Below are 219199 nucleotides of genomic sequence, written 5' to 3'. Positions count from 1 at the left end.
TTGTTCAGCTGCCGGCCGTTCGAACCCTCCGGCAGAGCGAAGCCCACGGCCACGCCACCGGGGAACACGTACTTCCCAGAGACGACGACGGCATCGTCATACGAGAGCAGACCCCGCGGGACCCACCTCGCGTTCAACGCGTTCTCCGCCACGTCGTACAGCCGCGCGAACTCCTGCCGCCCCGCCAACAGGGGCTTCTTCCTCTCCACCGATACTCCTAGCCGTCTCAAAGAGGTACCAGAATATAGACCTCCGGCTGAGAGATCCGGTTAGGCCAAATCGCCACCGGATGGCTATGCGCGTAGCAGTCCTTCGCTTCGATGCCTCGGCAGCGGGAACGCCCAGCCTGGGTGGGAGGTCGCCGGGGGCAACCGTGGACAGGGGCACGGCGCAGGTCAGCGCCTTGCGACTGTTACGCTGAAAACACCTTCCAAGAGGTACGTCAAGGCCCCCACGCGCATGGGGGCCTTTGCTGTAGCTACTCCGGCTCTCCGCTGATCCGTGCCGACCGGGCGACGCTGGCATCGACCGGCAGCTGAGCAGGGCTCAGCCCAAGTACCGGCGGGGATCGTGCGGGCGGTGCGGCATTGCTCCCCCTACGTCTGCGCCGGGCCGGGCAGGCACAACTGGCCGGAGCCGATGAGACAGACGCCGCCTCCGACACTGATCGAATGGATCTCATCATGGTCGGCTGCGGCCACGGCGTACAGGGTGGAGGGCCTGCCGACGGCCTCGCCCTGGCTGAGGATGATCTCGGTACCGGACGGGACGAGTTGGTGACGCACGAGGTGCGCGGCGAGCGGCCCGGCCGCCGAGCCGCACGCGGGATCCTCGGGAACGCGGTCGTAGGGGGAGAACATGCGGGTGACGGCCGTGGCGGTGCCGGTGAGGGCGAAGACATTGATACGGCTGCGGCCCGCGACGTGGCCGAGTGCCGGGAAGCTCGGCACGATCGCCCGTACCGCCTCCGGGGTATCGGCCATCACGTACAGGTGCGGGATGCCAGCGTCGTACCGAGTGACGGGCAGCACGCTGCGTGCGAGGCCGAGGACGCCGAGCAGCTGGTCGGCCTGCGTGGTGGGGACTGGGGAGATGCGGGGTATGGGCTGGTCCATCCACGCGGTGAACCGCGCCGGGCTGTGGCGGCGGGTGGTGACGGGGACGGTGCCGACGTTGGTCTCGATGCGCAGCGTGGTCTCGTCTTCGCCGCGGTGCTGGGCCAGGACGGCGGCCGTGCCCAGGAGGGGGTGGCCGGCGAAGTCGACCTCGGTGACCGTGGACCACAGCCGTACGCGGGCGTCGCCTCCCTCGCGGGCAGGGGAGAGGAAGGTGGTTTCGGAGAGGTTCATTTCCGAGGCGATGGCCTGCATCAGCTGGTCGCTGGGCAGGGTGCCGTCGTCGGCGACGACGGCCAGCTGGTTGCCCGCAAGGGGCTGGTCGGTGAAGACGTCGGCGAGGTCGTAGCGCATAAACACTCCGTCCGTTCGGGGCGGTGACTGCTGGGCGGTGCGGAGGCCGCGGGCAGCTGGCGTGGGCCAAAGTGCGGTCTGCGTGGCACGGCACCAGTGGGTGAAGCGTGATCCGCTGCGCGCAAACGATCAGACGGGAGTTCCCTTCATGGTCGGCGGCGGGCGGTGATGAGGGTGCAGGTGACCGGGTCGTCCTTGCCGGGGGCAGGGAGAACGGTGATGTCCGCCACGAGGAACCCGGCGTCGACGAGCAGGTCCTCCCACAGAGCGGGGGTGAGGACCCACATCCGTACGGTCAGCTCGCCGTATCTGGCCAGGCTCAGGATCTCGGTGCGAGGGGCGACCGTGGTGATTGGCCCGGTCCCCGCGGAATTGGTGTGCAGGACCGAGAAGACCAGCCGTCCTCCGGGACGGATGAGGGGGGTGAGGGCCGGGAGGAGTCGGTGCGGGTCGATGTAACTGAAGGAGTGCATCGCGTATACGACGTCGTACGGCTCTTCCTCTTGCTGGAGGTGGTCGAGGATGTCGGCCAGGACGAACCGCACGCCCGGTTCGCCGTGCTCGCCGTAGCGGTCCAGCGCCCGCTGGTACTGGGTGGGCGAACTGTCCACCGCGTCGACGACCACACCGTACGCGCGGGCGAGGTGCACGGAGTAGCGGCCGCTGCCGATGTCGAGGACCCGGCAGTCGGCGAGGTCGCCGAGGACCTCGTCGCCGGGCCCGTCGCCCCAGAATCCCCAGTCCATCCGCTCGGGTTGGGGCGGGTTCGTTCCGCGGTCGAGGTGGAAACGCCCGTAGTCAGTCCACACCGTGGCGGCCGTGTCGTCCATCAGTATCTCTTCTCGATAGTGGCGTCGCCCCAGGCCCGCAGGGCGTAGCAGCGCAGGCTGCCCAGGTCCGTGGAGCGAGCCGTGGCCCACAGACTGGTCAGCAACTCCTCCTCCACGCTGGTGATTCCGGTCGATGCCCGGTCGGGAGGAAGATGTTCGGCCATGGGCGTGACCACCCAGAAGACACCACCGAAGGTCAGGAGGCTGCGGACCCGGGACAGGAAGGCCGGTTTGTCCTTGATGAACGCGAAGACGAGCCGCGCGGTGATCAGGGCATAGGCCTGCTGGGGCAAGGGCGGCGGCTGCGCGGCCTCGATGTCCGCGCAGCAGTACATGACAGGTCCGGCGGCCGGTTCGGCGAGGGCGGGGGCGGCGGGGGTGCAGTCCAGGCCGGTGGCCTGGTAGCCGAGGCCGACGAGGTGGCGGGTCAGCGCGCCGTCGCCGCATCCGATGTCGAGCGCGAGGCGTCCTCGGCCGGGGCCCACGTGCTGGTCGAGGAGCGTCGTCTCGGGCTCGGTGAGCGGGCTGTACCTGCGGCCCGATGCCCACAGTTCCTCCCAGTAGGTGGCCGGGTTCTCGATGGTCACGCCGGTTCTCCTTCGGGGTGAGGCGGTCGCGGCGCAGGCGGGGCGCCTGGGACGTGGTGCATGGTGCGGATCGAGGAGGCGAGGAGCACGAGGAACGGGAGGGCGAGGGCGGTTGTGCCGAGGGCGAGGGCGTTCCACAGTCCGAGCCATGTTCCGGTGGCCCCGGCGAGGAGGGCTGCGAGGGGGCGGGTGCCGTAGGTGATCCATTGGCCGGTGGCGAGCATGCGGCCCTGCATGCCGGGCTCGCATACGGCTTGGCGGATGCTGCGCTGGGTGGAGCCCTGGGCGGTGGCGCACGCCATCTGGATGAACATTCCTGTGGCGATGGCGGCCTGGCCGGTGCGGCCGGGCGAGGCGAGCAGGAGTGGCAGTTCGGTGAAGGGGGTGATGGCCAGGGCGGTGAGCATGACCCGGGCTGGCCCATACCGGTCCACGAGCGGGCGGACGGCGAGCGCGCCGACGACCCCGCCGAGAGCCATCACGCTGAGCAGGGTGCCCAGGACGGTTGCGGTGCCGTGCAGTTCGCGCAGCAGGTACACATCCCACAAGGTGGTGAGGAAGGCGAAGACCCCCGTGTAGGCGGTGCCGGTCATCAGTAGCGGCCGGATCGTCGGGTGCCCCACCACGTACTTCACGCCGTCCGCGATCTCGCGGCGCAGCGAGCTCTTCTGTGCGGAGCGGTCGGGTACGGGTTCGGGGGTGCGGATGCTGCCGAGGAGGAGCGCGCAGGCCAGGTAGGAGGCGACGTCGAAGCAGACGGCGCGGGCGGGCCCGAGGGCGGCGACGACCGCGCCGCCGAGCTGGGCCCCGGCGCTGTCGGCGAGGGAGGAGACGGCGCCGACCTTCGCGTTCGCCTCCAGCAGCCGCTCGCCGGGCAGCAGGGACGGCAGGTAGCTGATGCGCGGGGTGGACCCGATGAGACCGGCGGCCGAGGTCACCAGCGCCACCGCGTACAGCAGCCCCAGCGACAGGCGGCCGGTAGCGTCCGCGAGCGGGACGGCGGCGAACGCGGCGCCGCAGACGAGTACCGCGCCGATCATCATGGGGCGTTTGCGGTGCCGGTCGGCGAGCGCCCCGGCGGGAAGAGCCACCAGCAAGGGCGGCAGCCGCTCGGCGAACGACAGCAGCGACACCTCCCACACGGTGGCGTGCAGGGAGACCACGGCGATCAGCGGCAGAGCGACCGCGGTGACACCGCTGCCCGTAATGTCGACCGCGCACGCGGACCAATAGCGCACGAAGTCCCCGTGCCGCCACAGGCTCCTTCCCGCCGGGGCGCCGCTCACCGCGCGTCGCTCCTGTCCGCCGAGTCGGCCGGCTGGCGCTGGCCGGGCAGCGCGGTGTCGTCGTACTGGGCGCGCTGCATCTCGTACAGCTCGCGGAAGACGCCTGCGGTCGGTTTGTGCAGCAGCTCCTCGAAGGTGCCGGACTCGCGCAGCTCGCCGTCCTCCAGAACATGAATGAGGTCGGCATAGCGGACGGAGGCGAGACGGTGGGTGATCAGCACGACGGTCTGCCCACCGTCGGCGAGCTTGCGGATCTGCTCGAAGACTTCCAGCTCCGCCTTCGCATCGAGGGCGGAGGTGGGTTCGTCGACGATGAGGATCGGCGCCGAGCGGTACCGGGCGCGGGCAATCCCGAGACGCTGCCACTGGCCGCCGGAGATCTGGTGCCCGCCCCGGTAGCCCTTGTTCAACAGCGTGTCCCAGCCGCGGGGCAGCTCCTCGACGACCGTGTCCGCTCCCGAATGCGCGGCGGCCTGCTCCAGCGCCTGCTGGTCCGTAGGGCGGTCGGGGCGGCCGATGGCCACGTTCATACGGGCGGTGAACGGCCAGCGGTGGAAGTCCTGGCTGACCATCGCGAACTGCGCGAACACCTGCGCCCGGTCGAGTTCGCCGGCCGCGACGCCGTCCCACAGGATGCGCCCGCTGTCCGGCTGGTAGAGCCCGGCCAGCAGCTTGGAGATGGTGGTCTTGCCCGAGCCGTTCTCGCCCACGAACGCGATGATCTTCCCGGTCGGGATGTCCAGGCTCACCCCTGTCAGCGCCGGCCGCTCCGCCTCCGGCGCGTCCTCCGGTGCCGTCCTTGGCTCCGACTCCTGCTTCGGCTCGTCGTCGTTGTCGGCAGGGTAGGTGAAGGTGACGTTCTCGAAGCGGATCACCTCCAGTCTCTTCGGGACGGGCCGGCCGCCTTCGGGGATCTCCCACTGCTTCGCGTCGACGAAGAGCCGCTCCAGGTCCTGGACGTAGCAGGCTTCCTCGTAGAGGTTGTTGACCTGCAGGACGAGGGTGGACAGGCTCTGCCCGCCGCTGCGGACGGCCAGGACGGCGGTGCCCGCGACGGACAGGGCCATCACGCCGGTGACGAGCAGCCCGGCGAGCGCCGCGTAGGTCAGGAGAGCGGCGAGGCCGGTGAGCGCGGAGGCGATCAGCCGGACCCGCGCCGAGTCCGTCGCGAGACGGGCCTGCTCGATCTCGGAGGCCTGTGACATCTGCCGGAAGTGCTCCAGCAGGAAGGGGCCGACGCCGTGGACGCGGATCTCCGGTGCGGGGTCGGTGCGCGTCAGGTTCTGGCTCAGCAGCCGTCCGGCCCGTGAGTGCTCCATCCACCGCAGGTAGGAGGCGTATTTCGCGCGGCTGTTCTGCAGGGATGCCCAGGAGCGGGGCACGGTCATCAGCACCAGCAGCGGCAGCAAGGTGGGGTGTAGGACGGTGAGGACCCCGGCGGCGGCGACGAAGGAGACCAGGCTTCCGATGACCCCGGTGCAGGCGCTGACCATGCGCCGGGACGCTTGGGCGCCGTACTGTGCCGAGTCCATCAGCCGCTGGAAGGCCGCGTCTTCGACTGCTGCCAGCTCCACCTTGATCACGTGCGACAAGTACATCTCGGTGGCGACCCGCTCCACCTTCGGCCCCAGTCGGCCGGAGCCCGATGTGGACGCCGCGTTGGCCAGGGCCCCGACGATGCCGGTGGCGGCCGCGCCGATCATCGCGGGGACCGCGGACTGGACCCGGTGCCCGATCTCGCCGGTGGCGAGCACCGCGGCCAGGACGGCGTTGATGGCGATCAGGCTGATGGCCTGGCTGATCCCGCGGGCCAGCTCCCCGATGCCGACCGTCCACAGAGCGCGGCGATCAGCACGCCATGCCAGCTTCGCGGTGAAGGCGACGAGGCGCGGGAGGCGCAGGGCCATCGCCCACAGCGACATCTCGAAGTAGGCGTTGCGGTAGTCGGCCCACTTCGCCGAGTAGACCAGCGGCCCGCCGAACAGCAACTGTTCCGACGGCGACCCCTCGGCCCTCTCGCCCGGTGCCGTGGTGGCCCGCTGCCGTTTCCTCGTCGTCTTCACGCCGTCCCTCCCGTCGGCCAGCCGTGTTCGGACAGCAGGGCGCCGCCGCAGAACTGCTTCAGGATGGCGGCGGTGTACGGCACGCAGTCCGCCGGTGGCCGCGCGGGATCCGCCCACACCAACTGCGAACACTTCTCCGGCTCGCGAATGGACGGTGTGCCCGTCCAGTGCTGCGCGGTGAACACCATCCCCATGCGGCCCTCCCCCTCGGGGCTGCGGTGGTGGATGACGTGCCAGAACTCCAGATCCGCAGGCGCGATCGTGACGCCGACCTCCTCGGCGACCTCGCGCAGCGCCCCCTGAGTGACGGGCTCGCCCTCCTCCAGGTGCCCGCCGGGCGGGCACAGTAGCCCGGAGGCGTACACCTTGCCCGCCCGGCGGAGCAGCAGGACCCTCCCGTCATCGCGGACCATCAGCACCATCACGTCGACCACGAGCCGGTAGCGCGGCAGCTGCGTCACGCCCGCCTCCCCGTGACCGTCCCAGCTCGGTGTCGGCCGGGCCTTGCCTGACTGTGTTCGATTCGCAAACGCACCCCTGTGGCATTTGTGAACCGATTCTGGTGGTGATGCACTACGCCTCCTCGTTGACGAGCGGGTCGGACGAGTGATCGGAAAACGGCCCCCGGATGGGTGCGGTCACGGCTCCTCGGGGGCGTTTCATCGCGCGGAAGTTCGAAGAGCCGTCAATGGGCCTGTCGTTGCTGGGCAGGGCGCTCGGGGGCGGTTGTGCGATTCATCCGACCGTGGCCCATCACCCGATCGAGAGCTTGCGTTGCTGCCGGAAACGATCATCTGGCAGCCCGCCCTCCGTCGATTCCGGCCGGACTGCCACCCGGGTTTGCAGACGGGCAGGAGATCTTCGTGCCGTCGTTGTCCGGGCCCGGCCGGCTGGTCCCGTCGGGAGAGTCCTCCGGGACGGCCGGGCAGTTCTGGCGCGTGTAGATCCCGAGTTCCCAGGCGCGCCGGACGCAATGAACCGCATGGTGCGCGGCGAGCTTGGCGAGCAGTCGCTTGTTGGCGGCTGTCAGATGGCGGGTCCGGCAGTTGCGGGACCAGACCAGCTGGATCAAGGTGATGCCGGTGGCGTGAGCGTCGAGCACGGCGCGTTCCTCGCCATCGAGGACCGGGGGCTGTTCTGCCTCCGTGCCCTGTGGCAGCGGCAGGGGATATCCCGGGTTCCGGTAGGCGGCGTGCAGCAGAGCGGGTGTGCGTCCGCCCGACTCCAGTTTCTGGTCGGCGTGGTCCAGAGCGTTGTTCACGGCGTGCAGCGGTCCGCCCAAGAGCGTGGCAGCCCCGCGGTGGGTGTGCCCGAGGGAGACCAGTGTGAGCGCGGCGCGCTGGATGGGCGTGAGCACCGGGGCGGTGCGCAGCGCCTCCAGCTCGGCGTCGGCCACCTGGCCGTGCAGGGGTGCGAAGACGTCGTCGGCAGCCTCGGTGCCGTGGCCGGTGTGAGGTGAAACGGTGTGCGTGGACACGAAGGGGGCTCTCTTGTTCGTGGAGCTGCGGGGATGGGAAGAGGCGCGTGGCTGGGCGGTTACTGGTGGGCCTCGCGGGCGGCGATGAGGTGATGGCCTCTACTGGAGAGCAGGTCGAAGCCGACGGCCATGCCGAGGTCCATGGGGTTGGTCCCGCGCTGGTGGGAGGCGACGAACCGGCCGCCGTCCGGCTGGAAGAGGACGCCGCGCAGGGACAGCCGCCCATCGCGCAGGGTGGTGCAGAATCCGGCCGCCGGTGCGTGTGCTCCGGTGCGCAGGACGCACCGCAGCATGCGTTCGGCGTCGATCTCCCGCCGGGTGCTGGTGTGATCGAGCCTCCCGACGACCGCGATGGTCTCCTCGTCGTCGTTGCGGCATTGCAGAGCGGTCGCGGCAGCCCCCAGGGGCGGGCACAGGCGCTCCACGGCAAGCCACTCGCTGGCCCGGTGCTCCTGGCCGAGCAGGTCCAGGGCGTGGGAAGCGACAACCAGGGCGTCGACCTCGCGGGCCTCCAGGGCCTTCAACCGCTGCTCGACGCTCCCCAGGACCGGCATCACCTTCAAATGCGGGTGGCTGCGGGCCAGGTACGCGGCGCGGCGTACCGAGGTCGTGCCGATGGTCGTGCCGGGGAGGAGACGGTCGAGGGGCAGCCCTCCGGGATGCACGAGCGCGTCCCGGACGTCGCCGCGCTGCGGGTAGGCGGCGACCACGATCCCCGGGCGGACCAGGGGAACGGCGGGCATGTCCTTCACGTGCCGCACCGTGACATCGCAGCAGCCGTCCAGGAGCGCCTGTTCGGCAGGGCTGGGGGACGCGCTCGTCCTGGGGGCGCGGGCAGGGCCGGGCATGGGGATGACGCTGACCGTGACGGACTCCCGCAGTTTCTCCAAGGCATCCCGGACGCACGCGGCCTTGACCAAGCCCAGGGGGCCATCGTGCACCCCGATACGAATGTGCTTGCGCTTATGCACGCGGAATCTCCAAACCTTCAAGACCGACAAAGCGTCGGAAAGTGGTGTGATGCGGGGCGGCTACGATGCGCCCAACCATGCGTTTGGCGCGAGGAGTTGATGGTCATGACCGTGGTCGTGGTCGGGTCCCGGGCGAGCCATCTGGCGCGCGCCCAGGTCGCGGAGTACCTGGCGCCGCTGCGCCGCCGCTTCCCCCACGTCGTCTTCCGGCACCGGGTGGTGATCGAGAGCGCCGATAAGGATCGGCGCACCGCCCTGGCCGAGGTTTCCCGCGCTGCCGGAGGAGCGGCGTTCGCAGGCGCGCAGGAGGCCGCCCTCCTGGCCAAGGAGGTGGACTTGGTGGTGCACTCGTTCAAGGACCTGCCCGCCACCCCCACCCCGGGCCTGGCGCTGCTGCCGCCGCCCGGCCGCGAGGACGCGCGCGACGCCCTGTGCGGCAGCACCCTCGACGGCCTCCCGAAGGGCGCCCGCGTGGGCACCAGCGCACCGCGCCGGATCGCCCAGCTCCTCGCGGCCCGCCCCGACCTGCGCATCGTCCCCATCCGCGGCAACGTCCCACCACGCCTGGCCAAGGCCAAAGGGCCGGGTGGTCTCGACGCCGTGGTCCTGGCCGCCGCCGGCCTGCACCGCCTCGGGCGCGCCGAGGAGATCAGCGAACTGCTGCCCGTGGAGCCGTTCACCCCGTCCCCCGCCCAGGGCGCGCTCGGCATCCAGGTCCGCGAGGACGACGCCATGCTCCGCGGCCTCCTAGCCGACGTCGGCGACCACGACGTCGACGCCCAGGTGCGCGCGGAGCGGGCCCTGCTCACCGCCCTGCGCTCCGGCTGCGACATGCCGGTCGGCGCGTACGCCCGTATCCGCAGCGACGGCAGCCTGTCCCTGACGGCTCGGGTCACCGCGCTGGACGGCGCCCGCGAGGTCGCCGTCACCGCCACAGGCCCGGCCGCCGACCCGGAGCCCCTGGGGCGCGCCGTTGCCGAAGACCTGCTGCGCCACGGGGCAGGGCCCTTGCTGGAGGCGGCCCGCGCGGTCACCGGATGACCGGCCGGGCGCTCAGGCGGACCTCGACCGGCAGATGATCCGATAGCTTCCGCGTCTGGTCCGTGTCGTGCACGACGGCTTCGGCAACGTGCCCGGTGAGGTGCTGATTGACCAGGATGAGGTCCGAGCGATGGTCAAGGAGTTCATCCGGCGACCAGTAGCCGGCGGTACGGTGCGGCTCCAGGCTGAGCAGATCGAACGGGTCGCGCCAGCCCGCTTCGCTCAGCAGCTGGATCGCGCGCCGGTCGGTCGCCCCGAACGTCCCGTGCGGAGTGAGGTGGCAGTGCCGCGAGCGCAGGTTCGCCGGGATCCGGCTCCAGTCCGGTTCCGGATCGTTCAACCCGATGGTGTTCAGATCCCCCAGCAGTGCCACGCGCTGCGCTGTGCCCTCGTAAGTATCGGCGTAGCCGGTCAGCCAGCGTGCCTCGGCGAGGCGCTCGTCGCCGCCGAGGAAGGACAGGTGTGTGATCAGCACGGTCAGCGCAGGCTGGTCCATGATGTACAGCCGGGCGCGGCCGAGCCCGTGATAGAACGCCCCGCGCACCGCGTCGGGCTCGTAGTCCCGCACGCCCACGGTGCCCCGCCGGTACAGCAGCGCCAGGTGGTTGCCTCGCCCCCGCTGGGAGAGCACCGGCGGCAGCGGCACCATGCGCAGGGCGTTCGCCACCTCCCACAGCCGCCACCAGCCGCCCGCCTCCCACCCCCGCAGCTCCTGCAAGGCGATCACGTCGGCGTCGAGCGTACGCAGGAACTCGATCTGGCCGATGCGGCGCTGCTCCGAGCCGTCCGCGTCGATGCCTCCGGTGAGTACGTTGAACGTGACGAGCCGGGCCGTATCGTCATCGAGCCGCGGCACGGCCTGCGGCCGGGCGCCGCACGCGTCCGTGAGCAGCCGGGCCTCCAGGCTGCTGTCCGTCATCCCTCCGCCCATCGTTCCTTCAGGGACGGCGGACGGCGCGGGCCGTAAATTCACAACGGCGGCATTCACGTCAATTCCCTTCGCGGGTGGGGCATACGGATTTGGGGCCGGGGTTCGAGCCGCGGCCGTCGGGTGAGGGAGAGCAGCCGCACGTCGCTCTCCGTGCCAGCCTCGGGCAGGTCGACGGCACGACGCCGCTCGGTCAACGCGGCCGGGTCGGCGACCGGATAGAGACTGACCGAGCCGTCGTCGTGCAGCACCCACTGGGTTCCGTGGGTCTGCGGCTTGCCCTCGTGCATCAACAGCCGGTCCCCGAGATGGGCCGCGTGCCGAGCCGGGGCATCACCGGCTTCGACGGCCTCGTTCAGAAGGTCCAGCGCGTCACGCTGGAACGGGGTGTGCCGGTCACACAGCAGCACGACCCACCACGCCGCCTCGGCGCCGATCTCACCCACCATGCGCACCCCGGGCCAGCCGTGGGCGTCGAAGACCTGCTTCAGCTCCCGCGTGCTGCGCTGCTCCCAGCGCAGCAGGTCCTGCATCTCGCCGTGCGTGGGCACGGGGCCGGTGAGCGTACGGGCGGCGAGCCCTTCGCTGTGGAGGCGGAACAGCAACGCCAGAGTGTCGAGGCGCGGGCAGGGCCACGGAGCGACGAGGCGGCCGTGGGCGGCACGGCTATCCATGGGCGGCCACCGCCGTCCGGCTCTTCCGGCGGGGCGTCGCCCTCAGGCGAAGCTGCTCCAAGCGGCGGCTCGCGCTGCTGGCCAGGCATGCCGCCCCCGCCAGACGCCCGCCGCGTGTGAAGGCCCAGCGCACCCGGTAGCCGTCCGGCAGCCGGCACGCAGGGACAGGCTCGCGGGACTGGGGGCGTTCGTGAGCGAGCCGGGCCAGCACACCGCCCTTCCACCAGGCCCGTGCACACACCGCCCGCATGGTCAGGTCGGCGGGCATTACATCCCGGTGGACGACGGCGTCCGGCACCGCCTGCACGAAGCGGCCTTCCGCCAGCAGCCGGGCGGCGAGTTCGGTGGCCCCGCACCGGCGGTGACCTCGGTCAGCACCAGGGCGCTCTTCGTCGAACTGGAGGGGGACCACACCGTTGCGGAACCCGAGATTGCAGCCGGATACCTGCCACGGCCGTTCCAGCTCGCAGGGCACCGTCGGCCAGGACGCCGAGCCGACCAGGTCGAGGAGGGCCTTCGCCAGCCGGGCACCCGGAGGGTCGGTGACAGTCACGGACACCTGGCCGCACACCAGGTCCGCACCCCCGTGTGTGAGCGCGGTGGCCATCGTGCGTACCCATCCCGGGGACGGCCGGGCGGCCGGGTCGGTGATCAGGACGACTGCCCCGGTGGCCACGCGGATGCCGGTGTTGCGGGCCCGGGAGAGCCCTGCATCCGGCTCGTGCATCACGTGCACCGGCAGCCGCGAGCCGGCGAGGCTCAACCGGTTCAGCACCAGCTCGTTGTGGGTGTCGACCGCGACCAGCTCGACCGGACCCCGGTAGTCCTGCTTCAGAAGGGCCATGAGCAGGCGCGGCAGGTGGGCGGCGTTGTCCCGCACCGTGACCACGACACTGACCAGCGCAGGCACGCTCTTCTCCCCAGTCATGGCTTGAGGGCAATGACGGCGTAGGCGGCGGAGGACACGCCACTGCCCGGGTCGGCCCTGAGACCGCGGCCCCAGCGCGCCGTCGGCTCCACGCCGTTCCTGGCCAGGCGCCAACCCACGCAGAACGCCTCCACCTCATCCCGGGAGCGCAGCCACATGGGCATCCCGGCCGCCCGGGCCGCCTCGGCGGCGGCCACGTGACGCGGGTGGAGATCACCGGTGGCGTGGACGATCGACAGGGCGCTGCCGCTGGCCAGCATGTCCTTGAGCTGGGCGACCAGGTCGTAGGGGTCCGGCATCAGGTGCAGGACGTGATGCAGCAGCACCGCGACCGGCCGGGTGAAGTCCAGCACCTCCCGGGCCTGGACCCCGGCCAGGGTGGCCGGCTGGGCCAGGTCCGCGAGCACGAACCCCGTGTGGGACGGCGGGGCGGCGCTCATGACGGCGCGGGCACGCGCGAGCGCCACCGGATCGGCATCCGCGTACACCACACGGGCCATGCCGTACCGGCCAACGACCGTGTGCACGTACGGGCGGAGCGGGTAGCCGCACCCGACGACGAGCACCTGCCGGATACGACGCTCGACGGCCAGGTAGGTCAGGGCCAGCTCACGATGCCGGTGGGTGAACCGCGCCGCCACCCGGGCCTGCGGATCCGCAGCCAGCACAACGGCGGCCATCTCCCGGTCGCTGGAAGAGTGGTCGTGCCCGCGCAGCAGGAAGTTGTGGACACGGGCCGGGCTCGCCCGCTCGACGTAGTCGCCTTCGAGAACCAGGCTCGGCGAAGGCGGCAGCTCCCACCGCCCCGCCACACTGGCGGGGGCGTCCTCGAGCGCGGGAGCGCCGGGCGGTGCGGCGGTCAGATGGTCAGTCACGGTGTGTTCTCCGGATCAGGCCGGGACAGGGGAAAGAAGCCGCGCCGGTGGTTCGGGCCCCGCCCCCGGCGGGCGGGACTTGGGTCTTCCGGGCGGTGGAGACGAGCGACGAAACGAGTTCGCCGCCCGGACGCGTGGACGTAGCGGAGCTAGCGCACGAGAAGAGGAAGCGCGCAGGCAGCGGGCGCCACGAGAAGCACGGCGGTGCGTTTTCGGAAGAGCCGTCCGGGTGCGGGGTCGCGCCGTCGGCGGTGCCGGGCCCGCGCGTGCCGCCTCGGCCGCACCGGCTGCATGGCCGGGATTGGTGCCGTGGGCGGCAGCGGAACGTGAAGGGTCTCCCGCGAGACCGGGGTCGGCGAGTCTGGCAGCTCCAGACGGTGCAATCCGTCCCACAGGCGTTCCAGCGTCTCGCGGTCCGTCGACCACTGCTGTTCCAGAAGGTTCCCGTGCCGGAGGCGCGCGACGCTGTCGTGGTCCGTCCCGGTCATCTCGGTACCGCCCCCGAGACGAAGCCCGAGGCCATGCGGATGCGGGCAGTGCCCTCGGCCCGCAGGAACGCCCGGGGGCCGGTGAACGCCAACCGGCCCGTCGCCCACCGGGCGTTGTCGACCAAGACGCCCTGGCCGTACCCGAGGGCGAGGACCTGCTGGTGCCGCTGCAAGGCGGTACGCAGCACGGGCAGGAACGGCTGGGTCGCCGCGCTCCAGCGCACCACCCCGTCCTGACGCAGCCGTAACACGTAGCGGCGGCGCCCGACGTCTTCGAAGACGGGGGCCGCGACGGTACGGCCGAAGGCAGCCGCCCGCTCGTACAGGAACGCGTGGGCCGTGTCGGGGCGGCGCCGGCATAAGTCGCCGAAGAGCACCTTCCCGTCGACCAGCACGGTCTCCCCGCCCTCGTGCGCTGGGTGGATGCAGGCCATGAGTACCAGCCGGGGCGGGAGGACAAGGTCGGCACGGCGCGTGTGCACATCGACTGCCGCGCGCGTCAGCTCGGTGTGCCCGACCAGGTGCGCGTGCTCGCCGGTGTCCCAGACCTCGTGCAGACCCAGCGGCCCCTCACCCGGGTACACGCCCCGGTGCATCACCCGGTCCGCGAACGTGGCCACGGCCTCCGGCGACGTGAGCCCGCGGACGGCCACCAGGCCCGTGTGCCGCATCCGGGCGGCGATCAGGTCAACGACCCGCGGCTGCCGAATGTCGACCTCGTACGGGGCGAACAGCCCGCCTAAGGAGGCGGCGTCGGTTGAAGTGGTCACCGGGCCACCCCGCTGGGCCAGGGGAGGACAGCCCACGTGCCTCTGCCTCCGTCGGGCAAACGGCGCCAGGACCAGCTCTCTGCCACGGCCTCGACGATCGTCATGCCCCGGCCGGAGACGGCGTTGTCGTCCGTTGTGTGCTGCACGGTGGGCTCGGACGACGGGTTCCCGCCGTCCTCGACCTCGATGAGGAGGGAGCCGCCGCCCTCGGCCGCGGTCAGTGCGAGTTCGTCACAGGGAGCGTGCCGGAGCGCGTTGGTGAGAAGTTCGCTGGCCACGAGTTCGGCGTCGGGGATGTACTCCTCGCTCTCGGCCCACCAGGTGATGAGCGTGTCGCGGAGTATGCGGAGGGCCTTCCCGACGGCGCGCTCGTCCGGCGGCACGGCGAAGGCCGCTTGGTGCCGGACCGGAAGGTGCGGGCGCCCGCCGGCGGGGGAAACGGTTTTGGTGGTCTGTCTGCTTTCGCAATGCCTCACGCCGGGTGACACGCCTGACGACGCCACTGGTAGCTCCCTGGTCTCGCGTTTCCGGACGGACAACCCCCGCAACGGGCGGGTATCGAGCCTGGCGATGGTGGTCAGCTGTCTCCACCCCCGTTCCTCCCTCGGCTTCTGCCGGAATTCCGGGGGCCACCCTCGGATTTCCCTCGGAACTCCCTCGGGGCCGCTAAAACCCATATGGACAGGGCACGTTGAGGGGTGAGCCGCCCTACCGTCCAAGGGGCGAGGCCACCGGATACGGGATGAAGGGGTGTCATGTGCACCTTGTTCAGGCGCCTGCTCGAAGAGCAGGAGGGAATCACGGACCACCGTGCGTTCCTGCCGCGCTTCAAAGCGGCTGCCTGCGACCTGGCCGACCTGGAACAGGACCCGGGGCTGAAGGCCCTGGAGCCCGCGCTGAGCACGTTCGAGGCATGGTTCTACAACGGCCGGTTCCCGCAGTCGGCCGCCCGCCGGGTGATCAGCCACTGGCTCGGCTACAGCATCCAGCAGCTGTGGAACCCGGCCCCGGACGGGCCCTTGCCCGCCCCGGACCCCCGGTTCGGTACGGCCCCCACCACCAGCCGCCCGGATACCGGTGCGGTGCTGCACGAGATGAGAAGGACAGCAGAGATGGCCGCAAAGCGCGCGAGGGACTTCGCCATGGGAGCGGAGCGAGGCAACATCGGCCCGGAAACCCTCGGACTCCTCCGGGACCGGGTCGAGAACATCGTCATCCAGTACCCGCGGGTGCCCTTGCCGACGATCTGGGACGAGATCGCGGAAGCCCAGGACGACTGCTTCCGCCTCATCGAAAGCGGCCGGGCACGCCCATCGCAGACCCGCGAACTGCACGTGCTGGCAACGCTCCTGGCGTTCCACATGGCCAAGGGCTGCCACGACATGGGCGACCCGAAGAACGCCATGATCCAGGCCCGCGCCGCAGGCGTGTGCGCCCAGCAGGCAGAACACCCCGGCCTGGTCGCCCTGACGTTCGGCCTGAAGTCCCTGATCACCTACTGGTCCGGCAAGGGCACCGAAGCCCTGCACTACGCACGCCAGGGGACGGCCGAATGCCCCGGCCTGCGGGGGACGGCCGCCGTGTGGCTGGCCGGCCTGGAAGCTAGGGCCGCCGCCCTCCTGGGAGATGAAGAGGCCACCCGATCCGCGACCCGGCGCGCGCGGGAACTCCGAGAACAGGTGCAGTACGACGACCTCGACCGCCTCGGCGGACTGCTCACCTTCCCCGAGAGCAAACACCTCTACTACACGGTGGAGTCCGAGGTCCTGCTCGGCAACGGCAACACCCGAATAGCAGCCCTCGCCCAGGAAGCCGTCCAGGCGTTCAGCAACTCCGCAGCCCCCGACTGGGCCTTCGGCGACCTGGCCGGCGCCCAGTGCAACCTCGCCCTCACCCGCCTGTACAGCGGCGAACTCGACGGAGCCGCCGAAGCCATCCGGCCCGTCCTCGACCTCGGACCCGCACACCGCAACCGCGGCATCATCGTCTCCGCCGACCGCGTCGGCGCAGCCCTGCTCCGCGGCCCCGCACGCGACGCGGCAACAGCCCGGGACCTGCGCGCCGAGATCGAGGCATACAGCCCCGGCCGACCCGCCCTGCCGCGCTGAACCGGGCCGGTAGAGTCCGATGGCATGTACCCGGTCAGCCGACGCACCCAGCGCCTGGAGCTCCGCGAGCTCACCATCGACGACGTGGACGCGGTCTTCGCGATCTACGGCAGCCCCGAGGCCACCGAGCACCTGTCCTTCACGCCGCGCTCCCGCCAGGACGTCGGGCACATCGTCGCCCGCTCGATCGCCTCGGCCACAGCCGCACCACGCGCCGAATACTGCCTCGCCGTCGTCGAACGCGACAGCAACGACCTGATCGGGTACGGCCGACTGGCCACCGACCCCCACCAACAGCAAGCAGCCACCATCGGATTCGCCCTGCGCCCGGACGCCTGGGGCGTCGGCTACGGTGCCGAGACCATCCAGCTCCTGCTCGCCCTGGCATTCGAGGGCCTGGACCTCCACCGCGTCTGGGGCGCACGCTCGCCGCTGAACGACGCCTCGGCACGCGCCATGCTGAAGACGGGCATGACCGAGGAGGGACGCATCCGCGGACACGTCCTCAAGGCCGGTCAATGGCGCGACTCCGTCGTCCACGCCATCCTGGCCGACGAATGGGCAGGCTAGGACAGCCACGAGGCTCTGTAGACGAATCCACCACGGAGACCTCGCGCGCTCCGCGAAGGACAATCGGGTGCCTGCCCGCATGAGGGAGAGCCGCTGTTCGACCGTGGGCATGCCGGGGCTCATGATTCGGACTCCAGTGCCGGTGCGGGTCCGTGCCCGCGCTGACGGCCCGGGGAGCCCCCCGAGCTGGGGCGCCTGCGGCAGGGCATGCCGGGGGTCTCTTTACGGGCCAGCAGCAGGCGGACTCCGCTCGCCGCGATGCGATTACTCCGTGCTGCGGCTATGGCCTTGGGGCCGAGATGAGAGGCGGAGGGCAGCACGACTCCGTAGGTGCCGGGCACTTCCAACGCGTCCATCAGCCCGGTGAAAGCTGCCGAGTCGACCTCGGCGATGCGTTCGGTGAACAGCCCGGACAGGGTCAGCTCGTGCCGGTGGCAGTACTCGGCCAGCGACTGCTCCAAGGCCGCTCCGCGGGCAGCGGGGACGTTGACCAGCCGCAGGAAGCCGTAGACGACCGGTCCACTGACACGACGGTGCTCGGTAAGGGGCTCCATGAAGGGTGACCGTCCAAACGATCCGGGGGACGAAACAGGAAGTCCGCCCCGGGCAATGAGGGGCTGTGACCTGCGTGTTGAAGCGTCCTCCCCGGCGGGCGGCGACGAAATGACGCGGTGTTGCACTTGCGTTGCACTTCCGTCCCCCCGCATGCGTGTGCCGTGCTTGCATGAGCTCTCGGAAGGGAGCGACGCGTGGCGACCGTGCACCACTGGACCGGCCTGGAGGCCCGGGCTCTGCGGCTTGCCCTGCGGATGAGCGTGCGCGCGTTCGCCGAGCACCTCGGTGTCGCCGTGAGGACCGTCTCCAAATGGGAGAAGCACCTGGCCGCGACGGAGCCCCGTCCTGACACTCAGGCGATCTTGGACACCGCCCTGGCCCGCGCGGACGCGGCGGTGCACCTGCGGTTCGAGACGTTCCTCTCCGAGGCCGGCGGGCCGCCCGCGACCACCCGCCGCGTCATTTCGGCAGGACCCAGAGCCTGGGAGTACGAATCGTGGACCGACGACCTGGACCGGGTCGTCGTCGCCCTAAGCCGCCAGCACTTCGCGTTCGCCGACAACCTGCTGGGCCGGTGGCTGAACCGCTTCCGGCCACCCGAGCTGGACGACAAGGGGCTGTATCTCCTCGCCCGCTCTACCGCCCTCCTCGGTGACCTCAAACGCGACCAGGGAGCGGTCGTCGGGCCACTCTCGGCCCAGCTCGCCTACGCCGGAGCCCGCTCGGTCTTCACCCAGCTCGACATTCCCCGCCGCGTCGCCCAGCTCGACCTGTCTCTGGCCGTCGTGGCGGAGATGTCCGGCCGTCTGGATACCGCCGCCCGCCACTACGAACACCTGGCCGTCGACGACCGGCTCGCCCGCCGCGACCGTGCACGTGCCCGCCTGTGGGTGGGGACCGCGCTGAGCAAGGAAGGCGAACACGACTATGCGGCCCGCGTCATGCTCGCCGCGACCCGCGACTTCGAAGACCTCGGCGAGCCCGACGACTGGTCCGTCGCCCACCAGAAACTCGCCCTCGCCCACCGGGGCGCCGGCGACCTGAACAAGGCCCTGCACTTCATCGGCATCGCGCGCAGCACCGGAGGCACCGACTCTCCGATGCAGCGGGTGCGCCTGGACACCGCCCATGGACACATCCTGCTGTCCGACCCCGCCACCCGGGATGATGGCCTGACGGCCCTCGATCAGGCCGCCAAGCTGGCCGCGCAATACGGCTTGAGCCACCAGCTGGCCAGCATCGAGAGCATCCGGAAGACCGCAGGGGTGATCAGCCCCGGCGGCGGTGACCAGGGAGAGAGACGCCAGTGACGACGGACATCCAGCGGGGCATCACCGACGACCAGCGCCAGCGGGCCAAGCTGATCTGGGACTACCACCAGATGGGCCACCAGCTCCGGCCGGCGGACGCCGCGATCGGCCTCGGGAGCCACGACCTGGGCGTCCCCGTCTTCTGCGCCGAGCTGTACCGGGCCGGGCTCTTCCCGGCCCTCGTCTTCTCCGGCGGCCCCAACCCCACTCACCCGGGCCGTTTCCCCCGCGGGGAGGCCGTGCACTTCCGCGAGCACGCGCTCGTCCTCGGTGTCCCCGACGAAGCGGTCCTGCTGGAACCGAACGCGCGTAACACCGGCCAGAACATCACCTTCTCCCGCGACGTCCTGGCCGCCGCCGGGATCCCCGTGAAGACCGTGCTGCTGGTCTCCATGCCCTACATGGAGCGCCGCGCCTTCGCCACCGCCCGCAAGGTCTGGCCCGAGGTGGAGGTGATCTGTGCCTCGGCGCCACTGGAGTTCGACGACTACCTGAAAACGATCGGCGACGAGAAGCTCGTCGTCGACCAGCTCGTCGGCGACCTGCAGCGGGTGATCGAGTACCCGAGGCTCGGCTTCGCCATCGAGCAGAACGTCCCGGAGGACGTACATGCCGCCTACCAATCCCTCCTCGAAGACGGCTTCGACAGCCGCCTGCTTACCTCTTGAACCGCCGCCGGGCGGGCTGTGCGCCATCCACCAGCCCAACTTCTTCCCCCGGCTGACCACGCTGGCCAAGCTGTTCGCGGCGGACTGCTGGATCGTCCTCGACGACGTCCAGTTCACCCGCCGCGACTACCAGCACCGAACCCGCCTCGCCGCCCTGGACAACCCGGCCGACCGCTGGTGGCTGTCCATCCCCACCCATCTCCCCCTCGGCCGCCGGACCCTGATCCGAGACGCGGTGATGGCCGAGCCCGCACAGTCCCAGCGGCGGACCACCCGCGTACTCCGGCAGCACTTCGGGACCAGCCCCTACTGGCACGCCTTCGAGCAGGCCCTGGCCCCCGTCCTCGACGCCTTCACCACCAGCGACCGCACCGCACCGGTCGCCGAAACGTCCACCCGGGCCCTGCTGGACCTCCTCGGCTGGCAGGGCCGCATCCTCCGCAGCAGCAGCCTCCCGGCCCGGCCGGAACGCTCGCAACGCCTCGCCGACCTGGCCGCCGCCGTCGGAGCCCGGACGTATCTGTGCGGACCCGGCGGCATGCAATACCTCAACGCGACCCCATTCACTGCCGCCGGCATCGCCGTCACCCCGTTCAACCTCTCCGAGGCCGACGCGTGGGAGACCGCCCGCGACATCAGCAGCATCTGGACCCTGATGCGCATCGGCCCCCAACACCTTGCCAACGCCCTGCAAACCACCAGCGCAGCAGAGCCCGGGCCGAAAACCATGGCTTGGCTGAATACACGGCGTGATGTGAGCACAGGGAGCGCGACGGCGCTTCCTGACCAGGGCCGATGCGCTGACGACTGCCGCCCGGCCGGGCGTGATGTCGCCCCCCGGCCGTTGTGAGCAAACACCTCCTGCAAACGCCTGATCCGGCACTACCGTACTTCCATCACTGCTCCGACCTGCACAAGGAGGCGCTGCGCATGGGTACGCACGGTGATGGCAAGGGCGGTGAGGAAGGCGACAAGAACCAGTCCAACAAGGAGAAGGACGGCCAGTGGAACAAGCCGGTGACCGACCCTCCGAAAAAGAAGAAGTGAGGCGACGTGAGCTCACCGGAACGACTCCTGGAGATCCTGACCAACAAGGGCGCGATTCTCCCGGAGTGGAAGGACGCCGTGGCCTCGGTCGACCGCAAGCTCTTCGTCCCCGACGCCATTGAGGTCGACGACCGGCCTCTCACACGCGGCGAACGACCTGAGCGATGGCTGACCGTGGTCTACGGCGACCTGCCGCTCGTCACCCAGGTCAACGACGGCAAGGACCTGGGTGACGACGCGTACAGGCTGCCGACGTCATCGTCCTCCATGCCCTCGCTCATGCTGGAGATGCTTCAGCTCCTGGACGTACGCGAGGGCCACCGCACCATGGACGCCGGAGCCGGCACGGGCTACAACCTCGCCTGGCTGGCACACCGGCTCGGCTCCGACAACGTTTTCGGCATCGACGTCGACCCCCTGATTGTTGATCAGGCCGTCAAGAACCTGGAATCGGCCGGGTACAGCCCGCATGTTGTGTGCGGCGATGCCGAGAAGGGATACCCCGCTGGCGCACCGTACGACCGGTGGCTCGCGACGTTCACCGTCCCCCAGATCCCCTACGCCTGGGTCGCGCAGACCCCGGCTGGCCGGATCGTCGCACCGTGGGGTGGCAGCTACCACTCGTACTCGTTCGCCGTCCTCGACACCCAGGACGGCGTCGTCCAAGGCAAGTTCTCCGGCTACCCGGCCTTCATGCGCTCGCGTACCGACCGTCCTCCCCGCGGGTACCTGAGCGACTTCCTCCACCACGAGGACGAAGCCAGCCGCAGCAAGACCGACCTCTCGCCCAGGGACCTGGAAGCCGAGTACGAAGCGAAGTTCTTCATCGGCCTCGGCCTCCGTGATGCGTGGTCTCTGCTGGCCGAGGCCGACGACGGCAGCGATGAAGCCACCTTGTGGGTGCTTGCTGATGACCGGAAGTCCTGGGCGTCGGTGGACTACGTCCCCGGGCACGACACCTTCACCGTCGAGCAGTACGGCCCGCGCCAGTTGTGGGACGAAGTCGAGGTCGGCTACCGCAAGTGGGAGGCCCTGGGGCGTCCCGAGCGCGACCGTGCCGGGCTCACGGTGACCCGCGAAGGACAGCACGTGTGGCTGGACCGCGAGGACAACGTCATCGTCACGATCCCCGCGGCCGTCCGGGCTCAGCCCTGAAAGTCCTTGCCGAAGGTGACGACCGCTGAATTCGCCGTGAAGAGGGGCGCGTCGTTGCTACGGTCCGGCTCATGACGCTGTCCGTGCCGCGCGCCGTCGATCTCCGTAATGAGCCGGTGGACGAGGTCCTGGACCGGGTTGAGCGGTCGTTGCAGGTGCGCCTCGACCGGCGGACGATCGTGCGTAAACGCCGGTCTGTCGGGGCCCGGACGGACCGTGACACGTGGGTGCGGATCGAGCGGCGCGGGTTCGACCGGATCGGCGCCCAAGGGGGGAACGGCCCGGAGGCCGCCGCAATCCTGCACGGCGTGGCTATGCCGCGCTGGTTCGCAGGCTTCGCCTGGCGCGAGCAGGACGAGCCAGTGATGTGGCGGGCCGACGAGTTCGAATTGGCCACGGCTGCCCCTGTCGGGAAGGCCGCGCTCGTGGTCGACCCCGGGCTGCCGGACGGGTGGTGGGCGGCTCTGAACGCCTCCCTGGACGCCCTCGCCGGCCAGCGGACACCGCGCATCGCCACTCCGGACACGGAGACCGCGACCCAGCACCTGGTCACCACCACCCTCCGGGAGACCTTCCCCGAGCTTTCGGACACGAGCGTGGACGAGTGGGCGACGGCGCACGCGGATCTGACGTGGGCGAACGTGACGGGGCCGGAGTTCTGCCTGATCGACTGGGAAGACTGGGGCACGGCGCCCCGCGGGCTCGACGCGGCGACGCTGTGGGGGAACTCCCTCGCCGTCCCGGCCTTGGCCGAGCGCGTGTGGAAGGAACGCCGCCGCGACCTGGAGAGCCGAACGGGACGGCTGATGGCGCTGTTCTTCTGCGCGAAGGTCGTCGGGCCGCACGCTCACCCGCAGGACCCACGGCTGGAGCCCGCGCGGCGGGAAGCCGCTCGGTTGGTCGCCGAGTTCAATGCCTGCTGACGCCGTGACTGTACAAGGCGCACGGCGCCGCTGAGAGCCTGCCGACTCGGCGAGGGCGGTAGGCCAATGGCTTGATCACCTGTGGGGCCTCTGATCGGTCAGGTAACGTGCAGTCACCCGCTCCAGGCGGGCGTCGCGCGCAAGACGGAGGGGGTTGCGGCATGGAGAGCTTCTTTTCCCCGCAGAGGACTTGGCCGGATGGCCCGTACCTGCACTTCCTGATCACCTTCGACGATCCGGGCTACCAGGCGTACATCGACGCCTACCGTGACCTGTTCGCCTCCTACGGCGACCAGCTCGGTGCCGTGCCGGCCGAGTGGCTGCACTCGACCGTGCAGGGCATCCACCACACCCTGACCCGGGAGCAGGCCGAGCAGGCGGTGGAAGCCGTCCGCTACGAACTTGCGGAGAACGCCGGGCCGATGACCTTCCAGATGGGCCCAGTGTGGCCGGGACCGGGCGCGGTCACGGTCGCGATGTACCCGGAGGAGCAGCTCGCCCGCCTCAACGCTGTGGTGCGCACCGCCCTGTCGAAGGTCGACGGCATCCGGCTGCGGGAGTCGACCACGAGCTTCTGGCCTCACAGCACGGCCGCCTACTACAAGTCGCCCGAGGTTCACGACGCCGAGTTCAACCGGGCCGTCCGCGCGATACGGCCCGACAGGGTCGAGGCCACCGTCGAGCGCGTCGACGCGGTGTACCTGCACCAGGACGTGGGGCGCGGCTACTACACCTGGGACCACCTGGCATCCCTGCCCGTGTGCGCAGCGCCGATGCTCCAGGTCGGCGAGCGCCTGGACGAACTGCGCCGCCAAGCGGCCCGGGAGGGCAACGAGCCGTGGCGCGACGCGTGGGCACGCGCCTGCGCCATCGTCACGCCCGCCCTCGGGCACGAAGAGATCAGCCTACGGAGCACGTACTACTCGGGCGCGCAGTACGTGGACGGTGCCGGGGCCCTCGCCGTCGCCTTCTACCTGCTCGCGCGCGAACGCGGCACAGCCGTCTCTGCCGTCACCCGACAGGACGTCGACGAACTGGCAGGTCACTACCTGCACGGCACGCCACGGCTCGGCGAGCGGTGGACCCAGCGGCTGGAGACCCTGGGGCACCGGATGGACGACGCCGACGACCCGGTCATGGTGCGCTGGCGCGCGCTCTCCTACGACCACCCGGAGCCCGACCCGGACAACCCCGACGCCAGCACATACCGCGTCGGGCACGCTGGCGAAACGGGCCTCCGCTCGCTGCTGTCGTCGGCCAACAGTGAGCGCGTACGCTTCGAGCCCTGAGAGCCGACCGAACCTTCGATGAATTGGGGGGCCATGAGCACCGAGGGACCGAACGCCCGGAACACGATCGTTGCGCTGACCGAGTCGAGCAAGCTGGGGCTCCTCGGCCTGCCCATCCGGCCGCTCGCGGACTCCACTTGGGGTGACGTCGAGGAGGGGGAGACCGGGAGCGAGGGGGCGAGCCGCCGGGAGACGACGGCCCGGGAGCGCCGACTCCTTCCCCTGCCGACCGGAGCGGAGCAGCGGCTTCGCGAGCTGGAGGCGACCGCCGTGCGCCCGGGGCTGCTGTGGCCCCACGCGCCGCGTCGGCACGACGCGTTTACGCACGCGCTCGCGCACCGCTGAGAGGCGTACAGCTAGAGGGCCCGGGCCTTCTCGACGGCGTCGATCTGAGAGGTCGGGCCGTCGAGGTCATCGGAACCGACGACGGCGGCAGGGTGCCCGGCTTCGGGGTGGTCCGGGGAGCGGTCGTCCACGACGTACACCCGAATCCGCAGCTTGGGGTTCCCGTACCCGTCGACCACATCGGCGCTCCCCGAGTCGTCATGGTCAGCGATCCAGTTCCTCAGCACGGAGCGGCCGTACGCCGTGACGGAGAGGTCGTCACCGTCTTCTGCCTCCTCGGCCGTCTCGCAGCACTGCCACTCCGGGGCCTCCGGGCGATCCGTTTCGTCGATCTCGAAGTAGTAGCGCACAGTCGATCCTTTCAACGGGATGAACAACACGCCGACCGTACCGGTCAACGCTTCGGCCACACAGCCGTGTTGACCGTCCGAGCCCCGGTCAGCCGACGGACGCGAGCACATTCGCCACGAGCATGCACACCCCGGCGACGCCCGTGGCGACGCAGGCCGCCTGAAGGCGCCGGAACTTGACCTTGGCCAAACGCGATAAGACCCCGACCTGATCCGAACGGACATCCTCGCGCACGGCCTCCCGAGGCCCAGTGCAGGAATGACGTGCCGTCGTCGTTGAGCCGGGGCAGGACGGCGAGCACGATGAACACGATCGACGCCGTGAGGAACCCGGCGGCCACGCCCGCTGTGACCCTCGCGGCGGTCGGGCCGTCGGATAAGGCGCTGCGGGCCAGCGCGGCCAAGGCCGTGTCCGCGCCGAACAGTAGAGCGGCCTTCCCGTCGGTCTTGGCGGAAGCGCGCGAGTTCGTAGATTCTGAGGTGCTCTTCGGCAAGAACTGGCGCGCTGGTCGGGCATATCGCGAGGTACCTGTGCGGGTTCACCGCCTGGAACATATGTTCAGCACCGTGGTCGGCCGCCTGTCGGCGCTCACGTAATCGCCCCGTCAGGGTGTGATCCGCTCACGTAATTGACCCGCTTGCTGCTCGTCGTGACCCAGTAGCGCGCTCGTGATGTTCGTCGAGGTTATGGCGAGCGTTCGGGTGCAGTTGTGAAGATCGTTCCTCTCTCTCGTTCAAGATCCTTTCCCGGCGGCCCTGGCAGCCGGGAGATGGCGGATGGCGAGGAGGACGTTCTACGTGATCGATATAACCGAGATCCTGGTGCACTGGTATGCCGGGCGGTCTCAGCACGATGTCGCGGGTTCGCTGGGTGTGGCCCGCGGGACGATCCGCCGGTACGTGGAGCCGGCGATCGCGGCCGGGTTCGTGCCCGGCGGGCCGCCGGTGTCCGAGGCGGAGTGGGCCGCGTTGGTCAAGGAGTGGTTCCCGCATCTGACGGATACCCGGTTGCGGCAGGTGACCTGGCCGGAGTTCGACAAGCACCGCGAGTACATCGCCGAGCAGTTGCGGGCCGGGGTGACCAAGGCGACGATCCATCAGCGGCTGCGCGATGAGCGCGGGGTGCCCGGATCGGTGGCCTCCCTCAAGCGGTACATCGCGGCGAACCTGGCCGAGGACGCGGTGCGGGCGAAGGTCACGGTGCTTCGGGCAGATCCGGAGCCGGGGCTGGAGGCGCAGATCGACTACGGGCTGCTGGGTTCCTGGACCGATCCGCGCACCGGACGCTCGCAGCGGATCTGGGCGTTCGTGATGGTGCTGTCGCACTCCCGGCACATGTTCGTCCGCCCCGTGGTCAGCATGGACCAGGCGTCCTGGACGGCCAGTCACGTCGAGGCGTTCGCGTTCTTCGGCGGCGCTCCGGCGCGTCTGGTGCCGGACAACCTGAAGACCGGGGTGGACAAGCCCGACCTCTACGACCCGAAGCTGAACCGGTCCTATGCCGAACTCGCGGTGCACTACGGCGCGTTGGTGGATCCGGCGCGCGCCTTGAAACCCAAGGACAAGCCCCGGGTGGAGCGCCAAATGCCTTACATACGTGATTCGTGGTGGAAAGGCCGGGAGTTCACGTCTTTGGTCGAGATGCAGGCGTCGGCGTTGCACTGGTGCCGCGAGGTCGCGGGCCGGCGCAAGCACCGCGGTCTGGACGGCCGTACTCCGGCCGAGGTGTTCGACCAGGCCGAGGCCGGGACGCTGACCCCGCTGCCGGCCGCACCGTTCATCCTGGCGGAGTGGTCACGGGCCAAGGTCGCCCCGGACGTGCACGTGAAGTGCGGCAAGGTGCTCTACAGCGTTCCGTGGAAGCTGATCGGGAGTCACGTCGACATCCGCGCCACGGCGACGATGGTCCAGATCTTCCACCACGGTGAGCTGGTGAAGACCCACGTCCGCCAGGACAAGGGCCGGGCCACGGACATCGCGGACTACCCGCCGGAGAAGATCGCCTTCCACGCCAAGACCCCGGCCTGGTGCCGCCGGCAAGCCGAGCAGACCGGGCCCGCGACCACCGCGGTCATCGCCGAACTGCTGGACGGCCCGGCCCTGCACCGGCTGCGTTAGGCCCAGGCGATCTTGAATCTGGCCGGCAAGCACACCGACGCCCGGCTGGAAGCGGCCTGTCGCAAGGCCGCCGCAGCCGGCGACCCGTCGTATCGCACCATCCGCAACATCCTGGCCGCGGGGCTGGAGGACACCGGGCACGACCGGCCCACCGGCGACGCCGGCGCCCCGGCGTTCTTGCACGGCCCCGAGCAACTGTTCGCCGACGTCATCCCGTTCCCCGCGAACGCCGCGGCGACGACCGGCACGACGAGCGCGACACCCGCCGCTCGTCATACCGATGCTGCCGACGGCGAGCCGGGCGCCGCCTCGTGACCGGCACCGACACGGTCGTGCTGCCTCGCAAGGACGCGATCGCGCTGGCCCAACTGCTGCGGACCCTCGAGACCGTCCTGGACATCGACGACGTGTCCGTCGCGGACGCCCTGGACGCGCACTTCGGTTTCGACGGCGCCGTCGACGCGCTGTTCGCCACCGCCGGCCTGCACGCCGACACCCTCCACTACCTGCTCACCCACCCCGCCGGACACCCCCAGAAGGCTGAGACCACACGATGACGATCCTGCGGCCCGCACTGGCCGACAGCCTCCGGGCCCTGAAACTGTCCGGGATGCTGGAAACCCTCGATGCCCGCCTCGCCCAGGCCCAAGGCGGCAACCTGGGCTACCTGGAGTTCCTGCAGATCCTCTGCGACGACGAGATCACCCGCCGGGAACAAGTCGCCATGGTCCGCCGCCTGCGCCGAGCCCGCTTCGAGGCCGAGACCACTCTTGAGGGCTTCGACTTCTCCGCCAGCCCCAAACTCCCGGCCGCACAGATCCGCGACCTCGCGGCACTGCGCTGGCTGCAAGCCGGAGAGTCGATCATTGTCTACGGAGCCGTCGGCGTCGGGAAGACACACGTCGCCCAGGCCATGGGACACCTCGCGATCCGCGCAGGAGCCGAGGTCCGCTTCCACAAGACCAGCCGCATCCTGGCCGACCTGGGCGGCGGCCACGCCGACCACACCTTCGACAAACGCCTCGCCGCGCACATCAAGCCCGACCTGCTGATCCTCGACGACTTCGCGATGCGCGAGTTCACCGCGACCCAGGCCGACGACCTCTACGAGCTGATCTCCCAGCGAGTCGCCGAAGGCCGCTCGATCGCGATCACCGCCAACCGCGCACCACAAGACTGGTATCCGCTGTTCCCGAACCCGGTCGTCGCCGAGTCACTCCTGGACAGACTGATCAACACCAGCCATCAGGTCTTCATGAACGGCCCCTCCTACAGGCCGAACAAGCGCCCCAAGAACCCGAAGTAGACCCGATCACCACACCCGGGGCCGGGTCAATTACGTGAGCCGCCCCCGGGTCAATCGCGTGAGCGCCCACACGCCCTTGCCAGGTGGCATTGCACTACGGTGTCGGCGCGGATTGGCTGATGGCCGCACGCGTCCGCCCAAGCGACGGCACATTTTGGATGGTTGACGAGTGGCAGGCTGGGTTACGACGGTAGGCACCACTGTCGCGGCGTTCTTGGTTCTGCAGCTGACGGTGGCGCCGCGCCTGGAAGCCCGAAACACACGGATCAAGGCTGCGCATGCTGCTCGGCATGAGTTCTCCGACAGGATCCTGACCATCCTCGCGGCGTCGGGGCGCCTGCGAAACATGACAGTTCTGGACGAGGTCAGCGAGCCGGTCCGGGGGCGCCTGGAAGCGGAGCGGGAACGATGGTGCAAGCAGATCGACGATGCCACCATGCACTTGATCGACAACGCGGAGACGTTTGTGCTCGGCTATCCCAACCGTCTCGGATTGCACCAGCTCCTCAACGCATACGTGGTCGCCGCGCGTGGTGCCTGGCTATCCGACAGTCCTGATGATGACAGGGTCCGCGTCGTCCAGGAGCTCACGGAGGCGGTCCAAGGGGTCTTCTTCGCCAACTTGTTGTGGCGTGTTCGCTATTTGACGCGCGATCTCCGGCGTCTGCAGGAACTGCTATCTCAAGGCAGCACTCCCGAGTAGGGGTGCCCATGGCCATGAGCCCTGGGAGGACCAGCCGGGATACGGCCGAAAAGGTAAGCAGGCGGGCCCGTGGCGGACTCCGCCGCGCCAGTATCCAAGCCCAGAGGCCGCGTCGGCGAACCGCGCGGCCCGCCCGAGACCTCACTTCCGGCGCCGGCCACACCAGAACGTGATCTTGTCGGCGATCCTCAGCAGCACCGGGGCCAGTTGCCGGATCGCGTCCAGCCGGTCTCGTCGCGTCACGGCGAGTACAAGTGTCACCACGGTGCAGCACACCACGATGACTGCGGCCAGCGCGACAAGCACCAGGACGATTGCGTACCAGCCCGCCCCGGCGGCTCCCAGTGCCATCAGAAGAACCACGACCACTCCTCGCTTCACGCCCGCAGCGGGCCCTGTGCGAGTAAGGTGCTTTCTCTGCTACGGAGGTCGCTGAGTGAATAATGAGGCCCGGCTTCGAAAGGCGCTGGCACGCCACATGCGCCGCCCCGTCCCGGAGGAGGTGTGGCGGTACCTCATCGACGACAAGTACGTGGAGGACGCCGAAATCATCTCCGGGAGGGCGTCCCTGCGCGAAGCCGCCGAGTACCTTCACAAGAAGGCCCAGGCGAGACAGCAGACCGCAGTGCGCCGCGACGACGGCGAGGCCATCGAACTGCGTGCGCCGCGCGATGCCTTCACCCGAGCGCGGATTGACACCCTCTCCACGATCTATGCGGCCTGGGCCAGCCGGGACGCGCAGTGGTTCCGCGAACATCACCTCATCCGCACCGACGACCCAGCCGCACTCACGGCGTACGTGAAGGGCGGCCCGCACCCCGGGTACACGCTGCTGGACGAGGATGCGGTGACCGCGTGGGTGACCGAGAGGCTGAAAGCCCACGCGCAGGGCAGAGACCCAGACCAGTACATCGTCGAGCTCATCCGGCAGGGAGAGCCCGGCGGCCGCGATCCAGTAGTCCACCTGGACTTCGTGTCGGACGGGCAGCCTGTCCGGCAGACTGTCCCCCGGCTCGGTGCGCTCGGTGAACTCGCTGAGCTCTCCCAGAAGCTCGCCGAACGCTACCGGTGGCACCCGGCCTGGGCTTCTCTGTTCGTGCTCGCCGGTACCCAACCCATGGTGCTCGCCTACACCGCCTCCGCGCAGATCCGCCACGGCGTGAGCGGAGCCGCCGGCACCCGGGTCACCCTTACCGTCGACCCGGCCCTCCCGCCCCAGCAGGTCGCCGAACTGTACGGCCAGATCCGCGCCGCGATTCAGCCGGAGCCCCCGCGTCGCGCGCAGTCGCTCCGGTCATACCGGCTCGCCGAGCACGTCGGTCCGCACCTGCTCCACCACCCCAGCGTACGGGGCACCAAACGCCGCGGGCGGCCCCGCAAGGCACACCCGCCCGGCGCGCTCGTCTACAACGTTGGCCCCGTCGACTGCACATGGCAGGACCTCCGCCGCACATGGAACGCGCGCTACTCAGAAGTCGACGAAGACGGAAAGACCTGGCGCTACGACAGTCCGTCCAACTTCACCCGTGACGCCCAACAGGCCTTCCAGCGGCTACTCGACCCGCACTGGTCCCGACCGGGCGAACAGCGCAGGCCCCGCCCTTAAAATCTCCGCGAGACACACACTGAGCCGCAGAGAGCCGGGACGGGCGCGTCGGGGACGACGGCCCCGGCTGACGGCACCTCACGCCAATCCGCTGGACGGTTAGGAGCCTTGGTATGGCTGACCCGCTACAACTCGCCGCTCGGGACGCGAACCACATCGCGCGCATCCTGACCGATCTCGCCGACCTGGTAGACCCGGAGATCAACCAGCACCACCCTCTGAGCGAACAGCAGCTCAGCCTGATGACCGGTGGAAGCGCGGTTGCTCGCCGTCCGAAAGAGTGGGCCACGGTTCTGCGCAACCACGCGGCGGTGATCCACAAGCAGCTCGGGGAAGACGGGGCGGAGCTCTGAGCAGTCACCGTGTCCTCTTGGGCTACTGCCACCGAAGGCACCAATCACCAGCTCAAGATCGCGCTGTTATCCCCTCCGGCCGTATCTCGTCTGCTCCCTGAGGAAGGTGGTCCGGGCCGGGCAGGTGCACGGCCCGGACGCGAGGTCAGCGCCCTCGCTCGAGGAGAAGCGCATCCCAGGCAGTGCGATACGCACTGTAGAGCTGGTCCGCGGCCCGCGCCTGGGCAACGACCATCTGGTCCCGCTTGGCCCCCATGAGCAAGGTGAGTGGGAGGGCACAGTCCAACAAGCCGTCAAGGGCTTCGGAAACCGCGCTCAACGGCTTCAGTAGCGAGTCAGGAACACGATCGAGGACCTGAACGAGCTTGGTCGCCCGCTCCCAGGCATCGAGTGAGGCAAGTTGCGCGCGGGCCAGCGCGTTCTGCTGCGCGTTGAATGCCAGAGACTGGACCTGCGTCAGCAGGTCCACTAAGCGACTCGGTGACGTTCTGCAGGGCCCGGTCTCCTGATGCTGGGGTGTGCTGCTCACGGTTCTCTCCTCGTGTTCTCGGGAACGCACGAGAGCCCGAGCAGCACAGGGCTGCTCGGGCTCTTCGAAGATGGCGGTACGACGGACGGACTTCAGTTCGCGCAGTGCGCTGCGCGGGTGACGTGCGGCACGGAGACGGCCGCCGGCCGGTGACGAACAGGCCCCCGCGAACACTCGGGGGTCGCGGGGGCCTGTCGCTTACTCGACCGCTTCGGGCGGCAGTGCCGGAGAGGCTACCGCCGCGGCCTTCGTCTTCGCGTCCTCAACGCGCTGGACGACCTCGCCCGTACCCAGGACGGCGGCGGCCAGCCCCAGGATCAGGGCCTGCGGCAGACCATCCACGTAGTGGGCGACCAGGGCCACCGCCGCAGCGACGATGGCGTACAGACGGGCACTGTGCGCCTGAATGAATCCCATGATCTTCTTCTCAGCTTCCGTAGGCGAGCTTGTGGAGCAGGTCCCAGCCCCGTCGGCCGATGGCCGGGTCATTGGGCTGGCCCGTGGTGAACAGGTTGTGCTTGCGGTTGAAACCCGCGACGGCCGCCTGCGTGGCCGGGCCGTAGTTGTCGGACAGCGGAATCGACGGGTCGAGCCACCCGGTGCGCTTCAGCGCCTCCTGGAGCGGCTTCGCCGAAGGAGTGCTCTTGTTCGGGGCCAGACCGTCGGGGAACGGCGGCGGCGTGTACGGCTTCCCGGGAGTCGGCTTGTCACGGTCGACGGGGCCGGACGGCTTCCCGCCGAGCCGCTTCGCGACCCGCGCTCGCATGTCCCGCATCGTGAACCCGACCGGGTCGATCTTGTTGCTCGTCCACTCCTTGTGGCCGATGACGCTGCCCGCACCCCAGCCGTGCGCCCGGCAGATCGCCGCCGACGCCCGCTCGATCGCATCCAGCTGCGCCGCCGGCCAGGCGTCGTGGCCGTCGCCGAGGTTGACGCACTCGAAGCCGTAGAAGTGGACATTGCCGTCGGTGTCGTCGTCGTTGGGCTCCGGCAGCGCCTTCTCCGCGATCACCGCCCGCAGAACATCACCGTCGCCCCGGCCCGCGTGATTCGCGCGGCCGTTCGCGATCAGGTAGACGGTGCCGTCCTTGTCGATCACGGCATGGCACAGCGGACCCGGAAGCTCCGAGTACCCGTTCTCGCAGATGCTGATCGACGCGTTCGTGCCGCTCGTCACCGTGTGATGCACGATCACACCGTTCACAGGGCCCCACGCGCCCTTGTGGTTCCTGTTGTGCGTCCGCCAACCGGAACGCTCAACAACGTGCACACCCTCCGCGCGCAGCGCCTCCACGAGACGGTCCGGATTCAGTGGTGTCGCCACCTGGCGCTCCCAAACTCCCCGCGCCCACCACCAGTCTGCGTCACCCAACCCCACACCCCGGCCGGAGGCTCAGGAAGCGGTGCCCTTCGACGCCAACCACAACTGCAACACCATCACCAGCAGCGGCGCCACGAACGACGAGATCACCAACCTGCGGGTCGCCGCCGCATGCTCCTGGTCCTCGCGCCGCTGCTGACCAGCCCGCTCCGCCATCTGCTCGTGATCCCCACGCAGATGCACCAGCCCCGCCTCCACCTGGCTGATCCGCTGCTCCACCGCCCGCTGATCCGCCCGGTACACGTCCTCCGTGACCACCTGGTCCAAGCGGGTCGCCAGCTGCGCCAGATCACCGCGCAGGTCCTCGCGCAGCTGCGACACGGCACGGTGCAGCTCCCACAGCGTGGGCTCGGCGCCCGGCGGCACAGACACCGCAATCCTCCAGCAGCCCCGCGCCCGAACACGATCGTACGGACACCCGACGGCGGGCCGTCGAAGGCCGTCGGCAAGGGCCGCGATGGCGTCGTTTTCTACAGTTTTCCTTTATGCGACAGTTTTCGGGGGCGCGGGTTGAGCCGCAGCCACGCCGACAACGCCGCCTGGAGCTCCACGACCGCCGCGTGATCCAGGTCCTCACCGGCTCGCCCGACACGAAGCCGTACCGCCTCGGCGCTCACCGTGTACCCCACAGCGGCTCGTGCGGGCGACGCCACCACATCACCGTGGGCGAGCAGCCGCAGGAGCGCGGCAGTCTGCGGAGGCAACGGAGCCGGCGCCCCGCCAGTACGAGCCAGCCGCTCGAAATGCTCGGGGCGCGCCGGGGAACCGATCGCCTTGTAGAAGGACCGGATCGCGTCCTCCAAGCCGGCCTCGGACGGCTTGGCAGGCGCGGCGGCCACGAACGCCTCCACCAGCTCCGGCGAAGGCGCCTCTCGGCCCCACCGCTCCGTCGGCACGACCTCGGCGACGTCCAGCCGCACGACCGACGGGGCGATGAGCGTCCGCGCGTACCCCTGGCGGAGCTTCTTGGCATGCAGCTCGCGCAACGACGCGATGGCCCTGTGGGCGGCGTTCGGTTCGGTGGGATTACTGGCGCGCTCGGTGCGGCCGGGTCGCCCGTAGAGCCCGTGGTTGGTGTGGATCCGGCCCGTCTCGGATGCTATGGCTGTCAGCTGGTACCCCGTCGAGTCCTTGCCCAGCCGGAACCCCACCACCATTGGCATGACGCTCCCTCGTCCCTTCACACGCCGTAGTGCCGGAGTCTAGAGAGACCGGGGGCGGCACGTCCGCCAGTTCCAGAACAAGGTGTCCGGAACCGACGCTCCGCGTCCGGCCTCAAGGGCGTATCCGGTGAGTCGTCCGGTCGGTCGCGCCCGGAGCGGAGATTCTTCGGCCGCGCGGTTCACGCTGCGGCCCTCTCCAGCCTCTTACCTACAAGGACTTCTGCGAAGGGACGTGCCGTGAACGAAGTAAGCCAGGAACTGGATGGCGAAGTCGTGATGCGTTGGCTGGGCGAGCGGTACTGCGTACTGCTGGGTGAGCTGACCGGGCTGCTGGACGTCGAGGCTGGATTGACGTCCGTCGTCGGAGAGCCGTCGTATGCGTCCTAACCGTGCCGTGCCGGATTGTCAGTGGCGGCACGTACGGTGGGAGACATCAACCCCAGTGCTGGCTGCACTTGCCACTGCCCCGCGTCCCGACGGCGCGGGGCAGTCGGGTTTCCAGGGCCGCACCGCTTGCATGCCCGGCTCTCAAGCGCATGAATCCGGCCATCATCACCACCGGTCTTCGAGATCCCCCGCCAGCACGCGGCAGAACCTTCTACGGTGGCGCTCGAACACGAGCCGCAGGGGGCGCTGGTGCAGATCACGGTGATGTCGCAGAATCTCGGGCGAGGCGGCTGGAAGCACACCGACGGCGCGATCGAGGACAGGTGGCCGCAGCTCGCGGCAGCCATCAACGCTGTCCGCCCCGACATCCTCCTCGGGCAAGAAGCGGAGGGATGGTCCGCCGACGGCCACGCCCGCCTGACCCGGGCCGAATACGACCTCGACATGGACGGCCTCCTCGCCCCCAGCCCCTCCGGCCTCGGCCCCGTCACCCTGTACCGGCGCGACACCATGGGCCGCCGCACCTACCTCAACCACGACTTCTCCGCCCACGAAACCCACCACGGATTCGAAGCGGTCGGCTGGAACCTGCCCTGCCTCCCCGCCCCCCTCGTGGCCGGCAGCGTCCACCTCACCCCTTACGACCCCGTACGCGCCGCCAGTGAAGTCAGCTTCATGGGCAGTCGGGTTCACCGCACCGGAGGCGGCTTCGCCATCCTCGGAGGCGACTTCAACTTCCCGCCCGTCGCCGGGCCCGAGCCTGCGTACGAGCGGATGCGCCCCTACAATCGCGGCTCCCGCCTGATCGTGATCGACCCTGAGAACCCCGGGCCCCCGGCACCGGACCGCAGCGTGGCCTGGAGGATCGCCGCCAAGGGGTTCACCGACGTGTCCTGGCACCTCTACAAGGAGTCCGGCGATGTGAACCTGCTGACCCGCACCGGCAGAGACGACCGGATCGACTGGATCCTCGTCAGCGACCCTCTCGTGCCCTGCATCACCGACTACGGCGTCAGCGACACCGGATCTGACCACCGGGGTATCTGGGTGAAGCTCGACCTCACCAAGATCTCCACGACCAGCGACGCATGGAGCTACCGATGACCACCACGCTGCCCCAGACCATGGGCGACCTGCTGCCCACGGGCGCCCCGCCGCAGTGGCGTGCCTCCGTCGACCGCGCGGCCCAGCTCCTCGCCCCGCGCTGGCCCACCGGCCCCGTGGAGCGGGCACCCGGTGGCGGCCTCGCCTCGCTCGCGCTCATCCTGTACGCCCTGCACCACACCCAGAGCCAGGAGCCGGCCGCAGTCCCCGTGAGCGCGCTGCGCGACGTGTTGGACGGCGGCCTCGACGTCAACGACGAGCCGTTCACCATCAAGAAGCTGATCACCGAGGGGCTGAGCGCGGCCGGCCACCGGGTCCACGACGCGGACCACGTCATGTGCCGGGTCGCTGCTCGCATGCTCCACCGAGATGCGCCTCCGGTCGTGAACACTCCCCTCGGCGCCGTAGACGTTCCCTTCGGTATGGGCGGCAGCGTCCCGGGGCCTTCCGACCTCCGCTTCGCCGCGGCCTGGCTGACGCAGGTGCTCGGCGCGCTCGACGAGGAGACGGTTGCCGCGCTGCCGCCCGCCCCCAAGCCTGCAGGCCCGTGTACGTCATAACGACCGGCCAAGTGTTGATCGTTAGCGAGGACGAGCGCAGCCAGCTCGCGGTCGACGGCGACCAGGTCGCCTACACCTGCGCGCAGGGCACCTCAGCGTCCAGTGGCGGCCGGGGCAGCGGGCACGTGCGGCAGGCCATCGCCCGAACTCAGGCAGGCGACAACGTCCCCGAACAGCTGCACGTTGCCGACGCTCATCTGCCCGCAGACGCTGACCCCGCCAAGTTCCACCCAGCACGAACCGCGCGTCCGTAAAGTTTTGGCCCCGGAGACCACCATCAGCACCATCTCCTAGGAGCATTCCCGTGACACACGACACCGAGCCGACCGGGCGGACGCTGCCGGACGCGATGGGCTACCTCGTCGCCTCCTCAGCCCCGCAGCCGTGGCGCGAGGCCGTCGCCCGCGCCGCGCAGCTCCTGACACCCGGCTGGGACAACCTCCGCGGACAGGGCTCGTTGCTCGGCACGCTGGCCCTGGCGCTGTACACGCTCGCCCACGAGCGCCAGCAGCCACCGGCCGATGTGCCTGTCGAGGTGGTGAAGGAGGCTCTGGAGCACCAGGAGCAGCCCCACACTCCAGAGCCCTACGAGCTGCAACAGCGAATGAAGGATGCGCTCACAGCCACCGGACAGGTCAGGTCGGGCCCGGACCTCCACGAGACACCGGTCTGGCGGGTCTACCGGGGCCTCGTCCACGTGTGGCACCCGGAGGTGGAGACGAGCGACTGGGAACCAGGGCCCTCGGAAATGAGCTGCGCGGTGCAGCGCCTCCGGGAGCTCATGGCCGGGCTCGATGCGGACCGTGCGATGCTCTTGCCCGAGGCTCCGGAGCCGACCGGACCGATCCGGATCACTGTCACCAGCTGGGTACGGACTGTCCGCTATGGCGGGGCCTCCGCCGCGTCCATCTCGGTCCGCTGCCCCACGTGCAACGCGCTGGAGGGCGGGACGCTGCTGGTCGACGGCCCGGACGCCACCTGCACGTGCGCCAACGGTCACACCTTCACCCAGCCCACGCTCAGCGGGCCGCATATCCGTAATGCCCTCGCCCAGTGCGTCTACCCCGAAGGCGACACCCGCGTGCCGGGCGGAGCCTCCGGAAGTGTCACCGTTCAGGGAGAGTTCCGGGTGGCCTCCTCCAGCATGCCGGAGCACGCCGACCCGTGGCCCGCCTGGTTCGTTTAGTCACTTGTGGACTGAGAGCCACTGCACCGGTGGGGACGGTCCTCCTGGTACCCGTCCATGAGGACCCCTGAGCGGAATGGCTTCTCTGAACTAACCGAATATCGATGGGCGTCGGCGCAGACGACCAGTTCAGCATTGTTTCCAGGTTCTTAAGATTTCCAGTCGAATTGGAAACGCAAACCGGCTTCCCTGGCGGAGGCCGGGGCGGCATCGTGGTGGTGAGCTGGTCCCCGGTGTTGGCGAGAGAGTTGGAGAAGAAGTGGCCACTACGGAAGAGATCATCCCCGGTCTCGAGCTGGACGAGGAGCTGTACGGGGCCGCGGCTGAGGGCCTCGCTGCGCATGCGCCCGATCAGCCCACACTCACCTGGGAGATGTTCGCCGACGCGGCCCGATGGTGGCTCGTGCCGGGCCCGGATGACGATGACGCCGGTGTGCCGCTTGGCTATAAGGCGGAGCTGATCGTGACTCAGTCAGCCGACCTCACGATCAAGATCAATGTTTGGTACCGGCCGGACCTGCGGAGCGCGGAGACCTCGAAGCCCCACACCCATCCATGGGAGGTCATGGAGGCTCACCCGGTGCTCGGCGGATACGAAGACAACCATTGGCACCGCAGCGCCTCCGGCCTGCTCGTCGAGCAGGGAGGCGTGCTCAACGTCCCCGGCTCGGTGAACAGGATCTTCGCCCGCGACTACCACGAGGTGACCGCGATCGCGGACCCTGGCCGAACCGTGTCGGTGATGATCTGCGGCCGCTGGATCCACGACGAGGCCCACCAGGGCGTATGGGGTCACCTGGATCTGCACACCGGCGACCACGTCCCGGTCCAGCGCGACAAGGCTGAGCGCGACCGGTTCCGCGCCCGGCTCTACCGGATCAACCCCCAGCACACCACAGCCTAGGAGGGCGGCCGGGCTAAGGCCAATGCCGTTGTTTTAGGCCTCGGGCGTAGGTTCCTGGGTAGTGGTCCCAGGGGGTGGTTCGGGTGTCTGTGCGCGTTTCGGAGTTATCGGGCCTGGGGCTGTTGACCTGGGTGTATCCACCGGGGTTGGTGGATCGGGTGGTCGCGGCTTGCGGGTGCGGGGAGCAACGCAAGCGGCTGCTTCCCGCGCGGCTGGTGGTGTACTTCGTGCTGGGGCTGGCGCTGTTCTCTCCAGCTCCGTATCTGGAAGTGATGCGGCACCTGGTGGAGGGCCTGCGGGGCCAGGGGCTGCTGGGAGACTGGCGCGTGCCGGCGAAGTCCTCGCTGTTTCGGGCCCGGCAGCGGCTGGGCTGTGAGCCGCTGCGGGTGCTGTTCGCCACGACAGCGAAGCCGATGGCCACTGAGGCGACACCCGGCGCATTCTGGCGCGGGTTGCGGCTGCTGGCGGTGGACGGGACCTGCTGGGACGTCGCGGACAGCGAAGCCAACGAGGCCGCGTTCGGACGTCCGGGCAACGGCCGCGGGCCGGGCAGGAGCGCGTTTCCGCAGGTGCGGATGGCTGCTTTGGCGGAGGTCGGCAGCCATGCGGTGCTGGACGCGGAACTCGCCGGCTGCCGCACCGGGGAGGTCACCCTGGCCGGCCGCCTGCCCCGTTCTTGCGGCCAGGGTCAGCTCGTCCTGGCCGACCGTGAGTTCCTCGGCGTCCCGTTGTGGCAGGCCTTCACCGCCACCGGCGCCGATCTGCTGTGGCGAGTGCCCGCCAACCGCGTCCTGCCGGTCATCAAACAGTTCCGGGACGGGTCGTGGCTCTCACAGATCCGGGCAAGCAGCGGCCCCGCCCGGCACGAGCCGGTCACTGTCCGGGTCCTGGCCTACCAGCTCAAGGACCAGGTCAGTAAGGACGCCGCTGACAACTACCGTCTGGTCACCACTTTGCTGGACGCCCGACGCCATCCGGCCCGGCAGCTGGCCGCGCTCTACCGCGAACGCTGGGAGGCCGAGTCCGTCTTCGCCGAGCTCAAGACCCATCAGCGCGGCGCACGTGTCGTACTCAGCAGTAAAACCCCCGATGGCGTCCGTCAGCAGATCTGGGCACATCTGCTGGTTCACCATGCCCTGCGCGAACTCATGCTGAGAACGGCTGCCACCCGTGGCCTGGACCCCGACCGGGTCTCCTTCACTGAAACCCTGCGCTCCGCCCGCCGCAGTGTGACTGTCACGCCGGGCAGTTTTTCCCCCTGACCTCCTGGTCCGGGCCTTGGTGATGCTCGAGCAGGACCTTCTCGAACGGCTCCTGCCCGCCAGACGGCTCCGCAGCCAGCCCCACGTCGTGAAACGCAAGATGTCCAACTACCGGCTCAAACGGGCTGAACACCATGCATGGCCACAACCCACCCGCACCGGCGCACAAGCCATCCTCATCACAAGACCCCAACCCGCAGGCCCGTAACGCAACGGCATTGGGGCTAAGGCGTGTCCGACGGATCGAGGCGCTGTACATCTCGATCACCATGGTCCCGACTGGGACGAAATCGCCGCCGTCCGCAGGAGGCAGGCCAACGCCCTGGAGGCGCCGGCCTGACAACTGGCGGAATGCTTCCGCTACCTCACTCGGGCGAATCGTCGGCGGCAGGACCGGCGCTGATAGTCCCCTTCATCGCCGGGTGCACGTTGCAGTGATAGTTGTACATCCCGCCCTGGCTGAATCCGAACTGGAAGCTTTGGCCGGGGCGAAGCTCGCCCGAGTCCCAGACACCGGTGTCGGAGGTCGTGGTGTGAACGACGTTGTCGTTGTTCGCCCAGGTGACCACGTCGCCCGGCAGGATGTTCAACACTTGCGGGTTGAACGAGAAGTTATTAATGGAAACGGTGTTCATGATCCCGCACCCCCTGTCTCCGCGGAGCCCGGCTATTTGCCGGTCGCAGAAGGAATCCCCGCCGTGAAGTGACGCAACCCCGGACTCACTCGAATGAGCGAGATAGACGGTTGTCGCTACGTCCCGAAAGGACATCAGGCCCGGACGGTTTGCAGGTACCACGACTCGTAGGACGGTCCCTAGTACTACAGCCGGTTGTTTCACGGTGAGTGAGCTCCTGCGGTTCGGGTGCGGTAGGTGGCCACCCACCACCAGTCGGTCGGCGACGCCGGCAAGGACCTCACGGTCTCGGCACATGCCGACGACGGCATCATCGACGCCGCCGAGTACCGCGACCACTCTTCGCGATCGGCGTCCAGTGGCATCCGGAGGCCCGCGACGACCTGCGCCTGTTGGAGGCGCTTGTGTGGGGGTGAGCTTATACAGCACGCGACGGGATGCCGCTTGAAAAGCTCGAAATTACGGTATGACAAGTCTGGTTCTTGCCACACTACATGCGTGTGGACGACATCACTTCCGCCGTTCATCGGCGTCGTGCTCGGCACCGTCGCGTCGCTCGTGGGCCAGCTCCTGCAAGGACGTGCATCGGAGCGGGCGGAGGCGCGCCGCAACGAACGCGAACGCGCCGAGGCACGCCGCGACGAACGCCTCACCCACCTCGTTGCCTTCCTGTGCGCGGTGCAGGAAGCCGAACGGGTCGCCGTGGACCGCTACCACCACAATGAGACCGATGCAGAGTGGCAGATGCGGGCCAGGCGGGCCCTCGACAGGGTGTGGGTGACTCAGAAGACGATCCACTTGGTGTGCGCGTCCAAGGTCAATGATGCTGCACGGCTAGCCGCGTTCGCTGTCCAGGACGTGATCCGCGAGGGCCCGGGTGCCCCCGGAGAACCGCAGGACGAAAGGGTCTGGCAGTCCATCGGTCCGAGCCGACGGGCGTACCTCGACGTCGCGGCCGCGTACTTGGGCGAGGAGGAGGGGCACGGGGCGCGGGCCGCGACGATGTCTCCGGAGCTCCGATCGGACGGGGCCGGGCATAGAGGGCCGTTGGTCACTTGACGGGCGGGGCATAACTGGACTCGCCGGGATGCCAGGACCGACCTCAGGCAGCGTCGTACCCGCGAGGAGGACCCGCACGCTACAGCGATGGTCTGTCCAGCGGCGTTGGCGATGCTGGCAGTGAGGTTGTCCCGAATCGCCAGGGTCTGCCATCAGCCACTCCCAGGTAGCTCACCGGCCCAAAGCGGCGTTTGCTTCGGGCCGGTGAGGTGGCTCTACCGGGTATAGGTGATCTTCAGCTGGGGCGGATTGGCCTGCCCGACGCCGTGGGCGCGGCCGTAGTAGGTGTCGGAGGTGCTGTTCGGGTCGAGGGCGATGCCTCGGGTCTTCGCTGGGTCGAAGAGGCCGGTGATGTCCACCCACTTGCCTTCGTTGCGCCCCCAGCTCACGGTCTTCGAGGCGCTGTTGCTGGCGAACGAGGACGGCCGCGAGCTGTGCCCGTGCGTCTTGAGCACAGCCGTTCCGCCGCTGGAGCTGTACCAGTGGTCGAAGTAGAGGTAGACCTCGACGCGCTGGATGGTCGCGCCGGACAGGTCCTTGGCAACGTCAGCCGGGAAGCCGGCCAGGGCAGCCAGTGTCCCGTGGTTCTCGGAGTAGTAGCCCTGCATGAGCTTGTCGCCGTAGAAGCTGCTGTAGCTGGAGCGGCGGTCGTACGAGCCGGACCATGCGGCCTGGTAGGTCTTGGTGTACTGCTGTGGGACCGGCTTCGGGTCCGGCTTGGTACCGCCGGAGCCGCCGACCGCGTTGAGCCCGCCAGTCTCGGGGATCTTCGGCCCGATGTCCTCCACGTACAGCACCGCCGGGTTGGACTCCCCGCCGATCATGCGGACGTACTGGCCGCTGGGGCCTTCCTTGTTGTCGTAGGTGAACAACAGCCGGTGCAGACCGGCCCCGAGGGCTTCGCCGGAGCGAACGAGTTCGAGACGGCATCGCTGCCAGGACGTGTTGCGGGCCAGCTGGTAGACGGCGCTCTGGATCACCGGCGAGTTCAGATCCGGGGCCTTGGTGCCGCCGTCGCGGAGCCTAAGGCGCAGCTCGCCGCCCGCGACGGACGGCATCGCGTGGGCGTCGAGGACGATGCGGTACATGCGGGTGGGGTCGGCTTCGAAGGGCAGCTCTACCCAGCCGACCTCCGTGGCGGTGGTCGTCACCTGGGCGGTCTGGCGGTTGTAGGCGATTACGCCTCGGGGAAGGCGGTCGAGGATGGTCTCGAGGTTGTCGCCGCGCCACGTCAGATTTCCGGCGACAGCCAGAGACTGGAAGCCGGCCGCGCCGTCCTCGGCGATGGACGCGACGGAGGTGCCGTCGTGGCTGGTGAGCGACAGGTAGTTCGGGGCGCCGGTGACGAGGGAGATGACCTGCTCGCCCTGGCCGTCGTAGAGCCGGACGCCGTCGGGGGCGATCTCGGCGCGTTCCCCGGTGACGGCGCTGGTCATGATCGAGCGGCATTCGGCGTTGTCGAATGACACCGACCCGGCGGTGCCGCCCGCTGTTTCAAGGCGGGCTTCAGCGCGTACAGCTCCTTCGGGGGCGCGGCACTTGCCGGTGATGCGCCTCCAGCCGCTGTCGGCCTGCGGCTGCGGGGCCGCGACAGTGCCGGTGTCGAGGATCTTGCCAGTCGCGTCCTTCCAGACCAGGGAGATCGACACGCCCGTGCCTGCCCAGTTCTTCGAGCAGCGGTAGTGCACGGCGAGCCAGTACAGGTCGCCGCCGAGCACGGGGAACGGGTCGTAGGGGAACCACCGCTCGCTGCCTCCGGTGGTGCCGATGGTCAGGCAGCGGTCGGAGTCGTGGCCGCCGGTCTCGATCCGGGCCCAGGGCAGGCCCAGGGTGGCAATGCGGGATTCGGTGCCGCCGGTCTCGAAGCCGGGGTCGGCCAGCAGATTCCCGGCGGAGCCGATGCTGAGCTTGTCGGCGGTGATGGATCCGGCGGCGATGTCGGCGGTGCCGGTCTGGCGCGGCTCGCCAGCGACGGCGGCCGTGGCGGGGCTGGCGGCGCCGGACAAGGATCGGGCGCGCAGGCGCACCCACCACTGCTGGTAGCCGAGCGGCACAGTGACGCTGCTGCCCTGGGCGGTCTCGACGGTGCCGCGCAGCGTCGTTGCGTCGGGCTCGAACGTCTTGGTGGGGGCGACGTGGACCTCGACGCGGGCGAAGTCGAGCGGCGAGACGGCCCCGCCCTGGAAGCGGCCGTCCCAGGAGATGACGAGGGAGCCCATCGCGGCCGCGACCGTCGGCGGGGTGGGGGACGGTGGGGTGGGGCCGTTGACGACGGTGACGCCGCTGGTGCCGTCCGGCTGCTGGCCGACCAGGGCGCGCAGCGCCCCCTTGTCGTCGTACACCTGAAGGGTGGCGTCCTCGAGTGAAGCGTTGCTGAGCTTGGGGGCGCGGAGCGCGGTGGCGACCTGGGTCTCCAGGCGTGCGATCCGGCTGCCTATGTCCTCGGACACGAGGGTCGGTTCCTTTTCTGTGGGGGGTTACGCGGTGAGCCCGTAGTGGTAGGACTCGGCCGGGGTGAGGGTGAGCGTTGCGCTCTCTCCGCCCGGGGTATCGGGGTGGACCGTCCAGCCGGTGATGCGGCACCAGCCGGAGAAGCGGGTCCACTGGTCTCGGATGGTCACGCGGATGTCGTCGCCGATTTGCCAGGAGCCGATCGGGGCGGCCGGGTGGTCGCGGACGGTGATCTGGTCGATGGTGCCCATCACTTGCCGCCAGGCCCGTTCGGCGCGGGCCCGTTCGGCGAGGACGTCGGTGCCGCGGACGTCGGGCAGGTCGAGGACCTTCTCCAGTCGCAGCCGGCCATCGCGCACCGCGTCGGTCGACCGCTGCTTCGCCCGGCCCTCACCGATGCCCATGGCGATGATGACCTGCGCGTACTCGTCGGCGTCGTAGGTGACCGGCACGGTGCGGACGATGTTGGTGTCGGTGGAGAACGCGATGTCGGTGCGCCGGGCGCCGAGGCGGGGGTAGCCGAGTTCGATGCGGCGCACGGGCCGGTGCTGCGCGTCCCAGTGCACGCTGCACGTGTGATCGGGGGCCCCGGCGGGCTTGAACAGGTCGTCGAACTGTCGGCCGAGGTTGGGGGTTTCCCACCAGCGGGAGTGCCACGGGTCCGCAGGTGTGCCCGTCTGCGCGGTGGAGGTGGTGTCGTCGACGGCGATGCCGAGATCGCCGTCGGGTACGGACTGGGCGTAGGCCGTGATGTCGCGGGCGATCTGGCAGGGGTCGGCCCGTACGTACGGGCCGCGCCCGTCCAGCTCTCCGTGGAGGTCGTGGCGGCGCTGTAGGTAGGAAGTCCAGCTGGCCGCCTCGATCTTGAGAGTGTCGCCTTCGGGTTCGGCCTGCCAGACGATGCCGCCCCAGCGCAGCAGCCCGTCCCGCTCCACGTAGATCAATGTGTTGCCCGGGTCCACCAGGTCGATCGCCGTGTGCGCGAGCCGGGGCGACAGTTCGCCCTGCAGGTGCCCGGGGCCGTTGAGCTGGGGCCCGAACTCCACGTTGACCAGAGGGAGGTCGAGGCTGAGCCACTGGCCGGTCAGGGCGTGCTGGGTGAGGTAGCGGTAGGTCATACCGGGCCCTCGGTGAACTCGACATCCGCAACGATGCTCACGCCTCCATCGACCTGGAGGTAACCAGTGAACTTCGGGTTCAGCTGCGTCTGGAGGAACAGCGGCTGCGTGGTGCCCCGGTATTCGGCGGGGACAGGGATGGTGTCGGCGATGACGGTGGTCGTTCGGCGGACGTCCTTCTGATCGTCATCGATGAGTGTGTCTTCGCCCTGGTGGGTGCCGAGCACTGTTTGCAGGGCCCCGAAGGCGTTGGCGCCGTCGATACGGAGACCGGCGATGGTCACCACGACGATCGCGGTCGTTGCCCACGCGGGTACGGGCACCATCCACCGGGCGCTGGCCGGCCAGTCCGCGTACTTGTTGTCGGTCTGCCGCAGCTGCGACGGGGAGCCGTTGGGAAAGGCTGTGTAGAGCGTCCGGGCCCGCCTGGGGTTGGCAACGCGACGGACATCGGTGATCATCCCGGCTGTGATCGTGCCGGTCTTCGCGGGGATGTCCAGGCGGGCGAGCGCGATACCGGTGATGCCCGACGGCGGTGCCGTGGCCGTGGGGGACACGGCGGGGATGACCTGGAAAGTGTTGATCTTGTCTTTCGCCGGGTCCAGGCCGCCTTCGTACTCGGGGTCGGTGACCCGCAGCACGATCAGATCCGAACGGGGAGTCGCACCGGTGGGGGAGACGGCCACCGTCTCCTGGCCGATGTTGTAGGCGCTGTAGGAGCCCTGCCACAGTGCGGCGCGCCCGCGGATGATTCCCGAGCCTTCATCGACCACGACTCCGGCGCCTGGGGTGGGCAGCGGGCGCACCTTGAGATCCGGTCCGTCGGAGATGCCTTCACCGCCCTGGGCGAGGTCTCGCAGCATCATGCGAAACGTCTGGGCAGAGTGGGTTGCGCCGGTCGTGAGGAGCGGGGCTTGGGCCAGCATCAGTGGAACTCCGTTCGTGCAGAGGAAACAGGGAGGGGCGGGCGGGTTACAGGGCCTTGTAGGCGTCGCGCCATGTCACGGTCAGCCGACTCGTTCCGGTCGGGTCAGCAGCCGTCCACCGGACCTCGCTGCGCCCCGGCGGGATACCGAACGCGTCCAGGTCCGAGTCAGGGGTCAGGAGTACGGTGCCGCCGTTGTTCCGGGTGACGTGCCGCTGGCCGGGCCGTGTGTCGATGCGGGCCCACTGGCCATCGCTCAGCACCACGTTGAGTTGCAGGGACTGCCCGCTGCTGACCTGGGTGATGCGAGGATTCGCGCACGGCCCGTACACCGTGATCACCGGCCAAGCCGGAAGGTTGCCCTCGTTGGTCATCCAGCCCGGCCGCCGCTGCCCACCGGTATCTCCACCGGAGACCCGGATCGGAGCGGTCACAGGGGCCGTGAACCCTCCGGCCGACAGCCAGCCCAGCCGCAGCTGCACCTGCTGCTCGCTGTCCCCGTAGAACCGCGGATCGGTGGCCACGAACTCCAGGTCGAGCGGCACCCAGCCCGACGCCGCCTTGGCCCACTCTGGATCCAGCTTCCGCAGCCGCCCGAACAGCACCCGCACCGGGGCCCCGGGCCACTTGATGCGCAGCGGCATCACCGCTCCGCCGACCGTACGGACCGCAGGGTCGTCGGCGGCAGCCTGGAGCCGGGCCAGGAGGGCGCGCGCCGCAGCAGGGTCGCCGGGTGTTTTGATGGCGCAGTCGATACGGATCTTGCGCCCCGAGTACCAGTCGGGTGCTGGCCACACCCCATCCGCGCCGGGCTGGTCGGTCAGCTCGCCCCGCCCGTCAGGCCGGCCGAGCCCTTCGATCTCGGCGATCGGTATCGACGTGCCATGGCCAAGGAGTACCCCGCCCATGTCCAGCTGCCAGTCCGTGAGGTTGATGCCGGTCACCGGTGCACCCCGCCGCGCTTCGCCCGGCGCACCTGGTAGGCGACTGCGGAGGCGATCCCTTCAGGTGTCGCTGAGGACTGGCTGACGTGGATTGTCTGGGTGCCGATCGCCGGGGCCTGGTGGACAACCACGACCTGCGTCCGCCCGCTCGCCGCGTTCACCAGCCGCTTGGGGGCGACGGCGAGGCCGAAGCGGCTGGCGACTTGGCCCAGGACTGCGGTGGACCGGCCGCGCTTGGCGGCCCCGAGAGGCAGGTAGGCTTCCCCGCCCGTTGATCGCTCGGCGAATTTGATCAGCCCATCGCTCCCTGGCGGGCTGTTGTACAACCCGGGCTCCCACAGGCCGCCATCCGCATAGGCCCGCCCCGCAGTGGCCTTGACCAGGTCGCTGATGAAGCGATTCGCCTTGGCCCCCGCACCCTTGATGTGATCCTTGCCCGCGTTGGCCACGTCGATGAGACGGTCCTCGTCCAGACCTGTGGCGTCCGCGACCGCGTGGATGCCCCGGTCCGGGCTGAGGGCGCCGAGGATCTTGATCAGGTCGCCGAGCTGCTCGGAGTCAAGGACCTTGCCCGCAGCTTTCGCGGCGTCGTTCGCACGCTTCGCCTGATCGCGATCCCGCACCGCCTGGGCGGCGATGGTCTTGGCGTTGTCGTCACCTTGGGCCGCGAGGCGGGACGCCAGCTCGCCGAAGCCGCCGTTCGCGAGCTGGGCGAGGTTGCGCTGGAACTCCTCGCTGCCCTTCGCCGCAGTCGACAACTTGTTGCCGTAGTCGGCCAGGGCGCTCTTCGCCGTGCCGGCCAACCGGCGCAGCTGCTCGGACATCTCGTCGATGTACTTGCCGCTTCCGTTCGCCATCTTCTTGACGAAGTCGACGCTGTCCGCGCCCATTTGCTCCAGCGCCCCGGTCACGTCAGACCCGGCCCTGCGGGAGATCGCGGCGAGGTTCTTGCGCCACTCCTCCGCTGTGCCGGCGGAGGACTTCAGGTTCTTCTCGAAGAGGCCGAGGTCGAAGGTTTCCTTGTCGCCGTCCTTCCTTGTTGACTTCGACGCGATGTCGGAGACCGTGAACAACTGGGCGCCCGAGGTCGGGTTGTAACTCCAGTCGGACAGACCACCGTTAGCGTGATAGACGACCTCGCCGCCGAAACGCCGGGCTACCTCGCCCAGAATGGCCTTCGAGCGGGTTCGCTTACTAGGGGCCAAAGGGAGGTAAGCCTCCCCGCCGGTCTCATCCTCCGCCCATACACGCCATGTTCCGGCTTTTGCGATCTGCGCAACATGGTTCTCCCGGATACCGCCGTCGGCGTAGAAGGAGAGGATGCCGCCATCGGCTTGGTGGGTTCCGTAATAGCTTCCATCGGCATACGGGCCGGGTATGGACGAGACGTATTCGTTTCTGAAAATCGAGATGGTGACGGTCTTGTCCTGGAGGCTGTTGATGGCATCCTGGATTGCCCCGACCTGACTCTGTGCCGACCCGGTCGGCACAGAGACCGTGACCTCTTTTCCTTCAATGTTCGTGATTTTGAAGCCCAGTTGCTCGACCTGGTCACGCGCTTCCTGGGTCGGTGCCGAGATCGTGACGCTCTTGCCGTGCGTGCCCTCGATCTTCCCCTTCAGCTCCTGCAAGCTGGAAATGGCGACCTGCGCGTTCGCGGAGACCGTGACGTTCTTCGAACCCGGAGTCGTGGCAAGCTTGGCGATCAGGGCGTCCAGGCTGGACCGGGCCCCGTCAGTCGGGGCAGTGACCTCGACCTTCCGGTCCTTGAGGTCCTTGATCGTGAAGCCCAGGGATTCAAGCTTCGCCCGCGCGTCGTTGTCCAGCGACGACACGACGATCTCTTTCTTGTCTGGCGTCGCCTTCAGCTCCTGCTGGACGGCCATGAGCTGAGCCATGACCGGCTCCATCCCGGCTGCCTGGAGCAGAATCGACACCTTGGCGGGTACTAGACTCGCCGCATCCGCGAGCTTCCCGGCCTGCTCGGCGGAAAGCCCAAAGCCCTGGGCCGTGCTGATCGCCGACTCGCGGGCCTTGGCCATCTGGTCCTGAGCGGCCTGCAAGGACTCGGGGACGGTCTTGCCCTGCGTCTGCGCGTACTGGAATGCTGCCAGGGAAGCTTCTGCCGTTGAACTGGAAAGGCTCTGGAACGTGTCGTAGAGCCGCTGGCCATTGCGTGTAACCGTGGACAGCGAACCGTCAACGTTCAGGAGGGATTTGCCGAATCCCTCGGACTCGTCCACTCCATTCTTGAGACTGTCCTTGGCGTCGCTGATTGCCTTGTTCATTCGGGCCTCGGCGGCGGAAAAGTTGACCGATCCGCCGGCCAGGACGTTCAGGGCGTCGTGCAGGGCGCGGGCCCGGCTGTCCGCGTCCGCCGTAGTGTCGGAAAGGCGGCGCATGGCATCGCTGAACCGACCGAAAGGACCGACGGCGTCAGCGGCGCCCTTGCCGCTGGACCCGACAGCATCGGCGACGTTCCTCGCGTCCTTCTGAGCCTTCTGCATCTCGCCCTTGACGGACTTGATGGCGTCCGCTGCACGGGCGGCGGCAACGCCTTGCTCCGTGTAGTCCTCCCACGCACCGGACATGCCGGTGTGCCATCTCGTCTGCTCCTTGGCCGTCTCCCGCAGCCTCTTCTCCAGGGCGTCCAGGCCGCCGCCCTGGTCGAGATAGGCATCGGTGAGCTGCCGGGTGGTGACACCGGCTTTCTCCATTACGTCGACGAGGCGTTTCTTGCCGTCGGAGACTTTCGCTTCCATGAGGTTCTGCACTGCTGCGGCCCGGACGCTCTCGGTCGTTGCGCCGTGGGATTCCCGCAATGCCTGGGTGAGGCTGCTGATGCGGGACTGGTGCTCGGCGGCTGCCTGTGCGGCTCTTTGCTGGTGGTCGGCGAGCAGTGACAAGCCGACACCGGCGGCGGTGAGCGCCGCGCCCCACGGGCCGCCGAGCGCGCCCATCAGGCCGCGGGCCGCGCCCCCCAGTCCGGCACCCATGGCGCGGGCAAGACCACTGACCCGGCCTTCCGCGGACCGGAACGCGTTGGTCATCTGCCCGACGACGGGCACGCGGGTTTCGAGGACCGCGAGGGCCTGGCCGATGCGGCCTATGGACTGGCCGGAGTTCGCGGCGAGCTGCTGCTGCACGCGCATCTGGTCGCCGAACGACCGCCACGCGCCGACGACGGGTCCAGAAACGTTTCTGCTCATCGCCATCAGGGCCGGGTTGACCCTGGTGGCGAGCATCATCGTGGTGATCGCCGTCTGCACGGGGCCGGGCAGCGCCGCGAACGCGCGAACGATCCCGCCGACCACTTCGCCGATCGGACGCAGGACTCCCGAGACGCTGCCCAGGCCGGACAGCGCCAGGTTCAGGGCGGTGGTGAGCATGCCCAGGGCGCCGGCCCCGGCCCCAGCGCCGTCACTCACCTCGGAAAGGGCCTGGCCGATCGGGGACAGCGCGGCGCCGATGTTACGCAGCACCTCCATCGCGGCCCGGCCCGCGTTGACCAGAACGCTCAGCGCGGACGCGGCGGCGGTGAACGCGGTCTGCTTGACCGGCTGGTCCAGGCCGCTGAAGGACTGCTTGACCTTCGCCCAGCCCCGCTCGACGGCAGAGGAGACGCGCGGCCCGAGCAGCGTGACGAGGTTCTGCCCGTACTTCAGGGCCGACTCCATGTACGGCGTGGCTGCCGCGAGGCCCCTGGTCGTCAGGCGGGTGATCTTCTCCAGGCCGGGCGCTGCCGCCGAATAGAGGGTCTGACCGGAGTTCTTGGCCTGGGTCTTCAGCTGAGTGAGCGCACCGGCGAGCCCCTTGGTCTGGCTCGCCGCGATCTCCCCGGCCGCACCCACCCGGCCGACGGCGGCGCGCATCTGGTCGAACGCGGCGGCGCCTTGGTGGGCCATAGCCGATGCGCCAGCCAACGCGGGCTTGCCGACGACCTTCGACAGCGAACCCAGGAAGTCCTTTTGGGACATCCTGTGCTGAGCTTGCTCAAAGCCCTCAATAACGGTGCGAAGGCCCTTGAAATTGCCCTGGGCATCCCACGCATCGATGCCCATGTCCCGCAGCCCCTCCCGCATTTGCGCGGTCGGCTTGGCCAAGTTCGTGAGCATTCCCCGCAGGGTCGTACCGGCCTTCGAGCCGAGGATGCCCGCGCGGGCGAGCATGGCGACGGCAGCGGCCGTGTCCTCCAGCGAGACGCCCAACTGGGCTGCGACGGGCCCGGTGTAGGACATCGCGTAGTAGATGTCCTGGAGGCCGCCGGACGCCGCGTTCGCGCCAGCGGCGAGCACGTCGGCGGCCCTGCCCGCGTTGTTCGAGCTGAGCCCGAACTGATCCATCACGTCACCCAAGTACCGGGCGCTGTCGGCGGCGGAGAGGTTGTCGGCCGCCGCGAGCTGCATCGCGGCGCGGGCGTTAGCGATCGAAGACGTGGAGCTCTGGCCAGCCTTGGCCAGTTCGAGCATGGCATCCGCCGCTTTGGCGGCGGAGGTGCCGGGGATCTTCAGGTCGGCACCGAGCTCGCGCGCCTTCGCGGCGGCCTGCATCATGTCGGCGCCGGACGCGCTGGTGACGGCCCCCCACTTGTTGATCGACCGCTGGTACTCGTTGCCCTCCTTCGCGATCTCGTGGAGACCGGCGACGATGCCGCCGCCGATCACGAGCCCGCGCAGGTGGTGAAACTCCTGCCGGGCCGAGATCACGCCCTGCCGCAGACGACCCATGGAGGCGTGGCCGTCCGAACCGACGCGCCGCAGACTTGCGCCCGCGCTCGTCGACTGCCGCCCGAGGTCGCGCAGGCCGCCGGCCGCCCCCGCGGCCCCGGAGCGGACTTGGCCCAGGTTCCGGTTGAGGGCCTGGACGCCGCTGTCCAGGCTCCGCATGGCCTGCGCGGCCTGCCGTACGGCAGAGAGAAGTTGTGCCGCGTCAGCGCGCATCTGCACGCTGAGCGTGTAATTCGACACCGGAGCTGGCGCCCGTTCTCCCCCGCGCCCCGCCTAGCGTTGCCCCTTAATGCCCGTGCTGCTGCCGCACCTCCCGTGGCACCAGCCCGATGCGCACCCCGTAACCGTCCGGGCCCTCTGGCACCTGGTCCTGCTCCCGGGCGATCAGCTCACACCCCACGCACCGGACCGTCGTCGTCACGTACGCGAACCGGTCACCGCCCGCGGACTCGTCCCACTCGACGGCCCGCGTTCCGCAGTGGCCGCACACCGCCCGCTGGTGCGCGGCGTAGGCGAGGGCCTTCGCCCGGTCGGTGTCCGTCCATCGGCCATCCCCGGCCCCGAGGAAAACAGAGTGCGGGATGCCGTAGCGGTCGCATAGCTCCAGCTCGTCGCGCAGCTGTGCGTCAGCGATCAGCCTTTTCCCAGCTCCACGGTGCTGGCCCGGGTGAGCTGCTGCGCCTGCCAGGCGGCCTGGAAGAGCATGTTCGACTCGGAGATCGGCCACGCGTCCAGCAGTTCCTGGGCCTCCGCCGATGTCAGGCCCTCCACCGGCTGGCCGGACGGGTCACGCTCTACGTGTGCCGCCGCTATCAGGGCTGCCGGGAACGCCTCCGGGTTCCACAGATCTCCGGTCTCGGCCTGCTGCTCGGTCGGCGGGAACTGCTTGATCAGCCCATCCAGCACTGGCCGGGGCAGAGCTCGGAAGGTCAGCATGAGTGCGGCCGCGTCGAACGCCTCCTGCGCCTTTGCCACCGCGTCCGCGGCACGGCGGGTCTCCTTGCCGTCCTGCTGTCCGGCAGCCGCGTCGACCGCGCGGCACCGGGCGGCCTCCGCCTTCGCGGCGTCCAGGCGCTCGCGCACTGCCGAGTCGTCGCAGATCACCAGCGTCTGCTCCGGCAGGGTTCGGGCCCGCAGCCGGGCCATCTTCGCCGCCCAGTGCGGGTCGCGGGCGACCGGCTCGGCCGGCGGGCTGAACACGGTGTGAGGCGTGGGGGTGGGGATGAGGGTGGTCATGCGGGGTGGCTCCAGGAGAACGCGCGACGAGGGGGAGAAGGAGAGGGCCCGGCAGGGCGCGGGCGGCAGCGCGCCGTGAACGGAGAGGAGGGGAGAGCACGCTGCTGCGGCACGCCCGGCCGGGAGAGCAGGGGGTCCGCTACTTGTTGGCGGGGCGCTCCGGGGCGGTGGCCGCAGGCGGGATGGCCGCGTCCTGGACCGGCTTCTCGGTGATCGAGAAGGACACCACGAACTTGGCGGCCTCGTTGTCCACGCTGTACTGCGCCGAGCGGCTGCCGACCCGGACGGGGAAGACGTCCATGCTGCGGCTGCCGGGTATGTCGCCCTTGCGGAGCATGACCACGAACCCGGTCGCGTCCTTCGTGAACAGCCCCTCGATCGTGTCGGCGGTCTCGTCCTCGTAGAAGGTCAGCGAGGAGTCGTCCGCCTCATCGGCGCCGGGGATCTTTGTCTCGAAGGTACTGCCGAGTGTCGGCGTCTCGATCGCCTTGTTCGACAGCGACCACCCGTCGATCGCGGCGACCGCGTCGGTGAGGTCCGTGCCGGCGGTCAGCTCGGCCCGCGTGGGGACGTGGCTGGCGTCGGCGACCTTGGCCAGCCACAGGACGCGGGTCACGCCGCGCCGGGAAAACTTCTGTACCTGCACTGCTGTCCGATTCCGGGACGGGCAGCCGTGCGAGAAGCGGAAGGGAAGCGGCGGCCCCGTCCCTCGACGTCGTGTCGGGGGAACCGGCCCGTGCCACTGATGTGGCCGGACGTCCGCGCGGGGGCCTCCGCGGTGAGGATGCAGCGCCACGGGGCGACCGTGATCGCTGCACGTAGACGACCATACGGCTATCGGCGGCAAACTGTGCAGCTCAGCGGGCAGGTCCGCGCGGGCGGCCCTACGTTCGAGATGTGGACTTCAACATCACCGGAGGCGAGGAGAGGCTGCTGCTCGACGTGGCCAGCCGCCTGGACAACAACCCTCAGATCGCCGAGGCCGAGATCGCGGAGGCAGACCGGCCGCTGTTCCGCTCCCTCGTCACGAAGGGCTGGTTCGTCGCCCCTGATTCCCCTCAGGTCAGGGGGCGGGGGCGATGGCGTCGATCAACGTGCGAAGCGCCAGCAGGGCCCTGTCGGCCGACTCAGAGCCAGCCGATTCGGCCACGGTCGCGGCGGGGTGAAGCACGGCGAGCAGGCGCCCTCCCATCGCTGTGGTCGGGTGATCACGGAGGCCGGACCTGAGCCAATGGGCATCCCAGTGGCCGTGAGCAAGATCGTCGGCGAGCTGCTGCTCGGCGGCGGTGGGGCGCCATGTTCCCGAGTGCAGCTCGTCACGTAGGGCGGTTGCGTCACGCTCGACTGCGTCGGCCAGAGAATCGGTCACACGGTGCCAACGAGGACCCGGGGCCGTCGTGGCGGTTACTCGGCGAGTTCGTGTGACGCGGTCGGCGCGGGGTGCCGGACGGCAGCCTTGACGGCCATCTCCAGGGCATGCCGGCCCATCTCCGCTGCGGCGGGGTGGGTGCAGACGGCCTCGTAAATCGCCTCGGCAGCCGCCCGCCACGCCTCCCACTGCGCTTTCCACGCCGAGTGCTGCTCGTCCGTCCACTCCGAAGTGCGCCCGTGCTCCTGGGACGCCCGCACCTTCGCGAATTCGCCATCGGCAGCGCGCTGCAAAGCGATCAGTTCGGAGGGGATATCAGTGGTGCTCTTGTCGGACATTGGAACGATTTTAGGCCACCGGGTGACGTGATCGTGTCCGTCATGCGGGGCCGAGGTGTCCTGCGACAGTGTCCCTTGAGCGCGTGCCGCTCAGCGGTGCTGAGGGTTCAGTGACGGCGGTCTTCGTAAGCTCCACGCTGGCGGCCGTTTACGGCGCAATCTATGGCCACGGTTTTCCCCACGTACGGCAAGGGGTCCCCGGGTACGGCCAGATTTTCTCCCCGCTCGCACCGAGTAATCCCGCTCGACGACGCTGGAGCGGGTGAAGAACAGCGAGGAGATCATGGAGATCCTGGAGGCTTACGACCTCACGGGGAGTTACCGCGCGGCGGCCGAGCTGGCCGGGTGCGACCACCACACGGTGGCCCGATATGTGAAGATGCGGGCGGCCGGGCAGCAGCCCGACAAGCGTCGGCACCGGGCCCGGCAGATCGACGACTATCTGCCGAAGATCGAGGAGCTGGTGGTCCGCTCGCAGGGCAAGATCCGCGCGGACGTGGTCCACAAGCGGATCGCCGCGATGGGCTTCACCGGCGGGGAACGCACCACCCGCCGCACCGTCGCTGAGGCAAAAGCCCAGTTCAGGGCCGGTCGGCGGCGGGTTTATCGGCCGTGGGTGACCGAGCCGGGGCTCTGGCTTCAGTACGATTTCGGCGACGGTCCGGTGATCAACGGACGCAAGACGACGCTGTTCTGCGCCTGGCTTGCCTGGTCGAGGTTCCGGATCGTGATCCCGATCTGGGACAAGACGCTCCCGACGGTCACCGCATGTCTGGACACGACGTTCCGCCGGATCGGCGGGATCCCGGCCTACGTGCTCACGGACAATGAGAAGACGGTCACCACCGACCACGTCGCGGGGATCGCGGTCCGCAACCCGGAGATCGTCGAGGTCGCCCGGCATTACGGCACGACGATACGCACCTGTCTGCCGGCGGATCCGGAGACCAAGGGCGGCTCGGAGTCCACGGTGAAGATAGCGAAGGCCGATCTCGTGCCGAAGGACGTGAATCTGCGCGAGCAGTACAAGAGTTTCGGTGACCTCGAATCGGCTTGCCGGCAGTTCTGCGATGAGGTCAACTCCCGTATTCACAAGGCAACTCGACGCAAGCCGGCCGAGCGACTCGCCGAGGAACAGCACCGGCTTCACCCGTTGCCGAAGAGGCCGTTCACCGCGGCGTTCGGCACCACCCGCCGGGTCTGCTGGGACGCGACAATCTCGGTCGAGGCGGTCCGCTACTCGGTTCCGCACGAGCTGATCGACACCCGGGTCTGGGCCCGCTTCCACGGCGACGAACTGATCGTCACCGCCGTCGACGAGACCGGCTCGGCCCGCGAGGTCGCCCGCCACCAGCGGGGCGAGCCCGGCAGCCCGGTCCTGGACGATGCCCACTACCCGCCCCGCGAGAACAAGGAATCCGACCGCATCCCGCGGGCCACGAGCGCGGAGGAAGCAGCGTTCCTCGCCCTCGGTCCCGGGGCGGCATCCTGGCTGATCGAGGCCGCCGCGGCTGGGGTCCGCCGGATCAAGGCGAAGATGGCCGAGGCCGTCGCGCTGGCAAAACTGCACTCCGCGGCGGAAGTGGACCGCGCGCTCGGCACCGCCGCGGTCACCGGCCGGTTCGCCGACAAGGACCTGCTGTCCATCCTCGACTACCAGGCCGTCCACGGCCCGGCCGAGCCGCATCGACGCAGCGAGGACCACTCCCTGCAGCCCGGAACCGGCGCCTGGTCCACGTTCGGGCTGTCCGCCACTTCTGATCTTCCCGAGTACGACGAAAGCGATCTCGCCTGATGGCCACCCCTCTTCGCACCGTTCCCGGCACCAACGGCGACCCGCTCGCCGAGGCCATTGAGCTGACCCGACGGCTCAAACTCCCGCACATCCGCAGGTCATTGACCGACATCATCCCGACCGCGAAGGCCCAGCGGTGGGACCCGGCCGAGGTCGTCCGCGTCCTGCTCGCCGAGGAAGCCGCCGGCCGCGACCGCGCCAACCTGCACACCCGCCGCAAGCGGGCCGGCTTCCCCACCGGCAAGACCTTCGGCGACTGGCGCGAGACCGAGTCCTCGATCCCCCGGGCCACCCAGGACGCGCTCAAGACGCTGGAGTGGGTCGGCCGCCGTGAGTCGTTTTGTATTTGTGGACCCTCGGGCACGGGCAAGAGCCACTTCACCGAGGCCCTCGGGCAGACCGCGGTCGAGGCCGGCCTGGCCGTCTCCTGGTTCACCATCGAAGACCTCGGCTCGCTGGTCCGCCGCCACCGCGCGGACGACTCCATCGCCCGAGCTCTGGCGCGGATCATCCGCTCGGATTTGATCATCGTCGACGACATCGGGCTCCTGCCGGTCTCCGAGGACGCCGCCGAGGGCTTCTACCGCTTGGTCGATGCCGCATATGAGCGACGCTCGATCGCGGTTTCGAGCAACCTTCATCCGTCCGGCTTCGACGAGATCATGCCCAAGACCTTGGCCACAGCGACTGTCGATCGCCTTCTGCACCATGCTCATGTCGTGGTCACCCAGGGTGATTCGTTCCGGCTGACCGAGGCCACCACCGGGAAGGGAGTGAAGCCCTTCAGCTGATCCACACCGACCCAAGGCGGGGAGATTATCTGGCCGCAGGCGGGGCGATCATGCCGTCCACCTGCGGGGATGTCTCAAGGCCGCCAGCGGGGCGCCACAGAAGGCCATTGACAGTTCAGGGCCCGCAGTTTCGCCCTGAAGGTCGGGTCAGGTGCGGATCGCCGGTGCCGCCCAGTGTCGAGGTCAAGGTACCCCCACACGCCCCGCTCGCCGCGTCCGCACACCATCAGGCTCATGGTCGCGCCGGGGGCATGGACGCGGGTGACCTCGTGGTAGCGGTCGCGACCGAAGCGATTGGTGCCGCCGTGCTGGTGTGTCACGCCGAGTTCGGCATGGACCTGACCATCGCTGGCCAGCCTGTAGCGGTCCTCGCCGTACCCGCCCGCCAGGATGTAGGAGTCGAAATCCCATGGGTGGGAGTGCGGGAGCGGCGTGCCGCCCGGACCGCGTAGGTCCGGGCGCAGCCAGATATTGATCTTGACCGTGGACTGCTGCGTCTCAAGGAGAGTGAGCTCGGCCCGGCTGGCAAGCCCGGACTCGTCCGGCACCAGCCACCAGGACGCGGGAGCGATGAACTGCTCCCAACCGAGCGCCAGGGCGGGCGCGTGCAAGGCGAGCCCTTCCGCAGCGGTTTCGTACATCGGCTCGTCGACGGTGAGCCCGGGAATGATGGCGGTCTACATGGAGCCGAGTGTGGGGCCGTGTCATCTCAGGCGCTAGGAGTTTCTTGTTTCCAATTCGAATTGGAAACAGGAAACAGCTCTGACCTCGGAGGTTTCCTGCCCAAGCAAGCTGCGGGCACAGTCGATTCCGCAAGGTGGCACGTGCTCAAAAGCCTGATGTCACAGGACGCGAGCGAGGGCAACCGCGCCTGACGGGCAGCCCTTTGTCTGGGGTGGTGCACGTCACCTCGGTGCCAGGACGATGGCTGTCGCGTCGTCGCGGTACCCCTTCTCGTCCTCGGTGGCTGCTGCCACGAGAGCGTCAGCCAGTCTCTGGGGATGACCTTCGTGCTCGCGTATGAGCGCCTCCATAACCTCGTGGGGGACGCTGTTGTGTAAACCGTCGCTGGCAAGGAGCGCGAGTTCGCCCGGTGGAATATGGCAGGCGTCTACGGAGCCGATTCCGCACAGGCCCAAGGAACTCCTCAGCCAGTTGTCGTGCTTCCGGGCGAGGAATTCCATCTGTTCAAGGAGTTCGACGGGCCCACCGCCGGAGTTCTGCCGGAGGTACTGCCCGACGTTGTGATCAGTGGTCCGTTGCTGGAGTGTGCTGCCGTTCCATCCGTAGGCGCGAGAGTCGCCGGTCCAGGCGATGGAGGTCGGAGCGCCCGGCTCGGCGACGGCGAGAACGGCGACACCGTCTGGGCCGGTGATCCCGCGGCCGGCTGGAGCCGCTACCAGTTCAGCGGCAGCCAGGATGCCGAGCACCGCCGTCTTCCGTGCGCCCACGCGGGCAGCCACTTCGGCGGCGATGTCCGCGAATCGGGCGACCTCGGCATCGCTGCCGATGCCGTCCACAATCGCGGCCCCCACCACCTTGGTGCCGGGGACCCGATGAATCGCCGCCCCGTCTGCGTTGACGTCGCGCACCCCCTGCCGAGTCGCCATGGCGGCAATGATCGTCGACTCCCATTCGATGGTCATGCAGACCACCGTAGGAGGAACAACGGCTCGCAGGTGCGGACTTGGTCAGCTCACAGAATGCCCGAAGCCGCCGTGAGCGGCCCCCGCCTGCGCGACAAGGGCGAACTCGCGTCGCAGACGGCTGTTACGCAGAGCACGCAACGGCCTTCCCGTTGCGTCACGGAAGGCGGCGTGCGCTCGTTCCCAGGACAGCCGGGTTCCGTCCGGCAGCGCGAACACGGGACCGGCACTGTGCCCAGCGATGATCAGCGCGAGTTCGTTGGCCGCGGCTTCCGAGACCTCGACCTCGCGGGGGCCTTCCTTCGACTCGGAGACGGCAAGGATGCGCTCCACCAGGCGTACGTCGGTGATGTCGAGGGCCAGCAGTTCATCTATCCGCACTTCGGACTCGTACAGGAGCCGCCAGAACGTACGCTGACCCAGCGGCCTGCTGGGGTCCGCGAGCAGGGTCGCGACGTCTTCCTCCGACACGTCCAGTTGTGCGGTGTCCATGATTCCCTCCGTCATACCTTCACCTGAGCCGCCAACTTACCCGGGGCCACTGACATCGACGTGCGGGTGAGCAAGCCGCGGCGCGCGGACATGCGCGGGCCGATCGCCTGGTTCAGGTGCTACCGATGCTGAATCGAATCCTCAGGGCATAGGTCACCACGCCCTCGCCGGCCGACGAGGGGTCGGTGCCGTCGTCCGCGATGAGCGCCCGGCCCCATACTCGGCCGCCCGGAACCACAAGAGGGTGCACCCACTCGCCTGTGGCTGCACGGTCGAGCAGAGCCCGCCGCACGCGGTCCGCCACCCACTCGGCCTGGTCCGTACGGCTGGCGACGACGGTCACCTGGTACACGAGATGGGCATCTTCGGACCGATCGCCCAGCAGTGCGCCGTCGAAGTCCCCGCCGAGGGGGTACAGCACCAGGTACGGCAGCAGCACCGGGGTCCCGCCGACCGTGGGCAGGGCGCCGACGCCGCACGATTTCCCCACAGCTTCGCTGAGCATCGCCCGCACGGCCTCGGTGACGGGCGCGCGGTTGATCACTCGTCGGCTCCGTTGGCGAAGTCGGCACCAGCGGACGCCTCGATGGCGGCGGCGCCGTACCGGCACATGCCCAGCGCGTCCCACTCGGCGAGGCCCGGGGTGGTGAAGACGGTCAGGTTGCGCTCGCCGTCGTCGTCCAGGATCTCGGCTATCACGACGGCGCGAGCCAGCATGCCCAGCTCGGCTTCGCCGAACACCATGGCCAGGGAGGCTTCCAGGTCCTTGCAGAGCCAGTTCACAGCACCGCCCTGACTGCTGTGCCGAGCTCGCGCACGATCTTCGGCCCGGCTTCTTGGACGGCGGGGCCCAGGTGCGGGAAGGGCGGCTGGTGGTAGACACGGCCGAGTGAGTCGGCTCCGGCGAAGCCGTACTCCAACCGTCGCGCCTGCGGGGCGGAGCTGCCCACCACCCCGGTCACCAGCGGCCCGGCCCCGGATACCTCCGCCTGCCACGACGCCCGGTACCGGCCCGTGACGATGTTGGGTCCGGGCCGGCCGGAGGCGTTCTGCTGCACGCTGGACTTCAGCGACTGCGCGCTGTGCTCCATCGCCGTGTGCACGGCCGCCATGGCGGCGACGCCGTTGCGCGTCAACGCTGCGGCCAGCGCGGCCGGACTCGTGAAAGTGCCGCCGCTCATGCCGTGTTCACCTCCCTGTTGTGTTCCTCCAGCCAGACGGTGCGCAGCACGGGGATCGATGAGACCTCGCCGAGCGCGGCGACCCGGTACGTGCGGCCCACCGCCTGGTCATCCCGGGACTTCGCCACGCGCACCGTGTCCCCTTCCCGGAGCTCCTCTGCGCCGAGCGGCAGCAGCATCCGGTACCCGGTCCGCACCTCGTCGACCCACGCGCCGTCGTGCCCGCTGCGTGCCCGGATGCGCTCCCGGCCCCGGTACAGGCCCGCCTTGCCCGAGTGCACCACCCGCGGGTCGGCGGGCACGAGATCACCCGTCGCCGTGTCCAGGACATCCTCGCCCGTACCGCGCGTCACCAGCACCTGGTCCGACATCAGGTGCCGCTCCGTGAACGCGGAGACGCCCTTGACGTCAAGCACCAGCAGCCCACTCCCGCAGCTGCGACAGGACGCCGCGGGTCAGCTCGCCCGGCCCCCCGTCGAGATCATCACGGGCCAGCACCGCGGCATCGAGCTGCCGCCAGTCGAAGCTGCCGAGGAAGTCGAGGACAACATGCCGGAGGTCCGCCGGCTCGGCGACGACTTCGGCCAGGCCCTCGAACTCCAGGCCCTTCCAGCCCGGCTGTATATACAGCGTGACCTCCGGGCCGCCGTCCACGGTCTGCGTGATGCGGTACGCCTCGACACCGCTGGCAACGTCGTGCCCGTCGACCTCGATCGCGACCGGGGCGTCGGGGCGAGGGGCGCAGATGCGGACGCTGCGGGATTCGGGATAGCTGCTCATGAGGCCGACCATAGGTACGCGAAGCGCGAATCCGGCCGTTGCGTCCTGCCGTTGGACGCCCGCGGACCAGCCCCTGGGCAGATCGCGAGTGCGCGCGCGGCGAGGAGGAGGCCGATCACGGTTCCCGCCTCCGTGATCCTCCCGTCCAGGCGCGGCTCAACGATGTATGCGCGTCTATGCGGCATTCATGGGATCGGCGATGTACTGCTCGCGCAGGGCGTTCGGTATACGCCCGCGGGCAGCGACCTTGACGCGGCGCCGCTTCGCCCAGGCGCGGATGTCGCTCGTGGTCGGCTCGACGGTCTTCACCTTGGGCGTGGCCCTGGTTGCCTGCCGGGGAGCAGTGGCGGCGCGCCGGGGCCGTCCGGCCGTGAAGTAAGGCGCCAGCTTCTCCTCCAGTTCGGCATAGGAGTCGTCGCTCAGGTCGATGACGACGCGGCGGTTATCGAGCGCGATCACGCGCTCTTTAACGGTCTCGTCGCGCTCCTCGGTGAGGTCGTCCACGAGGTAGGTATCAACGCGCTTGGACATGAGAGTTTCCCTTCCGTTCGGCGCAGAACGTACCTCACCGATTTCAATTAGCCACCGTTTTCGTGGCAGTTCAGGTAGTTGTGGCTAAGGTATTGCTAATCCGGAAGAGAGTCATCGTGGGCCGGTTGCTTGTCCGTCCGCGATGAGGTTCCACATGGTTCGGCGCATGCGTGCCATCAACGGCCCTGACACCAATCGGCGTTGCGAGGCAAAGCGTCCGGTCAAACGCGTAATGGGAGTACCCAGGCTGGCCGTGCTGGCGCCTACCTGCGGCGGCGCGGGCATAGGACCACGGTGGTGAGCAGCTCGCGCCCGGCAGCCGGAGTGTCATCCGGGGCTGTATCGGAGGCCACGGCGGCGATGCGGCGTTCCAGCGCGGACACGTTGGCTGTCTGGTCGACGGTGACTACGCCGTTGACGGATACCTTCAGCGGTTCGGCCAGAAGTTTCGCCAGCCGCTCGTTGAGGATTTCCAGCGCGACGGCGCGCGCCGAGCGAAGACGCAAATACCGGCTCTGAAGGTCGGTCGGGTCAGTGTCCGGGCCGAGCTGCGCCAGCAGCCAGCTCATGGTGTCGCTGTTCACAAGGGAAGGCGCTTTCGTGGGGAAGGAGTGGCCGGGAGAAGCAGGTGCTTCTCCCGGCCGCAGCGGTGGTCGGTCAGTCGTTGTCGGGTGTCGAAGCGGACTTCCGGCCGGTCTTCCTCTCCGTCCCGAGGACGGGAACCCGGTTGCCGTGCCAGCAGGCCGGGTTGGTGATCTGGCTGGCGATATCCAGGTCGGTGACCTCGGTGCCGGGCGTGAGGATCAGCGGGATACGGGCAACGGGGTCAAGGACATGGACGGCGACGGCGAGGGTGCCGAGCGCCTTACCCTGGGCGTCGGTCACAGGACCTTCGCCGCGATGTGGCAGTCCGGCGAGTACAGCACGGGCATCGCGCAGGCTGCGCCCTTGGTCCAGATCTGTACCGGGTCGTCCTCGACGTCGCGGGTGACGATGATGCCGGGGGCGTCCTCGCGCTCGATCGCCGGGGTTGTGCCGCGCGACAGGGCCAGGGACTCCGCGGTGGTCCCGTACTGCGTTTCGCCCCACTTCGTACGGTCCGGCGGCAGCATGATCCAGCGGTCCTCGGGCAGCACCCGCTTGGACACGTTGTTCTGCCACACCTGGGCACGGTAGAAGGTCACCGGCGGCAGACCATAGGTGCCGCGCACGCTGTTGACCTGCTCCGGGTTCAGCGTCGCCGTCGGGGTCTGCCCGCCCGCCGGCGTGCCGTAGTACGCGGCCCGGTAGGCCATGTTGGACGCCAGATGCGACCACGCCTTCTGGGAGGTGAGCACCATCTCCGGGGCCGGGGCGCCGATGTCGTCGAGGTAGGACATCCATCGCAGCTCATCCGCGATCGGGTCCGACGACGGATCACTCCACGGCTTGGCCGCGGTCGGCATGTTCGCGGCCGGCACCTTGTAATCCACCTCGACCGTCAGACCGTTCTCGCCGGTGAGGGAGAACTTGCCGTCGAGCAGCACATCGGCGGCGGCCAGTTCGAGACGGGACCGGATCGCCTCCACGTGGCGCTCGACATCGTCGTACAGCAGCTCCACCAGACGATCGTCGTCGGCGCCCCGGGAGGCGTCGAGGAGCAGCTGCTCCAGCTCCGTCACGACCAACTTCTGGCCGAGCGCGGGCAGCATGCCCTCGACCTGCGTGGTCTCCGCCTGCCGCTGCGCGAACGGCACGGAGGCGTCGTAGGCACGGTACGAGGCCGCGTTCACACGCCTCTTCGACTGCCGGATACGCCACTTGACGTCCTTGACCTGCCGCTCGGCGAAGACGGTATTGGTCAGCAGGAAGTCAGCGGGCGTGGGAACGTTGCGCGCGTACACGGTCAGGTCCGTGGTCGACACACCCTTGAGAAGGTCCGCGACGCTCATGCGGCCGCCTCACCGAGGAAGCGGATCTGCGGGCTGGCGGGGTGCGGGGCGATCTTCGCGGGGTCGATGCCGCCGGGGATGTGGCCCGTGTGCACCGAGCCGTGCCAGTACAGGGCAGCAGGAATGTTCCTGCTGCCCGGGGTGTACGGGGCCTCGGTGTACACCAGGCCGGCGAGGAGCTGGCGGCCGTCCTTGGCCTCCGGGTCGTACGGGCCGTACAGGCCGGATGCGACGATCCGGGCGACCGGGACGCCGGAGCGGACGTACCCGTACGGCTGGCCCGGCTCGGGCTCGGTGAAGTGGACGCCCTTGGCGAACGTGCTCAGGTCGAGAGTGATGGTCTCCGTGGAATCGGTGCCGTGCCGAGATGCGAGCCAGTCGCGGTCAGCGGTCACCGTCACGGAGGTGGTGTACGGCTGAATGGTCACGCCGTCCTCCTGGTGGATCAAAAGGCGGTCGCGCCCTCACCAGAGGCGGTGGAACGGTCCACGAAGAAAGGGGCGTGGTCCCCGAAGAGACAGGCCGCGTACGGCCTGACGGTCAGGTCGTCGGCGGCAGGAGCCCGCGGCGGCGCGCCATCTCCAGCCCGGCTGCGCCCGGTGTGTGGGAGACCCCGGGCGAGCGCGGCGGCGGAACGGACGCGGGAGCACCAGCAGGAGCCGGAACGGCCGGCAGGTGTGCGGTGGTGCGGGCGAACAGCTCGGGGCGGCGGGCGGCGAGCTGGCCCACCGCATCGGCGAGCTGGGCGTCGTCGGCGTCGTCCTCGACCCGCAGCAGAGTCATCGCGTCGTCCAGGTCCTGGCCCTTCGCACCCGCCTCGGCCAGGTGGGCGCGCCGAATCGCCGCACGTTCACGAGCCTCCGCCGCAGCCTCCCGGGCCACCAGCGTCTTCTCCCGCTCGGTGAACATCGCCTCGCGGTACTGCGCGTCGCTCAGCTCATCCTGCTGGGCCTTGCGGACGACAGAGACGTACTGCTCTAGGGCCTCGGAGTCGGAGAAGCCGAGCCGCTCGACCAGGGATCGGACCGCAGCCCGGCCTCCCTGGTCCTTCTCGCGCGCCAGCATCGTGGCCAGCCGATCCTGGCTGACCGTGAGCTCGGCGGGCGGGGTGTCCTTCGGATCTGTCGAGGTGCCGGTCATGAATGCGTGCTGCTCCCACACAACGGCCCCGCGCCACTGGCGAGTGTACGGAAACGAACGCCACACGCCATTTGCATGCGCTGTGCGGCACCGGCGGAGAGGGGAGGCCGGGTGGCAGACCCACCCCCGGCTGGCCGGGATAGCACTGGCATGATCCACATCATGTCTGACCTCGCAAAACATCCCGTACCCTCGCCAGACGTGCAGGGGGCAGCGATCCGGAAGAAGTGGTGGAAACGCCGACCGGTCGTCCTGTGGGGCGCAGCCGCAGCTGCGTGCGCTGCCGGGGCCACCAGCGTCCTGCTGTGGAAGTCGTGGGTGGACCGCACGCCGTTCACCGCCACCATCGTCTCCGCCTCCGCGGATGCCTACATCCGCGACGGCGGTCACGGTCGGGCGGGCGAGGAGTGCACGCCCAATGCCGCTGGTGAGACCGTCGTCATCTTCGACAAGAGCGGGAAGCACAAGCTCGCCGAGGCGATCACCAGCCGGACCGGGCAGCGGCTGCCCGACTCCTACGGTGACTTCGCCGGATACTGCTACGAGGTGACCCGAGTGGAGAACGTGCCCGGCGGCGAAGGCACCTACAAGATCCAGACCGGGGGCGGCACCATCTCTTCCATGTCCGAAGACGACCTCCGCCTCTCGGCGAATGAACAACGCCAGGGCTTCAAGAAGACGCGCATCCCAGCCGACGACTAGGACGTGCCGGGCGAGTCGGAACGCGACCGGCTGATGGTCGGGCACGTCCAGCAGTGCGCGTTGCCGGGTGGGGTCTGGCCGTCGGCACGGTGATCGGCCTCCTGGCATTCCTGCCCGCGCACCTCCGCTGAGCGAGCGGACGGGCAACCCCGATCGGTCAACCACCCAAGAGCGGGCCGAGGGCAGAGCAGATCCGTCGATCAGGGTTCCTACGCCGCCTCGGCCCGGTCACGTTGGGGCCCGCCAGGCCGGTCGTCCGGCGAGTCCTCCTTACCCTCCTGCCGCTTTTCCTCGGACGCCGTCGTCGACTCGTGCGGCTCGGCACTCGGGGCTCGGCGGGCGTCGATGCGCTCGACTTCCTCCCGGGCGTCCTCGATCGGGTACCCGGCGTCCTGGAGCATCCGGATACCGGTCTCCAGGGATAGCACCCCGGCGCTCACGCCCTTGATCACCTCGTCCAGGATGGCGGCCCGGTCGGTGGGGGTGTGCGGGCCGAACACCAGGCGGGCCGGGAGCGGCGGGCCCGCTGGCCAGCCCTCGGCCTGCCCGGCCTGGTGAAGGCGCTGCACCATCTTCAGCAGCAGTGCGTACTTGTGGGCCCGCGCGAGCCGCATGGCGTCGACGAGGGAGTCGAGGGGGCCGAGGCTGAGCTGGAGGGCGTAGCCGCTGGGCACGTCGGACGGGTCCACGGTGCCCAAGCTGACGGCGGGCAACCGGGCGTTGACGGCGGCCCGTTCGCGAAGCTCCTCGACCCGGGCACGGAGTTCGGCGAGTTGGCCGGAGGTGTCGAGGACGTCCATGCGCCCGCCGTCGGCGAGCTGGAAGACCGTGCCGGGCGCGATGTCCAGCGGCTTGGGGCGGCCGGTGATCCGGTCGACCTCGGCGTGGGACCCGGCGAGCGCGATGATCGGGGCGCCGGTGGTGGCCGAGGCGCGGGCCGAGTCGGTGTCGGTCTCGGCAAGTTCGTCCAGGGCCTGGAAGACCTTGGCGAGGGAGGACTGTCCGAAGTGCTCGCCGTCCGCGATGGTGTTGCTGATGTGTACGACCGGCAGGAAGTCGATCCGCAGGTCCAGGCGGTTGAGGACCGTGCCATCGGCGCGCTCGCGGAAGCGGGCCTTGCCGAGGGGAAAGTCGTCGAGGGCCTGCCCGTGCCGTAGGTCCTCAAGGAGCCATTCCGCGTCGGTCAGGTAGCAGGTGACAGTGGACGCCTTGTCGGGTGCCCACGGGTACGTGCGGACTATTCGGCCGGTGGCCGTGTCGAAGACGTCGCCGGGCCCTGCCACCGTGGCCTCCGCGTCCGCGGGGACGTCGGGCCCCTGCCGGTCCGCGCCGTTGGCGGCGTCGGGGCGAGCGGCGGGTTCGATCGGGCCGAGCTCGTAGGTGATCCGGCGCACCCGTGCCTTGATGCCGTGCTTGGGGTCCTCGGGGATCTCCCACGCCAGGTGGGCGCGGTTCGGGTAGCCGCCCGGGTCGGCGTCGTCCTCGATGACGGGGAAGTAGAAGCCGGGGTCGAAGGTCTGCAGGCGGGCCCGGCCCTTCTCCGGGTCCCACGCCAGCAGGTACACGCCGTCGCCGAGGAGGACGGTCTTGCGCTCGCAGGCCTGCATCCGCAGCGGCAGCAGCTCGGCCTCCGCCCACTCGCGCAGCCGCTCCTGCGTCGCTGCCGCCGCTACTGCCTCTGGGGTGGCCTGGTCGTCCTTGGCGTGCTCGGCCCCGGGAACCACGATCTGCTGCGTCTTGCCGATGACGTGCGCGAGGGTGGTGTCCACGAACGAGGACGGGTCACCGAACTCGCGCCGCTCGGCCGCCTCCGCGTTCCCCGCGAGCGCCGCCAGCTCCCCGGCCTGGTTGGAGTCGTAGGCCGCGAGGAGCTTGTACGCGGCCAGGCGGCGCACCGCCTCGGGCGGCAGCCACGTCGCCTGGACCTCCGGCGCCAGCGCACGGTGCGGCCGGCCGTCGTACGTGGAGGCCATCACCGGCTTGTAGTTCAGCCACGACCAGGCGTCGGTCAGAAAACGGGGCAGGCCCACCAGCAGCATCCGTCTCGTCGGCCCCACGCCCGCCTTCAGCGTAGGTGTACCCGCGCTCTGTACTGGGGGCACGGCGGCGTGGGACGCTGCGGCGGTGGATCTGGTCCGGCACCGCACCGCCAGCCTGTATCTCTTCGCCCGCTTCGGTGACACGTGGCGGCTGGGCGTCATCGAGCACCCCCGTCACGGCGGCTGGATGGTCGCCGGCGGTCACATAGACCCCGGCGAGCGGCCCGAGCAGGCCGCGCTGCGAGAGACCGTCGAGGAGACCGGCTACCGGGCCCGGCTCCTGCCGCCTGCCGGGTACGCGCTGCCCGCGGACTACCCGCACCCCGAGACCGGCGCCGAGGCGTGCGTCGACGGAGCGCCCTGGTGGACGGTGAGCATGCCCGCCGCAGCCGACGGCCAGCACCCCGAACGGCACGTGCACCTCGACCACATCCACGTTGGAGTCGTCGACCGGCCGTACGGCCCCGTCGGCCGCCGCGAGCACCCGTTCCGCTGGATCACCGCCGACGAGCTGGCCGTCCTGGACGCGCCCGCGGACACCCGCATCCTCGGCGAGGCCCTGCACGAACTCGTGCCTCCCACGGCCGCCGCCCAGCGCGCCTGCCCCGCCCGGGACGAGGCCCTGCGCAACGAACTGCTGCGCCGCGGCGACGTCGACCAAGCGTTCCGCAACGCCCTGCGCGACACGGTCACGGACGACGTTGCCGCGCGCTGGGCGGCCATGGACAACGACAACACCCACTGGCTCAAGGGCGTCATCGAACAGGTGGGGTGGCCCGGGCGGGCGCTGTGTGGCGACGACGGCGCGGACGCGGCCTGGCTTCTGGCGCAGCACGCCGACCGGCAACCCCACCTCCAGGAGCAGTGGGTGAACCTGCTTGCCGAGGCGGTTACCGGCGGCGACGCCGCACCGTGGCAGCTCGCCTTCCTCGAAGACCGCATCTCCGTTCGGACCGAGGGCAGCCAGTGGTTCGGTACGCAGTTCCGCCGGCCACCGGGCGGCGACTGGGAGCCCTCCCCGATCCGCGAGCCCGGCGATGTCGACGAGCGTAGGGCCGAGGTCGGCCTGAACCCGGTCGCTGAACGAGCCAAGGAGATCGCCGAAGCCAACCCGCGGAAGCCGTAAGGAGGGCCAGCAGGTGGGGGACGACATCTACTGCGAGCAGGTCCTGAGCGGACTCACCCAGGTCCGGAAGATCACCGAGACGGACACGGTCCTCGCGTTCGAACACACGAGACCCGCGTACGCCGTCCACCTTGTCGTCATCCCGAAGCGGCACGTCCTCTCGCTCATCGACCTGGGCGACGGAGGCGATCAGCTGCTGCTGGACGTGATGACCGTCGTCCGCCAAGCCGCCGCTGCGGTGAAGAACGAACACGGAGCCTGCCGCGTCATGACGAACATGGGCCGCTACCAGGAGAGCCAGCATTGGCACGTCCACGTGCTCTCCGGCGAGCCACTACCAACTACCTGAACCACCCCGTCCCGCACCACGAACCGACAGGGCAGCAGGCAACAGCGAAGGCCCGAGAACAGCCCTGAACGCCCCCTACGAGCCCGACTAAGCAATCAAGGAACTCGGGATGCTGTCGAGCGACAGAAGGCGCTGACAGCGGCATTGACGCCCTCGTCAGCTACGCCGCCAGCGGCGTGCGAAGCGTCAGCCAGAACGACCTGCGGGGGTAGGGGGAACTTGGTGAGGGTCTTAGTAAACACGCCTGGTCCACCGGGGACCGGTTAACCGACGACTGGTAAACCGACGCCTGAAAACCCGTCCTCGGTGAGTGGTGGCCGTGGCGGTCAGACGGCCGGTGGCATCCGATCAGCTCGGCACGGGCAGCGTGCCCCCGGTCAGGAAGAACGTGACGGCGTACATGAAGCGCCCCTCGTGCACGGCGTCGTCGAACTGGTTCACGAACTGGTCCGCGTCCATGGGGTCGAGGTAGCCCCGGGCCGCGGCGGTGTGCGCCCAGGTACGCAGGCCCATGACGTTCTCGGCCGCCGACGGATCGCGTACGGCCAGAGTCCGGGCTTCCACCGTGATGTCGTGAAGGCCGCGGGCCGCGAGCAGTCCGGCGTGCCGGTGGGCCAGCGAGCCGTTGCGCAGCGCCACGTCGACCCGGAAGCGCAGAACCCGGCGGGCAAGTTCCTGGTCGTCGATGTCGAGTACCTGAGTGTCGTAGTCCGGATCTGCCAACGCGACCCGGCCGCCGGGGCGGACCACTCGCAGCAACTCGTCCAGTACCCGTAGCGGTTCGGTTACGTGTTGCAGGACTCGGTCGGCCCAGGCGCCTTCGAACTGGCCCGCCCGGAAAGGCAGCCGGTGTCCGTCCGCGACAGCGGCATGCACCACACCTCGGCTCCTTGCCTGCGCGATCATCGTCAAGGAGCTGTCGACCGCGACGACCTCGGCTCCGTAGCGCGAGCGCAGGGATACAGCGGCGTCCCCGGTGCCCGCTCCGACCTCAAGGAACAGCCCGCCGGCCTCGGCGCGCAGGAACTCTTGCAGCCGTTGCTTGTACGCGACGTAGAACGGCTCCGCACTCAACCGGTCCAGGATCTGAACCCAGTCGGCTGGCCGGGGCTGGGCGTCCACCGACGTGAAGCCGTGAGCAACACCGTGATCGTTCACGGGCGCACGCAGCGGTTCCTGCACGGTCTATCTCCCCGAAGCGTGGGATGTCTTTTGCGGTTCTAACGGGCGTCAGCGCCACCGATAGGTCCGGTCCGTGATCGGTGGCAGGAGGACCGGCGCCGTAGCGGTTTGGTCGTGTGCTTTGGCGAGCGTGCCGATCGCTTCACCGGCTGCTGGGTAGAGGTGAAGGCGGGCGGCGCGGTCGAGGTGTGTCCAGACGATAGGAGCGTGATCTTCGGCGTCCTGTTCCGTGTTGGCCATGGTCTGCCGGGCGTCGGGCGGCAGGTGCAGTACGTGGATGAGGTGGAGTCGCCGGAACGGCGCGCTGCTGCCGGGGCGGGTGGTGATCTGGTCTTGCACCCAGCGCAGCTCGGGACGGCTGGTCAGCTCGGCGAGGTCGAGTCCGAGTTCTTCCTTGAGTTCGCGGGCCAGAGCGGCTGGCACCTCTTCGTCGGCGTGGACGAGGCCGCCGGGCAGGGAGTACTGGTCGCCGTCGGGCCGCTCGCGGTGGATCAGACAGATGTGGCGGTCGTGGAGGATGACGGCGCAGGCGCGGATCGGGATGGCCGGGGCTGTCTGGCTCATGAGGTCGCGCCTGGCGGGGGCAGGCCCTGAGCTTGGGCGGCGTCGTTGTTGACGGTGGCCGAAATCATGGGGCGGAGCCTAGTAGGACTTTGTTAGGTGTCTGGTCAGGGGTCAGGTCTGGTGGTTCGCTGCGGGTATGACTCCGGAGGAGCTTGCCGGGTGCCGTGACCGGCTGGAGGTGTTCGCGGCGGAGGTCTTCGCGCCGCTGGCGCGTGCGGACCAGCGGGCCAAGGGCCAGTTGTACATGCGGGGCCTGCTGCTGGACGGACGGCGCAAGTCCATGCAGCCGATGGCTCAGAGGCTCGGTGTCGACCATCAGGTTCTGCAGCAGTTCGTGACGTCGTCGACCTGGCCGGCCGCTGCTGTGCGGATGGGGCTGGCCCGCCGGGCGGTGGGAGTGGTCAGGCCGGAGGTATGGGTGGTCGACGACACCGGCTTCCCCAAGGACGGTGACTTCTCGCCCGGGGTGGCCGCCCAGTACTCCGGGACGCTGGGGAAGGTTTCCAACTGCCAGGTGGGGGTGAGTATCCACGCGGCAACCGATACCGCGTCCTGCCCGCTGAACTGGCGGCTGTTCCTGCCCGCGGAATGGGACGGGCCCGGGGCGGCCGGGCGCCGGGCAAAGTGCCGCATCCCGTCCGGGCAGTGCCACCGGACCAAGTGGCAGCTCGCGGCCGAGATGCTCGACGAGCTGGCCGCGGCAGGGCTGTGGCCGGCCCTGGTCGTCGCGGACTCCGCCTACGGTGACAACGCGCGGTTCCGCTCAGCACTGGAAGAACGCGGCCTGGCCTATGCGTTGCAGGTCAAGGGCGGGCTGACCGCGCACGGCGGGGATGCCGTGCCGTATACCCCGCCTTACAGCGGGCTCGGCCCGCGCCCGCTGCCCCGCTACCGCACCCGGCCCGTGCCCCTGCACGAACACGTACTGGCCGCGGGACGGGACCGCGTTCGCACCATCGCCTGGCGTGAAGGCTCACGGGGACCGATGGCTGCACCGTTTTCCCTGCTCAGGGTCCGTCCCGCCGGACGCCGCCCGAAACCGGCCGACGACGGCACCATCCCCACCCGGCAGCTGATCGCCCAGTGGTCCGGACAGGTATCCGGGCCGGTCAAGTACTGGATCTCCAACCTGCCCGCGGACATCCCGCCCGCCACCCTGGTGCGGCTGGCGAAACTGCGCTGGCGGATCGAGCACGACTACCGCGAGCTGAAGACCGCCCTGGGCCTGGACCACTTCGAAGGCCGCTCCTTCGACGGCTGGCACCGCCACGTCACCCTCGTCACCGCCGCCCACCTCTTCCTGACCGAACAGCGGACCAGCCCAAAAGTCCCTGCTCGGGCCTGAGCCTCTACCAGACCCTCGCCCGACTCCAGCACCTCATCGCCACCTGGACCAGCACCTGCCCGACCTGCCACCAACCCGCACCACCCTGGCAGCCCTACGACACCACCTAACAAAGTCCTACTAGGGTGAAGGAGACGATGTCCTCGAAGCCCGGCTTGTAGCCGCCGGAGGTGTCGACCGTCAGTGTGGGGACGTCGAGGGAGATCGGCACGAAGGAGCCGAGAGAGTGTTCTCCGGAAGCGAGGGCTTCCAGGAGGTCGCGGTCTCCATGAGCTGCGCGGTGGTTGCCGTGCTGTAGGCGGTGGGCGATTCGGTCGTGCGCGATGTCCGTAGGGGTGTTGCAGCGGATGACGCGGATGTCCGCGAGGGCGAGGAGCGGCTGGAGGCTCGGTCGCCACAACCGGTCTTGGAACGCGGCTTCGATGACGATCGTCACGCCAGCCTTCAACAGCACTCTTGCGACCTCGAAGAATGCCTCCAGAGTTGGGTAGTTGAGCGGATCGTCGCCTCCGGCCTGGTAGCCAGGAGAGGTAAGGGCCATTCCCTGTTTGAGCTCGTCCCGGATGATCGCGGGGCATCCGAGCTCGCGGGCGAGCGCGTGAGCCAGCGTGGTCTTGCCCGTGCCTGGGGGACCGGTAACGACGACGAGTGCTGGTCACCCCATCACCTTCCTCATGGTTCGTCACGGGTGGTGCCCGTTGTGTGGATCACGCGTCGTCTCCCGCGTAGAAGTTGTTCAGGCCGCTGGCCTGGTCCAGGGCGATGAGTTCGGGAAGTCGGGCCTGGACGCTAGGTGGGATGAATCGCAGCCCGGCGATCTTGTCCACCGGCACCCACTCCGAGCTGGTCTGCCCGTCGTCCGGCACGGTGCCGCCGAGCACGTCCGGTTCCTCGATGAGTTGGCACCAGAACATGGCATCGATGCGGTGCACGTGGGGTGTGCTCGGGCTGCCGGGGTGGTTCCACGGGATGTGTTCGCGTAGGTGGAGCATGGGCCCGGCGGTGACGCGGACGCCAGTCTCCTCCAGGACTTCCCGTTCGGCGCAGGCGGCCAGGGTCTCTCCGGTCTTCTGGCCGCCGCCGGGCAGCCAGTAGGTTCCGGGCTCGGGCCAGTCTCCCCGGCCGAGTAAGACGTGGCCATTGCGGACGACGAGGCCGGTCGCCGCGTTCCGGATGTAGCGATCGCTCAAGATCCCCTCCTGCTCCCCTTGGGCAAAAGAGCACCAGGTTGAAGGCACCCAGTGTCTAACTGGTCTGACAGGCAAAGGACACGGGTGCGCTTCGACCGGCCGACAGCATCTGGCGGGTGGTGGCCACTCAGCGGGTCATAGAAGCCCGCGGAGTGTGGTTTCGGCCTTGTCCGCCTGCGGAAGGCTGGTCAGGTTGTGGCCAAGCGTGGCAGGGCAAAGTTCTTGTGCCCCTGGCGGTCGGTCAGCATGTCCGTGTCCAACGCGGGTGCGAAGCGCAGTTCGCAGGCGGCGGTGCCAGCGCCGTGGCCGGGGGGAGTCACTCTCGGCGTCGGTAGGACAGTCCGGGCGCGCGGGTGAGGTGGAGGACGAAGCTTTCTACTGTCGAGTTGCTGCCTTCATCTAGCTTGGTTGGGAGCGTGAGGGTGTAGCCGTTCGCCGTGTACGTGGCGGGCCCGGTGCGGTTGAGACGATCGGGGGTTCCTCTGCGCCAGAGGTACAGCGCCCCTTCGCTGCGGGTCAGGCGGACGGTGCCGGGCACGTCCTCGCTGGCGTATGTGCCGAGCGGGGTGTGCGGCGCGTCGTGATCGGGACGGTCGCTCGGCGTGGGCGGTCGCTCGGGACGGCACGCAAGAGATCGGCGCAGGATTTCGTCCGGGTCGGTTCCAGGGTGGCGGTCGAGTTCGGCGAGGGCGGTGATTGCGATGCGGTCGGCAGCGATCCCGGTGTGGTTAGAAAAGCAGATGGTGCGAAGTCCGGAGCTGGAGAGGTGCGCAGCGGCGGAGAATCCCTGTTCGTGGCCGTAGTGGAAGACGGTGGTGCGGCCGGGGCGGGGATCGGCGTACAGGCCCGCGCCGTACGTGAACGGCGGGTGGTCGCTGGGCCCGTAGTTGAGGTGTTGCTCGAACGGAAGCACGGAGCGGACTGCGGGCTGCCATTCGTGCCACAGATGGTCGAGCCAGCGATCAAGGTCGGTCGCGGTGCACCACAGTGAGCCTGGGCCGGGAAGGGCGACCGGGCGCTGCTGATGCAGCCAGCCGGCGGGGGCGTGCTGGTAGCTGGAAGCGGCGCCAGGGATGACCTCGCGCGGATCGCTCTGGAAACGGGTGGAGGTCATGCCGAGAGGGGCGAAAAGTTGCTCGTCGGCGAGGACTTGGAGACCTGTGCCGTGGACGTGCCGGAGGACTTCGCCGAGGAAGAGGTAGCCGGAGTTGCTGTATAGGAAGCGGCCGGGCTCGACGGCCCGGCGTTGCTGACGGAAGGCGAGCTGGAGCAGGTCCTCGGCGGTGTAGTGGTCGAGTTCGCGAAAACCAGCCAGGGCGAGCAGGGATTCGGCGTCGCGGATGCCGCCGCGGTGCTGGATGAGCTCGCCGACGGTCACGTCGGGGATGCGGAAGTGCGGCAGGAAGTCGCCGACCGGCCGGTCCAGGTCGAGGAGGCGGTCATGCGCGGCGCGTACGCACAGGTATGCGGTGATCTGCTTGGCGACGGAGCCGACGTTGAAGGAGGTGCTCTCTGCGATGGGAGCGGACAGTTCGAGGCTGGCCATTCCGGCGTATGCCTGCACCGGGGGGCAGCCGGCAGGGTGGATGCGCAGGACCAGGCCGGGTTCGAGTGTTCGGGCCGTGGGGCTGATATCTGTCGGGGTGGTGGCGTCGGTGTGGCTCACAGGCTTCGGGCCTCGTGGTGGACGGCGTGGAGTCGTTGGCGCAGGCCGGTATCGGGGATGAGGGCAACTGCACGGGCGTGGTTGTCGGCAGTAGGGGCGAGCAGGTCGCGCTGCTGGTCTAGGTAGGTGGCGAGGAACCGGTGCAACTCGCCGGAGGTCTGGGGCAGGATTCGGGCGGTGTAGATCATGGTGAGGGGGAAGGCCCAGCAGGCGTGCAGGAAGCCGAAGGCGGGGCGCATCGTCTGCTTCCACGGGGAGTAGAAGTGCGCCTCGTTGCTGATTTTGCTGGCGGTGGCGGCGAGTGCGTCGTTGAGCCAGTTGTGGCCGGCTTCGTGGATGACGTCGCGGGCAAGAACGACGGGATCTCCGACGTGGTCGCAGAAGACGGTGCCGGGCAGGCGGGTGATGGTCCAGCTGTCGAGGGTGTCGGCGAGCTGCTTGTGCTGGAGCAGGACAAGGATGACGGCGTGGGCGGCCAGCAGATCGTCGAAGCCGGTCTTCGCGGCGGTGGCGTATGCGGCGGCGGACAGTTCCTGCAAGTCGGGTCCGGCGGCGGTGGTTTCGGGGCCCAGCACGTAGTACGGGGTCTCGGAGATCGCCGAGCGGGCCAGACGGTTCACGCCGGGGGCGACCACGATGCGCGGGCCGACGGCGGTGGACACGGACAGGGCTGCTGTGTTTGCGTCCGGGTGAGTGCCGTACCAGTCGAAGGTGGTCGTATCCCGGGCGCGGGCAGCGGCCTCCGCTCCTTCGAGGACGTGGTGGGCCAAGCAGTAGTCGGCTGCAGTCGCCGTGGCGGCTTTGCCTGCCGGATGGGCATGGGGCTGGATGACGGCCCGGATTTGGCGGGTCCGGTCGCGGTGCAGGATCTCGGTGGGGGCGAAGGAGAAGACGGTGGCGGGCACGTCCACGGGGCGGGTCCTTCCGAGGGCGGGGCCTGGGGCCGGACCGTGGTGGTTCGGCCCCAGGAGGTGCTCACCGGCGCATGCTGCCGGTGTGGCGTGCGGCGATCAGACGGCGTCGGCGTCCGCGGCGACCTCGGTGGTCGCGGGGGCCTCGGTCGTCGGCCAGCCTTCGGCGGAGACGCTGGAGGTGTGGGCGGTGGTGCGGACTGCCTCGTCGTCGCCGCGCAGGCTTTCCACGGCGGTGAGGAAGTCGCTGATCCGGTCGTTGGCCATGAGCGTGCTCGTCCTTTCTGAAACAGGGGAGTTGGGCCGTGCACCCTTCTGGAGCCAGGTGGCGAGGCGGCGAACGGGCGGTATGCACCGCGATCTCCTCTCCGCGTGGTGGTTACTGGCCGAACTGGGTCATCACGGTGTCTGGGGTGCTGGCCGTACGCAGGGCGTTGCGGAATTCAGTCATCGCAGGCCGGTCCGTGGGCGCGGGGGCCAGGGCTGCGGAGATCACCGGGCGCAGGACGGCGGGGGCGGTGTCGAGCCGGGAGTGGGCGTGGCGGGGGATGTCCGTGCACAGGAAGCGGTAGACCAGAACCGCGAGGCTGAAGACGTCGGCAGCTGGCGTGGCGCGGTTGTAGGAGGTCGCGTACTCCGGGGGCCAGTGCACTTCCGGACCCCGGGCGGCGGGCCCGCGGGAGATGTGGATGAGGCGGGCCGCGCCGAGGTCGGTGATCAGCCCGCGCCCGTCCGAGATGAGGACGTTCTCCTGGTACACGTCACGGTGCACGATCCCGTGTTCGTGCAGGGTGCGCAGCCCTTCGGCGACGTCGGCCAGGATGCCCAGTCCGGCCCTCGTTTGATCGCGGTCACCGGCTGCTGTGGCGGCGAGGAAGGGGCGGAAGTTGCCGCTGGAGCAGTAGGGCATGGTGTACCAGTCGAACCGGGCGGTGCTTCCTTCCTGGAGTAGCGGCACGACGTGCTTGGCGCCTTGAGTGGTGCGGGTGACGGCGATCTCATGGCGGAAGTCCTCGCGGGTTAGGGCCCGCTCGGCCTCGGACATTTCCGCGTACCAGTAGAAGCCGTAGGCGGCCTTGCGGGTGTCTTCGTCGAGTTCGGCCAGGACGTGGTTGCTGCCGAAGCCGGCTTTAAGGACGACCCGGGACGCATCGTCGCGGCTGACGAGGACCAGGGTGCTGGCACGGGTGAAGGAGAGCAGGTCATGCACGTGCCACCCGGTGTCACGGATCTGATCCAGGACCCAGGCGGCGGGGTGAAGGGGGTGCAGGCGCATGGAGCGGCTCCTCATATTCGTGCCGCATGCGGGGCGGCTGTACGCAGCTGGTTCAGGCAGGCGGCGGTCAGCAGGTCGAGTTCGGGCTCGGTGGTGCATGAGTGCCGCAGCACGGGAAGTCCCGTCGTCTCGGTCCAGGCGGTGGCGGCCTGCTCGTACAGGTCGGCGAGTCGGCAGGCGGTCGACGGGTCGTCGCCGAAGCGGCGCGAGGTGGGCCGACGAGCGAGTCGGGTGTGGCACACCTCCGGCTCGGTGGTCAGCAGGACGGTCAGCTCTGCCCGCGCGGGTGCCACCTCGGCCAGGTGAAGGACGTGGTCGGCGACAGGACGGCCGTCCAGAAGAGCGAGAAGACAGACGGTCGACAGGGTGAGCCGGTCGGCGACCACCGGGCCCAGGGACAAGGCGGGTGCGAGGTTGTGGCGGGCATGGAGTTCGAGGTCGCGGCGGGCGGCCGCCAGCGCCTGCTTGCTTGTCTTCGCCGGGCGGCCTGCCCGCAGATCGATGAGAGTGCGGGTCGCCTGAAGCGACAGCCAGGAGAACTGGCCGATGTGCCCGAGTCGGATGCCCTCGGCTGCGGCGGCGGCCAAGAGCCGGTCGCGCAACGTGCTCTTCCCTGCTCCGGCAATCCCTTCCAACGCCAGCAACATGCGACTCACCCCAAGTGTTTCTCGGCGATCAGCCAGCTGATGAACTTCGCGACCCGGCCGCGGTCTACAGGCTCGGTGCCGTGGGCGAGCTGGGACCCGTACAGCAGTGCGGCGCCCGGAGAAGGGTTCACGCTCCACCGGGTGCGGGGCATCTGCGTGAACCAGTCGGCGGAGTGATCGGCGCCGTCGTGGGCCAGCCACATGCCGTCGGCATAGTCGTACTTCCCGGCCTGGTCGAGGCAGGTATTCCACAGGCGGTCACTGGAGGAACTCTCGACGTAGAAGGCGCCGCCGGCCTCCGCCTCACTGATCACGACACTGATTCCGGCGATCTGCCGCGGCCAGGCGAGCGGGTCGGGGGCGATGCTGTCGAGGTGGCTGGTGATGTGCTGGCCGGGGCCGTACTCGACGTACGTCCACGGCCGGCAGGCGGTGATCGACGGCATGACACGGGACAGTGCGGGACGGGCACGGTCGAAGGCGTGCTGAAGCACTTGCTCCACCTCGGCCGGGACCTTCGGCATCTCCACTCGGCCGGCTGGCTCGTACACCACCATCGCCTGGTCGTGGGAATGGCCGGGGATCTCATGAATGGAAGTGGTCCGCTCCTCGCCGAAGCGGGCGCGTGCCTTCTCGGTGAGGAAGCCGTCCATCACGGAGGTGATCTGGGCCAGCTCCTCGGTGCCGAGGAAGCCTTCGACGCTGCCGACCGTGACGGTCTCGGCGATATGGATCACGAGCCGGTCCTCCGCATCTCGAGCACGCGGCGGACATCGTCCAGACCGGTGCAATGGTTGAGCCAACTGGCCACGGGCTGACGGGTGGTGGTGGTCGGGTCGGCCCACAGGGCCAGCAGCTCGCCGGTCAAGGGAAGTTCCTCGGTACCCGGGAGCACTTCCGGCGCGGTGAGCCGGTCCAGCGTCGGACAAGAGGCGGCGTACTGGTCGGCGAAGACCCGCCCGAGCCGTGCCGCCGCGGCGCGCTCGCAGACGTGCAGCAGCGACACGGCGGGTTTGGTCTGCCGGTAGCTGCGGTACTCGGTCTGCGCCCATCCGGCCGCGACGGCTGCGGCTGCGGAGGCGACGCGGCAGGTAGCGCAGCACACGCCGTCGGCCTTCGGGCACGGCCGGTGGTAGGTCGGGAGGGTGGACGCGACCTCGGTGAGGGCCGACCAGGCGGAGTCCGGCAGTACCTCGCCGACGGAGTATTGACCAGGATTTGCGGCGTGGTTGCAGCACTCCGAGCCCGGCCCGCGCAGTGTGCTGGGCTGGAGCGCGGGTTCGATGAACAGGGCGTGGAAGTACGCGATCCGCCCCAATAGCTGATGGATCGTCAATGTGTCCGTAATGCTGCTCATGCCCCCATCTCCTTGACGGCGTACGTGGAGGCCTGCGGCACTGGACAGCAGCATCCCCTGTCGGCCGCGGGGGCCTCGCTGTGCAGGGCATCGACGATGGCCGCGGTGGCCGCGTCCACGGCATCGAAGTAGGACGGCCACCCGTGGCCGGGAGCTGGCCGCAACGCCAGGTCGAGGGCGGGGGTAGTCCGGCCGGCGACCTCGCAGGTCAGCTCCGCGCGACCGACAGTCACCTGCACTGCGGCAGGCAGGTCGGGGGTAGCGGCGGTGACCGCCCGGCACAGGGCGTCGGCGGCCTGGGCGTACTCGGCGCCGTCGCGCGGGAGGATGCCAACCCGTCGTTCGGCGGGCTCCAGGTCGACGTCGGGGTAAGAGTGGCCCTGGCAGCTGTCGTAGGTGACCAATCCCCACGCGCGGGTGACGGCGTCGACCAGGGAACGCACTCCGGGTTCGATCGCCTCGTGCCACTGGGGGTGGGCCGGGTCGAGGTCGTCGGCCTCGTGGACGCCGGGCAGGCCGACGGTGTTGATGTTGCCGTACGCGCTGGTGCGCAGCCGCACAGGCGCCCTGGACGTGCCGGGGCTGTTCCAATGGGCGAGGAAGGCGGCGACGTCACGCATGGTGTTCGGGGTACGGGGGCGCCAGCGCACCGTGCGGCACCAGGCGCCCGCCGGGTGTGCGGGCTGGGCGAGGAGCGCGGCGATGCCGTCGATCATCCTCATCCGGTAGTCACAGTAGGCGTCCTGGTCCCCGGCGTGGTCCTGGCGCCAGCGGGTGGCCACGCAGCCGCCGCCGCACGCGGACTGGTAGTCACAGGTGATACACCGCTCCATCAGGGCCTTGCCCTGATTCAGCAACGGCAGCCGCCGCTGGGCCGCGATGACCGCGGCCTGGCCAGAGACCTGGTCCAGGCGGGTGAGCTGGGCTTGGGGCCAGGGCAGTTCGTCGCAGCTGCCAAGCCGTCCGTCCGGGGACAGCGTGAAGACGTGGTCGCACTTCAAGTTGGAGAAGTGGCAGAAGGTGGTGTCTAGCCCGCGCAGCCGCCGGATGGTGGACACCGCCGGTTCCAGTTTCAAGCGGGCGAAGTACCCGGCGCCGATCCACCGGATGGTGGCGGCGAGCACGAACTCGGCGTACTCGGCTGGAGTGATCGCCCACGCGGGGCCACCGGGACCGCGCACGGCGGCTTCCTGGAGCCGTCGGCTCGTGGGCAGGCGCCGCCCGCCGGTGGAGGTGGGGCGCTGGACGGAGGCGTCGAAACAGGGGGCGAGGCTGATGGCGTTGACAGCACTGAAGCTGGCGAGATGGTCCACGACGGCATCGGCCCGCCCGAGCACGGCGGGGGTGACCGCAGCGATCAGGCCGACCTTGCGATCCCGGGCGGCCAGCAGCCGCAAGGCGGCGGCGACGCGCGGGTATACCGGGTTGCCGTCGTAGCCGACCCGCCAGGCATTGGCCGCCGCGTCACCGTCCAGGGAGATGCCGATCTGAAGGCCCGGGTACAGGGCGTCGAAGAGGTCCAGCCACTGCTCGTCCAGCAACACGCCGTTGGTCTGTATCGAGACACGGACCACGGTGGGCTGGCCGGCCAGTTCGCGCAGGATGTCGGCAACGTGGTCACGCCCGGCGGTCAGCGGTTCGCCGCCGTGGAGCTCGACGGCGAGTGGACGTCCCTGGAAGAGCTCGGTGAGTCGACGAACCTGGCTGGCGTCGATCCGGGCTCCTCCCGAGGCCTCCTTGCGCTTCTCGTAGCAGTACAGGCAGTCGATGTTGCAAGTTTCACCGCGCAGCTTCAAGATCACCGATACGGCGCTGCCGGTGTCCTCGGCTTCCAGACTTCGGTACAACTGGGCAATCGCGTCGTGCTGTTCGACAGTGCGGTGCATCGGCTGCCTCCAGGAAAGCCGTGACCGGTACAGGAATCAGTCGTACAGGCGTCCCAGGAGGGCGCCCTGACCGGACTGGAGGATGTGTGCGGCCTCCAGTGGGATCCAGAAGCATTCGAAGTGGGTGGGCTCTTGCTCCCCGTCGTGGTCCTCCTGGCTCATCCACCGATCCCGGGTGGGCTCGGTCAGTTCCAGATGGAAGACGTGACGGCGCTGGAGCTCGAACCGATACGGGCTGATGTCGTACTCGGTCTCGCCGAGCTTCCGCACGATCTTGAAGTTCTTCAGGCCGGTTTCCTCGCGAGCCTCACGCAGCGCCGCCACCTCCGGCGTCTCTCCCTCCCGGATGCTGCCTGCCGGGACCTGGATGCCAACCTCCTCGTAGCTGTAGTCGGTGTGACGGAACACCAGTAGCTTGCCGTCGCGGACGACGTAGCACAGAACCTTGTCCTTGGTGACCTTCTTGGGCACGGGAACACCTCTCTTCGAATGCTGGACCGGAAACGCGCCCGGCGACACCCAGGGCCAGCTGTATAGCCGTTGTGCCTCTCGGTGGCGGAGAGCCGGCACGGGAAATGCCCATGAGTCTAGGTCTCCCGGCTGGACGCCACGACGGCTTGGAAGCACGGGAGTCCATGGCTGATCACTCCTTGGCGGGAAGGTCCGGCGTCGCAATGAGCGTCGGCCAGGTGCTCGTCATCACCTGTTCGCGGTGATGACGGAACGAAACACCTCGGGGGCCTCGGTGACCGTACGGACGACGTGGTGGGGGAACGGACCCGGGTGGGGGAGTGGACGGCCGTGGGAGACCCACACGGTCGTGAGCCCGGCGTTCTGGGCGCCTGTGATGTCATCCCGCAGGCTGTCGCCGACCATCGCCGACTTCGGGCCCGGCTCCGCTCCGATCCGCGCCATGGCGTGGCGGAAGATCCGTGCGTCCGGCTTGTGCACGCCGACCTCGCCGGAGATGACGACCGTGTCCACCAGGTCGTACAACCCGGTTCGCAGGATTTTCTGCATCTGGTGCCGCACCGTGCCGTTGGTGACCACGCCCAACCGCCACCCTGCCTTGCGCAGCTCCACGAGCATGGCCTGTACGTCAGGGTCGGGCTCGGCCAGTTCCGGCATGCGGTCCAGGTACCGGGCGTGCAGGTCCGCCGCTGACGGACGCAGCTCGAAGGTTGTCTTCACGGCCTCGAAGAACTCCGGCCGTCTCCCCACGTACGCCGGGTCGGTCCGCATCAGCCACTCCACCGGTACACCGTGTTCGCTGGCGAACTCGCCCGCCCACTTCGGGAAGACCTGACGGCGTTCGAGCAGAGTGTCATCCAGGTCGAACAGCCCCACGTGGTCAGCCACCAGCGGCCTCCTTCCGTGAAGCGGTGACGGGCGGGACGAGCGCGGCGGCGCGGTCGGCGGCAACGTGCGGTCCGGCGTGACGTGCGGGGGCGGTCAACTGCTCTGTCTCCTGGGCGGCGGCGAGGTCGAGGTACGTCTCGACCGTGTCGCGGCTCCAGGTGCTGGGGTCGCCGTAGGTCGCGGTCGACGGCAGGAGCGGGTGCTGCTTCTTGAGCTTCTGCTGCAACGTCGGCCTCTCGACCTGCTTCGACGACTCAGTGACGGGCATCGAGGGCATGGCGGTGCCCGGGAAGTTGGGCATGGCACGGCTCCAGAAAGGAAGGGCCAAGTGGGACGGTGTCCAGAGGGCGGCGGGGATGGGCCAGCCCGTCGCCGCGCTTGCGAGTGCCTCCTCCAGGGCATCGGCACGGTAGAACGGCTGACGCCGAACCGCCGGAGGAGCTACGTTCAGGCTCCCAGTATTAGGGCCCGTGGAGCAGATCACCATGCTGCGGGTATTTGAGTTTGAGAGCACGTATTAGCAATGGCGCACAACGGACATCTGGGGGCGACTGTGCCAGCTCCGAGAGAAATTGACTCGTTACGAGATCTCCCGTCCTACGCGGGCGGCATCATGCGCAAACGACGCAAAGCCGCTGGACTTACCCAGACTCAACTGGGGAAGCTCATCCCGATCTCGCAGCCGATGGTCGCCCAGATCGAGCTCGGTAACGAGATCCCGTCAAAGCCCCTCGCGGAACGCATCGACGCAGTCCTCAACGCCGATCGCGAACTCGCCCAACTGTGGCATCACGTCCGCAAGGTGACAGGGCAGGAGGAGGGCTACCCCGCATGGGCGCGACGGTACATCGACGCAGAGGCGAGAGCGACGCGAATCCGCCACTTCACCAACGTCATCCCCGGCCTGGCGCAGACCGAGGCGTACGCCCGCGTCTTCATCCGTGACGGAGTCGAGTTCTTCGGCACCGGAGACCTGCAAGAACGCGTCGACGAACGCATAGGGCGCCAGAAGCTCCTCGACGGCCCCAACGCCCCCTGGTTCTGGTCAGTCCTCGCCGAGGAGGTGCTGCACCGGATCATCGGCAGCCACGAGGTCATGCGCGACCAGCTGTCCAAGCTCTTGGACCTGGCACGAAAACCCCGTGTCACCTTCCAGGTTCTCCCTTACGACCGCCCCATCCCGGGCGGGGTTCTCGCCTCCGGACTCGTCTCGATCTTGACCATGCCCTCCGGCAGGGAGATCGCCTATCGCGAAGATGGCCTCTCCGGGGAGTTCGGGGACAGGCCAGAGAATGTCGCCATCTACAACGCCTTCTACGATCGGCTACAGGCCAATGCGCTCAGCCCCGACGAGTCAATCTCCTTGATCAGCACGGTTCTTGAAGAGGAGCACCAGTGAACGGCACCACCGCCCACATCGACTTCACCCGAACCCGCTGGCGCAAGTCCAGCCACAGCGGCAACGGCGCCGCCTGCGTCGAAGTCAGCGACGATCACCACAGCCAAGGCATCGTCCCCGTCCGCGACAGCAAGAACCCCGCCAGCCCGAAGCTGGTCTTCACGACCGCAGCATGGACCGCATTCGTCACCAGCGTCATCACCGAATGAGCGACACCCGAACACCACTGCGGATCTCCCCAGGGATAGTGGGAAGGTCCGCAGCCGCATCTGAACCCCCGAAGCGTAGGAAACGCCGACCTCATCGGACATAGCGCAACAGGGCCTCTGGCGACGACCGAAACGGCTACCTCTGCGAGGTGACCAAACGGCGGCCACCCGGAACCATGCACCCGCAGTACCGCCGGGAGCGAGAACCTCTCTGATTGTCCTGCGGAGGCAACTCCGGCTCAGGGAAGGCCACTACGTCCGTGAACGGACCCGGATGCAGTGAAGGCCCGGCATACGCCGGGCCTTCACGCGAAAGTAGCGGGGACAGGATTTGAACCTGCGACCTCTGGGTTATGAGCCCAGCGAGCTACCGAGCTGCTCCACCCCGCGTCGGTACGGTGAACAGTACGGCATCGACACGACGGGGGCGAACCAGTTCTCGATCGCCGCGGCGCAACCCCACCTCAGCGTCGAAGAATTCGCACGAGCTTGGCCGGGTCGAGGAGGGGCGCCCCCTCCGGGCCCTTTAGATGATCGTCGATCCACAACGGCCGGTTGGCCTGGCGGGACGGGAACCAGTGGTCACGCCAGTGCCCGCCCACGACCCACTGGTACCGGTCGTAGCGGCGCTGGTCGCCGACGGCAGGGCGCGCGGGTGCGCGCCGCCGGTGCCGCAGGTACACGTACCGCACGGAGGCGAGGAGGCTCGGGTCGAGCCGGGCCAGGTGCTTCGCAGCCGTCTTGGGAGCCTGGACCTCTTCCTCACGGACGATGGTCTGCCCGATCAGCAGCCACGATGCGATCAGCGCCCGCTCGGCGAGCTCCTGACGGGACGCGGCGCGGCAGCGGTCTTCGAGTTCGGCCCAGGACATGGACGAGGTGTCCGACGGCGTTGACTCCAGCCAGCCGGGGGTCTTCCGGAAGGGCAGGTACCCGGCGAACATGCACACGACGGGCTGCGGATGCCGAAGCCGCAGGTACCGCGTCTCGGCAACGGAGAGGTCCCGTAGGCCGAGCTTGGGATCGCCCTCCGCCATGGACGTGATCCAGTGCTCGCGCGAGGTCCACAGCCGTACGTAGACGCGGTTCCCTAGGGTCGCCCACGAGGCGGCGATCAGCGGTGCCCCGGTCAGTTCCCCGCCGTGGTGGACCGGGGTGACTGGCTCCTCCCACAGCAGCAGCCCGTTCGGGGTCGGCACGTCCTCCTCGTGAAGCCGGTAGGACGGCAGAGCGACGCCCGCGCTCACGGCCGTTCGGGACATGCCCGCGGACACGTAGAACAGGTCGGCCGCTCGCAGCGCCGTGGCCCACGTGCCGGCAGCCTGCCACTCGTCGGCCGCAGTGCGCGGCTCGTGGCCGAACGCCCATGTCGCCGGGCCGCCGAGCGGGCCGGGGTCGGCCAGCCAGGAGGCCATCTCGGCGCGGACCAACGGGAGATCGCGAGCGCGTATACCGTGCACCAGCTTTCGTTCCTTTCCAGATGTGGCGAAGCGCCCGGCACGGTGAGCCGAACCGAGGGCGGACGGACAGAAAGACGGCCGGGCACCGTTCCCGCATAAGGGCTCTGAGCTGGCCCGAGGTGAATTCCTAGGTGTGTTCCCGGCCGTCCATCTACCCGTCCGCCTCTTTGCCGCGTGCGAGGGGGAACGCCTTCTCCTCCTGGTAGTGCTCGCCGGTCCGCAGGCAGTAGTGCAGGGCGGACAGCAGGCGGCCGAAGAGGTTCCGCAGCGCGGCACGGTACGCGTCACCGGCATCCCGGCGCCGGTCGTAGTGGGCCCGGCAGCCCGGGGAGCGCCTCAGCGTGGTGAACGCCCAGACGTAGCCGACGGCCTTGAGGTTCTGATTGGCGATCCGCCTGTACGTGACGGAACTGCTGGAGCCGCTGGCCCACGTCAGCGGGGCGGCACCCGCATACGCCCGGAGTCCTTTGGCCGTGGCGAAGCGGTCCGGGTCGTCGCCGATCTCGCCCAGGAGCCGCGCGCCGATCACCGGCCCGCACCCGGGGAAGCTCCGGTAGATCTCGGCATGGGGGTGGGCGAGGAAGGCCGTCGTGGTCTGCTCGGTGAGGTCGTCGACGGACCGGCACGCCTGATCGAGGAGAGCAAGTGCCGCCAGCGTCTGGAGGCCCATCGCCTCCTCAACTTGGGTCGGCTGGCGGAGCCGGTTCTCCCGGAACACGGCGCGCAGCCGCTCGGCGTGGTCGTCGACCAGCCGGAAACGGCCCGCGGCTTCGAGAGCATCGGCGATCTTCCACTTGCTCAGCGCCGCCGCCTGGGCAGGCGTGGGCCCGAGCGCGAGCACCGCACGCGCCTCGGCACGCACCAGCCCGTGCGGCAGCCCCGACCACGCCTCCAGCGCGGCGGGGAAGTACTCGCGCAGATGGCTCCGCAGCTGATTGCGGTGATAGTCCCGAGTGCGCACGGCCCGCAGCTGCGCCCGGGCCAGGACCGTGACCGCCGCCGCCCCGTCGGAGTTCGTGAACAGCCCGCGGTGCAGCGCACCGTCCGTCCGCAGGATGTTCGCGAGCAGCGCGGCGTCGGTCCGGTCCGACTTCTTCCTCGTCGGGTTCAAGCGGCCGCGATAGCGGGCGACGACCGACGGGGTGATGGCCACGACCTCCTGACCGGACGCCCGCAGCGCACCGACGAGGAGCCCGCGGTTCGTCTCGATCGCTATCGGAACCTGCTTGCGGCTGTGCCGGTGGCTTCGATTGAGCCCGCGCAGGAGCTGAAGAAGCTCCTTGACCCCCGCAGGGCTCTCCTCGACCCGCGCGGCGGCGACGACCTCGCCCGCCCGGTCCACGACGGCGACGTCGTTGAGACCCTCCGACCAGTCGATGCCGCAGAAGTACCTGGCCACCCGCCACTCCCCACGTGGTCGACGCGCCGCCCCGACGACGGCCACCCCCGAGGCCGGCACAGGCAACGACGGCCGTCCGAAACCGGCAGCGACGTGATGATCATCAGCCTCTAGGGTGAACCATATATGGATCACCACGGGTCCGGTGCGTACCGGGTGATGCGCGGACGGGATGATTAAGGGGACAAGGACATGCAGGAGTGGTGGGAAGGGCCGGAATTGCGCGACGACCAGGTCCCCTGTCGCTATGTCGCCGCAGGGGAGTGGCCGAACGCCCGCCTCCAAGTCGACGCACCGCTCAGCGCCCACTACGGCCAGGAAGTCGCGCGGCGCCTCAAGGCCGCCATGGACCAGCAGCGGATCTCCCAGCGCACCCTGGCCCGGCTGTGCGCCGTCGCCCAGGCCACCGTCAGCCGGATCCTCCGCGGAGACGTACTCCCCGACCTCGGCACGCTCGCCAAGCTCGAAGCTGTCCTCGGCATCGATATCTACCCGACCGGCCTGTACCGCCGCACCCCCAGCCCCACAACACCCGACGACTCCCGGCACTGACCACGGGCCCTGGCGGTCCGGGCGAACAGGCAACATCCCAATCTCGATGTCAAGGCGTACAGCGACCGGCCGGGGCCAACCGGTGACTACAGCTTGCCAACCCAGCCCCTCACAGAGGGGCGCTCGCCGACCGCGTCCGCGTAGATCATGACATCGGCGATGCGCTCCGCCTCCTCGTGCTGACCCAGCTCGTCGAGCTGGGTCGACAACATGCCGAGTGCCGGGATCGTGTCCCCGGTGATCTCGCCGGTGGCGTACAGCCGGCTGATGTGTCCACCGTCGAGGTGCGGCCGCAGGGTTTCGCGGACGTCCGTGTCGCTGAGGTTGGTCATGAGGCCAGCGTAGGAATGGGCGGCACGGGGCGGCTGACCTTCCGGTCGAATTGGAAACAGGAAACTTTCGCCAGCCTCTGCCGCGCGCCCCGCTCGTGCACTTCCCTGGGGGCATGCCCACCTACTGGAGCCCCCTGGAGAAGGCGCTGCGACGCCTGGACTCGCTGCGCAAGGCCGGTCGGGAGACGGCCGCGATCAAGCTCGCCGTCGACCTGGTGGTCCGCCATCAGCAGCTGCTCGGCCCGATGGCCCGCCGGGCCGGGGTCAGCGCCCACCGCCTCCGCAAAGCGGTGTACGCCGACCTGGACGTTGCGGCCCTGATACGGAAGGCCGACGAGTACGCGGCCAAGGTCCGGGCCCGCGAGTCCGAGTAGAAGAACCCCCGCACCTCTCACCGCTCACGCGGCAACCTCTGAGTCTAGGCGAGCCCTGCAATGTGCTGTCGGTATCGCTCGATCTCATCCTCGGCCAGGGCCAGGTGGCCCGGCTCGGACGCGTTCATGGGGTGGGCCATTGCGTGGCGAAGCGCCAGATAGATCGGCCCCGGCAAGTTCAGCAGCAGCCGCCCCTGCTCGGTCGTCTCGACGGCCATCCAGTTGTCCGGGTGGTCCTCGTCCTCAACATTGGTCACCTCGATGGTGCTCACAGCGGTCACGGTCAAAACCGGTGGAAGGTCGGTCATGACTACCTCTGTACCGATGCGCGTGTGGGGCAGCCACCGGCAAGGGCCAGATGGGCGACGGTCCCCTGGGTGTAGGGGGCTGCTTTGGTTCAGCAATCGGGCCCGTATCTCAGCAGCACATCAGCAAGGCGGCGTGCGCGGCGGCGCTGCTACAGCTTCTGCTCGGTCGACCGGGGCACTGACGGGCTCATGCCGCGTGCCTCCCTGAGCATGCCCAGCAACCACTCCGGGGTGTGCTCGGCATCACGGGGGTAGTACTCGGAATCAAGGAGGTAGGCGCCTGGAGTCAACTGCGGGACGAATGCAGGTTCGTTATCGTAATCGAACTCAATCGTGTATTCCCCCGAGCGTTCGATGACGTAACGGGCGGTGAACCACGTGCCCGTGCCCGGCCGGTACATCGCGGAACGCAATGTGTCGAACTCCGTCATGACCGCCCCTGGTATGCGGTGGCGGACGGATGATCCGTCCTCGGAGACCGACGCCAGCTGGGCCCCGTCGATCTGCACCGTCCCGCGAAACTCACACCGGATCTGGTACCAGCCCGCGGGAACCGCCCCCACCAGCGCCGGACCGATCACCTCTAGCGTCGGCGTCGGGTCGAACGGCTCTTGCGCGTGTCCCTGATTCACAGGCGACATCGTTCCACACACGTATGCGGACCCCTGCCTGCTGAACTGGCCCAGCAGGGGACCTCATGCGCCTGCTGAACTGCATTGAAACCGCAGATCGTCATGCCGGCCGGGGATGAGTCCCTACACTGGGGCGCAACCCCAGCCCAGGGGAGGGCGACCGCCTGTCGGGATCGCTCACCGCCGCCCGGACAACCTGCCATCGCGATACGACGTGGTCCCGACCGCGTTGTGCATCGGGTCCGCGAGCTGGGTCAGTGCGTGCACGGCGGCGTCCATACGGTCCGGGCTGTCCATGCCGGCGACCCATCGGACCATCTGCTGTTCGAGGGTCGGCCACTGCCCGACGTGGTGCACGCGCCCCTGCTCGTACAGCTGAGCAATCGGCTCCGCTCGGAGGCGTTTGCCCTGCTTCGCGGTGACCGACAGGATCGCGGGCATCAGCATGCCCTCCGTACGGCCCTCCCGCTGAAGGGCCTGCCACGCCTGCTGAACGATCTGCCGCGACATGTCGCCGCCGAAGTTCGACTCGATGACGATGGCGTCCGCGCGCAGCTCGATCGCCAACCGGCACGTTTCTGCACCCCACGTCTCCGCGCCGAGGTTCCCCGACCGGTCATCGAGGACGTACAGGTGACCGTCACGGTCGCGAGCCGCAGCGACGATGCCGCACTCGTCACCCACCGCGGACTCCCCGCCAGCCGGGTCGACCGCGACGACGATCCGCGCCAGATCGATGCCGCGCAACTGCGCGGCGCTGATGCGATGGCCGGTGATCCAGTCCCACTGCCACACGCCGCCTTCCATCGGGCGCGGCTGCTGCATGTACAGCGACCACCACACCCGTTCGCCGACGCTGCGCCGGATCTCCTCCAGCGCGTCTTCGTCGTACCGCTCCGGCCACAGCGCCGTCCCGACCGGACGGCCGAGGGCGTCGTTCTCACTGAGGGCGAGGGCGGGCAGGTCGATGTGCGTCCACCGCTCGGCCTCCTCCGCGAGGATGCGGCCCGCGAGATCGTCCTCGTCCCACCGGGTCTGGATGACGATCACCGACCCGCCCGGCTCGATACGGGTCAGCAGAACCGCCTGCCACCACTCCCACAGCCGACGGCGCATCGTGGGCGACGCGGCCTCGGCGGCATCCTTGATCGGGTCGTCAACGACCGCCAGGTGCGCGCCCTTACCCGTCAGGCCACCGCCAACACCTGCGGCGACGAAGCCGCCCTCGGAGCCGTCGAGATCGAACCTGGTCGCTGCGCTGGACCCGGGCCGCAGGGCGACACCGATCTGCGGCCCGTACGCGAGAATCGCATCGCGGATCCACCGGCCGTGATCGTCAGCAAGGTCGGAAGAATAGCTGGCGATCATCACCCGGTGGTCCGGGCGGCGCCGCAGGTACCACAACGGCGCCCACCGGGCAGCCCGCCGCGACTTGCCGTGCCGGGGCGGCATCGTCAGCAGCAGCCGCGTCGGCCGCCCCGCCGCAACCGCTTCGAACGCGGCGTCGATCTGCGCGAGATGCAAGGCCTGCATCTCGCGCCCCTCCGTGAGGACCGATGCCATCGACCCCGGGGAACGGTCCAGCGCCATCTCGCGCTCAATGGCGACGAGACGGGTACGCAGCTGCGGGGACGAGACGGCGGCGATCTCACGGCGACGCCCGGCGGGGAGCGTCCGATAGACCTGGAGGACCGCCGTCTCGTCAGCCCTCCGCACGCTCGGCCGGCTGGCCACCGGCCAGGCCGATCAGGCGCTCCAGCTCCTCCAAAGTCCCGGCCTCCACCTGAACCGGGGCGCCATCCGGGCCCGACAGCTCCGTACGCGTCGGCTGGTCCAGACCCAGCAGGCGGCACTCCCGCTCGATGATGCGCACCGCCCGGTCCACGGCCTGGTAATCCCCGTTCCGGATGGCCTGCCGGTACATGGGGAAGAACAGCTTCTCCAGGCGCTCCATCATCAGCTGCCGCAGATGATCGGTGCTGTCGCCAAGCGCGGCAGCCCGCTCGTCCAGGGCCTCGCGAAGGTCCCGGCTAGCCATGTTGATCAGGTCTTTGTCGCCCGGAGGCTCCAGCCCGCGCTCGTACTTGTCGACGCCGTACCCCTGCGCGTAGGCGGCACCGTCGGAGTTGACGGCGGGGTCGGCGGCGAGCTTCCGGCCGATCGTCAGCCAGTCGACGCCCGCGATCCTCAGATCGACGGCGTCGGTACGGCGCTGCGTGATAGCGGCCCGGACAGCGCGGCTGGGGCGGCCCATGAACTGACTCCCTGCCCCGCGCGCCCCACCCCATGATCTCGTAACACGGGCCGATCCCGTCAGCGACAGAGCTTGCCGCCACTTGCCGCTGGTTGCCGTACCGTGAACTCCGGAGCGCAACATGCCGATTTAGTGGCAGTGTTCCCGCTTTGCCCGTGCTGCCGTGCTCCTGCCCACGCCCTCCGGAGATCGTCGGACCGACGTGAGGCAGAGCGTGCCGAGCGGGACCGGACCCAGTGGGCGGGATCGGTCCCCTCAAAGTTGGTGCCGCCGTTCAGCGCGCGGCAGCCACGCGCCGCCCCAGCGAGATTCGCACACCCGGTCACGCCAAGATCTCGTACGTCTCAGCCCGGTAACCAACACTCTGAACCAGCCGGGTCAAGAACAGCAGAACGCCAAACTCACTCCCCTCGAACCACGTTCGCAGGGAGATCTCTCATGCTCACCACGATGCGCACCGCCACCACCAGCGTGATCGCAGCGGGCCTGCTGCTGACCTCGACCATCACGGCTACCGCTGTCCAAGCCGCATCCTGTGCCCATCACACCACCGGCGTCTGCAAGGCCAACAGCCAGCATCCCCGTGGAGCCACCGCCCAGTGCAAGGACAAGACCTACTCCTACAGTGCCCGCTTCAGTGGGACCTGCTCCCACCACCACGGAGTGCGGTACTGGTACAAGTAGCGGTCGTCGGCCGACTCGGGCGACACCGGCGCTGTTACAGAGTGCCCGTGGCTCAGAGCGGGGGCTCTGAGCCGCATGGGTCCCTCAGAGCAACCGCATCTGCCCGCGGACCCAGCTGGATCGCCGGTTCCGCGACGGCGGGTTGTCGATGCTCGTCAGCCCCCGCTCCTTCGCCAGGTGGTGAGCGAACTGCCAGTTCCGGCACGTCGTGAACGCCCGGTCGCCGGCATGCGGGTCGTCGCCGGGGATGGCCTCGGCATCGAAGGGGATCGGTCGGGCGTCGGCGAGGGTGACGTGCAGGCCCTGGACTTGGAGTTCGTGCCGGTCACCCGGCGCCGTCTCGAAGGCGAGGTGGGCGTTGGTCGCCCACCTCCGGGTGACGCCACACAGGTACCAGACGATCGGCGGCTCGAACTCATCCAGCCGCCCCTCCATCACCTCCTCGTTGGGGTTCACGAACTTGCTGTAGCCGCCGTGCAGGGACCGCGCGCAGTGCCGCCCGAGATCCACCCCCGTCACATACTTCAGCCACACGAATTGATGGAATGCCTCACGCTTGATGCGTATTTCCGGAACAATCACTACGTCCCCATAAAATAGAATGCAATACAGTCACCCCTATTCTATTTGAATTGCCGATGGTGGGCAATTTCTCAATCTCGGGATTCGCAGGCATCCATGAGGGTCTTCGTTAGCGGCTTGTGGCGATTATGGCGGTAATTCCCTGGATACTCCATATTGAATTCCGTCTCCAGTGCCAGGCGTCGCTGGTCAGGCTCCACGGCCAGCGGCTTCCGGCACACCGCGTAGATGTTGCTGCCCTTCGCCGAGCCCTTGACCTGTACCTCCCCGAAGAAGCGAGACAGTGACGCGTGCAGCGTCTCCGGGCTATGGAACTTCTGCATCGTCCACACCCCGGCCCGGAACGTCGCCGAGAAATTATTCTCGTCCAGGAAATCCAGCCCGCACCTGTACTTGTTCGACGCCAGCTTCTTGGCCGTCCGCTTCTTCTCGATACTGCCCAGGCTCCGCGCCCCCGTAATGAACGTGCCATCCGCCGCCAGGAGAGAATTGCAGGCGATCAGCACGTGCTCCTCGAACTCCGGTGACGTCACCGAGTTCAGCACCGAGTCCAGCACCACAACGTCGTACAGCCCGCTCTGGCCGACATCCCGCTGGAGATCACGGATCTGCGCGACGCTCGCCGCCACGTCGAGGCTGCCCGCCGTTCCCTCAGTCCGCACATGCGGCTCGTACCAGTGCGCGTCGAAGCCCTGCGCCCGCAGCCGACGAATGTACGCGGCCTCCCCGGCCCCGAAGTCCACAATGCGCTGCCCCCGTTGAACCATAGGCAGCACGTACCGCTCGTACGTCGTCGACCGGTTCGACGTGCCGTCGTCACCGCTCAACCTGTGCATTTGGCACTTGTGCTGGTTGTACGCCTTGATCTGCACGCCGCTGTAGTCGTACACGCCGTACTCGCCATCAAGCCACTGCGCCAGCTCGTCGGCCTCCTGCACCGACACCCGGTACACCAGCAGCGGAACCCGAAGATCCTTGCACACCACCGCATAGTCCTGGTTGAGGATCACCCGGCCCCGGTGGTCGGCGACGATGGAACCCCACGTCCCGTAGCCCGAGATCAACCTGCGAATCTCGGAGTGCACCACGGCGTTCGCCCGCGACCGCACACTGATCTGATCCGGCTCCAGCCACGACCACCCGTGCTCGTGCTCCGCACAGGTCGGCACCCGCACTGTCGACCCGTCCGTCTCCACCGAGTTGTGCAAGAGGTTGAACCGGATCTCGTCGTGGATGCCCACCTGGTTGTCGAGCACGATCGCAGGCACCCGATCCACACCGAGCGCCGCGAGACTCTTTGTCCGCTGGTGACCCGCCACCAGCGTCCCGCCCCGGTTGACGATCACCGGCTTCACGCAGCCGAACAGGTCCAACGACTGCTGGAGCCTGCCGAACGCCTCCTCCGACAGCCGCCGCGGGTTGTAGTCCGCCGGCCGCAGCTCGGACAGCGGCATCGACTCGATGAACTCAGGCACCCGCAGCCACCGTTCGCGCGCTGCCGTCCATGATGTGGTGCCCGAAACCACCGTCAGTGCCGTGCGCCTCGACGTACACCTTGTGCGCCGCCGTCATCCGGTCGATCTCGTCGCCCGTGACCTGCACACGCGTGGTACCCCACTGCATGTACCCCCACTGGAGGTAGTCGTTGGCGGGCGCGGCCCCCTCGGAGTCCTGGGTCTCCGTCGGCAGAGCCGACGGCAGCTCGACCTTGTCCAGCAGCTCGTCGAGCGCGTCCTGGTCGTAGCCGGTGCCGTCCAGGTCGGGCAGCTCGCTGAGGATGTCCGCCAGGAGCACGCTGTCGTACCCCGCGAGGTCGGAGGACCGGTTGTCGACGATGACGATCTTCGCCGCCGCCTCCTCGTCGACGTCCAGCCACGTGACCGCGATCTCCCCCCACCCAAGCTCCTTCGCGGCCTTGAACGTGTGGTTGCCCGCAAGGATCTCGTTCGGCCGGCCGGTGAGGGAGCCGCGGTTCACGACGACCGGCCGGTACTGGCCGTTCGTCGCCAGGGACTCGGAGATCGCCGCGATGTCACCGGTGCGCGGGTTCCGGTGATACAGGGCCAGGTCCGCGACCGGGACGGCGAGATCCGCCAGCGAGGCCGGGATACGGGCAGCAGAAGACGACACGGAGACTCCAGCCCCCACGCCCATATCCGAGCTTAGGTGCCCGAGCACGAACCACCGGCACCGGGGTGCGTGGCGCAGCGTCAAAAACCGAGAGGTGAACGAGTGGCCACAGGGATAGCGTGGTACTCAGGCACCCTGGCTGGCAGGCCACCCATCTGGAAGCATGAGCGAGGGGTATCCCGTGGCGCCGGTGCTAACCGGGCCACTGCGGTACCGAGCCTGCGGCGGAGGGGGCCGACGGTGGCGGAAGTGGCCCTGAATATAGCAATCGGGCTGGTCACCAGTGTGCTCAGCGGAGGATGGGTCTGGCTCTGGCAACGTGGCAAGGCGGCCCGGATACTCCAACGCCGCGCAAGGTTTTTCGGCTTACGGCCAGGCGAAACCTGCATCATCGTCATGAACAACCGGTGGGACTTGCCCGGAAGCGCCGAACACCACGACGTGCAGGCCATGATTGAGGCCGCGGTCCTCGCTCATCAAGTCGGCTGTGCTGTCTCCATGAGGTCGAGCGACGAGTTCCGCGAGGGCAACGATAACTGCGTGGAGTTTTGTATCGGTGGCCCTGAGAACGGATCAAACGTCCGTTCGGGTGGTCATCTCGCGCACAACCTGCCCGGTGTGGCTATCCGGCCGTTCAGCACGAGGCGAGACTCGATGGCCATCGTCGTTGGCGGCGAGAGGTTTCTGCGAGACCGAGACAACCAGGAGTACGCCCTCGTCGCCAAGTTCACGCCGCCGGGAGCCAGCCGCCCTGTCGTTCTGACCTGCGGTCAGAGTGCCATCGCCAATCATGCCGCGATGTACTTCCTCACGCGCTCCTATCGTCAACTCTCCAACTTGGTAGCCACGACCGAACAGTTCTGTCTTGTCATACGGGTCGAATCGATCGGCATCTACGGATTCCGGGGTGCCGTCCTTGCCAAGGACGTATCCGCCGCCGCCTTCACGCGATAGCGATCGTACGGGTGAGGGCTGGCGCGCTCAGGAAGACCGATGTCGAATCCGAACCGGCGATCAGCTTGGCGGCGGCCATCACCATTGGGCATACAGTGTCGGCGGTCGGGGGGCTTACGGCCGCGTAGCACGGCGGCTATGGAGGAACCCCACTACGCTCCTCCCGGGCGGAGGCGTTCAGCACAAGGGCGACGGTACGAGCGGCAACCTCAGCCGTGCGCTGTCGACCCTGAGGTGACGGTCGTCCCGGAGCGGCTGGCAGCAGCTGAGGCGCTTCTACGATGTGGCACGGTGGGGAGCGCGAGCAAGGACTCAGCCCAGGCCCCTGGCAGCTTACTCGCCGACCGAGCAGAGCGTATCGAGCAAGCTGCTGGTAGCCCCAGCCCAAGTCCGCTCGGACGCCATGACGTCGCGGACAGCTGCGGCAGTGGCGAATGCGGCCGTGCGGTCGAGCAGCATGGCTGCGATCCGGTGCCCCCAGACCGGGACGTCCACCGTGTCATCCCGGTCCACGGGCACGACGATCCGGTGCGCTAGCTCTGGGGGCAGGGCCTCGCGGAGCAACGCGCCGAGCCCGCTGCGGTCACTAACCAGGACAGGCGTGCCCGCCATAATCGCCTCCTGGCCAACGAGCCCGTACCCTTCCACTCGGGACGGCATGAGGAGCAGGCTCGTCCTGAGCAAGTCTCGGCGGATCGCAGCGTGATCGGTCGTGTAGGGACGAACCGTGACGTTGGCAGCCCGGTGGCCGGTCCAACCCAACAACTTCGCGTGCAGGTCCTCGGTGGTACCGACGGCAGCCCCACGCACCAGGAAATCCCACTCGGCGGCTGGGCGGTCTAGCCCGAGTGCGTGACCGACGGCCTGCGCAGCGAGGTCGACTCCCTTCACCCGGATGTCCTTCATGCGACCCATCAGCATGATCTGCGGACGTCCGCCCGGCACCTGCCGCGCTCCGAGTTCGGACCCGTCGAAGCCGGGGTCGAGCCGCAGCAGCTGCGGGGCATCGTTGAGGTCCAGCAGATCGCGCTGCAACCAGTCGTGCAGTCGTGGCCCGACTGCCACGACCAGTGCCGCGTCCCGTGCCAGGTCGAGCTCGATCCGACTGCGCTCCTCCGCCCGGGTGCCTGCGTCGCCTCGCTCGTCGACGGCGTTCCATTCGATCTCGTCCGGGGCCATGTGGACGCAGTGGATCCGCCGCGTGTACGGGAAGTGATCGTCGGCCAGTGCCTTGGTTATCTGCCCCGTGATCCGGCTGTGCCCGATCACCACGTCGGGCACGACCCCGGCGGGTAGGCACGGCCTGCGCATCAGTGCCTGGCGTTCGGACATCCCGGGAAGCGGCGCGGAGATGATGAGCCTCACACCGACGGCTGCGGCGTCGTCCTGCTCGGCGGGAGACGCGCCGGGGACCACGCAATACACCTCGCAGCCAGCCTTGGCCAGCGCGATGCATAGCGACCTGTTCAGGGCGCTGAGACCTCCGTGGGCAGGGAGCCATTCGTCGCAGACCGAGAGCACGCGCTGTCGCCTGCTAGGGAGGAAGCCGGGCATGAGCACTCCGTGATCGAGAGGGATCCGAGCGGACCCGCGTCAGTGGAGATCCCAGCTCACCGGGTGTTCCGGGGTGTTCCGCCGGCCCGGAACGGCTTCACGGATGGGTGAGTTCCAGGACATGCTCGGTGACAGCAGCGCAGCGTGGTAGCAGGTTGCGGCGGGCTGTCGCTGGAACCTTGAGCAGGAGTCCACGCAGCACGTCGGACCACACCTGCACCTTGGCCTGGTCAGCCTGCCCCAACGAGGACAATGCCGCGAGGAGGATCTCGACTTGCCCGAGTGGGTCCTGCCCGGCCACCTTTAGCCCGGCCTCAAGGAGTGGCTGCGGATGGCGGCCGGTGTAGTCGACCACCGCCGCGTAGATGTCGGGATCACCCTGGTTGGCGAAGAGCAGCCCTAGCGCGAGCCGCGACAGGTTTGCCCCGTTGTCCAGGGACTTGTCGCTAAGCCAGGCGCAGGCCGCCTGGGCGAACTCGGCCCTCTCGATGACGGCGACGTAGTGGCTGATCTCCACGTCCAGCTCGCCGCGGAGCACTTTGGCGGTGAGCTCAGCTAGCGCCTCCGGTACAGGCCCCTGGATGAGCCGGGGCTCCTCGACCAGCATCACGACGGTCTTCAAGGTGGCGGGTCCGACTGTGCGCAGACGGGCGGCGAGGGTGTCCAGGGTGACCAGCTCAGGTTCAGTCGCGTCGTCGAACAACGAGGGGAGATCGTGGGCAATTGCCTCTTCCACCCATGGCACGCTCAGAGCGACGATACGGAGACACTCACGGGCGTGGATCCGCATCGTCCGGTCCTCATGGGCCAGCGCGACCGTTGAGATGATCTCGAAAACTTCCGTGTCTAGATCGTTGTCGGCGTAGGCCCAGATCCCGGCCAGAGCAGCCTGACGGACGGCGGGATTCGGGTCCTGAAGAAGCGCCGGATCCAGGAGGACTTGACGGGCCATCGGGTGCTTCGTCCAGCCCAGGTTCTCTGCCCAATGCACCGCGTCGGGCTGGTCGGTGTACAGCTCTGCGAGCCGGACCACGTCCGTATTCTCCAGCGCGCGAAGGACAGTGGCGTCGTCGCAGCTCACCGGGAGCAAGTTCGCCAGACGCCGCCGTACTGCCGCGACGGCGGCCTCGGGATCCACCTTGTACAGTGCGGCCGCTGCCCCATGCGTTCCCGCGGCCGACTCGATGGCCTCGGTGAGGGCAGACCTGCCTGGTTCCCCGCACCAGGCGAGCGCCTCCCACTTCTCGAGAGTAGGCGGCGAGTCCAGAAGGATCTTGGCGATCTCTTCGGGTGATCCCTCGGGTACGAGAGCGAGAACATTCGCGAGCCGGACGGGTGTAACGAAACCGGCATGCTGCAGGGTCCATATACGTTCAACGATTGCCCGTCGAGCGGTGGAATCGGGGGGCATGCCCGCGCCAGCCGAGGCGAAAGCAGTGGCGAACCAGCCGAGACCGTCTCGGCCGTCGAGGGCGAGCGACCGCAGTACCTCAGTCACCGGACGAGTGCCCCCTGCGACGGTCTCCAGCCCGATGGCGAAGTGTATGACTTCGCCCCACTCCGGTTGCATCCAGGCGCGGTGACCGAGCAACTCGGTCAAATAGTCCGCCGGTAGGGTGACCAGTTTGCGGGCAACCAAGAACTCGTGGACGCTGCGGTGGATCCACAGGACGGGGCTGTCGCCGAGCGGCTCGGACCTTTGCGCCGCCGCCTGGACAAGGACGCCGATCTCCCGGACAGCCAGCCAGCTGCGGCTGTGGTCGCGCGACGGCTGGAGCCCGGCGCGGGCGAGTTCCGACTCGCACTCGGCTATGTCGATCGCGTCCCGCCAGACAGGGATGCCTGTGGCCATCGTCCAGGCCAGCTCCGTCAGCGCCTTGTCAAGGGCGGCGCGCAACCCTCCGTCCTGCTGGGCCGCGCCGTGCTCCTTCCACGACTGGGCGAGGAAGCGGCGTACGACCTGCTCGTACAGGCCGGTACGGTTGGTCGCCACTGTGTCAATCTCGGCGACCCAGGCGCAGAAGGCCGCGATCAGCGGAATACGCGCGAAGCCGCGCATCGGAGACGCGGGCGCGAGAACAGCCTCCAGCCGTGCCACGGGGATAGGCTCGCCTCTGGCGCGGAACCATTCTTTCCACAGTCCCCAGACCTGTTCCACGTCCAGAACGCCCGGTTCGATGTAGCGGGCGGCGTGCCCTTCTCCATTTCCACCTCTGAACGGATCGGTGTAGCCGGCACCCCGGGAGGTCAGCACCAGCCGGGGCCCGGAGTGCCGACGGCTGAGCGTCCGCACCCACGACAGGGCCTGCCGAGCCGAGGACCGTAGGTCGTCGTCGAAGACCTCGTCGTAGGCGTCGACAAGCACGTGGAGCGGGGCCGAGTCCGGGGCGAGCCTGCCGGCCATGAACATCACAAGTCGTGAAGAGGCGGTGAAACCGCAGTTGCGTGCCGCTCGCATTCCCGCGCGGACCAATGCGTCAGCGGGAGAGCCTTCAGACGACCACCCGCGGGCGAGGTCGCCCGCATGCATCCAAAGCGGGATCTCTACGTCGGCAGGGTCCACGCCCGCCGCGAGAGCCTCCGATGCTCTGTCGCACAGTTCTCGACCATGCTCTCGGAGAAGCCAGGTCTTGCCGTAACCGGCATCAGCCACTACGACTGCGACCGGGACGTCCCGCATCGCTCCGGTCCAGGAGACGTTGCCGCGAGATAGCGTGGCTCTGGACACGTAAAGTGCCTCGTCGTCGGGGCTGCACGGCGGGTCACTGGACACCCTAACCGCCCGTTTCTGGAACGCTTCGCCAAGATCGTTGTGCGGTATCCACGTGTGTGTTTCGCCCAGAAAGCCCTTGAGCGCCCGAAGGTAGGCCGTCAGTTCCTCGGCGTAACCCGCCCTGCGGGCCTGGGCGCCGTCTTCGTCGACGCCAGCGGAACGTAGCCGCAGCTCTGCGGCCTTGAATTCATCGCATGCTTGGTCGAAGGCGGCGCGGAGGGGAGCGAGCTCCGGCTGGGACGGGCACTTCGTTCGCGTTAACAAATCGAGCCCCTGATAGAATTTGAGTGAACGTGGAGCCCAGCCACCTTCATCCCCGTCCGATCCCAGCCGCCTCACCTGGCCGTTGCTGCACTTGAGCTGATGGGCTATCTGCCCCGAGGACAGCCCCAACTTCGTGAGCGCCTGATAGACCGACATGCTGGCTTTCTTGAGCCGGTGTTGCCGTTCTGTGCGGTCCTGTTCTAGTTTGTCCCGCTCTTTCCTTAGCCGGGTAAGCTCTGTGTTGGACTCCACAGGCCCGCTCACCCCACTGCACCGTCGACATCCACAGCGGTCAGGATATCCGCACCCGCAGTCCCCGGCTGGCCACCGTTACCGATGGCCTCCTGGCCTCACATGGGTGACAGGACGGGGTCGGCGGACGGTGTTCGCCGGTTTCTGGTGTGGCGGTGTCAGATGGCCACGGTCGTGCCGTCCTTGCGGTTGGCGAGCAGGTAGGCACCGAAGATGTCCCTGGGGTTGAACTCCTTGGCGCCGGAAGGCGCTTCGACGGTGGGCGCGTCAGCGTGAATGTCGAAGACGAGCGGCAGCTCGCCCTTCATCTTCTTGTCGAACTGGGCGAGGTCGACGGTCAGGCCGGAGACCATGCCGTTCTTGATGGCGACGTCCACGGTGACGTCCTGGTCGGGGATGCCGTCCAGGTCGCGGGACAGCTTGTCGCTCTTCGTGCCGAGCTTGTCGGCCAGCGGCTTGAGGCCAGCGGCGAGTTCCTTCGCGGCCTTCTTCGCTGGCACGGTGACCTTCACGTGGTCGGCGCCGTCACGGGTGGGCGCGCCCTTGTACTTCGCGTTGTCGCCGAGGGCCTTGCCGACGGTGCGGAAGACCTGCTGCTGAGTCTTCGCGTCCAGACGGTCGCTGGTGGACGGGCTGTCCTGGAAGGCGTCGGTGTCGAGGACGACCCACTCGCCGCGTAGCGCGTTCTTGAGGCCGTCCATGGACGGCGGCAGCTGTTCGGCCTTGCGGGCCAGCGCGTCGAAGTCCGGCTTGTCGGAGTCGTGGGACATGGCGGCCAGGGTCTTCAGGTCGGCTCGGGCGAAGAGCTTCTTGCCGCCGATGGAGCGGACCTCGACCATGGGCTTGCCGTCGTCGCGGCTGATCGTGAACGCGGCGCGCGCGGCGTCCTGGTCGTCGGGGCCGAGGTCCTTCAGCGGCTTGTCGTAGGCCACCTGGTAGGAGAGCTTCAGCTCGGCGAGCATGTCGGCGTCGCGGCGCTCGAAGTCTTCTTCGCCGCGAAGGGCGTTGTAGATCGTGTCGGCGTTCGCGTCGAAGTGCACGTCCGCGGACAGGGCCTTCTGTTGGCCGAGTGCGTAGAACGCCTTCTTGACCTTGGCCTCGGCGGTGTTCGCGCTGCCGGTGATGCCGCAGGCGGTGGACGCGGCGGCTATGAGGGTCGCGCAGCCGACGGCGGCCAGGGTCTTCTTCTGTGTGCTGTTGATGATGGGCTCCGAGGGGGATGGTGTCGGCCGGGCGGCCGGAGAAGTCATGGGGCCGCCGTGTCGGCGGCCTGTTGGTGGTGCGCGTGATCAGTCGGCGTCGGCTGCTGCCGTGCGCGGGCCGCCGATGTGGCGGGCGTACACGCAGGCGGTGCCGTCTTCGACGGTGCGGGACCTGGCCTCGAAGACTCCGGCAGGGCGGAAGGCGGCCACCTGGCCGCTGCGGATGCGGTGTGCGAGGTTGCTGGCGCGGTTGGGGTTTTCGTTGTCGGCGATGCATGCCCATTCGCCCGTGCGCTGCCGGAGCATGTCTGCTACGTCGTGGGCCCACTGGCTACGGCGTTCAGCGGGCAGGGGCTCGAATCGGACGTACATCAGCTGTTCCTCTTCGTGTGGTGGAGCGAGGTTTCGGCGATTCCGCGGATGGCGGCTGCGATGCGCCAGGGGCCGTCGGCGAGGTCTTCGCACAGGACGTTGGCCAGGCGGGCGATCACGGCCAGATCCTCTGTGGTCGTCTGGCCGGCCAGGGCGCGGTGGAGGCACGTGCGGCACTGCCCGCGCACCGGCGGGTGCGCGGTGGCGAGGGTGGGGGTGGTGTCGCGGGCAGTGCCGTTCACGGTGATCTCCGGGTGAGGGGTCAGGAGTTGTTGCAGCGGCAGGTGTAGGTGACGGGGTTGACGTAGCTGTCGCACGCCTTGCACCACTGCTCGGGGCCGGGCTTGAGGCCGCGGGCGGGGGTGTCGTCGGCCTGGGTCACAGCTGGGTCCTCTTCGGTCGGAGTTCTTCGGGGAGTTGGGCGCGCGGCCCGTTGGGGGCGAGCGTGTCGACGACGAGCCGCATGTCACGTGGCCGCCACAGGGTCGCTTCGAGGCCGCAGGCGGCCAGGTGCTGGAGCCATTCGCGCTGGGCGGGCCGTATGCGGCCCTTGTCCGTCTTGAGTTCCACGAACAGGACGCGTCCCGCGTGCGGGTGGCCGAACACCTCGTCCGGCCAACCTGCGTCGGATCGCTGCGAGTTGTGGGTGTGGTAGGCGAGGGTCCATCCGCGCATCGCGGCGATCTGGCGGACCTGTCGGCGGAACTGCTCCTCGGTCACGGCATCGGCCTTCGGCGGGGCTGGATGGCGGCTTCGAGGACGGCACGGTGCTCGGCCCAGCGCGGGTCCGGTTCCGGTTGCACGAACGTCCGCCGGGCCGGGGGTGGCGGGGCGAGTCGGCGGCGCTCCTTGAGGAGGTCGGCGACCGGCGGGCACTGCTCTTCGAGGATGGCCGCCAGGGGGCGCCCGTATCGCTCGGCGATCAGGGCTTCGTACTCGGCCTGCTGGGTGGTGGTTGGCATTGTGGTGCTCCATGGGTGGGCCGGGACCCGCGTGGGGGTGCGGGTCCCGGCCGGAGGGGTGGCCCGTATCGGACGGGCCGGTCCGGCGGGCTGGGCGCGGGGGGTTCGCTTAGCTCGCCGGAGGCTTGTTGGGTGTCAGGGCTGTGCCAGTGCCGTTGACGCCGCCAAACTTAGCATGTGCATAGACAGGTACGTATTTAAGCTCCGGGCAAAGCGCCTGAGAGTGAGCCAGTTCACTGACCGGGTAGCCGACCGGCTGGGTCATCGCGAGCCAGCTCGCCATCACCAGCGGCTTGCCCTCGAAACCGGCCGTGGAGAAGCCGGTGACGCGGCCCACCAGGCGCTCCTCGGCCTTCGAGCCGGGCGAGGCAAGGCGTACGACGTCGTTGACGGTGAAACCGTATCGGCTGACTGCGCTGGACATCAGAGTCTCCTTTCGAAAGGTGCGGTCAGGGGCGGGTCGCGGCGCGGGCTGCGATGTTCGTCGCGCTGAGCACAGCCCTGGCCCGGCCCTGGCGGATCAGCTCGTTCGGCAGATCGGACAGCAGGGAGGTGATCGGACCCGGGACGGCGAGCAGCGGGCGGTCGAGTCGTTCGGCGGCTCGGGCGGCGACCTCCCATTTCGGGCCGTGCCCCTCCACGAGGGTCACGGCCTGCGAGAGGGCGGCCATGAGATTCGTGCGCTGGACTGTCTTCGAAAGGCTGGTGAGCGTGCCGGGCCCGTAACTGCTGACCAGGAGCCCGCCGTCGTCGAGGATGCTGCCCCGCATGCGCTGCACCGGCGGGGTGGCCCGGCCGGTAATGCCGCCGGACAGGATGCCGATCGGGTTGCCACCGCTCGCCCCGCAGCCATGCAGTGCGGCCTCGCCGATGCTGCTGCCGGGCCCCGAAGCCGCCGCGATGACGTTGTAGCCGAGTTGCGCGAGCTCTCCGGACAGGTGCATGGCGGCGTACCGGCCGTAGTCGCTGGCCGCCATGCTTCCGGCCATGGCGATGGCCTTCTTCGTGGCGTCGTCGAGCCGGGCATCGCCGCGGACCCACAGACCCAGAAGGGTGTGATTGCCCAGGCCGGCGAGGGCCTGCGGCCACTCGGCATCCGTGGGGATGATGTAGCGGGCACCGGCCTTCCAGCCTTCGTCCAGGGCGCGGTGCCCGTCATAGTCGAGGACGCGCGTGAATAGCTTGGACAGCTGGACGCCGGAGCCGGCCAGGTCGGCCATGGCGGCGACCAGCTCGGCCGCTGACGTGCCCGGGGGGATGGGCAGATCCTGGGGTGCCGCCGCCTCGGTCAGGGCGATGCGGGCGGCCCGCTCGTCGCGGTCGTGGGAGAGGTTCATCGTGTGCTCCGTGGTGCGTAGTGGATCAAGACCCGGCCCCGCGGTTGCGTCGGGGCCGGGCGGGGGTCAGGGGTGGGGCTGGTCGAGGTCGGCGCCGTCGAGGTCGGCGAAGAACCCGATGTTGCCGCGCCACTCGAAGCCGATCTGGTAGCCCGGTCGGCCGACGGTGATGCCCTCGTTGAGGCCCCGGTAGACGGTGGAGAACGGTGCAGCCAGGGCCGCCGCCAGCGCGAGGGCGGCGAGCGCGATCGGGAGGCGGTACCGGCGGGGCGCGCCCGCCCGGTGGCGCGGTCGTGAGGACGCGGGATGCCTCATGCAGCGGCTCGCTTCGCGGCGAGCAGGTCGAGGGCCTGCCCGCAGTCGTAGCCGATCGGCTCGTCGAAGAGGCATCCGCCGCCGGGGCTGAGGAACTCCGCGACCCGCCAGTCGGAGGGGCCGCCGGTCCGGGGGCGCTCGAAGTGCAGCACGCCGTCGTCCGGCAGGTGGATGGCCAGCTGTAGCTGGTCGTCGCCGGTGACCCGGCACCCGGTTCGGGTGCCGGTCTCCAGGGCGCTCTGGGTGAGTTCGTCACCGAGAGGCATTACAACTCCAATCGAGAAACAGGTACATATTTGAGGCTCAACAAAGACCCCCGGCGCCGTCGCAGACCGGGCAGTCGCCGTCACCGGCAGCCCCGCCGAGGCAGTGGGGGCATGTCAGGTGGGTGCCGTGCCCCTGGCAGGTCTCGCACTCGCGTGTCATTGCGTACGGGCCGTCGCAGTAGTGGATGACGCCGTCCTCGCACTCCCCGCAGGGCGGAGCCTGGATTCCGAGAGCCGCCTGTGCCTCGGTGAGAGCCGGGGTGGTGATCATCTTCGGAGTCCCTTCGGTTCCTGGCGGGGCCGTTCCCCCTCTTCCTTATAGAAATATTCTAGTACCTTTCAGGGGGGTGGTCCACTCCGGGGCAGTGACCTCCACCACACCCTTCAGGGGGTTCGGTGAAGGAGACGGGCCGAAGTATTTGCGCCGGACAGCCGCCCCTACCAGAGGAGTTGCTCATCCCATGTACCGGACCACGCCCGGGGCGAAGGTGCAGTGGGCAGACCAGGCATCGCGCCGCGCGCGGGCGTCCTGTGCAACACCGGCTCCCTCAGCCCCGCATCGACCTCGGCGAGAAAGGCCAGCCACCGGCGCCGGACACCGGGCACCTCCTGGCCCGCCTCGGCGGCCTCAGCGTCCTCGTACATCCAGCCATGCAGCAGGTCCCGCCACGGCATCCACGCCCCCTCCATGTCGAAGAGGCGACGCTCCTCCTCCCACGGCACGTAGTAGTTGAAGACGTGGGCGAGGCACAGCGGTTCATCAACCTCCGGGCGGCCGGCAAGGCCGACCCGGACCTTGAGGCGTGGCCCTTCGTGCCAGCCCGGCTCGCCCGGTTCGCAAATCACGCACGGCACCGTGTGCGGCGCGGTACCGAGAAGGCGAACAGTCTGCGGCCCCAAGGCGGAGGAGAGCGAACCGCCGCGCATCATGTGCATCTGGTAAGCGCGGGAGTGGCCGTAGGTGTCGTCGTAGTCCGAACCATCGGGGCGGATTCGCCACAGCCTCTTCGCACCGAGTCTGGGGGCGTACAGGCGCCATTCGCGCCCCATCCAGATGACCCGCTCGTACCCCGGCTCCAGGACCTCGATCACGGGCTCGGTGGAGAACCGGTGCGGCCCGTACAACACCGGGTACCGGACCGGCAGAGCCTGGTACCACGCTTCTCTCACGCAGCACGTCATGGCATCGTGCCTGGTCCGGAAAGCCCTGTTGCCGTCGTTGTCGGTGACGAGCGAGTCGCGGTGCCACGGGAGCCGCTGGGCCTGCCAGTACTCGCCCATCGTGCCGATCTCGAAGCCGCGCAGGTCGTACCGGGAGCCGAAGAACTCCGCCACCTCACCCAGAGGCGGCCGGCTGCCCTCCTCCCTGTGCTCGCTACCGTCCTGCTCCTGCTCTTCGTTCATCACAACTCCGTGGAGCCGCGCAGGCCTTCGCCGAGGCGTCGACCGCGCAGCAATGCGTTCGTACCGGGGGAGTGCTGGCCGCACCCACGCAGGGGTGCGGCCAGCACGTGGTTCAACGGGCCGAGTCGGATTCGGCGGAGCCGTCCTCGGCGTTGTCCGGCTCATGTAGCCCGGGGGCGAGCACACCTGTCGGCGCGGACAGGCCGAGGCGGCGCTCGATGCGCGCGCTCATCAGCAGGTCCAGCACGCGGCGCCCCTTGACCGCCGCCTGATGCCGCAGCGGCGCCGGGCACTGGGCGGGAACGGCCACGTTCAGGTTCCGTAGGTCGACTTCGACGGCGACGCGGCGGATCCTCGCGCCCGCGCCGCGCCCGCCGGCGTACAGCCGCATGTGGGCCTGCACGCGATGGTCGACCGGCTGGAGCACCACGTACTCGTTGCGCCATGCCCGGTGTTCCACATCGGGTGAGATGCGGACCGGCGTGGGGGCCGTCTTGCCGGTCGGTACCGAGCGGGGCAGCAGTGGGGCGGAGGGGTTCGGCTCGACCCGTTCGATGTGCCGGTGGAACGGGAACCAGCCGGGGCCGTAGACCAGGCCGACGTCGTCGAGAGCGTAGGACCAGGAGCCGAGGTCGAGGTGGATGGCGTACATGTCGAACTCGTCGCGAGGCGCGACAGGCAACGGGAAGTCGTGCGGCATGATCTCTCGAAGTGGTTGCGGGATCGCCGGGGCGGTTTTCCGGCGATGGATGGTTCGAGCGGGAGAGCGGCAGGGCGCCGATCTCCGGTGCATCGCTGAGCTGGATCGCCGCGTCACAATGGGGCGTTGAGGCCTCGCGGTCGGCGCGGCGGGTGAGGGGGGCAGATGGTTCCGGTGGTGTCGGAGTGGTGTGCGCCGTAGGGGCGCAGGTGGCGAGGGCCTGGGGTTCTCGGACCGCCGAGGGTGGCGTGGCGCGACAGGGGCAGGCACTGTGTCGACTCGGCGTCGCCATAGATGCCCAATTCGTCGGGGAGGTCGTCGAATTCGCCGCCCAGCGAGTCCATCAGGGCAACAAGGTGCTGAAGGTCCTTGGGGTTTTGAGGGTCGAGGGAGCCCCATGCGGCACGGAGGGCGTCATCGTTCAGGGCGGTAGGGATGCGGTCGGCGGTGAGGTCGCACACGGTCTTGCCCTCGACGTCGCGGATGCCTGCGAGCTCGGGGCGGTCGTAGTCGTCCCGGTAGAAGACGAGGTAGACCGCGTCGGCGTACATGGCGCGCAGGGTGTCGGCGACCATGAGGGCCAGGCCCCGGGCGGCGGCGGTCGCCTGAGCGTCGGCGTGTTGGGCGTCGGCGACGCTGACGCGCGGCCGGGGATCTGCGGTGGGCGAGGTCATGAGGTGGCTTTTCTGATCGGGGTCGGTGTTCGTCAGGCGAGGCCGTCGGCGAGGCGGCCGGCCGCCTCGGCGTAGCGGGTGAGGGCGCCGTGCGGGAACCCGTACTCCCACATGTCGCGGATGGCAGCGCGCGCTTCCAGCTCGGCGGCTATCGCCTCCGAGGCGAGGCTGTCGGCGAGGCGGCCAGCTGTGTCGGCGTAGCGGGTGAGGGCGCAACGGGGGAACCCGTACTGCCACATGTCGCGGATGGCGGCGCAGGCCTCCAGCTCAGCGGCCACCGCTTTGGAGGGGAGGGCGGGGAAATTCTGGGATGCTGCCCGGTTCCGTTGGCCGTGGGCGGGCGGTGTGCTGTTCACGGCGTGGTCCTTGGCGTCGTGGGGTTGAGCGGTGATTCGGTGAGAGAGAACAGGGCGTCCTGTCCTTCGTTGGGCGCGGGCTGTTTCGCGGTCGGCCGTGACGGGGGCGGCTCCTCACCGAACAGGGCGGCGGTCCCGTACCGGTCCGGGGCGGCGATGATGCGCACCGGGGCGGGGACCGGCGGTTCGTTGGGGGCCTCGGTGTCGAACGCGGCCCGGCCCATCGATGTCCAGTCCGGTTGGGCGGGGGAAGTGTCCTCCGGCAGCTGGGTCACGCTTTCCGCCTCCACTCCCACTTGCCGGGGCCCACGTACGTGCACAGCAGCTCGCCGCAGTGGATCGCGGCCATCTCGGCTGCCTCCTCGTCCGTGAACTCGCGAGCCACCCAGTGGTCGTCGGGCAACAGGAGAGGCGGGTTGGAGTCGTTGAAGAGAATGGCCCTTTCATCCATCCGCGCGACCTGTTCCGCGGGCGCGATCTGCTTGTTCATGCAGCGCAGGCAGTAGGCGCCCAGCTGTACGTCCTGCGACCCCGGCACGAGCGGGTTGGCCAGGTGGACCAGGACGCGGGTGGCGGCGTTCCAGCAGAGGCTGTCGGAGCAGCCGCCGGCCGGGCCGGTGCGGAGCCCGCCGGGGGTGGTGATGTTCATGGACGACTCCTTTGGGCGCGGCCGTAGGTGACGGCCGCACGGTCGGCTTCGGGCGGGTTAGCTCTCGGTCGGCGTGAGGACGGTGAAGAGCGGTTCGCCGTCGTCGTCGAGGTTGATGCGGAGGTGGAGGGTCACGCCGGACAGCGGGGCGTCGAAGGCGACACGGCGCTGTCTGCCGGGGCCCGAGGCAACGGCCTGCACGGCTGCGCTGAGGGTGCGGTTGGCGCGCTCGGTGAGAAAGGGCACGGCGAGGGCGTCGGGCATCTCGGGCCACCGGTCCTCGCCGAGCCCGCCCATGACCGCGTCCCAGGCGGGGCGGGTGAAGACGACGGGCAGCTTCAGGCCCACAGGGTTGGAGACCATCCACGGGATCTCGACGAGATCGCCGTCGGCGACCAGCTCGGCGTGGGTGGGGCCGGTGATGACGAAGTCCCAGTTGGGCATGGTGAACCTCTCGTGTGGTGGTGAAGGGAGGGGCGGCCCCTGGGCGGGGCCGCCGGGGCTTGGTCAGGCAGCGACGAGTTCGCGCGCCTCGTCGTCCGCCGTAGCGGTGTCGGACTCGGCGGCCGGGTTGACGGTGACGACCTGGGCGGCGTCGGCGTGGGCCTTGGCCTGACGCATCTGGAAACGGGCCTTCGACAGGGAGTCGGCGACGCGGTCGAGCTGGTCGAGGCGCGACTGGACGCCACCGGTGAGGGCCTCGGCGAGCTTCATGGGGTCGGTGCGTGCGATGTCGTCCAGCAGGGCGCGAACCTGCTCGATGCGGTCGAGAGCGTTGCGGGTGCGCTTCTGCGCGGTGAGGCGCTCGGTGCGCTGCTCCTCGGTCAGCTCTTCGGCCTCCAGCAGTGCGGGCTGCTCCTGCTGCTGGCGCATGGCGTAGGCGAAGTGGATGATCGAGTTGTCGCCAGCGAACTCGCCGCGCGCGAACTTCCCCAGGACCGCCCGCTGGTTCGCGGCGTTGAGGGCCGCGATCTTCACACCGGCCAGGAGACCGATGTGGCCGTCCTGGACGACCTGCGCCACGTCGGGGTGAAGGTCGAGCAGGGCCAGGCGCATGTTGACGTACTGGACCGACTTGGAGAAGTCCGCGGCGACGCTCTCGACCGTGGCGCCCTCCTCCTCGTCCAGGATGCGCTGGAACCCGCGGGCCTCCTCGAAGGGCGTCATGTCCTCACGGTTGATGTTCTCCGACATGGACGCCTTGAACTGGTCGAGCTCGCCAGCGACGCTGAGGATCTTCGCGCGGATCGTCTTCTTCCCCGCGAGCACGTGCGCCCGGTAGCGGCGCTCACCGGCGACGATCTCGTAGCCGCCACGCTCGTTGTCCGGGCGGACCACGATGTCCTGCAGCAGCCCGTACTTGAGGATCGAGTTCTTCAGTTCCTCCAGGGCCACCTGGTCGAAGTGCTCACGGGGCTGGTTCGGGTTGCGGTGAACCTGGGCGATCTTGAGGGTGCGCACGGTGGCCATGGGGGTCTCCAAGAGGTGATTTCGGAAGAGGTTCCCCTCTCTTCCTGATACCAATATTCTAGTACCTCTTGAGGCGGGGGCCAACTCCCCGGAAGTGACCTCGGCAACACAAAACAGCAGGTCAAGGCGCCTGCGCCCTTGCCGCTGGCGGGCGGTGCCGCCCCGCACACGCGAAAGGCGGCGGACGCCGAGAAGCCCCGGCACCCACCGCCTCGCCACCCGTCACGCAGTAAGCGACAGCCCCCCACTCAGACGTTCCCGCCAAGCCCGCGCCGACTCCGGCATTCCTATGGTCACGGCCGTACGGCACGGCTCCGAGATGGGGCAGGTGGCGCACACCTGCGCCGCTCTCTCCTGCGTGGGCGGGCGCTCCTCACCGAGTGAGTCGCACAATGCGGCGCTCCACGCGATCGGCCGCGCCAGCGGAGCGTTCTCGGTGCGCAGGAGGGTCAAGGCAAGGAGCTGATCGACGGCGAGCTCGCGGGCTTCCGCCCGGGGACGGGACTGCTGCGCGAGCGCAAGGATGCGCTGCCTGTCGATCACGTGGCCACTCCAGTTCAGCCGAGGCCGCACACGCGCCCCCAGATCGTGCTCATGCGCACCACGGGCACCAAGCCCAGCCCGGAAACCCCACGGTGACGCCTGATCACCCTATCCAGGCCGAACTAGATGCACTCGCCATTTTTTGCCTGACGAAAAGCTCCCCTCGCTCTCCTTGGATGATCTAGACCCGCTTTTTCACCACGTAAAAAACCGGTCAAGAGAGCCTCAAGGCCAGCTTAGGGTTCTGTTGTAGTCAGAACAGCAACGTGAAGGATGAGCATGCGAGCGGTCGTGGTGCACGAGCCCGGCGGACCGGAGGTCCTCCGGCTGGAAGAGGTCGCCGACCCCGAGCCCAAGCGAGATCATGATCTCGTTACAGTGAAGTACGCAGGCGTTAACTTCGCCGACGTCCGCATGCGGGAAGACAACTACGTTGCGCCCGTCTCGTTCCCCTTCATCCCGGGCCGAGAACTCGTCGGCACCACCCAGGACGGCCGCCGAATCGCGGCCCTCACCGATAGTGGCGCCTACGCCGAGAAGGCCCTCGTCCAGCGCGGGCTGGCCTGGGAAATCCCGGACGAGATCAGCGACGAACAAGCCTGCGCCCTTCTCCTCGCCGGCCAGTCCGCCTGGCACCTCCTCCACACCAGCCTGGCCATCCAGGAAGGCGAAACCGTCCTCATCCCCGCAGCGGCTGGCAGCCTCGGCAGCCTCGCTGTCCAGCTCGCCAAGCGCCACGGAGTCAAGGTCATCGCCATGGCCAGGGGGCCGATGGCCGTCGCCACCGCCCGAAGCTACGGCCCCGACGCCGTGCTGGACACCTCTGACGCCGACGATCTCGCCGAGCGCATCATGGATGCGGCCGGAGGTCGCGTGGACGCCGCCCTGGAGATGATGGGTGGAAAGATGTTGGCCGCCACCGTGGAAGCCCTGACCCCCCGCGGGCGCATGGCTCTCTTCGGCTGTACCCCTGGCCATGGCATCCCCCAGGGCAGCCTCATCTACGGGTCCAAAACGATCTCGGGATTTTGGCTGCCCGACTACTACAGCAACCGCTACGCCTTGCGTAACAGCATGAACGCCCTTTTCTCGATCACGGCGATAGGTGCTCTCAAGACGCCTGACACCTGCACGTACCCCATGGAGAATGAGTCCTTCGTGCGGGATGCGCATGAGGCCATCGCTCTCGGTCTCTCCGGTAAAGCCCTCCTTGAACCCGCGGGCCTTTACGACCGTGCCGCCGTATGGGGATGGCACGGGTAATGATCAACATTCGAGAGTAGTATTCTCGATCCTTCGGCTTTGCCTCTCCTTGACTAGGGGGTCGGAGAGGTGCCGCTTCAAATCCAGCAAGACTCACTGTGCCCGGGGGGATGCGCAGCGCACGTATTCCATTGAGGGGCCGACGGCGTGACCGCTAGCAGCAAGGACAGCAAGGACACCAGCCAGCAGCGTGCCTTCCGCGTGCAAGCGGCATTCGTCGCGCTGGAGCGTGACGTCCTCGGCCCAACAGAGATCGCCGAGGCCACTGGCCTTGACCCCGCGACCGTCTACCGCGTCCTTAAAGCCGGACTGTTTGACGAGAGTTTCGAACGAGTCGGCCGCGGACGCTACCGCCTGGGAGCAGGATCGGCCCGCCTTGGCATGCGCGCCCTCGCCCGCACCCCCGTCGACCCCGAAGCCGCCAACGCCGCCCTCGAGGAACTGCACCGCACCGCAGACGGCCCCGTCGGCTACTACATCGCCGTCGGCTCCAAGAAGCTCCTGATCGACTCCGTGATCGGCGACTTCGACCCGGATGACCTCGATCTTGATCCCCTGGAAACGATCTCGATCATCCGTTCCCTGCGCACCGGAGCCGCTGGCCGAGCGATCCTCGCCTACATGCCTGCCTCGATCGTCGTCAAGGTCCTCGCCGAGCCCGTGCCCGACGGTGTCGGCCCCGGCGTGATCGCAGATAACCAGCAACTCCTGGAGTCCCTCGAAGAGGTCCGTGCCTGCGGCTACGCCGTCGGCCGGCAGGAAGCCGTCACCGGCTGGGACACCATCGCCGCCCCCGTCATGTGGGGCGACACCATCCAAGGCGCCGTCGCCGTCATGGTGCCCTCCACGCGCGAGCCCCAAGACCCTGGCCTGCTGGTTGACGCCACCCTCAAGACAGCCCGGCAGCTCACCAACCTGCTCGCCCTGACCTAACCCCCGGCCCCACCGGACGCAGCCGCCCGCGCACCGCCACCCGCGAGCGGTCGAACAGCCATGCCCCCGTACCGCCGCACCACGGCCGACGCCCCGAGGAATCCCCACATGGACACGATCACCGACACCGCCCAGATCGCTGGCCACACCGTCACGCCCATCACCCCCTTCGGCGTCCGCGTCGACGCCGCGCACCCCGGCACCCCGGTCACGGACCTGCCCGTCGCCCGCCTGCGCGAACTCGCCCGCGAGCACCACCTGCTGCTCCTGCGCGGCTTCACCGGCTTCCCCAACGCCGAAGACCTCACCACCTACAGCGCCCAGTGGGGCGAGATCGCCATGTGGCCCTACGGGGCCGTCCTCGAACTGGTCGAGCACGACAACCCCGACGACCACATCTTCGACCACCGCTACGTGCCCATGCACTGGGACAGCATGTACCGGGAGCAGATAGCCGAGTTCCAGATCTTCCACTGCGCCAGCGCCCCCGGCGCCGGCAACGGCGGCCGCACCACCTTCACCCAGACCGAAGCCGTCCTCCGCGACGCCGACCCCGCCCACCGCGAACTGTGGGAGAAGGTCACCGGCAGCTACCGCCGCGTCGCCTCCGACTGGGCAGGCGCATGCGTCTCGCCCATCGTCACCACCCACCCCGACGGCTTCCCGATCATCCGCTACAACGAGCCCCCGGTGGGCGAGGACTTCCTCAACCGCCCGGATCTGGAGTTCACCGGCGTCCCCGTTGAGCAGCTGCCGGAATTCCACCGGACCCTCAACGACGCGCTCTACGACCCGCGCCACCTGTACGCCCACACCTGGCAGACCGGCGACGTGGTGATCGCCGACAACTACACCCTCCTCCACGGCCGCGAAGCCTTCACTAGCCGCTCGCCGCGCCACCTCCAGCGCGTCCACGTCCTTGGCGCCCCGCCCCTGGAGAACACCGCGCTCACCAACGGGTGAGCCCCGCCACACGGCAGCGGCCCGGCGCTCGTCACAGACGAACACCGGGCCGCACACCGGCCACTTGGCCGACGTCGCTCAGCGCCACTCGATAGTGATCCGCTCGTGCGGATCGGGGTTCCGCCCACGACGGCCCGGCCGCACTCGCACCTTCTCGATCTCCAGCAACGTCAACGCGCGCTTCGAAGCCGTCGGCGCCCTCTTCCACCAGGCGATCAGATCGTCCACGTCGCCGGACGGCAACGCCGCTGCGGTGATCTGTTCCAGGAACCGCAGACGCGTACGAGCGTCACGGGCCTCCTTGCGGGTCGCCTTCAGCGCCGCCGCGATCCCTTCACACGCCTCATCGGACATCGGAGTCCGGGCCATCGCGTCCAGCCGCTTGATCCGCGACTCGATCTGCTGGATGCCCTTCTTCAGGCGCCCGACCTCAGCCTCCACGTCAGCGCGCAGGGACTCCAGTCTCTCCCGGGCACCAGACCGAAGAAGCTCGGCCAGCACATGCTCCGCGACGGCACCCTCAAGCATGGGCGCGTTCATGCTGATCGTGCCGCAGGGCCCGCTGTAAGCGGCTCCCTCTTCTGCCGTCGGCAGGTCAAGGGAATCGACCTGGCTCTTCGGCGGACAGCGGTAGACCGGCTTGCCGGCGGCCCACGACGGGGCCAGCTCCCACGTGCACTTCCCGCAGACAGCCGTGCCCCCCAGCGGGTACTCACGGTTCTCCACTGGCTCAGACCGGCCCGGGAACAGCTCCCTCAGCTGCTGCTGCTCCTCCGGGGTGATGACGATCGGGGCCCCGTCGATGGGCTGCCCGTCGGAGTCGAGCCCGGCCATGACCGGGCGCAGCAGGGCCCGCCACAGGACTTCTTCGCGCCAAGGGTTCCCCAGCGTGGTGCGATGCCCCTCGGCATTCACCCAGCGGGTGACGTCCGCCTTTCGCTCCCCAGCCAGCAGCCGGCAGGCTGCCTCGCGCAGGTAGGCCACCTCTTCGGGCACAAGATCGCCGGACACCGTGAACCCTGCGGTCCGACGCGGCATGACAACTCCATCCACCCGGGGCCGGTCACCTCCGGCTTAGCGACCACGTAGCCCCGTAATAGGTAAATGTATATCGACACTATGCCGATCTTGGCTCAATAGACGTCCGGAAGGTTCACGCCTCACAGAAAGGGCAGGTCAGCGCATCAACGGGTGATGTGGAGTGGTGCACGTCACGCAATCGAAGGTGGAGGGTGGCGGGCTGATCAATGCGCCATAGGTGGTCGATTGCCCAGCTTTCTACCCTTGGCCAATGCGGGAGGCAGCTCTAAATATGTACCTGTCCAACGCTCCTCGGATGGGGATCCCGGGTCGCTGAGGTTGGAGGCGTCGGACCTTCGTGCGGCCGTGCGGTCCGTGTGAGCGGTGGGCTGGGTGGTGCAGCCATCTCTAGCGGTGTCGCTCATGCCTAATTGGGTCTGAAGGGGCAATAGCTGCCATTGGCCACTCAAGCTGTCGAAGTGGTTCAATATCCCCTTCGGGTTGGGTTGAATAATGGCCGAAAGTGATCACTGGGGAGGTGCCGCCCTCCGGCTCCGATGCTGTGGGTCCTGGGATAATGATCATGAGTGCACCTCGTCCGAATGTGGCGACGAGGATCTGAACCAAGGGCACATGGGAAAGTGAATCCGCTGTTCGCGTCCACCAGGGGTTCGGTTAGCCCTGGTCAGTGAGCGGGTCGGGCCTGCGGGTCTCGCTGCGGGGTGCGCAGGGGGCCGCTGCGGGGACGCTGCGGGGACGGAAGGCCGGATAACGGGTGGGACGCCCCGGGAACGGGGTGGACACCACACAGCCTCTGACCTGCGAGCATGGGAATATCGGGGCCTAGGCGGAACGGGACGGGAAGATCCTAAAAGGACTCATAATCCGTCGGCCGTGGGTTCGAGTCCCACCCGCCCCACTTTGCGGCTCAGGTGCAGAAACGTTGCGACCTGGTCTTACGAGGCCCCGCCCGAAGTTTTCGGGCGGGGCCTCGTGCATGTGGCGGCACGGCCGGGCGCCGGACGGGTGTGACCCGCGTCACGGGAACGGCTGTCCTCGGGCGGACAAGACTGGGTGTGAAACATTCGATGCACGACCGCATACGGGGCGGCGACCCCGGCGCGTTCCGGCAGTTGTTCGACGAGCACGCGCGGCTGGTCCACCGGCACGCCGTACGGGTGACGGGCGACTGGGCCCTGGCCGAGGACGTCGTCTCCCTCACGTTCCTGGAGGCCTGGCGGCTGCGCGAGAAGCTGCGGGACGAGGGCGAGAGCGTACGGCCGTGGCTGATGGGCATCGCGGTGAACGTACTGCGGAACACCGCCCGCGCCGCCCGCCGCCATGAGCGGGCGATGGCCCGCCTGCCCGCGAGAGAGGCGCTGCCCGACTTCGCCACCGAGCTCGTCGGGCGGATGGCCGACGCCGAGGAGCTCGCGGCGGCCAAGGCGGCCCTGGGCAAGCTCCGCAGGTCGGAACGCGAGGTCGTCACCCTCTGCGTCTGGTCCGGCCTGAGCTACGCCGAAGCGGCCGAAGCGCTGGACGTGCCCGTGGGCACCGTGCGCTCGCGGCTGTCCCGGGCGCGCGCACGGCTGCGCAAGCTCGCCGAGCGCGAGCTGCGGCAGATGGCCGCCGACGCCCCCCGGCCGCCCCGGCCCGTATCCGACACCACCGCCCCGGCCCGCCCGAAGAAGGAGGAACGGAACCGATGACGTCCGACCCGAAGCGGCGCAACGACCCCTTCAAGGGGGAGCCGTTCACGCACGAGTCCCTCGACCACGCCGAGTTCGACCTGCTGCTGCCCGCCCCCGGCGACCCCGCCCTCCCGGCCGACCGGCACACGCTGCTGAAGGAGCACCTGATGGACGAGATCACGCGCACCGCCCCGGCCGCCGCCCGTCCCCGCCTCCGTCGCACCGCCTGGATCGCCCTCCCCGTCGCGGCCACCCTCGTCGCGGGCGCCATGGCGATCAGCCAGTGGGGCCCGGGCGCCGATGCCCACGACGGCGTACGGGCCGGTGGGGCCACGGCGGAGCCCGAGGTGCTCAGGCTGGAGCCCGGCACCACCGAGGGCCTGCCGGCCGCCGTCGAGCGCATCTCGCTCGCCGCCGCGAAGCAGCCCGCCCTGGAGCCCCGGGCGGACCAGTTCATCTACGTCGAGAGCAAGGTGTCCTTCCTCAGGGGCGAGAACAACAACGGCAAGGAGAAGAACTGGATCACCCCGCTCCACCAGCGGCAGATCTGGGAGTCGCCCGACGGCACCAAGGGGTTCCTCTACGAGCCCGGACACGGCCTCATCGACAAGAAGGGTGAGGATCTGGACGACGGCGAGCACGGCACCGGCGACCACCGGCACTCCTACAACAGTCTGAAGGAGCTGCCCACCGACCCCGACGCCCTGCTCAAGCGGCTCTACCAGGGCGGGAAGCCGGGCGACCACGACGCCGACTGGATGGCGTTCAAGGAGATCGGGCAGCTGCTCCAGGAGCAGATCGCGCCGCCGTCGACCAGCGCCGCCCTCTACAAGGCGGCCGCCAGGATCCCGGGCGTCACGCTGGTCGACAGGACCGTGGACGCGGCGGGCCGCCCCGGCATCGCGATCGCCTTCACCATCGGCGACAGCCGCAAGGAGTGGGTCTTCGACAAGAACACCTACGACTACCTCGGCCAGCGCGAGGTCCTGCTCAAGGCGGCCTACGGCATGGAGCCCGGCACGGTGACCGGCCAGACCACGGTCGTCCGGCGCGCCGTGGTCGACGCGAAGAAGGAGCTCCCGGACGGCAGGAAGGTGTCAGCTTGACCCGGCCGTAAAGGACCGGGCTTGGAGGTAGTGCCCAACTGGCTGCTGGGTTGGCTCCTCCGTCCAGACACCCCTTACGGGGTGGCAGGGACGCGTGACTCACGCCCCGCAGTCCACACGGTCTCGCCCTTGCGGCCGATGTTGTGGGACGCGTTGTCGTCCGCGTGCATGAGGGCCCCGCAGGACCGGCAGGCGAACGTTGCTTGTGACGGGCGGTTGCGCCGGTCGATGTGACCGCACTGGGAGCATTGCCGGCTGGTGTACGCCGGATCGACGTACACCAGCGGCACCCCGGCCCGCTTCGCCTTGTACTCGACGAAGGCGGCGAGCTGGTGGAAGCTCCACGAGTGCAGAGAGGTCCGCTGGTCCTTGCGGAGCCGTACCCGGCTGCGGATGCCCGTGAGGTCTTCCAGGGCGATACCGGAACCGGTGCGCTCAGCGGTGGTGACGATGGTCTTCGAGATGACGTGGTTGACGTTGGCGGTGTGCCGGGCTTCCTTGCGGGAGCGCTTCTTCAGGAGGCGCTTCGCGGACTTGGTGCCCTTGGCCTGGAGCTTCTTCCGCAGATCGAGCTGTCGTTTCCGGTGCCGGTTCAGGCCGCGCCCGGCAGCCCGGTAGCCGGTGGAGGTGGTGGCGATGTTGTTGATCCCGAGGTCGACGCCGATGAACCCGCTGGGCTCGTACTGCTCGGCCTCGGGGACGTCGCAGACAGCGATCAGGTAGAACACGCCGTCGCGTTCGATCAGATCGGACTCGCCCTTGCGGTGCTCGCGAAGCAGCTTGAGCGCGTCCGGACAGCAGGCGAAGCGCACGTTCTTGAGCCGTCCGGCCGTCGTCCAGATCGACACCGTCCGGGCGTCGTACTGCCAGGACAGGCACCGGTCGTCATACGGCTGCGCCGCCTCGGGCCGGAACGCGATGGGCTTCGACTCCGCCCTGGCCCTGCGCTTCGATCCGGGCCTGCCCAGGTTCCCGGCGCGGATGTTCGCCTTCAACGTGGTGTAGGCGTCACACGTCTTCTTGATGACGTGCTGGGCGGCCTGCGCCCCCAGCCCGCGCGCCTTCAGCTCGGCATAGGTGTGCTTCCGCAACTCGTACTCACGCGGGACACCACGCTCGAACGCCACACCGGACACCCAGCACGCGGCCTCATTGACCGCACGCAGGGTGGCGCGCAGCGCGGCGGCCTGGTCGGCCTCCGGCATCAGCTTCACCTGCGCCACGACCTTCACACTCGCGATCGTAGATCTATGTCACCAGGCTCGGAGCCAAACCCCAACATCCGCAGGGGCCGTGCGGTCATCTACACCCTCCACACCCACTTGGTCTTCACACCCAGACCGGCGCGGTCCGTTCACCGACGAGATCCTCCGACGATGCGAAGAAGTCATGCGCGCCGTCTGCGCCGACTTCGAAACCGAGCTGATCGAGTTCAACGGCGAGACCGGTCAAGTGCACCTCCTGGCGCACTATCCGCTGAAGGCTGCCCTGTCCCGGCTGGTCGGCTCCCTCAAGGGCGTATCGGCCCGTCGCCTCCGGCAGGAGTTCCCCGGGCACGTCCGCCGGTACCTGTGGGGCGGACGCTTCTGGTCCGGCTCCTACTTCGCCGGATCGTGCAGCGCGGCACCACCGACTGTCGTACGCCAGTACATCGAGGAACAGCAGCGCCCCGTGGTTCTGCAACCTTAGGCGCCCCACTCTCGCCACTCCTTGCCCTCGGGGGATGTTCGCGTGAGGGTGGGCCGATATGGGCATATGGCGGCCCCTGAGTGATCATTTACGGGGCCGGGGCGGGTGCTCTCCCGTCCGGTCCGCGCAGGTATGTGCTCCGATACGAAACGAGGCCGTCTCCCGTGAACCCCCGCACCACCCGTACAGCTCTCGCCGCGGTCCTGCTGGCCGCCGCCCTGGCCGGATGCTCCTCGGCCGGGGAGAAGGACAAGGGCGGGCCGGGCACCGCGCGGGCGGCCCTGGCGGAGCTGCCGGTGAAGAAGGCGGCGGCCAAGTCCGGCTACGACCGGGAGGCGAAGTTCGGCCCGGCGTGGTCGGACTCGACGTCCGCCCCCGGCTCGGGGAACTCCTGCGACACCCGCAACGACATACTGGCCCGCGATCTGACGGACAAGAAGTTCAAGAGCGGCTCGAAGTGCGTGATAGACGCGGGGACGCTGGCAGACCCGTACACCGGCGGGAAGATCCGCTTCGAGCGCGGGCGGAAGACGTCGTCGGCGGTGCAGATCGACCACATCGTCGCGCTGTCGAACGCGTGGCAGACCGGGGCGCAGAAGCTCCCGCAGGCGCGGCGCGAGGCACTCGCGAACGATCCGCTCAACCTGGTGTCCGCGGACGGTCCGGCGAACATGGGCAAGGGTGACAAGGACGCGTCGGCCTGGCTGCCCGCCAACAAGGGGTTCCGCTGCACATATGTGGCCCGGCAGGTGGCGGTGAAGAAGGCGTACGGGCTGTGGGTCACCGAGGAGGAGCGGGACGCGATGCGGAAGGTCCTGGAGGGGTGCCCGGGGGAGACGCTGCCGGACGGTGACGCGAAGGGGGTCGCGCTGCGGTAAGCCCCCGTCGCCTCGGCCGGTGTCGTGGTCATGGGGAATGGCGGGGCTCCTGGAGGGCCGAGTGGAGAAAGGGCAGTACGCCGCGTTCCAGCAGGGCCTGCTGCCATTCCTGCCGGGAGCGTGCCACTTCCGTCTCCGTCTCCGGCTGCGCCTCGTCGTCCGGGGCGGGGCGCTGCCGTACCGCCGCGACGAGCAGCGTCGCCCCCGCGGCGGCCGCGGTCGCCGCCGCGACGACGGCCGTCGTCCAGCCCGCGGTCACCAGTCCGTCCGCGAGGTGCTCCTGAGTGCCGGTCAGCCGCAGCCCGTAGCCGAGCAGCAGGAAGGCCGCGGAGCCCACCGCCGCCAGCGTCGGCACGAGCACGCCCAGCGCTCCCAGCAGCCCGCCGCCGAAGCCGCGCACCGACCGGCCGTCCGGCGCCGGCGGGGGTGGGTCCTCGGGTGCGGTGGTGCGCGTCCGGAGGTACGCGCGGTACTCGTCGGCGGCCGTGGCCGCGATCTCCACGCGGGCCCGGAGCGCCATCGTGCGCAGCTGTTCGGCGCTGACCGGCGCGGTGCCGCCGCGCACCGCGTCCCTGATCTCGGGGAAGTGCAGTGCCTGTTGAACGACGTGTTCGAAGTCGGGTGTGTCCTCCACCCTCAAGTGGTCCAGACTGTCCATGGGCGTCCCCCGATGGCGTTGGCGTGACGGACTCCATGAAACTTCCCCAGTTGCGCAACCTCTAAAGTGTCTTGGGAGCGGGAGGATCGCACGGCGGGACGGGGCGTGCTTCCGCGCTCGCCTTGATCGAGGGCCAGAGCGCCGGTACTCTCCTCCGGCCTGTGCCGCAGCGGCCGCCACGGCCAAGGAAACACGCAGGTCACGACCGTCTACGGACCGTAAGGACAGAAACGAAGATGATGCACCGGATCGCACGCTCGATAGTCGGCGCCTTGGTCGTCGCGATGGCCGTCATGGGCCTGACGGCCACGGCGACCCACACGGCTGCCGCGGCCACCGCGATCCGCCCGGCAGCGGCCGCGGGACCGTCCGACGCGTCCACGGGCGATCGGGGCAGCGCGCCCCGGACGGCCGCCGCCGCCCCGGCGACCGTCGAACTGGCCTCGAAGTCCGAGAAGAAGAAAAAGAAGAAGGGCTTCTTCGCGAAGCTCGGCAAGTTCCTGCTGATCGTGGGGATCCTGATCGTCCTGTTCCTCGTGCTGCTGATCGTGGGCATCATCTACGCCGCGAAGAGGATCTTCAGGCGGCGTCGCGGCTGACAACGGCCTGCGGGCACGCAAACGCCGGACGGGCTTGGTTCTTCTGCCCGTCCGGCGTTTCGCTTTTCTCAGGCAGGCGTCCCGAACGCGTGGTGTGCGTTTCGGCGCCAGCGGTTGCCGGGCAGGCCGGGGCGCAGCCATGCGAATGAGCTGCAGTATTTGGTGAAGACGGCCGGTCGGATGCCGTAGGTGTGCAGCAGTCGGTCGGCTTCGGTGAGGTGGCCTGTCGTCTTGGTTTCGACCAGGACAAGTTCGGTGTCGCAGTGGGCTGTTCGGTGTGTGTGGAGGTCGTTGCAGGTCAGGCCTGCGTCGCAGGTGATGCGTTCGCCGTCGGCGACGAGGGTGGCGCGGAGGTAGTCGGTGCTGAGGGAGGGGTGCAGTGCGGTGGGTGGGTCGATGCCGTAGGCGTGGTGGAGGGTCTGGGTGAGGAAGGTGTGGCAGGGGGTGTCGAGTGGGGTGGTGGTGCCGGTGAGGGGGCGGCGGTGTTTGACGGTGTCGCCGCGGGCGCCTTTGAGTTTGATCTCGAACTGTCGCTCTCCGGTGTCCTGGTAGACGCGTTCGCGGATCTTGAAGCGGAGGCGTCGGCCCTGGCGGTGGTCGTGGAAGGAGCGCAGCCGGGGGGTGTCGTAGTAGACGGAGTGGTAGCGGAAGGCGCGTCTGCCGTCGATGGTCAGTGCCCGGAAGGGGCCGCCGGGCCGGTGCGGGTCGGTCAGCCGTCCGGCCATCCGCAGGAACACCGGAGCGGGGACGAGATAGCTGCGGTCGAAGCGCGCGAGCAGCTCGGCCCGCGCGTTGACCTCGGCGAGCGAGACGGGTTGCGCTGCGTGGGCGGCCTCGGTGATGGCCCGTACGGCCCCCGGGCTCACACCGACTCCCAGGCGGGTGCCGTGCTGCGGGCCGGCTCGGCGGGCGCGGCCCGGCGGGCGCCCGCGCCCTGCTCGGGCTCGCGGTAGCGGACGTCGACGACGGTCAGGTCGCGCACGAAGTCCACTTCCATGACCGTCCAGTTGAGGGGCTCGCCGAGCCGCCGGGCGAGGTCGGCGCGCAGGGCCGCGGGGTCGCTGTGGACGGCGTCGAGGGTGACGACCGCGCGGCGGGTGCGGGCGAGCAGCCGGGGGTGGTCGGCGACGTAGATGACGAGCAGCAGCACGGCGCTGAGCCCGGCGGTGAGGCCGAAGGCCAGGTGCGGCAGGCCGCAGAGCAGGCCGAGGACGAGCGTCGTGAAGTAGTACGCGACCTCCTCGTGCTGCACGGAGTCGGAGCGGAGCCTGATGATCGACAGCACGCCGAACAGGCCGAAGCCGAGCGCCGTGCCACCGGCGCCGCTCATCTCGGCGAGGGCGGCGACGACCGTGAACAGGGCGACGTTCAGCGCCAGATAGGCCGGCACCAGATCGCGGCGCCGATGGCGCGGGTAGTAGACCGCGAAGGTGAGCAGGCAGACGGCGACGAGGTCGAGCCCCAGATGCGCCGCGAGGTGCCGGAAGGAGTCCATCGCTTCACTGCTCTCTGTGAGTGGTCGGGTCTCTCCCGTGGGGACGGGGAAACGCGGGACACGACGAACTCTGGGTGAACAAGTGCTCGCTTTTGAGTGAACAATGCGAATCCTTGATGGAGGCGGAACATGAGTGTCCGGAACGGCACCGGCCGTGACGCGTTCGACGTTCTTGTGGAGGCGCGCCCCACCCCTCGACCGGATGACGGCCCACGTCGCGGGGCACGGAAGGAATAGCGCCCGGCGCTGCCTGGTTGGCGGTGCTGGGGTACTCGACCGAGAGAACCGGAAGCAGGTAGTCACGCATGGGCAGCAGCACGGTGGAGCTCACCAAGGACAACTTCGACGAGATCGTCTCCGGCAACGGATTCGTGCTCATCGACTTCTGGGCGGAGTGGTGCGGCCCCTGCCGGAACTTCGCCCCCGTCTACGAAGGGGCCGCGGGGCGCCACGACGACCTGGTCTTCGCGAAGGTCGACACCGAGGCCCAGCCCGAGCTGGCCGCCGCGTTCGAGATCCGGTCGATCCCGACGCTGATGATCGTGCGGGACAACATCGCCGTCTTCGCCCAGCCCGGCGCGCTGCCCGAGGCCGCGCTGGAGGACGTCATCAAGCAGGCCCGCGCCCTGGACATGGACGAGGTACGGGCCTCCGTGGCGCAGGCGCAGGCCGAGCAGGGCGGGGAGCAGCGGACCGGTGAGTGAGCTCCTGCTGGTCCGGCACGGCGAGACCGAGTGGAGCCGCTCCGGGCGGCACACCGGACTGACGGACATCCCGCTCACCGAGCACGGTGAGCACCAGGCGGAGGCGCTGCGCCCGCTGCTGGCCGGGCGGCGGATCGCGGCGGTGCTGGCCAGCCCGCTCAAGCGCGCCATAAGGACCGCCGAGCTCGCGGGCCTGGACCCCGAGACCGAGCCCGACCTGCACGAGTGGGACTACGGCGGCTACGAGGGCGTCACCACCGACGAGATCCACCGCACCCGGCCCGAGTGGTACCTCTGGGACGACGGTGTCCCGCCCGGGGCCGCCGGGCACCCGGGGGAGACGGCCGCACAGGTCGGCGCCCGCGCCGACCGGGTGCTCGCCCGGATCGCCCCCTTGCTGGACGACCCCGACGGCGGGGACGTGGTGCTGGTCGCGCACGCGCACTTCCTGCGGGTGCTCACCGCCCGCAGGCTCGGCCTGCCGCCCACCGCGGGTGCCCTCTTCCGGCTGGACACCGCTACTGTCAGCCGCATCGGCACCGAGCACGGGCGCCCGGCGCTCGTCGCCTGGAACCTGCCCCCGTCCACGGACACCGGCCGGGGCCCGGGCGGCGAGCGTGTCGGAACCGGGCCCGGAGCCGTGACCGGCCGATGATCGGTGGCGGTCGGAGGACCGCCCCCGATCTTGATATGTCCCATTGATTCCATGGAGGAACGACAACGTGGCTACGACCCGCACCGCGCACACCGTCTGGGAAGGCGAACTGCTCAAGGGCAGCGGCACCGTCACCTTCGACTCGTCCGGCATCGGTGACTACCCCGTCTCCTGGCCGTCGCGCGCCGAGCAGGCCAACGGCAAGACCAGCCCCGAGGAGCTGATCGCGGGCGCCCACTCCAGCTGCTACTCGATGGCCCTCTCGCACGGCCTGACCGGCGCCGGTACGCCCCCCACCCGCCTGGAGACCAAGGCGGACGTCACCTTCCAGCCCGGTGAGGGCATCACCGGCATCCACCTCACCGTCCGCGCCGAGGTGCCGGGCCTGGACGCCGAGGGCTTCGCCGCGGCCGCCGAGGACGCCAAGAAGAACTGCCCGGTCAGCCAGGCGCTCACCGGGACGACGATCACCCTGACGGCCGAGCTCGTCTGAGCCGTCGCCGTGAGGCCGGGGGCTGCGCAGCCCCCGGCCTCACGCGTGTCACGCCTTGAGTGCCGCGTAGACGATCAGGTTCTGCACGGGGTGCCCCTTCGCGTCGAGGTCGCCCGCGCAGGTCACCAGGCGCAGGACCCGCTCGGAGGTCTTGCCGTAGACCTTCTGCGTCGGGAACGCGTTCTTGTCGACCGTCTCCGTGCCGGTCACCGAGAAGCGCAGCACCTTGCCGTCGCCGCGCTCGACGTCGATGGCCGTGCCCTTGCCGACCTTGCCCAGGTCGTGGAAGACGGCCTTGCCGTCCCGGGTGTCGTTGTGCCCGATGATCACGGCGGCGCCGGGAGTGCCGGGCTTGGCGCTGCCCGTGTACCAGCCGGCGGTCATGCCCTTCTCCGGCGGCGGCACCTGCACGGTGTCGTCGCTGTTCAGCCCGAGGCGCAGCAGGCGGCTGGCCACGCCGATGTCCGGGATGGAGATCTTGGACGGCTCCTCCGTGGCGGCGGGGGTTCCACTGTCCTCTGTGGTGCGGGTGCCGCCGAGGGAGCAGCTGGTGGCCAGCGTTGCGGCTGCCGCCGCGAGGGCGAGCAGGTGGAGGCGTGTACGGGGCATGGAGCCACGCTAGGCACTGGCCGTGCGGGCTCACCTCGGGTAAACGGCCAGTTCCGGCTCCGCCTAAAGGACGAGGCGGGCGGGTTTTTCCCCTACCCGCCCCTTCCCGCAGCGTCTGATGCTCGGCTCCGCCGAGGCCGGGGCTCAGCCCCGGACCCCGGTCGGGTGCGGCCCGGCGGTTTGTTCCCCACCCCGCCCCTTCCCGGCTGTGTCGATTTGCGGCTCCGCCGCGTGGGGGCTCCGCCCCGGACCCCGAAGCACGCTTCGCGCGCTGTCCTCAAACGCCGGACGGGCTGAAATTGCGCACCCCCCGGGGGGCTGGGGGCGGAGCCCCCTCACGCGGCGGAGCCGCATATCGGATGCAGTCGGGAAGGGGCTGGGAGGGGAACAAGCCCGCCGCAGGCGCGACGTGCCTACAGCAGCCGCTGGAACAGCCCCCACGTGAACTCCGCCACGCGGTCGCCCTCAGGAGTTGTGAAAGCGAGCTGCCAGCGCGTCGGCGCCGTGCCTTCCATGGGGCGGGCGGGAGCGAAGGCGCGGGCCACCTCGTCCACGGTGCACGACCAGGGGAGCAGGTCACCGGCCGTGCGCAGGTCCGGGCCGGAGGCCCCCGGCGCGCGGACGAGCCACTCGTTCCAGATCGCGCCGCCCGGCGCGGCGAGCACCTCGAAGCGCAGGTCGGGCCAGAGCGGCACCGGCCACGTCAGCGCCTCGAAGGTCAGGTCGCCGATGCGCCGCTCGCCGACGGTCTCGGGCGGGCCGAGCACCGAGCGGTAGCGCGCGCCCGCGCCGCGCCGCCGCGGCGAGTGCAGCATGGCCTGCCAGCGGCGATTGGCCTCCCGCATCCCGGACCGGTCGACGCCCAGCTCGCGCAGGGCGTCCTCGACCAGCCCGGGCTGGTGGTCGGCCATCCTGCGCAGCAGCACGAGCTGGAAGCCCAACGGGCCGAAGTCGGACGGGGAATCCCGGTCGGGATCAGGCACTGGACTCATGGGGTCCATCGTCGCGCACCCGTCGCTCCCCGCGCGCGCGTACCGCGGACGACTGATTTCAGCCCGTCCGGCCTTTGAGGACAAGCGGCGCAGCCGCTTCGGGAAAAGCCCGCCGCAGGCGCCCAGGACCCGCACCCGGAAACGAAGCGTCACCCACACCCGCGCACGAACAAGCGCATCAGACCCTGGAACCCGTACACCCCCATCCCCGGCGCCCCCAGCACCCCCGCGTCGACCAACGACTCCAGCAGCTCCTCCGCCTCCCGCACGCCCACCCCCAAGCACGCCGCCGCCGACCCCGGCGAGATGTCGGCCGCGTCCGTCCGCGCGAGCGACCGCAGCGCCCGCGCCCGCTCCGCGCCGAGCCGGTCGTGGTCCTTGGCGTACGCCGACTTCAGCGCCGCCCCGCCGGACTTCAGCTCCGAGAAGAGCCGGCCCTCGTCCGCCAGCCGGTCCGCCAGGTGCGCGACCGTCCACGCGGGGCGTTCCACGAGCCGCGCCGCCGCGCTGCTCAGGGCCAGCGGAAGCCGCCCGCACAGCTCCGCGAGCCGCGTCCAGTCGTCTTCGGGCGCCGCCCGGCGCTTGCGGCCCGAGGTCAGGGCGAGCAGTTCCCGGGCGTCGGCGGGGGAGAGCACGTCGAGGGGCAGGTGATCGGTGATCAGCGGCATCGGCAGCGGCCGCCGGGCGGTGGCGATCACCCCGGCCGTGGGCGCCCCCGGGAGCAGGGGAGACAGCTGCGCCGCCGAGGCCACGCCGTCCAGGATCACCAGGATCCGCCTGCCGACCAGCAGCGAGCGGAACGCGGCGGAGCGCGCCTCCAGCCCGTCCGGGATGTCGCCGACACGCATCCCGCACGAGAGGAGGAACTGCCCGAGCACCGCGGCCGGTTCGGTGAGCGGCCCGTCCAGCCGGGCGTAGAGCTGGCCGTCGGGGTAGTGCTCCGCCACCCGGTGGGCCACGTGCAGGCCCAGCGCCGTCTTGCCCACCCCCGCCATGCCGGACACCAGGCACACCGGGACGCCGTGCCGGGCGGGCGCGGTCAGCGCGGCGACCATGGTGGCGGCGGCCGCGTCCCGGCCGGTGAGATGCCGCAGGGCGGGCGGCAGCTGACCCGGGCGGACCATCCGGGGGCGTGCCGGTCCCGGCCCGCCGTCGGGGGAGTACGGCGGGATGGCGCGCGGCTCGTCGTCGCGGTCGCCGTTGAGGATGCGCCGGTGCAGCTCCCGCAGTTCCGGGCAGGGCTCGATGCCGAGCTCGGCGACGAGCGCGCGGCGCGCCTCGGCGAACGCCCGGAGCGCGTCGGCCTGCCGGCCCGAGCGGTACAGGGCCCGCATCAGCAGGGCGTGCAGGCTCTCGCGCAGCGGGAACCGCCCGACCGCCGCCGTGAGTTCGGAGGTCAGCGCGGCGTGCCGGCCCAGCTCCAGCTCCAGGGCCCAGTGCTCCTCCATGACGCCGATGCGCTGTTCCGCGAGGATCGGCCGGTTCTCCTGGGCCCAGGGGCCCGCGATGCCGCTGAGCGGTTCGCCCCGCCACAGCGACAGGGCCCGCTCGAAGAGCCCGGCGGCCCCGTGGAGGTCGCCGAGCTCGCGCCTCTCCCGCGCCTGGTCGACCGCGGAGGCGAAGGCGTGCACGTCGACGTCCCCCTTGTCGATGCGCAGTTCGTAGCCGCCCTGCCCGGAGGTGAGGACGCTGGGGTGCGTGCGGGGGGTGCGCTCGGGTTCGAAGACCTTGCGGAGCCTGCTGGCGTAGGTGGAGAGCAGGCCGGACGCGCACCCGGGTGGACGTTGGCCGTACATGCCGTCGATGAGCCGGTCCCTGGGCACCGGCCCGCCCTGGGCGGCGAGCAGCGCGAGGACGGTGCGCTGCTGGGGCGTTCCCAGGTCTATCTCCGCCTGCCCGCGCCAGGCGCGGACCGGCCCGAGAAGGCTGATGCGCAGGTCGTCACCGGGGGCTTTCGTCATGCGGCCGCCTCGTTCACCATTGCGGGGATCCACGGCGCCGAAGGCACGGACGCCGGCCGTCGGGGTCACTCGGACATTCACCATGGACCGGTCATATCCATGGGCGATCGACAGTTGATGAATGGACAGATGTCCTATACATACGGCTGTCCACTACATACGGCCGTCCAGGCGCCGCCCACCGTACCGCCCCGGGGCCGGGCCACTCGCCGGTCACTTCCCGGTGAGGTGCTGACGGACGCACTGCGTGTATTCGTGGAGGCTGTCGGGCCGGTAGCACTCCTGCGTCTTGTTCGCGTACCAGACCATGAACACGGCGACCAGGCCCGACACCACGATCGCGAGGGACGACGTCACCACGGCGGTGACGGCCTTGTGCCGGCCGGCGCCGGTCCGCCCGGACGTCATCAGGGCGGCGATGCCCAGGATCAGGCCGATGACGGCGAGCGGGCCGCCGATGACGACGACCGAGGTGAGCAGGCCGGTGATGCCCAGCACCATGGCGGCCGTGGCCAGGCCGTTCTTCGATGTCTGTATCTCTTGCGCGTTCATCGGCCGTTCTCCTGTCAACTGGTCAGGAGGCGATTGTGAATTCCGGGGGCCCGTGCGCACATCGCGGGAAGGCGGGAGAAAACGCTCCCCCGATCGGGGGAGGTCGCCGGTGAGGTGTCCGGACATACTGGCCTGATCATGTTCAGAGGAATCCGGCCGCTGCTGCGCGGCTCCACGTATTCGGGTGCGCTGTTCGCCTATTGCGGCGCGCTGGCGAGCCTTCCGCTGCTGCCTTTCGCGATGCTCCCGGCGCTGGCGTGGCCATCCGCTCCGGTGGGGGTGCGGTACGTGCTGACCCTGCTGATATGGGCCGTACTGATCGGCGTGATCGGGCTGGCCCGCACCACGCGGCGGGTGCTGATCGCGTGCGCCCGGCGGATGCTCGGGGTGTCGTTGCCGGACCCTGTGGGCGGGCGCCGGCGTACGGGCCGGCCCGGTGACGGGCCGGCCTCTCCCGCACCGGTGGGCGCCGATCGTCTGCGGACTCCCCTGTGGCTGCTGCTGCACGTGGCACTGGGCTGGGCGGGGGCGCAGGTGGGCATCGCGCTGTTCATCGCGGGCCTGCTGCTCCCGGGAGGCTGGGCCGGCGCCGAGGTGGGGCTGAGCGTGAACGGCTGGACGGTGCGGCCGGAGAGCGGCCGGCCGAGCTGGGTGGCCGCGCTCGGCTGCGTGCTGCTGGCGGCGACCCTGTGCGTGGCGGTGACGAGCGCGCTGCGATGGCTGGCACCGCGGCTGTTGGGGCCGTCGTCGGCCGAGCGGCTCGCGCTGGCGGCCGAGCGGGAGCTGCGGCTGGCCGAACGCAACAGGCTGGCCCACGAGTTGCACGACTCGATCGGGCACACGCTGACCGCGACCACGATCCAGGCGGCGGTGGCGGGCGAGGTGCTCTCCGCCGACCCGTCGGCGGCGCGGGCCGCCCTGCGCAGCATCGAGGAGTCGGCCCGGTCCGCGCTGGAGGACCTGGACTACGTGCTGGGCGTGCTGCGCGAGGAGAAGGCGGAGACGGCGCCGACCCGGACCCTGGCCGACCTGCCCGAGCTGCTGGACCGGCTTCGGCACGCGGGCGCGGTGGTGGAGCCGGAGCTGTCGGGCGAGTTGGCGCAGGTCCAGGGGACGCTCTCCCGGGCGGCGTACCGGATCCTGCAGGAGGGGCTGACGAACGCGTTGCGGCACGGGGCGGGCGGTCCGATCGAGGTCCGGGTGGCGGCCGGGCCGGACGGACTGGAGCTCAGTGTGGTCAACCGGACCGGGGTCACGGGCGCGGGCACGGGTGCCTTCCCGACGTCCGGGCACGGCCTGCCCGGGCTGGCCGAGCGTGTGCGGCTGCTGCACGGTGAGATCGAGGCCGGGCCGCACGGGCCGCGGCACTGGCGGTTGGCGGTCCGGCTGCCAGTACGGTTGTCGGCATGACCGGCTCCGACGCGGGCGAACCTTCCGCCGACGTCCCCGCCAACGCCCCCGTCACACTCCTGATCGCGGACGACGACGAGGTGACCCGCAGCGGTCTGCGCATGCTGCTCGCGGCACAGCCGGGGATCGCGGTGGTCGGGGAGGCCGCCGACGGCGTCGAGGCGGTCGAGCAGGCGCGGCGGCTGCGGCCGGACGTGGTCCTGATGGATGTGCGGATGCCGCGCCGCAACGGGATCGAGGCCACCCGGCAACTCCTCGCCGAAGCCGAGGCGTCCGGACCGCCGAAGGTCGTGGTGATCACCACCTTCGAGAACGACGGCTACGTCACCGCCGCGCTCGGCGCGGGGGCCGGCGGGTTCGTGCTCAAGCGCCATCCGGTCCGGCAGATCGCGGAGGCGGTGCGGGTGGCGGCGGCCGGGGAGGCGATCCTCTTCCCGGCGGCACTGCGCCGGATGGTCGCCGCCCGCCCGCTGGACTCCGCCGAGGCGTTGCCGAAGGCGGCGCTGACGGGGCGGGAGGAGGAGGTGCTGCGGTCGATGGCCACCGGCCTGTCCAACCCGGAGATCGCGGAGTCGCTCACGGTGAGCCTGGAGACGGTGAAGACGCACGTCGGGAACGTGCTGACCAAGCTCGGCGCGCAGAACCGCACCCACGCGGTGGTGATCGCGTACGAGTCCGGCCTGGTGGTGCCGGGGTTCACGGGCTGAGGCGGCCCGGGCCGACCCATAAGACATGCGACTGAGACACGCCCGAGCCCCGGCCTTCGTGGCCGGGGCTCGTTCATGCGGCGGGAATGCCGTCGCGGCGGTGGTCAGACCACCGTCAGGGTGACCTCGATGTTGCCGCGGGTCGCGTTGGAGTACGGGCAGACCTGGTGGGCCTTCTCGATCAGGTCGCGGGCGCGCGCCTCGTCCACGTTCGGGATGGTCGCGGAGATGGCGACCTTGATGCCGAAGCCGCCGTCGGGGGTCTTGCCGAGGCCGACCTCGGCGGTGACGGTGGAGCCGGAGATGTCGGCCTTCTCCTGGCGGGCGACGACGCCGAGCGCGCCCTGGAAGCAGGCGCTGTAGCCGGCGGCGAAGAGCTGCTCGGGGTTGGTGCCGGCGCCGCTGCCGCCCAGTTCCTTCGGGGGGTTGACGACGACGTCGAGCTTGCCGTCGTCGCTGGCGACGCGGCCGTCACGGCCGTTCTCGGCGGTGGCGACGGCGGTGTAGAGGACCTCTACGGGCTGAACGGGCATGGCAGTTCCTTAAAGGGAGTGGGGGGAGGCTCAGGCGTCGAGGGTGACGATCATCTTGCCGGTGTTCTCGCCGCGCAGCATGCCGAGGAACGCGTCGACGTTGTGCTCGATGCCGTGGACGACCGTCTCGCGGTACTTGAGCTCGCCGGAGCGGATCCAGGCGCCGACCTCCTGGACGAACTGCGGCTGGAGGTCGCGGTGGTCGGCGACGAGCATGCCCTGCATGCGCAGCCGCTTGCCGATGACCGACGTGAGGTTGCGCGGGGCGGGGGTCGGCTCGGTGGCGTTGTACTGCGCGATCATGCCGCAGACGGTGATCCGGCCGTGCAGCTTCAGGGAGTCGATGGCCGCTTCGAGGTGCTCGCCGCCGACGTTGTCGAAGTAGACGTCGATGCCGTCGGGGGCGGCCGCCCGGAGCTGCTCGGCGACGGGGCCGTTCTTGTAGTTGAAGGCGGCGTCGAAGCCGTACTCCTCGGTCAGGAGCTTGACCTTCTCGTCCGTACCGGCGCTGCCGATGACGCGCGAGGCGCCCTTGAGCCTGGCGATCTGGCCGACCTCGCTGCCGACCGCGCCCGCCGCGCCGGAGACGAAGACGGCGTCGCCCTCCTTGAAGGAGGCGACCTCGATCAGGCCGGCGTAGGCGGTCAGGCCCGGCATGCCGAGCACACCGAGGTAGGTGGAGAGCGGGGCGACCTGCGGGTCGACCTTGACGGCCTGCTTGGCGTCGACCACCGCGTACTCGCGCCAGCCGAGGCCGTGCAGGACGTGGTCGCCGGGTGCGAAGGCGTCGGAGCCGGAGGCGATGACCTCACCGACGGCGCCGCCGTCCATGGGGCGGTCGAGCCCGTACGGCGGGAGGTAGGACTTGACGTCGTTCATCCGGCCGCGCATGTACGGGTCGACGGAGAGGTGGATGTTGCGCACCAGGATCTGGCCCTCGCCGGGCTCTGCGATCTCCGTCTCGCGCAGTGCGAAGTCCTCGGGCTTCGGCCAGCCGTGGGGGCGGGCGACGAGATGCCATTCACGACCGGTGGCGGGGGATGCGGACATGGAAGGCGGCCTCCTAATGTTTCAGCAACTGAAACAACCATGCTCCTCGATATTTCATGTTGTCAAGCAACGGAGTACGCTGGATCTCATGGTCCACCGAACCGACGCACTGACCCGCGAAGTGGTCGATCTCATCGCGACCGTCGTGGCGCGCTACCACGAGGAGTACGAGGAGGCGGCCGCCCGGCACTCCCTCACCGGAGCCCAGGCGAAGGTGCTGGCCCTGCTCGCCCGCGAGCCGCAGCCCATGCGGCGGATCGCCCAGCAGCTGCGCTGCGAGCCGTCCAACGTGACCGGGATCGTGGACCGCCTGGAGTCCCGCGGGCTGGCCGAGCGCCGCCCGGACCCCGACGACCGGCGCGTCAAGCTCGCCGCCGCCACGGCGGAGGGCACGGCCACGGCCGAGCGGCTCCGCGAGTCGCTGGACTTCGCGCGCGAGCCGCTGGCGGGCCTGTCGGCACAGGAGCGCACGGTGCTGCGCGACCTCCTCCGCCGGATGCTGGGCGACGACGCGGCCGGCTGAGGCCGCCCCGGTCTCAGCCCGCCACCCTCAGCTCCGACGCGGTGACCACCGTGCCCAGCCGCGGCATGTCCAAGGTCACCGACGCCCGGTGCTCCTCCGCCGTCAGGGCGCTCATCGCGTCCTCGACGAAGACCAGCTCGTAGCCGTGATCGGCGGCGGACCTGGCCGTCGACTCCACCCCGAGGTTGGTGGCGATCCCGGCGAGCACGACCGTGCGCACGCCGAGCTCGCGCAGCCGGGCGTCCAGGCCGGTGCCGTGGAAGGCGCCGACGGTCCGCTTGACGACCTCGATGTCACCGGGCTCCGCGACCCCCGGGAGCAGCGCGCTCCCGGGCGGCTGCTCCGCCGTGCCCGGCCGCTCCACCCGCACGACGACGACCGGCGCCCCCGCCGCCCGGAACCGCCGCGCGAGCGCGCCCGCCGTCCGGGCCACCTCGTCACCGCCGCGCGGCGCGAGCGGCAGCGCCACGAGGCGCTCCATCAGGTCGACGAGGACGAGTGCGCTGCGCCGCGGGTCGATTTCCGTCATGACCGGACCGTAGCGTCCGGCCCCGAGCCGCGGGCGGCGTACGGGTCGCCGCCGGGCTGACGGCAGGTGAAGCTTGCGTGACGGGCGGCACCACGGGCCGGCTCCCGGACAAGGACCTGACCTGGTCCCCGGTCAGAAGTGCCGGCCGGGCCGGTAGTCGCCGGCGGGCTGCCGGATCATGACGTTCCCGCGGTTGAAGGCGTTGATGAGGGAGATGACGCACACCAGGGCCGCGAGCTGCTCCTCGTCGTAGTGCTCGGCGGCGTTCGCCCAGGCCTCGTCCGTGACCCCGCCCGCGGCGTCGGCGATGCGGGTGCCCTGCTCCGCCAGCTCCAGGGCGGCGCGCTCGGCGTCGGTGAACACCGTGGCCTCCCGCCAGACCGCGACCAGGTGGAGGCGTGTCGCGGTCTCCCCGGCGTGCGCGGCCTCCTTGGTGTGCATGTCGACGCAGCCCGCGCAGCCGTTGATCTGGCTGGCGCGCAGCTTCACCAGTTCCTGGGTCGCGAACGGCAACGTCGATTCCGCGAGCACCGTGTTCGCCGCGATGATGTGCTTCCAGAACTTGGTCGCGACCGGGCTGGTGAAGGGGTTCAGTCGGGCTTCCATCGTGCGCTCCTTGGTCGTTGTGCGCTGGTGCCCTCTAAGACAGGGCACCCCGGCAGGCTGTGACAGGAGCGGATGTGACGTGCGTCTCTGGACGCTGTGTGGATCTTCGGGTGAGGTGGCGGTGTGCGGGCCGGGGGAGGGGTTTCATGTCGGGATCAGTGGGTGCGGCGGACGCGGTCGGGTACCGGCCGCTGCTGTTCTCCATCGCCTACGGGATGACGGGATCCGTGGGCGACGCCGAGGACATCGTCCAGGACGCGTTCCTCGGCCTGACCCGGGCGCACCGGGCGGGGACCACGATCACCGACCTGAAGGCGTACCTGACCACGGCGGTGACCCGGCTGGGGATCAACCACCTGGGCTCGGCGCGGGTACGGCGCGAGACCTACGTGGGCGAGTGGCTGCCCGAGCCGGTCGTCGTGTCCGCCGACCGTACGGGACCGGCCGAACACGCCGAGCTGGCCGACTCACTGTCGATGGCGTTCCTCGTGCTCCTGGAGACCCTCACCCCGGTGGAGCGCGCGGTGTTCATGCTGCGCGAGGCCTTCGGATACGGCTACCCGGACGTGGCGAGAACCGTCGGCAAGTCCGAGGCCAACTGCCGGCAGATCTTCGCCCGCGCCAGAAAACGCCTCGCCCCCGTCGGGCGACCTGCCGACAGCACACCGCCTCCGGCGCGGCGCGCGGAGGGCGAGGAGCTCGCCCGCAGATTCTTCCAGGCCGCCGGGGGCGGCGACCTGGACGCACTGCTCGGCATGCTCGCACCCGACGTGGTGTTCCACGGCGACGGCGGCGGCAAGGCCCGGGCGATCGGGAAGTCCCTGACTGATCCACGGCGCGTCGCCCAACTGCTCCTCGGCGGCTTCCGCCGGATCCGGACGCTCGGCGTCTCCCCCCGCCCGGCCCGGATCAACGGCCGCCCGGGCGCCGTGATGTACGACGCCGAGGGGCGTGTGGCCAGCGTGCTCGAACTCGACATCGTCGAGGGCGCGATCCGGGCGATCCGCTCGGTGTCCAACCCTGAGAAGCTCGGCCATATCGGACCGGTGTCGGATGTGGCGGCACGCACGCGACCGGACGGAGGGCGGAAAATCAGCCTCACGCCCGGCGCCTGAGCCGTCGACGACGAGGTGGCCGGCCTGGGCACCTGTGAATCGGCACGACCGGTCAATCGCACCCGAGGTCGTTGGTCGAACACGGGAATGTCGCTGTTCCGGCATGGACAGTGGGCGAGCTTCATCCTTAGCGTCGTTGTAGGACGGCCCGTCCGAGGCCGGACGCCAAGGGAGTTGGGCGCATGGCGCTTACGCGGCTCACGGGTAGCGGATGAGGAAGAGGAAATCCGGGAATTCCTCGCCGGAGCTCGGATCGACCCTCACGCCTACTCCGACGATTACACGGACGACCTGAAGCGGCTCCGCAGTGAGGGGAAGGTCAAGGGCCGGGTCCACATCGTGACCCGGCCATTGTCGGACTACCTTCGGTACGAGTTCATGTACTACGAGCCTCACGTCCTGGCAGGCGAAGACATTCGCATCCTGGACGTGACCGACCGGGAGAACCCGCTCCCCGACGTCCAGGACTTCTGGATGTTCGACCGGTCAACGGTCGTGCTCATGAACTATGAGCCGGATGGAACACAGGTCAACCGAGAGGTGTTCGAAGGCGACCCGGAGCCGTTCCGGGAAGCGCAGCGAGTCGCCCTGGCCGAGTCGGTGCCGTTCTCGGAGTACGTGAAGAAGCTTGACCTTTGATCCGGAACGGCCAGGGACTGTCTGGTGGGTCGCGTGACCGCACCGACGACGGGGTGCCGCCCGGTCAGCGGTCAGGTCCGGGCCGTCACCTGTTCCTGGCGGACCACCGCTGGTAGCCGCCGTCATTGCACCCGGCGGTGACCAGCCGGCCGTCCGGTCCCGCATCCAGGCACTGGTCGGCGCGCTTGGCTATCATCGAGAACTGGTTCCACAGCTTCGCGCCGATGCCGCCGCTTCTGCGGTCACGCCACCAGACCGACTCGTAGCCCGCGTCGCAGGGCCACGCCCCGACGGTGTCGTCGTTGTTGGAGTTCATGCCCAGGCAGGTGTTTCCCTGGCCGTTGTACACGTATTGGACGTAGTCGTTGCCGAGTTCCTTCTCGTAGAAGGAGTTCGCGAGGCCGTTGTTACAGGACCCGGCGTACATACCACCGTTGTTGAAGGTGAGGCAGTGGCCGGTCGCCAGCTGCTGGACGTACACGTCGGGGCGGTCGGCGTGCGCCGTGCCCGACAGGGCAAAGGTGAGTGCGGATCCCGCCGCGACCGTGGCGAGGAGTCGGGACTTGCTCGTGGCGAACCTCATGCTGATGACGCCGTCCCTTCCGGAAGTCGGTGAACCGGCTGTGCGGATGGGCCGAATCAGCCCATCCGGACCGAGGCGAGAGCACAGTAGCGCGTGGGGTGCTCAAGGGGCCAGGGAGCGGGAGAGGCGTCCGTGGCAATGCCGTACTCGCCGTCAGCGCGCGACAGCAGAAGAGGCAAGTCGCCGTCTTCACCACGGATGTGACCGGTCTCGGCGGTGTGGCGAACGCCCGACACAGGGAAGGGGAGAACCATGCCAGGTGTATGCGAACAGCCCGTTGGTGAGGACAGCCCGACCTCGGTGAAGGAGGCGGTCGGGTACGGCGCGCTCAACGTGCTGCTGTTCCTGATGCTTTCCTATCCGGGCGCGTCCTTCATACGGGAGCTCCTGGGGTGGCACGGCGTGGCGATCTCGCCCCTCCTCGCCGCTCTCGTCGTGTGGCCGGTCTCGGTCCTCGTCGTCTACACCGAGCCCCGGGCTCAAACCCGGCCGTGGTGGCAGCGGATCGAGAAGGCGTGGCGGTGGGCGGGCGCGGTGCTCTACATCTGCCCGCCCCTGGTTCTGGCGCTCACATTCCCCTTGGCGGTGGGTCGCGGTCTGCCGTCCGGAATCCCCACGCTGACCTCCCTCTCGCCACCGATCGCTCTGGTGGTCTTCTTCATCCTGCGCAGGCGATGGCGCGCTCGCCGAAATTTGCGATCCGGGTAGCCTTGCCCGTGTGAGAGACGTACGTGCGAACGGCCCCACGGGATTCCGGTAGCCCGTCAGGAAATACCTGGCGGTGGCTACCGACGGAGTATCCGTGGCACGCACCGCTCATCACCTTCGCCTTTCACTCGGCAACAGCGCTCCGCCCGGCCGTGCTTGGCGTTCAGTAATCCTCTTCGACCTCCGCTACAGCTCGCGCAGCGTCGCCGAGGCCGTGCGCGACTCCCGGAGGGTCCGGCCGCAGGTCGTGCGGCGCGTGGTGGACGTCTATTGCTTTCCCCGGCACAACCGTGACCGTTCCGTGGCGCGCTGGTCCGCGACGGAGGAACGCCGCGCCCGGCAGCGGCTCCGCCGCCAGGCAGGGATCGCCCGACGGCTGGTGAACGCCGACACCGGCGCCGCCGACGACATCGACGTACTCCCGGCGAACCACCGGCACGGATCGCTCTGGCTCGCGTAGCTCCGGCGGCGCGGTAACGAGGTCAGAGCGGGTGGTCGGCCTTAGAGGCTGCCGGTACGGCTGCCCTTAGTGCATCATCTCGCAACGCAGCAAAACAGCATCTGGCCAGCTGCCCTGACCAGTGCGTGGGGGATCGCCGGCCGGGGCACGGAACGGCTCTTGATCTGGGGTCTCGGGTGCCAATACGCGAGAACCCCACCCGCACGCCTCGGGGGAGGAGCGCACGGGTGGGGCCACGGTGGGATGGGTCAGACGAGGCTGATCCCGGCCTGAGCCTTGATGGTGTCCACGGCTTCATCGGTGAGCCATCGCAGAGGGACGACGGTCCAGCGGCGGCCCTTGCGCATGATCACGGCTTGGCCGTCCTTGGTGGTCTCGCACCGCATGAAGCCCTGTTCCCTCAGGTCCTGAATCAGGTCCTCGCCACGCTTCATTTGCCTTCCCGGTCCTTGTCGTCAGCCATCCCGCTGTGAACGTCGCCGTTCTGAGAGACGCGGGTGTCCGGGTCGGTCGCCTGATCCTGGTTGGCCTGCGGGTCCCAGGGCTCCCCGGCGTTCTCGAACTCTTTCCTACCCATTCCGGGGGTACTCCTTCCTGTCCAACGCGTGCACAGGGACGGCCCCTGTGCCGTCATGCGGCGGTGCAGCCCTGCTAGGCGTTGTGGCCGGACCCGCGCTCGGGCGCGCTCCGTTTCGCCGACTCCGCGTAGATCAGGGCGTCGATCAGCTTCTTGGCCGTCGGCAACGACACCGTTCCCAGGTACACGGACGGTTCGTCACTGAGGGGGCTGATTCGATTTCCGTGGTCATGAGGAGACGTTAGGGACTGTGGAACGTCGGCAGATATCCGATTCCACGGAATTGCACGCCAATCAGCGGAGCCTGCTCATAGCCGCCGTGATCAGCCCACGGGCTTTGGCCCCGTAGACCGCCATGTCGGCCAGCATGGCGAACGTGTCCGCGTATGCCTTCACCTCGCTGGGCTGCGTCAGCGTCAGGTACCCGGAGACAAGCTCTACGTTGACCTGTGCCGCGTCGTAGATCCAGAAGCCCTCTACGGGCATACGCGCGCGCCCCACCCGCGCCGGGATCACACCAACGCTGACGTTGGGCAGTGCGCCGACAGAGACCAGATGTTCGAGCTGTTCAGCCTGCGTGTCGGCGTCGCCCAGGCCGTTACGCAACACGGACTCTTCGACCAGGAACGCGAAGAGCCGTTGCCCCTCGTGAAGGACGCGTTGGCGGTCCATGCGCACGGCCACGGCATCGGCCACATCATCGATGGCAACCCGTCTTCGCTGGACGGCGCGCAGAACGTCTTCCGTGTACCCGGACGTCTGGACCAGGCCGGGCACGAAGTTCGGCGAGTAGGCGCGGAAACGAGAGGTGCGCTCGTACAGCGGAAGAACGGACTCCTGGGCGCGTCGCAGCCCTGTGCGCTCCATGCGGTGCCACTGCACCCACATTCCCTCGACAGCACGCAGAGAGGCGATCAGGTCGTCCGTCTGGTCCTCGCGACCGCAAGCCTGACACCACACCCGAATGTCGTCGGCGGACGGGGTGGTCTTCGCTGTCGAGATCCGAGACACCTTGGAAGGGTGCCAACCGCACGCCGCTGCAAGCTGTTTGCCCTCCATCCCGGCGTCCCGGCACAGCTCGCGAAGACGATCCGCAAGAGCCTGCCGGGCCGCTTGGACGTTGGACGATGACGAAGCTGCCATGACTCAGACGGGCCGATACCCCTCATGCGGAGTAGCCCGCTCCCACACGGCCTCGAACGCGTCGGCGCACAGCTTCACCACGCCGGGGTCATCAAAGGGTTCCGGACCAGCGGAGGAACCCTCACCCGTGAAGTGATTGAACTTCCCGTGCGCACCGTCGAACACCCAGAAGTCGTTACCGGGCAGGGCAATGTCAGAGGCGCGACGGCGGGGCAGCCAGCGCACCTGTTCGCCACCAGCGAGGTTCACCGGGCCGGTCACGTCGTACTCGAACCGGCAATAGTCCGACAGCGGTTCGCTCACGATACGAGCACGGCGTACCACCACCCCTCGTGCTGTCGCCTGCTTCATCAGCTCAGTCCACGCCTGGTACTTGGCCACCGCTTCGGCGGTCCGCCCTTGCTGCCAGGCGATGAACCCCGGATCGTCCCGAATGTAGCTGTCCCTCATCTCCAGGTGGACAGCGCTCCGGGTGACGCCGGACCACTCGTCCTCAAGTGTTGCGGGCACTGCTCTCCTCGCTGTCCGGCTGGGGGATGTACTGCAACATGACCTTGGGCAGACGGATGATCGTCTCGTGGTCAGGAACGTCCGTCCCGTGACCGGGGATGGAGCCGATCTCCTGGCACGCCTTCACTTCCGCCTCAGTGGCTTTGTAGGACTGGATCAGCAGATCCCCGCTGTCCTCGTCCAGCCATACCGTCGGAGACTCGTTGCCGGGCGTGTTCGGGACGATCCCCAGGAAACGCAACCTCATGCCCACTCCCTGTGCCGATCCGATTGCGCTCGATTGCACGACCATCGCTCCTACGGCCGAGCAGCGCAAGAGGACGTATGCGCCTACGGGCTGAAGGGGGCCAACTCCGTTGCGATGCATGGCCTGCACCCGGCCGGCTGGGACCTTGGCCCAAACGACGAAAGGGCCCCGATCTCTCCGCCGGGAACGGCCGGGGCCAGGACGGGGCGGCTACCGCGACGGCGGGCGATCGCTCTGGTGGTTTTCTTCATCCTGCGCAGACGGTGGCGCGATCACCGATTTTCCCGCTGACACCCGCGGACGCACGCGATGAAAGGTTGCTGGCCGATTCATCGAGTCACATACTCCTCGAAGGGCACTGACTCGGCGATCGCGATGCGTTGATACTCCTGGAACGGTTCGGGGGTGCCGTCATGCATTTCCCGGCTGTAGGCGACCGGGCCCCGCTACGGTTGGGCTGCCGACCGTGCCGACCCGGGGCAGCGTCACGAAGAAGAGGAAGATGGGGAACTTGCAGCGCGAACAAGAGCTCGACGTCATGGTGACCTATAACAACTTCTGCATTCAGGAGTCTTACGATACGCGGGTCCCCATTCCGTATCCGGATGGGGCTGAAGGCGGTGTCTTCCTCAAGGCGTTCCCGATGCGGCTCGACTTGGGCAGTGCCGGCCACACTCACAGGGCATCTGTGAAGGTAGAGGTCTGGGACGCGGAAGCGGAGCTGAAACCTCAAGCGTGGGATGAGGTGGCCGAGGCGACGCTCGAATCGGTCAGCGGCGAGCTCGCGGTCTGGAGTATGGAGCGCGCCCCGGACGTCATCACCTTGGGTGAGCCTGGCCTCTGGCGGGTGCGTGTCGCAGCGACTGGCCGTGATGAGGTTCTTCGCCAAACCACTGACGTTGGGCCCGTCCATGGCGTGGAGCGCTGGCTGTTCCAGTTCTGGCCAGCCGAGTCCTGACCTTGGTACGCCCCGCGCTCGGGGTGTGAATGAGCCCCCACCTCGGCTGAAGTGGGGGCTTGTGCAGCATCGGTTCGGGGTTAGGGTGCCCACCCACCGCGAGCCGGGCACCCTCGATGGGCACTTTAGTGGGGTGCGCGATCTTGGTACGGCCTACAGCAGGTGATCGGCCTTGCCGGCCTTGATGTCGCGGATGAGCGTGCGGAGCGCTTCGCGGGTGTCTGTGAGGTAGTGGTCCTCGGCGCCGTTGATGGCGATGTACGCGTTGCCGACGCCGTCGATACCTATTCGGAAGCAGTTGTTTCCGTCTCCGCAGAACGGCTCTTCCCAGGCTATGTGGTCCATCGTTACCTTCATCAGAGATCGTGAGTGACGGTGCGAATGAAGTCACGTGATCGCACGGGGTCCAGAGCGGCGTGCTCCATCCAGTCCAGGTGTACGCGATATCGCGCGAGCTGTGAATCCGCGTGCAGGAAGGACGGGCCACCCGCCAAATCGAGCTGTACGGCATCAAGTTGTGGTACGGGACCCTCGGCGTACAGCATCGCGTGTCCCGCGCCGGGGAACGCTCCCGTTTCGACGGGCAGCACGTGGAGCGCGACGTTTTCCCGCTCGGACATGAGCAGCAGGTGGTTCAGCTGGTCGCGGGTGACCTTGCGGCCTCCGAACTGCATCCGTAGCGCCGCCTCGTGGACGTACCCCAAGTAGTCCAGCGACTTGTCTCCTTCCAGGACTTGCTGTCGTTGCATCCGGTGTGCCACGCGGAGCTCGACCTCCAGTCTTGGCATCGGTGGGAGAACTGCCCCGAAGATCGACCGGGCGTACTCCTCGGTCTGGAGCAGCCCGGGGAGGTGTGTCACCTGTGAGGTGCGCACTCGGGTCGCGTGCCACTCCAGCTCCGCGATGTCCAGGAGCCCCGGGGGCAAGGTGCCCCGAAAGTCCTCCCACCAACCACGGTGGCGCTCTGTGGCCATGACTTCCAGCGCGCTGAGGTATTCCTCGTCGGTGCATGCGTAGTTGCAGGCAAGCGTGCGAAGACGATCAGGTGCGATCACGCGCACGCCGGACTCGATGTTGGAGATCTTGGTGCGGTCGATACCGAGCAGTCTGGCGGCGTAGTCCGTCGAAGCTCCGGCAGCCGTACGCATCTTGCGCAGTTCGGCGCCCAGCCGCTTCTGTCGTTCGGTCGGCATGGTCCTGGGTGGCATGCACTCTTCCTACAGCGTCCGAGTGGGGTGCCGTACACATGCGGCCGCTCTTCACTCTATAGAGGCAATGCCCACCGAGAAGGTGGTACTCGTGTCACGTTGCTCGCTAGCTTCGGTAGCGCACCACTGGCGCACGGCATTCAGCCGGAAGCGCGCGCTGCCCAACACCCAAACACCCCACCCCCGGAGCCGCCGCATGCCCATCGGCCTCTGCCCCCTCATCCTCCAGCCCGCCCCCAAGGCGGCGCACCCCCCACTGCCACACGAAAAGCTCGCGTACAGCTTCACCGTCCCCGGTGAGCCCGAAGCCGTCGGGATCGCGCGCGACAACGCCCGTACGTCACTGCGAGCCCACGGGCTCAAGGACATCGAGGTTCCCGCGCTGCAGATCGTCGGTGAACTCACCGCCGCCGCAGCGCACTTCGCCCCGAGTCAGTCCCTCTACATCTCGCTCCGTTGGCGCGACGACAGCCTCCGTACCATCGTCTGGGACCCCCACCCCCGCACGCACCACGACCCCGACGACACCAAGACCTGTGTGTCCCACCGCACGCGACTGCTGCTGCTCCTCGGCTGTGTCGTGCGCGAGTGCGAGGGGACGTGGGGGCTCTCGGAGCCGGGGGAGACCAGTGAGGGTACGCGTGTGTGGGCCGACATCCCGCGCGCCGGGGCCGCTTCCTACGCGCAGCGGCTCTGCTGAGGCGTCGCGCCCGCCCCGCCGGGACGGGCGCGTACGGCTTATTCCGTGCTGTCGGGGTGGGAGCGCAGGCCCACGCCCAGGACGCCTTCCCAGTGGGTCAGTTCCTCTACCAGGGGGAGCGCGGAGCCCTTGCCCTCCAGGCTCAGGACGACGCCGGCCTCCTTGATCTTGCCGCGTTCGCGGTGGTCGCCGCGGTCCTCGGCCTCCGCCTCGACGTGGACGTCGGTGACGCGGAAGCCGCGCTTGGTGCACAGCTCCAGGACGCGGCCCAGCAGGCCGCGGCGCGTGCGGTAGGAGAGGCGGAGCTCGACCGGGCCGACGTCGGGGGCGACCGACATCCGCTTCGTCATCACCGGGAAGCCGCGGACGACGAGGAAGTGCACGACGGTCGCGGCGACGCCGAGCAGTGGGAGCCCGCCGCCGCAGGCCATGCCGACGGCGCAGGTCAGCCAGATGGTGGCCGCGGTGGTGAGGCCGCGTACGGCGTCGCGGCGGACGAAGATGAGGCCGCCGCCGATGAAGCCGATGCCGGAGACGATCTGCGCGGCGACGCGGGACGGGTCGAGGCCGACGCCGGGGACCCCGGCCACGGCGTTGAAGCCGTGGATCGAGACCTCCATGAACAGCGCGCTGCCCACGCCGACGAGGGTGTGGGTGCGCAGCCCGGCGCTTTTCTGCTGCAACTCGCGTTCCAGCCCGACGAGGGAGGAGAGGAGCAGGGCGATGCCCAGCTCCACGAACTGACGGACTCCTTGGCCGCTGCCCGTATCGAAGAGCGGCGGCACGGCGACGTACTCGGCTATTCGCATCCGTCAATTGTGGCCTGAAATCGCCGGTAGGTGTGGCCAGTTGTCTCCCCACTACCGCCCATGCCCGCGCAGTGGTTGTGTTCTGGCCCATGAGACCCAATGGGAAAGTCCTGATGTCCCTGGGAGCCGCGCTGCTGGTCTGCGCGGCGACCCCGTTCCCCGCCCTCGCGGCCCCCGCTGCCGCCCCTCAGGTCACGGCCGAGGAGCGGCGGCTCCCCGGTCCCGTGCCGCAGGAGATCCTGCGGCTCGGCGGGTTCGCCGATGTGGCACCCGGTTTCGGCCGCGACCTGACGGCCGCCCGTACGCCCGCGCAGGCCGAGCGCGTGGCCGTACGCGACGGGCGGCGGCTGTGGCGGCGCGCCGTGGACCGGGCGCAGGGGCGGGGCCCGGCCGGGGGCGGGCTGAGCCGGGACGACGACCGGCCGCTGTACTGGGCGCGGCTGGGCATGACGCGGACGCTCCGGGAATGGAAGCCTGCCTTCCCACTGTCCGGAAAGCAGCGCACGGAGCTGATCGAAAAGGTGGAACGGTCCTCGCGCGGCCAGGACTCGATCGACCTGCCGCCGGGGCCCGGCGTGAAGCGCGTACTGATCACCGGCTTCGACCCGTTCCAACTGGACGCCGACGCACGGCGCTCCAACCCCTCCGGCGCGGCGGCGCTCGCCCTCGACGGCACGACGATCCGGACCGCCGACGGCCCGGCGCGCGTCGAGGCGGTCGTCTTCCCGGTGCGCTGGGCGGACTTCGCGGACGGCACGGTCGAGCGGACGCTGCTGCCGTACTTCCGGCCCGGTCCGCGCCGCGTGGACCTCTTCACCACCATCAGCCAGGGCCGGCCGGGCCGCTTCGACGTCGAGCGCAGCAACGGCGCGTGGCGCGGCGGCCACCCCGACAACGCCGGTGTCTCCCGTACGGAGACCGTGCCCGTACCGCCCGGCGTCCCCACCGTGCGCCCGCAGCCGCAGTGGACGTCGACGACCCTGCCGTACGCCGCGATCACGGCGGCGCGGACCGGGCCGTACCCGGTGTACGACCACACCGCCGTCACCGAGATCCCGGCAGGCGGCACGGCCCCCGTCGTACGGCCGGACGGGCCGACGCCCGGGTCCACGGCCCGCGAGGGCGGCGGGGGCGACTACCTCTCCAACGAGATCGCCTACCGCGCGACGCTGCTCCGCGACGCGGTACGGCTGCGGGTGCCGGGCGGTCATCTGCACACGCCGGTGCTGGAGTTCGGCGCGGGCAACACCGACCCGGCGAACGGGCGGGTCAGCGACCCCGAATTCGTACGGAACCGGCTCGCGATCATCGCGCAGACCCGGTCCGTGATCGCGGTGGCCGCGGGCGGCGCGATTCGGCCATGATGGCCGGATGATCATTGCAGCAGCGCGGTTCTCGTCCCTTCCCGAAACCGGGGGAGACCCCCGGCCCCCCAGGGGATCCAGTCCGTCCGGCGTTTGAGGTCGAGCGGCGCAGCCGCTCCGGGGTCCGGGGGTATCCCCGGTCGCGGATCAGGACTTCGCCGTGGCCCGAACGCCGAAGTGGACGTAGCGGCTGCCGTCGGCCAGCGCGTAGAAGACCACCGGGATCCAGCCGTCCTTCGCGTTGCGGCGGCCCGCGAAGACCGTCTTCGCCGGGGTGGCCGAGACCGGGGTCAGGTGCCAGACGAGGGGGTCGAAGGTGCCCGCCAGACCGTCGGCGCCTTCGTACGTCAGCTGGAGGACGCCCTCGTCGGAGGGGCGGTCGGTGATGGTCATGAGGAAGCCCTCGCGCCGGTACGCGCCGGTGAACGGCTCCGTCCGCACGGTGGGCGGCTGCTCGGGCGGCCCGAACGCGGGCATGGTCACCCCGGCGAGCTCGGCGGTCAGTTCGCGGCAGAGCGTCTCGTAGACCTTGGGCGCGGCGCCGCCGCCGTTGGTCAGGAGGGCGATGGCGAGGCCCTTCTCGGGGATGGCGCGCAGATAGGCGAGCTGCCCGAATGTGCTGCCGTCGTGGCCGAAGCCGCGCGCGCCGTCCCACTCGAACAGGCCCCAGCCCAGGCCCCAGTGGGCGCCGAGGAACCACTGGTCGGGCATCTCGACCTCGCGGTTCAGCATGGCCTCCACGGCCGCGGGGGAGAGCACTTGGGTGCCGTCCGCCGCCGTGCCGCCGTCGACGAACATCCGGGCGAAGCGGACGACGTCGGCGGCGGTGGCGCTGATCCCGCCGTAGGGGCCGGCGGAACGGGGCAGCATGTTCCACATCGGGGTGGGGACCGGGTCCTCGCCGGGGTCGCCCATGTGTCCCATCGCGGCCCGGAAGCGCAGCACTTCCTCGGGCAGGGTCATCGTGCGGTCGAGCCCGAGCGGGGTGAGGAGCAGCTCCTTGAGCGCCTCGTCCCAGGTCTTGCCGGTGACGACCTCGACGATCCGGCCGAGGATGTTGTAGGCGGTGCCGGAGTAGGACATGGTGGCGCCGGGCGGGTTGGTCATCCCGATGTTCCGCGCGGCCTCGACGTAGCGGGCCAGGCAGTCGTCGCCGCGGCCGCTGTCATGGGCGAAGTCGCCCTCGATGCCGCTGGTGTGGTTGAGCAGCTGGCGCGGCGTGACCGTACGGGACGCCTCCGCGTCGGCGACGGCGAAGTCCGGCAGGACGTCCACGACGGGCGCGTCCAGGTCGAACTTCCCGGCGTCCGCGAGCAGCACCGCGAGGGCCGCGGTGTAGCCCTTGCTGATCGAGCCGATCTGGAACACCGAGTCGGTGGTCGCCTCGACGCCGGTCCGCGTGTGCAGGATGCCGCTCGCCAGCTCGTGGATCTCCCCGTCGGCCAGGACGGCCAGCACGGCGCCGGGGATGCGGTGGGCGGCGAGGAGCTCGTCGAGCCGGGCCTGCCAGTGGGCGGTGTCGAAGCCCTTGGGGGCGGCCACGCCCAGTGCGCGGTTCACGACGCGGTCCACCTCGCGGCTGGTGCGGTCCATGAGCTTCGCCACCTCCTCGTCCACGACCTTCGACACTTCCTGGTACACGTTCTCGGGCATGACGTCTCCCCCAGAGTTGACTCGGTGCTGAACTTCGGTGCTGGGCTCGGGTGATGCGGCCGGTGACTAGTCGGCCTGGCGCGGCCGCCTGCCGACGAGCCCGGCCAGGGAGGCCATGGTCGTCCGCGGGGGCTGCCTGAGGTCGCGGTCGGGGTGGATCAGGCGGCCGGCCAGGGAGTGGGCCAGGAGACCGAGGACGAAGCCGTACGCCGTCACCATGCCGTGCCCGTTGTCCTGGGCGAACCACATGGCCAGGCCGAGCACGGGCGCGCCGATGGCGAGCAGCATGTTCTTCCGCTCGCCGCCGCGCAGCAGGAGGGCGGCGGCCAGGGTCGCGGCGAGGAAGTACGTCGCCCCCGAACTCCCGGCGAAGTTGCGGGGGTCGGTGCTGCCGCCGGTCTGCCCGAAGAGCGCGTCGATGTGCTCCGGCAGGAGGATGCCCGCGGCGAACAGGCCCACCATCAGGGGGCCGCCCCAGAACCACTCCGCGAGGGCGGCGACGACGGCGAGGGTGGCGATGTTCCACGCCCCGCCGAGCAGCCCGCCGTTCTGCATGAAGACCGAGGTGACGACGCGCCACCAGCCGGACTCGGCCGGGTCGCTGTCGAAGGCGTCCATCGCGCCCGACCAGCAGAGCTGTGTCACGACTCCGGCGAGCGCGATCCCGGTCAGCCCGACCGCGGCCCGGGGGACCCGGCGCCGGGCCACGGTGTCCTGCCCGACGAGGGCCAGACCCCCGTTGAGCATCAGAACCATCAGTGCCGCCGTGGTCACGTTGAACAGCAGTGCGCCCATCGCCACCAGCCCCCCTCGAACTCCGTGTGGATTGTGCTGGACACGACATTAGCCGGGCCCACGACAGGATTCAAACACTGTTTGAAAATTGCCGCTAGGCTGAGCTCCATGAAGCTGACCGCAGACCGGATCATCGACGCGGGCATGGCCGTGTTCGCCGAGTCCGGATACCACGGGTTGTCCATGCGACAGGTGGCGGAGCGCCTCGGAGCACACGCCGGGAGCCTCTACTACCACGTGCCCAGCAAGAGCGCGCTGCTCCAGCTGATGGCGGACCGGGTCTCCCGGCAGGCGTACGACGCGGGCAGCGCCGCACTGGCCGCACTGCCCGGACAGGCCGACTGGCGCGACGAGATCGAGGCCCAGGCCGTGCCCCTGCGGCAGGTCCTCCTGCGGCACGCGGGCGGGGCCACCATGTTCGCCGACAGCCCGAAGGTGCTCAGCGCCGGAGCGCTGTCGATCATGGAACGGGTGCTGCACACCCTGGACGGCGCCGGCCTGCCCGACGATCACCTCATCGTCGCCGCCGACACCCTGCTCAGCCACATCACCGGCTACGTGCTCCAGGAACAGAGCGACCCCCCCGCCGTCCCCGTCAACGCGCAGGACGTCGCCGACCTCCACGAGCGCTTCCCCATGACCGTGGCCGCGGCGGCCGCGTACGACCAGGACGAGAAATTCGTCCGCAGCGTACGGCTGCTGTGCGCGGGCATCGGAACGCTGATCGAGGCGGCCCGTTCCTGAAGACGTACCACTGGAGAGCTTCCGCCCCCTGGGCGACCCTGGACGTCCGGCAACTCCCCGCCACCCGCAGCAGGAGGGCCCCATGCCCGACGACCGAGCCCGCATACCCGCCGTGGAAGCCGCGCTCCGCGCGCTCGGCCTCGACGACAAGGCCCGGCTGCTCGCCGGGGACGGCATGTGGACGCTGCCCGCGATGCCGCGCATCGGGCTCCGGGCGCTCGTCATGTCGGACGGGCCGGTCGGGGTGCGCGGCGTGCGGTGGACCGCCGGGGACCCCTCGCTCGCGCTGCCCAGCCCCACCGCGCTCGCCGCCACCTGGGACCCCGCGCTCGCCCGCCGCGCGGGACGCGTGCTCGCGCAGGAGGCGCGGCGCAAGGGCGTGCACCTGCTGCTCGCGCCCACCGTCAATCTCCACCGGTCACCGCTCGGCGGGCGGCACTTCGAGGCGTACAGCGAGGACCCGTATCTGACGGCGGAGATCGGCACCGGCTACGTCCTGGGCGTGCAGGACGGCGGCGTCGGCGCGACGGTGAAGCACTTCGTCGCCAACGACGCCGAGACCGAGCGGTTCACCGTCGACAACCGCGTCCCCGAACGCGCCCTGCGCGAGCTCTATCTGGCCCCCTTCGAGGCCATCGTCGAACGCGCCCGGCCCTGGGCCGTCATGGCCGCCTACAACCGGGTCAACGGCGTCAGCATGACCGAACACCACCACCTCCAGAACGAAGTCCTGCGCCAGGAGTGGGGCTTCGACGGCTGCACGGTCTCCGACTGGCTCGCCGCCCGCGACACCGTACGGGCCGTCCGCGGCGGCCTGGACATCGCCATGCCCGGGCCGCGCACGGTCTACGGGCCCGCGCTCGCGGCCGCCGTGCGGGCGGGCGAGGTGCCGGAGGCGCTCGTCGACGCCGCCGCGCGCCGGGTGTTGCTGCTCGCGGCGCGCGCCGGTGTGCTCGACGGGGCACCGGCCGCCGTCACCCGGCCACCCGCGCCCCTCGACGGCGAGGCGCTCGCCCGGGAGATCGCCCGCCGCTCCTTCGTCCTCGTACGCAACGAGGCCGTGGACGGCGCGCGCGCCCTCCCCGTCGACCCCGCCCGCACCCGCCGCGTCGCCCTCCTCGGCGGCGCCGCGCGGGACGCCCGGATCCTCGGCGGCGGCTCGGCGCAGGTCTTCCCCGCCCGGGTGGTGTCGCCCCTCGACGGGCTGCGGGCCGCGCTCCCCGACGGCGTCCTCGCCTACGCGCCCGGAGCCGAGCCCGGTGCCGAACTCATGGTCGCGGGACAGGGATTCAGCCTCGCCGCCGTCTGCCGGGACGCCGGTGGCAGGGTCCTCGGGCGGGAGGAGATGGCGGACGGCGCCGTGCAGTGGGCCGGCGATCTGCCGGACGGTGTCACGCACGCCGCCCTGCACACCGTCGAGGCCACCGGGACCTTCACCCCGCGCGAGAGCGGTCCGCACTCCTTCGGCACCAGGGGGACCGGCGGGTTCCGGCTCACCGTGGACGGGCGGGTCCTCTTCGACGGCACCCAGGCCGCCGGCCCGGACGCCGACCCCTTCGAGGCATTCCTGGGCGCGCCCGTACCGCGCGGCGAAGTGGCCCTGGAAGGGGGTAAAACGGTCGATATCAGCCTTGTGTGCGCCGTGACAAAACCGGCGAACACCCCCATAGATGCTGTGGCGTTCTCCCTCCTCCACCGCGAACCCCGGCGCGATCCGGACGCGTTGCTGGAGGAGGCCGTGGCCGTCGCGGCCGCCGCCGACACCGCCGTCGTGGTCGTCGCGACGACCGAGCGCGCCGAGAGCGAGGGCTTCGACCGCACCACCCTCGCCCTGCCCGGCCGCCAGGACGAACTCGTCGCCAGGGTCGCCGCCGTCAACCCCCGTACCGTCGTCGTGGTGAACTCCGGCGCCCCCGTCGAGTTGCCCTGGCGGGACGGCGTCGCCGCCGTCCTGCTCGGCTGGTTCCCCGGCCAGGAGGCGGGCACGGCCCTCGCGGACGTGCTCCTGGGGGCCGACGAGCCGGGCGGCAGGCTCCCCACCACCTGGCCGGCCCGCCTCGCGGACGCCCCGGTGACGGAAGTTGACCCACGCGAGGGTGAACTTGCTTATGAGGAAGGTGTGTTCATCGGATACCGTGCCTGGGAGAAGGCGCGGGCGGTCCCGGCTTACGCCTTTGGCCATGGCTTGGGCTATACCGACTGGTCGTACGAGGCGCTGGAAGTCCGGAGCGAGGGTACGGATGACCCGGTGGCCACGGTCCGCGTGCGCAACACCGGCACGCGGTTCGGCCGGGAGGTGGTCCAGATCTACCTCGCCGTTCCCCGGAGCGGCGAGGTGGAGCGCCCGGCTCGTCGACTGGCCGGTTTCGCCTCGGTTGAGGCGGCGCCGGGACGGACGGCGGAGGCGGTCATCGCCCTGGACCCCCGCGCCTTCGACGTGTGGGACGAGGCCGCGGCCGCCTGGCGGCGCCTCCCCGGCACGTACACCGCCGAGGCCGGCCGCAGCATCGCCGACCGCAGGCTGACCGCGGCCGTGCGGATCGACGGCACGGCCGTCTGACACCGCAGGACCCGGACCGGGGCGGGGCCACCTGACCGGCCCCGCCCCTCCTCCGGTGCTACGTGCTCACGCCGGTGGCCGCGCCGCCGTGATCGTGCGGTACGCCATCTCCGCCAGCTGCCGCTGACCGGACTTGCTGGGGTGGAACCAGTCCCACTGGCTCAGCTCCCCGCCCGTGAAGCCGTAGTCGTGCACGGAAGCGTCGTAGCGGCAGAGCCTGTCCCGGCGGCAGACGTCCGCGAGGACGGCGTTGTACTCCCCGACCCGCTTGTCGACCTGCGCGCGCCGCTCGGCCGAGGCCGCGTCCACGGCCTCGGAGTCGCGCAGCATCGAGGGGCAGACGCCCAGCTTCCAGACCGTCTTGGCATAGCTGTTGGTCCGCCCCTGCGACCACAGCCGCTTCAGGTCCGGGATGGCGGCGACATACAGCTGGGACGTGGGCAGGGCGGTGCGCAGCTCCTTGACCGACTGCTCGAAGTCCGTGCGGAAGGTGTCCACCGGCGTCATCTCGCCGACGTCGGCGCGGCACGCGTCGTTGGCGCCGAGCAACACCGTGACCAGCTGCGGTTTGTTGTCGACGGCGGCCCGCATCTGGGCGGGCAGGTCGGACATCCGGGCGCCGGTCCTCGCGTGGTTCCAGCTGCTCGTCTGCGGGGAGGCCAGCAGGCGGCGGGCGAGGCTGTCGACCTGGGTGCCGGTCGCCCAGGAGGCCTCCGGGCAGTCGGAGAGCAGGGAACAGGCGTCGAAGCCGCGGGTGATGGAGTCGCCGAGGGAGGCGATCGACTCCGGCCGGGTCTTCCACGCCGGGGCGGGGCTCGCGCTCGGCCGCGCCTCGGGCTCCGCGGCGGCGGAGCCGCCCTTGCCGTCGTCACAGCCGGTGACGAGGAGGCCCGCCACGGCCATGGCCGTGGCGGCCCGCACGGCCCCGCGCACCTTCCGTCCCGCGCTGCTCCGCATGGCTTCGTCCCCTCCGGCCGGGTGGATATCGGTACGGGTCCGACGGTACGTCACCGGAGGGGTGCCACCGCACGGTAGCTTTTCCCCGGGGGTGGTCGGGCAGGGCCCCGGCAGGTTCGCACTCCGGTATCGCCGTTTGGACAACACGTCACATCCTGTCCCTTTTCAGGAGAATTGCTCCCGATGGTGTTTACTGTTGGTAACCTCGCGAGCTGGTGCAGGAGTGGCCCTTGGGGCAGAATGTCTGTTGCTGTCCCAGGCGGGATCGGTACGGATGCGAGGCCGCTGGGGAAGGCGAACCTCGAACCGCACTGGAGGTCCCGGTGACGACACGTGGAGTTCTCTACGTGCACTCCGCGCCGCGCGCGCTGTGCCCGCACGTCGAATGGGCCGTGGCGGGCGTGCTCGGTGTCCGCGTCACGCTCGACTGGATCAGACAACCCGCCTCACCCGGCACCTGGCGTGCGGAATTCTCCTGGCAGGGGCAGGTCGGCACCGCCTCCAAGCTCGCCTCCGCGCTGCGCGGCTGGCACCTGCTGCGCTTCGAGGTGACCGCCGAGCCGTGCGCGACCGCCGAGGGCGAGCGCTACAGCTCCACGCCCGAGCTCGGCATCTTCCACGCGGTCACCGGCATCCACGGCGACATCCTCATCCCCGAGGACCGGCTGCGGGCCGCGCTCGCGCGCGCCGGCCGGGGCGAGAGCAATCTGGCGGCCGAGGTGGCGAAGCTTCTCGGCAAGCCGTGGGACGACGAGCTGGAGCCGTTCCGGTACGCGGGCGAGGGCGCGCCGGTCCGCTGGCTCCACCAGGTGGTGTGACCGGGGGCTCCGCCCCCGCACCCCTGCGGGCAACGGCGCGCTCTTGCGCTCGAGCATGCTCCAGCGCCTAGCTTCGGGTCATGACCGAAACCACCTCAGTCACCGTTCTCGGTACGGGAATCATGGGCGCCGCCATGGCCCGCAACCTCGCCCGCGCCGGTCTCGACGTACGCGCCTGGAACCGCAGCCGGGAGAAGGCCGAGCCGCTCGTCGCCGACGGAGTGCGCGTCACCGACAGCCCCGCGGACGCCGTGCGGGGCGCGGACGTCGTCCTCACCATGCTCCACGACGGGCCCGCCGCCCTGGAGGTGATGCGGGCCGCGGCGCCCGGTCTGCGGCCGGGGACCGTCTGGGTCCAGTCGACGACCGCGGGGCTCGACGGCTTCGACGCCCTCACCGGCTTCGCCGGCGAGCACGGCCTGGTCTTCGTCGACGCCCCGGTCCTGGGCACCAAGCAGCCCGCCGAGGCCGGGAAGCTGACGGTTCTGGCCGCCGGGCCCGCGGCGGCCCGTACGGTCGTCACGCCCGTCTTCGACGCCATCGGCGGGCGTACGGTCTGGGCGGCCGACGACGCCCCTGCCGACGCGGCCACCCGGCTCAAGCTCGTCCTCAACAGCTGGGTGCTCACCGTCACCCACGGCACCGCGGAGGCGCTCGCCCTGGCCGAAGGGCTCGGCGTCGACCCGGCGGGCTTCCTGGACGCGGTCGAGGGCGGCCCGCTCGACATGGGCTATCTGCGGGCCAAGGCGGCGCTCATCCTCAATGGCGGGTTCACCCCGCCCAGCTTCGCCACCACCACGGCCGAGAAGGACGCCCGGCTGATCGTGGCCGCGGGGGAGCGGGTGGGTGTGCGGCTGGATGTGGCCGCGGCGGGCGCGGAGCGCTTCCGCAGGGCCGCCGAGCGCGGCCATGGTGACGAGGACATGGCCGCTTCGTATTTCGCCAGCTTCGACCGCTGACGGGCGGGAAAAGCGGAGCGGCCCGCCCCCGGTTCGTCCGGGGGCGGGCCGCTCGCGCGTACGGGCGCGGGATCAGACCGAGCGGAGGGCGAGGACCACGTTGTGGCCGCCGAAGCCGAACGAGTTGTTGATCGCCGCGATCGGGCCCTCCGGGAGCGGGCGGGGCTCGTCGCGGACGATGTCCGCGTCGATGTCCTCGTCCAGCTCGTCGACGTTGATCGTCGGCGGGGCGATCCGGTGGTAGAGGGCGAGGACGGTCGCGACCGTCTCGATGCCGCCGGCGCCGCCCAGCAGGTGGCCGGTCATCGACTTGGTGGCGGACACCGCCACGTGGTCGAGGTCGTCGCCGAGGACCTTGCGCAGGGCCTTGATCTCGGCGGCGTCACCCTGCGGGGTGGACGTGGCGTGCGCGTTGAGGTGCACGATCTCCGACGGCTTGAGGTCGCTGGAGTCGAGCAGGTTCTGCAGGGCCGCGGCGATGCCGCGGCCGGTCGGCTCGGGCTGCGCGATGTGGTGGCTGTCCGCGGACAGGCCCTGGCCCAGCACCTCGCAGTAGACGCGGGCACCGCGCTGCGCGGCGTGCTCGGCCGACTCCAGGATGACGACGCCCGCGCCCTCGCCGAGGACGAAGCCGTCACGGCCCTTGTCGTACGGGCGGGAGGCCTTCTCGGGCTCGTCGTTGTTCTTGGACATCGCCATCATGTTGGCGAAGGCCACGATGGGCAGCGGGTGGATGGCCGCCTCGGTGCCGCCGGCGACGACCACGTCGGCACGGCCGGTGCGGATCATCTCCACGGCGTAGCCGATCGCCTCGGCGCCGGACGCGCAGGCGCTGACCGGGGTGTGCACGCCCGCCTGGGCGTTCACCTCCAGGCCGACGTTGGCGGAGGGGCCGTTGGGCATCAGCATGGGCACGGTGTGCGGGGAGACGCGGCGGACGCCCTTCTCCTTGAGCACGTCGTACTGGTCGAGCAGGGTGGTCACACCGCCGATGCCGGAGGCGATGACCGTGCCGAGCCGCTCGGGGGCGATCGCGGCATCCTCGCCCGCCTTCGCGGTGAAGCCCGCGTCGGCCCACGCCTCACGGGCGGCGATCAGCGCGAACTGCGCGGACCGGTCCGTCTTGCGGGTGAGCGGGCGGGGAAGGACGTCCTCGGGGTCCACGGCCGCGCGGGCCGCGATCCGGACCGGGAGCTCGGCGAAGCGCTCGCCCTCCAGGGGCTTGACGCCCGAGCGCCCGGCGAGCAGGCCTTCCCAGGTCGATGCGCTGTCGCCACCCAGCGGTGTGGTTGCGCCGATACCGGTGACGACCACGGTGCGATTGGTCGGGTTCACAGGGATTCTGTCTCCACGTGTAGAGGTGCTGGAACCGCCACCGCCGGGGTGGCGACGAACGCTTGGATCAGGCCTGGTGCTTCAGGATGTAGTCGGCAGCGTCACCGACGGTCTTGAGGTTCTTGACGTCCTCGTCGGGGATCTTGACCTCGAAGCGCTCCTCGGCGGCCACGACGACCTCGACCATGGACAGCGAGTCGACGTCCAGGTCGTCGGTGAAGGACTTGTCCAGCTTGACGTCCTCGACCGGGATGCCCGCGATCTCGTTGACGATCTCGGCGAGACCCTCGAGGATCTGCTCCTGGGTGTGAGCCATTGCGGCGCTCCTTCTATGTGCGGTGAAACTGCGTTATGGAAAAACTGCTGCTGAGGTGAGGGGCCGAGCGGCGACAGCCACGCGGATTCTCGCCTAGGGGAGGGTAACGACCGTCGCGGCGTAGACGAGACCCGCCCCGAACCCGATGACGAGCGCGGTGTCCCCGCTCTTCGCCTGCCCCGTGGCCAGAAGTCGCTCCATGGCCAGCGGAATGGAGGCCGCGGACGTGTTGCCCGTGGTCTCCACGTCACGCGCGACCGTGACGCTCTCCGGCAGTTTGAGGGTCTTCACCATCGAGTCGATGATCCGCATGTTGGCCTGGTGCGGAATGAAGACGTCCAGGTCCTCCGGGCTGACGCCGGCGTCGTCCAGCGCCTGCTGGGCGACCTTCGCCATCTCGAAGACGGCCCAGCGGAAGACCGCCTGGCCCTCCTGGGTGATCGCGGGGAAACGGATCTCCTCCAGGGCCTGGCGGACCTCGGCGCCGTCGCCGCCGGGGAGGGGCGTCGTGCGGTACTCGTCCCAGCCCACGGTCTGCTTGATCGTGTGCGACTTGTCGCCCTCCGACCCCCAGACCGTCGGGCCGATCGCCGGCTCCTGCGACGGGCCGACGACCACGGCACCCGCGCCGTCGCCGAACAGGAAGGCCGTCGCGCGGTCCTCCAGGTCCGTCAGGTCCGACAGCCGCTCCACGCCGATGACCAGTACGTATTCGGCCGAACCCTCGACGATCAGGCCCTTGGCCAGCGTCAGGCCGTAGCCGAAGCCGGCGCAGCCCGCGGAGATGTCGAAGGCGGCGGGCTTGCCCGCACCGATCTTGTGCGCGATCTCGGTGGCGATCGCCGGGGTCTGCTTGAAGTGCGAGACCGTGGAGACGATCACGCCACCGATCTGCTCGGGGGTGATGCCCGCGTCGGCGATGGCCTTGCCGGCCGCCTCGACCGACATCGCGGACACCGTCTCCTCGGGGCCCGCCCAGTGCCGGGTGGCGATGCCCGAACGGGACCGGATCCACTCGTCCGAGGAGTCGATGTACTTGAGGATCTCCTCGTTCGGAACCACTCGCGTCGGGCGGTAGCCGCCCACGCCGAGGATGCGCGCGTAGGGGGCGCCCTTGCTGGGCCTGATCTTCGCGGTCATGCTCGCGGGGCTCCTTGTTCGGCCGTGGTCGCGGCGGCGGGGGCGTACTCGGCGATCAGCTCGCGAGCCGCGTCCAGATCGGCCGGGGTCTTGAGCGCGAGGGTCCGCACACCGGGCAGCGCGCGCTTGGCGATGCCCACGAGGGTGCCGCCGGGCGCGAGCTCGATGATCGCGGTGACGCCGAGTTCCTTGAAGGTGTCCATGCACAGGTCCCAGCGGACCGGGTTGGCCACCTGGCCGACCAGCCGCCGCACGACCTCCGTGCCGGAGGCGACGACCGCGCCGTCCTTGTTGGAGACGTAGCGGGTGTGCGGGTCGGCGGGGGACAGCTCCCGCACGGCCGACTCCAGCACCTCGACGGCCGGGGCCATGTGCTCGGTGTGGAAGGCGCCGGCGACCTTCAGCGCGACGACGCGCCGGGTGCCCTCCGGCTTGTCCTCCGCGAGCGCGGCGAGCTGCTCCGCGGTGCCGGCGGCGACGATCTGGCCCGCGCCGTTCACATTGGCGGGCGTCAGGCCGAGCTTCTCCAGGTGCGGCAGTACGACGTCGGCGTCCCCGCCCAGCAGGGCGGACATGCCGGTCTCCGTCACGGCGGCGGCGTCGGCCATCGCGAGACCGCGCTTGCGCACGAGCTCCAGCGCGGACCGCTCGGGGAGTACCCCGGTCAGGGCGGCGGCGGCGAGCTCGCCGACGCTGTGCCCCGCGGCGGCGCCCACCAGGCGGGCGAAGTCCTCGTCCGTCGGGAACAGCTGCCGGGCCGAGACCAGCGCGGAGGCCACCAGCAGCGGCTGGGCCACGGCGGTGTCACGGATCTCGTCCGCGTCGGCGTTCGTGCCGTAGTGGACCAGATCCAGGTCGATGGCGGCCGACCACTCACGGAGTCGGTCTTCGACACCGGGGAGGTCGAGCCAGGGGGTCAGGAAGCCGGGCGTCTGAGCGCCCTGGCCGGGGGCGACGAGTACGAGCACCCTCACACTCTCTCTCGTGGACGGCCTTGGCCACCGGTGGGGACAGGGACCAAGAACCGTCAGGGGAATTGTTGATGTCCAACAAAAGCCTAGAGCTGGGACTCCGCGTCTGCCAGGCGCCCCAGGATCAGCGCGACTCGCAGTGTGAAGGCCGAACGCACGTCGGAGGGTGACCATCCGGTGACGTCCGTCACACGTCGGAGGCGGTATCTCACGGTGTTCGGGTGGACGAACAGCATCCGGGCCGCCCCCTCAAGGCTACTTGCCTGCTCCAGATAGACGCTCAGCGTCTCCAGCAGGGCCGAGCCCGCTTCTTCGAGCGGTCTGTAGATCTCCTCCACCAGTTGCTCACGCGCGGTAGCGTCCCCGGCCATCGCGCGCTCCGGCAGAAGATCATCGGCGAGTACCGGCCGGGGGGCGTCCGGCCAGGCGGCGCACGCCTTCAGCCCCGCCGCCGCGGCCTGCGCGGAGCGGGTGGCCGCCAGCAGGTCCGACACCACGGGACCGGCCACCACCGGGCCCGCCGCGAACGGCCCGATCAGGGCTTTCGCCGCCTGCAGCGGATTGTCCGAGCCGCCCGCGATCACCACCAGCCGGTCCCCGAGCACCCCCGTCAGCACCTGGAGCTTCGCGTGCCGCGACGCCCGCCGGATCGCCTCGACCGTCAGCTCGCTGTCCCCGTCGGGCGCCGTCCCCAGCACCACCGCCACGTGCGAGGGCGAATTCCAGCCGAGGGCGGCGGCCCGGGACAGGGCGCCCTCGTCGGCCTCGCCCGACAGCACCGCGTTGACCACCAGCGACTCCAGCCGGGCGTCCCACGCGCCGCGCGCCTCCGCGGCCTGTGCGTACACCTGAGCGGTGGCGAAGGCGATCTCCCGCGCGTAGACGAGCAGGGCCTCGCGCAGCACAGACTCGTCACCCGGCGCGGCCACCTCGTCGATCGCCGACTCCATGACCTCGATGGTCGTGCGGACCATCTCCACGGTCTGGCGCAAAGTGATCGCCCGCGTCAGCTCGCGCGGGGCCGTGCCGAAGACGTCCGTGCTGATGGCCTGCGGCGTCTCCGGATGCCGGAACCACTCGGTGAACGCCGCGATACCGGCCTGGGCGACCAGGCCGATCCAGGAGCGGTTCTCCGGGGGCATCGCCCGGTACCACGGCAGCTGGGCATCCATCCGGGCGATGGCGGCGGCGGCCAGCGTGCCGGATGACTTCTCCAGACGGCGGAGGGTGGCGCTGTGCGGATGCGGGGTGTTAGCGGCGGGTTCAGGCACGGGGACAAGCCTGCCTTATTCGGGTGCCGAGCGGGGTCGCCGGGCTACGGTAGCCCGATGACGCACGTGCGACGCGCCGTACAACGAGCAGGTGAACGCTTCCTCGGCGGCGATCCGGAGGCCGGGATCGAGACCTGGCACGCGTTCTCCTTCGCCGGGTTCTACGACCCGGACAACGTCCGGTTCGGCCCCCTCGCCGCCTGCAACGAGGAGCGCCTCGCGCCCGGCGCGGGCTTCGCGGAGCACCCGCACCGCGACGTCGAGATCGTGACCTGGGTGGTCGAGGGCGAACTCACCCACGAGGACTCCACCGGTCACCGCGCGGTCGTCCGTGCCGGGGATCTCCAGCGGTTCGGCGCGGGCTCCGGGGCGCGGCACTCCGAGCGGAACGAGGGGGTGGTGCCGCTGCGCTTCGTGCAGATGTGGCTGACGCCCTCGGAGTTCGACGGCGAGCCGTCCTACGAGCTGCTGCCGCAGGTCCCGGACGGCGCGTATCCCCTGGCCGGGGCGGAGGCGGTCCTGCACGTGCGCCGGCTCGCGGCCGGGGAGCGGGTGTCCGTGCCGGACGCGCAGTGGCTGTACGTCCATGTCGTACGGGGTTCCGTGCGGCTGGACGGGGATGTGGTGGGGGAGGGGGATGCGATGCGCTTGTTCGAGGCGGTGGGGGTGTCGGCGGAGGCGGTCGGCCCGACGGAGCTTTTGCTGTGGGCGATGCACGCGGAGCCCCACTTCGGCTGACGCCGGGTCTTTCCCCGACCCGCCCCTTCCCGAACTGGGGCGCGTGCCCCAGACCCCCGACTGCGGGCCGGGGGTCGGTTGTGCCCACCCGTTCCGCCCAGCGGAACGATTGCCCACAACCAGAGCTGGGGAACAGAACCCGGCGCGGTCAGACAGCCAGCTCTGCCAGGACCGCGTCCGTCAGGGGTGGCCATGCCTCCGTCGCCCACGGTCCGAACGGGCGGTCCGTCAGGGCGACGCAGGCCGCGCCCGCCGTCGGGTCCACCCACAGGAACGTGCCCGACTGGCCGAAGTGGCCGTATGTGCGGGGGGAGGACGACGCCCCCGTCCAGTGCGGGGACTTGCCGTCGCGGATCTCGAAGCCGAGGCCCCAGTCGTTGGGGCGCTGGTGGCCGTAGCCCGGGAGGACACCGGTCAGGCCGGGGAAGGCCACCGTCGTCGCCTCGTCCAGCGTCTGCCGCGACAGCAGCCGCGGAGCCTGGAGCTCAGCCGCGAAGCGGGCCAGGTCGTCGACGGTGGAGACGCCGTCCTTGGCGGGGGAGCCCTGGAGGTCCGTCGCCGTCATGCCGAGCGGCTCCAGCACCGCCTGCCGCAGGTACTCGGGGAAGGCGATGTCCGTCGCCTTGGCGATGTGGTCGCCGAGCACCTCGAAGCCCGCGTTGGAGTACAGCCGCCGCGTCCCCGGCTCGGCCGTCGCCCGGTGCTCGTCGAAGGCCAGCCCGGAGGTGTGGGCGAGCAGGTGGCGGACCGTGGACCCGGCGGGACCGGCCGGCTCGTCCAGCTCGATCGCGCCCTCCTCGACGGCGAGCAGCGCGGCGTACGCGGTGAGCGGTTTGGTCACGGAGGCCAGGGCGAAGCGGTGCGCGGTCGGCCCGTGGGCCCCCGCGAGGCTGCCGTCGGCCCGTACGACTGCCGCAGCAGCGGTCTCCACCGGCCAGTTCTCGATCTTCCGCAGGCTCTCCATGGGTGCGAGCCTAACCCGGTCAGGATCACCTCAAGTTCCCGCTTGCTTGGAGTGCACTCCAACTCTCTAGCGTTGTCCATGTCGCAAGGGCTTCTCGACCGCGAACGGCCCGCGACGCAAGGGGGATCCGTATGACCGTTCTGGACCACGCGCCGGGAGAAGTGCGGGACCGGGCCGAGCCCTGCCGGCCGGGCCCGAAGCCCGGCCGGCCGCAGGGCCGCGACCGCTACACGATCAGTGAGGTGGCCGAGTACACCGGCCTGTCCGCGCACACCCTGCGCTGGTACGAGCGGATCGGGCTGATGCCCCACGTGGACCGCACGCACACGGGCCAGCGCCGTTACACCGACCGCGACCTGGACTGGCTGGACCTGGTCGGCCGGCTGCGGCTGACCGGGATGCCGGTGGCCGACATGGTGCGGTACGCGCAGATGGTGCGCGAAGGCGAACACACCGTCGCCGCCCGCGAACGGCTGCTGAGCGCGCACCGCGACGACGTGCGGCGCCGCATCGCGGAGCTGCGGAGCACGCTCGACGTGCTCGACTACAAGATCGACATTTACGCCGACGCCCGACGCCGGGCGTCCGAAGGGGTCTGAACGCTGATGAGCAGCAACGACACGATCACCACCGCGAAGCTCGGCACCGGCGGACCCGAGGTCGGCGTGCAGGGCCTGGGCTGCATGGGCATGAGCTTCGCCTACGGACCGACGACCGACGAGGCCGAGGCGCGGGCGACGCTGGAGCGGGCGTTCGAACTGGGCGTCACCCTCTTCGACACGGCCGACGTCTACGCCTTCGGCCGCAACGAGGAGTTCATCGCGCCCTTCGTCCGGGCCCACCGCGACCGCATCACGCTGGCCACCAAGTTCGCCATCGTGCGGCGCGAGGACGACCCGTCGTACCAGGCCATCCGCAACGACCGCGACTACATCCGCGAGTCCGTCGAGGGCAGCCTGCGCCGCCTCGGCGTCGACCACATCGACCTCTACTACATGCACCGCCGCAACCCCGACGTGCCCATGGAGGAGAGCGTCGGCGCCATGGCCGAGCTGGTGGCCGAGGGCAAGGTGCGCCACCTGGGCCTGAGCGAGGTGACGGGCGCCGAACTGCGCGCCGCCCAGGCCGTGCACCCGATCGCCGCCGTGCAGCAGGAGTGGTCGCTCTTCAGCCGCGACATCGAGGTGAGCGTGGTGCCCGCGGCGCGCGAGCTGGGCGTGGCCGTCGTGCCGTACTCGCCCCTCGGCCGCGGCTTCCTGACCGGCTCGTTCGTCAACGCGGAGAAGGAGCTGACGAACGACGACTGGCGGCGCAGCCAGCCGCGCTTCACGGGCGACAACGCGGCGGCGAACGCGGCGCTGCTGGAGCCGGTGCGCGCGGTCGCCGAGGCGCACGGGATCACGCTGGGTCAGGTCGCCCTGGCGTGGGTGCAGCAGCGGGCCTCGGTGCACGGCCTGACGGTCGTTCCGATCCCCGGCACGCGCAAGCGGTCCCGGCTGGACGAGAACACCGCCGCCACGCGGATCGTGCTGACGGAGGAGCAGCTGGCGGCTCTGGAGCCGATCGCCTCGCAGGTGGCGGGCGACCGCTACCCGGACATGTCCTTCACGGCGGTCGGCCGGGAGTAGTCGGTGGGCCGGGGCTCCGCCCCGGTCACCGGTCCCCCGGGGCGACCAGCCCCGATTCGTACGCGAAGATCACGGCCTGCGCCCGGTCGCGCAGGCCGAGCTTCGCCAGGACCCGCCCGATGTGGGTCTTCACCGTCTGCTCCGCCACGACCAGGGACGCCGCGATCTCCTGGTTGGAGAGCCCGCGCGCGATGAGTTCGAGCACCTCGGTCTCACGCGGCGTCAGACCGTGGAGGCGCAGCGAGGGATCCCGCCGCCGCGCGGGCCGTTGCCGAGCGAAGTCCGCGATGAGCCGACGGGTCACCGAGGGGGCGAGTAGCGCCTCGCCCGCCGCCACGACCCGCACCGCCGAGATCAGATCGGCCGGCGGCGCGTCCTTGAGGAGGAAGCCGGAGGCGCCCGCGCGCAGCGCCTCGTAGACGTAGTCGTCGACGTCGAAGGTGGTCAGCATCAGCACCTTCGGCCGGTGCACCACCCCTGGCATGGGGCCTCCCCGCGAAGCAGGGGAAGGGTCGAGGAGCTGCCGGGCGGCCTCCAGGCCGTCCATCTCCGGCATCCGGACGTCCATCAGGACCACGTCCGGGTGCGTACGGCGGCTCAGTTCCACACCCTGCCGCCCGTCGGGTGCGTCACCGACGACGTCGATGTCGGACTGCGCGGCGAGGAGCGCGGCGAAGCCCGCCCGCACCATGGCCTGGTCGTCGACGATGATCACCTTGATGGTCATGCGGTGGGTGATTTCCTTTCGGAGCGCTGCGCGGGGGCGGGGGCGGCGGGGCGTCAGTCGAGCGCGGCGAACGGCAGCCGGGCCGCCACCCGGTAGCCGCCCTCCGGCAGTGGGCCGGTGTCCAGCGAGCCGCCGACCAGGCGCACCCGCTCCCGCATGCCGACGAGCCCGTGGCCGGTGCCGGAGGACTCCAGCGGGGCGTCCGGCTCCGCCGCCGCGTCGTTGACGATCAGTACCATCAGGCTTTCCGCGTCCACGGACACCGACACCCGGGTCGTGGCGCCGGGCGCGTGCCGCACCACATTGGCCAGGGCCTCCTGCACGATGCGGTACGCCGAGAGGTCCACGGCCTGCGGCAGGGCGGCCGCGGCCGTGGCCACGTCCGGGGCGACGGTGAGCTCCACGGGCAGCCCGGACCGTACGGTCGCCTCGACCAGCTGCGGGATGCGGGTCACCCCCGGCTGCGGCGCGCGCTCCCCGCCGGGCTCCTCGCCGCTGTCCTCGCTGCGCAGGACGCCCAGCAGCCGCCGCATCTCGGTCAGCGACTCCCGGGCGGTCGCCGCGATCGCGGTGAACTCCTCGCCCGCCGCCGGCGGCAGCCCGGCGATGCGGTACGGGGCGCTGTCGGCCTGCACGGTGATCACCGACATGTGGTGGGCGACCACGTCGTGGAGCTCGCGGGCGATCCGGGTGCGCTCCTCCAGCAGGGTGCGCCGGGCGCGCTCGGCCTCGCTGATGTGCTCCTGCTCGGCCAGCGCCCGCCGGGCGTCCCCCCGCCCGCGCAGCGCGCCGCCGAGCACCAGCAGGATGCCGCCGAGCACCGGGAGCGTCACCCATGCGGCGGAGCCGCGCCCGGGGCAGACGCTCTGGAAGACCAGGCCCGCGGCCCCGGTCAGAACCCAGACGGCGACCAGCGTGCGGGGCCGCTCGCGCAGCGCCAGCGCGAGGAACAGCAGCAGCATCCCGATGATCACCATCGGCGTCCACGGCCAGGGCCGGTCCGCGTTCGGCGGCACGGCGAGCAGCGCCGCCGCCCCCGCGACATCGGCGAGGAACGCGATCGCCCACGCGAGCAGCGGCCGCTTCACCGCGACGAACAGCGGCCCGACCTGGAGGAACGCGAGCACCGTGGCGACACCGGCGTTCAGGCCGTATTCCTTGGTCAGGACGGTGGCGGTGACCGGCAGCAGGATCGCGGTGAACAGCGCGGCCACGGCGTACGGCAGCAGGCGCACCCACCGCCTCCTGGCCTGGCCGAGGAGGGCGGCGGGGGGCTGTGGCGTGAAGAGATCGCGCGCGAAGCGGAGCGGTTGGATCATGGCGCTCTCAGCGTAGGGGCCCGGCGGCCGGCGGGCGTCACACCGTGGTGTGGACCCGGAAGTCATACCCGGGTATCAGCCGGGGCGGTCTGCCACCTGCGGTGGGAGCGTCCTCAGGCGCCGGACGGGCTGGTTGTTGCCCGGAACGGGCAGGAGTACGTACCTGCATCGGCCACATCCAGCCCGTCCGGCGCCTGAGGACACCGCCGCGCAGCGGTGGTGCGCCGCCGCCACGGCCGGAACGACCCTGCCCCGCCACAGCGTCACAGCTCGGCCAGCAGCTGTGCCTTCTTCGAGCTGAACTCGTCGTCCGTCAGCAGGCCCGCGTCGTGCAGCGCTCCCAGATGGCGGATCCGGTCCGCGATGCCGCCGGGGTCGGGGCGGGCCGAGGGCAGGCGCGCGGCCACCGGTGTGGTGGACCGTACGGCCTCCAGGACCGCCGCCGCGAAGGGGAGGGATTCGTGGACGAGCCCGTAGCCCATGCCGAAGACGACCGCCGCCGGGTCCTGGTCGGCCTCGCCGGGGTACTCGTCCGGTGCCTGGCCGCGCCGCACCAGCCGCAGGCAGCCGCCCGTCGCGTCGGGGGAGCGCCACTCGACGCCCGACAGCTCGTCGACGGGGAAGCGCTGGTCGCCCGCCTTCCACTTGGCGGAGGACGCGCCCGTCCAGAACCAGCGGAAGGCGACGGCCGCGCCGTCGAAGGACGCCTTGCCGTCGTAGGCCTTGAAGGACAGGGGCGGGGCGGGGGCGGCCACCAGGTGGCGCTCGGCGGGTTCGGCGGCGTAGGGGCCGAGCGCGGACCGTATCTCGTCGGCGTAGTACTCCGCGAGGGCGTCGCGCTCCGCGGGCAGCACCAGGCGGTAGGGGTCGCAGCCCTCCTTGAGCTGGCCGGCGGCCGCGTCCATCAGCGGGTCGGCGCCCGGTCTGGGCACAGCGCGCAGCACCACCGTGCCGCGCTTCCCCGGGGCCTGTTCGACGGCCGCGAGCGCTTCATAGGGGACGCGGCGCTCGCCGAGAGCCTGGAGCAGCTTCGGTGTGCGGATCCCCCGTTCGAAGCGGATGAGCACGGAGTCGGTGTCGAACTCCCAGGCGGCGTGGAAACCGGCCAGCACATCACCCATGCGGCTCATCGTATGCGGCGGTCGGCCGCGCGTCGCTACGCGCGTCAAAGTGACGTGCGCCCGTCCGGTCGGTGTCCGTCCAGGGGCGGCCGGGCGCCGCGGGGCGGCACGAGCCCACTACGCGAGGTCGTCCGCACACCCGCTCGCGGCCTTCGCGCAGCTGACCGCCGAGGGGAGGCCGACGCCGATGCCGGCGAAGTTGGCCAGGCTCGTCGTGCCGGGTTCGAAGTAACCCGCGTGGCCCTCCGCCCCGCGCGAGGACAGCAGCCGCGCGCCGAAGCCCGCGGAGACCGGGTCCGCGCCGTGGCCGAGGCCGCCGACCTCCAGGTGGGGGACGCCCTGGATCCAGTCGTCGGGGTCGCGCATCGCCCATATCCGGGCGCTGGTGCGCAGCTCGGAGACGTGGTCGGCGCGCATGCCGGGGCTGCCGGCGACGGCGACGTCCGTGACCCGGGGCGACATGTCGCGGACGGCGACGCCGCACACCACGGAGCCGTAGCTGTGGCAGAAGAGCGAGACGGGCGCGCTGCCGGGCAGCGCCCGCACGAGCGCCCGCAGGCGCAGCGCGCCCTCGGTGGCGAGCTTGCCGGTGGCGGCGTCCATGCCGACCCCGGCGGGGGAGGTGTAGTCGGCCCAGGCGATGACGGCGGTCCGGGTGCCGGGGCTCGCCTTCCGCTCGGCGGCGTAGAGGGAGCGGGCCATGCCGACGGGCGCGGTGTACGCGCGCTGGGTCTTCTCGAAGGTGAGGACGTTGGTGTCGACGCCCGGCACCACCACGGAGACGCGCTCGGCGCGGTCGAGGTCGCCGGTGACCTCGGCGACCCGCCCGGCACCCGTGGGGTCGAAGGCGAGGATCTGCCGCTCGCCGTCCATCAGCGATTCGAAGCGGTGCATCCGGCGTTCCGCGTCCCGGCGCCCGGAGGGGGTCAGGTCGCTCTCGCGCATGCGATGCTTCTCGACCTTGCGCGCCTGGTCGAGGGCTTCCCGGTTGGCGCGGTAGCGCAGGGTGAGCGGGGCGCCGTCGAGGTTGCCGACGACGAGGGGGTAGTGGTCGGCGAGCCGGTCGCGCTGGGCGCCGGTGAGGGAGCCGAAGAAGCGGGCCAGGGTGTCGGGGGCCGCGTCGGGGCGGGGGAGCGGGTGCCCCGCTATGGAGCCGTGCAGCCATGCGCTCAGCGCCGCCGTCCGCACGTCGCCGCCCGCTCTGTGGCTTCTGACCGCCGTCCAGCCGGTGGTCGCGAGCATGACGAAGACCACGGCCAGTGCGAGCAGTGCGCGCCACACAGCGGCCGTGGTCGTCCACGGGGCGGAGGGGGAGCCGAGCTCCGGGAAAGAAGTCACCGCCGAACACCCTAGGAGAAACCCGGCGCCGACCGTGAAGTCAGTGAGCCATCTCACGTTTGAAACGAGGGTGATTGTGCACTCGTATGCGCTTCCCGATCAGTTGCGCCAGTTCTCCGCCAACGCCGGTCCCAGTTGGTCGAGATAGCGCGTGGTGATCTTCCGGAGCTCCTCCAGGCCGGCGTTGCCGCGCTCGCCCCAGAGCTTGCCGGTCACCCGCATCACCCCGCCGAACGCCGCCACCAGCACCTGGGGTCTGGGGTCGGTCCGCACGTCCAGGCCCTCGCGCCGGGCGATCTCCCGTGCGAGCTCCTCCTCCAGCCGGGCCAGGCGGTGCAGATGGGCGGCGAAGAGCTGCGGGGTCGACTCGATCATCCGGTAGGTGCGCATGTGCAGTTCGAGCGGCACGACCGACTCGATGGCCTCCCCGACGCTGTCCCAGGAGGCGAGCACGGCGTTGCGCAGCGCGGTGAGCGGCGCCTCGGCGGCGGGCCGCTCGCGCAGCCTGGCGAAGAAGAAGGACTCCACCGAGTCCTGCACCGCCAGGGCGACCTCCTCCTTGTTCGCGAAGTAGCGGAAGAAGGTGCGCTGGGAGACGTCGGCGGCCTCGGAGATCTCGTCGACGGTCGTGCCGTCGAAGCCCTTCAGCGCGAACAGCTCAAGGGCGGAACGGATCAGGGTGTCCCGGGTGCGGCGCTTCTTCCGCTCGCGGAGCCCGGGCGGCGCGGCGCGGCCCGTCCCGTCCTCGATCGTATGCATCGAGCCTCTCCTCACACAGCGTTTTGGCTGATCAGGATAGCTGTGACCGATCTGGCAGCGGCCGTCTCATGAAACCGCTGGTCAATTGTCAGAGGCTGCCATAATCTCGAAATATGACGTCTCAGACCACCGTCGCCGACGCGACGCCGGGTCTCGGACCCCGGAAGGGGTTACGGGGCCATCCCTGGCTGACACTGCTCTCCGTCGCGATCGGCGTGATGATGGTCACGCTCGACGGCACCATCGTCGCTGTCGCGAATCCCGCCATTCAAAAGGACCTCGGCGCCACGCTCGCCGACGTCCAATGGATCACCAACAGCTATCTCCTCGCCCTCGCGGTCGCCCTGATCACCGCGGGCAAGCTGGGTGACCGCTTCGGTCACCGGCTGACCTTCCTCATCGGCACCACCGGCTTCGCCGCCGCCTCCGGTGCCATCGCGCTCTCCGACACCGTCTCGATGATCGTCGGCTTCCGGGTGCTCCAGGGCCTGTGCGGCGCCCTGTTGATGCCGGCGGCGCTCGGCCTGCTGCGGGCCACCTTCCCGGCCGAGAAGCTCAACATGGCCATCGGCATCTGGGGCATGGTCATCGGCGTCTCCACCGCGGGCGGCCCGATCCTCGGCGGCGTGCTCGTCGAGCACGTCAACTGGCAGTCGGTCTTCTACGTCAACGTGCCCGTCGGCGCCATCGCGCTCGCCCTCGGCCTGATCATCCTCAAGGACCACCGCGCCGAGCAGGCGCCCAGGTCCTTCGACCCGCTCGGCATCGCGCTGCTCTCCACGGCGATGTTCTGCCTGGTGTGGGCGGTCATCAAGGCACCCACCTGGCAGTGGGGCGACTCCAGGACCCTGATCTTCCTGGCCGCCTCGCTCGTCGCCTTCGTGCTCTTCGCCGTGTGGCAGACCAGGGTCCGCGAACCCCTGCTGCCGCTCGGCCTGTTCCGCTCCGTGCCGCTGACCGCGGGCACGATCTTGATGATCCTGATGGCCTTCGCCTTCATCGGGGGCCTTTTCTTCGTCACCTTCTACCTTCAGAACGTGCACGGGATGAGCCCGGTCGACAGCGGTCTGCACCTGCTGCCGCTCACCGGCATGATGATCGTCGGGGCCCCCACGTCCGGCGCGGTCATCACCAAGATCGGGCCCCGTATCCCCCTGGTCGTGGGCATGCTCTTCACCGCGGCCGCCTGCTTCGGCACCGCCACGCTGGACACCGACTCCGGCACGGGCGTGATGTCGCTGTGGTTCGCGCTGTTCGGCCTCGGGCTCTCGCCGGTCATGGTGGGCGCCACCGAGGTCATCGTCGGCAACGCCCCCTTGCAGCACGCCGGTCTGGCCGGTGGCCTCCAGCAGGCCGCGATGCAGGTCGGCGGCTCGCTCGGGACGGCGGTCCTGGGCGCGGTCATGGCCGCCCGCGTCGACCATCTGCTGCCCGACAAGTGGACCGCCGCCGGACTGCCGCCGGTCACGCACGAACAGCTGTCGGCGGGCTCCGATCTGGTCGCGATCGGCATCGCCCCGGTGCCGCCGGGGGTGGAGGCCGGGACCGCGCAGAAAATCACGGCCGTCGCGCATGACACTTTCGTGTCAGGCATGAGCCTGTCGTTCACGGTCGCCGGAGTCATCGCGCTGGTCGCCGCCGCATTCGGGCTGTTCACCAAGCGTGGCGCGAACGCGGACGCCGCGGCGGGCGCCGCCGCGATCTGAGAATCCCCGCGGCTGCCGCCGTCTTCCCCTATCAGGGCCCCGCTCGCGGGGCCCTCTTGGCAGCGGCCGACCGGCGCGGACAAGATCGACGCAGCACGTCACCGATAACAGGGAGTGATGCATATGCGTACGATCCGTTTCGCCGCCCTCGCCGTGGGCGCCGCGGCCGGACTGGCCCTGGTCGGCGGGCCCGCCGCGACCGCGTCCCCGGCCGGGCGCCCCGGCGACTGCGCCGCCGGACAGCTGTGCCTGTGGTCGAAGACGGGCTACCACGGTGTGCGGACGACGGGCGAGCTCTCCAAAATCGACATCGAGAGCTGTGTGACGTTACCGGCAGGGCCCGGAGCGGCCTCCTTCGTCAACCGCACCGGGCGCCCGGTCACCACGTACCAGAGCGCGACCTGCGCGGAGACCGGCGAGTTCGCCACCTACCCCTCGGGCTCGTACGTGCCGGAGTCCTCTTACGTGGTCCGGGCGTACAAGGTCTGGGAGAACTGAGCGGACAGCCGTGCCCCGGCAGGCGATGCCTGCCGGGGCACGGAAACAGCTGACGCTGCCGACGACTACGCGTCGCCGCCCGCGGCGCCCGGGTCGGCGGCCGTGACGTCGAGGAGCTGGTAGCGGTCGACCGCCTGCTTCAGGGCCGAACGGTCGACCTTGCCCTCCTTGGCGAGCTCGGTGAGCACCGCCAGGACGATCGACTGCGCGTCGATGTGGAAGAAGCGGCGGGCCGCGCCACGCGTGTCCGCGAAGCCGAAGCCGTCCGCGCCCAGCGACTGGTACGCACCCGGCACCCAGCGCGAGATCTGGTCCGGAACCGCCCGCATCCAGTCGGACACGGCCACCTTCGGGCCCTCGGCACCGGCGAGCTTGGACGTCACGTACGGGACGCGCATGTCCTCCTCGGGGTGCAGGAGGTTGAACTCCTCCACCTCGATGGCGTCGCGGCGCAGCTCGTTCCAGGAGGTCGCCGACCAGACGTCCGCCTTGACGTTCCACTCGTCCGCGAGGATCCGCTGGGCCTCGACGGCCCACGGCACGGCCACGCCGGAGGCGAGGATCTGCGCCGGGATCGCGCCCTTCTCGCCCGCCTGGTAGCGGTAGAGACCCTTGAGGATGCCCTCGGCGTCCACGTCCGCCGGCTCGGCCGGGTGCTGGATCGGCTCGTTGTAGACGGTCAGGTAGTAGAAGACGTCCTCGGCGTTCTCGCCGTACATCCGGCGCAGACCGTCCTTGACGATGTGCGCCATCTCGTAACCGAACGCGGGGTCGTAGGAGACGACGCCCGGGTTGGTGGACGCCAGCAGCTGCGAGTGACCGTCCGCGTGCTGGAGGCCCTCACCGGTCAGCGTCGTGCGACCGGCGGTGGCGCCCAGGACGAAACCGCGCGACAGCTGGTCGGCCATCTGCCAGAACTGGTCACCGGTGCGCTGGAACCCGAACATCGAGTAGAAGACGTAGACCGGGATCAGCGGCTCGCCGTGCGTCGCGTAGGCGGAGCCCGCCGCGATCAGCGAGGCCGTGCAGCCCGCCTCGGAGATGCCGTCGTGCAGCATCTGGCCGGTCGGCGACTCCTTGTAGGCGAGCAGCAGCTCGCGGTCCACGGACTCGTACTGCTGGCCCAGCGGGTTGTAGATCTTCGCGGACGGGAAGAACGCGTCCATGCCGAAGGTGCGGTACTCGTCGGGGGCGATCAGCACGAAGCGCTTGCCGATCTCCTTGTCCCGCATGAGGTCCTTCAGGATGCGGACGAACGCCATGGTCGTGGCGATCGACTGCTGTCCCGAGCCCTTCTTGGCGGTCGCGTAGACCTTGTCCTCGGGGAGGACCAGCGGCTTCGCGCGCACGACGCGGCTCGGCACATAGCCGCCCAGCGACTTGCGGCGGTCGTGCATGTACTGGATCTCCTCCGAGTCGCGACCCGGGTGGTAGTACGGCGGCAGGCCGGACTCCAGCTCCTTGTCGGCGATCGGGATGTGGAGACGGTCCCGGAAGCGCTTGAGGTCGTCGACCGTGAGCTTCTTCATCTGGTGGGTCGCGTTGCGGCCCTCGAAGTTCGGACCGAGGGTCCAGCCCTTGACGGTCTGCGCGAGGATCACGGTCGGCTGGCCCTTGTGCGCCTTGGCCGCCGCGTACGCCGCGTAGATCTTCTTGTGGTCGTGACCGCCGCGGCCCAGGTGCAGGATCTGGTCGTCGGACATGCCCTCGACCATCTTCCGCAGACGCTGGTCGTCGCCGAAGAAGTGCTCACGGATGTACGCGCCGGTCTCGGTGGCGTACGTCTGGAACTGGCCGTCGGGGGTGCTGTTGAGCTTGTTGACCAGGATGCCGTCGCGGTCCTGCGCCAGCAGCGGGTCCCAGGAGCGGTCCCAGACCAGCTTGATGACGTTCCAGCCGGCACCGCGGAACTGGGACTCCAGCTCCTGCATGATCTTGCCGTTGCCGCGGACCGGGCCGTCGAGGCGCTGCAGGTTGCAGTTGACGACGAAGGTCAGGTTGTCCAGGCCCTCGCGGGCGGCGATGGACAGCTGGCCGAGCGACTCCGGCTCGTCCATCTCGCCGTCGCCCAGGTACGCCCAGACGTGCGACTTGGAGGTGTCGGCGATGCCGCGGGCCTCCATGTAGCGGTTCATCCGGGCCTGGTAGATCGCGCCGAGGGGGCCGAGGCCCATCGAGACGGTCGGGAACTCCCAGAAGTCCGGCATGAGCCGCGGGTGCGGGTAGCTGGACAGGCCGTAGGGGGCCTTGGACTTCTCCTGGCGGAAGGCGTCGAGCTGGCGCTCGGACAGTCGGTCCAGGAGGAAGGCGCGGGCGTAGACACCGGGGGAGGCGTGGCCCTGGAAGAAGATCTGGTCGCCGCCGTCGCCCTCGTCCTTGCCGCGGAAGAAGTGGTTGAAGCCCACGTCGTACAGCGACGCCGAGGAGGCGAAGGTGGCGATGTGGCCGCCGACGCCGATGCCCGGGCGCTGGGCACGGGAGACCATCACGGCCGCGTTCCACCGGGTCGCGTTGAGGACCTTGCGCTCGATCTCCTCGTTGCCGGGGAAGAACGGCTCGTCCTTGGTGGCGATGGTGTTGACGTAGTCCGTGCTACGCATCTCGGGCACGGCCACGCGCTTCTCGCGGGCCCGCTCGATCAGGCGAAGCATGAGGTAGCGGGCACGTTCCCGGCCTCGCTCATCGACGGCTGCGTCGAGCGAGTCGAGCCACTCCTGGGTCTCTTCGGGATCGAAGTCCGGGACCTGGCTGGGAAGGCCGCCAATGATGATCGGGTTGCGATCGGATCCGGAAGCCACGCTGTTCCTTCGGTGTTCGGGTCGTGCTCAGCACGCGGTCAACTACGGTCTGCTGCTCTGTCGCGTCGGCTCCCATCGTGGACCGCGGCGACGGAAACGTCATCTCTACCGGGCGGTAACCACCACTTCATGAGACGACGTGTCAAGGGGTGGCCGAGTGGGGGCGGCCAAATCGCAACCATACGCTCCCTTTGGGAGTCGTCCGCGTACGGCCGTTCGGGCCTGTGGGCCGTAATCACACGGGGCAACTTCCCAAACCCGGCAGAATGCTGTGGCATGAATCACCCGCCCGTGCTCTTCCATGGTGGAGGTTGCGGTGGGAGAGCCGCTTCCGTCACCGTTTCGGCGGTCTCGGCGGCCGGGTACTTGCGCGAACGGTCCGGCACGTGTGGACTACGGCCAATGACTCGCGTATGCGGGGAACACAAGACACTTTCTCGAAAGATGACAGGAGGCAATAAGTGAGCGCGACCGCGGACCACGCGGAGGAGCGGACCAACCCTGCCGCCAGGCTGGGTTTCCAGCCCGGACAGGTGGTCCAGGAGATCGGCTACGACGACGACGTCGATCAGGAACTCCGCGAGGCCATTGAGGAAATCACCGGCCAGGATCTGGTCGACGAGGACTACGACGACGTGGCCGATGCCGTCGTCCTGTGGTTCCGCGACGAGGACGGCGACCTGACGGACGCGCTCGTGGACGCCATTGGCATGCTCGAGGACGGCGGGGACATCTGGCTGATGACCCCGAAGACCGGCCGCGACGGCTACATCGAGCCGAGCGACATCAACGAGGCGTCGCAGACCGCGGGTCTGAGCCAGACCAAGAGCATCAGCGTGGCAAAGGACTGGACCGGCACCCGCATGGTCGCCCCCAAGCGCTAGCGCCGGCCTTCGCAGAACCGCACCGCGCCCCCCGGCAGCACCGCTGCCGGGGGGCGCGCTGCGTGCGCCGGGGGCGCGGTGACAGACTGGCCGCACCACCCCGCCGGTGGCCGGGGCCGCCGAGGGAACGGGCCCCGGGGCCGGCACCCGTCGAGAGAGGGATGCGAACCCATGGCGATCGAGGTCGGCACCAAGGCTCCGGACTTTGCGCTGAAGAACCAGCACGGCGAGACCGTCCGGCTCTCCGACTTCCGCGGTGAGAAGAACGTCGTGCTGCTCTTCTACCCCTTCGCTTTCACCGGCGTGTGCACCGGTGAGCTGTGCGCCCTGCGCGACGAGCTCCCGAAGTTCGCGAACGACGACGTCCAGCTGCTGGCCGTCTCCAACGACTCGCCGTTCTCGCTGCGCGTCTTCGCCGAGCAGGAGGGCCTGGACTACCCGCTGCTCTCCGACTTCTGGCCGCACGGCGAGACCAGCCGCGCCTACGGCGTCTTCGACGAGGAGAAGGGCTGCGCGGTCCGCGGCACCTTCATCATCGACAAGGAGGGCGTGGTGCGCTGGACGGTCGTCAACGGCCTGCCGGACGCACGCGACCTGAACGAGTACACCAAGGCGCTCGCGGCTCTCTGATTACCTCGCCGAACCCTTATTCGGCGTTTTTCCCCGGCCGCCGGGCCCGGAACGCGATCAAGAGCGGAATCACGGATTCCGCTCTGAGCGCACCCGGCGTGCGGGTCCCGTGCGAGAAGCCTGTAATCGGTGGGAACCGGTCACTAGGATTCAAACGTTGATCGGATGCCATCGCACAAACGGGGGCGCAGGCCCTGCCCTCCCCCTCGAACCAATGGAGGATCCGTGGGAGTCAGTCTCAGCAAGGGCGGCAACGTCTCGCTGACCAAGGCGGCCCCCAACCTGACCGCGGTCATCGTCGGTCTCGGCTGGGACGCCCGTACCACCACCGGTACGGACTTCGACCTGGACGCCAGCGCACTGCTGACGAACGACCAGGGAAAGGTCGCCAACGACCAGAACTTCGTCTTCTTCAACAACCTCAAGAGCCCCGACGGCTCCGTCGAGCACCAGGGTGACAACCTCACCGGTGAGGGCGAGGGCGACGACGAGGTCATCAAGGTCAACCTGGCCGGCGTGCCCGCCGACGTCCACAAGATCGTGTTCCCGGTCTCGATCTACGAGGCCGAGGGCCGCCAGCAGAGCTTCGGCCAGGTGCGCAACGCCTACATCCGCGTGGTGAACCAGGCGGACAACGCCGAGCTCGCGCGCTACGACCTCAGCGAGGACGCCTCGACCGAGACCGCCATGGTCTTCGGCGAGCTCTACCGCAATGGTGCCGAGTGGAAGTTCCGCGCCATCGGTCAGGGGTATGCCTCGGGTCTGCGCGGTATCGCCCAGGACTTCGGCGTCAACGTCTGACCGACACTGCCGCACGGCGTCCGGCGCCGCATGCCCCGCCCCCGGTTCCGCCGGGGCGCGACGGCGTGCGGCGCCGGACGTGCATCGGACACCGTTCAACTCGGGGAGGAAGCAGGATCATGGGCGTCACGCTCGCCAAGGGAGGCAATGTCTCCCTCTCCAAGGCCGCACCCAATCTCACCAATGTCACCGTCGGTCTCGGCTGGGACGCGCGCTCCACCACCGGAGCCCCGTTCGACCTCGACGCCAGCGCCCTGCTCTGCGCCTCGGGCCGGGTCCTCGGCGACGAGTACTTCGTCTTCTACAACAACCTCAAGAGCCCCGAGGGCTCCGTGGAGCACACCGGCGACAACCTCACCGGTGAGGGCGAGGGCGACGACGAGTCCATCCTGGTCGACCTGACCAAGGTCCCGGCCGCCTGCGACAAGATCGTCTTCCCGGTCTCCATCCATGAGGCCGACCTCCGCGGCCAGAGCTTCGGCCAGGTCAGCAACGCCTACATCCGCGTCGTCAACCAGGCCGACGGCAGCGAGCTCGCGCGCTACGACCTCAGCGAGGACGCCTCCAGCGAGACCGCGATGATCTTCGGCGAGGTCTACCGCTACGGCGGCGAGTGGAAGTTCCGGGCCGTCGGACAGGGGTACGCGTCGGGTCTGCGGGGCATCGCCCTAGACTTCGGGGTCAACGTTTCGTAAAGCCGCGCGCGGCGCGGGGGAACCCCTTAGCGAAGGATTGGGTAGCCAGTGCTCCTGAAAACCTTTGGCTGGTCGTTCGCCATCACGGCGGCGGGACTGGCCTTGGCCGGCGTTCTCTGGGGGTGGCAGGGGCTGGCGATCGTCGCGATCCTCTCCGTCCTGGAGATTTCGCTCTCGTTCGACAATGCGGTCATCAACGCCGGAATCCTCCGGAAGATGAATCCGTTCTGGCAGAAGATGTTCCTGACCCTGGGCATCCTCATCGCCGTGTTCGGCATGCGGCTGGTGTTCCCGGTCGTCATCGTAGCCATCACGGCGAAGCTGGGGCCGATCGAAGCGGTCAAGGTCGCCCTTCAGGACCATGAGCGCTACGAGTCGCTCGTCACCAGCGCCCACCCGGCCATCGCGGCCTTCGGCGGCATGTTCCTGCTCATGATCTTCCTGGACTTCATCTTCGAGGACCGGGACATCAGGTGGCTGGAATGGCTGGAGAAGCCGCTCGCCCGCCTCGGCAAGCTGGACACCCTCTCCATCGTCGTCTCGCTGGTGGTGCTGCTCGTCGCGGCCACCACCTTCGCCACGGCGGTGCCGGTCCACGGCGGTGAGGGCACGGTCGACAAGGCCGCCACGGTGCTGCTGGCCGGCATCGGCGGCCTGGTCACCTATCTGATCGTCGGCGGCGTCTCCGGATTCTTCGAGGACCGCCTGGAGGAGGCCGAGGACGACGACGAGGAAGAGGGCGCGCAGAGCCCCGCGAAGAAGAGCGGCAACGGCGCGATCGTCGGTCTCGCCGGCAAGGCCGCGTTCTTCATGTTCCTCTACCTGGAGGTCATCGACGCGTCGTTCTCCTTCGACGGCGTCATCGGAGCCTTCGCCATCACCAACGACATCTTCGAGATGGCGCTGGGCCTCGGCATCGGTGCGATGTACATCCGGTCGCTGACGGTCTTCCTCGTCCGCAAGGGGACCCTCGACGACTACGTCTATCTGGAGCACGGCGCGCACTACGCGATCGGCGCGCTCGCCGTCATCCTCCTCGTCACCATCAAGTACGAGATCAACGAGGTCATCACCGGCCTGATCGGCGTGGTGCTGATCGGCCTGGCCTTCTGGTCCTCCGTGGTGCGCAACCGCCGCGCCCTGGCCTCGGGCGACGGCTCGGGAAGCAAGGCCGAGGTCTCCTCCGGGGTGTGACTCCGGCACATTTGAGGAACGCTCTGATCGGGGCGGCCGTGAGGGACACCTCGCGGCCGCCCCGCGGCATTTTCGGCTCACTCGGGGTGGGGGGCAGGGCAATGGCAATCTGGGACAAGCTCTTCGGCAACTGGGGGCGTGCGGGCGAGCAGCAGTTCGACTTCGGCGGTGCCAACGGCGCTGTCGAGCTGACCAAACGGCACCCCACGTTCTCGCTCACCAAGCAGGGCGCGGTCACCGGCAACCTCCGGGTCAACCTCTCCTGGCGGATGCGGACGACCTCGGCCTTCGACGAGAGGGGCACGATGGGGGACGGGCTGCGCCACCCGCTGCGGAAGTTCCGGCCGGAGATGGTGCAGGCGCAGGGCCCCGCCTTCGTCAACGTGGACCTGGACCTCGCCTGCATGTACGAGCTCCAGGACGGCTCCAAAGGCGTGGTGCAGCCCCTCGGCTCGATACTGGGCAGCCTCAACAACCCGCCGTACGTCCAGCTCAGCGGCGACGACAGGTTCGGCTCCGGGTCCGGCGAGACGATCTACGTCAACATGGACCACCGCGCGGAGATCAAGCGACTGCTGATCTTCGTCTACATCTACGACGGCACCCCCGCGTTCGACCGTACGCACGCGATGGTGACGCTCTATCCCGGCAACGGCCCCCGGATCGAGATCCCCCTCCACGAACGCGCCCCCGAGGCCCGGTCGTGCGCCGTGGTGATGATCGAGAACAACAAGGGCGAGATCACGCTGCGGCGCGAGATGAAGTACGTCTACGGCTTCCAGGCGGAGCTGGACCGGCTCTACGGCTGGGGTCTGCAGTGGGGACGCGGCTACAAGTCGAAGGTGTGACGGCGGGAGCGGGCTAGCGGTTCGGCTGGAACTGCGGGCCCTGCGGTGGCAACCGGAACCCGGGGTCCACCACGCTCCGCTGCTGCTGCGGATAGCCGTACGCCGACGGTACGGACGGCGGCACGGGCGGCGGTGGGGGATACCCGTACCCCGGCTGGGGCGCGGCCATGGGCGCAGGCGTGGCTGTCGACCGGGGCTCGGCCGTCCGCGGGGCGGACTCCTCGGACTCCTCGACCGAGATGCCGAATTCCGTGGCAAGCCCGACCAGCCCGGAGGCGTAGCCCTGGCCCATCGCCCGGAACTTCCAGCCCTCCCCGCGCCGGTACAGCTCGCCGCAGATCATCGCGGTCTCGGAGCCCGTCTCCGGCTGCACCTCGAAGAGCGCCACCGGTTCCCCGTCGGGCGCCCCCGCGTCGTACAGCAGCACGCACAGGTCCGGTACGAGCCCGAAGGGGCCGCCGTCCGCGGAAGCGGCCAGCACGATCCGGTCCACCGAGGGCTCCAGCGCCGCGAGGTCCGCCTCCACGGAGTCCGTCGCGCCCTCGACCAGCCGCTTCTTGGCCAGGTGGCGGACGGCGCCGGAGGGGTGGCGGGGCTGGTTGTAGAAGACGAAGTCCGCGTCCGAGCGCACGCGGCCGCCGTCGCCCACCAGCAGCGCGGAGGCATCCACGTCCGGAATGCCCGGGCCGGGGGTCCAGCGCAGCACGGCCCGTACGTTACGGGCGTCCAGCGGGATGTTCGACCCCTTCAGCATGGCGTGCGTCATGCCCGCAATCCTGCCTTCCCGTACCGGCCGCGGACAACGCAGGGGCGACCTGGGCTGTTCAACCATGCGGGCGGCCAGATTTTCGTGCACTTGGGGAACTCTTTACCCCATCCCAGACGTACGATAATCGGCCACGCTTTCCGCTGGATGGGCCGGTGGAAGCCGTGGCACACGGGGAGAGTAATGAGGCATTTCGAGCACCTTGCGCCCTCGGTGCGGAATGGGCTGTTCCATAGACGGCCCGCCGCCTTCGACGCGCACTCCCCGGCCGCCACGCTCGCCGTCGCCCTCGGCGCCACGCTCTACAGCCCCGCCACCCGGCCCGCCCTCGCCGAGGACGTCGTCAAGCAGGCCGACCGCGGAGTGATCTCCATGGTCCTCTGCCTGGAGGACTCCATCGGCGACGCAGAGGTGGGCCGCGCCGAGGAGAACCTCGTCCGCCAGTTCGCCCGGCTCGCCGACCTCGCCGCGGCCGGCCGGACCCTGCCCCTGCTCTTCATCCGGGTCCGCGAGCCCGCCCAGATCACCGCCCTCGTCCGGCGGCTCGGCCCGGCCGGGCGGCTGCTGTCCGGTTTCGTCCTCCCGAAGTTCACCGAGGAGCGCGGCATCCCGTTCCTCGAAGAGCTCACCGCCGCCGAAAGCGACTGCGGGCGGCGGCTGTTCGCCATGCCCGTCCTCGAATCGCCCGAGCTGCTCCACCTGGAGACCCGCACCGCGACGCTCGCGGGCATCGCCCGCACCGTCGACAAGTACCGCGACCGGGTGCTGGCCCTGCGCCTCGGCGTGACCGACTTCTGCTCGGCGTACGGCCTGCGCCGCGCGCCCGACATGACCGCCTACGACGTCCAGCTCGTCGCCTCCGTGATCGCCGACGTCGTCAACGTCCTCGGCCGCGCGGACGGCAGCGGCTTCACCGTCACCGGCCCCGTCTGGGAGTACTTCAGAGCGCACGAGCGGATGTTCAAGCCGCAGCTGCGCCGCACGCCCTTCGCCGGTCCCGCCGAGGAGCTGCGCACCGCGCTCATCCAGCACGACATGGACGGCCTGCTCCGGGAGATCCAGCTCGACCGGGCCAACGGCCTCCAGGGCAAGACCTGCATCCACCCCTCCCACGTCGCCCCCGTGCACGCGCTCTCCGTCGTCAGCCACGAGGAGTTCAGCGACGCCGAGGACATCCTGCGGCCCGAGCGCGAGGGCGGCGGAGTGATGCGCTCCGCCTATACGAACAAGATGAACGAAGTGAAGCCGCACCGGGCCTGGGCGGAGCGCACCATGCTCCGCGCCGAGGTCTTCGGTGTCGCGCGGGAGGACGTGAGCTTTGTGGAGCTGCTGTCGGCGAGCGTCGGGACGGCCGCGTGATGTGGTCGGGGAGCTGGGTCGAGGACCGGCTCGGGGTCGGGCTGGAGGGTGACGCCCCCCTCCGGGACCTGCTGGGCCTGGCCCTGCGGCGCAACCCCAAGCGGGCCCACCTGCTGGTGTCCCACGTGCTCGGCAAGCACGTGCCCGTCGCGCCGTCCACGGTCCATGGCTCGGGGGCCGGGCTCGGGCGCAGGGTCCGCGCGCTCCTCGGCGACGCCGACGCGGCACGGGCCGTCGTCCTCGGCTACGCGGAGACGGCCACCGGCCTGGGCCACGCGGTCGCCGACGGCCTCGGCCTCGCGCCCTACCTGCACTCCACCCGGCGGCCCGTCCCGGGCGTGACCCCGGTCGGCGGCTTCGAGGAGGAGCACAGCCACGCCACGTCCCACCTGCTGCTGCCCGAGGACCCCGCGCTGCTGTCGGGCGACGGCCCGCTGATCCTCGTCGACGACGAGTTCTCCACGGGCCGCACGGTCCTCAACACGATCACCGCGCTCCACGCGCGCTTCCCGCGCGAGCGGTACGTGATCGTGGCCCTGGTCGACATGCGCGGCCCGGCCGACCGCGCGCGCCTGACCGACTTCGCCGCGGAACTGGGCGCCCGCGTGGACGTCCTCGCCCTCGCCTCCGGCACGGTACGGCTCCCCGCCGGGGTGCTGGAACGGGGCCGGGCCCTGGTGGCGGAGCACGAGCCGGCAGACGCGGCGCCCGCACCGCGCGGCGACGGCGCGCGGCAGCGGGAGCGCGGCCCGCAGCGGGTCGAGCTCGGATGGCCCGCCGGTGTGCCCGACGGCGGGCGGCACGGCTTCACCCCCGCGCACCGGTCCCGGCTGGAAGCCGCGCTGCCGGAGATGGCCGCCCGGATCGCCGAAGCCCTCCCACGAGGGGCTCGCCGCGTGCTCGTCCTCGGCAACGAGGAGCTGATGTACGCGCCCCTGCGGCTCGCCTGCGCGCTGGAGGAGGCGCTCGGCGGCCCCGCGGAGAAGGGTGGCCGCGCGGATCGGGTACGGGAGTCCTGTGGCGGCGACGGCGGCGACCTGGCGAGCGGCTCGCCCGACTACGCGCCGGGCGTCCCGGATGACAGCCGTGCCCCGGAAGCCGGCCGGGACGGCCACGACGGCGGGTGCCCGGAAGCGGGGCGAGGCAGCCTGGCGAGCGGTTCCGCCGCAACCACTCCGGACTTCCCGGGTGCGGGGCGAGGCGACCGAGCGGGCGGGCATGCCGGCATCGCGCCCGGCGTCCCGGAGGGCAGCCGTCACGCGGGCGGGTGCGTCGGGACGACGCGCGACGGCCTGGCGAGCGGCCCCGCCGAAGCCGGCCGGAACGGCCACGACAGCGGGCGCCTCGGAACGGGGCGAGGTGACCGGGCGAGCGGCCCCGCCGCAGATGCCGCAGACGTGCCGGGTGCCCCGGGAGCCGGTCGGCGCCACAGCGTCGACGTGCGGTTCTCCACCACCACCCGGTCGCCCGTGCTCGCCGTCGACGACCCCGGCTACGCCATCCGTACGCGCATCGGCTTCCCCGCCCACGACGACCCCGCCGACGGACCCGGGCCCCGCTACGCGTACAACGTCGCGGGCGCCGGCTTCGACGCCGTCGTCGCCGTCGTCGACTCCCACGGCGACACCCCCGAACTCCACGCCCCCGGCGGCCTGTTGGACGCTCTCGCCCCGCACACCGGGCACGTCCTGCTCGCCGTCGTCCCCTCCCACACCCCCGAGGCTGCCCCGGCCATGCCAGAACCGCTGCGCGGTCCCGCCTTCTCCTCCTACGCCCCCGAGGACGTCGGCTGGCTGCTCCAGGACCTCTCCGGGGTCACCCTCGAAGCCCCCACCGAGGAGCGCGAGGAGGCGATCCAGAGCGGCGGCGCGCACTACGCCGAGTCGCTGCCCGTCGAGTACCAGCCCGGCGCGGAGTACCAGGCGCTGTTCCGCGCCGCGCTCGACGCCTCCGCGTCCCGCATGGCGCGGGCCGTCGGCGTCGTGACGGAGACCGTGCTCGCCGAGCGCTCGCCCCGCCCGGTGCTGGTGTCGCTGGCCCGCGCGGGCACCCCCGTCGGCGTGCTGATGCGCCGCTGGGCCCGGCACGCGTACGGCCTCGACCTGCCGCACTACGCCGTCTCCATCGTGCGCGGCCGCGGCATCGACCGCACGGCCCTGCGCTGGCTGGCCGCCCACCACGACCCGGCCGACGTCGTGTTCGTCGACGGCTGGACGGGCAAGGGCGCGATCACCCGCGAACTCGCCGACGCCCTGGCCGGCTCCGAGGGGTTCGACCCCCGCCTCGCGGTCCTCGCCGACCCCGGCCACTGCGTGGAGACCTACGGCACGCGCGACGACTTCCTCATCCCCTCCGCGTGCCTCAACTCGACGGTGTCCGGCCTGATCTCGCGTACGGTCCTGCGCTCCGACCTCGTCGGCCCGCACGACTTCCACGGCGCGAAGTTCTACCGCGAGCTCGCGGGCGGCGACGTCTCGCGCGACCTGATCGAAGCCGTCGCCGCGCGCTTCCCCGACGCCCGGGAGCAGGTCGCCCGCGACGCGAAGGACATGGCCGCCGCCGACCGCACACCCACCTGGGAGGGCTGGGCGGCCGTCGAGCGCATCAGCGAGGAGTTCGGCATCCACGACGTCAACCTCGTCAAGCCCGGCGTCGGCGAGACCACGCGCGTCCTGCTGCGCCGCGTCCCGTGGAAGATCCTCGCCCGGCGGGGCGCGGGCGCGGACCTCGGCCACGTGCGGCTGCTGGCCGCCCAGCGCGGCGTCCCGGTCGAGGAGGTGGACGGCCTGCCGTACAGCTGCGTCGGCCTGATCCACCCCCGCTACACCCGCGGCGCGACCGGTGCGGACGGCACGGCGGTGGCCGCCCCGTGACCCTCCTCGTCGCCAGCGACCTCGATCGCACCCTCATCTACTCCGCCGCCGCGCTCGCCCTCGGGACGCCGGACGCCCGGGCGCCCCGCCTGCTCTGCGTCGAGGTGTACGAGAGCAGACCGCTCTCGTACATGACGGAGACGGCGGCGGGACTGCTCGCCGGCCTGGCCCGTACCGCCGCCTTCGTGCCCACCACCACCCGGACCCGCGAGCAGTACGGCCGCATCCGGCTGCCCGGCCCCGCACCGGAGTTCGCGATCTGCGCCAACGGCGGCGAGCTGCTCGTACGGGGCGAGTCCGACGCCGACTGGCGGCGGAGCGTGGAGCGGACGCTGGCCGCCGAGTGCGCCCCGCTGGACGAGGTCCGCGCGCACCTGACGCGCACCGCCGACCCGGCCTGGCTGCTCAAGGAGCGCACGGCCGAGGACCTCTTCGCCTACCTCGTCGTGGACCGGCCGCTGCTGCCCGACGGCTGGGTCCTGGAGCTCACCGAGTGGGCCCGCGCCCGCCGCTGGTCGGTCTCGCTCCAGGGCCGCAAGCTCTACGCCGTGCCGGAGCCGCTCACCAAGAGCGCCGCGGTCGCCGAGGTCGCCCGCCGCACGGGCGCGTCCGAGGTGCTCGCCGCCGGTGACTCCCTGCTCGACGCGGACCTGCTGCTCGCCGCCGACCGCGGCTGGCGCCCGGGCCACGGCGAACTCGCGGACGCGGGCTGGACCGCACCGCACGTGACCGCCCTTCGGACGCGGGGCGTGCTGGCCGGTGAGGAGATCCTGCGGGCGTTCGCCGGGGCGGCGTAATCTCCTCGGGAGTCCGGCCGTTGGCCGTTTCCGCCCCCGAGGAGCTTCGCGTGACCGATTTCAAGGGCATCCGGATGACCCCCGAGCTGTACGAGTACGTGCTCGCCCACAACCCGCCGCTGCTCCCGTCGCAGCGGGCACTCGTCGACATCACCCGCACCGCGCTGCCCGGCGTCGCCGTCAAGCAGATCGCCCGGGAGCAGGGCCCGTTGCTGGCCTTCCTCGTCCGGCTCACCGGCGCCCGGCACATCGTGGAGGTCGGCACCTTCACCGGCCTCTCGGCCCTGTCCATGGCCCAGGCGCTGCCCGCCGACGGCAAGTTGATCACCCTCGACATCTCCGAGGAGTGGACGGCCTACGCGCGCGACGCGTGGACCGGGGCGGGTGTCGCCGACCGCGTCGAGCTGCGGATCGGCGCCGCGCTCGACTCGCTGAAGGCCATGCCGGCCGAGCCGCACATCGACCTGGCCTTCATCGACGCCGACAAGGAGGGCTACGTCGACTACTGGGAGGAGCTCGTGCCGCGGCTGCGCCCCGGCGCTCTGATCGTGGCCGACAACGTCCTCTTCAGCGGGCAGGTCCTCGCCCCTGAGACCTCGCGCATGGGTGCGGCGGTCGACGCGTTCAACGAGCACGTGGCCGCCGACAAGCGCATGGACTCCGTCATGCTGGCGGTCGCGGACGGCCTGACCCTCTCCCGCCGGGTCGCCTGACGGCGGGTCCCGTCAGCCGCAGCAACCGCCGCCGCAGCAGCCACCGCCACCACCGGCCCGGGGTGCGGGGGTTGCCGCGGCGGCGCCGGTGACGGCGACGGTCGACAGCAGCTTCACGGTGTCCGTGTGGCCTTCGGGGCAGGTGGCGGGGGCGGACGACTCGGCCATCGGGCGGTTGAGCTCGAAGGTGTCGCCGCAGGCTTTGCAGCGGTATTCGTAGCGAGGCATGTGCGAAGGATAACGGGCGGATTTTTCCTCGGCCCTGCTTCGCCCGGACCCGTGCCCGGGTGCGGCCCGGCGGTCTTGTTCCCCAGCCCCGCCCCTTCCCGAAACCGGGGAGACCCCGGACCCCCTGAAGCGGCTGCGCCGCTTGTCCTCAATCGCCGGACGGGCTGAATCAGCCCGTCCGGCGATTGAGGACACCGCGCGGAGCGCGGTTCCGCCGCAGGCGGCAACGGACCCGCGCGTTACGGCACAATTCAGCGACTGCGCGCTTCCCTGATGTCCTGGACCACGCGCGCCGCGGCGGACCGCACCGCCTCCGTCTCCAGCAGGAAGTGCCACCAGTCCGGATGGCGCCCTTCGAGGCCCGCCACCGCCCGGTCCAGGCGGGCCACCGCCTCGTCCAGCGGGTGCGCGTGGCGCGGGTCCGGCGTGCTGCGGCCCGCCATGGCGAGCCGCTGCGCGTCCCGTACGGCGAAGCGGGTGCGCTCGACCTCCTTCTGGTGGTCGAACGACACCTCGTCCAGCCGCCGCAGCCGGTCACCCGCGGCGGAGACCGCCTCGTCGGTGGTGTTCAGCAGGGCCCGCACGGTCGAGAGGCCGGCGAGCGCGTCCGGCCAGCGCTGCGCGTCGCGCGCGGTCTGCGCCTCCCGCAGCTTCGCCTCGGCCTGGGCGACGGCACGCTCCGCCTCCTCGGGCACCCGCTGGAGGTCCTGCCAGCACGCGGCGCTGTAACGGCGGCGCAGCTCGCTGAGGACGGGGCCCACACCGGCGGCGCGCGTGGTGATCGCCTGGGCGCGGGTCCGCAGCGACACGAGCCGCTTGTCGATGTCCGCGGCCTTCTGCGGCAGGCCCCCGGCCTCGCCGCGGATCACCTCGGCCTCGCGCTGCACCCGCTCGGCGCGGGCGACGGTCTCCTGCACGCCGTGCTGCCCGGCGCCCTGGTTGAGCTTGGTCAGCTCGGGGGAGAGGGCCGCGAGCCGCGCGGCCAGGTCGTCGGCGCGCAGGCCCGAGGCCCGCACGGCGTCGAGCGCGTCGCTCGCGGCCAGGAGCTGCTGCCGGGCCCGCTCCACGGCCGGTGCGAGCCGTGCCAGCCGGTCCTCCGCGGACCCCAGCAGCGGCGCGAGGCCCGCCCCGAACCGCTCCAGGTCGGCCTTGACCCGCAGCAGCTCGTCCTTGGCGCGGGTCAGGTCCGTACGCGCGCGGACCGCCGACGCGGCGTCCAGGTCCTCGCGGTCGAGGTCGTGGGAGTCGACGGCCGTGATGTAGGCGTGCGACACCTCGTCGATGCGCTGCCCGAAGGCCGCGAAGTCGGCGGCCGCCTTGCGGGCGGCGGGCGAGGAGTCGACCGCGGTGATCGTCTCGATGGAGATCCGCAGGTCGCGCTGGGCGGTGTCCAGCTCGTAGAACGCCGCGGCCGCCGCGTCCTTCGCCGCCTGCGCGTCGGCCCGCTGCCCCTCGCCGCGGGCCCGGCCCCAGCGGCGCGGGCCGCCGCCGGAGAAGGACGCGGGCAGCGCCGCGGCGAACAGCACCACGGGCAGCAGTGCGAGCCCGGCGGTCTCCCGGGCCGCGGCGGCCAACGCGGTCACGGCCCCACCGGCCCCCGGGGAGCGGAAACGGCGGCGTGCCGGTCGTACGGACTGCGCGATGGTCGCCGTCACTTGCCCTCTCCCGATGGATCGCCCCTGGCCCGGATGCCATTCTCCCACCCGCCGGGGACGAACACACAGGACGGTCAGCCCGCCGTGACGACCTTCACCTCGCCGTTGTCGCTGCGCGCGGAGACCGTGTGCCGGCTGGCGTCGTCGCGGGGAACGTCCACCTTCGTACCGCCGTTGTCGCTGTGCGCGTCGACCTTGTACGGGGCGTGCGGGAGCTCGATCCGGGTGCTGCCGTTGTCGTTGGTGGTCTCCACCCGGTCCGGGACCTGCTTCAGCGAGATCCGGATGGCCCCGTTCTGGGAGCGGGCCCTGACCTGGTGGGCCGTGCTGCCGGTGGCGGTCACGGCGCCGTTGGAGCTGGCGAGGTCGAGGGCGCCGGTGGAGTCGGCGACCCGGACCTCGCCGTTGTCGGAGGAGATCTTGAGGTCCTTGTCGAACCCGCTCGCCGTGACCCCGCCGTTCTTCTCCTTCACGGTGACCTTGACCCCGCGGGGGACCTCGATCCGGTGCTTCGACCGACAATTGGAGCTGATGCCCGAGCAGTGCATGCGCAGCTTCAGGGTGGACCCGTCCATCGCCCACGAGGTCTTCGAGGACCCGCCGACGGTCCACCCGGCGAACCACCGGGTCACCTTCACGTCCTTGCCGCCGCCGGGCACCAGCTCCAGCTGCGAGTCGTCGGAGTCGACGGTCAGCTCCTGCCCGGAGAACGCGAACGCCCGGTCCTCGGGCTCGGCGTCGTCCAGGTCGGAGTTCCCGCACCCGGTCACGGCGACCCCGGCGAGCAGCACACCACCGGCGACGAGGGACAACCGGGCGGCGGAACGCGTACGGGAACGGGGTTTCACGATGACTCCGTAAGGGCGGGTCGGGGCGGGTCGCGGATGCCCATCACGCTACGGAACCGTCACCGCGCCCGGTATGAAGCCCGCTACCGCATCGGGGGTGGGGATAACCCCCGCGCCCCCTCCGCCCCGGTTTGCGAGGACCGCCCTTCGGCCATGTACTCTGTCTATTCGTTCCCGGGCGCATAGCTCAGCGGTAGAGCGCTGCTCTTACAAAGCAGATGTCGGCGGTTCAAATCCGTCTGTGCCCACCATCACGAAGACCCCCAGTCGATCACGGCTGGGGGTCTTCGCGCGGTTCCTGAGATCATCGCTGCATGACTGACGCGCAACTCCCCGCAGGGTGGACCCTTCAGCAGATCCGCGAGGTGTCCGGGGACCGGGAGGCCGTCGCGCTCCACACCAACCGGACCGTGACGTGGGCCGACGCGGCCGACGAGGTGGTACATCCCGCGATCGTGCTGGGGTTCCATGGCTTGTGTCTCGTGCAGCCCGTCGATGACACGGACTGGTACATGGGCAGCCTGAACGATGACGGCAGCGTCAACTGCTGGTCGGTCTACGGCGACCTTTACGAGGCATTGCGCGGACTGTGAGCCCGCCGACTTGGGAATTATGCCCAGACCTCGCCAACGGTGTGATTAGCATGATCACATGCCGCGATTCGCAGACTTTGACGCTTCATCACTCCGTCGCACCAGTGATGTCGAGGGCTTCCCTTGGCGGGGCCAGACCGTCACGCTCATACGCGTCGACGCGAAGGGAGTGGTAAGCCAGGCGACCAGGATCACGGAGAAGCGACGCATGCTTGACGAGGCGGCTCCGAAGGACCTGATACTCGCCGCATGGCCCGGCCAGTGGTCCCAAGATGTGTTCTTCGTGGACGACGTCAAGGCCGCGCGAGCAGACATGGCGTAGCGGTCTGGGCCGTTTTCTGACACCGGGCGCCAACGGACGAGCCCGAAGATTCAGCCCGTCCGGCGATTGAAGACACCACGCGCGTCAGCGCGGTTCGGTGGCGGGGCTCCGCCCCAGGCCCCCGGGTCAGCCCCGGAAGAGGGGCGTGCCCCTGGCGTCGAGCCAGGACTGGTAGGCCGGGCTTCGTGTCGCCGCCTCCGTGTACGCCGCTTCCAGGTCGGTGAAGAGCGCGTCCAGTTCGTGGAGCGGGCGGGCGCACGCGCGGGCGGCGAGGGAGAGTTCGGCGGTCAGCGGGTCGCCGTGGAGGGGGCGGACGACCGTGCCGGGGGCCGGTTCGGCCGTGGGCTGGCAGGGGCGTACGGCCTCGCCGGAGGCGACCAGGTCCGCGGCGGTGGTGTTGTCGCGGACGTGGATCAGCCGGGGGTCGAGCCCGGTGGTCGCGAAGGCCCGGCACAGGGCGGCCCACTCGTGGTCGGCGGTCGGGTCCACGATCCAGGACTCGTCGGCGAGTTCGGTCAGCTTCACCACGGGCCGCCCGGCCGCCGGATGCCCGGCGGCGAGGGCGACGAACTTCGGTTCGCGCGTGGTGAGCACGCGCCGCTCGACACCCGCGGGCACGGCCAGCGGGAAGCCCTCGGTCTCCTGCACGAAGGCCACGTCGAGCTGGTTGGTGGCGAGCAGCTGGAGGAGAGTGTTCGTCGATACCTCTATATGGATGGTGATATCCGTATCGGGGAACCGGGCGTGGATGCGGCGCAGCCACCCCGTCACCACCCGGCTGCCGACACTGCCCACCCGCAGCCGCTCACCACCCGCGCCCACGGCGGCATTTCGCGCGGCCGTCACCAGGGCGGCCATCTCGGCGACTATGGGCCGCGCGCGGAGCAGGACGGTGTCGCCGAGCGGGGTGGGGCGGCTGCCCGTCTGGCCGCGGGTGAACAGGAGACCGCCCACGGCCCCCTCGATACGCCGGAGTTGAGTGGTCAGCGAGGGTTGTGTCATGCCGAGCTGGAGCGCGGCCTTCCGCACACTTCCGGTGTCGGCAATGGCGCAAAGCGCACGGAGGTGCCTGACCTCGAGCTCCACGGGGGGAGCATAACTGCACCTCGCATGTCACACCAGACACATCGGGGGGCAGGGTAGGTGATTGGACGGAGCTATGGCCAGTTGGCATCATCCGCACCACTGATAACTCGTCAGAGACTTCCCGGGACCAACAGTTCACCCGACGCGCCCCGGCCGGCCCACCACCATTCGGCCAGGGCTCTCGGAACGAATGGAGTCCCCCACATGAATCGCTCCACCATGGTGCTCTCGGCCGCCCTCGGTCTCGGTCTGGCGGCGGCGCTGTCCGTCCCGGCCACCGCGGCGCCCGTCACCGAGGGATCGCACGCCGTCACCCAGTCGTCGTACGTCGGCTCGGCGGCCGAGCAGGCGGGCAACAAGGCCTTCTTCGAGGCCGTGATGAAGTCCGCGAAGGCCAAGGCCGCCAAGTCCCCGGGCCTGAGGACCGTCACGGTCACCTACGACCCCAGCAACGCGCCCAGCTTCCAGCAGGAGATAGCGAACGCCGCGCAGATCTGGAACAGCTCCGTCCGCAACGTCCAGCTGCGGGCGGGCAGCAACGCCGACTTCTCGTACTACGAGGGCGACGACTCCCGCGGCTCCTACGCCCAGACCGACGGCCACGGGCGCGGCTATATCTTCCTCGACTACCAGCAGAACCAGCAGTACGACTCCACCCGCGTCACCGCGCACGAGACCGGGCACGTCCTCGGCCTGCCCGACCACTACCAGGGCCCGTGCAGCGAGTTGATGTCCGGTGGCGGCCCCGGCCCGTCCTGCACCAACCCCTACCCGAACTCGCAGGAGAGAAGCCGGGTCAACGCTCTGTGGGCCAACGGCCTGACGGCCTTCGACAAGGACGCCTTCACCAAGGTCCACTGACCGGCCGGGGTCAGGTGACCTCCGACACGTGATCATCCAGCGGTCCGGCTCCCCCGTGGAGCCGGGCCGCTGTGCCCTTCCCGGGCGCCGCCCGCCCGCGAAGGGCGCATACTGAGGACAATGACGAAGCCAGCAGCGCACCGACGGTTCCTGCCCACCAGCCCCTTCAATGCTCCCGTCGCCCCAGCCCCGGTGAAGCGGTTCACCGTGGGGGACCGGGTGACCCACGACCGCTACGGCCTCGGCCGGGTCATCGGTGTCGAGGAGGACGTCGCCGTGCTCGTCGACTTCGCCTCCCGCCAGGAGCGCATCCCCGGCCCGTACACCAAGCTCACCAAGCTGTGAGTGCGGCTGACCCGTGCCGCCGAGGTTCACCTATCCGGAGGTCGGGGCCACCGGGCGCGCCGGAGCGCTGCCCGAGGCCTACGGCCACCTTCGCGTATCCACCCGCATAGGACGCGGCCGGGACGCCTTCGGGGCGGCCGCCGACGCGCTGCTGTCGTGGGGCATCGCCCGGCGTCACCGTGACCGTGTCCCTGGGCGCCGGCCCGCTGCGCGTCTCGGGCCCGTGTGCCGTGGTGTGGGCCGTGCGGGAGCCCGGCCGCGCGGGTTTCGCGTACGGGACGCTGCCGGGCCACCCCGAGTGCGGCGAGGAGGCGTTCCTCGTCACGCTCGACGAGGCGGGTGAGGTCCACCTCACCGTGACCGCCTTCAGCCGCCCCGCGCTCTGGTTCACCAGGGTCGCCGGACCGCTGGTGCCCGTCGTGCAGCGGGCGTACGCGCGAAGCTGCGGCCGCACCCTGCGCGGCGAGGTCGCCCGCCGGACGCGGTAGTGCCGCGCGGGAGCACTCGTAAGGACACTCGTAAGGATGCTCGTACGGATGCGGAATGCGGGCCTCGGCCCGGCGCCGTGGCCGGGTACGGCCGGAGCCGTAACGGGCCCTACTGCGCCTGTGCCTCGCGGTGGCGGGGGTGCTTCATGACGAACGCCGCGCCCAGCCCGGCTGCGAAGAGGGCGAAGAAGGAGACGGCCGTGCCCAGCCAGGTGGCTCCCAGCCACTGGCCGCCGAAGTAGCCGAGGCTCACGCTGTACGCGGCCCAGGTCAGACCCGCCAGCGCCGACCAGGGCAGGAATTCGGCCACCCTGCGGTGCATGACCCCCGCGCCGAGGCTGACGACCGACCGCCCGGCGGGCGCGAAACGCGCCACGACCACGAGCGGACCGCCGCCGCGCAGCAGCGCCGTGCCGAGCTTGGCCTGGGCGGCGGTGAGGCGGCGGGAGCGGGCGATGGCGCGGTCGAAGCGGTCGCCGCCGCGCCATGCGAGGCGGTAGGCGACCATGTCGCCGAGCACGGAGGCGGTCGCCGCGCACATCACGAGTGCGAACATCTCGGGGAAGCCCGCGTGACCCCGGGCGGCGTCACCGACCGCGTCGGCGGCGGAGCCCGCGGCCGTGGTGGCGGCGGTGATCACCAGCACGCCGCTGGGCAGCACGGGAAGGAAGACGTCGAGGAGCACGGACAGCCCGACGATCACATAGATCCATGGGGTGTCGGCCAACGACCCCAACTGCTCCAGCACGTCCTGATCTCCCGGTACGGTCCCCCGCCGCGACGTCGCAGGGAGCGGCAGGGGCGGCCTTCACAACCGCACAGCGTACGCCTGGGGCTCCTGTGACATGTGCGCGGGGCCGGTGATGTTGTTTGAATCACGTGCCGGAGATGTGCCGGTGTGTGCCGTGCGAAGGGTGACCCGGGGGCCCGGCGGCGAGGCCGGACCCCCGGCCGGATCACTGGTCGCGGCGGAAGAGACGGTCCAGGGAGACCGCGCCGGGTCCGGTGAAGACGATCAGCAGGAACGCCCACGCGAACATCGCGGACGCCTCGCCACCGTTCTGTATCGGCCACAGGGCCGTGCTCTGGTGCACGTCGAAGTACGCGTACGCCATCGAGCCGGAGGAGATCAGGGCCGCGCTGCGGGTGCCGACGCCCAGCAGCACGAGGACGCCGCCGACGAGCTGGATGACGGCCGCGTACCAGCCGGGCCAGGTGCCGGCCGCGACCGTGCCGCCGTGGGTGCCCGCGGCACCGCCGAGGATGCCGAACAGCGACGCGGCGCCGTGGCAGGCGAAGAGCAGGCCCACCACGGCGCGGAACGCCGAGAGGGCGTACGGCCGGGCGGCGTCGAGCCGCTCGGTGAGCGTGATGGCCTGGGCCGTGCCGCCGACGGCGGAAGTCGCGGCCGAGGGGGACTGAGCGGTCGTGGGGGGCATGGGGAGTGCTCCTCGTGTCGGGGACAGGAAACGACGAGGGGTACAGGTTAGGTTCGCCTAATCGTTACTTGCAAGTTCAAGCTCTTGATTCATTGTGCCCGAGGGCCACCCGCAACACGTTCGCAACACGGCCCGCGCCACCGCGTCGGCGTCCGCCAGCGTCACCGAATTCACACCCGGGCGGGCGCCCGCCGCCGTCACCCAGCGCACCCCCTCCGTCGGCACGCCCACCGCGAACCGCCGCGGATGCGCCCGCCCCCGCGCGTCGACGAGCCGGTACGGGCTCGGCGTGACGTCCAGCCCGCCCGTCACATGGCCGCCCACCCGGTGCGCCCGGCACTGCCCCGTCCGCAGCAGACCGGCCAGCAGCGCGTCCCCGGTGCGCCGCACGTCCGGCGCGGGCAGGCGCGCCTCGACGACCGTCGTCACGGACACCGCGGGGCCGGGCACCACCGCCGACCGCGCGCCGAAGCCCGCCCCGCCGCCGGGAGCCCCCGTCGTCACCTCCAGGCCCGGCCCCAGCACCTCCAGCACGCCCGCCTCGATCAGCGCGGCCGTCTCCTCGATCCGGCGGCGGGGCGGGCCGATCGACAGGAACGCGTTCAGCGGCGTGTACCAGCCGTCGAGGTGCTCCCGGTGCGAGGCGCCCGTGAGCCCGCCGTGGTCGACGGTCTGCCGCAGCTCGTTGCGCAGGTCGCGCAGCACGTCCAGGGCCGCCTTGACCGGGTCGCGGACATTGCCGCCGCGCGCCCGTTCGGCGTCCCGGTACAGATACGCCAGCAGCCAGGCGCGGAAGTCCGCGGGCCCCTCGAAGCGCCGCCCGCCGTACGGACGGGCCACCGCCGCCCAGTCCCAGCGGTCGGCGGGCCCGATGCCGGAGTCGGCGAGCACCTCCCGTACGCCCCGCGGATCCCGGGCGAGCGCGGCCGCGAGGAAGCGGTCGCGGAACCGGGCGGCCGGCAGTCCCCTGCCCGCGAGCAGCGTCGCGTAGTACACCGCCTCGACCTCCGCGGCCACCAGCGGCCACACCTCGGCCAGGAAGTCCGGTGCGGCGCCGGACGCCGCGCGCTTGCGGAACCCGTCGATGACCTCCGGCGTCAGCAGCAGCGGGGTGTGCCGGGCGTACGGGCCCTTCTGGTTGTCGCCGCGCGCCTGGTACGGGACGCCGCGCCGCGACCCCGCGTACAGCCGCGGCTCCCGCCCCGACGGGCGGTAGACGAGCCCGCCGCCGCGCGGGGCGAAGGTCCCGCCGCGACCGGTGGTGAGCAGGGCGAGGTGGTCGAAGAAGTTCAGCCCCAGACCGCGCAGGAGGACGGCCTCGCCGGGGGACACCCCGCCGAGGTCCACGTCCGCGGGGTTGCCGGGCGGGACGTGACGCAGACCGTGGCGGGCCGCGTACGCCGAGAGGCGGGCCTCCTCCCCGGTCGCGACCGCCGGCAGGTGCCCCTGGGCGAGGACCACGGCCGAGAGCCCGCGCAGCGTGCGGCCGGTGTCGAGGGTGAGCGTCTGGAGCGGCGGCCGCTCGTCCGCCGGATCATCCGTCAGGCGTACGGCCCTCGCCCGGTGCGTCAGGACCACCACGTTCTCCGGCGCCGTCCGCACCGTCCTCGCGAAGGCCCACGCCAGATAGCGCCCGTAGCACGCCCGCGTCGGATAGTCGTCCGGCCCGACGATCCCGCCCGCCCACTCGTGGAGGCTCGGACCGGGCCGCACCGGCCCCGCGCACTCCACGCTCGCGTCGGTGAACACCGTGACCTGCGAGGCCACGGTGTTCATCAGCAGCCCCGCGTGCTGGTCGGCGCGCCAGACGGCCCCCGCCCCCGGCGGCGCGGGGTCCACCATGTGCACGGTCAGCCGGGCGCGCGGGGCGAGTTCGGGCACCGAGGCGCAGATCCGCTCCAGCACGCCGGTGCCCCGGGGGCCCGCGCCGACGACGGCTATCGCATGGTGCGCCACGGTGCTCTCCCGGGGGCCGAGGGCGAGAAGATCGGCCCATCATGGCCTCGGGGTGCGGCCCGTCGAACGGATTCCTCAATTCACCGGAACCGGGTCCGTGAGTGGTGGTTGACTTACCCCTTACGAGTGAACCGTGCGTGGTGCTGCGCGGGGTGGGGAAGTCCTCGGTCTGTCCCTCAACTTCCCTGCGCAGAAAAGGAGTCCGCATGCGGCGACTCATCGCTGTCGTCCACGGGGTCGCGGCATGGTTCGGCTTCTCGGCGCGGTCGTGAGGGTGGATCCGCGCCCGGAAGCCTGTCGTCAGCAGCCGTTGAGCACGCGCTCCATCGCGCTCTTCTCGGCCGAGTCCACGCTCAGCTTGTAGTAGTGCTTCACCGTCACCCACATCTCCACGTACGTGCATCCGTAGGACTTCAGCGGCGGCATCCACTGCGCCGGGTCCTTGTCGCCCTTCGCCTGGTTCACGCGGTCCGTGACCGCGATGAGCTGAGGCCGGGTCAGGTCGTTGGCGAAGGCCTGCCGCTGGGCGGTGGTCCACTTGTCGGCGCCCGAGCGCCACGCCTGCGCGAGCGGCACGATGTGGTCGATGTCGAGCTTCTGCGCGTCGGTCCACGTGGCGCCGTCGTACGCGGAAGTCCAGGTGCCGGACACGGCGGCGCACTTGGCGTCCTGCTTCACGTTGTCGCCGTCGCGCTTGAGGACTACCTCACGGGTGTTGCACTGCCCGGACTGTGTGATCCAGTGCGGGAACTTCGCGCGGCTGTAGCCGTCCATGGACCCCTCCGGCTGGACGGTGAGCTCGCCCAGGTAGGTACGGGCCGTCGCGGCGTCCGTCGGGGCGGGCGGGGCGGCCTGTGCGGCGGGTCCGCCGAGGACGAGCGAGCCGACGAGCGCGGCGAGCCCGCCCGCGACGGCCGCGCGACGCGCGTAGACGTTCCGCAGGGAAGTGGGGATGCGCATTCCGGGCATGAGAACTCCCTTGAGGTGGGGGCGGCCGGTGAGTGGCGGCCAGGATTTCGACGGCCGGTGTCCGGGGGGTGTTGGCCAGGTAACAGGGTGACGACGCGACCATGTCAAAGCAAGGGGTTGCGAACGTGAAGTTCCTCCTGACGGTGCGCCATGCGTGCCAGCCGGAAGCCGAGTTCACCCGGGTCCGGACCCGTACGGCGGACCCGTTTCGCCCGCCGTCGCGGGTGCGTACGGCCCGACCGGCCGGCACGGCCTAGGGTGGCCGCGTGCTCGCCGCCGCAGCTCTCCTGCCCGTCAACGCCACCCTCGGGGTGGTTCTCGCCGTCCTGCTCGTCGCCGCCGTGGGCGTCGCCGCCCTCGCCCGGCTGGCCGACGGGCGGGAGCGCGGCTACGCCCGCGCGATCGCCGTCGCCGGACTGCGCGCCGCCGTCCAACTGGCCGCCGTCTCCGCCCTGATCGGCTGGGTCGTCCACGCGCTGCCGCTGCTCCTGTGCTTCGTCCTCCTGATGTTCGCCGTGGCCGTACGGACGGCCGGGCGCCGCATCACGGAGAACGGCACCTGGCGGTGGGCGGCCGCGCCGATCGGCGCGGGCGTGCTGCCGGTGGTCGTGGTACTGCTGCTCACCGGGCTCGTCCCGCTCAAGGGCATCGCCCTGATCCCGGTCACGGGCATCCTCATCGGCGGCGCGCTGACGGCCACCGTCCTCGCGGGCCGGCGCGCGCTGGACGAGCTGCGCACCCGGCACGGCGAGGTCGAGGCCGGCATGGCCCTCGGCCTGCTCGACCGCGAGGCGCGGCTGGAGATCGCCCGCCCGGCGGCCTCCGACGCCCTGCTGCCGGGCCTGGACCAGACGCGCACCGTGGGCCTGGTCACACTTCCGGGCGCTTTCGTGGGCATGCTGCTGGGCGGGGCCTCGCCGACGCTCGCGGGGGCGGTGCAGCTGTTCGTCCTGGTCGCCCTGATGGCCGTGCAGGCGGTGGCGGTCGCCGTCACGCTGGAGCTGATCGCGCGGGGGCGACTGCACCGGGAAGGGGGCGGGGGCCGGGGCGGTCGCCGGTGGCCCGGCTTCAAGCGATCAAGTACCCTGAACGGAGCAGAAGGGGAGTAGCTCTTCGCCGGACCGTCGACATACTGCTGGGTTCACCCCAGCCGGCGCCCGGAGGCAGACGGGGAATCTTCCGTAGGCCAGCGAGACCTTCGGCCGCAGTGTCCATGACGCTGCCGTGCCGAAGCGACCCCTGAAATCCCGCAGGTCTCTCGGTACGGCAGTCCGAACCGATCGAGGAATCGCCCTGTGTTCAGCTTCACCGTCGCCGCCCTGGTCTTCGGCGTGATCTTCCTTGCCGAGCTCCCCGACAAGACGGCCCTCGCCTCCTTGATGCTCGGCACCCGCTACCGCGCCTCGTACGTCTTCGCGGGCGTCGCCGCCGCCTTCCTCGTCCACGTCGTCCTGGCCATCGCCGCGGGCAGCCTGCTGACCCTGCTCCCGCACCGGATCCTCCAGGTGATCGTCGGCCTCGCCTTCCTCGCGGGCGCGGCCGTCCTCCTCTTCAAGAAGGACGACGACGAGGAGGAGATCGCCAAGCCCGCCGACCAGTCCTTCTGGAAGGTCTCCGGCGCGGGCTTCATGCTGATCCTCGTCGCGGAGTTCGGCGACCTCACCCAGATCATGACCGCGAACCTCGCCGCCCGCTACGACGACCCGGTCTCGGTCGGCATCGGCGCGACGCTGGGCCTGTGGGCGGTGGCGGGCCTGGGCATCGTGGGCGGCCGCACGCTGATGAAGTACGTACCGCTGGCACTGATCACGAAGATCGCGGCGCTGGTGATGCTGGCGCTGGCGGGGTTCAGTCTTTATGAGGCGGTGGTGGGCTGACGCCGCCTGGTTTCACCGGCCCCCCGCACCTCCCGTCGTCACTGGTACTGCGGGCGCCATTCGAAGAGCAAGATGGTCGCATCGTCCCGTAGTTGATTGCGCTGGTAGTCGAGGACGGCGTGGATGAGCAGCCGCAGCACCTCGGCCGGGCGCTGGCCGGCGGCGGAGGAGCGGATGATGAAGTCGGCGAACCGGTCGAGGCCGAACTCCGCGCCGTCCGCGTCGCGAGCCTCCACGACGCCGTCGGTGTAGAGCAGGACGCAGTCGCCCGGTTCCAGTGTCGTCTCGTGGACTTGCCGTGCTTCCGGGGTGAGTTGACCGGCCAGGCCGATCGGGGGCTGCGGGGGGCTGTCCAGTGCCCCGTCGAGCACCCGCTCGCCACGGATCAGCAGCGGTGGCGGGTGACCGCAGTTGACCCAGCGCAGCACCCCGGTGACCGCGTCGAGCCGGCAGAGCACGCCGGTGGCGAAATGGTCGGGCAGCCACTGGGCGAGCGTCTGGTCGAGGGAGCCGACGATGTCGGCCAGGTCGCCACCGCCGCGGCGGGCGTTCCGCGCCGCCGCCATGGCGACCGACGCGGTCAGGCCGGCGGTCAGATCGTGCCCCATGGAGTCGAGGATCATGGTGTGCAGCACGTCCTTGACCACCGAGTGGTCGAAGGCATCGCCGGCGACGTCGTACGCCGGTTCAAGGACCGCGGTCGAGACGCACCTGCGGCTGCCGATGGTGTGGGACGGCAGGAAGGCCCGCAGCATCTCGGCGGGCAACCGCATGGCCTCGGTGCGGGTGAGACCGGCGAGCCAGTCGCTGTAGCCGCGCTTGGAAGTGATCAGCATGGCGAGCAGATGGGCCAGCATCCGGCTGCGGCGCAACCGCACCCCGTCGAGCGAGGCGGCCCGCACCGCCAGCACGCCCAGCCGCTCCGCGCCGTCGACCAGGGGGATCCAGACGATCACGCCGTCGTCGGCGTCGGCCACCCGAGGAGAGACCGTGCGGTACGCCCAGCCGGCTGACGAGTGGTCCACCGGCAGCGGCTCCGATACATCGTCGAGTGGGATGAGCAGCTGTTGCTGCAGGTCGACGAGGTAGATCAGCGCGGTGTCCAGACCGAGGGCCGAAGCGCACTGGTTCGCCAGAACGGGCAGTTCGAACGGCAGGGCCATCTGTGCACCGACGATCAGCTCTTCCAGCCGATTCTCGTCGACGGCGGCGTCGGAACCGGCGGACGCGTGCGGTGGGTCCGACACGGGGATCACCCCTTCCGAGCCCAGTCTCACACCGATCCCGGCCTCTCTCACGTCAGGCACGATCGTGCCGAAGCGCGGCCGTGGCGAGGGCGGCGGCATGAAGTGTCGATGGCGATGCCCGACCGCCGTCGGCGTACCGGACGGTTTCCGTGCCGCTGTCGGTGGACACCGAATCGCAGGACACCAGGGCCGGGGGCGAGGCGAAGAGGCCGGTGGCCGGGCTGGTGCCCGTGCAGGTGACGGCCTCCTACCCGCCCGCTTCGGCCTGACTGGCCGGTGCCCATACCGACGACGAGACCACAAGCGCCAGGGATCCCATGGTCATCGCCGCGCCACGCATTTCGAAATGTATGCGCTCCAGCCCGTCCATACTGTCAGTGCCCCTGGGCTATCCCCGGCCGCGGCTGCCGCCCGGCGCCCCGAAGCGTTACTTCCGCGCGCACCCGCCCGGACGCGCAGTCCCACGCGCCACCCGCTCTTGCCGGGTTGCATCCCGTCGCCACGCCTGTATGAGGCGGCTCCCTGCCGGCGTCGAAGTCGAGGTGGAGCGGCTGACAGGCGTGTGCAAGAGCATGGCGGGGGGGGAGCCCCCTTCACGCCCCCACCACCCCGTCGATCCCCTCGCGCAAGAAATCCGCGTGGCCGTTGTGGCGGGCGTACTCGTGGATGAGGTGCAGCATCACCAGGCGCAGCGACACATCGGCGTTCCAGCGAGGCTGATGGCCCGTCACATCCAGGGACTCCGCCGCCAGTTCGATGCGGCGTGCGTGCTCGACCTCCGTCTGCCAGGCGGAGAAGGCCTCCGAGCGGGTGGCCGTGGTCGCGTCGTACGCCGCCTGGTAGTCGCCCTCGTCGGACCAGACCAGGGGGACGTCCTCGGCGTTGATCACCCGGCGGAACCAGGTGCGTTCGACCTCCGCCATGTGGCGCACCAGCCCGAGCAGGGTCAGCGTCGACGGCGGCATCGAGCGGCGGCGCAGGTCCTCGTCGGAGAGGCCGTCGCACTTCATGGCGAGTGTCGCGCGGTGGAAGTCGAGGAAGGCGCGCAGAGTCTCCCGCTCGCCCCCGGTGAGGGGCGGCCCTGTGCGGTCGGTGGTTTCCATGGCTTGATCCTTCCGATGGCGAAAGGGCTCACCTTAGGTCGCACCCGAGGCTCCGCGCCGCTCTATTTCCGGTGGAGCGCCCGGCACCGGGCAATATCGACCGCCCCCTCCTCCGGCAGCGCCAGGAAGTGGTCCACCTGCCACGCCTGCGTGCTGCGCGCCGTGCGGTTCGGTGCGGCAACCCACGGCGGGTAGACGCGGAAGGCGCGCTTCCCGCCGGTGCCGGCGGTCGAGACGATGTCCCGTTCGCGGAGGACTTCGCGCGGGAAGACGAACTGGCCGAAGCCGTGGTCGTCGCGGGCGCTGATGACGAAGAGGTCGACGGGGTCCGCCGCGTCGAAGGGCTGGATCGGTCCGCCCGGGGACCGCTTCCACACCGTGACGAACTGACCGGCCTTGGTCGGCGTCGTCTTCGCCGCGCGGAACCTGACGGAGAGCCCGTCCAGGGTGAAGGCGCACGCCCCATACTCCGCGCTCTCGGCCTCGGGCACCGGCTCGGAGCAGGCGAACCCGCTCGGGTCGTAGGCCAGCGCCTTCGCCGCGAGCAGGTCGGGGTGCGGCCGGGATGCGGGGCTCGTGGTCATGCCCTCATCCTGCCCGCAGGGCGTCAGCCCCCGAAATGCAGCGCGATCCCGCCCGCGTGCGTTGGGAGAAGCACATGGGCGGGGTCGGCTCATCTCCTCATACAGGCCAGGAGTCGCCCGGAGCGTCCAGCCAGGCGGATTGCCCTTCCGATGTCACGGTGAGCCCGAACCGCTCGTGCTCTGGTCTGCCCTGGTCTTCCCACCACCGGTATGCGGCTTCGACTTCGTCCCACAGTCGGCGTGGCCCCGACTGCCAGACGCGTGCCTCCTCCCCGTCGCGGAACATCACGCATGCCCAGGACGAGTCACCCAGTCCGTAGAACCACACGGGTCGTGCGCCGTCCCGGGCCTCCGCCACGGCTTGGAAACAGTTCCGTACGCGGAGCCCCAGCGCGAATGGCAGGGCGGTGTACCGGCCGGTGATGAATTCGAGTTCGGTGACTGCCGTGGTGGAGGTGTTCGCGCTGTCGAACGCGCCTGCCGGGACGTATTTCGAGTGCTCCCGTTTCGGCGAGCGTTGCGCGCGCATTTTCATGAACTCCACCGGGCGGGTGAAGTGACCGAGGGCGACCCCGCTGTTCGCCACCAGGCGGACCACGGCGTCGGCGTTGCTGTAGTGCGTGCCCCACGGGGCGGCGATCACGCCGCCCTTACGGATCTGCCGAACCCACGCCCCCGGGAGCTCCCGGAGCCCGACGGTGGCCAGGATGCGGTCGTACGGCGCATCGTCCGCGTGGCCGACGAACCCGTCCCCTGTGACCACATCCGGGTACAGCCCAGCAGCGCACAGCTTCTCGCGGGCCTGACGCGATACGGAGTGATCGACTTCGATTGTGGTGACGCGCCCGCGCCCCCGTGTGCCCACGCAACGGTGGTACAGGGCGCCGGCGGTCTCGCCCGTACCGGTGGCGACGTCCAGCACCCTCATGCCCTCGTCCGGGCTCAGATCCTGAAACAGTCCGTAATTCACGGAGGGCGCGGATGAGGAGCTGGTGGACACCCTTCCTGGCGTGGTGCCGGAGTGCTCGCCATCGTCCCACTGAGTCACCAGGGGCATATTGCTGTCCGCAGCCGCGTACCAGGCGTCGGCGTCGGTGGTGCGGTCCACAGCGACACTCGTATCGGTCTTCGTGTCCCACGGCCAGATCAGATCAGGCAGGAACGATGCCCGGTCCACTGCCGCGAACGTCGGAGTCCAGTCCGGCGACATGGCTTTCGTCTCCAGGAGGGCGCGCCCCAGCTCCTTTCGGCCGGGGCGCTCCACCTGCGGGGGATTCACGGTCACTTGCGACGGTCCCCGTCTCCGTCCGGGGCGGGGCTGTCAGGGTTCGGCGGAGGGTCGGACGGTGGACTCCAGGGCTGACCGGGGAGCCCGTCTCCCTCTTCCTGGGGTTTCCCGTGACCGCCGTCGGCGGCGGTCATGAACTGAATGGTGCTCATGTCGTGCCCCTTTCGATTTGAACTCTCAGTCTTCAAGGCGTCGGTGAGTGTCTTCCATGTGTCGGCCGTCGGCTTTCATGAAGCGGCTGGACGGGCGCCGGTGCCCTGCGGGTAGGAATCTGCGGGATGTGTGCCGTACCGGAGTGCGTGCTGATCTCGGCCTGGATGGCCTGTACGCGGACGGAGTCATCCGTACGCTGCGCCCACCGCAAGCCGTTGCCGAGAACAACGCATTCGGCACAGGCGGGCTCCGGGGGGCTGGGCGCGGCGGGCGGCCCGCTGCTGAGCGGCGCAGAGACGGTGGTCGGCGGGAACGGTGGTGGGGGCATCGGAGGAATCAGCATGACGAGCGCCTCTCGTGCACGGGCTCCGGCGACTCCGATCGACATGTCGCGCGGGAGCAACTCATGCACTCATGTATATGAGTGCATGAGTTGAGAGTGGCCTAACTCGCCTGCGTCAGTCAACCCGCCTTGGAAATCAGGCCAGTTCGGGGGTGAGGGGTGGCCCGTCAGTCGTGTGATGGGATCCTGTAGTCGAGCACAAAGCGGTCGGCGGCCATGACCGTGTCGCAGACTTCGACCACCCGGCCGTCGTCGGTCACCGCCTCTCGGACGAGGTGGATCACCGGGGCGCCGGGGCTGAGCTGGAGTGCTGCCAGCTCCTGCTTGGTGGCGAGTCGAGCGCGGACGGTCTCGATGTATTCGGCGAGGGTGTGGCCGTTTTCCTCAAGGCGGGCGTAGATGCCGCCGCCACCCGGATTCTCGTCGAGCAGCTCAGGGATGTCCTGTGCGATCGGCCAGGGCAGGTAGGACGTGGCTTCCTCGGTGGGTGTGCCGTCGACGAAGTAACGGCGCCGCCGGGCGAGCACCTGTTCCCCGGCAGGCATGCGCAGGCGCTCGGCGATGTCGGGTGGAGCGCTTGTCGGCCCTACGTAGAGAACGTGTACAGCCGGTGTGCGACCTGCTTGCTCGGCTTCGGCCAGATAGGCAGCCTTGCCGGCCTTGCGATGGGATCGTCGGAACCGGTCCGAGGACTTTCTGTGGACCGGGGGCAGGTCCTTCACGTAGGAGCCGCGTCCGTGATGAGTCTCTATCAGTCCGGCTGTGCGCAGTTCGGCGATCGCTTTGCGGACGGTTCCCTGCGAAACTCCGTAACGTTCCATGATGTCGGACTCGCTGGGTACCCGGGCGCCTCGGGTCAGGGCGCCAGTGCGGATCTGTTCGGTCAGGTCATCCGCGATCTGCAAATAGCGCGGCTTGCCCGAATTGCGCGAGACCTCGATCCCCATGAACCGCTTGCCCTCCTATGCTCATCCGTATGAGTACGGCCACCCAGTCTCGCAGGTCCACCCCCCTGCACTCCGTTTCCGTCGCAGGCGCCGTGGTCCGCGACGACGGCCGCATGCTTGCGATCCGTCGTGTCGACAACGGGCGATGGGAACTGCCGGGCGGCGTGCTGGAGATCGAGGAAGCGCCGGAGGGTGGAGTCCGGCGTGAAGTGCTGGAGGAGACCGGCGTCGAGGTCGACGTGGAGCGGCTGACGGGCGTGTACAAAAACATGGCGCGCGGGATCGTCGCCCTCGTCTTCCGCTGTCGCCCCGTGGGTGGCACCGCTCGGACCTCCGATGAAGCCGCCGCCGTCTCCTGGCTGACGCCCGACGAGGTGGCGGTGGTCATGGCGGAGGCGTACGCCGTACGGCTCCTGGACGCGATCGGCGACAACCCGCCATACGTGCGCATCCATGATGGGCAGCGGCTGGTGGCGGGCTGAATGCCCCACCCCTGGGCGGAAGCCCTTCGGGCCCCGCCGCCCCGTCGATTCCCCGGCACAGGAAGTCCGCCCGGCGGCACGGACGGTCCCGTGCCGCGAACGTCAGGGCGTCAGCCCCCGAAATGCAGCGCGATCCCGCCGCCCGGCAGAGCCTCCACGCGTACCCGCGTCAAGTCCGCCACCGCGACATCCGGCGCGTGGGCCGCCGCGCGCGGGCCGATGCCCACGACGCGCATGCCGGCCGCCTTGCCCGCCGCGATGCCCGCCTCGGAGTCCTCGAAGACGACGCAGTCCTCGGGGGCGAAGCCGAGGTGGGCGGCGCCCTTGAGGAAGCCCTCGGGGTCGGGCTTGCTCGCGCCGACGGATTCCGCGGTGACCCGGACGTACGGCATCGGGAGGCCCGCCGCGCCCATGCGGGCCTCGGCGAGGCCGCGGTCGGCGGAGGTGACCAGGGCGTGGGGGAGACCGGCGAGGGCGGCCATGAAGTCGACGGCGCCCGCGATCGGCACGACGCCGGTGACATCGGCGGTCTCGGCCGCGAGCATGCGGCGGTTGTCGGCGTGGTTCAGCTCCATCGGGCGGTCCGGGAGCAGGGCGGCCATGGTCGCGTAGCCCTGGCGGCCGTGCACGACCTTCATCACCTCGGCGGCGTCCAGGCCCTGCTCCTCCGCCCAGGCCCGCCAGCAGCGCTCGACCACGGCGTCGGAGTTGACGATCGTCCCGTCCATGTCCAGGAGCAGGGCGCGGGCGGTGAGCGTGGTCATCGGCTACTCCAGGGCGCGGGAGACAAGACAAGCGGCTCCGCCCGCCGGTCAGGGAATACGGGCGGAGCCACTTTGTTCCTTAACGATACAAAAACTACCCCGGAACCTCCAACAGGCCAGGTCCAGCCTTGATCACCGGGGGTCGGTGGCGGGGTCGGGGACAGGAGGGAAAACAGCCAATGGGCTACCCCGGCTGTCCGGGCGCGCCGATCCGGAACACGATGGGAAGCGGACAGCCGGCAGCCGCACCCCAGGAGCCAGCCCATGGCGGACGAGACCCCGGCCCCCTCCGCGGCCGCCGCGGAGCCCGTGGCCGTGCCCGGCGCGGGGCAGCCCCGGCGCACCGTGCTCGTCGCGATCGGCGCGCTGCTGCTCGGCATGCTGCTGGCGGCCCTGGACCAGACGATCGTCTCCACCGCGCTGCCCACGATCGTCAGCGACCTCGGCGGCCTCGACCACCTCTCCTGGGTCGTCACCGCCTACATGCTCGCGTCCACGGCCGCGACCCCGCTGTGGGGCAAGCTCGGTGACCAGTACGGGCGCAAGAAGCTCTTCCAGACGGCCATCGTCATCTTCCTGATCGGCTCCGTGCTGTGCGGGATCGCCCAGGACATGGGCCAGCTCATCGCCTTCCGCGCCCTGCAGGGCCTGGGCGGCGGCGGGCTGATGGTGCTGTCGATGGCGATCGTCGGCGACATCGTGGCGCCCCGCGACCGCGGCCGCTACCAAGGGCTGTTCGGGGCCGTCTTCGGCGGTACGAGCGTGCTCGGCCCGCTGCTCGGCGGGCTCTTCGTCGACAATCTCAGCTGGCGCTGGGTCTTCTACATCAACCTGCCCATCGGCATCGTCGCGCTCGCCGTGATCGCCGCCGTCCTGCACATCCCCGTCCGCCGCACCCCGCACCGCATCGACTACCTCGGCACCTTCCTCATCGCCGCCGTCGCCACCTGCCTGGTGCTGATGACCTCGCTCGGCGGCGTCAGCTACCCCTGGTCGTCCTGGCAGATCATCGGCCTCGGGGTGCTGGGCGTGGCGCTGCTGGTGCCGTTCGTGCTCGTGGAGCGGCGCGCGGCGGAGCCCGTACTGCCGCTGAAGCTGTTCCGGATCCGGACGTTCGCGCTCTGCTCCGTGATCGGCTTCGTCGTCGGCTTCGCCATGTTCGGCTCCATGACCTACCTGCCGACCTTCCTCCAGGTCGTGCAGGGCGTCACGCCCACCCTGTCCGGAGTGCACATGCTGCCGATGGTGGCGGGGATGCTGATCTCCTCCACCGCCTCCGGGCAGATCGTCAGCCGCACCGGCCGCTACAAGGTCTTCCCTATCGCCGGGACCGGACTGACCGCCATCGGCCTGCTCCTGCTGCACCGGCTGGAACCGGCCAGCGGCACCGGCGAGATGAGCCTCTATTTCTTCGTCTTCGGCTTCGGGCTCGGCCTCGTGATGCAGGTGCTCGTGCTGATCGTGCAGAACTCCGTGGGCTACGAGGACCTGGGCGTCGCCACCTCCGGCGCCACGTTCTTCCGGTCCATCGGCGCGTCCTTCGGCGTCTCCATCTTCGGCACGATCTTCACCAACAAGCTCGGGCCCCGCATCGCCGACGCCCTCGCGGGCACGCACCTGCCGCCAGGCGTCACCCCGGGGCAGCTCAAGTCCGACCCGCGCGCCGTCTCCGCGCTGCCCGCCGGGCCCCGGGCGGGGGTCCTCGACGCCTACTCCACGTCGATCACCGACGTCTTCCTCTACGCGGTGCCCGCCGTGCTCGTGGCCTTCGCCCTCGCCTTCCTCCTCCGCGAGGAGCCGCTGCGGGGCAGCGTCACCGCCCCCGACACCAGCGAGGTCCTCTCCAGCAACCCCGTCGAACGCTCCTCCCACGAGGAGTGCGCCCGCGCGCTGTCCCTCCTCGGCAGCCGCGAGGGCAAGCGCCGGATCTACGAGGAGATCACCGAACGGGCGGGGTTCGACCTCAAACCCGCCGCGAGCTGGATGCTGCTCCGCATGAACCGCTACGGATCCGCCGAACCCGCCCTGCTCGCCGAGCGCGTGGACATCCCCTTGCGGATCATCACCGAGGCGGCGGCGCAGCTGGAGTCGCGTGGCCTGGCCGTACGCGAAGGGCTGCCGCTGATCCTCACCGACGAGGGGCGGCAGGTCGCCGAACGCCTCTTCCGCGCCCGCGAGCAATCGCTCGCGGACCTCCTGGGCGACTGGTGGTCGAAGGACCGCCCCACCGACCTCCAGCAGCTCGTGCGCGAACTCAACGCGGAACTGTGCGGCTCCGACTCCGAGCAGCCCCACAACGGCCCCGCGAAGCGGGACCACGACCCGCGCCCGTGATCACAGCTCCTTGCCGAGCCAGACCTCGGTGTACGGGCCCTCGTTGTACTGCGGGATGTGCGTGAAACCGTGGCGGACGTAGAGCGCCACCGCCTCCACCAGATCCTTCCTGGTGTCCAGCACGATCCGCTCCGCACCCCACTCACGGGCCACCGCCTCGGCCGCCGCGAGCAGCGCGGACGCCCCGCCGAGCCCCCGCTTCGCGGGCCGTACGTACATCCGCTTCAGCTCGGCCGTCCGCTCGTCCAGCATCCGCAGGCCCAGGCAGCCGCCCTGCTCGCCGCCGTGCCGTCCCACCAACAGCACTCCGCGCGGCGGTGCGAGGTCGTCACTGGGGTCCTCGGCGAGATAGCCGTCGATCTCCTCGGCCGTGCACCGGCGGCCGTCGTGCAGCAGGTGCCAGCGGTCGGCGACGTCGGTGAGGTACTCCCGCAACAGCGTGGCGGAAGCGGGCGCCCCGACGGGCTGCGGCGCGATGTCCCACACCCGGGGGACGCGACGGTCATCGGTCCTGTGTTCGGTCATGCGCGCATGGTGGCACGCGGCCGATCTCCCGCGGCGACCTTTTTCCGGCGGCACGAACCCGCCGTTGGAGGTGACAGCCGTCAGGATCCGGACAGTTGTGGGACCTTGTCAGGTGACCTGGGGGTGACCTGCGTCTGTTCTTCAGGACTCAGTAAGGTCTCAAACAGCCCTACGAGGGTGACCGAGCCGGGGCGACTGGAGGAGCTGCGGGGCGTGGCGAATGCACAGAGGGGCGGCCTGGGGAGCCTGCCCGGGGCGGGGTCGCGGACGGTCCTGGCTCTGGGCGCACTGTGGCTGCTCGCGGGGATACTGGCAGTCCGTCAGGCCGCGGTGGTGCTCCGCCTCCCTCCTGAACGCCGCCTGACCGACCTCGAACGCTGGATCGGTGACAACGGTGTCCTCCATGTGAAGGGATCGCTCTACGACACCGACAAGTTCACCGGTACGCCCTTCGCGGGACTCGTGCTCAAACCGCTGACCAAGGCCGCCGAACACAGCCTCGGCATCGGCTGGACCCTCGGCACCCTGCTGCTCGTCGTCGCCCTCGCCCTCGTCGCCGCCCGCTCGCTGCCCGCCCCGGTGAGCCGCCGCACCGCCCTGCTCGCCACCCCCGCGGCGATCATCCTGGCCGTGCTCTCGCTGCCCGTGCGCAACACCTTCACCCTCGGCCAGACCAGCATCATCCCCGTGCTGCTGGTGCTCCTCGCCTGCTGTCTGCCGCGCCTGGCCCGCGGCTCCGGCGTCGCCTCCGGGATCCTCGTCGGCGTCGCCGCCGCGCTCCAGCCCGCCGTGCTGCTCTTCGCCGCGCTGCTCTGGCTGACCGGGCGGCGCCGCGCCGCCGCCGCGTCCGGCATCGCCTTCGCCGTCGGCACGGCCGCCGCCTGGCTGGCCATGCCGGACGACTCATGGACGTACTGGTTCCACCACATCGCCGGGGCCGGCCTCGGCGAGGCGCCCGCCGGCCTCGCCAACCAGTCGCTGCACGGCCTGTTACTGCGCATCGGCCTGCACGGCCCCGCCGAGCTCGTGCTCTACGGCCTGCTCGCCGTCGCCGTCGCCGTGCTCGGTCTGCGCCGCGCCGCCCGCTACGCCCTCGACGGCCAACTGCTCCTGGCCACCGCCCTCACCGGCTGCGTCGCGGTCGCCGTCTCGCCCACCGCCTGGCAGCACCAGCAGCTGTGGATCCTGCTCGCCGTCGTCGGCCGGGTCGGCGGGCGCCGCGCCGACCGGCTCGTCTGGCCCGTCCTGGTCGTCCTCGTGATGACGCTGACCAGCACGGTCCTCATGCCCGACAACCCCTTCCTGCGGCCCCTCGGCGACAACGCGCCGCTGCTCGCCGCGATCGTCGCCGCCTGCGCGGTGCCCTTCCTGCCGCGCACGTCACCGCTGTGGGACCGGCCGCTGCCGACGCCCGCGTCCGAGCCGCAGCGGGGCCGGTTCTCCTGGGTGCCGCTGTTCCGCTTCTGGAAGCGGCCGTTGAGCCGGCCGAACGTGTTCCTGGAGCTGATGCTGATACGGGTCGGCTACTGGGCGTACTCCTTCATCCGCGCCAGCGCGCCCGACGAGCGGGCCCTCGCGGAGTCCCACGGCCGACAGATCCTCGGCGCCGAGGAGTTCCTGCACATCGACGTCGAGCACGGCTTCAACCACTTCGTGGCGGGCGTCGACTGGCTCGCCGACAGCATGGACTACTACTACGGCACCTTCCACTTCCTGGTGCCGGTCTCCCTGCTCGGCTACCTCTACGTGCGCCGCCCGGGCACCTACCGCTGGGCCCGCACGGCGCTGTCCGTCGCGACGCTGATGGCGCTCGTCGGCTTCTGGGCCTACCCGCTGGCCCCGCCGCGCCTGATGCCGGGCCGCGGCTTCATCGACACCGCCAACGGCCCGCAGGATCTCGCCAATCCCGACTTCGGCGCGCTCACCGAACTCTCCAACCAGTACGCGGCCATGCCGTCGCTCCACATCGGCTGGTCCCTGTGGTGCGGCGTCGTGATCGCCGTGGTGGCGCCCAAGGTGTGGATGAAGTGGCTGGGCATGCTCTACCCGCTGATGACGCTCTCCGTCATCGTCGGCACCGCCAACCACTACGTCCTGGACGCGGCCGGCGGCGCGTTCGTGGTCATGTCGGGCTTCGCCGTCCAGTACGCACTGACCGGGCCCGGCCGCCGGGCGCCGGGGAAGGTGCCGGGGGCGCGGAGCGGGAGCGACGCGCCGGCCGTCGCGGAGACGGCGGAACCGGCGCGGTCCAAGGGCTGAGCGCTCCCGCCCCGGTCTGCCCCGGAAGTCAGCTGGTGACGGTGATCTGCTGGGACGGGTCCGTGACGTCCGTGACCTGGTAGGTCGCGTTGAACACCGAGGACGTCGCCGCCGTCGGGCAGCCGAATCCGCCGGTGACCTGCACCGGGACCATGCCGTCGGTGACGGTGAGGGTGGACGGCGAGCCGTTGGTGAAGGTCGTGTTCAGGCTGGCCGCCGCGGCGGGCGCCGCTGTCACCGTGCAGTTGGCCAGGCCGGTGGTCTGCAGGACGAAGCCGCCGCTGGGGATGGTGAGGGTGGCGGCGGGCGAGTCCGCGTTCTGCATGGCCACGCCCCAGGCGCCGGAAGTCGTGACGGATACGGTCACGCCCGGGAGGTTGGCGCTGCACGAGGAGTACGTGGGCGAGTTGAGGCCGCTGACGACCGGGCCCGCGTCGTTGTGGTTGGCGGGGGCGTTCGGTATCTGGTTGCTCGCGTCCCCGCCGCCCGCAGTCGGCTGCGAGCTGGAGACGTTACAGGTCGCGATCACGGAACCGGCTTTGAACGTGGCGCTCCCCGTGAGCGTCGCCGCGAAGTAGTGCCCCGCGGGTGTGACGGTCGTCGGCCCCGCGTCATCGGCACTCCGCGCATCGGCGGTCCCCGCACCGCCCAACCCGAGCGCGGCGACGAACGCGAGCCCGGCTCCGGAGGCGAGCAGGGCACGGCTGCGGAATCTACGAGCGGTCATCGGAACTCCTCTGGTGCGGAAGGTGGGGACGGGGCTGGTGGTCGACGTCCCGGACGGGGCCGGACCTGGGCGACCGCTGTGCCGGTGTCCACGGCCCGATCTCGGCCGAGGGCCCGGCGGGCGGCCGGGGCGCGGTGTCCCGCGGACCGCTGCCGGGCGATTCGGGTGGGTCCGGCGGGGGAGCGGTCAGGGTGTCGACGGGCGGGTCGGCCTGTGGATCGGGTGCCGGTTCGGCCGGGGGTGATGCCGGGGCTCCGGCCCCAGGCGGCGGACTGCCGGGGGTCGCGTCGGGCTCACTGTCGTTCGGTGCTGCAGGGGTTCCGGCAGCGCTGCTGTCCGAGCTGCCCTGAACGCCGGGCTCCGCGCCCGGGTCTTCGGTCGCCGGGTCGGAAGGAGGGCTGCCCGGTGCTCCGGTCTCCCGGTCCGGGACCCCGCCGGCGTCAGCCGGCAACGGCTCGCCGCCCGGAACCGCGCCACCCCGAGCCGTCGCCGGCTCGGCCGGCAAGGGTTGCCAAGCGAAGATCATCGCTCCGCCGACCACCCCCATGAGCGTGCCGATCAGGAAGCCGCCGAGGTTGGACATCACCAGCGTGGCCGCCGCGACCATGACGGTGACGATCCCGGCGAGGGTCCGGTACTGCGGTGCGAACCACGCGCTGAGCCCCATCAGGATCATGACCAGGCCCATGAGGACCGACGGGATGCCCGCGATCCCCTGGTGCAGCATGACCTTCAGCGGCGCCAGTGGAATGGCGCAGATCTCCGCCCCGGCGAGCACGGTCGCCAGCCCGCCCCAGAACGGCCGCCCCTTGCGCCACTGGCGCCACGCCGCCCACGGGTGCCGCCGTGGACGGCCGGACTCGATGCCGGCCGCCACGTCAGAAGCACTCCTGCTTGCCCTTGGCGATGCTCATGCTCAGGCCGGAGAGGGTGAAGGTGCCCGCGTTGGTCGCCCAGGCGACCTGCCGCATGTCGTTGATCTTCACATGGTCCGCCTGTTGGGCGAAGAGGTCCTGGAGACCCTGCGCGCCCTTCGGCCCCTTGTCGACCGTGGAGGCGTCGCGCCCGATCTCGATGTTCTTGAACTCGGCGTTGCCGCTGAGCTGCGTGGCGTCCAGGAACAGGTCGGACGCCTTGACCGGGTCCTTGCCCCCGCCGGCGTGCAGGTTCAGCGAGATGTCACCGATCACGGGGAGATGGGTGACCACGGACTGGCACAGGTCCTTGATCTCCGCCTTCTTGACCGCGGTGACGGCCACGGGCAGCAGCTGGCCCCGGACGTTGGCGTCGATGCTGCCGTACTGCGCGAAGCCCTCGCCGTCCAGGTTGCCGGCGCTGACCTTGAACTCCTGCCCTGAAACGGCGAACGAGGCCGCCAGTGCCCCGTCGGCGAGCGCGATGGCGAGCGCGGCCGTGGCCGCGAAGCCGGGCACGGCCAGGACGGCGAACTTCCGCCATCTGACGCGTCCCGTCACCTGTCTTCCTTGGGCGTCCTTCATGCGATGTCCTCTCGGAGAGCCGCGTGCGAGCGGGTGAGTGGCGTGACGATCGTGCCTGGCCCGGAGGTGTACCCGAGAGTAAGTCCACCGGTGTCGGTGGGCAAGGTCTTGGTACGGACCGATTCCGCTCCAGGCAAAGGAAGTTGACTATCCGTCAGTGGCAGTGCCCGCTACGCGTAGCGCACCCGCAGTTCCTTGATGCCGTTCAGCCACGCCGACCGCAACCGCCGTGGCTCACCCGCGAGTTCGATGCCCGGCGCCGCGTCCGCGATGGCGTTGAAGACGAGGTCGATCTCCAGCACCGCCAGCGACTTGCCCAGGCAGAAGTGCGGACCGCCGCCGCCGAAGCCCAGATGGGGGTTCGGGTCCCGGGTGATGTCGAAGACCTCGGGCCGCTCGAAGACCTCGGGGTCGTTGTTGGCCGAGGCGTAGAAGACGCCCACCCGCTGCCCCGCCCTGATCGCCGCACCCCCGAGCTCCGTGTCGCGCGTCGCCGTCCGCTGGAAGGAGACGACCGGCGTCGCCCACCGTACGATCTCCTCCGCCGCCGTCGAGGGCCGCTCGCGCTTGAAGAGCTCCCACTGCTCGGGGTGGGTGAGGAAGGCGTGCATGCCGTGGCTGATGGCGTTGCGCGTGGTCTCGTTGCCCGCGACGGCCAGCAGCAGCACGAAGAAGCCGAACTCCTCCGAGGCGAGATTGCCCTCGCCCTCCGCGGCCACCAGCAGGCTGACGATGTCCCGGGCCGGACACTTCTTGCGCTCGGCGGCCAGGTTCATCGCGTAGGAGATGAGCTCCATCGCGGCCGTCGCGCCGACCTCCTCGGTGATGGCCAGCTCGGGGTCGTCGTACGCGATCATCTTGTTGGACCAGTCGAAGATCCGCGCCCGGTCCTCCTGGGGGACGCCGACGATCTCGGCGATGGCCTGGAGCGGGAGTTCGCAGGCGATGTCCGTGACGAAATTGCCGCCGCCCCGCTCCCGGGCCTCCGCCACGATCGCCCTCGCGCGCTCGCGCAGCGCGCCCTCCAGGGCCCGGACCGAGCGAGGGGTGAAGCCGCGCTGGACGATCTGGCGCACGCGGGTGTGCTCGGGCGGGTCCATGTTGAGCATGATGAGCCGCTGCACGTCGATCTGTTCGCGCCGGATGTGCTCGTGGAAGCGGATGACGGCCGTGTTGGCGGCGGAGGAGAAGATCTCCGGCCGGGTGGAGACCTCCTTGACGTCCGCGTGCCGGGTGACCACCCAGTAGCCGTCGTCGTCGAAGCCCGCGACGCCGTGCGGCTGGGCGTTCCACCAGACCGGTGCCGTACGCCGCAGGACGGCGAATTCCGGGAGCGGCACCCGCTGTTCGTAGAGGCCGGGGTCGGTGAAGTCGAACCCTCCGGGCAGCGCTGGGCAGGACATCGGCCACCACCTCCGTACGCCTGACGGTCCATCAGATGTGCCCAGAAGGTAATGAGCGGGCCGTGGAGTGGCAAGGGCGGTGGCGCCATCTGTTGCGGAGCCCGAGGGTGCGCCACCCTTGCGTACCGGGGGTAGCAGTCATAAGACTGCGAACAGAACTAGAACGCGTACCAGTTCGGCGGGGGACTGCTCAGGGGCCACCGGGAGGCCCCGAGTGCATGGCACAGCGCCGGGGGGCCGCCGGGACGCCTCCGGATGCCACGAAAGGAAGCATCATGGCCGCGGAACCCGTCATCGTCGAAGCCGTGCGCACCCCCATCGGCAAACGCGGAGGGGCGCTCGCCAATCTCCACCCCGCCTATCTGCTGGGCGAGACCTACCGGGAGATCCTCGCCCGCACCGGGATCCAGCCCGACTGCGTCGAGCAGATCGTCGGCGGCACGGTCACCCACGCCGGGGAGCAGTCGATGAACCCGGCCCGCACCGCCTGGCTCGCGATGGGCCTGCCCTACGAGACCGCCGCCACCACCGTCGACTGCCAGTGCGGCTCCTCGCAGCAGGCCAACCACGTCGTCGCCAACATGATCGCGAGCGGCGTCATCGACGTCGGCATCGGCTGCGGCGTCGAGTCCATGTCGCGCGTCCCGCTCGGCAGCGGCTCCAAGCACGGGCCGGGCAAGCCCTTCCCCGACGAGTGGAACGTCGACCTGCCCAACCAGTTCGAGGCCGCCGAACGCATCGCCCGCAGACGCGGCCTCACCCGAGAGGACGCCGACACCCTCGGCCTCCTCTCCCAGGAACGCGCCGCCCGCGCCTGGTCCGAGGAGCGCTTCAAGCGCGAGACCTTCGCCGTGCAGGTCCCGACGACCGAGGAGGAACAGCTCGCCGGGCAGGGCATGTGGCGCCTCGTCGACCGCGACCAGGGGTTACGCGACACCAGCATGGAGGCGCTCGGCGGGCTGAAGCCCGTCATGCCCACCGCCGTCCACACCGCCGGCAACTCCTCCCAGATATCCGACGGCGCCTGCGCCCTGATGTGGGCCTCCAAACGCATGGCCCGCGCCCTGCGGCTGCGCCCCCGCGCCCGCATCGTCGCCCAGGCCCTCGTCGGCGCCGACCCCCACTTCCACCTCGACGGCCCCATCGACGCCACCCGCGCCGTCCTCGGCCGCGCGGGCATGTCCCTCAAGGACATCGACCTCGTGGAGATCAACGAAGCGTTCGCGTCCGTCGTGCTGTCCTGGGCCCGCGTCTTCGACCAGGACCTCGAAAAGGTCAACGTCAACGGCGGCGCGATAGCTCTCGGCCATCCGGTGGGCGCGACGGGCGCCCGCCTGATCACGACGGCCCTGCACGAACTGGAGCGCGCCGACAAGGAATTCGCCCTGATCACGATGTGCGCGGGCGGCGGCTTGGCGACGGGCACGATCATCCAGCGGCTGCCGTAGGGCTGCTTGGCTCGTATGCGCCGGGCGGTGGTGTGCGCGCGGGCGCGGCGTGGTTAGGGTGCGCGGGTCCGGTCCGACCTATGCGAGGGCAGGGGTGGCGAATGGCTGAGGAAGAGAGTGCCGCAGCGAGGCTGACGATCGAGGGCAGAGGGGAGCTGTGGGCCGTCCACGGGAGTGAGTACAACTACCCGTCCGTCGTCGTACGCAACGTCGGCACCGAGTGGATCGGGCCGGTACGGATCACCGTCGAGAACCTGCGGAAGAGCCGGATGCGCTTCATGGACCCCCAGCTCACCATGGCCCGCTGGGAACACGAGGGCACCCCGCAGGAGGAGATCCTGAGCGGCGCGGTGACAACGGGCGAGGACTCGGAGTTCGAGACGCTGACGTGCGAGTCCGTAGCCCTCAACCTCGACTGCAAGCCGGGCCAATGGGTCGTGCTCTACCCCCGCATGAGTGCCTACGCCGGCGGCCGCCAGAAGCCGCCCGGCATCATCGACTTCACGATAGAGACCCCGGATGGCGCGGAACGCCTCGGAAACAACCGGGTGTTCGTCTTCATCCGCTGATGTGGCCGCCGGGTCGTGGCGAGCTCAAGTTCCGGACAGGCCCGCACATGCCTCGGCCCCGAGGCCGGGGTGGGGCCTGCCCGAGTCGCGGCCGCAGCTCAGGCCGCCGAGGGGCGTCCGCCCGAGGGCGCTTCATCCGACTGCCGACGATCGTGCGGAGTGAAGACGAACGCTGAGCTGTCGCCGTCCAGGTCGATGGTCAGCGACGAGTCCAGGGCCTTGGCCAGGCGGGTGAGCAGTGGCAGGGTCGGTACGGAGTCACCGCCCTCGATGTTGGAGATCTGCGGCTGGGCCATACCCGCGCGACGTGCCAGTTCGGTCTGTGACAGACCGATTTCGGTACGCCGGTCGTAGACGGCCTGGCCAAGGGCGTACGCGTACCCGGCCTCCATGTAGGCGGGCGACTCCTCGACCTGCTCTCCCAGGAGTTTCCTGGTCCGGCGGGTCTTCCACTGGGAGTGGTTCACGGATTCTCCTCCTTGATCCGGTCGTAGCTGTGCTCGGCAGGGCCGTGGTCCGCCTCGCACGCCTTTTGTGTCTGCTGGGCACGCTCCACTTCGGCCGCCTCGCGCTGCCTGGTCTTGCGGAACACCGTCAGTAACACGATGCGCCGGCCCGGGGCGAGCCAGTACGCGATACGCACGGCGTTGCCGTCCAGAGTGAAACGCAGCTCGCGGACCTTGCCGCCGAGGTGGCGGGAGTACGGCTCCCCCAGAGTGGTCGGCCGGGCCGCGAGCATGTCGGCCGCCCGCTCGACCTTGTCGTGATGGGCGTCCGAGAGGAGCTCCAGCCACTGCCGGACTTCCGGCTCGATCTCGATCTGCCAGGGGTCACCCATGGCGCGACTATACAGAAATCTATATAGGGCCGCGGCGCTATCCGTTCCTGAATTCCACCGGCGCGTCGAACGCCGCCCGGCGCGTCGCTCTGCGCAGGGCCTTGAGGATGGTGGGGCCCAGGGTGAGGGTCGCGGTGATCGTGACGATCGCTCGGGGGACGTCCCAGCCCAGGGACGTGGTCAGGCAGTAGGCGATGAAGCGGGTGAGGTTCTCCGGAAGGGGGGCGCCCGGGACGAAGGAGACTCCCGTGGCCAGGGAGCCGATGTAGGGCCAGCCCTGGAGGTTCATCACGGTGCCGTAGCAGAGGGAGGCCAGCGCGCCGTAGCCCGCGAGCAGCAGCACCTCGCGGCGGCCCCGCAGCCGGTCCGGGCCCGGGAGCAGGCCCGCGCCCATCGACACCCAGCCCATCGCCAGCATCTGGAACGGCATCCACGGTCCGACCCCGCCCGTCAGCAGCGCCGACGCGAACATCGACACCGAGCCGAGGACGAAGCCGAAGCCCGGGCCCAGGACCCGGCCCGACAGGACCATCAGGAAGAACATCGGCTCGATCCCGGCCGTGCCCGCGCCCAGCGGCCGCAGGGCCGCGCCCGCCGCCGCGAGTACGCCCAGCATCGCGATGGCCTTGGCGTCCAGGCCGGTGTCGGCGATGGTGGCCGCCACGACGGCCAGCAGCAGCGGGAGCAGCGCGGCGAACAGCCACGGCGCGTCCTTGGAGTGGGCGAGCCCGGACGCCGAGTCGGCGAGCAGCGGCCAGCCGAAGGCCGCGATCCCCATCAGGGAGACGAGGACGAGCGCCGCGACGGAGCGGGGACCCAGACGGATGGCCCGGGCCTGCCGGTCGGTGACGGTGGCGGGGCGGCGGCTCCATGGAGTGCCCCGCTCGTCCGCGGCCGGGCGCGACGGCCGGGCGGTCTCCTCGCCTCCGGGGTTCTTCTTCACGCCGTCCCCTTCCGCGCTTCCAGCGCGCGACGCACCTGCGGGACCGTCAGCCACGGCAGCGGTGCGAGGATCTTCGCGACCTGGGGGGCGAACGCGGGGGAGGCCACCACGACCTCCGCCGTCGGGCCGTCCGCGACGACCTCGCCGTCGGCGATGACCACCACCCGGTGCGCCAGCTCCGCCGCCAGCTCCACGTCGTGCGTGGCCAGGACGATGGCGTGGCCGTCGGAGGCGAGCCCGCGCAGGATCTCCACCAGGCGCTCCTTCGCCGCGTAGTCGAGGCCGCGCGTCGGCTCGTCCAGGAGGATCAGCGGCGGGCGGGCCGTCAGCACCACGGCGAGCGCGAGCGCGAGGCGCTGGCCCTCGGACAGGTCCCGCGGGTGCGTCGCGTCGGACACGCCGGGCAGCAGCTCGTCGACCAGCGCCCGGCACGTACCGGGCTCCGCCCGCGCGTCGCCGTCCGCCGCCTCGCACTCCGCGGCGACCGTGTCCGCGTACAGCAGGTCGCGCGGCTCCTGTGGTACGAGGCCCACGTGGCGCAGGAGTTCGGCGGGGGGCGTGCTGTGCGGCTTCAGGCCGCCCACGCGTACGGAGCCGGTGGTGGGGCGGTGGGTGCCGACGAGGGTGCGCAGGAGGGTGGACTTGCCGGCGCCGTTGCGGCCCATGAGGGCTATGGTCTCGCCTTCTCGTACGGTCAGGTCGACGTCGCGCAGGGCGGTGAGGTGTGCGTGGCGGATGGTGAGGCCGGTGGCTTGGGCCGGGGGGTTTTCCCCGGCCCGCCCCTTCCCGCTGTATCCGATATGCGGCTCCGCCGCGTGAGGGGCTCCGCCCCGGACCCCGGCCCCCGAGGAAGCCAGCCGCTCCTTCAGCGAAGCCGAACGGCGCCGCGCGTCGCGTACCGACAGCGGCAGTGGCGACCACCCCGCCAGTCTGCCCAGGGCCACCACCGGCGGGTGGACCGGGGAGATCGCCATGATCTCCGCCGGGTCGCCGATGACCGGTGCCGCGCCGGGCGCGGGCAGCAGGATGACCTGGTCCGCGTACTGCACGACCCGCTCCAGCCGGTGTTCGGCCATCAGCACGGTCGTGCCCAGGTCGTGGACGAGGCGCTGGAGCACGGCCAGCACCTCCTCCGCCGCGCCCGGGTCCAGCGCGGACGTCGGCTCGTCGAGCACCAGCACCTTGGGGTGGGTGGTCAGCACCGAGCCGATGGCCACGCGCTGTTGCTGGCCGCCGGACAGGGTGGCGATCGGCCGGTCGCGCAGGGTGGCCAGACCCAGCAGGTCCAGGGTCTCCTCGACCCGGCGGCGCATCACGGCGGGCGCGACACCGAGGGACTCCATGCCGTACGCGAGCTCGTCCTCGACCGTGTCGGTGACGAAGTGGGCGAGCGGGTCCTGGCCCACCGTGCCCACCACGTCGGTGAGTTCGCGCGGCCGGTGCGTGCGGGTGTCGCGGCCCGCGACGGTGACGCGGCCGTGCAGGGTGCCGCCGGTGAAGTGCGGTACGAGTCCGCTGACCGTGCCCAGCAGCGTCGACTTGCCGGCCCCCGACGGGCCGACGAGCAGGCAGAGTTCGCCCTCGGGCACGGTGAGGTCCACCCCGCCGAGCGCGGGCGCGGCCGTGTCGTCGTACGTGACCGACACCTGCTCGAACCGGATCACTGCGGGTCCTCCTCGGACGGGGTGCGGGTGGCGGGGCCCGGCGCCGCGAACGCCGGTATCAGGCCCAGCAGGACGGACGCCGCGGGCCACAGCGGCAGCTCCGGTGCCGTCAGGGGGACGGCCGGCGGGTGGAGGGCGGCGGGCGCGTAGGAGTTCGCCCGGATCATCAAGGCCGCGACCGCCACGCCCGAGCCGGCGACCAGCCAGGCGCGTACGCCCCAGCGGTCCGGGCGGTAGCGCGTGCGGACCGACCGGCGGCCGCCCAGCCACAGCCCGGCAAGCGCCGCGGCGAGCCCGGCGGCCAGCACCGGCAGGCCGTAGCCCGCGCCCACGTCGCCGAGCAGCCCGTACGTGCCGGCGCAGACGCCCAGCAGACCGCCCAGCGTCAGCGCGCTCGTCGTGTGCCGGACGGCGGGCGGGACCTGGGCCGTGCGGCCGTAGCCCCGCGCGTCCATCGCCGCGGCCAGCGCCACCGAACGCTCCAGCGCGCCCTCCAGCACCGGCAGCCCCACCTGGAGCAGGGCCTTGACGCCGTGGTCCGGGCGGCCGCGCAACCGGCGTGCGGCGCGCAGGCGTTGGACGTCGGCGACGAGGTTCGGGGCGAAGGTCATGGCGACGACGACCGCCACCCCCGCCTCGTAGAGCGCGCCCGGCAGGGACTTCAGCAGCCGGGCCGGGTTGGCGAGCGCGTTGGCCGCGCCGACGCAGATCAGCAGGGCGGCCAGCTTCAGCCCGTCGTACAGGGCGAAGACCAGGCCCTCGGCCGTCACCCGGCCGCCGATCCGCACGCCCCGCGCCCAGTCCGGGAGCGGCACTTCGGGGAGGGTGACCAGGACGTGCGTGCCGGGGATGGGGGAGCCCAGCACGACCGCGAACACCAGCCGGATGCCGATGACGACCAGCCCGAGCTTGAGGAACGCGCCGTACGAGCGGGCCCACGGCGCGTCCGTGCGCCGCGCCGCCACGACGTACCCGGCGACCCCGACGAGCAGCCCGAGCAGCAGGGGGTTGGTGGTGCGCGACGCGGCGGTGGCCAGGCCGAGCGCCCAGATCCACCAGGCGCCGGCGTGCAGGGCGCACGCGCGTGCGGTGTGTGGACGGGACGCCGAGCGCCGTTGGGGTGTGTGCGGCAGGGCGGCCGCGGGCTGTGTGTGGCTTGTCGCGCAGTTCCCCGCGCCCCTTTCGGGGCGCCCTGCCGTGAAGTGGTCGCGGCCGGGGAGGCGGCCGCCCGGAGCGCGGAGCGCCGTACCGGTGGCCGCCGACCGCGGGCCGGGGCGCGGCACGGTCAGCGGTTCGGGGAGCGGCTCGTCCGCGTTCATCCGCGCTTGCGGCGGCGGGCCTGCCAGACGCCCGCGGCGCCGAGGACGACCACGGCGGCGACGCCGCCGATCAGCCCTGCCGACGGGCCGCCGTCCTCACCGCCGGAATCGCTGCCGGAAGCGGACGGCTCCGCGCTCTTCTTCCCGCTCACCTGCTCGCCGCAGCCCGCCTTCGGGTAGCCCGCGATGGCGCACAGCAGCGCCGCGGAGTCGTAGCGCAGCGGCTTGGCGACGGCCGCGAGCGCCTCACCGGCGCTGGCGTCCTTGCCGACCTGCGCGCACGCGGTGCGCGCCGGGGGCGGGGTCTCACCGGCGGGCGCGTCGGCGGCCGTGCCGAAGTCCAGGACAACCGCCACGCGCTTGTCGCCGTCCTTGGCGGGCGTGCTGTCGCACACCGCCCCGAAGTCGGGCGCGGCGGTCGGCTTCGCGGCGTTCTTGGAGTCCTCGCTGACGGCGAAC

General features: G+C 70.1%; 241 protein-coding genes, 3 tRNA genes and 4 pseudogenes (2 of these 248 cut by a window edge). 90 read left to right on the top strand and 158 right to left on the bottom strand.

Annotated elements, in window-relative coordinates; translation table 11 throughout:
* From DXZ73_RS15915 to DXZ73_RS15875, 9 genes are all read right to left on the bottom strand, one after another.
* Positions 1–209: the beginning of a hypothetical protein gene (locus DXZ73_RS15915; protein ID WP_116211658.1), read on the bottom strand. Its footprint begins 364 nt before the window's first position; the window shows 209 of its 573 coding nt (coding positions 1–209); the start codon lies at positions 207–209; its stop codon lies off the left edge, out of view.
* A gap of 387 nt (positions 210–596) precedes the next feature.
* Positions 597–1469 carry a PhzF family phenazine biosynthesis protein gene (locus DXZ73_RS15910; RefSeq protein WP_116211657.1) on the bottom strand — a complete coding sequence of 291 codons (873 nt, stop codon included), beginning with the start codon at positions 1467–1469 and terminating at the stop codon, positions 597–599.
* A gap of 146 nt (positions 1470–1615) precedes the next feature.
* Complete coding sequence (locus DXZ73_RS15905; protein WP_116211656.1) at positions 1616–2299, bottom strand: class I SAM-dependent methyltransferase; 684 nt, start codon at positions 2297–2299, stop codon at positions 1616–1618.
* Entirely contained in the window at positions 2299–2886 is a 588-nt protein-coding gene (locus DXZ73_RS15900) for a class I SAM-dependent methyltransferase (RefSeq protein ID WP_240351366.1), read from the bottom strand. The genes DXZ73_RS15905 and DXZ73_RS15900 overlap by 1 nt, the downstream gene beginning before the upstream one ends.
* On the bottom strand, positions 2883–4172 hold the full coding sequence (locus DXZ73_RS39475; protein WP_116211654.1) for an MFS transporter: 1290 nt from the start codon (positions 4170–4172) through the stop codon (positions 2883–2885). The genes DXZ73_RS15900 and DXZ73_RS39475 overlap by 4 nt, the downstream gene beginning before the upstream one ends.
* Positions 4169–6235, bottom strand: a complete 2067-nt coding sequence (locus DXZ73_RS15890) for an ABC transporter ATP-binding protein (RefSeq protein ID WP_240351365.1) — start codon at positions 6233–6235, stop codon at positions 4169–4171. Before DXZ73_RS15890 ends, DXZ73_RS39475 begins: the two co-directional genes overlap by 4 nt.
* Positions 6232–6696 carry an NUDIX hydrolase gene (locus DXZ73_RS15885; RefSeq protein ID WP_205519173.1) on the bottom strand — a complete coding sequence of 155 codons (465 nt, stop codon included), beginning with the start codon at positions 6694–6696 and terminating at the stop codon, positions 6232–6234. Before DXZ73_RS15885 ends, DXZ73_RS15890 begins: the two co-directional genes overlap by 4 nt.
* A gap of 329 nt (positions 6697–7025) precedes the next feature.
* Positions 7026–7712 (bottom strand): hypothetical protein, encoded by a 687-nt coding sequence (locus DXZ73_RS15880; protein ID WP_116211653.1) that lies wholly within the window; start codon positions 7710–7712, stop codon positions 7026–7028.
* Positions 7713–7771: 59 nt separating this feature from the next.
* Positions 7772–8653 (bottom strand): hydroxymethylbilane synthase, encoded by an 882-nt coding sequence (locus DXZ73_RS15875; RefSeq protein WP_240351741.1) that lies wholly within the window; start codon positions 8651–8653, stop codon positions 7772–7774.
* Between the two features lie 135 nt (positions 8654–8788).
* On the opposite strand from DXZ73_RS15875, the gene hemC reads away from it, so the two are divergent.
* Positions 8789–9724 carry a hydroxymethylbilane synthase gene (gene hemC, locus DXZ73_RS15870; RefSeq protein WP_116215644.1) on the top strand — a complete coding sequence of 312 codons (936 nt, stop codon included), beginning with the start codon at positions 8789–8791 and terminating at the stop codon, positions 9722–9724.
* Here the strand turns inward: hemC and DXZ73_RS15865 are convergent.
* The 6 genes from DXZ73_RS15865 to DXZ73_RS38150 form a co-directional block, all read right to left on the bottom strand.
* A complete protein-coding gene (locus tag DXZ73_RS15865) occupies positions 9714–10643 on the bottom strand; it encodes an endonuclease/exonuclease/phosphatase family protein (RefSeq protein WP_116211651.1) in 930 nt (309 codons plus the stop codon). The two genes, hemC and DXZ73_RS15865, sit on opposite strands and share 11 nt — an antisense overlap.
* Before the next feature lie 65 nt (positions 10644–10708).
* On the bottom strand, positions 10709–11326 hold the full coding sequence (locus tag DXZ73_RS15860) for a DUF6624 domain-containing protein (RefSeq protein WP_116211650.1): 618 nt from the start codon (positions 11324–11326) through the stop codon (positions 10709–10711).
* Complete coding sequence (locus tag DXZ73_RS15855; RefSeq protein ID WP_116211649.1) at positions 11319–12254, bottom strand: glycosyltransferase family 2 protein; 936 nt, start codon at positions 12252–12254, stop codon at positions 11319–11321. Before DXZ73_RS15855 ends, DXZ73_RS15860 begins: the two co-directional genes overlap by 8 nt.
* Positions 12251–13129, bottom strand: coding sequence for an SAM-dependent methyltransferase (locus DXZ73_RS15850; RefSeq protein WP_116211648.1), 879 nt, complete (start codon positions 13127–13129; stop codon positions 12251–12253). Before DXZ73_RS15850 ends, DXZ73_RS15855 begins: the two co-directional genes overlap by 4 nt.
* A gap of 484 nt (positions 13130–13613) precedes the next feature.
* Positions 13614–14387: a TauD/TfdA family dioxygenase gene (locus tag DXZ73_RS15845; protein WP_162890210.1), complete on the bottom strand. Its 774-nt coding sequence runs from the start codon at positions 14385–14387 to the stop codon at positions 13614–13616.
* Positions 14384–14770, bottom strand: coding sequence for an ATP-binding protein (locus DXZ73_RS38150; RefSeq protein WP_162890209.1), 387 nt, complete (start codon positions 14768–14770; stop codon positions 14384–14386). The genes DXZ73_RS15845 and DXZ73_RS38150 overlap by 4 nt, the downstream gene beginning before the upstream one ends.
* 372 nt (positions 14771–15142) lie before the next feature.
* On the opposite strand from DXZ73_RS38150, the gene DXZ73_RS15835 reads away from it, so the two are divergent.
* Together DXZ73_RS15835 and DXZ73_RS15830 are read left to right on the top strand one after the other, a co-directional pair.
* Entirely contained in the window at positions 15143–16495 is a 1353-nt protein-coding gene (locus tag DXZ73_RS15835) for a hypothetical protein (RefSeq protein WP_240351364.1), read from the top strand.
* A 24-nt stretch (positions 16496–16519) separates the two neighbouring features.
* Complete coding sequence (locus DXZ73_RS15830) at positions 16520–17065, top strand: GNAT family N-acetyltransferase (protein ID WP_116211645.1); 546 nt, start codon at positions 16520–16522, stop codon at positions 17063–17065.
* A 119-nt stretch (positions 17066–17184) separates the two neighbouring features.
* Here the strand turns inward: DXZ73_RS15830 and DXZ73_RS15825 are convergent, their stop codons facing one another.
* Entirely contained in the window at positions 17185–17619 is a 435-nt protein-coding gene (locus DXZ73_RS15825) for a hypothetical protein (RefSeq protein WP_116211644.1), read from the bottom strand.
* 195 nt (positions 17620–17814) lie between these two features.
* Here DXZ73_RS15825 and DXZ73_RS15820 point away from each other — a divergent pair, with 195 nt between their 5' ends.
* The 7 genes from DXZ73_RS15820 to DXZ73_RS15790 all read left to right on the top strand — a co-directional run bounded on the left by DXZ73_RS15820 (position 17815) and on the right by DXZ73_RS15790 (position 24357).
* Complete coding sequence (locus DXZ73_RS15820; protein ID WP_116211643.1) at positions 17815–18930, top strand: helix-turn-helix domain-containing protein; 1116 nt, start codon at positions 17815–17817, stop codon at positions 18928–18930.
* Complete coding sequence (locus DXZ73_RS15815; RefSeq protein WP_240351363.1) at positions 18927–19598, top strand: YdcF family protein; 672 nt, start codon at positions 18927–18929, stop codon at positions 19596–19598. Before DXZ73_RS15820 ends, DXZ73_RS15815 begins: the two co-directional genes overlap by 4 nt.
* Positions 19540–20448 (top strand): WbqC family protein, encoded by a 909-nt coding sequence (locus DXZ73_RS15810; RefSeq protein ID WP_116211642.1) that lies wholly within the window; start codon positions 19540–19542, stop codon positions 20446–20448. Before DXZ73_RS15815 ends, DXZ73_RS15810 begins: the two co-directional genes overlap by 59 nt.
* 203 nt (positions 20449–20651) lie before the next feature.
* A complete protein-coding gene (locus DXZ73_RS15805) occupies positions 20652–21800 on the top strand; it encodes a methyltransferase domain-containing protein (protein WP_116211641.1) in 1149 nt (382 codons plus the stop codon).
* 71 nt (positions 21801–21871) lie between these two features.
* Positions 21872–22723 (top strand): hypothetical protein, encoded by an 852-nt coding sequence (locus DXZ73_RS15800; protein WP_116211640.1) that lies wholly within the window; start codon positions 21872–21874, stop codon positions 22721–22723.
* 161 nt (positions 22724–22884) lie between these two features.
* Positions 22885–24012 (top strand): 2'-5' RNA ligase family protein, encoded by a 1128-nt coding sequence (locus DXZ73_RS15795; RefSeq protein WP_116211639.1) that lies wholly within the window; start codon positions 22885–22887, stop codon positions 24010–24012.
* Between the two features lie 33 nt (positions 24013–24045).
* Positions 24046–24357: a hypothetical protein gene (locus DXZ73_RS15790; protein WP_116211638.1), complete on the top strand. Its 312-nt coding sequence runs from the start codon at positions 24046–24048 to the stop codon at positions 24355–24357.
* 11 nt (positions 24358–24368) lie between these two features.
* Here DXZ73_RS15790 and DXZ73_RS15785 read toward each other — a convergent pair whose 3' ends face one another.
* Positions 24369–24707 (bottom strand): hypothetical protein, encoded by a 339-nt coding sequence (locus tag DXZ73_RS15785; protein ID WP_116211637.1) that lies wholly within the window; start codon positions 24705–24707, stop codon positions 24369–24371.
* Between the two features lie 303 nt (positions 24708–25010).
* Between DXZ73_RS15785 and DXZ73_RS15780 the strand changes: the two genes are divergently transcribed.
* The 5 genes and pseudogenes from DXZ73_RS15780 to DXZ73_RS15760 all read left to right on the top strand — a co-directional run bounded on the left by DXZ73_RS15780 (position 25011) and on the right by DXZ73_RS15760 (position 28834).
* Positions 25011–25304 carry a hypothetical protein gene (locus DXZ73_RS15780; RefSeq protein ID WP_162890208.1) on the top strand — a complete coding sequence of 98 codons (294 nt, stop codon included), beginning with the start codon at positions 25011–25013 and terminating at the stop codon, positions 25302–25304.
* A gap of 201 nt (positions 25305–25505) precedes the next feature.
* Positions 25506–27140: pseudogene (gene istA / locus DXZ73_RS15775) on the top strand (IS21 family transposase).
* Positions 27137–27382 carry a hypothetical protein gene (locus tag DXZ73_RS15770; RefSeq protein WP_116211635.1) on the top strand — a complete coding sequence of 82 codons (246 nt, stop codon included), beginning with the start codon at positions 27137–27139 and terminating at the stop codon, positions 27380–27382. Before istA (DXZ73_RS15775) ends, DXZ73_RS15770 begins: the two are co-directional and overlap by 4 nt.
* On the top strand, positions 27379–28131 hold the full coding sequence (gene istB / locus DXZ73_RS15765; protein ID WP_116211634.1) for an IS21-like element helper ATPase IstB: 753 nt from the start codon (positions 27379–27381) through the stop codon (positions 28129–28131). Before DXZ73_RS15770 ends, istB (DXZ73_RS15765) begins: the two co-directional genes overlap by 4 nt.
* Before the next feature lie 169 nt (positions 28132–28300).
* Positions 28301–28834 (top strand): hypothetical protein, encoded by a 534-nt coding sequence (locus tag DXZ73_RS15760; RefSeq protein ID WP_116211633.1) that lies wholly within the window; start codon positions 28301–28303, stop codon positions 28832–28834.
* A gap of 141 nt (positions 28835–28975) precedes the next feature.
* Here the strand turns inward: DXZ73_RS15760 and DXZ73_RS15755 are convergent, their stop codons facing one another.
* The gene (locus DXZ73_RS15755) at positions 28976–29197 is read right to left on the bottom strand and encodes a hypothetical protein (RefSeq protein ID WP_162890207.1); all 222 of its coding nucleotides are present in this window, start codon (positions 29195–29197) and stop codon (positions 28976–28978) included.
* A 115-nt stretch (positions 29198–29312) separates the two neighbouring features.
* Here DXZ73_RS15755 and DXZ73_RS15750 point away from each other — a divergent pair, with 115 nt between their 5' ends.
* Entirely contained in the window at positions 29313–30440 is a 1128-nt protein-coding gene (locus DXZ73_RS15750) for a hypothetical protein (RefSeq protein ID WP_116211631.1), read from the top strand.
* Positions 30441–30553: 113 nt separating this feature from the next.
* Complete coding sequence (locus tag DXZ73_RS15745) at positions 30554–30793, top strand: hypothetical protein (RefSeq protein WP_116211630.1); 240 nt, start codon at positions 30554–30556, stop codon at positions 30791–30793.
* Between the two features lie 145 nt (positions 30794–30938).
* Here DXZ73_RS15745 and DXZ73_RS15740 read toward each other — a convergent pair whose 3' ends face one another.
* The 5 genes from DXZ73_RS15740 to DXZ73_RS15720 form a co-directional block, all read right to left on the bottom strand.
* Positions 30939–31322: a hypothetical protein gene (locus tag DXZ73_RS15740; RefSeq protein WP_162890206.1), complete on the bottom strand. Its 384-nt coding sequence runs from the start codon at positions 31320–31322 to the stop codon at positions 30939–30941.
* A gap of 198 nt (positions 31323–31520) precedes the next feature.
* Positions 31521–31739 (bottom strand): hypothetical protein, encoded by a 219-nt coding sequence (locus DXZ73_RS15735; RefSeq protein ID WP_116211628.1) that lies wholly within the window; start codon positions 31737–31739, stop codon positions 31521–31523.
* A gap of 10 nt (positions 31740–31749) precedes the next feature.
* Positions 31750–32646, bottom strand: coding sequence for a peptidoglycan recognition protein family protein (locus DXZ73_RS15730; RefSeq protein WP_116211627.1), 897 nt, complete (start codon positions 32644–32646; stop codon positions 31750–31752).
* 69 nt (positions 32647–32715) lie between these two features.
* Positions 32716–33075, bottom strand: a complete 360-nt coding sequence (locus DXZ73_RS15725; protein WP_116211626.1) for a hypothetical protein — start codon at positions 33073–33075, stop codon at positions 32716–32718.
* A gap of 98 nt (positions 33076–33173) precedes the next feature.
* Complete coding sequence (locus tag DXZ73_RS15720) at positions 33174–33866, bottom strand: hypothetical protein (protein ID WP_162890205.1); 693 nt, start codon at positions 33864–33866, stop codon at positions 33174–33176.
* A 237-nt stretch (positions 33867–34103) separates the two neighbouring features.
* On the opposite strand from DXZ73_RS15720, the gene DXZ73_RS38145 reads away from it, so the two are divergent.
* From DXZ73_RS38145 to DXZ73_RS15690, 7 genes are all read left to right on the top strand, one after another.
* Positions 34104–34253: a hypothetical protein gene (locus DXZ73_RS38145; protein WP_162890204.1), complete on the top strand. Its 150-nt coding sequence runs from the start codon at positions 34104–34106 to the stop codon at positions 34251–34253.
* A 216-nt stretch (positions 34254–34469) separates the two neighbouring features.
* Positions 34470–35357 (top strand): endonuclease/exonuclease/phosphatase family protein, encoded by an 888-nt coding sequence (locus DXZ73_RS15715; protein ID WP_116211624.1) that lies wholly within the window; start codon positions 34470–34472, stop codon positions 35355–35357.
* Positions 35354–35917, top strand: coding sequence for a hypothetical protein (locus DXZ73_RS15710; RefSeq protein ID WP_116211623.1), 564 nt, complete (start codon positions 35354–35356; stop codon positions 35915–35917). Before DXZ73_RS15715 ends, DXZ73_RS15710 begins: the two co-directional genes overlap by 4 nt.
* 11 nt (positions 35918–35928) lie before the next feature.
* Positions 35929–36171, top strand: coding sequence for a hypothetical protein (locus DXZ73_RS15705; RefSeq protein WP_116211622.1), 243 nt, complete (start codon positions 35929–35931; stop codon positions 36169–36171).
* 50 nt (positions 36172–36221) lie between these two features.
* Positions 36222–37103, top strand: a complete 882-nt coding sequence (locus DXZ73_RS15700; protein ID WP_116211621.1) for a hypothetical protein — start codon at positions 36222–36224, stop codon at positions 37101–37103.
* A gap of 259 nt (positions 37104–37362) precedes the next feature.
* Positions 37363–38007, top strand: coding sequence for a hypothetical protein (locus DXZ73_RS15695; RefSeq protein WP_116211620.1), 645 nt, complete (start codon positions 37363–37365; stop codon positions 38005–38007).
* A gap of 74 nt (positions 38008–38081) precedes the next feature.
* Positions 38082–39269 carry an IS4 family transposase gene (locus DXZ73_RS15690; RefSeq protein ID WP_116211619.1) on the top strand — a complete coding sequence of 396 codons (1188 nt, stop codon included), beginning with the start codon at positions 38082–38084 and terminating at the stop codon, positions 39267–39269.
* A 365-nt stretch (positions 39270–39634) separates the two neighbouring features.
* On the opposite strand, the gene DXZ73_RS38140 is transcribed toward DXZ73_RS15690, so the two are convergent.
* The gene (locus DXZ73_RS38140; protein ID WP_162890203.1) at positions 39635–39904 is read right to left on the bottom strand and encodes a plastocyanin/azurin family copper-binding protein; all 270 of its coding nucleotides are present in this window, start codon (positions 39902–39904) and stop codon (positions 39635–39637) included.
* A gap of 498 nt (positions 39905–40402) precedes the next feature.
* Between DXZ73_RS38140 and DXZ73_RS38135 the strand changes: the two genes are divergently transcribed.
* The gene (locus tag DXZ73_RS38135) at positions 40403–40963 is read left to right on the top strand and encodes a hypothetical protein (protein WP_162890202.1); all 561 of its coding nucleotides are present in this window, start codon (positions 40403–40405) and stop codon (positions 40961–40963) included.
* A gap of 215 nt (positions 40964–41178) precedes the next feature.
* On the opposite strand, the gene DXZ73_RS15665 is transcribed toward DXZ73_RS38135, so the two are convergent.
* From DXZ73_RS15665 to DXZ73_RS15620, 10 genes are all read right to left on the bottom strand, one after another.
* Positions 41179–43413, bottom strand: coding sequence for a hypothetical protein (locus DXZ73_RS15665; RefSeq protein WP_116211614.1), 2235 nt, complete (start codon positions 43411–43413; stop codon positions 41179–41181).
* Positions 43414–43440: 27 nt separating this feature from the next.
* Positions 43441–44532: a hypothetical protein gene (locus DXZ73_RS15660; protein ID WP_116211613.1), complete on the bottom strand. Its 1092-nt coding sequence runs from the start codon at positions 44530–44532 to the stop codon at positions 43441–43443.
* Entirely contained in the window at positions 44529–45398 is an 870-nt protein-coding gene (locus DXZ73_RS15655) for a hypothetical protein (RefSeq protein ID WP_162890201.1), read from the bottom strand. Before DXZ73_RS15655 ends, DXZ73_RS15660 begins: the two co-directional genes overlap by 4 nt.
* A 106-nt stretch (positions 45399–45504) precedes the next feature.
* Entirely contained in the window at positions 45505–46401 is an 897-nt protein-coding gene (locus tag DXZ73_RS15650; protein WP_116211611.1) for a phage distal tail protein, read from the bottom strand.
* A complete protein-coding gene (locus DXZ73_RS15645) occupies positions 46398–51341 on the bottom strand; it encodes a phage tail tape measure protein (RefSeq protein WP_240351739.1) in 4944 nt (1647 codons plus the stop codon). The genes DXZ73_RS15650 and DXZ73_RS15645 overlap by 4 nt, the downstream gene beginning before the upstream one ends.
* Before the next feature lie 73 nt (positions 51342–51414).
* The gene (locus DXZ73_RS39465) at positions 51415–51618 is read right to left on the bottom strand and encodes a hypothetical protein (protein ID WP_240351360.1); all 204 of its coding nucleotides are present in this window, start codon (positions 51616–51618) and stop codon (positions 51415–51417) included.
* 143 nt (positions 51619–51761) lie between these two features.
* On the bottom strand, positions 51762–52364 hold the full coding sequence (locus tag DXZ73_RS15635) for a hypothetical protein (protein WP_116211609.1): 603 nt from the start codon (positions 52362–52364) through the stop codon (positions 51762–51764).
* Between the two features lie 139 nt (positions 52365–52503).
* The gene (locus DXZ73_RS15630; RefSeq protein ID WP_162890199.1) at positions 52504–52980 is read right to left on the bottom strand and encodes a hypothetical protein; all 477 of its coding nucleotides are present in this window, start codon (positions 52978–52980) and stop codon (positions 52504–52506) included.
* 447 nt (positions 52981–53427) lie between these two features.
* Positions 53428–53733 carry a hypothetical protein gene (locus DXZ73_RS15625; protein ID WP_116211607.1) on the bottom strand — a complete coding sequence of 102 codons (306 nt, stop codon included), beginning with the start codon at positions 53731–53733 and terminating at the stop codon, positions 53428–53430.
* Positions 53734–53768: 35 nt separating this feature from the next.
* Positions 53769–54071, bottom strand: a complete 303-nt coding sequence (locus DXZ73_RS15620; RefSeq protein WP_116211606.1) for a hypothetical protein — start codon at positions 54069–54071, stop codon at positions 53769–53771.
* A gap of 262 nt (positions 54072–54333) precedes the next feature.
* On the opposite strand from DXZ73_RS15620, the gene istA (DXZ73_RS15615) reads away from it, so the two are divergent.
* Positions 54334–55866, top strand: a complete 1533-nt coding sequence (gene istA / locus DXZ73_RS15615; RefSeq protein ID WP_116211605.1) for an IS21 family transposase — start codon at positions 54334–54336, stop codon at positions 55864–55866.
* Positions 55866–56657, top strand: a complete 792-nt coding sequence (gene istB, locus DXZ73_RS15610) for an IS21-like element helper ATPase IstB (RefSeq protein ID WP_116211604.1) — start codon at positions 55866–55868, stop codon at positions 56655–56657. The genes istA (DXZ73_RS15615) and istB (DXZ73_RS15610) overlap by 1 nt, the downstream gene beginning before the upstream one ends.
* Before the next feature lie 74 nt (positions 56658–56731).
* Here the strand turns inward: istB (DXZ73_RS15610) and DXZ73_RS15605 are convergent, their stop codons facing one another.
* From DXZ73_RS15605 to DXZ73_RS15540, 14 genes are all read right to left on the bottom strand, one after another.
* On the bottom strand, positions 56732–57298 hold the full coding sequence (locus DXZ73_RS15605; RefSeq protein ID WP_116211603.1) for a hypothetical protein: 567 nt from the start codon (positions 57296–57298) through the stop codon (positions 56732–56734).
* Between the two features lie 264 nt (positions 57299–57562).
* The gene (locus DXZ73_RS15600) at positions 57563–58303 is read right to left on the bottom strand and encodes a PP2C family protein-serine/threonine phosphatase (RefSeq protein WP_116211602.1); all 741 of its coding nucleotides are present in this window, start codon (positions 58301–58303) and stop codon (positions 57563–57565) included.
* 45 nt (positions 58304–58348) lie between these two features.
* Positions 58349–58795 carry a tyrosine-type recombinase/integrase gene (locus DXZ73_RS15595; RefSeq protein ID WP_162890198.1) on the bottom strand — a complete coding sequence of 149 codons (447 nt, stop codon included), beginning with the start codon at positions 58793–58795 and terminating at the stop codon, positions 58349–58351.
* A gap of 112 nt (positions 58796–58907) precedes the next feature.
* Positions 58908–59339, bottom strand: a complete 432-nt coding sequence (locus tag DXZ73_RS15590; protein ID WP_116211600.1) for a DUF3168 domain-containing protein — start codon at positions 59337–59339, stop codon at positions 58908–58910.
* Positions 59336–59578, bottom strand: coding sequence for a hypothetical protein (locus DXZ73_RS15585; protein WP_116211599.1), 243 nt, complete (start codon positions 59576–59578; stop codon positions 59336–59338). Before DXZ73_RS15585 ends, DXZ73_RS15590 begins: the two co-directional genes overlap by 4 nt.
* Complete coding sequence (locus tag DXZ73_RS15580; RefSeq protein ID WP_116211598.1) at positions 59575–59976, bottom strand: HK97 gp10 family phage protein; 402 nt, start codon at positions 59974–59976, stop codon at positions 59575–59577. The genes DXZ73_RS15585 and DXZ73_RS15580 overlap by 4 nt, the downstream gene beginning before the upstream one ends.
* Positions 59973–60392 carry a DUF6093 family protein gene (locus tag DXZ73_RS15575; protein WP_116211597.1) on the bottom strand — a complete coding sequence of 140 codons (420 nt, stop codon included), beginning with the start codon at positions 60390–60392 and terminating at the stop codon, positions 59973–59975. The genes DXZ73_RS15580 and DXZ73_RS15575 overlap by 4 nt, the downstream gene beginning before the upstream one ends.
* A complete protein-coding gene (locus DXZ73_RS15570; protein WP_162890197.1) occupies positions 60385–60756 on the bottom strand; it encodes a hypothetical protein in 372 nt (123 codons plus the stop codon). The genes DXZ73_RS15575 and DXZ73_RS15570 overlap by 8 nt, the downstream gene beginning before the upstream one ends.
* Before the next feature lie 174 nt (positions 60757–60930).
* A complete protein-coding gene (locus DXZ73_RS15565) occupies positions 60931–61287 on the bottom strand; it encodes an Lsr2 dimerization domain-containing protein (protein ID WP_116211595.1) in 357 nt (118 codons plus the stop codon).
* Positions 61288–61550: 263 nt separating this feature from the next.
* Positions 61551–61871 (bottom strand): hypothetical protein, encoded by a 321-nt coding sequence (locus DXZ73_RS15560; protein ID WP_240351359.1) that lies wholly within the window; start codon positions 61869–61871, stop codon positions 61551–61553.
* A 73-nt stretch (positions 61872–61944) separates the two neighbouring features.
* Positions 61945–62172 carry a hypothetical protein gene (locus tag DXZ73_RS15555; protein ID WP_116211594.1) on the bottom strand — a complete coding sequence of 76 codons (228 nt, stop codon included), beginning with the start codon at positions 62170–62172 and terminating at the stop codon, positions 61945–61947.
* Positions 62169–63218: a major capsid protein gene (locus DXZ73_RS15550; RefSeq protein ID WP_116211593.1), complete on the bottom strand. Its 1050-nt coding sequence runs from the start codon at positions 63216–63218 to the stop codon at positions 62169–62171. The genes DXZ73_RS15555 and DXZ73_RS15550 overlap by 4 nt, the downstream gene beginning before the upstream one ends.
* On the bottom strand, positions 63215–63646 hold the full coding sequence (locus tag DXZ73_RS15545) for a head decoration protein (protein WP_240351358.1): 432 nt from the start codon (positions 63644–63646) through the stop codon (positions 63215–63217). The genes DXZ73_RS15550 and DXZ73_RS15545 overlap by 4 nt, the downstream gene beginning before the upstream one ends.
* A gap of 112 nt (positions 63647–63758) precedes the next feature.
* A complete protein-coding gene (locus DXZ73_RS15540; protein WP_116211592.1) occupies positions 63759–64358 on the bottom strand; it encodes a hypothetical protein in 600 nt (199 codons plus the stop codon).
* Positions 64359–64559: 201 nt separating this feature from the next.
* On the opposite strand from DXZ73_RS15540, the gene DXZ73_RS15535 reads away from it, so the two are divergent.
* Positions 64560–65060, top strand: coding sequence for a hypothetical protein (locus DXZ73_RS15535; protein ID WP_162890196.1), 501 nt, complete (start codon positions 64560–64562; stop codon positions 65058–65060).
* A 209-nt stretch (positions 65061–65269) separates the two neighbouring features.
* On the opposite strand, the gene DXZ73_RS15530 is transcribed toward DXZ73_RS15535, so the two are convergent.
* A complete protein-coding gene (locus DXZ73_RS15530; RefSeq protein ID WP_162890195.1) occupies positions 65270–67117 on the bottom strand; it encodes a hypothetical protein in 1848 nt (615 codons plus the stop codon).
* A gap of 67 nt (positions 67118–67184) precedes the next feature.
* Between DXZ73_RS15530 and DXZ73_RS15525 the strand changes: the two genes are divergently transcribed.
* On the top strand, positions 67185–68225 hold the full coding sequence (locus tag DXZ73_RS15525; RefSeq protein WP_162890194.1) for a DUF6624 domain-containing protein: 1041 nt from the start codon (positions 67185–67187) through the stop codon (positions 68223–68225).
* A 13-nt stretch (positions 68226–68238) separates the two neighbouring features.
* The gene (locus tag DXZ73_RS15520) at positions 68239–68574 is read left to right on the top strand and encodes an HIT family protein (RefSeq protein WP_116211588.1); all 336 of its coding nucleotides are present in this window, start codon (positions 68239–68241) and stop codon (positions 68572–68574) included.
* A 348-nt stretch (positions 68575–68922) separates the two neighbouring features.
* Here DXZ73_RS15520 and DXZ73_RS15515 read toward each other — a convergent pair whose 3' ends face one another.
* Positions 68923–69756, bottom strand: coding sequence for a methyltransferase domain-containing protein (locus DXZ73_RS15515; RefSeq protein ID WP_240351357.1), 834 nt, complete (start codon positions 69754–69756; stop codon positions 68923–68925).
* 48 nt (positions 69757–69804) lie between these two features.
* On the bottom strand, positions 69805–70320 hold the full coding sequence (locus DXZ73_RS15510; protein ID WP_116211587.1) for an NUDIX domain-containing protein: 516 nt from the start codon (positions 70318–70320) through the stop codon (positions 69805–69807).
* Positions 70321–70456: 136 nt separating this feature from the next.
* On the opposite strand from DXZ73_RS15510, the gene DXZ73_RS15505 reads away from it, so the two are divergent.
* Positions 70457–71665 (top strand): IS701 family transposase, encoded by a 1209-nt coding sequence (locus DXZ73_RS15505; protein WP_116211586.1) that lies wholly within the window; start codon positions 70457–70459, stop codon positions 71663–71665.
* Positions 71666–71771: 106 nt separating this feature from the next.
* On the opposite strand, the pseudogene DXZ73_RS15500 reads toward DXZ73_RS15505, so the two are convergent.
* The 13 genes and pseudogenes from DXZ73_RS15500 to DXZ73_RS15445 form a co-directional block, all read right to left on the bottom strand.
* A pseudogene (locus DXZ73_RS15500) lies at positions 71772–72302 on the bottom strand (AAA family ATPase); the annotation flags it as partial.
* A gap of 70 nt (positions 72303–72372) precedes the next feature.
* Positions 72373–72855, bottom strand: coding sequence for an NUDIX domain-containing protein (locus DXZ73_RS15495; protein WP_162890193.1), 483 nt, complete (start codon positions 72853–72855; stop codon positions 72373–72375).
* A 316-nt stretch (positions 72856–73171) separates the two neighbouring features.
* Complete coding sequence (locus tag DXZ73_RS15490; RefSeq protein WP_162890192.1) at positions 73172–74521, bottom strand: serine hydrolase domain-containing protein; 1350 nt, start codon at positions 74519–74521, stop codon at positions 73172–73174.
* The gene (locus tag DXZ73_RS15485) at positions 74518–75432 is read right to left on the bottom strand and encodes an aKG-HExxH-type peptide beta-hydroxylase (protein ID WP_162890191.1); all 915 of its coding nucleotides are present in this window, start codon (positions 75430–75432) and stop codon (positions 74518–74520) included. Before DXZ73_RS15485 ends, DXZ73_RS15490 begins: the two co-directional genes overlap by 4 nt.
* Before the next feature lie 99 nt (positions 75433–75531).
* The gene (locus tag DXZ73_RS38130) at positions 75532–75699 is read right to left on the bottom strand and encodes a hypothetical protein (RefSeq protein ID WP_162890190.1); all 168 of its coding nucleotides are present in this window, start codon (positions 75697–75699) and stop codon (positions 75532–75534) included.
* A 112-nt stretch (positions 75700–75811) separates the two neighbouring features.
* Complete coding sequence (locus tag DXZ73_RS15480; RefSeq protein ID WP_162890189.1) at positions 75812–76708, bottom strand: protein kinase domain-containing protein; 897 nt, start codon at positions 76706–76708, stop codon at positions 75812–75814.
* Between the two features lie 11 nt (positions 76709–76719).
* Positions 76720–77355: a hypothetical protein gene (locus DXZ73_RS15475; protein WP_116211581.1), complete on the bottom strand. Its 636-nt coding sequence runs from the start codon at positions 77353–77355 to the stop codon at positions 76720–76722.
* Positions 77356–77360: 5 nt separating this feature from the next.
* The gene (locus DXZ73_RS15470; protein ID WP_116211580.1) at positions 77361–78092 is read right to left on the bottom strand and encodes a hypothetical protein; all 732 of its coding nucleotides are present in this window, start codon (positions 78090–78092) and stop codon (positions 77361–77363) included.
* Positions 78089–78712 carry a hypothetical protein gene (locus DXZ73_RS15465; protein ID WP_162890187.1) on the bottom strand — a complete coding sequence of 208 codons (624 nt, stop codon included), beginning with the start codon at positions 78710–78712 and terminating at the stop codon, positions 78089–78091. The genes DXZ73_RS15470 and DXZ73_RS15465 overlap by 4 nt, the downstream gene beginning before the upstream one ends.
* Entirely contained in the window at positions 78709–80598 is a 1890-nt protein-coding gene (locus DXZ73_RS15460) for a radical SAM/SPASM domain-containing protein (protein WP_116211578.1), read from the bottom strand. The genes DXZ73_RS15465 and DXZ73_RS15460 overlap by 4 nt, the downstream gene beginning before the upstream one ends.
* 36 nt (positions 80599–80634) lie before the next feature.
* Positions 80635–81069 (bottom strand): NUDIX hydrolase, encoded by a 435-nt coding sequence (locus DXZ73_RS15455; protein ID WP_116211577.1) that lies wholly within the window; start codon positions 81067–81069, stop codon positions 80635–80637.
* A 228-nt stretch (positions 81070–81297) separates the two neighbouring features.
* Positions 81298–81957, bottom strand: coding sequence for an HAD family hydrolase (locus DXZ73_RS15450; protein ID WP_162890186.1), 660 nt, complete (start codon positions 81955–81957; stop codon positions 81298–81300).
* Entirely contained in the window at positions 81950–82258 is a 309-nt protein-coding gene (locus DXZ73_RS15445) for a hypothetical protein (RefSeq protein ID WP_116211575.1), read from the bottom strand. Before DXZ73_RS15445 ends, DXZ73_RS15450 begins: the two co-directional genes overlap by 8 nt.
* 312 nt (positions 82259–82570) lie before the next feature.
* Between DXZ73_RS15445 and DXZ73_RS15440 the strand changes: the two genes are divergently transcribed.
* Positions 82571–83356, top strand: coding sequence for a helix-turn-helix domain-containing protein (locus tag DXZ73_RS15440; protein ID WP_162890185.1), 786 nt, complete (start codon positions 82571–82573; stop codon positions 83354–83356).
* A complete protein-coding gene (locus tag DXZ73_RS15435) occupies positions 83353–83565 on the top strand; it encodes a DUF397 domain-containing protein (protein WP_205519172.1) in 213 nt (70 codons plus the stop codon). Before DXZ73_RS15440 ends, DXZ73_RS15435 begins: the two co-directional genes overlap by 4 nt.
* A gap of 316 nt (positions 83566–83881) precedes the next feature.
* Here DXZ73_RS15435 and DXZ73_RS15430 read toward each other — a convergent pair.
* The 3 genes from DXZ73_RS15430 to DXZ73_RS15420 all read right to left on the bottom strand — a co-directional run bounded on the left by DXZ73_RS15430 (position 83882) and on the right by DXZ73_RS15420 (position 86424).
* A tRNA-Met gene (locus DXZ73_RS15430) sits at positions 83882–83955 on the bottom strand.
* A 74-nt stretch (positions 83956–84029) separates the two neighbouring features.
* Positions 84030–85025, bottom strand: coding sequence for a hypothetical protein (locus DXZ73_RS15425; protein ID WP_116211573.1), 996 nt, complete (start codon positions 85023–85025; stop codon positions 84030–84032).
* A 151-nt stretch (positions 85026–85176) separates the two neighbouring features.
* Positions 85177–86424, bottom strand: a complete 1248-nt coding sequence (locus DXZ73_RS15420; RefSeq protein ID WP_116211572.1) for an IS110 family transposase — start codon at positions 86422–86424, stop codon at positions 85177–85179.
* Between the two features lie 192 nt (positions 86425–86616).
* Between DXZ73_RS15420 and DXZ73_RS15415 the strand changes: the two genes are divergently transcribed.
* Positions 86617–86976, top strand: coding sequence for a helix-turn-helix domain-containing protein (locus DXZ73_RS15415; RefSeq protein WP_116211571.1), 360 nt, complete (start codon positions 86617–86619; stop codon positions 86974–86976).
* A gap of 86 nt (positions 86977–87062) precedes the next feature.
* Here DXZ73_RS15415 and DXZ73_RS15410 read toward each other — a convergent pair whose 3' ends face one another.
* Positions 87063–87308 carry a hypothetical protein gene (locus DXZ73_RS15410; RefSeq protein WP_116211570.1) on the bottom strand — a complete coding sequence of 82 codons (246 nt, stop codon included), beginning with the start codon at positions 87306–87308 and terminating at the stop codon, positions 87063–87065.
* 113 nt (positions 87309–87421) lie between these two features.
* Between DXZ73_RS15410 and DXZ73_RS15405 the strand changes: the two genes are divergently transcribed.
* Positions 87422–87682 (top strand): hypothetical protein, encoded by a 261-nt coding sequence (locus tag DXZ73_RS15405; protein ID WP_162890184.1) that lies wholly within the window; start codon positions 87422–87424, stop codon positions 87680–87682.
* A 44-nt stretch (positions 87683–87726) separates the two neighbouring features.
* Here DXZ73_RS15405 and DXZ73_RS15400 read toward each other — a convergent pair whose 3' ends face one another.
* The 4 genes from DXZ73_RS15400 to DXZ73_RS15385 form a co-directional block, all read right to left on the bottom strand.
* The gene (locus DXZ73_RS15400; protein WP_116211568.1) at positions 87727–87990 is read right to left on the bottom strand and encodes a hypothetical protein; all 264 of its coding nucleotides are present in this window, start codon (positions 87988–87990) and stop codon (positions 87727–87729) included.
* 149 nt (positions 87991–88139) lie between these two features.
* Positions 88140–88622 (bottom strand): hypothetical protein, encoded by a 483-nt coding sequence (locus DXZ73_RS15395; protein ID WP_116211567.1) that lies wholly within the window; start codon positions 88620–88622, stop codon positions 88140–88142.
* 177 nt (positions 88623–88799) lie between these two features.
* The gene (locus tag DXZ73_RS15390; protein WP_240351356.1) at positions 88800–90212 is read right to left on the bottom strand and encodes a terminase large subunit domain-containing protein; all 1413 of its coding nucleotides are present in this window, start codon (positions 90210–90212) and stop codon (positions 88800–88802) included.
* Positions 90213–90324: 112 nt separating this feature from the next.
* Complete coding sequence (locus tag DXZ73_RS15385; protein ID WP_116211566.1) at positions 90325–90876, bottom strand: hypothetical protein; 552 nt, start codon at positions 90874–90876, stop codon at positions 90325–90327.
* 438 nt (positions 90877–91314) lie between these two features.
* Between DXZ73_RS15385 and DXZ73_RS15380 the strand changes: the two genes are divergently transcribed.
* Positions 91315–91560, top strand: a complete 246-nt coding sequence (locus DXZ73_RS15380) for a DUF3761 domain-containing protein (protein ID WP_116211565.1) — start codon at positions 91315–91317, stop codon at positions 91558–91560.
* 84 nt (positions 91561–91644) lie between these two features.
* Here DXZ73_RS15380 and DXZ73_RS15375 read toward each other — a convergent pair whose 3' ends face one another.
* The 3 genes from DXZ73_RS15375 to DXZ73_RS15365 all read right to left on the bottom strand — a co-directional run bounded on the left by DXZ73_RS15375 (position 91645) and on the right by DXZ73_RS15365 (position 94272).
* Positions 91645–92094 carry a hypothetical protein gene (locus DXZ73_RS15375; protein WP_116211564.1) on the bottom strand — a complete coding sequence of 150 codons (450 nt, stop codon included), beginning with the start codon at positions 92092–92094 and terminating at the stop codon, positions 91645–91647.
* 119 nt (positions 92095–92213) lie between these two features.
* The gene (locus tag DXZ73_RS15370) at positions 92214–93617 is read right to left on the bottom strand and encodes a ParB N-terminal domain-containing protein (protein ID WP_240351355.1); all 1404 of its coding nucleotides are present in this window, start codon (positions 93615–93617) and stop codon (positions 92214–92216) included.
* Positions 93610–94272, bottom strand: coding sequence for a ParB/RepB/Spo0J family partition protein (locus DXZ73_RS15365; protein WP_162890183.1), 663 nt, complete (start codon positions 94270–94272; stop codon positions 93610–93612). Before DXZ73_RS15365 ends, DXZ73_RS15370 begins: the two co-directional genes overlap by 8 nt.
* A gap of 240 nt (positions 94273–94512) precedes the next feature.
* Here DXZ73_RS15365 and DXZ73_RS15360 point away from each other — a divergent pair, with 240 nt between their 5' ends.
* Positions 94513–95226 (top strand): hypothetical protein, encoded by a 714-nt coding sequence (locus DXZ73_RS15360; protein WP_116211562.1) that lies wholly within the window; start codon positions 94513–94515, stop codon positions 95224–95226.
* 333 nt (positions 95227–95559) lie between these two features.
* On the opposite strand, the gene DXZ73_RS15355 is transcribed toward DXZ73_RS15360, so the two are convergent.
* The 20 genes from DXZ73_RS15355 to DXZ73_RS15260 form a co-directional block, all read right to left on the bottom strand.
* Positions 95560–96780, bottom strand: a complete 1221-nt coding sequence (locus DXZ73_RS15355; RefSeq protein WP_116211561.1) for a glycosyltransferase family 4 protein — start codon at positions 96778–96780, stop codon at positions 95560–95562.
* A 97-nt stretch (positions 96781–96877) separates the two neighbouring features.
* A complete protein-coding gene (locus tag DXZ73_RS15350; RefSeq protein WP_162890182.1) occupies positions 96878–99973 on the bottom strand; it encodes an NACHT domain-containing protein in 3096 nt (1031 codons plus the stop codon).
* A gap of 254 nt (positions 99974–100227) precedes the next feature.
* Positions 100228–101319 carry a hypothetical protein gene (locus DXZ73_RS15345; protein ID WP_116211559.1) on the bottom strand — a complete coding sequence of 364 codons (1092 nt, stop codon included), beginning with the start codon at positions 101317–101319 and terminating at the stop codon, positions 100228–100230.
* Positions 101320–101358: 39 nt separating this feature from the next.
* Positions 101359–101643: a hypothetical protein gene (locus DXZ73_RS15340; RefSeq protein ID WP_116211558.1), complete on the bottom strand. Its 285-nt coding sequence runs from the start codon at positions 101641–101643 to the stop codon at positions 101359–101361.
* The gene (locus DXZ73_RS15335; protein WP_116211557.1) at positions 101643–101885 is read right to left on the bottom strand and encodes a hypothetical protein; all 243 of its coding nucleotides are present in this window, start codon (positions 101883–101885) and stop codon (positions 101643–101645) included. The genes DXZ73_RS15340 and DXZ73_RS15335 overlap by 1 nt, the downstream gene beginning before the upstream one ends.
* 136 nt (positions 101886–102021) lie before the next feature.
* Positions 102022–102363, bottom strand: a complete 342-nt coding sequence (locus DXZ73_RS15330; protein WP_116211556.1) for a VRR-NUC domain-containing protein — start codon at positions 102361–102363, stop codon at positions 102022–102024.
* On the bottom strand, positions 102360–102605 hold the full coding sequence (locus tag DXZ73_RS15325) for a hypothetical protein (protein WP_116211555.1): 246 nt from the start codon (positions 102603–102605) through the stop codon (positions 102360–102362). The genes DXZ73_RS15330 and DXZ73_RS15325 overlap by 4 nt, the downstream gene beginning before the upstream one ends.
* 109 nt (positions 102606–102714) lie before the next feature.
* On the bottom strand, positions 102715–103029 hold the full coding sequence (locus DXZ73_RS15320) for a hypothetical protein (RefSeq protein WP_116211554.1): 315 nt from the start codon (positions 103027–103029) through the stop codon (positions 102715–102717).
* Between the two features lie 25 nt (positions 103030–103054).
* Positions 103055–103942, bottom strand: a complete 888-nt coding sequence (locus tag DXZ73_RS15315; RefSeq protein ID WP_116211553.1) for a DNA-processing protein DprA — start codon at positions 103940–103942, stop codon at positions 103055–103057.
* A gap of 66 nt (positions 103943–104008) precedes the next feature.
* Positions 104009–104257, bottom strand: coding sequence for a hypothetical protein (locus DXZ73_RS15310; RefSeq protein ID WP_116211552.1), 249 nt, complete (start codon positions 104255–104257; stop codon positions 104009–104011).
* Positions 104254–104523 carry a hypothetical protein gene (locus DXZ73_RS15305; protein ID WP_116211551.1) on the bottom strand — a complete coding sequence of 90 codons (270 nt, stop codon included), beginning with the start codon at positions 104521–104523 and terminating at the stop codon, positions 104254–104256. The genes DXZ73_RS15310 and DXZ73_RS15305 overlap by 4 nt, the downstream gene beginning before the upstream one ends.
* A 37-nt stretch (positions 104524–104560) precedes the next feature.
* Positions 104561–104794 (bottom strand): hypothetical protein, encoded by a 234-nt coding sequence (locus DXZ73_RS15300; protein ID WP_116211550.1) that lies wholly within the window; start codon positions 104792–104794, stop codon positions 104561–104563.
* Positions 104795–104961: 167 nt separating this feature from the next.
* Positions 104962–105927 carry a hypothetical protein gene (locus DXZ73_RS15295; protein ID WP_116211549.1) on the bottom strand — a complete coding sequence of 322 codons (966 nt, stop codon included), beginning with the start codon at positions 105925–105927 and terminating at the stop codon, positions 104962–104964.
* A 112-nt stretch (positions 105928–106039) separates the two neighbouring features.
* Complete coding sequence (locus DXZ73_RS15290; RefSeq protein WP_162890181.1) at positions 106040–106609, bottom strand: hypothetical protein; 570 nt, start codon at positions 106607–106609, stop codon at positions 106040–106042.
* Positions 106610–106740: 131 nt separating this feature from the next.
* Positions 106741–107301, bottom strand: a complete 561-nt coding sequence (locus tag DXZ73_RS15285) for a hypothetical protein (RefSeq protein WP_116211547.1) — start codon at positions 107299–107301, stop codon at positions 106741–106743.
* 32 nt (positions 107302–107333) lie between these two features.
* A complete protein-coding gene (locus tag DXZ73_RS15280; protein WP_162890180.1) occupies positions 107334–107657 on the bottom strand; it encodes a hypothetical protein in 324 nt (107 codons plus the stop codon).
* Positions 107654–107932 carry a hypothetical protein gene (locus tag DXZ73_RS15275; RefSeq protein ID WP_116211545.1) on the bottom strand — a complete coding sequence of 93 codons (279 nt, stop codon included), beginning with the start codon at positions 107930–107932 and terminating at the stop codon, positions 107654–107656. The genes DXZ73_RS15280 and DXZ73_RS15275 overlap by 4 nt, the downstream gene beginning before the upstream one ends.
* Positions 107929–108306, bottom strand: coding sequence for a hypothetical protein (locus tag DXZ73_RS15270; protein ID WP_116211544.1), 378 nt, complete (start codon positions 108304–108306; stop codon positions 107929–107931). The genes DXZ73_RS15275 and DXZ73_RS15270 overlap by 4 nt, the downstream gene beginning before the upstream one ends.
* Before the next feature lie 57 nt (positions 108307–108363).
* Positions 108364–108750: a hypothetical protein gene (locus DXZ73_RS15265; protein ID WP_116211543.1), complete on the bottom strand. Its 387-nt coding sequence runs from the start codon at positions 108748–108750 to the stop codon at positions 108364–108366.
* Positions 108751–108813: 63 nt separating this feature from the next.
* Positions 108814–109776, bottom strand: coding sequence for a ParB/RepB/Spo0J family partition protein (locus tag DXZ73_RS15260; RefSeq protein WP_162890179.1), 963 nt, complete (start codon positions 109774–109776; stop codon positions 108814–108816).
* 822 nt (positions 109777–110598) lie between these two features.
* On the opposite strand from DXZ73_RS15260, the gene DXZ73_RS15250 reads away from it, so the two are divergent.
* The 3 genes from DXZ73_RS15250 to DXZ73_RS15240 all read left to right on the top strand — a co-directional run bounded on the left by DXZ73_RS15250 (position 110599) and on the right by DXZ73_RS15240 (position 113478).
* Positions 110599–111582 (top strand): quinone oxidoreductase family protein, encoded by a 984-nt coding sequence (locus tag DXZ73_RS15250; RefSeq protein WP_162890178.1) that lies wholly within the window; start codon positions 110599–110601, stop codon positions 111580–111582.
* 147 nt (positions 111583–111729) lie between these two features.
* Entirely contained in the window at positions 111730–112515 is a 786-nt protein-coding gene (locus DXZ73_RS15245) for an IclR family transcriptional regulator (protein ID WP_162890177.1), read from the top strand.
* A 108-nt stretch (positions 112516–112623) separates the two neighbouring features.
* On the top strand, positions 112624–113478 hold the full coding sequence (locus DXZ73_RS15240; RefSeq protein WP_116211538.1) for a TauD/TfdA dioxygenase family protein: 855 nt from the start codon (positions 112624–112626) through the stop codon (positions 113476–113478).
* Positions 113479–113556: 78 nt separating this feature from the next.
* Here DXZ73_RS15240 and DXZ73_RS15235 read toward each other — a convergent pair whose 3' ends face one another.
* On the bottom strand, positions 113557–114516 hold the full coding sequence (locus tag DXZ73_RS15235; RefSeq protein ID WP_116211537.1) for a hypothetical protein: 960 nt from the start codon (positions 114514–114516) through the stop codon (positions 113557–113559).
* A gap of 836 nt (positions 114517–115352) precedes the next feature.
* Between DXZ73_RS15235 and DXZ73_RS38125 the strand changes: the two genes are divergently transcribed.
* The 3 genes from DXZ73_RS38125 (at position 115353) to DXZ73_RS15225 (ending at position 117295) form a co-directional block, all read left to right on the top strand.
* Positions 115353–115417: transfer RNA gene (locus DXZ73_RS38125), tRNA-Ser, on the top strand.
* A gap of 169 nt (positions 115418–115586) precedes the next feature.
* Complete coding sequence (locus DXZ73_RS15230; RefSeq protein ID WP_116211536.1) at positions 115587–116207, top strand: RNA polymerase sigma factor; 621 nt, start codon at positions 115587–115589, stop codon at positions 116205–116207.
* Positions 116204–117295: a CU044_5270 family protein gene (locus tag DXZ73_RS15225; RefSeq protein WP_116211535.1), complete on the top strand. Its 1092-nt coding sequence runs from the start codon at positions 116204–116206 to the stop codon at positions 117293–117295. The genes DXZ73_RS15230 and DXZ73_RS15225 overlap by 4 nt, the downstream gene beginning before the upstream one ends.
* Before the next feature lie 74 nt (positions 117296–117369).
* Here the strand turns inward: DXZ73_RS15225 and DXZ73_RS15220 are convergent, their stop codons facing one another.
* Positions 117370–118527, bottom strand: coding sequence for an RNA-guided endonuclease InsQ/TnpB family protein (locus DXZ73_RS15220; protein WP_240351354.1), 1158 nt, complete (start codon positions 118525–118527; stop codon positions 117370–117372).
* Between the two features lie 18 nt (positions 118528–118545).
* Between DXZ73_RS15220 and tnpA the strand changes: the two are divergent.
* Positions 118546–118984, top strand: a pseudogene (gene tnpA, locus DXZ73_RS15215) (IS200/IS605 family transposase).
* A 164-nt stretch (positions 118985–119148) separates the two neighbouring features.
* Entirely contained in the window at positions 119149–119862 is a 714-nt protein-coding gene (locus tag DXZ73_RS15210; protein ID WP_205519171.1) for an HNH endonuclease family protein, read from the top strand.
* A 28-nt stretch (positions 119863–119890) separates the two neighbouring features.
* On the opposite strand, the gene DXZ73_RS15205 is transcribed toward DXZ73_RS15210, so the two are convergent.
* A complete protein-coding gene (locus tag DXZ73_RS15205) occupies positions 119891–120520 on the bottom strand; it encodes a hypothetical protein (protein WP_116211533.1) in 630 nt (209 codons plus the stop codon).
* A gap of 236 nt (positions 120521–120756) precedes the next feature.
* On the opposite strand from DXZ73_RS15205, the gene DXZ73_RS15200 reads away from it, so the two are divergent.
* The gene (locus DXZ73_RS15200) at positions 120757–121119 is read left to right on the top strand and encodes a hypothetical protein (RefSeq protein WP_116211532.1); all 363 of its coding nucleotides are present in this window, start codon (positions 120757–120759) and stop codon (positions 121117–121119) included.
* Positions 121120–121187: 68 nt separating this feature from the next.
* Here the strand turns inward: DXZ73_RS15200 and DXZ73_RS15195 are convergent, their stop codons facing one another.
* Both DXZ73_RS15195 and DXZ73_RS15190 read right to left on the bottom strand, forming a co-directional pair.
* A complete protein-coding gene (locus DXZ73_RS15195; protein WP_116211531.1) occupies positions 121188–121985 on the bottom strand; it encodes a polyphosphate polymerase domain-containing protein in 798 nt (265 codons plus the stop codon).
* Positions 121982–122614 carry a DUF4956 domain-containing protein gene (locus tag DXZ73_RS15190; protein WP_116211530.1) on the bottom strand — a complete coding sequence of 211 codons (633 nt, stop codon included), beginning with the start codon at positions 122612–122614 and terminating at the stop codon, positions 121982–121984. The genes DXZ73_RS15195 and DXZ73_RS15190 overlap by 4 nt, the downstream gene beginning before the upstream one ends.
* Before the next feature lie 305 nt (positions 122615–122919).
* Between DXZ73_RS15190 and trxA the strand changes: the two genes are divergently transcribed.
* From trxA to DXZ73_RS15175, 3 genes are all read left to right on the top strand, one after another.
* A complete protein-coding gene (gene trxA, locus DXZ73_RS15185; protein WP_116211529.1) occupies positions 122920–123318 on the top strand; it encodes a thioredoxin in 399 nt (132 codons plus the stop codon).
* Positions 123311–123973, top strand: a complete 663-nt coding sequence (locus tag DXZ73_RS15180; RefSeq protein WP_116211528.1) for a histidine phosphatase family protein — start codon at positions 123311–123313, stop codon at positions 123971–123973. Before trxA ends, DXZ73_RS15180 begins: the two co-directional genes overlap by 8 nt.
* A 67-nt stretch (positions 123974–124040) precedes the next feature.
* On the top strand, positions 124041–124466 hold the full coding sequence (locus DXZ73_RS15175) for an OsmC family protein (protein ID WP_116211527.1): 426 nt from the start codon (positions 124041–124043) through the stop codon (positions 124464–124466).
* A gap of 48 nt (positions 124467–124514) precedes the next feature.
* Here the strand turns inward: DXZ73_RS15175 and DXZ73_RS15170 are convergent, their stop codons facing one another.
* The 4 genes from DXZ73_RS15170 to DXZ73_RS15155 all read right to left on the bottom strand — a co-directional run bounded on the left by DXZ73_RS15170 (position 124515) and on the right by DXZ73_RS15155 (position 128580).
* Positions 124515–125075: a class F sortase gene (locus DXZ73_RS15170; RefSeq protein WP_116211526.1), complete on the bottom strand. Its 561-nt coding sequence runs from the start codon at positions 125073–125075 to the stop codon at positions 124515–124517.
* Positions 125076–125488: 413 nt separating this feature from the next.
* Positions 125489–126067 (bottom strand): hypothetical protein, encoded by a 579-nt coding sequence (locus DXZ73_RS15165; RefSeq protein WP_425315840.1) that lies wholly within the window; start codon positions 126065–126067, stop codon positions 125489–125491.
* Positions 126068–126216: 149 nt separating this feature from the next.
* Positions 126217–128028: an AfsR/SARP family transcriptional regulator gene (locus DXZ73_RS40085; protein ID WP_162890176.1), complete on the bottom strand. Its 1812-nt coding sequence runs from the start codon at positions 128026–128028 to the stop codon at positions 126217–126219.
* Between the two features lie 213 nt (positions 128029–128241).
* Complete coding sequence (locus DXZ73_RS15155; protein ID WP_116211523.1) at positions 128242–128580, bottom strand: DUF4190 domain-containing protein; 339 nt, start codon at positions 128578–128580, stop codon at positions 128242–128244.
* A gap of 138 nt (positions 128581–128718) precedes the next feature.
* Between DXZ73_RS15155 and DXZ73_RS15150 the strand changes: the two genes are divergently transcribed.
* Together DXZ73_RS15150 and DXZ73_RS15145 are read left to right on the top strand one after the other, a co-directional pair.
* A complete protein-coding gene (locus tag DXZ73_RS15150) occupies positions 128719–129990 on the top strand; it encodes a sensor histidine kinase (RefSeq protein WP_116211522.1) in 1272 nt (423 codons plus the stop codon).
* A complete protein-coding gene (locus DXZ73_RS15145) occupies positions 129987–130697 on the top strand; it encodes a response regulator transcription factor (RefSeq protein WP_116211521.1) in 711 nt (236 codons plus the stop codon). The genes DXZ73_RS15150 and DXZ73_RS15145 overlap by 4 nt, the downstream gene beginning before the upstream one ends.
* Positions 130698–130801: 104 nt before the next feature.
* On the opposite strand, the gene DXZ73_RS15140 is transcribed toward DXZ73_RS15145, so the two are convergent.
* Both DXZ73_RS15140 and DXZ73_RS15135 read right to left on the bottom strand, forming a co-directional pair.
* A complete protein-coding gene (locus DXZ73_RS15140; RefSeq protein ID WP_116211520.1) occupies positions 130802–131230 on the bottom strand; it encodes an organic hydroperoxide resistance protein in 429 nt (142 codons plus the stop codon).
* A gap of 30 nt (positions 131231–131260) precedes the next feature.
* Positions 131261–132280 (bottom strand): NADP-dependent oxidoreductase, encoded by a 1020-nt coding sequence (locus tag DXZ73_RS15135; RefSeq protein WP_116211519.1) that lies wholly within the window; start codon positions 132278–132280, stop codon positions 131261–131263.
* Between the two features lie 88 nt (positions 132281–132368).
* Here DXZ73_RS15135 and DXZ73_RS15130 point away from each other — a divergent pair, with 88 nt between their 5' ends.
* On the top strand, positions 132369–132803 hold the full coding sequence (locus DXZ73_RS15130; protein WP_116211518.1) for a MarR family winged helix-turn-helix transcriptional regulator: 435 nt from the start codon (positions 132369–132371) through the stop codon (positions 132801–132803).
* 13 nt (positions 132804–132816) lie between these two features.
* Here DXZ73_RS15130 and DXZ73_RS15125 read toward each other — a convergent pair whose 3' ends face one another.
* Both DXZ73_RS15125 and DXZ73_RS15120 read right to left on the bottom strand, forming a co-directional pair.
* On the bottom strand, positions 132817–133332 hold the full coding sequence (locus DXZ73_RS15125; RefSeq protein WP_116211517.1) for an isochorismatase family protein: 516 nt from the start codon (positions 133330–133332) through the stop codon (positions 132817–132819).
* Between the two features lie 132 nt (positions 133333–133464).
* Complete coding sequence (locus tag DXZ73_RS15120; RefSeq protein WP_116211516.1) at positions 133465–133938, bottom strand: carboxymuconolactone decarboxylase family protein; 474 nt, start codon at positions 133936–133938, stop codon at positions 133465–133467.
* 146 nt (positions 133939–134084) lie between these two features.
* Here DXZ73_RS15120 and sigJ point away from each other — a divergent pair, with 146 nt between their 5' ends.
* Both sigJ and DXZ73_RS15110 read left to right on the top strand, forming a co-directional pair.
* A complete protein-coding gene (gene sigJ / locus DXZ73_RS15115) occupies positions 134085–135053 on the top strand; it encodes an RNA polymerase sigma factor SigJ (RefSeq protein WP_116211515.1) in 969 nt (322 codons plus the stop codon).
* 87 nt (positions 135054–135140) lie between these two features.
* On the top strand, positions 135141–135692 hold the full coding sequence (locus DXZ73_RS15110; protein WP_240351353.1) for a DUF6879 family protein: 552 nt from the start codon (positions 135141–135143) through the stop codon (positions 135690–135692).
* Between the two features lie 85 nt (positions 135693–135777).
* Here the strand turns inward: DXZ73_RS15110 and DXZ73_RS15105 are convergent, their stop codons facing one another.
* Positions 135778–136275, bottom strand: a complete 498-nt coding sequence (locus tag DXZ73_RS15105) for an RICIN domain-containing protein (protein WP_116211514.1) — start codon at positions 136273–136275, stop codon at positions 135778–135780.
* A 252-nt stretch (positions 136276–136527) separates the two neighbouring features.
* Here DXZ73_RS15105 and DXZ73_RS15100 point away from each other — a divergent pair, with 252 nt between their 5' ends.
* Both DXZ73_RS15100 and DXZ73_RS15095 read left to right on the top strand, forming a co-directional pair.
* Positions 136528–136983, top strand: a complete 456-nt coding sequence (locus tag DXZ73_RS15100) for a hypothetical protein (RefSeq protein WP_162890175.1) — start codon at positions 136528–136530, stop codon at positions 136981–136983.
* Positions 136984–137077: 94 nt separating this feature from the next.
* The gene (locus tag DXZ73_RS15095) at positions 137078–137443 is read left to right on the top strand and encodes a hypothetical protein (RefSeq protein WP_240351352.1); all 366 of its coding nucleotides are present in this window, start codon (positions 137078–137080) and stop codon (positions 137441–137443) included.
* Positions 137444–137691: 248 nt separating this feature from the next.
* On the opposite strand, the gene DXZ73_RS15090 is transcribed toward DXZ73_RS15095, so the two are convergent.
* The 5 genes from DXZ73_RS15090 to DXZ73_RS15075 form a co-directional block, all read right to left on the bottom strand.
* Positions 137692–137877: a hypothetical protein gene (locus tag DXZ73_RS15090; protein WP_116211512.1), complete on the bottom strand. Its 186-nt coding sequence runs from the start codon at positions 137875–137877 to the stop codon at positions 137692–137694.
* Positions 137874–138020 carry a hypothetical protein gene (locus DXZ73_RS38120; RefSeq protein WP_162890174.1) on the bottom strand — a complete coding sequence of 49 codons (147 nt, stop codon included), beginning with the start codon at positions 138018–138020 and terminating at the stop codon, positions 137874–137876. The genes DXZ73_RS15090 and DXZ73_RS38120 overlap by 4 nt, the downstream gene beginning before the upstream one ends.
* A 294-nt stretch (positions 138021–138314) precedes the next feature.
* Positions 138315–139163 (bottom strand): helix-turn-helix domain-containing protein, encoded by an 849-nt coding sequence (locus tag DXZ73_RS15085; protein WP_116211511.1) that lies wholly within the window; start codon positions 139161–139163, stop codon positions 138315–138317.
* 3 nt (positions 139164–139166) lie between these two features.
* A complete protein-coding gene (locus DXZ73_RS15080) occupies positions 139167–139673 on the bottom strand; it encodes a DUF6879 family protein (protein WP_116211510.1) in 507 nt (168 codons plus the stop codon).
* Positions 139657–139920 carry a hypothetical protein gene (locus DXZ73_RS15075; protein ID WP_116211509.1) on the bottom strand — a complete coding sequence of 88 codons (264 nt, stop codon included), beginning with the start codon at positions 139918–139920 and terminating at the stop codon, positions 139657–139659. Before DXZ73_RS15075 ends, DXZ73_RS15080 begins: the two co-directional genes overlap by 17 nt.
* 502 nt (positions 139921–140422) lie before the next feature.
* Between DXZ73_RS15075 and DXZ73_RS15070 the strand changes: the two genes are divergently transcribed.
* Complete coding sequence (locus DXZ73_RS15070) at positions 140423–140878, top strand: hypothetical protein (RefSeq protein ID WP_116211508.1); 456 nt, start codon at positions 140423–140425, stop codon at positions 140876–140878.
* Between the two features lie 153 nt (positions 140879–141031).
* Here the strand turns inward: DXZ73_RS15070 and DXZ73_RS15065 are convergent, their stop codons facing one another.
* Positions 141032–141223, bottom strand: coding sequence for a hypothetical protein (locus tag DXZ73_RS15065; RefSeq protein ID WP_116211507.1), 192 nt, complete (start codon positions 141221–141223; stop codon positions 141032–141034).
* Positions 141224–141234: 11 nt separating this feature from the next.
* The gene (locus tag DXZ73_RS15060) at positions 141235–142086 is read right to left on the bottom strand and encodes a helix-turn-helix domain-containing protein (RefSeq protein WP_116211506.1); all 852 of its coding nucleotides are present in this window, start codon (positions 142084–142086) and stop codon (positions 141235–141237) included.
* Between the two features lie 196 nt (positions 142087–142282).
* Here DXZ73_RS15060 and DXZ73_RS15055 point away from each other — a divergent pair, with 196 nt between their 5' ends.
* On the top strand, positions 142283–142786 hold the full coding sequence (locus DXZ73_RS15055; RefSeq protein WP_116211505.1) for an ATP-binding protein: 504 nt from the start codon (positions 142283–142285) through the stop codon (positions 142784–142786).
* Positions 142787–142824: 38 nt separating this feature from the next.
* Here the strand turns inward: DXZ73_RS15055 and DXZ73_RS15050 are convergent, their stop codons facing one another.
* The gene (locus DXZ73_RS15050) at positions 142825–143595 is read right to left on the bottom strand and encodes an MgtC/SapB family protein (RefSeq protein WP_116211504.1); all 771 of its coding nucleotides are present in this window, start codon (positions 143593–143595) and stop codon (positions 142825–142827) included.
* A gap of 89 nt (positions 143596–143684) precedes the next feature.
* Here DXZ73_RS15050 and DXZ73_RS15045 point away from each other — a divergent pair, with 89 nt between their 5' ends.
* Complete coding sequence (locus DXZ73_RS15045) at positions 143685–144959, top strand: pyroglutamyl peptidase (protein ID WP_116211503.1); 1275 nt, start codon at positions 143685–143687, stop codon at positions 144957–144959.
* 147 nt (positions 144960–145106) lie between these two features.
* Here the strand turns inward: DXZ73_RS15045 and DXZ73_RS15040 are convergent, their stop codons facing one another.
* On the bottom strand, positions 145107–146612 hold the full coding sequence (locus DXZ73_RS15040) for a serine hydrolase domain-containing protein (protein ID WP_240351350.1): 1506 nt from the start codon (positions 146610–146612) through the stop codon (positions 145107–145109).
* Between the two features lie 66 nt (positions 146613–146678).
* On the bottom strand, positions 146679–147407 hold the full coding sequence (locus DXZ73_RS15035; protein WP_116211502.1) for a hypothetical protein: 729 nt from the start codon (positions 147405–147407) through the stop codon (positions 146679–146681).
* Positions 147408–147515: 108 nt separating this feature from the next.
* On the opposite strand from DXZ73_RS15035, the gene DXZ73_RS15030 reads away from it, so the two are divergent.
* Positions 147516–148151 carry a TetR/AcrR family transcriptional regulator gene (locus tag DXZ73_RS15030; RefSeq protein WP_116211501.1) on the top strand — a complete coding sequence of 212 codons (636 nt, stop codon included), beginning with the start codon at positions 147516–147518 and terminating at the stop codon, positions 148149–148151.
* Between the two features lie 82 nt (positions 148152–148233).
* Positions 148234–150711, top strand: a complete 2478-nt coding sequence (locus tag DXZ73_RS15025) for a glycoside hydrolase family 3 protein (protein WP_116211500.1) — start codon at positions 148234–148236, stop codon at positions 150709–150711.
* 66 nt (positions 150712–150777) lie between these two features.
* On the opposite strand, the gene DXZ73_RS15020 is transcribed toward DXZ73_RS15025, so the two are convergent.
* Positions 150778–151668 (bottom strand): SGNH/GDSL hydrolase family protein, encoded by an 891-nt coding sequence (locus DXZ73_RS15020; protein WP_116211499.1) that lies wholly within the window; start codon positions 151666–151668, stop codon positions 150778–150780.
* Between the two features lie 323 nt (positions 151669–151991).
* Here DXZ73_RS15020 and DXZ73_RS15015 point away from each other — a divergent pair, with 323 nt between their 5' ends.
* The gene (locus DXZ73_RS15015; protein ID WP_116211498.1) at positions 151992–152486 is read left to right on the top strand and encodes a DUF3145 domain-containing protein; all 495 of its coding nucleotides are present in this window, start codon (positions 151992–151994) and stop codon (positions 152484–152486) included.
* 80 nt (positions 152487–152566) lie between these two features.
* Complete coding sequence (locus tag DXZ73_RS15010; RefSeq protein ID WP_116211497.1) at positions 152567–153445, top strand: NAD(P)-dependent oxidoreductase; 879 nt, start codon at positions 152567–152569, stop codon at positions 153443–153445.
* A 72-nt stretch (positions 153446–153517) separates the two neighbouring features.
* On the opposite strand, the gene fabF is transcribed toward DXZ73_RS15010, so the two are convergent.
* The 5 genes from fabF to DXZ73_RS14985 form a co-directional block, all read right to left on the bottom strand.
* Entirely contained in the window at positions 153518–154780 is a 1263-nt protein-coding gene (gene fabF, locus DXZ73_RS15005) for a beta-ketoacyl-ACP synthase II (protein ID WP_116211496.1), read from the bottom strand.
* Between the two features lie 67 nt (positions 154781–154847).
* Positions 154848–155096 carry an acyl carrier protein gene (locus DXZ73_RS15000; RefSeq protein ID WP_116211495.1) on the bottom strand — a complete coding sequence of 83 codons (249 nt, stop codon included), beginning with the start codon at positions 155094–155096 and terminating at the stop codon, positions 154848–154850.
* A gap of 93 nt (positions 155097–155189) precedes the next feature.
* Positions 155190–156236 carry a ketoacyl-ACP synthase III gene (locus tag DXZ73_RS14995; RefSeq protein WP_116211494.1) on the bottom strand — a complete coding sequence of 349 codons (1047 nt, stop codon included), beginning with the start codon at positions 156234–156236 and terminating at the stop codon, positions 155190–155192.
* The gene (locus DXZ73_RS14990; RefSeq protein ID WP_205519170.1) at positions 156233–157204 is read right to left on the bottom strand and encodes an ACP S-malonyltransferase; all 972 of its coding nucleotides are present in this window, start codon (positions 157202–157204) and stop codon (positions 156233–156235) included. The genes DXZ73_RS14995 and DXZ73_RS14990 overlap by 4 nt, the downstream gene beginning before the upstream one ends.
* 89 nt (positions 157205–157293) lie before the next feature.
* Positions 157294–158478, bottom strand: a complete 1185-nt coding sequence (locus tag DXZ73_RS14985; RefSeq protein WP_116211492.1) for a PucR family transcriptional regulator — start codon at positions 158476–158478, stop codon at positions 157294–157296.
* Positions 158479–158535: 57 nt separating this feature from the next.
* Here DXZ73_RS14985 and DXZ73_RS14980 point away from each other — a divergent pair, with 57 nt between their 5' ends.
* Complete coding sequence (locus DXZ73_RS14980; protein WP_116211491.1) at positions 158536–159216, top strand: pirin family protein; 681 nt, start codon at positions 158536–158538, stop codon at positions 159214–159216.
* Between the two features lie 148 nt (positions 159217–159364).
* Here DXZ73_RS14980 and DXZ73_RS14975 read toward each other — a convergent pair whose 3' ends face one another.
* Complete coding sequence (locus tag DXZ73_RS14975; RefSeq protein WP_116211490.1) at positions 159365–160180, bottom strand: serine hydrolase domain-containing protein; 816 nt, start codon at positions 160178–160180, stop codon at positions 159365–159367.
* 131 nt (positions 160181–160311) lie between these two features.
* On the opposite strand from DXZ73_RS14975, the gene DXZ73_RS14970 reads away from it, so the two are divergent.
* Positions 160312–160779, top strand: coding sequence for a MerR family transcriptional regulator (locus DXZ73_RS14970; protein WP_116211489.1), 468 nt, complete (start codon positions 160312–160314; stop codon positions 160777–160779).
* Positions 160780–160785: 6 nt separating this feature from the next.
* On the top strand, positions 160786–161808 hold the full coding sequence (locus DXZ73_RS14965) for an aldo/keto reductase (RefSeq protein WP_116211488.1): 1023 nt from the start codon (positions 160786–160788) through the stop codon (positions 161806–161808).
* 25 nt (positions 161809–161833) lie between these two features.
* On the opposite strand, the gene DXZ73_RS14960 is transcribed toward DXZ73_RS14965, so the two are convergent.
* The 5 genes from DXZ73_RS14960 to DXZ73_RS14940 form a co-directional block, all read right to left on the bottom strand.
* A complete protein-coding gene (locus DXZ73_RS14960) occupies positions 161834–162535 on the bottom strand; it encodes a response regulator (RefSeq protein WP_116211487.1) in 702 nt (233 codons plus the stop codon).
* A 53-nt stretch (positions 162536–162588) separates the two neighbouring features.
* On the bottom strand, positions 162589–163854 hold the full coding sequence (locus DXZ73_RS14955; RefSeq protein ID WP_240351349.1) for a sensor histidine kinase: 1266 nt from the start codon (positions 163852–163854) through the stop codon (positions 162589–162591).
* Between the two features lie 263 nt (positions 163855–164117).
* On the bottom strand, positions 164118–164975 hold the full coding sequence (locus DXZ73_RS14950) for a DUF4429 domain-containing protein (protein WP_116211485.1): 858 nt from the start codon (positions 164973–164975) through the stop codon (positions 164118–164120).
* Positions 164976–165092: 117 nt separating this feature from the next.
* The gene (locus tag DXZ73_RS14945; RefSeq protein ID WP_240351348.1) at positions 165093–166313 is read right to left on the bottom strand and encodes an alpha/beta hydrolase; all 1221 of its coding nucleotides are present in this window, start codon (positions 166311–166313) and stop codon (positions 165093–165095) included.
* Positions 166314–166412: 99 nt separating this feature from the next.
* Positions 166413–167072, bottom strand: coding sequence for a TetR/AcrR family transcriptional regulator (locus DXZ73_RS14940; RefSeq protein ID WP_116211484.1), 660 nt, complete (start codon positions 167070–167072; stop codon positions 166413–166415).
* A 113-nt stretch (positions 167073–167185) separates the two neighbouring features.
* Between DXZ73_RS14940 and DXZ73_RS14935 the strand changes: the two genes are divergently transcribed.
* Positions 167186–168778, top strand: coding sequence for a DHA2 family efflux MFS transporter permease subunit (locus tag DXZ73_RS14935; protein WP_116211483.1), 1593 nt, complete (start codon positions 167186–167188; stop codon positions 168776–168778).
* A gap of 123 nt (positions 168779–168901) precedes the next feature.
* Entirely contained in the window at positions 168902–169276 is a 375-nt protein-coding gene (locus DXZ73_RS14930) for a peptidase inhibitor family I36 protein (RefSeq protein WP_116211482.1), read from the top strand.
* Positions 169277–169341: 65 nt separating this feature from the next.
* Here the strand turns inward: DXZ73_RS14930 and aceE are convergent, their stop codons facing one another.
* Positions 169342–172074 carry a pyruvate dehydrogenase (acetyl-transferring), homodimeric type gene (gene aceE, locus DXZ73_RS14925; RefSeq protein ID WP_116211481.1) on the bottom strand — a complete coding sequence of 911 codons (2733 nt, stop codon included), beginning with the start codon at positions 172072–172074 and terminating at the stop codon, positions 169342–169344.
* A gap of 461 nt (positions 172075–172535) precedes the next feature.
* On the opposite strand from aceE, the gene DXZ73_RS14920 reads away from it, so the two are divergent.
* From DXZ73_RS14920 to DXZ73_RS14895, 6 genes are all read left to right on the top strand, one after another.
* On the top strand, positions 172536–172958 hold the full coding sequence (locus tag DXZ73_RS14920) for a DUF3052 domain-containing protein (protein ID WP_116211480.1): 423 nt from the start codon (positions 172536–172538) through the stop codon (positions 172956–172958).
* A gap of 171 nt (positions 172959–173129) precedes the next feature.
* Positions 173130–173588, top strand: coding sequence for a peroxiredoxin (locus tag DXZ73_RS14915; RefSeq protein ID WP_116211479.1), 459 nt, complete (start codon positions 173130–173132; stop codon positions 173586–173588).
* Positions 173589–173813: 225 nt separating this feature from the next.
* Positions 173814–174389 (top strand): TerD family protein, encoded by a 576-nt coding sequence (locus DXZ73_RS14910; protein WP_116211478.1) that lies wholly within the window; start codon positions 173814–173816, stop codon positions 174387–174389.
* A gap of 119 nt (positions 174390–174508) precedes the next feature.
* Complete coding sequence (locus DXZ73_RS14905) at positions 174509–175084, top strand: TerD family protein (RefSeq protein WP_116211477.1); 576 nt, start codon at positions 174509–174511, stop codon at positions 175082–175084.
* A gap of 48 nt (positions 175085–175132) precedes the next feature.
* Complete coding sequence (locus tag DXZ73_RS14900; protein ID WP_116211476.1) at positions 175133–176278, top strand: DUF475 domain-containing protein; 1146 nt, start codon at positions 175133–175135, stop codon at positions 176276–176278.
* A gap of 101 nt (positions 176279–176379) precedes the next feature.
* On the top strand, positions 176380–177126 hold the full coding sequence (locus DXZ73_RS14895) for a TerD family protein (protein ID WP_116211475.1): 747 nt from the start codon (positions 176380–176382) through the stop codon (positions 177124–177126).
* Between the two features lie 13 nt (positions 177127–177139).
* On the opposite strand, the gene DXZ73_RS14890 is transcribed toward DXZ73_RS14895, so the two are convergent.
* Positions 177140–177892, bottom strand: coding sequence for a TerD family protein (locus DXZ73_RS14890; RefSeq protein ID WP_116211474.1), 753 nt, complete (start codon positions 177890–177892; stop codon positions 177140–177142).
* Between the two features lie 183 nt (positions 177893–178075).
* Between DXZ73_RS14890 and DXZ73_RS14885 the strand changes: the two genes are divergently transcribed.
* From DXZ73_RS14885 to DXZ73_RS14870, 4 genes are all read left to right on the top strand, one after another.
* The gene (locus DXZ73_RS14885; protein WP_116211473.1) at positions 178076–179251 is read left to right on the top strand and encodes an HpcH/HpaI aldolase/citrate lyase family protein; all 1176 of its coding nucleotides are present in this window, start codon (positions 178076–178078) and stop codon (positions 179249–179251) included.
* The gene (locus DXZ73_RS14880) at positions 179251–182124 is read left to right on the top strand and encodes a phosphoribosyltransferase domain-containing protein (protein WP_116211472.1); all 2874 of its coding nucleotides are present in this window, start codon (positions 179251–179253) and stop codon (positions 182122–182124) included. Before DXZ73_RS14885 ends, DXZ73_RS14880 begins: the two co-directional genes overlap by 1 nt.
* Entirely contained in the window at positions 182121–182921 is an 801-nt protein-coding gene (locus DXZ73_RS14875; RefSeq protein WP_116211471.1) for an HAD family hydrolase, read from the top strand. The genes DXZ73_RS14880 and DXZ73_RS14875 overlap by 4 nt, the downstream gene beginning before the upstream one ends.
* 74 nt (positions 182922–182995) lie before the next feature.
* Positions 182996–183634 carry an O-methyltransferase gene (locus tag DXZ73_RS14870; RefSeq protein WP_116215629.1) on the top strand — a complete coding sequence of 213 codons (639 nt, stop codon included), beginning with the start codon at positions 182996–182998 and terminating at the stop codon, positions 183632–183634.
* Positions 183635–183646: 12 nt separating this feature from the next.
* On the opposite strand, the gene DXZ73_RS14865 is transcribed toward DXZ73_RS14870, so the two are convergent.
* The 3 genes from DXZ73_RS14865 to DXZ73_RS14855 all read right to left on the bottom strand — a co-directional run bounded on the left by DXZ73_RS14865 (position 183647) and on the right by DXZ73_RS14855 (position 186365).
* Positions 183647–183862, bottom strand: coding sequence for an FmdB family zinc ribbon protein (locus tag DXZ73_RS14865; RefSeq protein WP_116211470.1), 216 nt, complete (start codon positions 183860–183862; stop codon positions 183647–183649).
* A 251-nt stretch (positions 183863–184113) separates the two neighbouring features.
* Positions 184114–185517, bottom strand: coding sequence for a hypothetical protein (locus DXZ73_RS14860; protein ID WP_425315839.1), 1404 nt, complete (start codon positions 185515–185517; stop codon positions 184114–184116).
* Positions 185518–185591: 74 nt separating this feature from the next.
* The gene (locus DXZ73_RS14855) at positions 185592–186365 is read right to left on the bottom strand and encodes a DUF4097 family beta strand repeat-containing protein (RefSeq protein ID WP_240351347.1); all 774 of its coding nucleotides are present in this window, start codon (positions 186363–186365) and stop codon (positions 185592–185594) included.
* 176 nt (positions 186366–186541) lie between these two features.
* Between DXZ73_RS14855 and DXZ73_RS14850 the strand changes: the two genes are divergently transcribed.
* Together DXZ73_RS14850 and DXZ73_RS14845 are read left to right on the top strand one after the other, a co-directional pair.
* Positions 186542–186616 (top strand) — tRNA-Val (locus DXZ73_RS14850).
* Positions 186617–186679: 63 nt separating this feature from the next.
* Entirely contained in the window at positions 186680–186958 is a 279-nt protein-coding gene (locus DXZ73_RS14845) for a hypothetical protein (protein ID WP_116211468.1), read from the top strand.
* A 448-nt stretch (positions 186959–187406) separates the two neighbouring features.
* Here the strand turns inward: DXZ73_RS14845 and DXZ73_RS14835 are convergent, their stop codons facing one another.
* Positions 187407–188366 carry a LysR family transcriptional regulator gene (locus tag DXZ73_RS14835; protein WP_116211466.1) on the bottom strand — a complete coding sequence of 320 codons (960 nt, stop codon included), beginning with the start codon at positions 188364–188366 and terminating at the stop codon, positions 187407–187409.
* A 204-nt stretch (positions 188367–188570) separates the two neighbouring features.
* Between DXZ73_RS14835 and snpA the strand changes: the two genes are divergently transcribed.
* The 3 genes and pseudogenes from snpA to DXZ73_RS14820 all read left to right on the top strand — a co-directional run bounded on the left by snpA (position 188571) and on the right by DXZ73_RS14820 (position 190060).
* Positions 188571–189227 carry a snapalysin gene (gene snpA / locus DXZ73_RS14830; RefSeq protein ID WP_116211465.1) on the top strand — a complete coding sequence of 219 codons (657 nt, stop codon included), beginning with the start codon at positions 188571–188573 and terminating at the stop codon, positions 189225–189227.
* Between the two features lie 120 nt (positions 189228–189347).
* A complete protein-coding gene (locus DXZ73_RS14825) occupies positions 189348–189572 on the top strand; it encodes a hypothetical protein (RefSeq protein ID WP_116211464.1) in 225 nt (74 codons plus the stop codon).
* Between the two features lie 13 nt (positions 189573–189585).
* A pseudogene (locus DXZ73_RS14820) lies at positions 189586–190060 on the top strand (DUF1990 family protein).
* Between the two features lie 109 nt (positions 190061–190169).
* Here DXZ73_RS14820 and DXZ73_RS14815 read toward each other — a convergent pair.
* From DXZ73_RS14815 to DXZ73_RS14800, 4 genes are all read right to left on the bottom strand, one after another.
* Positions 190170–190808, bottom strand: a complete 639-nt coding sequence (locus tag DXZ73_RS14815) for a DedA family protein (protein ID WP_116211463.1) — start codon at positions 190806–190808, stop codon at positions 190170–190172.
* Between the two features lie 208 nt (positions 190809–191016).
* Positions 191017–191499 (bottom strand): DoxX family protein, encoded by a 483-nt coding sequence (locus tag DXZ73_RS14810; RefSeq protein WP_116211462.1) that lies wholly within the window; start codon positions 191497–191499, stop codon positions 191017–191019.
* Between the two features lie 57 nt (positions 191500–191556).
* Positions 191557–193455 carry an FAD/NAD(P)-binding protein gene (locus DXZ73_RS14805; protein WP_116211461.1) on the bottom strand — a complete coding sequence of 633 codons (1899 nt, stop codon included), beginning with the start codon at positions 193453–193455 and terminating at the stop codon, positions 191557–191559.
* 300 nt (positions 193456–193755) lie between these two features.
* Positions 193756–194397, bottom strand: coding sequence for an HNH endonuclease family protein (locus tag DXZ73_RS14800; protein ID WP_116215627.1), 642 nt, complete (start codon positions 194395–194397; stop codon positions 193756–193758).
* 293 nt (positions 194398–194690) lie between these two features.
* Here DXZ73_RS14800 and DXZ73_RS14795 point away from each other — a divergent pair, with 293 nt between their 5' ends.
* Positions 194691–195533: an ABC transporter permease gene (locus DXZ73_RS14795; protein WP_116211460.1), complete on the top strand. Its 843-nt coding sequence runs from the start codon at positions 194691–194693 to the stop codon at positions 195531–195533.
* A gap of 186 nt (positions 195534–195719) precedes the next feature.
* Positions 195720–196301 (top strand): TMEM165/GDT1 family protein, encoded by a 582-nt coding sequence (locus DXZ73_RS14790; RefSeq protein WP_116211459.1) that lies wholly within the window; start codon positions 195720–195722, stop codon positions 196299–196301.
* A 38-nt stretch (positions 196302–196339) separates the two neighbouring features.
* Here the strand turns inward: DXZ73_RS14790 and DXZ73_RS14785 are convergent, their stop codons facing one another.
* The 5 genes from DXZ73_RS14785 to DXZ73_RS14765 all read right to left on the bottom strand — a co-directional run bounded on the left by DXZ73_RS14785 (position 196340) and on the right by DXZ73_RS14765 (position 201966).
* The gene (locus DXZ73_RS14785; protein ID WP_425315918.1) at positions 196340–197557 is read right to left on the bottom strand and encodes a PP2C family protein-serine/threonine phosphatase; all 1218 of its coding nucleotides are present in this window, start codon (positions 197555–197557) and stop codon (positions 196340–196342) included.
* 584 nt (positions 197558–198141) lie between these two features.
* Complete coding sequence (locus DXZ73_RS14780; protein WP_116211457.1) at positions 198142–198651, bottom strand: DinB family protein; 510 nt, start codon at positions 198649–198651, stop codon at positions 198142–198144.
* Between the two features lie 62 nt (positions 198652–198713).
* A complete protein-coding gene (locus tag DXZ73_RS14775; protein ID WP_116211456.1) occupies positions 198714–199235 on the bottom strand; it encodes a MepB family protein in 522 nt (173 codons plus the stop codon).
* Positions 199236–199332: 97 nt separating this feature from the next.
* Positions 199333–200520 carry a protein-L-isoaspartate O-methyltransferase family protein gene (locus DXZ73_RS14770; protein ID WP_240351345.1) on the bottom strand — a complete coding sequence of 396 codons (1188 nt, stop codon included), beginning with the start codon at positions 200518–200520 and terminating at the stop codon, positions 199333–199335.
* 666 nt (positions 200521–201186) lie between these two features.
* A complete protein-coding gene (locus DXZ73_RS14765; protein ID WP_116211455.1) occupies positions 201187–201966 on the bottom strand; it encodes a GntR family transcriptional regulator in 780 nt (259 codons plus the stop codon).
* Positions 201967–201983: 17 nt separating this feature from the next.
* Between DXZ73_RS14765 and DXZ73_RS14760 the strand changes: the two genes are divergently transcribed.
* On the top strand, positions 201984–202448 hold the full coding sequence (locus DXZ73_RS14760) for an NUDIX domain-containing protein (RefSeq protein WP_116211454.1): 465 nt from the start codon (positions 201984–201986) through the stop codon (positions 202446–202448).
* A 110-nt stretch (positions 202449–202558) separates the two neighbouring features.
* Here DXZ73_RS14760 and DXZ73_RS14755 read toward each other — a convergent pair whose 3' ends face one another.
* Positions 202559–203212 (bottom strand): HAD-IA family hydrolase, encoded by a 654-nt coding sequence (locus tag DXZ73_RS14755; RefSeq protein ID WP_116211453.1) that lies wholly within the window; start codon positions 203210–203212, stop codon positions 202559–202561.
* 264 nt (positions 203213–203476) lie between these two features.
* Between DXZ73_RS14755 and DXZ73_RS14750 the strand changes: the two genes are divergently transcribed.
* Positions 203477–205546 carry an MFS transporter gene (locus DXZ73_RS14750; RefSeq protein WP_116211452.1) on the top strand — a complete coding sequence of 690 codons (2070 nt, stop codon included), beginning with the start codon at positions 203477–203479 and terminating at the stop codon, positions 205544–205546.
* On the opposite strand, the gene DXZ73_RS14745 is transcribed toward DXZ73_RS14750, so the two are convergent.
* Positions 205547–206071, bottom strand: a complete 525-nt coding sequence (locus tag DXZ73_RS14745; RefSeq protein ID WP_116211451.1) for a GNAT family N-acetyltransferase — start codon at positions 206069–206071, stop codon at positions 205547–205549.
* Positions 206072–206284: 213 nt separating this feature from the next.
* Between DXZ73_RS14745 and DXZ73_RS14740 the strand changes: the two genes are divergently transcribed.
* Complete coding sequence (locus tag DXZ73_RS14740) at positions 206285–208330, top strand: bifunctional glycosyltransferase 87/phosphatase PAP2 family protein (RefSeq protein WP_425315838.1); 2046 nt, start codon at positions 206285–206287, stop codon at positions 208328–208330.
* Positions 208331–208358: 28 nt separating this feature from the next.
* Here DXZ73_RS14740 and DXZ73_RS14735 read toward each other — a convergent pair whose 3' ends face one another.
* The 4 genes from DXZ73_RS14735 to DXZ73_RS14720 form a co-directional block, all read right to left on the bottom strand.
* Entirely contained in the window at positions 208359–209057 is a 699-nt protein-coding gene (locus tag DXZ73_RS14735) for a hypothetical protein (RefSeq protein WP_116211449.1), read from the bottom strand.
* On the bottom strand, positions 209044–209934 hold the full coding sequence (locus DXZ73_RS39455; protein WP_240351344.1) for a DUF6114 domain-containing protein: 891 nt from the start codon (positions 209932–209934) through the stop codon (positions 209044–209046). The genes DXZ73_RS14735 and DXZ73_RS39455 overlap by 14 nt, the downstream gene beginning before the upstream one ends.
* Position 209935: 1 nt before the next feature.
* On the bottom strand, positions 209936–210556 hold the full coding sequence (locus DXZ73_RS14725; protein WP_116211448.1) for a DUF6230 family protein: 621 nt from the start codon (positions 210554–210556) through the stop codon (positions 209936–209938).
* 170 nt (positions 210557–210726) lie between these two features.
* Positions 210727–211959 carry a cytochrome P450 gene (locus DXZ73_RS14720; protein WP_116211447.1) on the bottom strand — a complete coding sequence of 411 codons (1233 nt, stop codon included), beginning with the start codon at positions 211957–211959 and terminating at the stop codon, positions 210727–210729.
* 275 nt (positions 211960–212234) lie between these two features.
* Between DXZ73_RS14720 and DXZ73_RS14715 the strand changes: the two genes are divergently transcribed.
* Together DXZ73_RS14715 and DXZ73_RS14710 are read left to right on the top strand one after the other, a co-directional pair.
* Positions 212235–213407, top strand: a complete 1173-nt coding sequence (locus DXZ73_RS14715) for a steroid 3-ketoacyl-CoA thiolase (protein ID WP_116211446.1) — start codon at positions 212235–212237, stop codon at positions 213405–213407.
* Between the two features lie 101 nt (positions 213408–213508).
* On the top strand, positions 213509–213976 hold the full coding sequence (locus DXZ73_RS14710) for a hypothetical protein (protein ID WP_116211445.1): 468 nt from the start codon (positions 213509–213511) through the stop codon (positions 213974–213976).
* A 98-nt stretch (positions 213977–214074) separates the two neighbouring features.
* Here the strand turns inward: DXZ73_RS14710 and DXZ73_RS14705 are convergent, their stop codons facing one another.
* The 6 genes from DXZ73_RS14705 to DXZ73_RS14680 all read right to left on the bottom strand — a co-directional run.
* On the bottom strand, positions 214075–214443 hold the full coding sequence (locus DXZ73_RS14705) for a helix-turn-helix domain-containing protein (RefSeq protein WP_116211444.1): 369 nt from the start codon (positions 214441–214443) through the stop codon (positions 214075–214077).
* On the bottom strand, positions 214440–214814 hold the full coding sequence (locus DXZ73_RS14700) for a type II toxin-antitoxin system RelE/ParE family toxin (RefSeq protein WP_116211443.1): 375 nt from the start codon (positions 214812–214814) through the stop codon (positions 214440–214442). Before DXZ73_RS14700 ends, DXZ73_RS14705 begins: the two co-directional genes overlap by 4 nt.
* A 37-nt stretch (positions 214815–214851) precedes the next feature.
* A complete protein-coding gene (locus DXZ73_RS14695; RefSeq protein WP_240351736.1) occupies positions 214852–215640 on the bottom strand; it encodes an ECF transporter S component in 789 nt (262 codons plus the stop codon).
* Positions 215641–215753: 113 nt separating this feature from the next.
* Positions 215754–217421: an ABC transporter ATP-binding protein gene (locus tag DXZ73_RS14690; protein ID WP_116211442.1), complete on the bottom strand. Its 1668-nt coding sequence runs from the start codon at positions 217419–217421 to the stop codon at positions 215754–215756.
* A complete protein-coding gene (locus DXZ73_RS14685; RefSeq protein WP_425315837.1) occupies positions 217418–218740 on the bottom strand; it encodes an energy-coupling factor transporter transmembrane component T in 1323 nt (440 codons plus the stop codon). Before DXZ73_RS14685 ends, DXZ73_RS14690 begins: the two co-directional genes overlap by 4 nt.
* Positions 218737–219199 carry the 3' portion of an SCO2322 family protein gene (locus DXZ73_RS14680; protein ID WP_240351343.1) on the bottom strand. It continues 224 nt past the right edge of the window, so only the last 463 of its 687 coding nucleotides appear in the window; the start codon falls outside the window, past its right edge; the stop codon is at positions 218737–218739. Before DXZ73_RS14680 ends, DXZ73_RS14685 begins: the two co-directional genes overlap by 4 nt.

The sequence above is a fragment of the Streptoverticillium olivoreticuli subsp. olivoreticuli genome, assembly GCF_003391135.1.
Taxonomy (GTDB): Bacteria; Actinomycetota; Actinomycetes; order Streptomycetales; family Streptomycetaceae; genus Streptomyces; species Streptomyces blastmyceticus.
This window is presented reverse-complemented; position numbering and strand designations above follow the sequence as displayed.

What these genes read in the sequence shown, in the direction of transcription:
- DXZ73_RS15910 (WP_116211657.1), bottom strand. Translation starts at nt 1,469, where the DNA reads ATGCGCTACGACCTCGCCGACGTCTTCACCGACCAGCCCCTTGCGGGC.
- DXZ73_RS15905 (WP_116211656.1), bottom strand. Translation starts at nt 2,299, where the DNA reads ATGGACGACACGGCCGCCACGGTGTGGACTGACTACGGGCGTTTCCAC.
- hemC (WP_116215644.1), top strand. Translation starts at nt 8,789, where the DNA reads ATGACCGTGGTCGTGGTCGGGTCCCGGGCGAGCCATCTGGCGCGCGCC.
- DXZ73_RS15865 (WP_116211651.1), bottom strand. Translation starts at nt 10,643, where the DNA reads ATGACGGACAGCAGCCTGGAGGCCCGGCTGCTCACGGACGCGTGCGGC.
- DXZ73_RS15860 (WP_116211650.1), bottom strand. Translation starts at nt 11,326, where the DNA reads ATGGATAGCCGTGCCGCCCACGGCCGCCTCGTCGCTCCGTGGCCCTGC.
- DXZ73_RS15855 (WP_116211649.1), bottom strand. Translation starts at nt 12,254, where the DNA reads ATGACTGGGGAGAAGAGCGTGCCTGCGCTGGTCAGTGTCGTGGTCACG.
- DXZ73_RS15835 (WP_240351364.1), top strand. Translation starts at nt 15,143, where the DNA reads ATGTGCACCTTGTTCAGGCGCCTGCTCGAAGAGCAGGAGGGAATCACG.
- DXZ73_RS15830 (WP_116211645.1), top strand. Translation starts at nt 16,520, where the DNA reads ATGTACCCGGTCAGCCGACGCACCCAGCGCCTGGAGCTCCGCGAGCTC.
- DXZ73_RS15825 (WP_116211644.1), bottom strand. Translation starts at nt 17,619, where the DNA reads ATGGAGCCCCTTACCGAGCACCGTCGTGTCAGTGGACCGGTCGTCTAC.
- DXZ73_RS15810 (WP_116211642.1), top strand. Translation starts at nt 19,540, where the DNA reads ATGCCGCCTACCAATCCCTCCTCGAAGACGGCTTCGACAGCCGCCTGC.
- DXZ73_RS15800 (WP_116211640.1), top strand. Translation starts at nt 21,872, where the DNA reads ATGACGCTGTCCGTGCCGCGCGCCGTCGATCTCCGTAATGAGCCGGTG.
- DXZ73_RS15795 (WP_116211639.1), top strand. Translation starts at nt 22,885, where the DNA reads ATGGAGAGCTTCTTTTCCCCGCAGAGGACTTGGCCGGATGGCCCGTAC.
- DXZ73_RS15790 (WP_116211638.1), top strand. Translation starts at nt 24,046, where the DNA reads ATGAGCACCGAGGGACCGAACGCCCGGAACACGATCGTTGCGCTGACC.
- DXZ73_RS15780 (WP_162890208.1), top strand. Translation starts at nt 25,011, where the DNA reads ATGAACACGATCGACGCCGTGAGGAACCCGGCGGCCACGCCCGCTGTG.
- istB (WP_116211634.1), top strand. Translation starts at nt 27,379, where the DNA reads ATGACGATCCTGCGGCCCGCACTGGCCGACAGCCTCCGGGCCCTGAAA.
- DXZ73_RS15750 (WP_116211631.1), top strand. Translation starts at nt 29,313, where the DNA reads ATGCGCCGCCCCGTCCCGGAGGAGGTGTGGCGGTACCTCATCGACGAC.
- DXZ73_RS15745 (WP_116211630.1), top strand. Translation starts at nt 30,554, where the DNA reads ATGGCTGACCCGCTACAACTCGCCGCTCGGGACGCGAACCACATCGCG.
- DXZ73_RS15735 (WP_116211628.1), bottom strand. Translation starts at nt 31,739, where the DNA reads ATGGGATTCATTCAGGCGCACAGTGCCCGTCTGTACGCCATCGTCGCT.
- DXZ73_RS15720 (WP_162890205.1), bottom strand. Translation starts at nt 33,866, where the DNA reads ATGCCAATGGTGGTGGGGTTCCGGCTGGGCAAGGACTCGACGGGGTAC.
- DXZ73_RS15710 (WP_116211623.1), top strand. Translation starts at nt 35,354, where the DNA reads ATGACCACCACGCTGCCCCAGACCATGGGCGACCTGCTGCCCACGGGC.
- DXZ73_RS38140 (WP_162890203.1), bottom strand. Translation starts at nt 39,904, where the DNA reads ATGAACACCGTTTCCATTAATAACTTCTCGTTCAACCCGCAAGTGTTG.
- DXZ73_RS15660 (WP_116211613.1), bottom strand. Translation starts at nt 44,532, where the DNA reads ATGACCTACCGCTACCTCACCCAGCACGCCCTGACCGGCCAGTGGCTC.
- DXZ73_RS15655 (WP_162890201.1), bottom strand. Translation starts at nt 45,398, where the DNA reads ATGATGCTGCGAGACCTCGCCCAGGGCGGTGAAGGCATCTCCGACGGA.
- DXZ73_RS15645 (WP_240351739.1), bottom strand. Translation starts at nt 51,341, where the DNA reads ATGCGCGCTGACGCGGCACAACTTCTCTCTGCCGTACGGCAGGCCGCG.
- DXZ73_RS15635 (WP_116211609.1), bottom strand. Translation starts at nt 52,364, where the DNA reads ATGACCACCCTCATCCCCACCCCCACGCCTCACACCGTGTTCAGCCCG.
- DXZ73_RS15620 (WP_116211606.1), bottom strand. Translation starts at nt 54,071, where the DNA reads ATGTCCGACAAGAGCACCACTGATATCCCCTCCGAACTGATCGCTTTG.
- istB (WP_116211604.1), top strand. Translation starts at nt 55,866, where the DNA reads ATGGCCACCCCTCTTCGCACCGTTCCCGGCACCAACGGCGACCCGCTC.
- DXZ73_RS15605 (WP_116211603.1), bottom strand. Translation starts at nt 57,298, where the DNA reads ATGTACGAAACCGCTGCGGAAGGGCTCGCCTTGCACGCGCCCGCCCTG.
- DXZ73_RS15600 (WP_116211602.1), bottom strand. Translation starts at nt 58,303, where the DNA reads ATGACCATCGAATGGGAGTCGACGATCATTGCCGCCATGGCGACTCGG.
- DXZ73_RS15595 (WP_162890198.1), bottom strand. Translation starts at nt 58,795, where the DNA reads ATGGACACCGCACAACTGGACGTGTCGGAGGAAGACGTCGCGACCCTG.
- DXZ73_RS15580 (WP_116211598.1), bottom strand. Translation starts at nt 59,976, where the DNA reads ATGAGCGGCGGCACTTTCACGAGTCCGGCCGCGCTGGCCGCAGCGTTG.
- DXZ73_RS15570 (WP_162890197.1), bottom strand. Translation starts at nt 60,756, where the DNA reads ATGAGCAGCTATCCCGAATCCCGCAGCGTCCGCATCTGCGCCCCTCGC.
- DXZ73_RS15565 (WP_116211595.1), bottom strand. Translation starts at nt 61,287, where the DNA reads ATGTCCAAGCGCGTTGATACCTACCTCGTGGACGACCTCACCGAGGAG.
- DXZ73_RS15550 (WP_116211593.1), bottom strand. Translation starts at nt 63,218, where the DNA reads ATGAGCGTCGCGGACCTTCTCAAGGGTGTGTCGACCACGGACCTGACC.
- DXZ73_RS15540 (WP_116211592.1), bottom strand. Translation starts at nt 64,358, where the DNA reads ATGACCGGCACCTCGACAGATCCGAAGGACACCCCGCCCGCCGAGCTC.
- DXZ73_RS15510 (WP_116211587.1), bottom strand. Translation starts at nt 70,320, where the DNA reads ATGAGCCAGACAGCCCCGGCCATCCCGATCCGCGCCTGCGCCGTCATC.
- DXZ73_RS15505 (WP_116211586.1), top strand. Translation starts at nt 70,457, where the DNA reads ATGACTCCGGAGGAGCTTGCCGGGTGCCGTGACCGGCTGGAGGTGTTC.
- DXZ73_RS38130 (WP_162890190.1), bottom strand. Translation starts at nt 75,699, where the DNA reads ATGGCCAACGACCGGATCAGCGACTTCCTCACCGCCGTGGAAAGCCTG.
- DXZ73_RS15480 (WP_162890189.1), bottom strand. Translation starts at nt 76,708, where the DNA reads ATGCGCCTGCACCCCCTTCACCCCGCCGCCTGGGTCCTGGATCAGATC.
- DXZ73_RS15475 (WP_116211581.1), bottom strand. Translation starts at nt 77,355, where the DNA reads ATGTTGCTGGCGTTGGAAGGGATTGCCGGAGCAGGGAAGAGCACGTTG.
- DXZ73_RS15465 (WP_162890187.1), bottom strand. Translation starts at nt 78,712, where the DNA reads ATGAGCAGCATTACGGACACATTGACGATCCATCAGCTATTGGGGCGG.
- DXZ73_RS15460 (WP_116211578.1), bottom strand. Translation starts at nt 80,598, where the DNA reads ATGCACCGCACTGTCGAACAGCACGACGCGATTGCCCAGTTGTACCGA.
- DXZ73_RS15445 (WP_116211575.1), bottom strand. Translation starts at nt 82,258, where the DNA reads ATGCCCAACTTCCCGGGCACCGCCATGCCCTCGATGCCCGTCACTGAG.
- DXZ73_RS15440 (WP_162890185.1), top strand. Translation starts at nt 82,571, where the DNA reads ATGCGCAAACGACGCAAAGCCGCTGGACTTACCCAGACTCAACTGGGG.
- DXZ73_RS15415 (WP_116211571.1), top strand. Translation starts at nt 86,617, where the DNA reads ATGCAGGAGTGGTGGGAAGGGCCGGAATTGCGCGACGACCAGGTCCCC.
- DXZ73_RS15410 (WP_116211570.1), bottom strand. Translation starts at nt 87,308, where the DNA reads ATGACCAACCTCAGCGACACGGACGTCCGCGAAACCCTGCGGCCGCAC.
- DXZ73_RS15405 (WP_162890184.1), top strand. Translation starts at nt 87,422, where the DNA reads ATGCCCACCTACTGGAGCCCCCTGGAGAAGGCGCTGCGACGCCTGGAC.
- DXZ73_RS15400 (WP_116211568.1), bottom strand. Translation starts at nt 87,990, where the DNA reads ATGACCGACCTTCCACCGGTTTTGACCGTGACCGCTGTGAGCACCATC.
- DXZ73_RS15390 (WP_240351356.1), bottom strand. Translation starts at nt 90,212, where the DNA reads ATGGCGCTGGACCGTTCCCCGGGGTCGATGGCATCGGTCCTCACGGAG.
- DXZ73_RS15385 (WP_116211566.1), bottom strand. Translation starts at nt 90,876, where the DNA reads ATGGGCCGCCCCAGCCGCGCTGTCCGGGCCGCTATCACGCAGCGCCGT.
- DXZ73_RS15380 (WP_116211565.1), top strand. Translation starts at nt 91,315, where the DNA reads ATGCTCACCACGATGCGCACCGCCACCACCAGCGTGATCGCAGCGGGC.
- DXZ73_RS15355 (WP_116211561.1), bottom strand. Translation starts at nt 96,780, where the DNA reads ATGCCCGGCTTCCTCCCTAGCAGGCGACAGCGCGTGCTCTCGGTCTGC.
- DXZ73_RS15350 (WP_162890182.1), bottom strand. Translation starts at nt 99,973, where the DNA reads ATGTCGGTCTATCAGGCGCTCACGAAGTTGGGGCTGTCCTCGGGGCAG.
- DXZ73_RS15345 (WP_116211559.1), bottom strand. Translation starts at nt 101,319, where the DNA reads ATGACTTCTCCGGCCGCCCGGCCGACACCATCCCCCTCGGAGCCCATC.
- DXZ73_RS15340 (WP_116211558.1), bottom strand. Translation starts at nt 101,643, where the DNA reads ATGTACGTCCGATTCGAGCCCCTGCCCGCTGAACGCCGTAGCCAGTGG.
- DXZ73_RS15325 (WP_116211555.1), bottom strand. Translation starts at nt 102,605, where the DNA reads ATGCCAACCACCACCCAGCAGGCCGAGTACGAAGCCCTGATCGCCGAG.
- DXZ73_RS15320 (WP_116211554.1), bottom strand. Translation starts at nt 103,029, where the DNA reads ATGTCCAGCGCAGTCAGCCGATACGGTTTCACCGTCAACGACGTCGTA.
- DXZ73_RS15315 (WP_116211553.1), bottom strand. Translation starts at nt 103,942, where the DNA reads ATGAACCTCTCCCACGACCGCGACGAGCGGGCCGCCCGCATCGCCCTG.
- DXZ73_RS15310 (WP_116211552.1), bottom strand. Translation starts at nt 104,257, where the DNA reads ATGAGGCATCCCGCGTCCTCACGACCGCGCCACCGGGCGGGCGCGCCC.
- DXZ73_RS15305 (WP_116211551.1), bottom strand. Translation starts at nt 104,523, where the DNA reads ATGCCTCTCGGTGACGAACTCACCCAGAGCGCCCTGGAGACCGGCACC.
- DXZ73_RS15300 (WP_116211550.1), bottom strand. Translation starts at nt 104,794, where the DNA reads ATGATCACCACCCCGGCTCTCACCGAGGCACAGGCGGCTCTCGGAATC.
- DXZ73_RS15295 (WP_116211549.1), bottom strand. Translation starts at nt 105,927, where the DNA reads ATGAACGAAGAGCAGGAGCAGGACGGTAGCGAGCACAGGGAGGAGGGC.
- DXZ73_RS15285 (WP_116211547.1), bottom strand. Translation starts at nt 107,301, where the DNA reads ATGACCTCGCCCACCGCAGATCCCCGGCCGCGCGTCAGCGTCGCCGAC.
- DXZ73_RS15270 (WP_116211544.1), bottom strand. Translation starts at nt 108,306, where the DNA reads ATGAACATCACCACCCCCGGCGGGCTCCGCACCGGCCCGGCCGGCGGC.
- DXZ73_RS15265 (WP_116211543.1), bottom strand. Translation starts at nt 108,750, where the DNA reads ATGCCCAACTGGGACTTCGTCATCACCGGCCCCACCCACGCCGAGCTG.
- DXZ73_RS15260 (WP_162890179.1), bottom strand. Translation starts at nt 109,776, where the DNA reads ATGGCCACCGTGCGCACCCTCAAGATCGCCCAGGTTCACCGCAACCCG.
- DXZ73_RS15250 (WP_162890178.1), top strand. Translation starts at nt 110,599, where the DNA reads ATGCGAGCGGTCGTGGTGCACGAGCCCGGCGGACCGGAGGTCCTCCGG.
- DXZ73_RS15240 (WP_116211538.1), top strand. Translation starts at nt 112,624, where the DNA reads ATGGACACGATCACCGACACCGCCCAGATCGCTGGCCACACCGTCACG.
- DXZ73_RS15235 (WP_116211537.1), bottom strand. Translation starts at nt 114,516, where the DNA reads ATGCCGCGTCGGACCGCAGGGTTCACGGTGTCCGGCGATCTTGTGCCC.
- DXZ73_RS15230 (WP_116211536.1), top strand. Translation starts at nt 115,587, where the DNA reads ATGCACGACCGCATACGGGGCGGCGACCCCGGCGCGTTCCGGCAGTTG.
- DXZ73_RS15225 (WP_116211535.1), top strand. Translation starts at nt 116,204, where the DNA reads ATGACGTCCGACCCGAAGCGGCGCAACGACCCCTTCAAGGGGGAGCCG.
- DXZ73_RS15205 (WP_116211533.1), bottom strand. Translation starts at nt 120,520, where the DNA reads ATGGACAGTCTGGACCACTTGAGGGTGGAGGACACACCCGACTTCGAA.
- DXZ73_RS15200 (WP_116211532.1), top strand. Translation starts at nt 120,757, where the DNA reads ATGATGCACCGGATCGCACGCTCGATAGTCGGCGCCTTGGTCGTCGCG.
- DXZ73_RS15190 (WP_116211530.1), bottom strand. Translation starts at nt 122,614, where the DNA reads ATGGACTCCTTCCGGCACCTCGCGGCGCATCTGGGGCTCGACCTCGTC.
- trxA (WP_116211529.1), top strand. Translation starts at nt 122,920, where the DNA reads ATGGGCAGCAGCACGGTGGAGCTCACCAAGGACAACTTCGACGAGATC.
- DXZ73_RS15170 (WP_116211526.1), bottom strand. Translation starts at nt 125,075, where the DNA reads ATGCCCCGTACACGCCTCCACCTGCTCGCCCTCGCGGCGGCAGCCGCA.
- DXZ73_RS15165 (WP_425315840.1), bottom strand. Translation starts at nt 126,067, where the DNA reads ATGAGTCCAGTGCCTGATCCCGACCGGGATTCCCCGTCCGACTTCGGC.
- DXZ73_RS40085 (WP_162890176.1), bottom strand. Translation starts at nt 128,028, where the DNA reads ATGACGAAAGCCCCCGGTGACGACCTGCGCATCAGCCTTCTCGGGCCG.
- DXZ73_RS15155 (WP_116211523.1), bottom strand. Translation starts at nt 128,580, where the DNA reads ATGAACGCGCAAGAGATACAGACATCGAAGAACGGCCTGGCCACGGCC.
- DXZ73_RS15150 (WP_116211522.1), top strand. Translation starts at nt 128,719, where the DNA reads ATGTTCAGAGGAATCCGGCCGCTGCTGCGCGGCTCCACGTATTCGGGT.
- DXZ73_RS15145 (WP_116211521.1), top strand. Translation starts at nt 129,987, where the DNA reads ATGACCGGCTCCGACGCGGGCGAACCTTCCGCCGACGTCCCCGCCAAC.
- DXZ73_RS15140 (WP_116211520.1), bottom strand. Translation starts at nt 131,230, where the DNA reads ATGCCCGTTCAGCCCGTAGAGGTCCTCTACACCGCCGTCGCCACCGCC.
- DXZ73_RS15135 (WP_116211519.1), bottom strand. Translation starts at nt 132,280, where the DNA reads ATGTCCGCATCCCCCGCCACCGGTCGTGAATGGCATCTCGTCGCCCGC.
- DXZ73_RS15130 (WP_116211518.1), top strand. Translation starts at nt 132,369, where the DNA reads ATGGTCCACCGAACCGACGCACTGACCCGCGAAGTGGTCGATCTCATC.
- DXZ73_RS15125 (WP_116211517.1), bottom strand. Translation starts at nt 133,332, where the DNA reads ATGACGGAAATCGACCCGCGGCGCAGCGCACTCGTCCTCGTCGACCTG.
- DXZ73_RS15120 (WP_116211516.1), bottom strand. Translation starts at nt 133,938, where the DNA reads ATGGAAGCCCGACTGAACCCCTTCACCAGCCCGGTCGCGACCAAGTTC.
- sigJ (WP_116211515.1), top strand. Translation starts at nt 134,085, where the DNA reads ATGTCGGGATCAGTGGGTGCGGCGGACGCGGTCGGGTACCGGCCGCTG.
- DXZ73_RS15110 (WP_240351353.1), top strand. Translation starts at nt 135,141, where the DNA reads ATGTCGCTGTTCCGGCATGGACAGTGGGCGAGCTTCATCCTTAGCGTC.
- DXZ73_RS15105 (WP_116211514.1), bottom strand. Translation starts at nt 136,275, where the DNA reads ATGAGGTTCGCCACGAGCAAGTCCCGACTCCTCGCCACGGTCGCGGCG.
- DXZ73_RS15100 (WP_162890175.1), top strand. Translation starts at nt 136,528, where the DNA reads ATGCCAGGTGTATGCGAACAGCCCGTTGGTGAGGACAGCCCGACCTCG.
- DXZ73_RS15090 (WP_116211512.1), bottom strand. Translation starts at nt 137,877, where the DNA reads ATGAAGCGTGGCGAGGACCTGATTCAGGACCTGAGGGAACAGGGCTTC.
- DXZ73_RS38120 (WP_162890174.1), bottom strand. Translation starts at nt 138,020, where the DNA reads ATGGGTAGGAAAGAGTTCGAGAACGCCGGGGAGCCCTGGGACCCGCAG.
- DXZ73_RS15085 (WP_116211511.1), bottom strand. Translation starts at nt 139,163, where the DNA reads ATGGCAGCTTCGTCATCGTCCAACGTCCAAGCGGCCCGGCAGGCTCTT.
- DXZ73_RS15075 (WP_116211509.1), bottom strand. Translation starts at nt 139,920, where the DNA reads ATGAGGTTGCGTTTCCTGGGGATCGTCCCGAACACGCCCGGCAACGAG.
- DXZ73_RS15070 (WP_116211508.1), top strand. Translation starts at nt 140,423, where the DNA reads ATGGGGAACTTGCAGCGCGAACAAGAGCTCGACGTCATGGTGACCTAT.
- DXZ73_RS15065 (WP_116211507.1), bottom strand. Translation starts at nt 141,223, where the DNA reads ATGGACCACATAGCCTGGGAAGAGCCGTTCTGCGGAGACGGAAACAAC.
- DXZ73_RS15060 (WP_116211506.1), bottom strand. Translation starts at nt 142,086, where the DNA reads ATGCCACCCAGGACCATGCCGACCGAACGACAGAAGCGGCTGGGCGCC.
- DXZ73_RS15055 (WP_116211505.1), top strand. Translation starts at nt 142,283, where the DNA reads ATGCCCATCGGCCTCTGCCCCCTCATCCTCCAGCCCGCCCCCAAGGCG.
- DXZ73_RS15050 (WP_116211504.1), bottom strand. Translation starts at nt 143,595, where the DNA reads ATGCGAATAGCCGAGTACGTCGCCGTGCCGCCGCTCTTCGATACGGGC.
- DXZ73_RS15045 (WP_116211503.1), top strand. Translation starts at nt 143,685, where the DNA reads ATGAGACCCAATGGGAAAGTCCTGATGTCCCTGGGAGCCGCGCTGCTG.
- DXZ73_RS15040 (WP_240351350.1), bottom strand. Translation starts at nt 146,612, where the DNA reads ATGCCCGAGAACGTGTACCAGGAAGTGTCGAAGGTCGTGGACGAGGAG.
- DXZ73_RS15035 (WP_116211502.1), bottom strand. Translation starts at nt 147,407, where the DNA reads ATGGGCGCACTGCTGTTCAACGTGACCACGGCGGCACTGATGGTTCTG.
- DXZ73_RS15030 (WP_116211501.1), top strand. Translation starts at nt 147,516, where the DNA reads ATGAAGCTGACCGCAGACCGGATCATCGACGCGGGCATGGCCGTGTTC.
- DXZ73_RS15025 (WP_116211500.1), top strand. Translation starts at nt 148,234, where the DNA reads ATGCCCGACGACCGAGCCCGCATACCCGCCGTGGAAGCCGCGCTCCGC.
- DXZ73_RS15020 (WP_116211499.1), bottom strand. Translation starts at nt 151,668, where the DNA reads ATGCGGAGCAGCGCGGGACGGAAGGTGCGCGGGGCCGTGCGGGCCGCC.
- DXZ73_RS15010 (WP_116211497.1), top strand. Translation starts at nt 152,567, where the DNA reads ATGACCGAAACCACCTCAGTCACCGTTCTCGGTACGGGAATCATGGGC.
- DXZ73_RS15000 (WP_116211495.1), bottom strand. Translation starts at nt 155,096, where the DNA reads ATGGCTCACACCCAGGAGCAGATCCTCGAGGGTCTCGCCGAGATCGTC.
- DXZ73_RS14995 (WP_116211494.1), bottom strand. Translation starts at nt 156,236, where the DNA reads ATGACCGCGAAGATCAGGCCCAGCAAGGGCGCCCCCTACGCGCGCATC.
- DXZ73_RS14980 (WP_116211491.1), top strand. Translation starts at nt 158,536, where the DNA reads ATGACGCACGTGCGACGCGCCGTACAACGAGCAGGTGAACGCTTCCTC.
- DXZ73_RS14975 (WP_116211490.1), bottom strand. Translation starts at nt 160,180, where the DNA reads ATGGAGAGCCTGCGGAAGATCGAGAACTGGCCGGTGGAGACCGCTGCT.
- DXZ73_RS14970 (WP_116211489.1), top strand. Translation starts at nt 160,312, where the DNA reads ATGACCGTTCTGGACCACGCGCCGGGAGAAGTGCGGGACCGGGCCGAG.
- DXZ73_RS14965 (WP_116211488.1), top strand. Translation starts at nt 160,786, where the DNA reads ATGAGCAGCAACGACACGATCACCACCGCGAAGCTCGGCACCGGCGGA.
- DXZ73_RS14960 (WP_116211487.1), bottom strand. Translation starts at nt 162,535, where the DNA reads ATGACCATCAAGGTGATCATCGTCGACGACCAGGCCATGGTGCGGGCG.
- DXZ73_RS14955 (WP_240351349.1), bottom strand. Translation starts at nt 163,854, where the DNA reads ATGATCCAACCGCTCCGCTTCGCGCGCGATCTCTTCACGCCACAGCCC.
- DXZ73_RS14950 (WP_116211485.1), bottom strand. Translation starts at nt 164,975, where the DNA reads ATGGGTGATGTGCTGGCCGGTTTCCACGCCGCCTGGGAGTTCGACACC.
- DXZ73_RS14940 (WP_116211484.1), bottom strand. Translation starts at nt 167,072, where the DNA reads ATGCATACGATCGAGGACGGGACGGGCCGCGCCGCGCCGCCCGGGCTC.
- DXZ73_RS14935 (WP_116211483.1), top strand. Translation starts at nt 167,186, where the DNA reads ATGACGTCTCAGACCACCGTCGCCGACGCGACGCCGGGTCTCGGACCC.
- DXZ73_RS14930 (WP_116211482.1), top strand. Translation starts at nt 168,902, where the DNA reads ATGCGTACGATCCGTTTCGCCGCCCTCGCCGTGGGCGCCGCGGCCGGA.
- DXZ73_RS14915 (WP_116211479.1), top strand. Translation starts at nt 173,130, where the DNA reads ATGGCGATCGAGGTCGGCACCAAGGCTCCGGACTTTGCGCTGAAGAAC.
- DXZ73_RS14905 (WP_116211477.1), top strand. Translation starts at nt 174,509, where the DNA reads ATGGGCGTCACGCTCGCCAAGGGAGGCAATGTCTCCCTCTCCAAGGCC.
- DXZ73_RS14895 (WP_116211475.1), top strand. Translation starts at nt 176,380, where the DNA reads ATGGCAATCTGGGACAAGCTCTTCGGCAACTGGGGGCGTGCGGGCGAG.
- DXZ73_RS14890 (WP_116211474.1), bottom strand. Translation starts at nt 177,892, where the DNA reads ATGACGCACGCCATGCTGAAGGGGTCGAACATCCCGCTGGACGCCCGT.
- DXZ73_RS14885 (WP_116211473.1), top strand. Translation starts at nt 178,076, where the DNA reads ATGAGGCATTTCGAGCACCTTGCGCCCTCGGTGCGGAATGGGCTGTTC.
- DXZ73_RS14880 (WP_116211472.1), top strand. Translation starts at nt 179,251, where the DNA reads ATGTGGTCGGGGAGCTGGGTCGAGGACCGGCTCGGGGTCGGGCTGGAG.
- DXZ73_RS14870 (WP_116215629.1), top strand. Translation starts at nt 182,996, where the DNA reads ATGACCCCCGAGCTGTACGAGTACGTGCTCGCCCACAACCCGCCGCTG.
- DXZ73_RS14865 (WP_116211470.1), bottom strand. Translation starts at nt 183,862, where the DNA reads ATGCCTCGCTACGAATACCGCTGCAAAGCCTGCGGCGACACCTTCGAG.
- DXZ73_RS14845 (WP_116211468.1), top strand. Translation starts at nt 186,680, where the DNA reads ATGACTGACGCGCAACTCCCCGCAGGGTGGACCCTTCAGCAGATCCGC.
- snpA (WP_116211465.1), top strand. Translation starts at nt 188,571, where the DNA reads ATGAATCGCTCCACCATGGTGCTCTCGGCCGCCCTCGGTCTCGGTCTG.
- DXZ73_RS14825 (WP_116211464.1), top strand. Translation starts at nt 189,348, where the DNA reads ATGACGAAGCCAGCAGCGCACCGACGGTTCCTGCCCACCAGCCCCTTC.
- DXZ73_RS14810 (WP_116211462.1), bottom strand. Translation starts at nt 191,499, where the DNA reads ATGCCCCCCACGACCGCTCAGTCCCCCTCGGCCGCGACTTCCGCCGTC.
- DXZ73_RS14780 (WP_116211457.1), bottom strand. Translation starts at nt 198,651, where the DNA reads ATGGAAACCACCGACCGCACAGGGCCGCCCCTCACCGGGGGCGAGCGG.
- DXZ73_RS14775 (WP_116211456.1), bottom strand. Translation starts at nt 199,235, where the DNA reads ATGACCACGAGCCCCGCATCCCGGCCGCACCCCGACCTGCTCGCGGCG.
- DXZ73_RS14765 (WP_116211455.1), bottom strand. Translation starts at nt 201,966, where the DNA reads ATGGGGATCGAGGTCTCGCGCAATTCGGGCAAGCCGCGCTATTTGCAG.
- DXZ73_RS14760 (WP_116211454.1), top strand. Translation starts at nt 201,984, where the DNA reads ATGCTCATCCGTATGAGTACGGCCACCCAGTCTCGCAGGTCCACCCCC.
- DXZ73_RS14755 (WP_116211453.1), bottom strand. Translation starts at nt 203,212, where the DNA reads ATGACCACGCTCACCGCCCGCGCCCTGCTCCTGGACATGGACGGGACG.
- DXZ73_RS14750 (WP_116211452.1), top strand. Translation starts at nt 203,477, where the DNA reads ATGGCGGACGAGACCCCGGCCCCCTCCGCGGCCGCCGCGGAGCCCGTG.
- DXZ73_RS14745 (WP_116211451.1), bottom strand. Translation starts at nt 206,071, where the DNA reads ATGACCGAACACAGGACCGATGACCGTCGCGTCCCCCGGGTGTGGGAC.
- DXZ73_RS14735 (WP_116211449.1), bottom strand. Translation starts at nt 209,057, where the DNA reads ATGACCGCTCGTAGATTCCGCAGCCGTGCCCTGCTCGCCTCCGGAGCC.
- DXZ73_RS14725 (WP_116211448.1), bottom strand. Translation starts at nt 210,556, where the DNA reads ATGAAGGACGCCCAAGGAAGACAGGTGACGGGACGCGTCAGATGGCGG.
- DXZ73_RS14720 (WP_116211447.1), bottom strand. Translation starts at nt 211,959, where the DNA reads ATGTCCTGCCCAGCGCTGCCCGGAGGGTTCGACTTCACCGACCCCGGC.
- DXZ73_RS14715 (WP_116211446.1), top strand. Translation starts at nt 212,235, where the DNA reads ATGGCCGCGGAACCCGTCATCGTCGAAGCCGTGCGCACCCCCATCGGC.
- DXZ73_RS14710 (WP_116211445.1), top strand. Translation starts at nt 213,509, where the DNA reads ATGGCTGAGGAAGAGAGTGCCGCAGCGAGGCTGACGATCGAGGGCAGA.
- DXZ73_RS14700 (WP_116211443.1), bottom strand. Translation starts at nt 214,814, where the DNA reads ATGGGTGACCCCTGGCAGATCGAGATCGAGCCGGAAGTCCGGCAGTGG.
- DXZ73_RS14685 (WP_425315837.1), bottom strand. Translation starts at nt 218,740, where the DNA reads ATGAACGCGGACGAGCCGCTCCCCGAACCGCTGACCGTGCCGCGCCCC.